Origin of the sequence: Paenibacillus sp. S28 (assembly GCF_016624415.1) — a bacterium.
In the GTDB taxonomy this organism is placed as follows: Bacteria; Bacillota; Bacilli; order Paenibacillales; family Paenibacillaceae; genus Paenibacillus_AQ; species Paenibacillus_AQ favisporus.
In genome coordinates this window covers 230686-461371 of the sequence record NZ_JACVTM010000002.1, presented here as the reverse complement: position 1 = coordinate 461371, position 230686 = coordinate 230686, and the positions used below count along the sequence as shown (strand labels likewise).

Annotated in this window: 212 protein-coding genes, 5 tRNA genes, 1 other RNA gene and 1 other annotated feature (2 of these 219 running past the window's edge); of the genes, 33 read left to right on the top strand and 185 right to left on the bottom strand. The window is 54.5% G+C overall.

Features of this window, described 5'->3' with window-relative positions; genetic code table 11:
- The 6 genes from IAE55_RS06510 to IAE55_RS06485 form a co-directional block, all read right to left on the bottom strand.
- A protein-coding gene (locus IAE55_RS06510) for a GMC family oxidoreductase (RefSeq protein ID WP_145159430.1) crosses the window boundary here: on the bottom strand, window positions 1-436 show its 5' end (the start). The gene continues 1244 nt to the left of window position 1, outside the view; 436 of the gene's 1680 nt are visible here — the first part of the coding sequence; it begins with the start codon at window positions 434-436; its stop codon lies off the left edge, out of view.
- Between the two features lie 67 nt (window positions 437-503).
- A complete protein-coding gene (locus tag IAE55_RS06505) occupies window positions 504-1292 on the bottom strand; it encodes a gluconate 2-dehydrogenase subunit 3 family protein (protein WP_105444598.1) in 789 nt (262 codons plus the stop codon).
- 309 nt (window positions 1293-1601) lie between these two features.
- Window positions 1602-1889 carry a stage VI sporulation protein F gene (locus IAE55_RS06500; RefSeq protein ID WP_076169947.1) on the bottom strand — a complete coding sequence of 96 codons (288 nt, stop codon included), beginning with the start codon at window positions 1887-1889 and terminating at the stop codon, window positions 1602-1604.
- 62 nt (window positions 1890-1951) lie between these two features.
- Window positions 1952-4003, bottom strand: coding sequence for an ATP-dependent DNA helicase RecG (recG, locus tag IAE55_RS06495; RefSeq protein WP_089548132.1), 2052 nt, complete (start codon window positions 4001-4003; stop codon window positions 1952-1954).
- A gap of 13 nt (window positions 4004-4016) precedes the next feature.
- Window positions 4017-4874: a DegV family protein gene (locus IAE55_RS06490; protein ID WP_200631439.1), complete on the bottom strand. Its 858-nt coding sequence runs from the start codon at window positions 4872-4874 to the stop codon at window positions 4017-4019.
- A 58-nt stretch (window positions 4875-4932) separates the two neighbouring features.
- A complete protein-coding gene (locus IAE55_RS06485) occupies window positions 4933-6738 on the bottom strand; it encodes a DAK2 domain-containing protein (RefSeq protein WP_116229600.1) in 1806 nt (601 codons plus the stop codon).
- Window positions 6739-7022: 284 nt separating this feature from the next.
- On the opposite strand from IAE55_RS06485, the gene rpmB reads away from it, so the two are divergent.
- Window positions 7023-7211, top strand: coding sequence for a 50S ribosomal protein L28 (gene rpmB, locus IAE55_RS06480; RefSeq protein WP_047910965.1), 189 nt, complete (start codon window positions 7023-7025; stop codon window positions 7209-7211).
- A 353-nt stretch (window positions 7212-7564) separates the two neighbouring features.
- On the opposite strand, the gene spoVM is transcribed toward rpmB, so the two are convergent.
- The 19 genes from spoVM to IAE55_RS06385 all read right to left on the bottom strand — a co-directional run bounded on the left by spoVM (window position 7565) and on the right by IAE55_RS06385 (window position 28666).
- Window positions 7565-7645 (bottom strand): stage V sporulation protein SpoVM, encoded by an 81-nt coding sequence (spoVM, locus tag IAE55_RS06475; RefSeq protein WP_036707696.1) that lies wholly within the window; start codon window positions 7643-7645, stop codon window positions 7565-7567.
- Window positions 7646-7795: 150 nt separating this feature from the next.
- Window positions 7796-8056 carry a hypothetical protein gene (locus IAE55_RS06470; protein WP_076169943.1) on the bottom strand — a complete coding sequence of 87 codons (261 nt, stop codon included), beginning with the start codon at window positions 8054-8056 and terminating at the stop codon, window positions 7796-7798.
- 4 nt (window positions 8057-8060) lie between these two features.
- A complete protein-coding gene (rpe, locus tag IAE55_RS06465; RefSeq protein ID WP_145158315.1) occupies window positions 8061-8723 on the bottom strand; it encodes a ribulose-phosphate 3-epimerase in 663 nt (220 codons plus the stop codon).
- 4 nt (window positions 8724-8727) lie between these two features.
- Entirely contained in the window at window positions 8728-9642 is a 915-nt protein-coding gene (gene rsgA / locus IAE55_RS06460; protein ID WP_145158312.1) for a ribosome small subunit-dependent GTPase A, read from the bottom strand.
- Between the two features lie 125 nt (window positions 9643-9767).
- Window positions 9768-11951, bottom strand: coding sequence for a Stk1 family PASTA domain-containing Ser/Thr kinase (pknB, locus tag IAE55_RS06455; RefSeq protein WP_145158309.1), 2184 nt, complete (start codon window positions 11949-11951; stop codon window positions 9768-9770).
- Window positions 11948-12724, bottom strand: a complete 777-nt coding sequence (locus tag IAE55_RS06450; protein WP_200631437.1) for a Stp1/IreP family PP2C-type Ser/Thr phosphatase — start codon at window positions 12722-12724, stop codon at window positions 11948-11950. Before IAE55_RS06450 ends, pknB begins: the two co-directional genes overlap by 4 nt.
- A 7-nt stretch (window positions 12725-12731) precedes the next feature.
- Window positions 12732-13772, bottom strand: coding sequence for a 23S rRNA (adenine(2503)-C(2))-methyltransferase RlmN (rlmN, locus tag IAE55_RS06445; RefSeq protein ID WP_076170163.1), 1041 nt, complete (start codon window positions 13770-13772; stop codon window positions 12732-12734).
- Between the two features lie 154 nt (window positions 13773-13926).
- A complete protein-coding gene (gene rsmB / locus IAE55_RS06440; protein WP_200631701.1) occupies window positions 13927-15252 on the bottom strand; it encodes a 16S rRNA (cytosine(967)-C(5))-methyltransferase RsmB in 1326 nt (441 codons plus the stop codon).
- A 56-nt stretch (window positions 15253-15308) separates the two neighbouring features.
- Complete coding sequence (fmt, locus tag IAE55_RS06435; protein WP_200631436.1) at window positions 15309-16241, bottom strand: methionyl-tRNA formyltransferase; 933 nt, start codon at window positions 16239-16241, stop codon at window positions 15309-15311.
- Window positions 16242-16247: 6 nt separating this feature from the next.
- Complete coding sequence (gene def / locus IAE55_RS06430; RefSeq protein WP_076169936.1) at window positions 16248-16730, bottom strand: peptide deformylase; 483 nt, start codon at window positions 16728-16730, stop codon at window positions 16248-16250.
- Between the two features lie 85 nt (window positions 16731-16815).
- Window positions 16816-19353: a primosomal protein N' gene (gene priA, locus IAE55_RS06425; RefSeq protein WP_116231589.1), complete on the bottom strand. Its 2538-nt coding sequence runs from the start codon at window positions 19351-19353 to the stop codon at window positions 16816-16818.
- 5 nt (window positions 19354-19358) lie between these two features.
- The gene (coaBC, locus tag IAE55_RS06420) at window positions 19359-20585 is read right to left on the bottom strand and encodes a bifunctional phosphopantothenoylcysteine decarboxylase/phosphopantothenate--cysteine ligase CoaBC (protein ID WP_145158301.1); all 1227 of its coding nucleotides are present in this window, start codon (window positions 20583-20585) and stop codon (window positions 19359-19361) included.
- 160 nt (window positions 20586-20745) lie between these two features.
- Window positions 20746-20970, bottom strand: coding sequence for a DNA-directed RNA polymerase subunit omega (gene rpoZ / locus IAE55_RS06415; RefSeq protein WP_105444589.1), 225 nt, complete (start codon window positions 20968-20970; stop codon window positions 20746-20748).
- 46 nt (window positions 20971-21016) lie between these two features.
- On the bottom strand, window positions 21017-21589 hold the full coding sequence (gene gmk, locus IAE55_RS06410) for a guanylate kinase (RefSeq protein WP_116229595.1): 573 nt from the start codon (window positions 21587-21589) through the stop codon (window positions 21017-21019).
- A 16-nt stretch (window positions 21590-21605) separates the two neighbouring features.
- Window positions 21606-21866 (bottom strand): extracellular matrix/biofilm regulator RemA, encoded by a 261-nt coding sequence (gene remA, locus IAE55_RS06405; RefSeq protein ID WP_006209218.1) that lies wholly within the window; start codon window positions 21864-21866, stop codon window positions 21606-21608.
- A 58-nt stretch (window positions 21867-21924) separates the two neighbouring features.
- The gene (locus IAE55_RS06400; protein WP_145158298.1) at window positions 21925-22821 is read right to left on the bottom strand and encodes a YicC/YloC family endoribonuclease; all 897 of its coding nucleotides are present in this window, start codon (window positions 22819-22821) and stop codon (window positions 21925-21927) included.
- A gap of 35 nt (window positions 22822-22856) precedes the next feature.
- Window positions 22857-24740: a bifunctional homocysteine S-methyltransferase/methylenetetrahydrofolate reductase gene (locus IAE55_RS06395; protein WP_145158295.1), complete on the bottom strand. Its 1884-nt coding sequence runs from the start codon at window positions 24738-24740 to the stop codon at window positions 22857-22859.
- A 211-nt stretch (window positions 24741-24951) separates the two neighbouring features.
- Window positions 24952-25791 (bottom strand): diaminopimelate epimerase, encoded by an 840-nt coding sequence (gene dapF / locus IAE55_RS06390; RefSeq protein WP_145158293.1) that lies wholly within the window; start codon window positions 25789-25791, stop codon window positions 24952-24954.
- 79 nt (window positions 25792-25870) lie between these two features.
- Window positions 25871-28666, bottom strand: a complete 2796-nt coding sequence (locus IAE55_RS06385) for a calcium-translocating P-type ATPase, SERCA-type (protein WP_145947538.1) — start codon at window positions 28664-28666, stop codon at window positions 25871-25873.
- 190 nt (window positions 28667-28856) lie between these two features.
- Here IAE55_RS06385 and IAE55_RS06380 point away from each other — a divergent pair, with 190 nt between their 5' ends.
- Window positions 28857-30614 (top strand): Rqc2 family fibronectin-binding protein, encoded by a 1758-nt coding sequence (locus tag IAE55_RS06380; protein WP_200631435.1) that lies wholly within the window; start codon window positions 28857-28859, stop codon window positions 30612-30614.
- Window positions 30615-30778: 164 nt separating this feature from the next.
- Here the strand turns inward: IAE55_RS06380 and thrS are convergent, their stop codons facing one another.
- From thrS to IAE55_RS06335, 9 genes are all read right to left on the bottom strand, one after another.
- A complete protein-coding gene (thrS, locus tag IAE55_RS06375) occupies window positions 30779-32695 on the bottom strand; it encodes a threonine--tRNA ligase (protein ID WP_200631434.1) in 1917 nt (638 codons plus the stop codon).
- A gap of 438 nt (window positions 32696-33133) precedes the next feature.
- Window positions 33134-33994 (bottom strand): PHP domain-containing protein, encoded by an 861-nt coding sequence (locus IAE55_RS06370; protein ID WP_145947535.1) that lies wholly within the window; start codon window positions 33992-33994, stop codon window positions 33134-33136.
- Window positions 33995-34055: 61 nt separating this feature from the next.
- Complete coding sequence (locus IAE55_RS06365; protein WP_145023706.1) at window positions 34056-34961, bottom strand: selenium metabolism-associated LysR family transcriptional regulator; 906 nt, start codon at window positions 34959-34961, stop codon at window positions 34056-34058.
- Between the two features lie 170 nt (window positions 34962-35131).
- Complete coding sequence (locus tag IAE55_RS06360) at window positions 35132-35569, bottom strand: hypothetical protein (protein WP_076169925.1); 438 nt, start codon at window positions 35567-35569, stop codon at window positions 35132-35134.
- A 316-nt stretch (window positions 35570-35885) separates the two neighbouring features.
- On the bottom strand, window positions 35886-36149 hold the full coding sequence (locus tag IAE55_RS06355) for a YlbG family protein (protein WP_094598855.1): 264 nt from the start codon (window positions 36147-36149) through the stop codon (window positions 35886-35888).
- Between the two features lie 36 nt (window positions 36150-36185).
- Entirely contained in the window at window positions 36186-36623 is a 438-nt protein-coding gene (locus tag IAE55_RS06350; RefSeq protein ID WP_116231588.1) for a YlbF family regulator, read from the bottom strand.
- 114 nt (window positions 36624-36737) lie between these two features.
- Window positions 36738-38651 (bottom strand): helicase-associated domain-containing protein, encoded by a 1914-nt coding sequence (locus IAE55_RS06345; RefSeq protein WP_200631433.1) that lies wholly within the window; start codon window positions 38649-38651, stop codon window positions 36738-36740.
- Window positions 38648-40411 carry a DNA repair helicase XPB gene (locus IAE55_RS06340; protein WP_200631432.1) on the bottom strand — a complete coding sequence of 588 codons (1764 nt, stop codon included), beginning with the start codon at window positions 40409-40411 and terminating at the stop codon, window positions 38648-38650. Before IAE55_RS06340 ends, IAE55_RS06345 begins: the two co-directional genes overlap by 4 nt.
- Window positions 40412-40595: 184 nt before the next feature.
- Window positions 40596-41771, bottom strand: a complete 1176-nt coding sequence (locus tag IAE55_RS06335; RefSeq protein ID WP_200631431.1) for a M20 family metallopeptidase — start codon at window positions 41769-41771, stop codon at window positions 40596-40598.
- 206 nt (window positions 41772-41977) lie between these two features.
- Here IAE55_RS06335 and IAE55_RS06330 point away from each other — a divergent pair, with 206 nt between their 5' ends.
- Both IAE55_RS06330 and ftsW read left to right on the top strand, forming a co-directional pair.
- Complete coding sequence (locus IAE55_RS06330; RefSeq protein WP_145158269.1) at window positions 41978-42325, top strand: YugN family protein; 348 nt, start codon at window positions 41978-41980, stop codon at window positions 42323-42325.
- An 11-nt stretch (window positions 42326-42336) separates the two neighbouring features.
- Entirely contained in the window at window positions 42337-43596 is a 1260-nt protein-coding gene (ftsW, locus tag IAE55_RS06325; RefSeq protein WP_145158266.1) for a putative lipid II flippase FtsW, read from the top strand.
- 91 nt (window positions 43597-43687) lie between these two features.
- Here the strand turns inward: ftsW and IAE55_RS06320 are convergent, their stop codons facing one another.
- Window positions 43688-44074: an Asp23/Gls24 family envelope stress response protein gene (locus IAE55_RS06320; RefSeq protein WP_076169919.1), complete on the bottom strand. Its 387-nt coding sequence runs from the start codon at window positions 44072-44074 to the stop codon at window positions 43688-43690.
- A 152-nt stretch (window positions 44075-44226) separates the two neighbouring features.
- Between IAE55_RS06320 and cax the strand changes: the two genes are divergently transcribed.
- Window positions 44227-45300, top strand: coding sequence for a calcium/proton exchanger (gene cax, locus IAE55_RS06315; protein ID WP_076169918.1), 1074 nt, complete (start codon window positions 44227-44229; stop codon window positions 45298-45300).
- A gap of 214 nt (window positions 45301-45514) precedes the next feature.
- Here the strand turns inward: cax and IAE55_RS06310 are convergent, their stop codons facing one another.
- From IAE55_RS06310 to IAE55_RS06290, 5 genes are all read right to left on the bottom strand, one after another.
- The gene (locus tag IAE55_RS06310; protein WP_076169917.1) at window positions 45515-45805 is read right to left on the bottom strand and encodes a YlaN family protein; all 291 of its coding nucleotides are present in this window, start codon (window positions 45803-45805) and stop codon (window positions 45515-45517) included.
- 307 nt (window positions 45806-46112) lie between these two features.
- Complete coding sequence (locus IAE55_RS06305; protein WP_076169916.1) at window positions 46113-46358, bottom strand: HPr family phosphocarrier protein; 246 nt, start codon at window positions 46356-46358, stop codon at window positions 46113-46115.
- A 145-nt stretch (window positions 46359-46503) separates the two neighbouring features.
- Complete coding sequence (locus tag IAE55_RS06300; protein WP_076169915.1) at window positions 46504-47619, bottom strand: aminopeptidase; 1116 nt, start codon at window positions 47617-47619, stop codon at window positions 46504-46506.
- A 208-nt stretch (window positions 47620-47827) separates the two neighbouring features.
- Window positions 47828-48649 (bottom strand): hypothetical protein, encoded by an 822-nt coding sequence (locus tag IAE55_RS06295; RefSeq protein ID WP_145158263.1) that lies wholly within the window; start codon window positions 48647-48649, stop codon window positions 47828-47830.
- 136 nt (window positions 48650-48785) lie between these two features.
- Window positions 48786-50771, bottom strand: a complete 1986-nt coding sequence (locus IAE55_RS06290) for a sensor domain-containing diguanylate cyclase (RefSeq protein WP_200631430.1) — start codon at window positions 50769-50771, stop codon at window positions 48786-48788.
- A 476-nt stretch (window positions 50772-51247) separates the two neighbouring features.
- Between IAE55_RS06290 and rpsD the strand changes: the two genes are divergently transcribed.
- A complete protein-coding gene (rpsD, locus tag IAE55_RS06285) occupies window positions 51248-51847 on the top strand; it encodes a 30S ribosomal protein S4 (protein ID WP_105444573.1) in 600 nt (199 codons plus the stop codon).
- A gap of 152 nt (window positions 51848-51999) precedes the next feature.
- Here rpsD and tyrS read toward each other — a convergent pair whose 3' ends face one another.
- The gene (tyrS, locus tag IAE55_RS06280; RefSeq protein ID WP_200631424.1) at window positions 52000-53253 is read right to left on the bottom strand and encodes a tyrosine--tRNA ligase; all 1254 of its coding nucleotides are present in this window, start codon (window positions 53251-53253) and stop codon (window positions 52000-52002) included.
- A gap of 57 nt (window positions 53254-53310) precedes the next feature.
- Window positions 53311-53575, bottom strand: a binding site (T-box leader).
- Between the two features lie 148 nt (window positions 53576-53723).
- On the opposite strand from tyrS, the gene IAE55_RS06275 reads away from it, so the two are divergent.
- Window positions 53724-56840, top strand: a complete 3117-nt coding sequence (locus IAE55_RS06275; RefSeq protein WP_200631422.1) for a transglycosylase domain-containing protein — start codon at window positions 53724-53726, stop codon at window positions 56838-56840.
- Between the two features lie 208 nt (window positions 56841-57048).
- On the opposite strand, the gene acsA is transcribed toward IAE55_RS06275, so the two are convergent.
- Window positions 57049-58773 carry an acetate--CoA ligase gene (gene acsA, locus IAE55_RS06270; protein ID WP_105444570.1) on the bottom strand — a complete coding sequence of 575 codons (1725 nt, stop codon included), beginning with the start codon at window positions 58771-58773 and terminating at the stop codon, window positions 57049-57051.
- 284 nt (window positions 58774-59057) lie between these two features.
- Between acsA and IAE55_RS06265 the strand changes: the two genes are divergently transcribed.
- Window positions 59058-59690: a GNAT family N-acetyltransferase gene (locus tag IAE55_RS06265; protein WP_089548156.1), complete on the top strand. Its 633-nt coding sequence runs from the start codon at window positions 59058-59060 to the stop codon at window positions 59688-59690.
- A gap of 177 nt (window positions 59691-59867) precedes the next feature.
- On the opposite strand, the gene IAE55_RS06260 is transcribed toward IAE55_RS06265, so the two are convergent.
- The 4 genes from IAE55_RS06260 to IAE55_RS06245 all read right to left on the bottom strand — a co-directional run bounded on the left by IAE55_RS06260 (window position 59868) and on the right by IAE55_RS06245 (window position 62640).
- Window positions 59868-60566 (bottom strand): 5'-methylthioadenosine/adenosylhomocysteine nucleosidase, encoded by a 699-nt coding sequence (locus IAE55_RS06260; protein ID WP_145158251.1) that lies wholly within the window; start codon window positions 60564-60566, stop codon window positions 59868-59870.
- Between the two features lie 204 nt (window positions 60567-60770).
- Window positions 60771-61784 carry a catabolite control protein A gene (gene ccpA, locus IAE55_RS06255; RefSeq protein WP_076169906.1) on the bottom strand — a complete coding sequence of 338 codons (1014 nt, stop codon included), beginning with the start codon at window positions 61782-61784 and terminating at the stop codon, window positions 60771-60773.
- A gap of 90 nt (window positions 61785-61874) precedes the next feature.
- Window positions 61875-62222: a bacillithiol system redox-active protein YtxJ gene (ytxJ, locus tag IAE55_RS06250; RefSeq protein WP_200631415.1), complete on the bottom strand. Its 348-nt coding sequence runs from the start codon at window positions 62220-62222 to the stop codon at window positions 61875-61877.
- Between the two features lie 112 nt (window positions 62223-62334).
- Window positions 62335-62640 (bottom strand): hypothetical protein, encoded by a 306-nt coding sequence (locus IAE55_RS06245; protein WP_144025411.1) that lies wholly within the window; start codon window positions 62638-62640, stop codon window positions 62335-62337.
- A gap of 353 nt (window positions 62641-62993) precedes the next feature.
- Between IAE55_RS06245 and IAE55_RS06240 the strand changes: the two genes are divergently transcribed.
- Window positions 62994-63518, top strand: a complete 525-nt coding sequence (locus IAE55_RS06240; RefSeq protein ID WP_200631412.1) for a type 1 glutamine amidotransferase domain-containing protein — start codon at window positions 62994-62996, stop codon at window positions 63516-63518.
- Window positions 63519-63620: 102 nt separating this feature from the next.
- Here the strand turns inward: IAE55_RS06240 and ptsP are convergent, their stop codons facing one another.
- The 4 genes from ptsP to aroA all read right to left on the bottom strand — a co-directional run bounded on the left by ptsP (window position 63621) and on the right by aroA (window position 69216).
- Window positions 63621-65399, bottom strand: a complete 1779-nt coding sequence (ptsP, locus tag IAE55_RS06235) for a phosphoenolpyruvate--protein phosphotransferase (RefSeq protein ID WP_105444565.1) — start codon at window positions 65397-65399, stop codon at window positions 63621-63623.
- Window positions 65396-67282, bottom strand: coding sequence for a glucose PTS transporter subunit IIA (locus tag IAE55_RS06230; RefSeq protein WP_145023678.1), 1887 nt, complete (start codon window positions 67280-67282; stop codon window positions 65396-65398). Before IAE55_RS06230 ends, ptsP begins: the two co-directional genes overlap by 4 nt.
- 132 nt (window positions 67283-67414) lie before the next feature.
- Window positions 67415-67858 (bottom strand): CoA-binding protein, encoded by a 444-nt coding sequence (locus IAE55_RS06225; RefSeq protein WP_076169901.1) that lies wholly within the window; start codon window positions 67856-67858, stop codon window positions 67415-67417.
- Between the two features lie 65 nt (window positions 67859-67923).
- Complete coding sequence (gene aroA, locus IAE55_RS06220; RefSeq protein WP_200631411.1) at window positions 67924-69216, bottom strand: 3-phosphoshikimate 1-carboxyvinyltransferase; 1293 nt, start codon at window positions 69214-69216, stop codon at window positions 67924-67926.
- Between the two features lie 135 nt (window positions 69217-69351).
- Between aroA and IAE55_RS06215 the strand changes: the two genes are divergently transcribed.
- A complete protein-coding gene (locus IAE55_RS06215; protein ID WP_076169899.1) occupies window positions 69352-69654 on the top strand; it encodes a rhodanese-like domain-containing protein in 303 nt (100 codons plus the stop codon).
- A 328-nt stretch (window positions 69655-69982) separates the two neighbouring features.
- Here the strand turns inward: IAE55_RS06215 and IAE55_RS06210 are convergent, their stop codons facing one another.
- Complete coding sequence (locus tag IAE55_RS06210; protein ID WP_234489328.1) at window positions 69983-70498, bottom strand: shikimate kinase; 516 nt, start codon at window positions 70496-70498, stop codon at window positions 69983-69985.
- 178 nt (window positions 70499-70676) lie between these two features.
- On the opposite strand from IAE55_RS06210, the gene IAE55_RS06205 reads away from it, so the two are divergent.
- On the top strand, window positions 70677-71012 hold the full coding sequence (locus IAE55_RS06205; RefSeq protein ID WP_076169898.1) for a hypothetical protein: 336 nt from the start codon (window positions 70677-70679) through the stop codon (window positions 71010-71012).
- On the opposite strand, the gene gndA is transcribed toward IAE55_RS06205, so the two are convergent.
- On the bottom strand, window positions 71003-72415 hold the full coding sequence (gene gndA, locus IAE55_RS06200) for an NADP-dependent phosphogluconate dehydrogenase (RefSeq protein ID WP_200631410.1): 1413 nt from the start codon (window positions 72413-72415) through the stop codon (window positions 71003-71005). The two genes, IAE55_RS06205 and gndA, sit on opposite strands and share 10 nt — an antisense overlap.
- A gap of 181 nt (window positions 72416-72596) precedes the next feature.
- A complete protein-coding gene (locus tag IAE55_RS06195; protein ID WP_076169896.1) occupies window positions 72597-73193 on the bottom strand; it encodes a hypothetical protein in 597 nt (198 codons plus the stop codon).
- Window positions 73194-73499: 306 nt separating this feature from the next.
- On the opposite strand from IAE55_RS06195, the gene IAE55_RS06190 reads away from it, so the two are divergent.
- Complete coding sequence (locus IAE55_RS06190; RefSeq protein WP_200631408.1) at window positions 73500-74126, top strand: YktB family protein; 627 nt, start codon at window positions 73500-73502, stop codon at window positions 74124-74126.
- A gap of 85 nt (window positions 74127-74211) precedes the next feature.
- Here IAE55_RS06190 and IAE55_RS06185 read toward each other — a convergent pair whose 3' ends face one another.
- Complete coding sequence (locus tag IAE55_RS06185; protein ID WP_200631403.1) at window positions 74212-75570, bottom strand: MFS transporter; 1359 nt, start codon at window positions 75568-75570, stop codon at window positions 74212-74214.
- A 105-nt stretch (window positions 75571-75675) separates the two neighbouring features.
- Between IAE55_RS06185 and IAE55_RS06180 the strand changes: the two genes are divergently transcribed.
- Window positions 75676-77151 (top strand): aminotransferase class I/II-fold pyridoxal phosphate-dependent enzyme, encoded by a 1476-nt coding sequence (locus IAE55_RS06180; protein WP_145158229.1) that lies wholly within the window; start codon window positions 75676-75678, stop codon window positions 77149-77151.
- 102 nt (window positions 77152-77253) lie between these two features.
- Here IAE55_RS06180 and IAE55_RS06175 read toward each other — a convergent pair whose 3' ends face one another.
- Both IAE55_RS06175 and IAE55_RS06170 read right to left on the bottom strand, forming a co-directional pair.
- The gene (locus tag IAE55_RS06175) at window positions 77254-77571 is read right to left on the bottom strand and encodes a DUF1292 domain-containing protein (protein ID WP_076169893.1); all 318 of its coding nucleotides are present in this window, start codon (window positions 77569-77571) and stop codon (window positions 77254-77256) included.
- Between the two features lie 94 nt (window positions 77572-77665).
- Complete coding sequence (locus IAE55_RS06170; protein WP_089548164.1) at window positions 77666-78217, bottom strand: copper amine oxidase; 552 nt, start codon at window positions 78215-78217, stop codon at window positions 77666-77668.
- A 520-nt stretch (window positions 78218-78737) separates the two neighbouring features.
- On the opposite strand from IAE55_RS06170, the gene IAE55_RS06165 reads away from it, so the two are divergent.
- Entirely contained in the window at window positions 78738-79475 is a 738-nt protein-coding gene (locus IAE55_RS06165) for an MBL fold metallo-hydrolase (RefSeq protein ID WP_200631402.1), read from the top strand.
- Between the two features lie 106 nt (window positions 79476-79581).
- On the opposite strand, the gene IAE55_RS06160 is transcribed toward IAE55_RS06165, so the two are convergent.
- From IAE55_RS06160 to IAE55_RS06150, 3 genes are all read right to left on the bottom strand, one after another.
- Entirely contained in the window at window positions 79582-79821 is a 240-nt protein-coding gene (locus IAE55_RS06160) for a DUF3892 domain-containing protein (protein WP_076169889.1), read from the bottom strand.
- 90 nt (window positions 79822-79911) lie between these two features.
- Complete coding sequence (locus IAE55_RS06155) at window positions 79912-80355, bottom strand: GNAT family N-acetyltransferase (RefSeq protein ID WP_116229567.1); 444 nt, start codon at window positions 80353-80355, stop codon at window positions 79912-79914.
- 347 nt (window positions 80356-80702) lie between these two features.
- Window positions 80703-80900, bottom strand: coding sequence for a hypothetical protein (locus tag IAE55_RS06150; RefSeq protein ID WP_145947511.1), 198 nt, complete (start codon window positions 80898-80900; stop codon window positions 80703-80705).
- 167 nt (window positions 80901-81067) lie between these two features.
- Here IAE55_RS06150 and IAE55_RS06145 point away from each other — a divergent pair.
- Window positions 81068-81140: transfer RNA gene (locus IAE55_RS06145), tRNA-Val, on the top strand.
- 87 nt (window positions 81141-81227) lie between these two features.
- Here the strand turns inward: IAE55_RS06145 and IAE55_RS06140 are convergent.
- Window positions 81228-81557 (bottom strand): hypothetical protein, encoded by a 330-nt coding sequence (locus IAE55_RS06140; RefSeq protein WP_200631401.1) that lies wholly within the window; start codon window positions 81555-81557, stop codon window positions 81228-81230.
- 165 nt (window positions 81558-81722) lie between these two features.
- On the opposite strand from IAE55_RS06140, the gene IAE55_RS06135 reads away from it, so the two are divergent.
- The 3 genes from IAE55_RS06135 to IAE55_RS06125 all read left to right on the top strand — a co-directional run bounded on the left by IAE55_RS06135 (window position 81723) and on the right by IAE55_RS06125 (window position 82640).
- A complete protein-coding gene (locus tag IAE55_RS06135; protein WP_234489327.1) occupies window positions 81723-81902 on the top strand; it encodes a YjfB family protein in 180 nt (59 codons plus the stop codon).
- A 203-nt stretch (window positions 81903-82105) separates the two neighbouring features.
- Window positions 82106-82300, top strand: a complete 195-nt coding sequence (locus IAE55_RS06130) for a hypothetical protein (protein ID WP_089548166.1) — start codon at window positions 82106-82108, stop codon at window positions 82298-82300.
- Between the two features lie 166 nt (window positions 82301-82466).
- The gene (locus IAE55_RS06125; RefSeq protein ID WP_163879488.1) at window positions 82467-82640 is read left to right on the top strand and encodes a hypothetical protein; all 174 of its coding nucleotides are present in this window, start codon (window positions 82467-82469) and stop codon (window positions 82638-82640) included.
- A 77-nt stretch (window positions 82641-82717) separates the two neighbouring features.
- On the opposite strand, the gene IAE55_RS06120 is transcribed toward IAE55_RS06125, so the two are convergent.
- Window positions 82718-83458, bottom strand: a complete 741-nt coding sequence (locus IAE55_RS06120) for a glycerophosphodiester phosphodiesterase (RefSeq protein ID WP_145158217.1) — start codon at window positions 83456-83458, stop codon at window positions 82718-82720.
- 174 nt (window positions 83459-83632) lie between these two features.
- Here IAE55_RS06120 and IAE55_RS06115 point away from each other — a divergent pair, with 174 nt between their 5' ends.
- The gene (locus tag IAE55_RS06115) at window positions 83633-83794 is read left to right on the top strand and encodes a mechanosensitive ion channel protein MscL (RefSeq protein ID WP_200631400.1); all 162 of its coding nucleotides are present in this window, start codon (window positions 83633-83635) and stop codon (window positions 83792-83794) included.
- A 33-nt stretch (window positions 83795-83827) separates the two neighbouring features.
- On the opposite strand, the gene IAE55_RS06110 is transcribed toward IAE55_RS06115, so the two are convergent.
- Together IAE55_RS06110 and IAE55_RS06105 are read right to left on the bottom strand one after the other, a co-directional pair.
- On the bottom strand, window positions 83828-84319 hold the full coding sequence (locus IAE55_RS06110; RefSeq protein WP_145158214.1) for a hypothetical protein: 492 nt from the start codon (window positions 84317-84319) through the stop codon (window positions 83828-83830).
- A gap of 104 nt (window positions 84320-84423) precedes the next feature.
- Window positions 84424-84537, bottom strand: a complete 114-nt coding sequence (locus tag IAE55_RS06105; protein WP_084203873.1) for a sporulation protein YjcZ — start codon at window positions 84535-84537, stop codon at window positions 84424-84426.
- Between the two features lie 213 nt (window positions 84538-84750).
- On the opposite strand from IAE55_RS06105, the gene IAE55_RS06100 reads away from it, so the two are divergent.
- The gene (locus IAE55_RS06100; protein ID WP_145158211.1) at window positions 84751-85833 is read left to right on the top strand and encodes an AI-2E family transporter; all 1083 of its coding nucleotides are present in this window, start codon (window positions 84751-84753) and stop codon (window positions 85831-85833) included.
- Window positions 85834-85864: 31 nt separating this feature from the next.
- Here the strand turns inward: IAE55_RS06100 and IAE55_RS06095 are convergent, their stop codons facing one another.
- The 7 genes from IAE55_RS06095 to IAE55_RS06065 form a co-directional block, all read right to left on the bottom strand.
- Window positions 85865-86275 (bottom strand): hypothetical protein, encoded by a 411-nt coding sequence (locus tag IAE55_RS06095; protein ID WP_076169879.1) that lies wholly within the window; start codon window positions 86273-86275, stop codon window positions 85865-85867.
- Window positions 86276-86307: 32 nt separating this feature from the next.
- Window positions 86308-86976, bottom strand: a complete 669-nt coding sequence (locus tag IAE55_RS06090) for a uracil-DNA glycosylase (protein ID WP_145159422.1) — start codon at window positions 86974-86976, stop codon at window positions 86308-86310.
- 163 nt (window positions 86977-87139) lie between these two features.
- A tRNA-Leu gene (locus IAE55_RS06085) sits at window positions 87140-87225 on the bottom strand.
- 152 nt (window positions 87226-87377) lie between these two features.
- Window positions 87378-87463: transfer RNA gene (locus IAE55_RS06080), tRNA-Leu, on the bottom strand.
- Window positions 87464-87488: 25 nt separating this feature from the next.
- Window positions 87489-87565: transfer RNA gene (locus IAE55_RS06075), tRNA-Ile, on the bottom strand.
- A gap of 38 nt (window positions 87566-87603) precedes the next feature.
- Window positions 87604-87680 (bottom strand) — tRNA-Met (locus IAE55_RS06070).
- Between the two features lie 109 nt (window positions 87681-87789).
- Entirely contained in the window at window positions 87790-87954 is a 165-nt protein-coding gene (locus IAE55_RS06065; RefSeq protein WP_167527089.1) for a hypothetical protein, read from the bottom strand.
- A gap of 212 nt (window positions 87955-88166) precedes the next feature.
- On the opposite strand from IAE55_RS06065, the gene IAE55_RS06060 reads away from it, so the two are divergent.
- Window positions 88167-89033, top strand: coding sequence for a YitT family protein (locus IAE55_RS06060; protein ID WP_105444721.1), 867 nt, complete (start codon window positions 88167-88169; stop codon window positions 89031-89033).
- 138 nt (window positions 89034-89171) lie between these two features.
- On the opposite strand, the gene pyrE is transcribed toward IAE55_RS06060, so the two are convergent.
- The 10 genes from pyrE to IAE55_RS06010 form a co-directional block, all read right to left on the bottom strand.
- On the bottom strand, window positions 89172-89813 hold the full coding sequence (gene pyrE / locus IAE55_RS06055) for an orotate phosphoribosyltransferase (protein WP_105444549.1): 642 nt from the start codon (window positions 89811-89813) through the stop codon (window positions 89172-89174).
- The gene (gene pyrF / locus IAE55_RS06050) at window positions 89810-90547 is read right to left on the bottom strand and encodes an orotidine-5'-phosphate decarboxylase (RefSeq protein WP_145158208.1); all 738 of its coding nucleotides are present in this window, start codon (window positions 90545-90547) and stop codon (window positions 89810-89812) included. Before pyrF ends, pyrE begins: the two co-directional genes overlap by 4 nt.
- Window positions 90548-90568: 21 nt before the next feature.
- On the bottom strand, window positions 90569-93781 hold the full coding sequence (gene carB / locus IAE55_RS06045) for a carbamoyl-phosphate synthase large subunit (RefSeq protein ID WP_105444547.1): 3213 nt from the start codon (window positions 93779-93781) through the stop codon (window positions 90569-90571).
- 1 nt (window position 93782) lies between these two features.
- Window positions 93783-94913 (bottom strand): carbamoyl phosphate synthase small subunit, encoded by a 1131-nt coding sequence (locus tag IAE55_RS06040; protein WP_200631399.1) that lies wholly within the window; start codon window positions 94911-94913, stop codon window positions 93783-93785.
- Window positions 94914-95011: 98 nt separating this feature from the next.
- Window positions 95012-96295 carry a dihydroorotase gene (locus IAE55_RS06035; protein WP_200631397.1) on the bottom strand — a complete coding sequence of 428 codons (1284 nt, stop codon included), beginning with the start codon at window positions 96293-96295 and terminating at the stop codon, window positions 95012-95014.
- A 110-nt stretch (window positions 96296-96405) separates the two neighbouring features.
- A complete protein-coding gene (locus IAE55_RS06030) occupies window positions 96406-97314 on the bottom strand; it encodes an aspartate carbamoyltransferase catalytic subunit (RefSeq protein WP_200631396.1) in 909 nt (302 codons plus the stop codon).
- Window position 97315: 1 nt separating this feature from the next.
- Window positions 97316-97870 carry a bifunctional pyr operon transcriptional regulator/uracil phosphoribosyltransferase PyrR gene (gene pyrR / locus IAE55_RS06025; protein ID WP_200631394.1) on the bottom strand — a complete coding sequence of 185 codons (555 nt, stop codon included), beginning with the start codon at window positions 97868-97870 and terminating at the stop codon, window positions 97316-97318.
- Window positions 97871-98221: 351 nt separating this feature from the next.
- Window positions 98222-98479 (bottom strand): twin-arginine translocase TatA/TatE family subunit, encoded by a 258-nt coding sequence (locus IAE55_RS06020; RefSeq protein WP_116229552.1) that lies wholly within the window; start codon window positions 98477-98479, stop codon window positions 98222-98224.
- A gap of 88 nt (window positions 98480-98567) precedes the next feature.
- A complete protein-coding gene (tatC, locus tag IAE55_RS06015; protein WP_234489325.1) occupies window positions 98568-99296 on the bottom strand; it encodes a twin-arginine translocase subunit TatC in 729 nt (242 codons plus the stop codon).
- A gap of 125 nt (window positions 99297-99421) precedes the next feature.
- Window positions 99422-100105, bottom strand: coding sequence for a DUF1232 domain-containing protein (locus IAE55_RS06010; RefSeq protein ID WP_234489324.1), 684 nt, complete (start codon window positions 100103-100105; stop codon window positions 99422-99424).
- Between the two features lie 166 nt (window positions 100106-100271).
- Between IAE55_RS06010 and ytaF the strand changes: the two genes are divergently transcribed.
- Window positions 100272-100883, top strand: a complete 612-nt coding sequence (ytaF, locus tag IAE55_RS06005; RefSeq protein ID WP_145158199.1) for a sporulation membrane protein YtaF — start codon at window positions 100272-100274, stop codon at window positions 100881-100883.
- 61 nt (window positions 100884-100944) lie between these two features.
- Here ytaF and IAE55_RS06000 read toward each other — a convergent pair whose 3' ends face one another.
- The 3 genes from IAE55_RS06000 to lspA form a co-directional block, all read right to left on the bottom strand.
- Window positions 100945-102198 (bottom strand): LL-diaminopimelate aminotransferase, encoded by a 1254-nt coding sequence (locus IAE55_RS06000; RefSeq protein WP_145158195.1) that lies wholly within the window; start codon window positions 102196-102198, stop codon window positions 100945-100947.
- A 95-nt stretch (window positions 102199-102293) separates the two neighbouring features.
- On the bottom strand, window positions 102294-103202 hold the full coding sequence (locus IAE55_RS05995; RefSeq protein ID WP_325168616.1) for an RluA family pseudouridine synthase: 909 nt from the start codon (window positions 103200-103202) through the stop codon (window positions 102294-102296).
- A 47-nt stretch (window positions 103203-103249) separates the two neighbouring features.
- Window positions 103250-103747: a signal peptidase II gene (gene lspA / locus IAE55_RS05990; protein WP_076170153.1), complete on the bottom strand. Its 498-nt coding sequence runs from the start codon at window positions 103745-103747 to the stop codon at window positions 103250-103252.
- Window positions 103748-103974: 227 nt separating this feature from the next.
- Between lspA and IAE55_RS05985 the strand changes: the two genes are divergently transcribed.
- A complete protein-coding gene (locus IAE55_RS05985) occupies window positions 103975-104703 on the top strand; it encodes a TraR/DksA C4-type zinc finger protein (RefSeq protein WP_145158189.1) in 729 nt (242 codons plus the stop codon).
- On the opposite strand, the gene IAE55_RS05980 is transcribed toward IAE55_RS05985, so the two are convergent.
- The 38 genes from IAE55_RS05980 to IAE55_RS05795 all read right to left on the bottom strand — a co-directional run bounded on the left by IAE55_RS05980 (window position 104700) and on the right by IAE55_RS05795 (window position 148002).
- Window positions 104700-105029 carry a DUF5665 domain-containing protein gene (locus IAE55_RS05980; protein WP_105444719.1) on the bottom strand — a complete coding sequence of 110 codons (330 nt, stop codon included), beginning with the start codon at window positions 105027-105029 and terminating at the stop codon, window positions 104700-104702. The two genes, IAE55_RS05985 and IAE55_RS05980, sit on opposite strands and share 4 nt — an antisense overlap.
- A 178-nt stretch (window positions 105030-105207) precedes the next feature.
- A complete protein-coding gene (gene ileS / locus IAE55_RS05975) occupies window positions 105208-108300 on the bottom strand; it encodes an isoleucine--tRNA ligase (RefSeq protein WP_145158186.1) in 3093 nt (1030 codons plus the stop codon).
- Between the two features lie 942 nt (window positions 108301-109242).
- A complete protein-coding gene (locus IAE55_RS05970; protein ID WP_076169866.1) occupies window positions 109243-109734 on the bottom strand; it encodes a DivIVA domain-containing protein in 492 nt (163 codons plus the stop codon).
- Between the two features lie 148 nt (window positions 109735-109882).
- Entirely contained in the window at window positions 109883-110665 is a 783-nt protein-coding gene (locus IAE55_RS05965; RefSeq protein WP_200631391.1) for a YlmH family RNA-binding protein, read from the bottom strand.
- Between the two features lie 9 nt (window positions 110666-110674).
- The gene (locus tag IAE55_RS05960; protein WP_076169864.1) at window positions 110675-110947 is read right to left on the bottom strand and encodes a YggT family protein; all 273 of its coding nucleotides are present in this window, start codon (window positions 110945-110947) and stop codon (window positions 110675-110677) included.
- A 7-nt stretch (window positions 110948-110954) separates the two neighbouring features.
- Window positions 110955-111401 (bottom strand): cell division protein SepF, encoded by a 447-nt coding sequence (locus tag IAE55_RS05955; protein WP_105444536.1) that lies wholly within the window; start codon window positions 111399-111401, stop codon window positions 110955-110957.
- Window positions 111401-112093, bottom strand: coding sequence for a YggS family pyridoxal phosphate-dependent enzyme (locus tag IAE55_RS05950; RefSeq protein ID WP_200631389.1), 693 nt, complete (start codon window positions 112091-112093; stop codon window positions 111401-111403). Before IAE55_RS05950 ends, IAE55_RS05955 begins: the two co-directional genes overlap by 1 nt.
- Window positions 112090-112956, bottom strand: coding sequence for a peptidoglycan editing factor PgeF (gene pgeF, locus IAE55_RS05945; RefSeq protein WP_442793325.1), 867 nt, complete (start codon window positions 112954-112956; stop codon window positions 112090-112092). Before pgeF ends, IAE55_RS05950 begins: the two co-directional genes overlap by 4 nt.
- Window positions 112957-113041: 85 nt before the next feature.
- Window positions 113042-113359, bottom strand: coding sequence for a YlmC/YmxH family sporulation protein (locus IAE55_RS05940; protein WP_116231581.1), 318 nt, complete (start codon window positions 113357-113359; stop codon window positions 113042-113044).
- Window positions 113360-113657: 298 nt separating this feature from the next.
- Window positions 113658-114440, bottom strand: coding sequence for an RNA polymerase sporulation sigma factor SigG (gene sigG / locus IAE55_RS05935; RefSeq protein WP_076169861.1), 783 nt, complete (start codon window positions 114438-114440; stop codon window positions 113658-113660).
- A 77-nt stretch (window positions 114441-114517) separates the two neighbouring features.
- Window positions 114518-115240 carry an RNA polymerase sporulation sigma factor SigE gene (gene sigE, locus IAE55_RS05930; protein ID WP_076169860.1) on the bottom strand — a complete coding sequence of 241 codons (723 nt, stop codon included), beginning with the start codon at window positions 115238-115240 and terminating at the stop codon, window positions 114518-114520.
- A gap of 177 nt (window positions 115241-115417) precedes the next feature.
- Window positions 115418-116383: a sigma-E processing peptidase SpoIIGA gene (gene spoIIGA / locus IAE55_RS05925; RefSeq protein WP_200631696.1), complete on the bottom strand. Its 966-nt coding sequence runs from the start codon at window positions 116381-116383 to the stop codon at window positions 115418-115420.
- Window positions 116384-116862: 479 nt separating this feature from the next.
- Window positions 116863-117990 (bottom strand): cell division protein FtsZ, encoded by a 1128-nt coding sequence (gene ftsZ, locus IAE55_RS05920; RefSeq protein ID WP_105444534.1) that lies wholly within the window; start codon window positions 117988-117990, stop codon window positions 116863-116865.
- Between the two features lie 61 nt (window positions 117991-118051).
- On the bottom strand, window positions 118052-119332 hold the full coding sequence (ftsA, locus tag IAE55_RS05915; protein ID WP_076169857.1) for a cell division protein FtsA: 1281 nt from the start codon (window positions 119330-119332) through the stop codon (window positions 118052-118054).
- A gap of 195 nt (window positions 119333-119527) precedes the next feature.
- On the bottom strand, window positions 119528-120295 hold the full coding sequence (locus tag IAE55_RS05910; protein ID WP_145947497.1) for a cell division protein FtsQ/DivIB: 768 nt from the start codon (window positions 120293-120295) through the stop codon (window positions 119528-119530).
- 61 nt (window positions 120296-120356) lie between these two features.
- Window positions 120357-121640 carry a UDP-N-acetylglucosamine 1-carboxyvinyltransferase gene (murA, locus tag IAE55_RS05905; RefSeq protein WP_105444532.1) on the bottom strand — a complete coding sequence of 428 codons (1284 nt, stop codon included), beginning with the start codon at window positions 121638-121640 and terminating at the stop codon, window positions 120357-120359.
- A 16-nt stretch (window positions 121641-121656) separates the two neighbouring features.
- Complete coding sequence (gene murB / locus IAE55_RS05900; protein ID WP_200631382.1) at window positions 121657-122562, bottom strand: UDP-N-acetylmuramate dehydrogenase; 906 nt, start codon at window positions 122560-122562, stop codon at window positions 121657-121659.
- 159 nt (window positions 122563-122721) lie between these two features.
- The gene (gene murG, locus IAE55_RS05895) at window positions 122722-123831 is read right to left on the bottom strand and encodes an undecaprenyldiphospho-muramoylpentapeptide beta-N-acetylglucosaminyltransferase (protein ID WP_200631381.1); all 1110 of its coding nucleotides are present in this window, start codon (window positions 123829-123831) and stop codon (window positions 122722-122724) included.
- A 5-nt stretch (window positions 123832-123836) separates the two neighbouring features.
- A complete protein-coding gene (gene spoVE, locus IAE55_RS05890) occupies window positions 123837-124934 on the bottom strand; it encodes a stage V sporulation protein E (protein ID WP_089548187.1) in 1098 nt (365 codons plus the stop codon).
- A 48-nt stretch (window positions 124935-124982) separates the two neighbouring features.
- Window positions 124983-126404, bottom strand: a complete 1422-nt coding sequence (gene murD, locus IAE55_RS05885) for a UDP-N-acetylmuramoyl-L-alanine--D-glutamate ligase (RefSeq protein WP_116229539.1) — start codon at window positions 126402-126404, stop codon at window positions 124983-124985.
- 3 nt (window positions 126405-126407) lie between these two features.
- Window positions 126408-127373, bottom strand: coding sequence for a phospho-N-acetylmuramoyl-pentapeptide-transferase (mraY, locus tag IAE55_RS05880; protein ID WP_145023621.1), 966 nt, complete (start codon window positions 127371-127373; stop codon window positions 126408-126410).
- Window positions 127374-127393: 20 nt separating this feature from the next.
- Window positions 127394-128794 carry a UDP-N-acetylmuramoyl-tripeptide--D-alanyl-D-alanine ligase gene (locus IAE55_RS05875; protein WP_325168615.1) on the bottom strand — a complete coding sequence of 467 codons (1401 nt, stop codon included), beginning with the start codon at window positions 128792-128794 and terminating at the stop codon, window positions 127394-127396.
- A complete protein-coding gene (locus IAE55_RS05870) occupies window positions 128794-130281 on the bottom strand; it encodes a UDP-N-acetylmuramoyl-L-alanyl-D-glutamate--2,6-diaminopimelate ligase (RefSeq protein WP_200631380.1) in 1488 nt (495 codons plus the stop codon). Before IAE55_RS05870 ends, IAE55_RS05875 begins: the two co-directional genes overlap by 1 nt.
- A gap of 47 nt (window positions 130282-130328) precedes the next feature.
- The gene (locus tag IAE55_RS05865; protein WP_200631379.1) at window positions 130329-132350 is read right to left on the bottom strand and encodes a stage V sporulation protein D; all 2022 of its coding nucleotides are present in this window, start codon (window positions 132348-132350) and stop codon (window positions 130329-130331) included.
- Window positions 132351-132443: 93 nt separating this feature from the next.
- A complete protein-coding gene (locus IAE55_RS05860; RefSeq protein ID WP_200631378.1) occupies window positions 132444-134720 on the bottom strand; it encodes a penicillin-binding transpeptidase domain-containing protein in 2277 nt (758 codons plus the stop codon).
- Between the two features lie 18 nt (window positions 134721-134738).
- Entirely contained in the window at window positions 134739-135155 is a 417-nt protein-coding gene (locus IAE55_RS05855; RefSeq protein WP_076169846.1) for a hypothetical protein, read from the bottom strand.
- A gap of 86 nt (window positions 135156-135241) precedes the next feature.
- A complete protein-coding gene (rsmH, locus tag IAE55_RS05850; RefSeq protein WP_105444520.1) occupies window positions 135242-136192 on the bottom strand; it encodes a 16S rRNA (cytosine(1402)-N(4))-methyltransferase RsmH in 951 nt (316 codons plus the stop codon).
- Window positions 136193-136212: 20 nt separating this feature from the next.
- Window positions 136213-136650, bottom strand: coding sequence for a division/cell wall cluster transcriptional repressor MraZ (gene mraZ / locus IAE55_RS05845; RefSeq protein WP_076169844.1), 438 nt, complete (start codon window positions 136648-136650; stop codon window positions 136213-136215).
- Window positions 136651-136865: 215 nt separating this feature from the next.
- On the bottom strand, window positions 136866-138137 hold the full coding sequence (locus tag IAE55_RS05840) for an adenosylhomocysteinase (RefSeq protein ID WP_116229533.1): 1272 nt from the start codon (window positions 138135-138137) through the stop codon (window positions 136866-136868).
- 27 nt (window positions 138138-138164) lie between these two features.
- Window positions 138165-139796 (bottom strand): bacillithiol biosynthesis cysteine-adding enzyme BshC, encoded by a 1632-nt coding sequence (bshC, locus tag IAE55_RS05835; protein ID WP_200631373.1) that lies wholly within the window; start codon window positions 139794-139796, stop codon window positions 138165-138167.
- A gap of 143 nt (window positions 139797-139939) precedes the next feature.
- Window positions 139940-140869 carry an ABC transporter ATP-binding protein gene (locus IAE55_RS05830; protein ID WP_200631372.1) on the bottom strand — a complete coding sequence of 310 codons (930 nt, stop codon included), beginning with the start codon at window positions 140867-140869 and terminating at the stop codon, window positions 139940-139942.
- Window positions 140866-141861 (bottom strand): ABC transporter ATP-binding protein, encoded by a 996-nt coding sequence (locus tag IAE55_RS05825; protein ID WP_076169840.1) that lies wholly within the window; start codon window positions 141859-141861, stop codon window positions 140866-140868. The genes IAE55_RS05830 and IAE55_RS05825 overlap by 4 nt, the downstream gene beginning before the upstream one ends.
- A gap of 14 nt (window positions 141862-141875) precedes the next feature.
- The gene (locus tag IAE55_RS05820) at window positions 141876-142823 is read right to left on the bottom strand and encodes an ABC transporter permease (RefSeq protein WP_089548194.1); all 948 of its coding nucleotides are present in this window, start codon (window positions 142821-142823) and stop codon (window positions 141876-141878) included.
- A gap of 2 nt (window positions 142824-142825) precedes the next feature.
- Window positions 142826-143758, bottom strand: a complete 933-nt coding sequence (locus IAE55_RS05815; RefSeq protein ID WP_076169838.1) for an ABC transporter permease — start codon at window positions 143756-143758, stop codon at window positions 142826-142828.
- A gap of 235 nt (window positions 143759-143993) precedes the next feature.
- Window positions 143994-145667 carry a peptide ABC transporter substrate-binding protein gene (locus IAE55_RS05810; protein ID WP_200631369.1) on the bottom strand — a complete coding sequence of 558 codons (1674 nt, stop codon included), beginning with the start codon at window positions 145665-145667 and terminating at the stop codon, window positions 143994-143996.
- Window positions 145668-145832: 165 nt separating this feature from the next.
- Window positions 145833-146225 carry a DUF3397 domain-containing protein gene (locus IAE55_RS05805; protein WP_076169836.1) on the bottom strand — a complete coding sequence of 131 codons (393 nt, stop codon included), beginning with the start codon at window positions 146223-146225 and terminating at the stop codon, window positions 145833-145835.
- 6 nt (window positions 146226-146231) lie between these two features.
- The gene (locus tag IAE55_RS05800) at window positions 146232-147200 is read right to left on the bottom strand and encodes a ketopantoate reductase family protein (protein WP_200631367.1); all 969 of its coding nucleotides are present in this window, start codon (window positions 147198-147200) and stop codon (window positions 146232-146234) included.
- Window positions 147201-147351: 151 nt separating this feature from the next.
- On the bottom strand, window positions 147352-148002 hold the full coding sequence (locus IAE55_RS05795; protein ID WP_076169834.1) for an RsfA family transcriptional regulator: 651 nt from the start codon (window positions 148000-148002) through the stop codon (window positions 147352-147354).
- Window positions 148003-148330: 328 nt separating this feature from the next.
- Here IAE55_RS05795 and IAE55_RS05790 point away from each other — a divergent pair, with 328 nt between their 5' ends.
- Entirely contained in the window at window positions 148331-148567 is a 237-nt protein-coding gene (locus IAE55_RS05790) for a DUF2626 domain-containing protein (protein ID WP_076169833.1), read from the top strand.
- Window positions 148568-148786: 219 nt separating this feature from the next.
- Entirely contained in the window at window positions 148787-149887 is a 1101-nt protein-coding gene (locus IAE55_RS05785; protein ID WP_200631365.1) for a coiled-coil domain-containing protein, read from the top strand.
- A gap of 39 nt (window positions 149888-149926) precedes the next feature.
- Here IAE55_RS05785 and IAE55_RS33730 read toward each other — a convergent pair whose 3' ends face one another.
- Both IAE55_RS33730 and IAE55_RS05775 read right to left on the bottom strand, forming a co-directional pair.
- Window positions 149927-151147: an extracellular solute-binding protein gene (locus IAE55_RS33730; RefSeq protein WP_267917895.1), complete on the bottom strand. Its 1221-nt coding sequence runs from the start codon at window positions 151145-151147 to the stop codon at window positions 149927-149929.
- A 423-nt stretch (window positions 151148-151570) separates the two neighbouring features.
- A complete protein-coding gene (locus IAE55_RS05775) occupies window positions 151571-152905 on the bottom strand; it encodes a PhoH family protein (protein ID WP_076169830.1) in 1335 nt (444 codons plus the stop codon).
- A gap of 48 nt (window positions 152906-152953) precedes the next feature.
- Between IAE55_RS05775 and IAE55_RS05770 the strand changes: the two genes are divergently transcribed.
- The gene (locus IAE55_RS05770; RefSeq protein WP_306434088.1) at window positions 152954-153577 is read left to right on the top strand and encodes a YhcN/YlaJ family sporulation lipoprotein; all 624 of its coding nucleotides are present in this window, start codon (window positions 152954-152956) and stop codon (window positions 153575-153577) included.
- Between the two features lie 272 nt (window positions 153578-153849).
- On the opposite strand, the gene IAE55_RS05765 is transcribed toward IAE55_RS05770, so the two are convergent.
- From IAE55_RS05765 to IAE55_RS05745, 5 genes are all read right to left on the bottom strand, one after another.
- On the bottom strand, window positions 153850-154929 hold the full coding sequence (locus IAE55_RS05765) for an LCP family protein (RefSeq protein WP_145158137.1): 1080 nt from the start codon (window positions 154927-154929) through the stop codon (window positions 153850-153852).
- Between the two features lie 93 nt (window positions 154930-155022).
- Entirely contained in the window at window positions 155023-155319 is a 297-nt protein-coding gene (locus IAE55_RS05760) for a YlaH-like family protein (RefSeq protein ID WP_076169828.1), read from the bottom strand.
- Between the two features lie 45 nt (window positions 155320-155364).
- Window positions 155365-157206 (bottom strand): translational GTPase TypA, encoded by a 1842-nt coding sequence (gene typA / locus IAE55_RS05755; RefSeq protein WP_105444516.1) that lies wholly within the window; start codon window positions 157204-157206, stop codon window positions 155365-155367.
- Window positions 157207-157357: 151 nt separating this feature from the next.
- Window positions 157358-157867, bottom strand: a complete 510-nt coding sequence (locus IAE55_RS05750) for a hypothetical protein (RefSeq protein ID WP_105444515.1) — start codon at window positions 157865-157867, stop codon at window positions 157358-157360.
- A gap of 252 nt (window positions 157868-158119) precedes the next feature.
- Window positions 158120-158782: a TerC family protein gene (locus IAE55_RS05745; RefSeq protein ID WP_200631363.1), complete on the bottom strand. Its 663-nt coding sequence runs from the start codon at window positions 158780-158782 to the stop codon at window positions 158120-158122.
- Window positions 158783-158914: 132 nt separating this feature from the next.
- Here IAE55_RS05745 and IAE55_RS05740 point away from each other — a divergent pair, with 132 nt between their 5' ends.
- Window positions 158915-159604 (top strand): TerC family protein, encoded by a 690-nt coding sequence (locus IAE55_RS05740; protein ID WP_145947478.1) that lies wholly within the window; start codon window positions 158915-158917, stop codon window positions 159602-159604.
- A gap of 84 nt (window positions 159605-159688) precedes the next feature.
- On the opposite strand, the gene thiI is transcribed toward IAE55_RS05740, so the two are convergent.
- From thiI to IAE55_RS05710, 6 genes are all read right to left on the bottom strand, one after another.
- Window positions 159689-160918, bottom strand: coding sequence for a tRNA uracil 4-sulfurtransferase ThiI (thiI, locus tag IAE55_RS05735; RefSeq protein ID WP_200631361.1), 1230 nt, complete (start codon window positions 160916-160918; stop codon window positions 159689-159691).
- Window positions 160915-162075 carry a cysteine desulfurase family protein gene (locus IAE55_RS05730; protein ID WP_200631359.1) on the bottom strand — a complete coding sequence of 387 codons (1161 nt, stop codon included), beginning with the start codon at window positions 162073-162075 and terminating at the stop codon, window positions 160915-160917. The genes thiI and IAE55_RS05730 overlap by 4 nt, the downstream gene beginning before the upstream one ends.
- Window positions 162076-162207: 132 nt before the next feature.
- Window positions 162208-162933 carry a lytic transglycosylase domain-containing protein gene (locus IAE55_RS05725; protein WP_200631692.1) on the bottom strand — a complete coding sequence of 242 codons (726 nt, stop codon included), beginning with the start codon at window positions 162931-162933 and terminating at the stop codon, window positions 162208-162210.
- 162 nt (window positions 162934-163095) lie between these two features.
- Window positions 163096-163737, bottom strand: coding sequence for a hypothetical protein (locus IAE55_RS34225; RefSeq protein ID WP_325168607.1), 642 nt, complete (start codon window positions 163735-163737; stop codon window positions 163096-163098).
- Between the two features lie 58 nt (window positions 163738-163795).
- Entirely contained in the window at window positions 163796-164014 is a 219-nt protein-coding gene (locus tag IAE55_RS05715; RefSeq protein ID WP_076169821.1) for a DUF1540 domain-containing protein, read from the bottom strand.
- A 136-nt stretch (window positions 164015-164150) separates the two neighbouring features.
- A complete protein-coding gene (locus IAE55_RS05710; RefSeq protein WP_145158119.1) occupies window positions 164151-164657 on the bottom strand; it encodes a YpuI family protein in 507 nt (168 codons plus the stop codon).
- 250 nt (window positions 164658-164907) lie between these two features.
- On the opposite strand from IAE55_RS05710, the gene IAE55_RS05705 reads away from it, so the two are divergent.
- On the top strand, window positions 164908-166797 hold the full coding sequence (locus tag IAE55_RS05705) for a S8 family peptidase (RefSeq protein ID WP_200631357.1): 1890 nt from the start codon (window positions 164908-164910) through the stop codon (window positions 166795-166797).
- A 513-nt stretch (window positions 166798-167310) separates the two neighbouring features.
- Here the strand turns inward: IAE55_RS05705 and rnpB are convergent.
- The 31 genes from rnpB to IAE55_RS05550 all read right to left on the bottom strand — a co-directional run bounded on the left by rnpB (window position 167311) and on the right by IAE55_RS05550 (window position 204428).
- Window positions 167311-167721: RNase P RNA component class A (gene rnpB / locus IAE55_RS05700), an RNA gene on the bottom strand.
- A gap of 82 nt (window positions 167722-167803) precedes the next feature.
- Window positions 167804-168919: a Nif3-like dinuclear metal center hexameric protein gene (locus IAE55_RS05695; RefSeq protein ID WP_145158110.1), complete on the bottom strand. Its 1116-nt coding sequence runs from the start codon at window positions 168917-168919 to the stop codon at window positions 167804-167806.
- Window positions 168895-169671 (bottom strand): tRNA (adenine(22)-N(1))-methyltransferase, encoded by a 777-nt coding sequence (locus IAE55_RS05690; protein WP_145158107.1) that lies wholly within the window; start codon window positions 169669-169671, stop codon window positions 168895-168897. Before IAE55_RS05690 ends, IAE55_RS05695 begins: the two co-directional genes overlap by 25 nt.
- A gap of 361 nt (window positions 169672-170032) precedes the next feature.
- Window positions 170033-171166, bottom strand: a complete 1134-nt coding sequence (gene rpoD / locus IAE55_RS05685) for an RNA polymerase sigma factor RpoD (protein ID WP_076169815.1) — start codon at window positions 171164-171166, stop codon at window positions 170033-170035.
- 40 nt (window positions 171167-171206) lie between these two features.
- The gene (gene dnaG / locus IAE55_RS05680) at window positions 171207-173027 is read right to left on the bottom strand and encodes a DNA primase (protein ID WP_145158104.1); all 1821 of its coding nucleotides are present in this window, start codon (window positions 173025-173027) and stop codon (window positions 171207-171209) included.
- A 48-nt stretch (window positions 173028-173075) separates the two neighbouring features.
- Entirely contained in the window at window positions 173076-173534 is a 459-nt protein-coding gene (locus IAE55_RS05675) for a YaiI/YqxD family protein (protein ID WP_105444507.1), read from the bottom strand.
- 264 nt (window positions 173535-173798) lie between these two features.
- The gene (gene glyS / locus IAE55_RS05670; RefSeq protein WP_145158101.1) at window positions 173799-175874 is read right to left on the bottom strand and encodes a glycine--tRNA ligase subunit beta; all 2076 of its coding nucleotides are present in this window, start codon (window positions 175872-175874) and stop codon (window positions 173799-173801) included.
- Entirely contained in the window at window positions 175867-176754 is an 888-nt protein-coding gene (gene glyQ, locus IAE55_RS05665; protein ID WP_076169812.1) for a glycine--tRNA ligase subunit alpha, read from the bottom strand. Before glyQ ends, glyS begins: the two co-directional genes overlap by 8 nt.
- A 374-nt stretch (window positions 176755-177128) precedes the next feature.
- Complete coding sequence (gene recO, locus IAE55_RS05660) at window positions 177129-177890, bottom strand: DNA repair protein RecO (RefSeq protein WP_116229508.1); 762 nt, start codon at window positions 177888-177890, stop codon at window positions 177129-177131.
- A 36-nt stretch (window positions 177891-177926) separates the two neighbouring features.
- Complete coding sequence (locus tag IAE55_RS05655) at window positions 177927-178082, bottom strand: YqzL family protein (RefSeq protein WP_105444506.1); 156 nt, start codon at window positions 178080-178082, stop codon at window positions 177927-177929.
- A 125-nt stretch (window positions 178083-178207) separates the two neighbouring features.
- Complete coding sequence (gene era, locus IAE55_RS05650; RefSeq protein ID WP_116229507.1) at window positions 178208-179107, bottom strand: GTPase Era; 900 nt, start codon at window positions 179105-179107, stop codon at window positions 178208-178210.
- A gap of 147 nt (window positions 179108-179254) precedes the next feature.
- Window positions 179255-179698 carry a cytidine deaminase gene (locus IAE55_RS05645; RefSeq protein ID WP_432206605.1) on the bottom strand — a complete coding sequence of 148 codons (444 nt, stop codon included), beginning with the start codon at window positions 179696-179698 and terminating at the stop codon, window positions 179255-179257.
- Window positions 179694-180068 carry a diacylglycerol kinase family protein gene (locus IAE55_RS05640; RefSeq protein ID WP_076169807.1) on the bottom strand — a complete coding sequence of 125 codons (375 nt, stop codon included), beginning with the start codon at window positions 180066-180068 and terminating at the stop codon, window positions 179694-179696. Before IAE55_RS05640 ends, IAE55_RS05645 begins: the two co-directional genes overlap by 5 nt.
- Entirely contained in the window at window positions 180068-180565 is a 498-nt protein-coding gene (gene ybeY, locus IAE55_RS05635) for an rRNA maturation RNase YbeY (protein WP_105444504.1), read from the bottom strand. The genes IAE55_RS05640 and ybeY overlap by 1 nt, the downstream gene beginning before the upstream one ends.
- A 3-nt stretch (window positions 180566-180568) precedes the next feature.
- Window positions 180569-182824, bottom strand: a complete 2256-nt coding sequence (locus tag IAE55_RS05630; protein WP_116229503.1) for an HD family phosphohydrolase — start codon at window positions 182822-182824, stop codon at window positions 180569-180571.
- A gap of 14 nt (window positions 182825-182838) precedes the next feature.
- Window positions 182839-183756 carry a PhoH family protein gene (locus IAE55_RS05625; protein WP_438822514.1) on the bottom strand — a complete coding sequence of 306 codons (918 nt, stop codon included), beginning with the start codon at window positions 183754-183756 and terminating at the stop codon, window positions 182839-182841.
- 60 nt (window positions 183757-183816) lie between these two features.
- Window positions 183817-185013 (bottom strand): sporulation protein YqfD, encoded by a 1197-nt coding sequence (gene yqfD, locus IAE55_RS05620; protein ID WP_200631355.1) that lies wholly within the window; start codon window positions 185011-185013, stop codon window positions 183817-183819.
- Complete coding sequence (gene yqfC / locus IAE55_RS05615; RefSeq protein ID WP_076169802.1) at window positions 185010-185303, bottom strand: sporulation protein YqfC; 294 nt, start codon at window positions 185301-185303, stop codon at window positions 185010-185012. Before yqfC ends, yqfD begins: the two co-directional genes overlap by 4 nt.
- Window positions 185304-185542: 239 nt before the next feature.
- Window positions 185543-186163, bottom strand: coding sequence for a hypothetical protein (locus tag IAE55_RS05610; RefSeq protein ID WP_145158092.1), 621 nt, complete (start codon window positions 186161-186163; stop codon window positions 185543-185545).
- Window positions 186164-186176: 13 nt separating this feature from the next.
- Window positions 186177-187184 carry a flotillin-like protein FloA gene (floA, locus tag IAE55_RS05605; protein ID WP_076169800.1) on the bottom strand — a complete coding sequence of 336 codons (1008 nt, stop codon included), beginning with the start codon at window positions 187182-187184 and terminating at the stop codon, window positions 186177-186179.
- A 96-nt stretch (window positions 187185-187280) separates the two neighbouring features.
- The gene (locus tag IAE55_RS05600) at window positions 187281-188588 is read right to left on the bottom strand and encodes an NfeD family protein (protein WP_442793324.1); all 1308 of its coding nucleotides are present in this window, start codon (window positions 188586-188588) and stop codon (window positions 187281-187283) included.
- A gap of 169 nt (window positions 188589-188757) precedes the next feature.
- Entirely contained in the window at window positions 188758-189201 is a 444-nt protein-coding gene (locus IAE55_RS05595) for a GatB/YqeY domain-containing protein (protein WP_076169799.1), read from the bottom strand.
- A 16-nt stretch (window positions 189202-189217) separates the two neighbouring features.
- Window positions 189218-189391, bottom strand: a complete 174-nt coding sequence (gene rpsU / locus IAE55_RS05590) for a 30S ribosomal protein S21 (protein ID WP_005547957.1) — start codon at window positions 189389-189391, stop codon at window positions 189218-189220.
- A 138-nt stretch (window positions 189392-189529) separates the two neighbouring features.
- Window positions 189530-189889, bottom strand: a complete 360-nt coding sequence (locus tag IAE55_RS05585; RefSeq protein WP_200631353.1) for a histidine triad nucleotide-binding protein — start codon at window positions 189887-189889, stop codon at window positions 189530-189532.
- A gap of 184 nt (window positions 189890-190073) precedes the next feature.
- Complete coding sequence (locus IAE55_RS05580) at window positions 190074-190676, bottom strand: hypothetical protein (protein ID WP_200631351.1); 603 nt, start codon at window positions 190674-190676, stop codon at window positions 190074-190076.
- A gap of 100 nt (window positions 190677-190776) precedes the next feature.
- Window positions 190777-194229: an AAA family ATPase gene (locus IAE55_RS05575; RefSeq protein WP_145158083.1), complete on the bottom strand. Its 3453-nt coding sequence runs from the start codon at window positions 194227-194229 to the stop codon at window positions 190777-190779.
- 1 nt (window position 194230) lies between these two features.
- Window positions 194231-195403: an exonuclease SbcCD subunit D gene (locus IAE55_RS05570; protein WP_145158080.1), complete on the bottom strand. Its 1173-nt coding sequence runs from the start codon at window positions 195401-195403 to the stop codon at window positions 194231-194233.
- Between the two features lie 334 nt (window positions 195404-195737).
- Entirely contained in the window at window positions 195738-199808 is a 4071-nt protein-coding gene (addA, locus tag IAE55_RS05565; RefSeq protein ID WP_145158077.1) for a helicase-exonuclease AddAB subunit AddA, read from the bottom strand.
- Window positions 199789-203319, bottom strand: coding sequence for a helicase-exonuclease AddAB subunit AddB (gene addB, locus IAE55_RS05560; RefSeq protein ID WP_200631350.1), 3531 nt, complete (start codon window positions 203317-203319; stop codon window positions 199789-199791). Before addB ends, addA begins: the two co-directional genes overlap by 20 nt.
- 303 nt (window positions 203320-203622) lie before the next feature.
- Window positions 203623-204000, bottom strand: coding sequence for an ArsR/SmtB family transcription factor (locus IAE55_RS05555; protein ID WP_145131670.1), 378 nt, complete (start codon window positions 203998-204000; stop codon window positions 203623-203625).
- Window positions 204001-204002: 2 nt separating this feature from the next.
- Entirely contained in the window at window positions 204003-204428 is a 426-nt protein-coding gene (locus IAE55_RS05550) for an SRPBCC family protein (protein ID WP_089548220.1), read from the bottom strand.
- A gap of 272 nt (window positions 204429-204700) precedes the next feature.
- Between IAE55_RS05550 and IAE55_RS05545 the strand changes: the two genes are divergently transcribed.
- Both IAE55_RS05545 and IAE55_RS05540 read left to right on the top strand, forming a co-directional pair.
- Window positions 204701-205792, top strand: coding sequence for a hypothetical protein (locus IAE55_RS05545; RefSeq protein ID WP_313960356.1), 1092 nt, complete (start codon window positions 204701-204703; stop codon window positions 205790-205792).
- Between the two features lie 226 nt (window positions 205793-206018).
- A complete protein-coding gene (locus tag IAE55_RS05540; RefSeq protein WP_145158071.1) occupies window positions 206019-206339 on the top strand; it encodes a MazG nucleotide pyrophosphohydrolase domain-containing protein in 321 nt (106 codons plus the stop codon).
- Window positions 206340-206528: 189 nt separating this feature from the next.
- Here the strand turns inward: IAE55_RS05540 and IAE55_RS05535 are convergent, their stop codons facing one another.
- Both IAE55_RS05535 and IAE55_RS05530 read right to left on the bottom strand, forming a co-directional pair.
- Window positions 206529-207653, bottom strand: a complete 1125-nt coding sequence (locus IAE55_RS05535; protein ID WP_145158068.1) for a hypothetical protein — start codon at window positions 207651-207653, stop codon at window positions 206529-206531.
- A 166-nt stretch (window positions 207654-207819) separates the two neighbouring features.
- Window positions 207820-209190: a class I SAM-dependent rRNA methyltransferase gene (locus IAE55_RS05530; protein WP_200631348.1), complete on the bottom strand. Its 1371-nt coding sequence runs from the start codon at window positions 209188-209190 to the stop codon at window positions 207820-207822.
- 149 nt (window positions 209191-209339) lie between these two features.
- Here IAE55_RS05530 and IAE55_RS05525 point away from each other — a divergent pair, with 149 nt between their 5' ends.
- Entirely contained in the window at window positions 209340-210311 is a 972-nt protein-coding gene (locus IAE55_RS05525) for a Na/Pi cotransporter family protein (RefSeq protein WP_145158062.1), read from the top strand.
- 61 nt (window positions 210312-210372) lie between these two features.
- Here the strand turns inward: IAE55_RS05525 and IAE55_RS05520 are convergent, their stop codons facing one another.
- The 18 genes from IAE55_RS05520 to gpr all read right to left on the bottom strand — a co-directional run bounded on the left by IAE55_RS05520 (window position 210373) and on the right by gpr (window position 229052).
- Window positions 210373-210801, bottom strand: a complete 429-nt coding sequence (locus IAE55_RS05520; RefSeq protein ID WP_105444493.1) for an NUDIX hydrolase — start codon at window positions 210799-210801, stop codon at window positions 210373-210375.
- 122 nt (window positions 210802-210923) lie between these two features.
- On the bottom strand, window positions 210924-212264 hold the full coding sequence (mtaB, locus tag IAE55_RS05515; RefSeq protein WP_145158060.1) for a tRNA (N(6)-L-threonylcarbamoyladenosine(37)-C(2))-methylthiotransferase MtaB: 1341 nt from the start codon (window positions 212262-212264) through the stop codon (window positions 210924-210926).
- 2 nt (window positions 212265-212266) lie between these two features.
- Window positions 212267-213031: a 16S rRNA (uracil(1498)-N(3))-methyltransferase gene (locus IAE55_RS05510; RefSeq protein ID WP_145158057.1), complete on the bottom strand. Its 765-nt coding sequence runs from the start codon at window positions 213029-213031 to the stop codon at window positions 212267-212269.
- Between the two features lie 117 nt (window positions 213032-213148).
- Window positions 213149-213838 carry a site-2 protease family protein gene (locus tag IAE55_RS05505; RefSeq protein ID WP_105444490.1) on the bottom strand — a complete coding sequence of 230 codons (690 nt, stop codon included), beginning with the start codon at window positions 213836-213838 and terminating at the stop codon, window positions 213149-213151.
- Window positions 213838-214812 (bottom strand): 50S ribosomal protein L11 methyltransferase, encoded by a 975-nt coding sequence (gene prmA, locus IAE55_RS05500; RefSeq protein ID WP_145158055.1) that lies wholly within the window; start codon window positions 214810-214812, stop codon window positions 213838-213840. The genes IAE55_RS05505 and prmA overlap by 1 nt, the downstream gene beginning before the upstream one ends.
- A gap of 137 nt (window positions 214813-214949) precedes the next feature.
- Complete coding sequence (locus IAE55_RS05495) at window positions 214950-215147, bottom strand: YfhD family protein (protein ID WP_076169781.1); 198 nt, start codon at window positions 215145-215147, stop codon at window positions 214950-214952.
- Between the two features lie 67 nt (window positions 215148-215214).
- On the bottom strand, window positions 215215-215583 hold the full coding sequence (locus IAE55_RS05490; protein ID WP_089548226.1) for a hypothetical protein: 369 nt from the start codon (window positions 215581-215583) through the stop codon (window positions 215215-215217).
- A 232-nt stretch (window positions 215584-215815) separates the two neighbouring features.
- Window positions 215816-216934 carry a molecular chaperone DnaJ gene (gene dnaJ / locus IAE55_RS05485; RefSeq protein WP_105444488.1) on the bottom strand — a complete coding sequence of 373 codons (1119 nt, stop codon included), beginning with the start codon at window positions 216932-216934 and terminating at the stop codon, window positions 215816-215818.
- Between the two features lie 112 nt (window positions 216935-217046).
- Complete coding sequence (dnaK, locus tag IAE55_RS05480; protein ID WP_145158052.1) at window positions 217047-218900, bottom strand: molecular chaperone DnaK; 1854 nt, start codon at window positions 218898-218900, stop codon at window positions 217047-217049.
- 66 nt (window positions 218901-218966) lie between these two features.
- Window positions 218967-219590, bottom strand: coding sequence for a nucleotide exchange factor GrpE (gene grpE, locus IAE55_RS05475; RefSeq protein ID WP_145158049.1), 624 nt, complete (start codon window positions 219588-219590; stop codon window positions 218967-218969).
- Window positions 219591-219656: 66 nt separating this feature from the next.
- On the bottom strand, window positions 219657-221210 hold the full coding sequence (locus IAE55_RS05470; RefSeq protein ID WP_200631346.1) for a TCP-1/cpn60 chaperonin family protein: 1554 nt from the start codon (window positions 221208-221210) through the stop codon (window positions 219657-219659).
- A gap of 14 nt (window positions 221211-221224) precedes the next feature.
- Window positions 221225-222259, bottom strand: coding sequence for a heat-inducible transcriptional repressor HrcA (gene hrcA / locus IAE55_RS05465; protein ID WP_076169775.1), 1035 nt, complete (start codon window positions 222257-222259; stop codon window positions 221225-221227).
- 106 nt (window positions 222260-222365) lie between these two features.
- The gene (locus tag IAE55_RS05460) at window positions 222366-222833 is read right to left on the bottom strand and encodes an N-acetyltransferase (RefSeq protein ID WP_145158043.1); all 468 of its coding nucleotides are present in this window, start codon (window positions 222831-222833) and stop codon (window positions 222366-222368) included.
- A gap of 72 nt (window positions 222834-222905) precedes the next feature.
- The gene (gene hemW / locus IAE55_RS05455; protein ID WP_145159408.1) at window positions 222906-224102 is read right to left on the bottom strand and encodes a radical SAM family heme chaperone HemW; all 1197 of its coding nucleotides are present in this window, start codon (window positions 224100-224102) and stop codon (window positions 222906-222908) included.
- 99 nt (window positions 224103-224201) lie between these two features.
- On the bottom strand, window positions 224202-226019 hold the full coding sequence (gene lepA, locus IAE55_RS05450; protein WP_145158040.1) for a translation elongation factor 4: 1818 nt from the start codon (window positions 226017-226019) through the stop codon (window positions 224202-224204).
- Between the two features lie 82 nt (window positions 226020-226101).
- Entirely contained in the window at window positions 226102-226512 is a 411-nt protein-coding gene (locus IAE55_RS05445) for a hypothetical protein (RefSeq protein ID WP_145158037.1), read from the bottom strand.
- Window positions 226513-226541: 29 nt separating this feature from the next.
- The gene (locus tag IAE55_RS05440; RefSeq protein WP_145158034.1) at window positions 226542-227924 is read right to left on the bottom strand and encodes a stage II sporulation protein P; all 1383 of its coding nucleotides are present in this window, start codon (window positions 227922-227924) and stop codon (window positions 226542-226544) included.
- A 132-nt stretch (window positions 227925-228056) separates the two neighbouring features.
- The gene (gene gpr, locus IAE55_RS05435) at window positions 228057-229052 is read right to left on the bottom strand and encodes a GPR endopeptidase (protein WP_076169771.1); all 996 of its coding nucleotides are present in this window, start codon (window positions 229050-229052) and stop codon (window positions 228057-228059) included.
- A 230-nt stretch (window positions 229053-229282) separates the two neighbouring features.
- Between gpr and rpsT the strand changes: the two genes are divergently transcribed.
- Together rpsT and IAE55_RS05425 are read left to right on the top strand one after the other, a co-directional pair.
- Window positions 229283-229555 (top strand): 30S ribosomal protein S20, encoded by a 273-nt coding sequence (gene rpsT, locus IAE55_RS05430; protein WP_076169770.1) that lies wholly within the window; start codon window positions 229283-229285, stop codon window positions 229553-229555.
- 219 nt (window positions 229556-229774) lie between these two features.
- Window positions 229775-230686, top strand: the 5' portion of a protein-coding gene (locus tag IAE55_RS05425) for an MFS transporter (RefSeq protein ID WP_105444480.1). Its footprint extends 303 nt past the window's final position; only the first 912 of its 1215 coding nucleotides appear in the window; the start codon lies at window positions 229775-229777; its stop codon lies off the right edge, out of view.

The following is a 230686-nucleotide window of genomic DNA, read 5'->3' as shown; positions in this document are numbered from 1 at the left end:
AAATGCCGGCCATCTGCTCGAACTTGTCGTAATACGGCTCGATTTCATCATACGTGATTCCCCAGTCCTGCAGCTGCATGCCGGCGGGAATTTTGCCTTTTCCATACCGATCGACCGTCTGGCTGTAAATCTCAAAGTCATACGGCAGGAAGCGGTGCGTCTGCCCGTTCCAATGCGATCCCGCGCCGCCGAGCCCGTCCCCCAGCAGGAAGGAGCCATAGCTGCGCATCGGCAGCGCCCTCATCGATTCCGTATTGCGGAACGTGATCGTTTCCTTGGACAAGTCCTGCATCAGTTCAAAACGCCGCGCATACCGCAGCTCATCATGATCCATGAAATAATCTTCCGTACTCCGGCTTTTTCCGCGCTCCAGTCCGACGACCTGGACGCCCGCTTTGGTCAGCTCGGCCGCAATGATGCCGCCGACCCAGCCCATTCCAACAATAACCACTGGTACTTTAGGTAATTTGGCCACGTCTGATGTCCCCTTATATCTGTGAAATTTATTCGCTCATGTGAGCCTGCAGGCTTTTCGGCTGGATTTGGACCAGCCCTTCCTTCGTAATCTGCTGGGCGTAGCTCATCTGGTTGCCCGGAAAATTCCGCATTTTCCACCCGTTCATATTCCGGTTGCCGCCATAGAGCGGATCGGCGTATACGCCCTCGATCGTCAAATTTTTCAGCATGTTGAAGAAGCTGCTGCTTGTCACCCCGCGCATGGGGAATTTGTCCCCTTTCTCCATAGCGGTCAGCACTTCGTCCTGCTGCTGGCCCTCAAGCTCCGTAAAAGCCTTCTGGTGCTTTTGCTGGCAGTAACTCTTCAGTCCCTCCAGGCCCAGCGTGAACATCTCGTTGCGCTTCAGCCGCGACTGCTCCCCCTGCGTTGTCTGGGCCTGGACAAAAGGACCCATCATATAGTCCCGCGCGTTATACCCCCACGGGCCTGCGAGCTGATGATCAATAAAAAAGGCGACGCCCAGCGCCTTGGCACCAGGACCGTTCTCATCTTCGGGATAAATCCTTTCGACCGCCGCTTCGGTCATTTTAAACTGCTCCTGGTTAAAGAACATCAGCGCATCCTGCAGCGAAGCCTCAGGCTTGCTGTCGGCAGGCGCCGTCTTGGGGGCCTGATTTTTCTCCAGACTGTCCGTCAGGACACCCCCGAACACACCGCCGACGACCAAGCCGCCAAGCGTCATTCCCGAGGCTTTCAAAAATTTCCGCCGGGATTCATCCGGTTCTTTCGACCGGGCCGGCTTGCTGCTCTTCCCCAATTTCAGTCCTGGCAACATGATCCCTCCAATTATGAATATTGTGGATGCAATAAAGAAGACCACTTCGAATCAGTTACCCAAAATTTCTCTGTTTCAAACGCAATATCTGACATCAGACGTCATATTGCGACCAAATGACTAGGACGAACCTCGCGGTTTCCATCACAACCGCCGCATTGATCTTCAAAGGAAGAGAGTCCGCAAATCACCTGACAGCCTAATACGTCAAGAAGCTCGGGCAGGTCTCGCTGCTGCCTGCTTGAGAATACAAAAAAAGCCCCCCGGGTTTCTCCCGGAGGGCTGCATTCTAAGCGCTTGTATGCTTTTTTAGCGGAACATTCCCCACAACTTGATCAGGTGGAACGTATTGTTGGGATCGATCTTTTGGGCGATCACAAACCGGACGATTTGTCCTTCCTCGGCGCCGGTCAGCTTCTCGTTCAGGATGGACGATGCCGACTTGACCAGCCGCTGTACCCTGGCCGGATCCTGCAGGTCCTGTTTGTTTACGCCTTCGATCAATTTTTTAATGCGCTCCTTGGTGGCCGGATTTTTCATCTTCAGCTTGATCCGTGCGACCAATTGGGGGCTGATTCCGTACTGCTGATAACCCATATTGGCACCTCCCGTCTAATGCAGTCCAACTAAGTATATGACGGGAGGTGTTGTCCACTGACCTAATCGACCAAATCTCCTTGAAAAATCTGTTCCTGCTGCAAATAGTCCCGCAGAGGCCCGTATGCCGGGGAGGTCCAAAACGCCGGATCCGCCACCAACCGGGCGGCGTCATCCCTCGCCTGCTCCAGCACGGCAAAGTCACTCACCATGTCCGCCAGGCGGAACTCGGGCAGACCGCTCTGCTTCGTGCCGAAGAAATCTCCCGGTCCGCGAAGATCCAGGTCGCGCCGGGATACTTCAAAGCCGTCGTCCGTCTCGGTCATGACGTTCATGCGCTCCTGACCGACCTCCGACTTCGGATCGGCGATCAGCACGCAGTAGGAAGCGTGCTCACCGCGTCCGACACGGCCCCGAAGCTGATGCAGCTGCGACAGGCCGAAACGGTCCGCGTCCATAATGACCATCAGCGTCGCATTCGGCACGTCCACCCCGACCTCGACGACGGTGGTCGAGACGAGCAGTTGCACCTCGTTTTCGTAGAAGGCCCGCATCACTTCCTCCTTCTCGGCCGGCGTCATACGGCCGTGCAGCAGGCCCACCTTGTAGGAAGGGAACGCCTGCTGCATCTGGACATGCAGATCGATCGCGTTCTGCACGTCCAGCTTATCCGACTCCTCAATCAGCGGACAGATCAGGTACGCCTGGCGCCCCTGGTCCACCTCGCGGGCGATAAAGCCCAGCACCCGGTCGAGCATATTGTGCTTGACCCAGTACGTCGTGATCGGAATCCGTCCTTTCGGGCGCTCCGACAGCGTGGACACGTCCATGTCGCCGAACGCTGTAATCGCCAGCGTCCGCGGGATCGGCGTCGCGGTCATCGTCAGCACGTCCGGATTATACCCCTTGCGCCGCAGAATGCCGCGCTGGTTGACACCGAACCGGTGCTGCTCGTCGGTGACCACTACGCCCAGCTTGCGGAAAAACACGTCCTCCTGGATCAGGGCGTGCGTTCCGACGACGATGTCGGTCAAGCCCATCTGCAGCGAGGCGAGCAGGTCCTTGCGCTTGCGCCCCGTAACGCTGCCGGTCAGCAGGCCGACGGTGATGCCGAACGGCTCAAACAGCTTCTGCAGCGAGCGCGTATGCTGCTCGGCCAAAATTTCGGTCGGCACCATCAGCGCGCCCTGATAGCCCGAACGCACCGACGCGTACAAGGCGATCGCCGCCAGCACCGTTTTGCCGGAGCCGACGTCTCCCTGCAGCAGCCGGTTCATGCAGTGCGGCGAGCGCATGTCCTGTAAAATTTCGAGCTCGACCTTCTTCTGCGCATCGGTGAGCTCGAACGGCAGGCTGCGCACGAACTCGCGCATCGTTTTGTTGTCCACCGTATGGACGACGCCGTCCATACGCTCCCGGTTCAGGGCGCGGAACGCCTGCATTTTCAGCTGAAACAGAAACAGCTCCTCGTAGACCATCCGCTCGCGACCCTGCTGCCCTTCCCCGGTATCCTGGGGCTGGTGGATCGTGGCGATCGCCTTTTTCCGCGGCATCAGATGGTACTTCCGCAGCAGTTCCTCCGGCAAAATTTCCGGGATCATTTCCCCGTACTGCTCGAGCGCCTGGGTCATCGTTTTGCGCATCCAGGTCTGCGTAATCTTGCCCCCGACCGAATAGACCGGCTGCACCGTACCGCTGCGCCATGCCCCCTGGTCCGGAAACTCCGACTCCGACACGGTCAGCTGCATGCGGCGCTGATCCCATTTGCCGACGAGCACGATTTCGCGCCCGGAGGTCAGCTGATCCTTCAGAAAATGCCGATTGAACCAGGTGGCGGTGAACATCCATTCCTCAGCCATCATTTTGCAGCTGAGGCGGGACTTTCGCCCGTACCGCTGCAGTACAGGAACGCCCATCACCTTCGCCTGGATCGTAATTTTGTCCCCGTCCTTCACGTCCTGCAGTGAACGGAGCCGGTAATCCTCGTACCGGAACGGATAATATTCCAGCAAATCCTTCACCGTAAAGATGCCAAAGGCGTGAAGCTCCCCTTCCTTGAGGGCACTCACGCCGCGGACCTGCCGTACCGATATTTGTTCAAGACTCAGACTCATGGTTATCCCTCATTTAAGCGGGCCATATAAACACGGCCAGCGTCCCGGGCCCGACATGGGTTCCGACGACCGGTCCGATGTTCGTCAGAACGACCTCCTGCAGCCGGAAGTCCCGCGACAGATCCTCAAGCACGGGCTCGGCTGAAGCCGGGTCGGCCGTATGGCCCACTGCCACATTGATGTTTTGAACGCCGCCCAAATCCTCCCGAAAACGCTCCAGGATCCGGGCCAGCGCCTTCTTGCGGCCTCTGACCTTCTCCACCGCATAAATAATGCCTTCTTCGTCAATGGACAGAATCGGCTTGATGTTCAGCAGGTTGCCGATCATGGCCGCCGCCTTGCCGATTCGTCCTCCCTTTTGCAAATATTCCAGCGTGTCCACGAGAAAATACAGCTTGCGCTGCCTGCGCACCTCTTCAACGGAACGCACGATCTCCTCTGCGGTTCTGCCTTCGGCAGCCAGTCTGGCTGCATGCACGACCAGCAGGCCGAATCCGTAGGACGCCGATTTGGAATCGACGATCGTAATATCCGGGTCGCCCTCCAGCATGGACTTGGCAATCGTGGCCGATTGATACGTGCCGCTAAGCCCGGAGGAAATATGAATGGAAATAATCGGCGAGCCCGGATATTCATTCATAATTTCTTGATAAACCTGCATATAATCTGCTGGAGAAGCCTGCGACGTGGTCGGAAGCTGCTCGGACTGGACAAGCCGTTTGTAGAATACCTCGGCGGAAATATCCACGCCGTCTTCAAAGGTATCCTCGCCGAACATCAGCCGGAGCGGAACGACGTGAATGTCATGCTGCTTCGCGATATCTTCGGGTATATCGGCCGTACTGTCCGTTACAATTACCGGTTGGGTCATCGAATGGGGCCTCCTTCATTTTCATTCAAACTTCGATCTTCGGTCCCAAGGCTGCTCTTCAAGATTCCACTGAAAAAATGTAATAGTACAGCGGCTGTCCGCCCTGATGCACTTCAATTTCCGCATCCGGGTACTGCTCCGCCAGCCAAGCGGCCAACTCGCCCGTCATTTCCGGGTTCGCCTCTTCCCCGGCGAGAATGGTCACAATTTCGTCCCCGTTCTCCAGCATCTTGGTCAGAAGCTCCTGGCATGCAGGCAGAAGACCTTCGGCAGCCGTCACGATCTTCGAATTTTCGATGCCGATAAACTGGCCGGCTTTAATATCCAGCTGATCGATTTGCGAGTCGCGCACAGCGTAGGTCACTTGACCCGACTTGATCCGGCCGATCGCTTCCAGCATGCTGCTCGTATTCGTCTCCTCGGAATCTTCCTCCGAAAAGGCGAATGCCGCGGCAATGCCCTGAGGCACCGTCTTGCTCGGAATGACCTTCACGCTGCGTTCGCCCTCAAGCAGTTCTCCCGCCTGCTGGGCGGCCAGCACGATATTGGAGTTATTAGGCAAAATGTAAATATGGTGCGCGGAAATGGACGCGATCGCGTTCACAAAGTCCTCCGTGCTCGGGTTCATCGTCTGGCCGCCCGAGAGGACGACATCGACGCCCAGGCTCTTGAAAATGTCCGCAATGCCCTGTCCGGAGGCCACAGCGATAAACCCGTAAGGTGCCAGTTCATCGGCCGGCGGCTCGGCAGGCGCCTCTTCCGGCGTATGGTCCATCGATTCGACCGGAATATCGGCAAAAACCTCCGGCATTGGCGCGATGTCCATCCCGGCCGACAGCAGATCCCGGTGCTGCTCGCGCATATTCAGAATATGAATCTGGGTAATTTCGCCGTAACGCAGCGCCAAATTCAGCACCTCGCCCGGTGCTTTGGAATGCACGTGAACCTTGATGATCTCATCATCGGCAATGACGATAATCGAATCCCCGTTCATTGACAACGCTTTCCTGAATTGATCCTCGTCGAAATGCGTACCTGCCGCATCCCCTAACTTCCGGTTAATGAAAAATTCCATATCATATAAAAATTCGATATCTTCCGTTTCCAGTCGGGACTGCGCAATATCCGGGACTTCTGTCGCCACTGGCGCTGGCTTTACCTGGGTTCTTGCTGCCGCCGGTTGATCCTGGGCAGGCTGTACCGCACTCGGTGCCGCAAAGGACTGGTAGTCATAGCCGCCTTCGCTGACGCTGTGCAAATATTGCAAAAATCCCTCGTAAATATAAACCAGACCTTGTCCCCCCGAATCGACAACCCCCACCTGCTTCAGGACAGGGAGCATCTCCGGAGTCTGGGCTAACGTTTCTTTTGCTTTGGCGAGCACCTGTTCCATGAGCTCCGTAATATCCGGTGTGCGCCGTGCCAAAAATACCGCATGCTTCGCGGCTTCTTTCGCAACCGTCAGGATCGTGCCCTCTACCGGCTTGACCACCGCCTTGTAAGCTGCGTCAACTCCGGTCTGCAGCGCCTGCGCGAACTGAACCGCATTCAGTTCATCATAGGTTGCGGCGTAGCGTCCAAAGCCCCGGAACAATTGGGAGGTAATCACGCCGGAGTTCCCCCGCGCGCCCATGAGCAGTCCCTTGGACAGCACGCCTGCGCTGTGCCCGATCGAATTCGAATTGTTTCTCTTCAGTTCAGCGACACCGGCACCCATCGTCAGATTCATGTTCGTGCCCGTATCACCATCAGGTACCGGAAACACATTCAATGAATTGACATGCTCGGCATGCTGCTGCAATTGTTCCGCCCCAGCCAGAACCATAGCGGTAAAATCAGTTCCATTCAAAGAACGCTTACTCAATGATAAATCCCCTTCCTAGCTTGATCCCTAAGCCATTGGCGTCCTTATAAATACGAATCAATGCACGTTTTCGTTTCGCCATTCGTCCAATTTTCGGATAATCCTATTCAAAAAAATAAATGTTAATTGATCCCATCTCAAAATAGTATGGGCTAATCAACATTGTACTATAAGACACCCCAGAAATAAATGTTTTTGCAGGCGGTTGACGAAGCATTTTTTGCTATGATAAAATATACAAGTATTGTTTTATGCAGGTGTTTGGAGCTAAGGAGGTGTAATCTATGTCTCGCAAATGTTATGTGACTGGCAAAAAACCAGGCAGCGGTAACCACGTATCCCACGCTAACAACCGTAACCGTCGTTCTTGGGGTGTAAACGTTCAAAAGGTTCGTATCCTCGTTGACGGCAAACCGAAGCGCGTTTATGTAAGCACTCGCGCGTTGAAAGCAGGTAAAGTTACCCGCGTTTAGTAATGACATATAAGCAAAAAGCACCTAGTTTCCAGCAGGTGCTTTTTTAATGCCTTTGGCCGGTATCAGTTGGCAGCCATGCCGCTGGCATCTGTCAGAGGTTTTTTTTGAAATATAAGGGTCAATCCGCCTGTGTTCTTATACCGGCCTTATATTTCATCCGCGAAACGCGAGCTCCGCCTGTAAGAAAAACGTCTATTGATGCGCTCTCATGGGAAGACAGACCGCGAAGCAGAAGTTTTTCTTGCGATCATAGAATCGTTCAGCTCACCTGATACTTGTATGTTCTATGATCTTCAGTAAGGCGAAGCCGTTTACGGTTTGTGCAAGCGGCATACCAAAGGGTATCAAGATCAGCTTTTGTGAAACGTGTTTAAAAGAGCCTTCACGAATCCTCCCAAAAACTTTGGCAGCTTAAACGTATAAAATTTCATATCTCACCCTCCCCATCATTCTCATGTCATCACGGTATGGTATGCCCTGAACCAGATCAATGTTAAGACGGAACAAAAAAAAGGTTACATGAGAACCTTGACTCATGTAACCATATGTATGCTCAAAGAGCACGCCCTATTCCTTAAGCCTCAAGCTGAAGCCGGAGACAATTGATAAAATTGGTAGACCGACAGCATAAAGATAAACAGCAGGTAGTACAGGATCGAAAAGATGACGTAGCCGATCCTTAATCCCTTGCGTTCGTTTTTCCGGAAATAATAAATGGCCAGCACCACCGCGATCAGCGAGGCGATGGCATTAAACGGCGATTTCAGAATGGAAAATATACCGAGTAACAGGCCTGTTCCGATACTGGCCAAAGTCAGATACAGCGCATCTTTGAATTTCATGAAATTATTTTCCCCCGACGCTGCGGCGGATGGCCGAAATGGCAGCGGCTCTGTCGGGCTGTGCGTACACGGCACTTCCCGCCACCAGCACGTCGGCACCCGCTTCGGTTACCAGCGGCGCCGTCTCGGACGTAATGCCGCCATCCACTTCGATATGGACGTTAAACAGCGACAGTTCGTTGAGCCGCTGGCGGATTTGGCGGATTTTGTGAACGGTGCGCGGAATGAACTCCTGTCCGCCGAAGCCCGGGTTAACGGTCATGACCAGCACCAGGTCCAGATCCTCCAGCACTTCGCTGATCGCAGACGCCGGTGTGCCCGGATTCAGGGCAACCCCCGCCTTTACGCCCAGCTCTTTAATCATATGCACAACGCGGTGCAAATGCGTGCAGGCTTCCGCATGAACTGTAATGAAAGCCGCTCCCGCCTTGGCGAAATCAGGGATGTACCGCTCCGGATTCTCGATCATCAGATGCACATCCAGCGGCAGGGTCGTGTGGGGGGCAATGGCGCTGACGATCGGCGCCCCCAGCGTAATATTCGGCACAAAGTGCCCGTCCATGACATCCACATGAATCCAGTCGGCTCCGGACTTCTCCGCTTCGGCAACCTCCTGACCCAGTTTGGCGAAGTCCGCCGACAATATCGATGGTGCGATTTTAATCATCGTGTTAATACCTCCGCTTCTTTTCTTTCATTTCCGTATAAAACTGCACATAATGCTCGTAGCGGCTTAATGCGATATCCCCGCTCTCCTTCGCCTCAATGACTTTGCAGCCCGGTTCGTGCGTATGGCTGCAGCCGCGGAATTTGCATTGCTCCGCGTAAGGCGCGAATTCCCGGAAGCAAGTGGACAATTCCTCGACGCCGAGCTCCAGGAAATCGAGCTGGCTGAATCCCGGCGTATCGGCGACAAACCCGCCGTTATCGAGCTCGATCAGCTCCACATGGCGCGTCGTATGCTTTCCCCGCCCCAGTCTCATGCTGATGGCGCTCGTCTCGAGGGAAAGTCCGGGAACGAGCCGGTTCAGAAGCGAGGACTTGCCGACGCCCGATTGGCCCGAAAACACGCTGATGACGTCCGTAAGGCGTTCCTTCAGCTCGCTGCTTCCCAGGCCGGAACGTGAACTCGTAACCAGAACCTCATAACCGATCCGCTCATAGAGCTCCTTGACGGCCATTACCGGGTCCTGGGCATCCGTATCCGCGGCAAGCAGATCCTGTTTGGTGAGACAAATGATCGTCTCCAGGCCGGAATGCTCAATATGGACCAGAAATTTGTCAAGAAGGGACAGGTTGAGATCCGGTTCGCGAACGGAAAACAGCAGGACCGCAAGCTCCGCATTGGCAACGGGCGGGCGGATCAGTTCGGATCGGCGGGGCTTGATCTCATCCACCATCCCCTCACCATTCTCGGTAAGGGAGTACACCACATGATCCCCGACAAGCGGAGAGGTGCCTCTCTTCTTGAAGATCCCCCGCGCGCGGCACTGTACGGCTTCGGCGCTTCCTACGGCTTTTCCGTTCTCCAGCGGTTTGACATAGTAGTATCCGCTCAGAGCTTTCACGATTACTCCATCAGGCATACATTGCAAGGCCTCTCTTTCTTTCCGGCTTCTGCCGGTGAGGCAGGGCCGGAGATAATATGATTTGTAATCCTTAAAATTTACTGATATTGACATCTTTATAAAATGTCCTCGTGACCCGGCGGTTATCTGTAAATGACGTTTTCGGTGTCGGGGCCCTTACCCTTGTCCTTACCTTTGCCCTTTCCCGGGTGGTCGTTCAGAAATCCGGTCTCGTCTGATCCTTGATTATCCCCGTTGCCGGAATCTCCATGATCACCGGGATCACCCTCATGGCCTGGATCACCGGGATCCTCGCCCCCCATGGCTGGGAGCTCGATCGTCGGAACGGTGCCATTTCGTACATCGGTATACCTTACCGAATACGTATCGAACACCTGTCCGTCGCGAAGCACCGTGACGACGGCGTCCCTGTTCGGATCGACCACCAGATCGATCGGCAGCACCTGCGTCGTTTGGATCGTCTTCGTTCCCCAATCGACCGTTTTGCCTTCGGTATGGGCGTCCGAGTATTTGATCTGGATTTTCGTATTTTTGCCTTCCTCGACCGGAGCCACAGGCAGGTTCAGCGTATAGTTCAGGGCATCCGCCGGGTAGCCTTTGCTTATCGTGAGCGTGATTTCGGCGTTCGGCGTGGCCTGGGTATTCGGGTCAAACGGGAACTGCTTGATGACTTTCCCTTTTTCCACCGTATAGCTGTCTTCCTCGACGACCCGCAGCAGCTTCAGCTTCTTCTGCGTTAGAAGATCCTGTGCCTCCTGCAGTGTCTTGCCGATCAAATCGGGCATTTTTACGGTTTCTGGGCCTTGGCTGACCGTCAGTGTAATCTCCTGGTTATCCACATCGATTTCTTCGTTAGCTCCAGGGTCGGAACTGATGATCAATCCCTTTTCAACGTTGTCGCTGAATTCCTGTTTCTGCTTAATGTTAGTCTCTTTGATCCCTTTGGCGAGCAGTGCTTTTCTCGCATCGTCAAATGTAGAACCCTTCACATCAGGCATCGGTACCTTCGGCTTCTCCGTGCTCACCGTCAGCTGAATCGCCGCGCCTTCTTTGACGACCGTGCCTTCCGGTCTGCTCTGCTCATAGACGACGCCATTGCCAAAGTCCTTGTTGTACTTCCGGATGACCGGATCTTCCACCAGCAGCCCCTTGTCGCTGAGCGCTTTGCGCGCCTGATCCTCGGTCATGTTAATGACGCTCGGCACGGTGACGTTCGGCACGACAAGCTTCTGGTTGACGTACCACACCACACCGGCCAAAGCCAATAGAACGACCAGGGTCAAGCTGATCCACAGCGCCGCCCTGCCCGACTTTTTCTTTTTTGGCTTGCCTTTGCCGACCATCGGCTCGTCCGCCTCGTCATCGTCCTCCACGGCCTGCGCTTTCGCTCTCGAAATGGAGCGCGGCTGGGGCTTGATGGCCGGAATGACGCGGGTCCGATCCTCATCGTCCATATCGTCAAACTCGATCTTCGGCTCATTCCGGCGCTCCGGCAGCAGGCAGGTCTCCAGGTCCTGAAGCATTTCCTTGGCCGACTGGTAACGCTCCTGCGGATTTTTGCGCATCGATTTCAGAATAATGTTCTCGACGCTCTGCGGAATGAGAGGATTCACCTCACGCGGCTCCTCGAACTCCTCTTGAAGATGCTTAAGCGCCACGCTGATCGGGCTCTCCCCCAAAAACGGCAGACGTGCGGTCAGCATCTGGTACAGTACGATACCAAGAGAATATAAATCCGACTTTTCCCCGGTCACCACGCCCTTGGCATGCTCCGGAGAAAAATAATGTACCGATCCGACCACCGAACCCGTCTGCGTAATTGTCGTCGACGTAACGGCACGGGCGATTCCGAAATCCGTTACCTTTACCCGGCCGTTGCGGCCGATCATAATGTTATGCGGCTTGATATCCCGGTGGATGATTTGATTCTGATGCGCATGATCCAGCGCGTCGCAAATCTGTGAGGCGATTCGCACCGCTTCGTCGACCTGCAGGGGAGCCCGCTCCTTGATGATCTCGTCGAGATTATGTCCCTCGACGTATTCCATAACGATATAATGAATGTCGTCTTCCTGGCCCACATCATAAATGCTGACCACGTTCGAATGCGATAGCGAAGCCGCTGACTGTGCCTCCCGGCGGAAACGGCGAATAAATTCCTCATCGTGCACAAACTGTTGGCGCAGCACCTTAATGGCTACGTTCCTGCCCAATAAAATATCATGAGCTTTGTAAACGAGTGCCATTCCGCCGCCACCGATCCGCTCGATCACCTCATAACGACCGCCCAATTCGTGTCCGATCATGAATCCCACTCCTTTATGCTTTGCCCGGCGACTTCGTCTTGAAGTTCGAACAGGGCGACGGTAATGTTGTCATCGCCTCCGGCGAGAAGTGCCAGTTGAAGTAAACGGTCCGCTCTTTCTTCCAGCGGCAGCTCGCCGTTTCCGGATATTTGCCCGATGTGTTCGGAGCTGACCAGATCGCTTAAGCCGTCGCTGCACAAGAGCAGCACCTCTCCGGGGGAGAGGCTGATGGGATACAGGTCCACGGACACGTCGGCGTCCGTTCCAAGCGCGCGCGTAATCGCATTGCGCATCGGATGGACTTTCATATTCTCCAGGCTGATTTGTCCGCGTTTGTACAATTCATACACCAGTTTATGGTCTTCCGTTAATTGAACGACCTCACCGCCGGCAACCTTGTAGGCCCGGCTGTCGCCGATATGTCCAATGTAGCCGGATTCCCCGCTCAGGAGCAGGGCCACGACCGTCGTTCCCATGTTGTAAAATTCCTCGTGTTTGGAGGCCTCGGTATAAATCACATCATTGGCGTGCAGGATGGCGTCGCTAAGCGCGGCCTTCAAGCCTTCCGGCGAAATGCCGGATTCCAGCGAGGACAGGTCGTCCGTCATGGTTTCGACGGCCAGCCGGCTGGCCGTATCGCCTGCCTGATGCCCTCCCATGCCGTCAGCGACGATCCCGAGGGTATAGCCCTGCGGCAGCTGGCCGACCCATACCGAGTCTTCATTGACCGAGCGAACCCGGCCAACGTTACTGACATGAACAGTTTTGATCAAATTCCTCTCACCTCAACTCCATGTGCTTGGCCCGCAGCTGTCCGCAGGCAGCCGCGATATCGTGGCCCTGCTCGCGGCGGATCGTCACGTTCACGCCGCTATCGGCGAGAACCCGTTGAAACTGGAATATATCGTTACGGGACGTTCTGACATACTTCCGCTCCGGTACGTGATTGACCGGAATCAGGTTGACGTGGCACAGCATATCCTTGAGCACGTTCGCCAGCTCCTGGGCATGCTCCGGACGGTCGTTAACGCCGCCGATCAGCGCATACTCAAACGTAATCCGCCGGCCTGTTTTGGCCAGGTAATAGCGAAGGGATTCCATAACATCCTCGAACGGATAACGGCGGTTCACGGGCATCAGCTTCGAGCGGAGCACATCGTTTGGCGCATGAATGGAAATCGCCAGATTGATCTGGGTGTCCTCGTTCGCGAATTTATAAATGTTCGGCACGATCCCGCTCGTGGAGACGGTAATATGCCGCTGCCCGATGTTCAGTCCTTTTTCATGAATCATAATACGCAGGAACTTCATCGTCGCTTCATAGTTTTCAAAAGGCTCGCCCGAGCCCATGATGACGATGCTGCTGACGCGCTCCCCTTTCTCGTCCAGAATCTTCTGGGCCTGCACCACCTGGGCCACGATCTCCCCGGCCGTCAGGTTCCGCTTCAGACCGCCCAGCGTCGAGGCGCAAAAGGTGCAGCCGATACGGCAGCCGACCTGGGTCGTGACACAGATGCTGTTGCCGTAGCTATGCTTCATGATGACCGTTTCAATCGCATGGTCGTCATGCAGGCCGAACAGAAACTTGACGGTTCCGTCCTTAGATTCCAGCTTCGTAATTTCCTGCAGCGTCACAAACTGGAACTGATCGTCCAGCTTTTTGCGGAGCTCCTTGGAGAGGTTCGTCATTTCGTCGAAGCTGTTGACCCGTTTGACGTAGAGCCAGTCAAAAATCTGGCCGGCGCGGAACGCGGGCTCGCCGTTTTCCTTCGCCCAATCTTGCAGGTCTTCCAAATTCAAATCATATATAAAAGGTTTCATCTTCACCACACCTGTCTTTTCATTCATATGCTTATTGTTTCTCATTCTTCCTATTTTAACACAAATAAAAGTAGCGGTAAAAGAGAAAACCCGCCAAGCTCGCGCCCGGCGGGTTACAGGAAGCAGCGGCTGCCCGTGCGGGCGGTCCGCTAGTTTAGGAGAGTCTTTGAATCCGTGCAATGTAAAATCCGTCGCTATGAAAATGCTGGGGCAAAATCTGTACGCCGCCGCCCCGCGGCAGCGCCGTGCCCAGCAGCCGTTCCCAGGCAGGGGGCGCTTCCGGTGCTATGGCGAACTCCGGGTGGTTCCGTAGGAACCGCTCGACGTTCTCTTCGTTCTCCCGCGGCTCGATCGTACACGTGCTGTATACGAGAATGCCGCCGGGCCGGAGCAGAGCCGACACCGATTCCAGCAGCCGGTACTGCAGGGCCGCGATCTCCTCGATGTCCCCCGGGGTTTTGGCCCATTTCAGGTCCGGCTTGCGCCGGATAACGCCAAGGCCGGAGCATGGGGCATCCAGCAGAATGCGGTCGAAGGACGCCGCCGGATACCGTCCGGCCAGTTCCAGCGCATCGCCGGTAACCGGCTCGATGGCATCCAGCCCAAGCCGTTCGGCCTGCTCGCGGATCAGCTTCTGCTTATGCTCGTGCAGATCGTTGGCGATGATTTTCCCCTCATCCCGCATGAGCTCGGCTATATGCGCCGTCTTGCCTCCGGGGGCGGCACAGCAGTCGAGCACCCTCATGCCGGGCTCGGGACCTACCGCATCCCCGACCAGCATCGAGCTCTCGTCCTGCACGGACAGCTGGCCGTCCCGGTACCAGCCGGTCAGGGCCATGTTGCCCCCGCTGCGGACGAGAATGCCTTCCGGCGTAAGCGGAGACGGCACCGCATCCATGCCTTTCTCCTCCATCTCGCCAAGCAGGCCGTCGCGGCTGATCATCGTCGTGTTCACCCGGACGCTGACGGCCGGAGGCTCGTTGTTCGCCCGGCAGATCGCTTCGGCCGCTTCTTCCCCGTACTGCCCGATCCAGCGCTGAACCAGCCATTCGGGATGGGAATGCTCCAGCGCGATCCGTTCGGCCGGTCCGAGACTTTCCGGCAGAACCAGCTTGTCGGGACTGCGCAGCACGTTCCGGAGCACGCCGTTCACCATGCCGGAAATACCCTGGTGGCCGCGGCGCTTGGCCAAGTTCACAGCCTCATTAACCACGGCATGGGAAGGAATGCGGTCCAGGTACATGATCTGATACAGACTGAGCCGCAGCAGGCTTCGCACCCAGGGCTGCAGCTTGCTCACGCCTTTGCTGACAAAGCGGTTCAGGAAATAATCCAGCGTGTTCATCCGGGAGATCGGACCGTATACGAGCTCGGTCGCAAGGCCGGCATCCTCGCGCGACAGGTTCGCGCGCTGCAGCGCAGCGTTCAGCTGCAGGTTGCTGTAGGCGCCTTCCTGCTCTACGCGCGTCAGGATATCCATCGCCAGCTCGCGCGCCGAGGGCTCGCGGCCCTTCCGTTCTTGGGTTCCGCGTCCGCTCACTTCAGCACCGTCCCGGGCGTCATGCTGGTTCCCCGGATAAACTGCCCGGCATCCATCGCCTTCTTGCCGCTCGGCTGAATATCGGTCAGCCACAGGGCCCCGTCGCCGGTTTTTACTTCAATACCTTCCGGCGTAAGCTGAAGCACCGTTCCCGGATCCGCTTCCTCGGAGGCCTTCTCCCCTTTGCGCGAGCCCCAGACCTTGAACACGTCATCATTCCAGAATGTAAACGCCCCGGAAAAAGGCACCAGGCCGCGAATTTGATTGTAAATATCGCGCGTCGACTTGCTCCAGTCGATTTTCTCGTCCTCACGCTTCAGGTTCGGGGCGTATGTAGCCTGCGAGTCATCCTGCACCGTCACAGGGACGCCGCCTTCCAGCAGCCGCGGCATCTGTTCTTTGAGCAGCGCCGCCCCGGCGGTGCTCAGCTTCTCGAACAGCGTTCCCGAGGTATCCTCGTCGGTGATGGGTACCTCCACTTGGGCGATCATATCGCCCGTGTCCAGCCCTTCGGCCATGTACATGAGCGTAATGCCCGTCACCGTCTCGCCATTGATGATGCAGCGCTGAATCGGTGCGCCGCCTCTGTATTTCGGCAAAAGCGAGCCGTGAACGTTGACGCAGCCCTTGGCCGGCAGATCCAGCACCGCTTTCGGCAAAATTTGCCCGTAAGCGGCCGTAACGATCAGGTCGGGCTTATAAGCCGCGAGTTCGCTTACCGCTTCGGGATTGCGCATGCGCTGCGGCTGCAGCACCGGCAGACCGTGCTCAAGCGCCACTTCCTTGACGGGCGTCGGCATCAGCACCTTCTTCCGTCCCTGCGGACGGTCCGGCTGCGTAACGACGGCCACGACGTTATAGCCCTCCGCAAGCAGCATGCGGAGACTGGGAACGGCAAACGCGGGCGTCCCCATAAAAACGATATTCATCAGGCATTACTCCTTTCCGGCGCGTTCCGGCGTATACTCATACACTCTTTCTGCAATGTCGGTAAACAGCACGCCGTCCAAATGATCGATTTCGTGCTGGAAGCAGCGGGCCAGCAGGCCGGTGCCCGTAATCGTCACTTCCTTGCCGTTCTCATCCAGCCCTTTCACCGTAACCTGCTCGGCACGGCGGACGTCTCCGTTTAATCCGGGAATGCTCAGGCAGCCCTCTGGGCCGAACTGCTCGCCATCCTTGGCTACGATTTCCGGGTTGACCATCTTGATCAGGCCGTGCTCATCGCCGACATCGACGACGATCAGTCTCTTCAAAATGCCGACCTGCGGCGCGGCCAGGCCAACGCCCTCCGCGTCGTACATCGTGTCCGCCATGTCGTTCAGCAACTTTTTGACATTAGGGGTAACTTCTTTCACTTCTTTAGCGGTTTTATGCAAAACCTCATCCGGTTCTTTCACAATAATGCGGATCGCCATGCTGACACCTTCCTTATCGGGTTCAAATATTCATTGTTGGTTATTCATCCATGATTCCATATGATGACGGTACGCCGCTTAGGTGCTACATCAGCATTTGCGGGTCTACATCGATACTGATTTGAAGCTTCGGATTCTGCGCGGTATCCTCGAGCTGCTCGGCGGCTTCCCTGACCAGGCCGACAGCGTCGATGGTCCCACGCCATTTTATCATACATTGAAATCTGTATCTATTTTTTATCCGGGGCACAGGAGATGCCACCGGCCCCAGCACGTCAAAAGCGTCCGAGGTCAGCCGGTCCAGGCTGCCGTACCAGCCCTTCTGCCGGGCTTTGCCCTGGAGGACAGACACCATGTTCTCCGCCATCCGGACGAGAAACGGCAGCTGCTCATGCGACAGCGTGACCAGAATCAGCCGGCAGTACGGCGGATAGTGCAGGTTCCGCCGATGCTTCAGCTCCTCCCGGACAAACGAATCGTAATCATGCCCGCTGGCGTGAATAATCGAATAATGATCCGGCGTATAGGACTGGATCATGACCTCCCCGGGCAGCTGGTGGCGGCCGGCGCGGCCGGCGACCTGGGTCAGCAGCTGGAACGTCTTCTCTGCGGCCCGGAAATCCGGCAGGTTGAGCGCCGAGTCGGCCGTAATGACGCCGACCAGCGTTACGTCCGGAAAGTCGAGCCCTTTGGCCACCATCTGGGTGCCCAGGAGTACGTCCGCTTTTTTGTCCCGGAACTGCTTCAGCAGCTTCTCGTGCGATCCCTTCTCCGTCGTGGTATCCACGTCCATCCGGATCACCCGGATCCCCGGAAACAGCTTTGCAAGCTCTTCCTCAACGCGCTGTGTACCGGTGCCGAAATAGCGGATATGCTCGCTTCCGCATTCCGGGCACACGGACGGCGCCGGCTCGGCATAGCCGCAGTAATGGCAGCGGAGGTTGTTCGATTTCTGATGGTACGTCAGCGAAATGTCGCATTCGGGGCAGCCGGCCACGTAGCCGCAGCTGCGGCACATGACGAACGTGGAGTAGCCGCGCCGGTTGAGCAGCAGCACGGTCTGCTCCTTGCGTTCCAGCCGGGCCGCAACTGCCTGATGCAGCGAACGGCTGAACATGGAGCGGTTGCCTTCTTTTAATTCTTCCCGCATATCGATGATTTGTACTCCCGGCAGCTCATTGCCGAGCGCCCGGGCTTTCATCTCGAGCAGCATTGGCGCAAACTCGTCATTCGCCTGCGATCTCGCGGCATGGTAGCTCTCAAGCGAAGGCGTCGCCGAGCCCAGAATGACCGCCGCGCCGTGCTGCATCGCCCGCTGGACGGCCACGTCCCGGGCATGGTATTTCGGGCTTTCTTCCTGCTTGTACGACGTTTCATGTTCCTCGTCCATAATGATAAGCCCGATCTTGGCAAACGGCGCGAACACCGCCGATCTGGCGCCGATGGCGACGGCCGCCCGGCCTTCGCGGATTTTACGCCATTCGTCGTAGCGCTCCCCGCCCGACAGGCGGCTGTGCATGACGGCGACCTGGTCGCCGAAGCGCCCTTTGAACCGTTCCACCATCTGCGGTGTCAGCGAAATTTCCGGCACGAGCACGATGGCCTGCCGGCCCTGCTCAATGCAGCGCTGGATGCTCTGCAGGTAGATCTCGGTCTTTCCGCTGCCTGTAACCCCATGCAGCAGAAACACCCCGTGCCGCTGCGCATCGAGCACCGAGACAATACGGTCATAGGCGTTCTGCTGCTCCGCGGTCAGCGGCAGCGGATCGCTTGGCTTAAACCAGCGACCCCGGTAAGGATCCCTGAACGCTTCTTTGTCTTCAATCGTAATGTAACCTTTATCCGCCAGCCCTTTCACGGTCGCGGCCGACACCTGCATCGTCGCCAGGACATCCTTCAGCGCAAGCGGAAGCATCTCTTTCATTTCAACAATAAACTGCAGCACCTCGCGCTGACGCTGTGCTTTCGGCGCGAACGACGCCAGCGCGGCCTCCGCTTCGTCCGGCGTTACCGCCAGATCGACAGCTTTCAGCGTCTTGATCTGCAGCTTGTCCTTGATGGATTGGTTTTCCTGCAGCACGCCCCGGCGCAGCAGCGATTTGATCACCGGAGCGCTGTCCGGAAACTGCCGGCTCAGCTGCTTGGAGGTGACCTCACCTTTTTTTTCGACGAAATCAAGAATCGCCCGCTCGCCGCCGGAAGGCTCCAGTTCTAATTCGAACAAGCCGCCGGAATACAAATCCTCAGGCTCCTTCGGCTGCGGGGTTCCGAGCGAGATAAACCGTTCGGCTTTGCCCTTGAGGGCCGTAGGCACCATGACCTGAAGCGCCGTAATCATCCGGCAGGCATACCTGCGGCTCATCCACCCGGCCAGTTCCACCAGCTCTTCGGACAACGGCGGAATGACATCAAGCACTTCCTGGATGGCTTTAAGCTTCATGCCGGCAGCCGCCGGCTCCGGCTCAAGGCCGACCACGAATCCCTGGACCGTGCGGTGGCCGAACGGCACACCGACCCGGCTTCCCACCTCGATCCATGCCCGCATGGATTCGGGAATGAGATAGTCAAAGGGACGGTCGGTATCACGCACCGGGACGTCGACGATCACCTTTGCCACACGCATCTCCATCAGGACAAAGCCCCGGTCATCCGGGCCGCAGCGATCGTCAGCAGGCGCCGGGCCACTTCGTCCTTAGTCATTACGGGCATTTGTTCGACCAGTCCGCCGGCATCGTATACCTGAACGATGTTGGTATCGGATCTGAAGCCGGCTCCCTCCGCCGTTACGTCATTGGCCACGATCAGATCGGCGTTTTTCCGTTTCAGCTTATCCTGGGCATATTTCTCCACATCATTCGTCTCGGCTGCAAATCCGATCAAAAACTGCGTTGTCTTCGTCTTGCCGAGCTCCTCCAGAATATCCACCGTTTTGACGAGCTCGAGCGTCATCGTATCCCCCGACTTTTTCATTTTGCTTGCGGCCGTCACCTTCGGACGGTAATCCGCGACAGCCGCCGCCTTGATGACCAGGTCGCTGTCCTCCCAATGTTCCAGCACCGCCCGGTACATATCCTCGGCGGACTGGACTTTCACCGCGTCCACGTCTGAAGGGGGCTCAACGTCCGTATGGCCGTAAACGACATGCACCTCCGCCCCCATGTCTTTGGCGGCCTTGGCGATGGCAAACCCCATTTTCCCGGAAGAATCATTGGTGATGTAACGCACCGGGTCGATCCGTTCCACCGTTCCGCCCGAGGTAACGATGACCTTTTTCCCGCGGAGCAGACCCTGCCCTTGTACGGATTCATTGTGAGACGCAAAAAAGCGCTCCACTACCTGGACGATCGTTTCCGGCTCCTCCAGCCGTCCCTTGCCGACATAGCCGCAGGCAAGCAGTCCTTCGCCGGGCTCGATCATCATCACGCCCCGGGACTCGAGCAGCCGCATGTTGGCCTGAACCGCCGGATGGGCATACATATGCACGTTCATGGCCGGTGCGATCATGACCGGCGCCTCGGTGGCGAGCAGCGTCGTCGAAAGCATGTCGTCCGCCAGACCATGGGCCATTTTTGCGATCATATTGGCTGTAGCCGGTGCGATGAGAACGAGGTCGGCCTCATCGGCCAAATGGATATGGGAGACAACGGATGGATCGCGCTCATCGAACGTGTCGCTGTATACCGGATTTTTGGACAGACTCTGAAAGGTCAGCTCCGTAATAAACTGCTTCGCTGATTCCGTCATGATCACGTGGACATCTGCGCCTTTTTGCACCAGCTTGCTGCACAGACTGGCCGCCTTGAACGCCGCGATTCCACCCGTCACGCCGAGCACGATGGTTTTGCCGGTTAACATACGATTTCCCCGCTTTCCGTTTCATTTAGATAGAGAAAAAAATACAACCTTGCGGTTGTATCTGGAAGACGTCTATACGCTCTTGCTGCAAACTTAATATGAGTTCTTGTTAGACCTGCCGCATAACAGCAGAAAAAGCCCCGTCCCGGGAAGAACAGGCTTACGCCTTATTCTCATCCCGTTCGGCGACCGGTTCCGGAATCACCCGAAGCAAATCCCCATAAATTTCCTCAAGCGCCACGCCCACGTATTTGTGGGATCTTGGATGCTTCAGGTCGGTCTTTGCGCCCTCGCGCAGCTGTCTCGCACGGCGGGAGGCCGCGACGACCAGCGAGTATTTACTGTCGACTTTATTCATCATTTCATCAATCGATGGGTACAACACTTGGCGACACCTCTTTTATTATTCTCAAATGGAATGCTGTCTTCGTTTATTTCTTGATTTTACAATGTTCGGCGATAATAATCGATTCTATTCGTTTGCAGGCGCAATCAATCTGATCGTTAACCACCGCATAGTCATAATGCTGCATCAAATTGATTTCGTCAACCGCCACCGTCATGCGGTGGTCGATCGTCGCCTGGTTCTCCGTACCGCGCCCGATGATCCGGTCCTTGAGTTCGTCCAGGGAAGGCGGCAGCAGGAAAATAAATACCCCCTCGGGAAACTTCTGTTTGACCTGAAGGGCACCCTGCACCTCAATTTCCAGAATAATATCGTTTCCGCTTTCCAGCGTCTTCTCTACGAAATCGCGCGGCGTTCCGTAATAGTTCCCCACGTACTCCGCATACTCCAGTAGCTGGTCGTTCTGCATCATATCCAGAAACTGGTCACGGGTTTTGAAAAAATAATTGACCCCGTTCACTTCTCCCTGGCGCGGGCTCCGTGTCGTCGCCGATACCGAATAGACCAAATCCGGCAGCTTCCCGCGCAGCGCGCTGCACACGGTTCCTTTACCGACCCCGGAAGGTCCTGACAATACAAACAATATTCCTTTTGACATATTACTCCCCATCTTGTTATTCGTCATTATCGTCATCTTTGCTGGACAAGCGATGAGCCACCGTCTCCGGCTGCACCGCCGACAGGATGACATGGTCGCTGTCCGTAATGATTACGGCGCGCGTCCTGCGCCCATAGGTCGCATCGATCAGCATGTGACGATCTCTTGCTTCCTGAATAATCCGCTTAATAGGCGCTGATTCGGGGCTTACAATCGAAATGATACGGTTAGCCGATACAATATTCCCGAAGCCGATGTTAATGAGTTTGATTGCCATATTCAGGTTCTTCCCCCTATTCATTTGACTCTCTCCTGTTTTCTGTCGAAATTGTGCCTTACTCTATATTGGCCAGTTGCTCTCTAATTTTTTCCAGCTCCGCTTTCATTTCGACAACACGGTTTACCAGAGTCAGATGATTGGCCTTGGATCCAATCGTATTGACTTCCCTGTTCATTTCCTGAATCAGAAAATCGAGTTTTCTTCCGACCGGTTCATCCGCACGAAGTAATCCTTTGCATTGCTCAAAATGGCTGTGCAGACGTATCAATTCCTCATCGATATTGCAGCGGTCTGCAAAAATAGCAATTTCCATGCCAAATTTATGTTCATCAAAAGCAAACGAACCGTCATTCAGTTCAGCCAGCCTTTGTCTGAGCTTATTGCGGTATTCTTCGACTACGCTGGGTGCGAGCTGTACCATTTCTCCGTGAAGCTTCTCCAGCCGGTTCAGGCGCTGCTCCACATCACGGGCAAGGAAGCTTCCTTCGGAAGTCCTCATCGCGACGAGTCCTTCCATGGCCCTTACAAGACCTTCTTCAAGCACGCGTCCCCACTCTTCAGGCTCCGGATCCTGGTTTGTCCCGACTTCCTCGGGTGTGAGAAACACGCCCGGCAGGGACAGCAGGTCTCTTACCGTCAATTCGCCGTTCAGGCCATGCCTCTCGGATACCTCACGCGCCGCCTCCATATAAGTATTGACGGCTTTATGATTTAACAAAACAGGCGGAGCGGTATTCTCTTCCGCCTCCTTGTTAATAAAGACATCGATCCGGCCGCGCTTGACAAACCGCTGTACCGTTCTTCTCAAAGGGTCCTCAAAGCGTGTCCATTCACGCGGCAGGCGTATGACCACTTCGCAGTATCGGTGGTTCACGGATTTCACTTCAATTTCCACTTTATACCCTCCGTAATGAAGGGCGGATTGACCGTAACCGGTCATGCTGAAAGACATCGGCACCACATCCATTACACTATTGTAATTGATAACTATCTGTGAAACAAGGGGGACTGCCGGCGTCCGGATTTCTCCCACACATGGCTGATGAGCTGGGCGCTCATGTCATACAGCATAAACGGCGTCATTAAGTAAATTCCGTTAAAATGCTCCATCGCCACGTCGAGCAGCTCTTTGGCAATGGCAACCCCCATGGCTCTTCCTTCTTCGCCTTCCAGGCCGCTCATCCGGCGGCGCACATCGTCCGAGAGCTGAATTCCCGGCACCTCGTTGTGCAGGTATTCCGCATTGCGCCCGCTCGCCAGCGGCATGATGCCGAGGAAGATCGGAATGTCGAGGTGGCTCGTCGCTTCCTTCAGCGCGCGGATCAGCTCCGGATCGTACACCGGCTGGGTCATGATATAATCGGCGCCGGCAGCGATTTTGCGTTCCAAACGCAGCACGGCTTTGTCAAGATGCTTCCCGTGAGGGTTAAACGCCGCGCCGACGACGAAGTTCGCCTTTTGCTTGAGCGGCTTGCCGGAGAAGGCGATTCCCTCATTTAACTGCTTGATCATTCGTATAATCTCAAAAGAAGTCAAATCGTATACGGAACTCGATCCCGGCAAATCGCCGAAGCGTGCGGGGTCGCCCGTGACAGCCAGCACGTGATCGATGCCAAGGGCGTCAAAGCCCATAAGGTGCGACTGCGTTCCGATCAAGTTGCGGTCCCGGCAGGCGATGTGCACCAGCGGGCGCAAACCGGTCTCCGCCTGCACCAGATGGCCGAGAGCCATATTGCTCATCCGCGTAACCGCAAGCGAATTGTCGGCGAGGGTCAGCGCGTCCGCCCCGGCATCCTTCAGCACCTGCGCCCCCTTCATAAATTTGGCGATATCCAAATCGCGCGGAGGGTCCAGCTCCACGATGACGGTGTGACGCTCTTTGACGAGGTCGACCAGATTCGGGTTGCCGCCTTTGCCTTCACCGTCGCCGTCTGGCGCGAGATGTTCATGGATTTCGATCGGGGCAGGGGCGATGTCAATCGGCCCGTACGTTATCGGCTGCGGCTCGTACCCCTGAAGCGCAGACGAAATCGCCGCGATATGCGCGGGCGTCGTCCCGCAGCAGCCGCCGATGATCCGGGCGCCGAGATCGGCGAATTTCACCGCCATCTGGCCGAAATAATCCGGCTTGGCCCCATACTGATATTCCCCATCCACATAATCGGCGACCCCGGCATTCGGATACACCGACATCGGCACGGACATGTGGCCGCCGAGGGTCTTCATCGCGCTCATAATGCCATTAGGGCCTGTGCGGCAGTTAAAGCCGATCACGTCCGCGCCCTGCTGCTGCATCATCCGGAACGCTTCCGGCATCGTATAGCCGTCCAAGGTCCGGGCTACGTCCTCAACCGCAAACTGGCAAATGACCGGCAGCGGGCTGAGCTTGCGCACGATAGACAAAGCCAAATACAGTTCTTCCACATCGTAGAAGGTTTCGAGCAGGATGCCGTCCACTCCTTCTTGCAGAAGGGCCTGAATCTGCTGCTCGAAATATTTCTTAAGCTCGGCCGTCGAGACGTTGGTCCGTTTGCCGCCGCGGATGGAACCGATGGCTCCGACCACATAGCCGGCGGATCCCGCTACTTCCCGTGCAATCCGGACACCCGCCCGGTTGATATCCTCCACCTTCGACTCCAGGCCGTATTTGGACAGCTTGTCGAAGTTGGCCGAAAACGTATTGGTCTCAATGATTTGAGCCCCGGCTTCCACATAACGCCGGTGAACATCTTTGATGACCTCCGGTGAGGTCAGGTTCAGTTCTTCATAGGAAATTCCCACAGGAAAGCCCATTTGATATAGAAAAGTGCCCATCGCTCCGTCGCCGATCAGCACCTGTTGATCCCACGCTTGACGCAAATCCGGTTTCATGTTGGCTCCTCCACCCCGAAAAAGTAGTTTCACATTAATGTATCATAAATCAGCGCACAAGATAAGTCATAGAATCCTCCAGTTATTTTACTAGAGTCGGATTTGGACGATCTGCACCCCCAAGAAGCAGGAAAGCCCGGTGGATCGTATCCGCCGATACGCTCTCCGGGCTATTGAGGTGTTAACGCTGGTTTTTCAAAAGTCCGGGCGACTAAACGTCCTGGACGCTTCCCGTATACACGACAGCCGCAGGGCCTGTCATATAGACGTGGTTGTCTTTCTCGCTCCACTCGATGAACAGGTCTCCACCTTTCAGCAGGATCGATGCCGACCGGTCGGTTAAACCGTTCAGCACGGAGGATACGAGGGTTGCACATGCCCCGGTTCCGCAGGCCAGCGTCGGACCGGCGCCGCGCTCCCAGACGCGCATGTCCACGGTACCGCGGTCCTTCACGGTCGCGAATTCGACGTTCACCTTTTTCGGGAATACCGGATGCACTTCCAGCTTTGGCCCCCAGGTGGCGAGGTCGAAATTCACCGCATCGTCTACGTAAATGACACAGTGCGGATTGCCCATCGACACGGCCGTAAACCGGAACTGCCGGCCGTCAGCCTCGATCGGCGCATCCACGACCGGGTTCGCGTCGATCGTCGTCGGTACGCTCAATCCATCAAGCACGGGCTCGCCCATATCCACCGTGACGGTGGCGGCCAGGCCGTTGTCCACATGGATCGTTACCGGCTGCACGCCGGCTCCAAGCGTTTCGATCGTAATTTGCTCACTGCTGACATAGCCGTGGTCGTACACGTATTTTGCCACGCAGCGGATGGCGTTGCCGCACTGCTCCGCTTCCGAGCCGTCCGAGTTGATGATGCGCATGCGGAAATCCGCCTTCTCCGACGGCAAAATATATACCAGTCCGTCCGCTCCGATGCCGAAATAGCGGTCGCACCATTTCAAGGCGAGCTCTGCCGCGTTGTCCGGCAGAGCCTTCTCGCCGTAGATAACGATAAAGTCGTTCCCGAGTCCGTGCATTTTTGTAAATTCCATGGATGGTGCCACTCCTTTGTTATGCTAGCTTTTTACTGTCCACTAGCATACCTCAAAGGACCGGGCCGTGCTATTGACTTTATGCAGAAATGTTTGTACTTTTCGCCACGAGGCGGCCGCTTCCCCGCCGCTTGTTGCGTCTTCCGCCCCATACGCTGCCGATGCCCATCAGGAAGGTAGGCACGCCGGCGCCGACGATCGTAATGCACCATTCGCGGAAGCCGAGCGGCACGGTTTTAAAGATCGGCTGCAGCGGCTCGATGTACATGACGCCGAGCATGAGCAGGACCGAGGAGAGCACCGCCAGCACCAGGTACTTGTTTTGCAGCGGGTTGCGGTGGAAGATCGATCTGGAGCTCCGGCAGTCGAACACGTGGATGAGCTGGGCCATAACGAGCGTGGCGAAAGCTACCGATTGGGCTTTGGTAACCTGAGCGGCGTTGTGCGGATCCACGCGGAGGGTGAGCCAGAATGCGCCGAGCGTGCACAGACCGATCAGGAAGCCGCGGCTGATGATCTTCCATCCCAGCCGGCGGGCGAATATATTTTCTTTGGCCCCGCGCGGCTTGTGCTCCATGAGGTCCTTCTCCGGCTGATCCACGCCAAGGGCCATCGCCGGCAGGCCGTCGGTCACGAGGTTGACCCACAAAATCTGGATCGGCAGCAGCGGCAGCGGCAGGGCGAGCATCATCGCAAAGAACATCGTCAAGATTTCGCCGACATTCGATGCAAGCAAATACCGGATGAATTTGCGGATATTCTCATAGATGCTCCGGCCTTCCTCGATCGCCGCCACGATCGTCGAGAAGTTGTCGTCGCTCAGGATAAGCGCCGATGCTTCCTTGGTGACGTCGGTACCGGTAATGCCCATGGCAATGCCGATGTCGGCCGCTTTGATGGCCGGCGCATCGTTGACGCCGTCCCCGGTCATGGCAACGACATGGCCCTTGCGCTGCAGCGATTTGACGATGCGGAGCTTATGCTCAGGCGACACGCGCGAGTACACGTACACGTTGTCGACCTTCGCATCGAGCTCCTGGTCGTCGATCTGCGCCAGCTCCTGGCCTGACATGGCTTCGCCTCCGCGCGGCATAATGCCAAGCTGCTGGGCGATCGCCTCGGCAGTCGTGCCATGGTCGCCGGTGATCATCACCGTCTTGATGCCAGCGCGGCGGCAGGTGCTGATCGCATCGCGCACTTCCCGGCGCGGCGGATCGATCATGCCGGCAAGGCCGACGAAGACGAGTTGGCTCTCGGCGTCCGCTTCGCTGTCCAGCGAATCATGCGGGCGCAGGTCGCGGTATGCCGTCCCCAGCACGCGAAGCGCGGAGGAAGCCATCTCTTCGTTGGCGGCAAGCACCTTCTGCCGGAGCGTGCCGGTAAACGGCACAACGTTGCCTTCCCACAATATATAAGTGCACTGGTTTAACAGCACGTCAGGCGCGCCCTTAGTGCATAAAATTTTGCCGCCCTGGTGGCTCACCACGACCGACATCAGCTTCCGTTCGGAATCGAACGGAAATTCCTTATCCCGCTGATACAGCGCCGACAAGGACTGCGTCGTCATCCCCATTTTGGAAGCGAGGGTAATGAGCGCCCCTTCGGTCGGATCCCCTTTCAGTTCCCATACCGGGCCTTGAGGTTCCTCCTTGCCTTTGCGCTTGCCGCGCGACTCCGGAGCCGCCGTTTCGTAAATTTCCGCGTTGTTGCACAGCGCGCTGATCTGGAGCAGCCTGCGCAGCCCCTGGTCGTTCTTCACGTCGACCGGCTTCTTCTCTTCGAGGATTTGTCCGGTCGGCGCATAACCGTCGCCGGTGACCTCCAGGCTTCTTCCCCCGACCCACACGCGCGTAACGGTCATTTTGTTCTGCGTCAGCGTTCCGGTTTTATCGGAGCAGATGACCGATGCGCAGCCCAGCGTTTCGACCGACGGCAGCTTGCGCACGATCGCCTTCCGCTTGATCATCCGCTGCACGCCGAGCGCCAGCGCCACGGTCACGATGGCAGGCAGTCCTTCGGGGATCGCCGCAACGGCCAGGCTGACGCCGGCCAGGAACATGCCGACGGCAGGCTGTCCATGCAAAATGCCGGCAACGACGACCATGACCGTAAGCCCCAGCGACAGAATGATGAGCATTTTGCCGAGCTGCTCCAGGCGGTGCTGAAGCGGCGTTTCCTGCGAGTCTGTATTCTGGATCAGATCGGCGATTTTCCCCATTTCCGTATCCATGCCGGTGCGAACGACAACGCCTTTGGCGGTCCCCCGCGTCATCATGGTTCCCATGAAGCCGGTGTTCTTCTGATCGCCAAGGGGCACGTCCGCTTCTTGAATAGGCTGGGCATGCTTGCCTACCGGCACCGATTCCCCGGTCAGCGCGGATTCTTCAATATAACAGCTGCTTGTTTCCAGCCAGCGGACATCGGCGGGCACACGGTCACCGCTTTCCAGCAGAACGACGTCCCCCGGAACGAGCATTTTGGCCGGCACCTGAACTACCTTGCCTCCCCGAAGCACCTTCGCTCCCGGAGCGGACAGCTGCTTCAGCGCACGCAGGGAGCGTTCCGCCTTGAACTCCTGGATGAAGCCGAGGACCCCGTTCAGCAGAATGATCGCGATAATGGTGATGGCGTCCAGGTATTCGCCGAGGAGGCCCGAAACCAGCGTTGCCCCCATCAGCACCAGCACCATGAAATCTTTAAATTGGTTCAGAAATAAGGCCAAAGGAGAAATACGCTTTCCTTCCGAAAGCTCGTTCCATCCGTTTTTCTTCCGTCTTTCCTCCGCCTCTTCTTCCGAAAGGCCCTGCTGCGGGTGAACGCCGAGGACATGCTGCAGTTCTTCCGCGTCCAACTGATGCCATTTTTTTTGTTCCATAGCTTCCCTTTCCCTCCCGGTCTTTGTGCGCTGCGGGTGTTCAACAGCTTTTCCACCTGTTCTATCGTAAATGTATTCGGACAGGGCCTAAAATATCACAAGCCTGGCCTCTTAAGTTTTTGGCCAAACTATGGCATCATAGTATGGAGGCAATCGTAACCAAGTACAGCGTAAAGATGGGAGATACACTATGGCATTAGATGGAATCGTAACGCGGGCCCTTGTCCATGAGCTGCAAAGCATTCAGGGCGCCCGGATCAGTAAAATATACCAGCCCAACGATCACGACCTGCTCTTTCACCTCCGGACCCGGGAGGGCAACGCCAAGCTGCTGCTGTCGGCCAACCCGACGTATCCGCGGGTGCACTTCACCGAGCGAAGCTTTCTGAATCCGCAGGAGGCACCGATGTTCTGTATGCTGCTGCGCAAGCACTGCGAAGGAGGCATCATTGAAGACATCCGGCAGGTTGGAATGGAGCGAATCATTCATATTACGGTCAGACAGCGGGATGAGCTGGGGGACGTCTCTTCTAAGCAGCTCATCATCGAACTGATGGGCCGGCACAGCAACATTATTTTGTCAGACCCTTCGAGCGGGACGATCCTGGACGGCATCCACCATGTCACCCCGAGCATCAGCAGCTATCGGGTCATCATGCCGGGCTTTTCCTATACGGAGCCTCCGCAGCAGCATAAGCTGAATCCGCTTGAGGTTACAGGAGAGCTATTTGCACAAAAATATACCGAGGAAGCGGACGCCGAACCGATTTCGTGGATTGTGGATACGTTCAGCGGCGTAAGCCCGCTGGTTGCGCAGGAGATCGTGCACCGCGCCGGCCTTCAGTCCTACTCGGAAGAAGGGCCCGAAGCTGGCGAAGCACGTCGAAGCGCCCTATGGAACGCCTTTACCGGGCTGATGGACAGCGTCAAACAGCAGGCGTACCAGCCGATGTCAGGGGCGAACGCCAAGGGGAAAATGGTTTTTTCCGCCGTCGATCTGACGATGATTCAGGAAGAGGTCAAACGCTATGAATCCATCAGCACATGCATGGAGGATTATTACGGTGAAAAAGCTGAGCGCGACACCGTCAAGCAAAAAACGAGCGATCTGCTTCGTTTCCTGCACAATGAGCGCGCCAAAAACATTAAAAAGCTGGACCACCTGCACGCCGATCTGGAGGAAGCCGCCGATGCGGACCAGTACCGGATTTACGGCGAGCTGCTGTTTGCCTCCCTGCATACGATTGCAAAGGGGGACAAGGAGGCGGTGCTGACCAACTTCTATGACGAGGACCAGAAGGAAGTGGCCATTCCGCTGGACCCGCTGCTCAGCCCTTCCGATAACGCCCAGCGGTATTTCAAGAAATATAATAAGTACAAAAACAGTCTTGCCGTCATCGACGAGCAGCTTGCTATAACGAAGGAAGAGATCCGCTACATGGATGACCTGCTCCAGCAGCTGGCCCATGCATCCATGAACGATATCGACGAAATCCGCGAGGAGCTTGTCCAGCAGGGATATCTCCGCGACCGCAGCAAAAAAACGCGCAAAAAGAAGAAAAACGACCGCCCTACCCTGCATGTATTCACATCATCCGAGGGCATCGAAATTTACGTAGGCAAAAACAACCTGCAGAACGAATACGTGACCAACAAACTGGCCAGCGGCAGTGATACGTGGCTGCACACCAAGGATATCCCCGGGTCCCACGTCGTCATCCGCAGCAGCCAGTTCGGGGACCAGACCTTGGAGGAAGCCGCCCAATTGGCCGCTTACTTCAGCCAGGCCAAGGAATCCAGCAGTGTGCCGGTCGACTGCACCCTGATCCGCCATGTGCATAAGCCGAGCGGCGCCAAACCGGGCTTTGTCATTTATGATCACCAGCGGACGCTGATCGTCACGCCTGACGAGGAATTGATCAAGTCGCTTCCGAGCGTCATTAAATAATCATACAAAGCTTTAGATTTCTAATTATAGAAAGAATGCGGTTGAACCGTGCTCAATGAACGTCCGTAAGCTTCAGCACCCATAATAGAAAAGGCTATATCCTCCGTTATTAAGAGCGGGTGGGATACAGCCTTTTTTGATGTCTTCCTGATTTAATGTCCCGTTTATTTCTCCCGGATTTCCCGGTTTAAGCGCTCGATGATGTCCGGCAGCTGCTGCATACCCAGATCCCCTTCGCCCCGCTTGCGGACCGCCGCTGCACCCGCCTCCTGCTCGCTCTTGCCGACGACGAGCACGTACGGCACTTTTTCCAGCTCGGCTTCGCGGATTTTATAGCCCAGCTTCTCGTTTTTGGCGCTGACCTCAACCCGGATGCCCTCTTTCGCAAGCGACTGCTTAACCTGATAAGCATAATCCAGATCGTGCTCGGATACCGGGACGACTTTGGCCTGGACCGGTGCCAGCCACAGCGGAAAAGCTCCCGAGTAATGCTCCGTCAGAATGCCGATGAAACGGTCGATGGAGCCGTAGACGGCGCGGTGAATGATGACCGGGCGATGCTTCTGGTTGTATTCACCGACATAGCTGAGACCAAACTTCTCCGGCATTTGAAAATCGAGCTGGATCGTCCCGCACTGCCAGCTGCGCTTCAGGGCATCGAGAATATGAAAATCGATTTTCGGACCGTAGAAAGCTCCGTCCCCCTCGTTCAGGCGGTATTCGATCCCCCGCCGCTCCAGCACGCTGCGCAGCGACTGCTCGGCCTGCTCCCACAGCTCATCCGAACCCATGGAATCCTCCGGCCGCGTCGACAGTTCGATCCGGTAAGAGAAGCCGAATATGCCGTACATATAGTCGATCAGGTCGATGACGCCGGCGATCTCCTCCTCGATTTGGTCAGGTCTGACAAAGAGGTGTGCGTCATCCTGGCAGAACGTCCGCACACGCATCATACCGCTCAGCGCGCCTGAATATTCGTGGCGGTGAACCTGTCCGAACTCGGCCAGCCGGATCGGCAGCTCGCGGTAGGAGCGAAGGCCGCTTTTGAAAATCAGCATATGCCCCGGGCAGTTCATCGGCTTCAGCGCATATTCCGTCTCGTCCACCTGGGTAAAATACATGTTGTCCTTGTAGTGATCCCAGTGCCCGGATTCCTCCCACATCCGCTTGTTCATCATAAGCGGGGTGCGGACCTCTTCATATCCTCTAGCGGCGTTCAGCTCACGCTCCAGCTGCTCCAGCTCGTTGCGGATGATCATGCCTTTAGGGAGGTAGAACGGCATGCCCGGCGCTTCCTCTGAAAACAGGAACAACCCCTGCTCCTTGCCCAGCTTGCGATGGTCGCGCTTCTTGGCTTCCTCGAGCATGTGAAGATGCTCATCAAGCTGCGCCTTCTTAGGGAAGGCGGTGCCGTAAATCCGCTGCAGCATCTTGTTGTCCGAGTTTCCGCGCCAATAGGCTCCGCCTACGCTCAGCAGCTTGAACGCTTTGATTTTACCCGTGGAAGGAAGGTGCGGTCCTCGGCACAGGTCCACAAACTCTCCCTGCTCGTAAATCGAAATTTCGGCGTCCTCGGGCAGGTCCCGAATAAGCTCAAGCTTCAGCGGCTCCTGCAGCTGCGCGAACAGGTCCAGCGCTTCCTTCCGGCTGACCGCCTTCCGCCGAATCGGCAGATCCTCTTCCGCGATCCGCTTCATTTCCCGTTCAATCCGGGACAAATCATCGCTCGTCAGCGGGCTTGGAAGATCCATGTCGTAATAGAATCCGTCCTCGATGACCGGTCCGATCCCCAGCTTGACGGACGATGCTCCGAATAAACGCTTCACGGCTTGCGCCAATAAATGCGCCGTGCTGTGCCGGTATACCCCGATCCCTTCCGGACTGTCCACAGTCACGATTTCAATGCTGCTGTCCTGCTCAACCGGCGTACTGAGATCCACCAGGATCCCGTCAATTTTGCCTGCTGCGGCATTTTTCACGAGGCTGCTGCTGATCGATTCGGCGATGCTCTCCAGCCGGACGCCTTGCTCGAATGCTCTTACCGAGCCGTCCGGCAGCTTGACTTGTATTTCCTTGTTCATGTTCTTCCCTCCGTCAAATTCGGTCTATTTGGTGAACGCAAAAAAACGCATCTCATCCCAAGGGACGAGTGCGTTCAGCTCGTGGTTCCACCCTAATTCGACCTGCATCCGACGGTTCATCCGAACACGTACATATGCAAAGCCCTTATTAAGCATCCGATATCGGGGATTAACCGGTTCCTTCTACTGCCGCGGCTTGGGACAGCGGGTTCAAAGGGACGGCTGCAAAGGGGTAATTTCTGAACCGGTGTCAGGAGAAGCTTACACCACTCACTTCTCTCTCTGGGCAGTCCTGGATCGAAATCATGTCTTTGGTCATCGCCTTACAAGTTTGTGTTTGTTGCTTGGTTCAACATTATAGTACGGCCTGCAAGCCCGGCGCAAGCCCAATTCTTTAATTTTGCAAAAAAAGGTTAAAACTCGCCCGGGCACCCATGACTATTTTGTTCCCCGCTGAAGTTGTTCCAATACGGTCACCGGGATCGTACGGCTGCCGATATCGCCATGGAAGACGACGCCCTGCCGTTCCCCGTGAAAATCGGAGCCCGCCGTGACGATCAGCCCATGCTCATCAGCCATCCTCAGGTACCGTTCCTCATCGGCCGGGCCGTGGTCGGAATGGTAGACTTCGATTCCGGCAGGTTTCGCTTCCCTAACAATCCGTTCCACCAGCGCGTCATCGCCGTAGATCCCCGGATGGGCCAGCACAGGCGTTCCGCCGGCTTCCCGGATCCAGGCGCAGGCATCCGCGGGTGTGATCCGCGGAACGGATACGTAGGCAGGCGCATCCTCGCCCAAATAGCGGTTAAAGGCGTCCCGCATGTCAGAGGCATAGCCCTTCTTGACCAATACGTCGGCCATATGCGGCCGCCCGACGCTTTCATCCGGCTTCAGCTCGCGCCCCAGCCCGGCAATGACCTCCTCGAGCGTGATGGAAATTCCAAGCTGCTGCAGCTTCGCGATCATCTGATCGTTACGCCGTTCCCGGGTCTGTCTCAGCTCGGCGAGATGGTTCAAAAACGGCTCATGTGTTATGTCGATGTAATAGCCCAGTACGTGTATATCCTTACCGCCGGCACGGGTGCTGATTTCGACGCCGGGAACGACGGTGATGCCGAGCCGCTGCCCGGCTTCCAATGCTTCCGGAATGCCTCCCACGGTGTCATGGTCGGTAATCGCCACGGCCGCGAGTCCCTTCCCGTGGGCGATCCGAACATTCTCCGAGGGTGGCTGCATCCCGTCCGAAGCCGTAGTATGCGTATGCAGGTCACCGTATTTCTGATCTGTGGACAAGTCCATTCCTCCTTCACTCATTCAGCGTCTTAAGCTGTGAAATATTCCTTTAACTGCCGGCTTGGCCCTATTCCCCCTGCTGTTCCTGCTGCTGTTTAAGAAAATTCAGAAAGGTCACGGCTGACAGCGGAAGCAGGGTGGATTTCAAATGAATGGCATAAAACTGCCGCTTAAATTCGGCGTCTCGGATCGGAATGATGGTAACCAGGTTCAGTGCGGTTTCATGCTTGACCGAGGCCGGCGACAGCATCGTAATGCCGAAGCCGGCCTCGACGGCGGATTTCACCGCTCCCGTGCTACCAAGCTCCATCGCGGTCTGCAGGCTTTGTGGATCGATCCCCTTGTGGATCAGCACACTTTCCATCACCTGGCGCGTGCCCGACCCTTTTTCCCGCAGCACAAACGGATAGGCAAGCACTTCTTCCAGCTCGACCGATTCCCGCTCGGCCAAGGGATGGCCGATAGGCACGATCAGCTTCAGCTCGTCCTGCATGACGGGATCGATGACCATATCCGGATGGTGGATCGTCGCCTCGATCAGGCCGAAATTCAGCTGATGCTTCGTAATCTCTTCGATGATCTGTGTAGTGTTCATCACCTTCATCATAATACTGATGTGCGGATACTGCTGTCCAAACGGACCGAGCAGCCGCGGCAGGAAGTATTCGCCGATCGTGAGGCTGGAGCCGAGCTGAAGCCGGTCCTGCAGCATATGGGTATGCGATGCCATCGCATTGTCCGTTTCCTTAACCAGGGCGATGCTCTTTGCCGCATACGGCAAAAGGGTGATCCCCGCTTCGGTCAGCTCGATCTTCTTGGTGGAGCGGATCAGCAGGCGCGTCCCGAAATATTCCTCCAGGGACTGAATCTGCATCGTAACGGCCGGCTGGGTCATGTGCAGCGCGCTCGCCGCCGCCGAGAAACTCCCACGTTCCGCCACGGTATAAAAAATGTGGAGCTGGTGAAAATTCATGGCATGCTCTCCCCCTCGTCGTTCTTATATTGTATCCGATTCGGCCGTGAACCACCAACGCCGTTTAACATTTCAGCGGCAGGTAAAGTCTGCGGAACCGACACATGAATCAACAAAAATGAGCATGGCTTCCCGGAGGGGGAATCCATGCTCACGCTTACAAAACGCGGTTATTTCCGCTTGCGAGTATTTTTAATCAACGTCATTCTCCGCGAATGGCGCAGCCAGGAATAATAAGACTTCAGGTCCCTCAGCTCGATCGTCTCCGACATTTTGCCAAGGAACGTCACGATAATCATCTTGTGCAGCGGATTTCCGCTGATGTCGGTTTCCCCTTCGATCTCCGCAAATTCCGCGACGACGACAAGATCCTCGTCAATCAGGTAAACGTCCTTCTCATTCCGGTAGTAGGGAGCAATCCGGCCCTGCTTCAGGCACTCCCACATCCATGCGGCTATATCATCTATACTATGGATATCACTATGAATCCGGTCGTTGTACCTTGTCTTCGCATGATGGGTAATGACGATGTCGGCCACCCGCTTATCCCCTAAGGTCACAAAAAAAGGTTCATAGGTGCTCCATCTTTCCATTCCTTTGTCGCGCATGGACTATCACTCTCCACTACATAGGACTTTGTATCTATGTATTTATGCCTATTATATTACATCATTACCACGTTCTTCACAAGCTCCAAACTACGTATCCCGGCATATTTTCATATACGGAAAAGAGGACCGTCGTATCTACACCGTTTCTTTCCGCTCCAATCGGATAATTTCCTTGCCGGATTCACAGGCTTTGCCTGCGCTGAAGCCGGAAGCCATGGTCTAAAAAAAGAAGCAGCCGAATTCGGCTGCTTCCTGACAATACGATAACTTTCCAGGTGGGATTGAAACTGATGACAGGCAGATGAACCTCCTACTATAAGCCATAAAATCGGGTCTTATCCGGTACGTCGCTCGAATATTCCGTTTTGATCTCGTTGCGGTAGGAGCGTTCGATTTTACGCACATAGGAAAGGCGCCGGATATTTTTGGCTACTTCCTCGGCCCGGTCCGCATTCACGTACATGACGACATAGTGCATCCGGCGAGATATATAGTGAACGGTCCCGTACTTCTCCAAATTCCGCGCTGCCTTGATATCGCTAACCCAAATGATATACCCCGTCCGTTCTGCAAACATGATTTTCCCACCTCACTTATACTGGCTCTCTATATTTTACCCACCGCAGGAGCATTTGCCCCCGCCGCCGCATCCTTTCAGATGCGAATCGTTGCCCGGCACCTTGATCGTTTCCGATACGGAATAAGCGATCATTTCGGACATTTGGTGCAGCATGTCATCCAAGTTCTGCTCGGCCAGCTTGAAGCGTCTCACTTCCTCGAACTGCTCCAGCTGCTTCTCCACAGCCTTGACCTCATCCTTTGCGCTGTGGTAATTCGGATGGAAATGGCCGAAACGCTGGGTCTCTTCGAAAAGCTCCTTCTTCTTCGCCAGAAGCCGGACAAGCTCCTGTACGGCCGGATTGCTGCCAACCTGCTGCTTCCAATATAAATAATCGGACACCTCAACCGACTGATTGATCATATCGCCTAATTCATAGGCGTTCATCAGCACGGCTGCCATGTCGACCGTGTTGATCTCCGATACGCTCATGAACTTCATCTCAATTCTATAAGAATGTTCTCCTCCGTCTGGAGTAGACTCTTTTATCATATCATAACCTTTGGCCCATAAGAAGAGGTTTGAACGCACTTCCTGCGGATACCCTCAGGTGAAAGAAGGCACAATCAGCCGGATTTGCTCCCAATCCCCCTGCGAGAGCAGAGCCCCGTCCTCATAACCGTCCCGTTCCGGATCGAAGAGAGTTCCTTCCACCGCCCACGGGTGGCTCCGAATTCCCCGAGGGATGAATTCCAAACGGCTGCCTCCGCGGGATATGAGCACCTTGGTCTGCCATTCCAAGGCCTGTTCCATAATGTGCTGGGCCGTCGTCCCGTGATAATTCCGGAAATCCTGGGTCCACATTTTCGGAACCTGCCCGTAACCCGGGAACAGGGACTCCGGCTTCGGAATGTCTGAATCCGGCTCGAAATACTGGATATTCCGGCCGCTGTACACCAGACCGCCGGCGGCGGAAAGCCCGGTTTGGCGGAAGTTTTCTACATCGATCCGCTGCCCCGTCAGGTCCGGTGTGGGGTCATGGATCAGCGGATATGTGGAAACGGTCCGGCCGGGTTCAGCGATCGCCTTTAAGGGCGAGAGTCCTGACGAATCCAGGATTTTCCGCACTTCCGGCACCGCGCCGCTGTTCACGAGAAAATGCTTCGGACCGATCCGCTGCAAATGACCCTTCAGTTTCGGGTGCGCTTCGATCCGATCGCCGTCTTCTTCAGCCGAACACGACAGCAGCATGGCTTCCTCAAAGCGGGTCCGGCCGATTTCCCGGCCCCACTGCTCCAAAGCCAGCCTTACGTTCTCCGGGACGCCGCCGCCCGAGAAGTTGTCCAGCAGCTGCGTCATTTCGGCCGCGCTCATGCCGTTCTCCACCGCCCGGGCCGTGCTGCTGCGGGTCAAACGGTATATCGACATCCGTTCGCTCTGTACCCGCTCCGAGCAGGCAAGCAGCTTCCATCGGATCCGGTACGGCACATCCGGTGGAACGATGACGTCAAAATCCGGCTGAACATAGAAGCGCCCCTCTCCCGCCATCTCTCGATCTTCGCCGCCCGAAACCAGAACGAAGGCCGGATCTATGGCCCACCGGAAACAGCAGCGTCCGCTGCCGTCCTCACCGGTATCGCCCCAGCCAAACCCCGCCATCGCCGTCATCCATGCCCGGACTCCCGCTTCCGAAACGGACCGGGTGAGCAGAACCTCCTGCTCCATCCAATCCAGCATATTCGTCATATCGTACCAGACGCCTGGTTGGAAAGAAGGATGGCAAAGAAGGTAGCGGAAATGCTGCAGTGCCGGGCTGTTTATGCCGTATCGGTCCAACACCGCCAGGAGCAGTACCCGGTTCATCTCCTGTTCAGACAGGTTCAGCCACTCGCCGAGCCGCTCCTCTTCCAGCACAATCCCCTGGCTTTCTTTCACCGCAAGGCCGAGGCACATCATTATATCGAGCAGCACCGCGGCCACAAGCGGATAGGTTTCAGCATGCGCGTATTGGAGCTGCAGTGTTTCAAGGTCGGAATCTTTCAGGTGCACGGCTTCCAGCAGCTTCTGGATATTTTTCTTATGTACCGTTCCTTTCGCCGTTAAGGGAAGCCCGTGCTCGGCCGCAGCCGCAAGCGCATGCAGCAGATCCAAGGCGAGGCCCGGCTTGGCTTCGCTGATCCGATGCACATTTGAATCCGGGACAACCTCTGCTTCGGGGGTGAAAAACTGCCGATACAATAGACCCAGGCTTTCCAAAGGAATGTAGTAGAGCTTTTCTCCCCAAACCTTTTTCACCGCCTGGATCAGGCCGGCTCGTCTCAAGCGGATAAAGGACAGCTCAAGCTCCGCACCACTTCGGCCGCTGCTCTTCACCGTGGTCCGGGCGTCGTCGCTGAACGGCTGCCCGGCAAAACGGACGATCAGCCGTTTAAGCAGCTCGGCATCCTCCGGGGCCAGCGTACGCAGGATGGACCGGATCGCGAATTCCTGCGGGGAGTCTTCGTTCATTTCAGTGCTCATGGTCGGGATGATGCCTCCTTTAGGTCTGGAATGGGACGGTCCTTCGCAGGATGGGAGGAAGCCCGCTCATGACTGGCCCCAGAACGAAACAGCCCGGGATCCGAATCATATCGGACGGAATATTCGTAACCCTGTTCGACCAGGAACAGCTGACGGCGGATGGCAAAGTCCTCTTCTTTGCTTTCTTGGGACACCAGCGCGTAAAAATATGCCCGGTTGTTTCCGTTTTTCGGACGCAAAATCCGTCCCAGGCGTTGGGCTTCCTCCTGCCTGGAGCCGAAGCTGCCTGATATTTCAATCGCCACGGAAGCGTCCGGCAGGTCGACGGCGAAATTGGCTACCTTGGAAACGGCCAGCACTCTGATCTCTCCCCGTTTAAAAGACTCGTAGAGCCTTCCGCGTTCCTTGTGCGCCATTCGCCCCGAAATCAGCGGAATGCCCAGCGATTCGGACAGTTGCTTCAGCTGATCGATATACTGGCCGATAATGAGGACGCTCTCCTCCGGATGCTTAGCGAGCAGCCTGCGAACGACCTCGAGCTTGCCGGGATTTTCGGCGGCGATGCGGAACTTCTCCTTGCCCTCCGCATACGTGTATGCTTCACGCAGCTCCGGCTCCATCGCCACCCGGACTTCCGTGCATTCGACCTTCGCGATCCAGCCCATGGACTCCAACTCCTTCCAGGGCATCTCGTAGCGTTTCGGTCCGATCAGCGAAAATACATCCTGCTCGCAGCCGTCCTCCCGTACGAGCGTAGCGGTCAGTCCCAGCCGGCGGGTCGCCTGGATATCGGCCGTCGCCCGGAACACCGGAGCCGGCAGCAGATGCACCTCATCGTAAATGATGAGCCCCCAGTTCCGTTCGTTAAACAGACGCATATGTTCAAACTCGTCCTCTTTGGAGCGGCGGTGCGTCAAAATTTGATAGGTGGCCACGGTGACCGGGCGCACCTCCTTCTTCTGCCCCGTATACTCCCCGATCTGGGAAGGATCGAGCGTCGTCTTGTCCGTCAGCTCCGCGATCCACTGTCCGACGGAGGTCGCGTTCGACGTCAGAATCAGGCACTCGCACTGCTGCTTCTCCAGCACGCCAAGGCCGATGACCGTTTTCCCGGCTCCGCAAGGGAGCACCAGCACCCCGCTGCCTCCGCTCCCGGCCACCCCTTCAAAAGCGTCGGCCGCCGCCTGCTGGTAGTCCCTCAGCGCAAATGAGCCGCCCTGCGCTTTCCAGCCCAACTGCAGCGGCTGTCCCTCATGATATCCGGCCAAGTCCAGGACCGGATATCCGAGCCGCGTCAGCTCCTGCTTGATCCGTCCGCGGCGGACCGCATCAAGCTCCGCCTGCTCCGGCGCGGCGCGCCGCAGCCCGCTGGCCTGCACGGCGGGGATTGCCAGCACTTCATCCAGCAGCTGCGGATCGGATGCCGTCAGCCGGAGCTTCCCGGCTTCCGCCTTCCCCACCTCGATCCGGAGCTTTCCGTATCTGCCCACCAGGCTGCGGATGTCCTGGATTAACGCGGATGGAACCTCCCATCTGGCAATCGAAGCCAGGGCGCCAACGATTTCCTCCGCGGTCCATCCCAGCGAAGCGGCATTCCACAGCGATAACGGAGTGATCCGGTACGTATGAAACGCAGAAGGACTCTTGACCAGCTCTGCAAAATGGGCCAGCTTCCCGCGGGCTTCCTCAAACCCCGGATGTCCGCATTCCAGCAGGACGGTCCGGTCCCGCTGCACGATGCACGCTTTTGTATCGCTCATCAAATCCCCTTCTTTCAATCCGAATTGTTCTTTCAGCCTTCAAACATATGAAAAAGTTCATCTCCTAGAGCGGAAATGAACTTTTCCTCTTCCATTTCAAGTTTTCCCATCGTCCGCCAAAACATTCGTGCCTTCAGGAACCCTTCTCTCGGCAAGACCGGGAGACTCGGCGGCCCGAGCCTGCCTATTCCCATCCCTGATAGGATTGGGTCATCGTCACCAGCAGCTTGGCGGCGCTCAGCATGGCCGATTCGTCAAAATCAAACCTTGGATGATGATGCGGGTAGACGGCCTGCAGCTCTTCGTTGCCTGCTCCCACGAACATAAAGCACCCGGGGATTTCCTGCAAATAGTATGCGAAGTCCTCCGCAGGCATAATCTTCTCGCAGCGCTCCACCTTCGACTCCCCGAACACCTTCGGCGCTTCGCGGAAAAACCTTTCCGTCTCCGCTTCATCATTCACTAGCGGCGGGTAACCCATCAAATATTGAATTTTCGACTCCGCTCCATAAGTCTGCGCCGTAAGCCGGGTTATTTCTTCGATCCGTTCGCGGATCAATTGGCGCGTCTCCTCATCAAATGTCCGTACGGTCCCGGTAATCCGGCACGATTCGGCAATGACGTTCTGCGCGCTTCCACCCTGGATCGTCCCGATCGTAACGACCGCCGGCCGAAGCGGGTTGACCGAACGGCTGACGATGCTCTGCAGCTGCATGACCAGCGCCGATCCGGCCACCACGCTGTCCACCGTCACGTGCGGCATGCCACCGTGGCCGCCTTTACCTATGATGTCGATAAAGAACTCATCCGCTGCCGCCATCATCGGCCCCGGCGTGCTGGCCGCGGTTCCTGCCGGGAACGGCGTCCATAAGTGCACGCCGTACACCGCGTCAGCCCCATCCAGAACGCCGGCCTCGATCATCCCCTTGGCTCCGCCCGGACATACCTCCTCCGCCGGCTGAAATACGAACCGGATCTCTCCGGGAAGATCTTCCTTCCGGGCGCTGAAGTATGTCGCCACCGCCAGCAGGATCGACGTATGCCCGTCGTGACCGCAAGCATGCATGACGCCCGGAACCTCGGACGAATAATCGCACGACTTTTCATCCTGGATCGGAAGCGCGTCCATGTCCGCCCGCAGCACGACCGTTTTCCCCGGCTTGCTTCCTTTTAATACACCGACTACCCCATATCCGCCGCCAAACCGCGTCCGGACGTCGATCCCCAGCTCCCGCAGCCTGTCCGCCACGAACGCCGACGTCTTCTCCTCGTGGTAAGACAGCTCCGGATGCCGGTGCAGATACCGCCTCCACTCCACCATTTGCGACTGCAGCTTGCTCAGCAATGCTTCTTCTTTCATATGTATCCGTCCTCTCGCCATAGAATGGATGTTAAGTTGCCGATATGTCATCCCACATCGCGGTTGTGAACCTTTTTTTCTATTGTAGCAGAAACGCTTAAGATGGGGTATCGCCCCAATACTGCCAAGGCTTGCACAAGTGTTTAAAACATAATATCATGAGTAAAGAACTTTACAGGCAACCAATAGAGGAGGATTTAGTAACCATGATTTTTGAAAATACGGGACTGGACGGCATCAAAGCCGACTTGGCGTTTATGGACGAAGTAGCCGAGAAAGTAGGCTTTGTCCGCTGGCAGTGGGAATACTACCGCGCTACATATGACTATAAGATCGAAGATAATAATACCAATTCGGAGTATTTCGTCCGGATTAACACTCGTGCAGTGGAGGGTAAGCTGGAAAAGCCAAGCACCGTGCTGCAAATTGAAGCCGTGTACATGGGCAAAGCAACCTTCCCTCACGGGCTGGAATACGAATCTCCGATTCCGTCGTCCATCATGGGGATAGCAACCAAGAAGCTTCAGCAGTTTAAAGCCGCTCTGGAAGCCTAAGCAGGTCTCTTATGAGAGAAGAAAAACCCCAACAAACCAAGAGAGGGACGCCGGATTTCCAACTGCTCATCCTCACCTTGCTGTTGGTTGGTTTTGGGCTGGTCATGGTATTCAGCGCCAGTTCGAGCTTGGCCATCGCTAGCAAGGATTTTCACTATGACTCGCTGTATTTTACGAAAAGACAGTTCATGTGGGCCGCGCTGGGCACGATCGCCATGTTCGTCGCGATGAACATTCCTTACACCAGGTACAAGAAGCTGTTTGCCCCGCTGTTTATCGTTACAGTCATCATGCTAGTGCTGGTTCTTCTGGTCGGATCAGTCAGAAACGGTGCCCGAAGCTGGTTCGGCGTCGGATCTCTCGGTATCCAGCCGACGGAGATCGCGAAGATCGCGATTATCCTGTACCTGTCCGCTTTGATCAGCAAAAAAGGGGAGCGCTTCCGCGACCTGCGGACAGGCTATATCCCGGTCATGGTCATCGTCGGCTTTGTCGCCGGGCTCATCATGATGCAGCCGGACCTCGGCTCCTGCCTCATTCTGGTCGCCACGAGCGCCCTGATCATCTATGCCGGCGGCGCGAGCCTCAAGCATATGATAGGGTCAGCCCTGCTGCTGATCCTCGGTGCAAGCCTCGTGCTTGGAGCTAACGCCCTGATCAAGTCGGTGTCCCATAGCGGGGAGCAGGCGGTGCAATCGAGCAACTATAAGCTCGGCCGGATTAACGCCTTCCTGGACCCGTTCAAGGATCCACAGGGGGAAGGTTACAATCTGCTGCAGTCGCTGACCGCTATCGGTGAAGGGCAGTTGACCGGAGCCGGATTCGGCAAAAGCGTGCAGAAGCTTCATTATTTGCCTAACCCCTATAACGACTTTATCTTTTCCGTCATCGGCGAAGAGTTCGGGTTTATCGGAACGTCGATCTTCCTGATCGTCTATATTTACTTCATTTGGCGCGGGATCATCATCGCGCTGAGGTGCCCCGATCCGTTCGGAACGCTCGTCGGCATCGGGATTATGGGCTTGATTGCCATCCAGGCGTTCATCAACATCGGAGGCGTCACCCAAACGATCCCGCTAACCGGGGTAACCCTGCCGTTCATCAGTTACGGCGGAACTTCCCTGCTGATCATGATGGCGAGCATGGGGATCATGCTCAGCATCTCGCGGATCAGTACGCTGCCGTCGAAGCAGGAGCAGGTGAAATCGGTGACCGTCAAGAAACCGTCGGTCGCGGTTTCCTCCCGCAATCAGACGCGACGCTTTAACTGAACCTTCAGGGGCATACCCTGAAGCTACCCATACCAAAAAGACTAGAGGACACTGAAGTCCCCTAGTCTTTTTTTTCGTCTTATTCGTGTGCTTATTTGGTGCGCGTAGGTACTTCTTCGATCATGTCATCTTTAAAAGCGACGCCTTCCACTTTCACGTTCACTTCGACCACACGCAGACCGGTCATGCTTTCGACAGCTTCACGCACGTTTTGCTGAAGCATGCGGGATACTTCGTGAATCGGGGTTTCGTACAGCACGATGATTCGCAGGTCAATGGCCGCTTCCAGCTGGCCTACCTCCACCGTGACACCCTTCTGCACGTTTTTTCCGCTCAGGCGCTTGGCCCATCCTTCCGACAAACCACCCGACATAGCTGCAATCCCTGGTGTTTCGAGTGCGGCCAGTCCGGCGATTTTCGCTACGACATCATCTGCAATCCGTATGGTTCCATTCTCTAGTTGGAGTTGTTCCGACATGCTCCATCCTCCTTTACATCCATTATCCGTTATTGTAAATCCTAACAGGCCCAAAAAGCAAATCCCAAGCCCTGCCGATTTGTTTACAACCTTATGCAATTTGGGTATATTGAATAAGAATCGAACTTACATAAGGCAAGAGGTGTCAAAAATTGAAAAAATGGATCAGCCCCACCCTGCTCATCGCCTTCTTTATCCTTAGTGCTGTGGGACATTTCGCAGGCTGGGACGCAACGCTGCAGTTTATTCTGTCCGCGATTTCTGTCATCTTTGTGGCCGGGTTTTTGGGCAAAGCGACGGAGAACGTATCGCATTATGCCGGACAGCGGCTCGGTGGATTTCTGAACGCCACCTTCGGTAACGCAGCGGAGCTGATTATCGCCATCTTCCTCGTGAAGGAAGGCTTGTTCGACATGGTCAAAGCCAGTCTGACCGGTTCGGTAATCGGAAACTTGCTGCTGGTACTGGGACTCAGCATTTTTGCCGGGGGACTGAAGTTTAAAGTTCAGAGCTTCAATGTATCATTGGCGGGTATGAACGGCTCGCTGATGCTCGTTGCCGTGATCGCTCTGATCGTGCCTGCGGTCTTCCTGCGCAGCCACTCCATTACCGGAAGCGATACCCAGCTGCTGAGCCTTATCGTAGCTTGCATCTTAATCGTGGCTTACCTTGCCTGGCTTGTCTTCTCGATGATTACGCACAAGAAGTACTTGGCGGATGTCACCGACGAAGAGGATGAAGAGCTGCCTCATGAACGCGAGCCGGAATGGTCCAAGGGCAAATCGATCCTGTATCTCCTTCTGGCGACCGTTATGGTCGCTTTCGTGAGTGAATGGCTGGTAGATACGCTGGAGACCTTTACGACGCGATTTGGGCTTAGTGAGCTGTTCGTAGGTGCGTTCCTCGTGGCCATCATCGGCAATGCGGCAGAGCACAGTGCGGCCGTCATGCTGGCTATGAAGAACAAGATCGGCGCAGCGGTCGAAATCGCCGTAGGCAGCAGCCTGCAGATCGCTTTGTTCGTCGCCCCCGTGCTGGTGCTGGTCAGCTACTTCTTCGGGCCTACCACGATGGACCTGGTGTTTACAACTATAGAGCTGCTAGCGATCGGCGTGTCGGTATTTATCGCCAAGTCTATTATCCAGGATGGCAAAACGAACTGGTATGAAGGTCTGCTGCTGCTGGTCGTATACGTTATTTTGGGCGTATCGTTTTTCTTGGTGTAGGAAGGCAGCTTAAGCTCTTAACCCTGCATAGCAGGGAAACGCAAAAAAGGCATGCGCTCCAGCGGAGTGCATGCCTTTTTATACGTATAAATTTATAAATCTCGGGACCTCCGATGTGAAGGCCAAGCTGCAACTACTTATCATCGTTTGATACAGGAACAGGCCGTCCCGTACTCTGCATCTTATGTAAGCCTGCTTGCGACAGGCTGATGATTTAGGCTTCCCTGTTGTTCAGGGCTTCATAGAGGTTGGCCAGATTCTTCTCCAGCTCACTTACCAGCTGTTTGCCAGTAAGTTCGGGCACAAGACCGGCACGTACGGCAAAATCAACCTCACGTGAAAATCCGTACATCTGGGTGTCCAGCACTTCCTCATAGAGAGGGCAATAGCGTGTGGCCAGATTCTCCATTTGTACTTCAATAAGCTTCTCTATTTTCTCTGCATCATCTTTCAGCAGATTAATCGCCTTAATATTCAACTGCTCCTGCAGCTCAGATGAAGTCATGCATCTTCCCCCCTATGTCCAAAATCCTACAATTACACCCTTGTATTCTATTCTTAATATTAGACGAAATTGAACACCAATACAAGAACCTGGCCCAGAAAAACGTCCCCGGGAAGCCGAAGGAACAGGAAACTCTGGCCCATCGTCCGCAAAGAACCCGGGTTTCAATGCCAAGCGCGGCGCAAAGGGACTCTAAGGGGAAGGCTGGCGGCGGTGCAATGTTCCAGAATAACCCCGGTAATATCAAGGTTATGACTTTAAAAAAAGCGCCCTTACTGTTGCCAGCAGGTGCGCTCTTCTTCATCGCTTACTCAGAGACCACGTTGACGTTCAGGCCGTGTTTGGCAAACACTTCCTTCATCGCCGTTTTAGCCTCGTCCGCATCCGGTCCATGAACATGAAGCTCATAGCTTTGGCTGCTTACGAGTGTCGTAAACAGACCGAGGATACTTTTGACATCGATGTACTTGTTTTCCGCTTGAAGTACAATCGAAGAGGTAAATTGGCTTGCCGTTTGGGCGATTTCTACAACAGCTGCGTTGTTACTGGACATAGGATCCCTCCGTAGCTTTTGATATCAAGTATACTATGATTTTACCACTTTTATGATACATTGAATCCGCTTTCTCGCGCAAGGAATTTCTGAAAAGCGCTGAATCTGGGGCCTCACGGGCCCGGGTTCCCTTCTTCAGCTATTCCTATTTCAAGTTTTCAGGATTCAGCCCCTGCAGTTCCGGAATGACGAAGATGCCGTCTTTTCGGATCAGCACGTCGTCGAAGTAGATCTCCCCGCCGCCGTAGTCCTCACGCTGAATCAGCACGATATCCCAGTGGATGGAGGAGCGGTTGCCGTTATCCGTTACTTCATAGGCTTGACCCGGGGTGAAGTGGATGCTGCCGGCAATTTTTTCGTCGAACAGAATGTCCTTCATCGGGTGCAAAATGTACGGATTAAACCCAATCGCGAATTCGCCGATATAGCGTGCCCCTTCATCCGAGTCCAAAATGTTATTCAGGCGCTCGGTATCGTTGCTGGTCGCTTCCACGATCTTTCCGTCCTTGAAGGTAAACTTGATATTTTCGAACGAAATGCCGTTGTATACCGTGCTGGTGTTGTAGCTGATCGTGCCGTTGACGGAATCACGCACCGGTGCGCTGTATACCTCGCCGTCCGGAATGTTCTTCTCGCCTGCGCATTTTTCGGCGCCGATTCCCTTAATGGAAAAGCTGAGATCGGTGCCCGGGCCGACGATACGGACCTTGTCCGTCTTTCTCATCAGCTCGGCAAGCGGATCCTGCGCTTTGTCCATCTTGGCGTAATCAAGGTTGCATACGTCAAAATAGAAGTCCTCAAAGGCTTCCGTGCTCATATTGGCCAACTGGGCCATGCTTGGGTTCGGATAACGCAGTACCACCCATTTGGTGTGGTTGACGCGCTGCCCGCTATGTACCGGATGATTGTAAAGCGAATTGAACAGTTTTACCTTTTCGTCAGGAACGTCGGCCAGATCGTTGACGTTCTCTCCGGCACGGATGCCGATATAGCAGTCCATCTGCTTCATCCGGTTCAGGTCGATGTCCGCCCATGTCTTAAGCATCTCCTCCGATGCGTTCATCAGCATCGTACGCTGCACCGATTTGTCGGTAATTTGTACGAACGGACGCCCTCCCCGCTTGCCGACTTCATCAATGACGGCCTTCAGCAGGTCGCGCTCCGAGCCGATCATCTCGACAAGGACGTTCTCCCCCGGCTGTACGTTCACGGAATAACCGACGAGGTTTTCCGCCAGTTTTTGAATTCTAGGATCACGCATGACTTATTTCCTCCCGTTGACATAACCTGTAAGCTATTTATTTGAACAAAGGTTAATTCATTCAGACTTATTGTAGCACGCATGGCAAGTCCCGTCAGCATGAGAGCTGCGGATGCAGGCGGAAAGCCCGAAGTCTGCCGGTCGGATGATGACCCAAATGAGCAGCTGCCCGATCGTCCGGTGTGGAACTTATCGTCATTGGGCGAGCCTAAGGCTGGAATGAAACATCGTTGACCATCTTCTCCCGCGTCTGCGCACCGTCCAGATTGATATAGTCGATCGCGCTCTCCGAGGTCAGACGAACCGGAAATCCGGACTTGCGGTTAATCGTCAAATGATAGACTGTGCTGACCTGGGCGTCGTTCAGCATCTCCCGCAGCTGCTTGTCCCCCTGATTCCAGAGCGTCTGCAGCTTTTGCTTTTGCCCGGACTGTGCATGGGTGTATCCTGGCTGCTTGCGGAGACCCTCCATTTCCGATTCGAGCTGCTTCGCCAAAAAGTCCTTTGCGCTTGAGCTTTCCAGTTCGATCCGCAGCACTTTGGTGCCGCGGCCGGCGCTGGACTCCACCTTGATGCTTTTGGGAAGCCCATGAATGCCGTCGAGCTGCTGCAGAGGGTTTAACCGGGTTAATGAAGGAGAGTTATCCTCAGGGTTCGCTTCGCTCGACAGCCTCACCCATCCCCCGTCCTGCCTGCGGAAATTCGTCACCTTCACGGTTTTCCCGGTGATTCCCCGTGCCTGGAGTCCCGTGGTCTGAACCGCCTCCCCAGTAGGGATCACGCTCTCCATGGTCAGCTGGTCGTGGCCCGTGAGCCTGCCGGTGTAAGCAAAGTTCTGCACCTGCCCCTGATCCTGGGCACGGACCGAAGCCAGGCCGCTAAATGAAAACGAATCGATGCCGGCAAGTCCGGTAATCGTCTGGGAAAACCACTCCTCCGGCGATTTAGAGTCCTGAAACATGCCGCAGCCTGTCAAGCCGCCGCAAAGGCCGAGCAGCAGCAAGGCGGGAAGTACCATTTTTTTTATCATGGAAAAACTGCCTTTCCGGACAGAATGAACCAAGGTTCATTCTTCGATCATAGGTCCTTTTTGCTTTATAGACTGTCCCCCGCCCGGCCAGTTCATGCAAAAATAAGGCGCCCCCACCCGAGAGTGAGGCCGCCTCCTACATATCGTTCATGTTTTCCATTTGGATTTGGTTGCGTCCGCTGTTCTTTGCCCTGTAGAGGGCCATATCCGCTCTGTAGAACAAGCTGTCTACACTCACCTGCGGGTCCGTCCAGCACCATTCCGCGATTCCGCTTGAAATCGTTACGGACGGGCTCGTCTCCCGGGCGACCCGGCTTCGGATCACTTCAGCGACTTTGACCGCCTGGTGCACCCCTAGCTGTGGCATATACACCGCCAGCTCTTCCCCACCCCAGCGTGCAGGCACGTCTTCCTCCCGGATGGAGGATTTCACGATATCGCTGACCTGCCTGAGAATGTCGTCCCCTTTTTGGTGGCCGTATGTATCGTTAACCTGCTTGAATTCATCAATGTCTACCACGATCAGAGACCCGCAAAAATCGCTCACCTGATACTGCTGAATCATCTTATCAAGATAATGGCGGGCGTACATGTCGGTCAGCATGTCCCGGTTGGCCATCCGTCTCAGCTCGGCGTGGAGCAGCGCGTTGCTCACCGACAGGCCGATGTGGCTGGACAAGGTCTGCAGAAGCCGGTAGTTGTCATAGGAAAAATGATGAGGGTTGCGGTGCGTCAGCAGAATCGCCCCCATCACCTTGCCGTTTACGGTCAGCGGTGAAGCGATGAGGGATTGCGAATGCGTGATTTCCATCAGCTTTGAGGGGACTTTGCCGTTCAGCGAATAGTCTGACAGAATTACAGGTTCCTTTTTATGAAAAACAAGTCCGCCGAAGCCGTACTCTGCGTCAAAAGACGGGGCAAGACCGGAAACGTTGGATGCCATGACCTCCAGAATGTCCCGCTCCTCATTGTACTGCAGGAAGCAGCAGTAATCCGCCTGAAAAATATCCAGCATCTCCTCGCTGGCAAACTTGTAGATATCCCCAAGCTTGAGGCTCTGATTCAGCCGCTGGGTCAATTCGTTAATGAGGCGCAGTTCATGAATCAGCAGGTTCGACTGCTCGTAGAGCTTCGCATTCTCGAACGCGTTCCCCGCCGTGTCGACCACCATGCCGATCAGCTGCAGGTCTAAGTCTTCCCGGAGCTCCCGGGACATCACCAGATGCAGCACCCCATAGACGCCCTGCTTACCGCCGAGCGGTATGGCGATTTCGGTCTGGCCTTCCATTCCTTCGCCGCTGCCATCCTGCATCATGAGCCTTCCATCCATAAAAGACCTGACGCAGATATCCTCGCCCCAGGGATGAAACACGAGGGGTTCTACCCGCGGATTGCGGCTTTGATGGTCCTGGGACATGAGCAGCCTCGCCCGGACGGTGGGGTACAGTACTTCAAGGCTGTCCAGAACTTCTGTCAGCACGGTATCGACGTCGATCTGATCATGCATCCGCTGCATGATTTGAAACAGGATGGACCGGCGGTTGGCTTCCCGTTCCGTGCTTTCCTGTACCTTCAGAATGTCCGATACAAGGGCGAACTTAAAGCTTTTGTACAGGCAGGAACGATAGTGAAGCGCCATCGCGGCAACGGTGTCCCGGATTCCTTCATCAAAAAAGCGTGCAGGGATTCCGCAGACCAGAAGGCACACCAGCGCATGGTCCCGGCGCGTAAAGACCGGAATAACCGTCGTGACCCAGGAGCTTTCACGATCTGCAGGGTCATCAGGATGGACCCAGACTTGTTCCCCGGACTCCAGGCAGCGGCCGATCTCTCCCGTCAAACCGCAGAAAGGTTCCGCAAGGAGAGCTTCATCGCCTTCGATCCACCGCCCCTTGTAATCCGTCACGGCCCACAGGACTTGTCCGCTTAACGTCAGCGTCTGCCCTTCGGTGCGCCATTGGAGAAAGGCTTCCTGAATCACGTGATCCACATAGGGCAAATCATGAATGGACAAGTCGATCTCCTGCAGCCAGGAAGTAGCCGACTCTGAGGGAAACGCCAGCTCGGTATTCGTCTGGAACAGGCTTTGATGCTTGGTTGTTTCTCGTTGGTGTTCTGACATAGACAGGCGCTCCTTTACACCGTGCCCAGAGGGTGTCTTTCAAGGCACCATAAAATCACAATCAATCATTGTAATCCTTGCAATATGAAAATCCCCTGACAAAGTCGGGTTATGTCGGATGTGTTATAATAATCATATTCTACTCTGTTCCAAGCAATTTTGCACTCATATTTCAGATATTTGTCCTACTTTTTTAGGACTATAGCCCTATCGACAAAATTAGACTTTTCCAGCACAATGTCAGGCCTTGACTTTTGCCTACTCTATAATATAAAATCTATTGTTGAAAAAGACTGCAATATAGTCTTGATTTGGGCGTAACGTTGTGTCACCCTCACGTCATTTGTTGCTGACAGGACAGCGGCTGAACTTTCCCGTCAGTTGTGCAGTTCGTACTAGGACGCACAGGTAAACAAATACGGCGCAAATAGAGCCCTACTGTAAATTATTCGAAAAATAAAGGAGTCTACTATAACATGGCACGTTACACAGGTCCAAAGTTCAAATTGAGCCGTCGTCTGGGAATTTCCCTGAGCGGTACTGGTAAAGAATTGAAACGCCCTTTTCCTCCGGGACAACACGGTCCTAACCAACGGAGAAAAATGAGCAACTACGGTATGCAGCTTCAAGAAAAACAAAAATTGCGCCACATGTACGGTTTGGGTGAAAAGCAATTCCGCACGCTGTTCGACAGAGCGCAAAAAATGCAAGGTATTGCCGGTGAAAACTTCATGTTCTTGCTGGAAAGCCGTTTGGACAACCTTGTTTACCGTCTTGGTTTCGCTAACTCCCGTGCAGGAGCGCGCCAATTGGTCGCTCACGGTCACGTGACTGTTAACGGCAAGAAAGTAAACGTTGCTTCCTACCAAGTAAGCACAGGCGACGTGATCGGTCTTCGCGAAAGAAGCCGCAGCCTCTCTTCTATTAAAGAAGCGCTGGAAAACCGTGCGCATCTGCCAGGCTACCTGGAGTACAACGATGGAGCTTTGGAAGGTAAATATATCCGTTTCCCAGAGCGCGCCGAGCTTTCCCAAGACATCGACGAAAGACAAATCGTCGAATTCTACAACCGTTAATATTTACTGCAACCAAGCCTGGAACTTTATGTTCCGGGCTTTTTTGTTTGTTCTGGATGATAAACAGGGCTGACTGGCAGCCCTGTTTATCATGGTAGTATCCCCCGGCCTCTCCCGGCCTCTCCCAGCCTTCTCACGGCTTCTTAAATCTTCTATAGCAGCCGGAGCTTGGCAAATTTGCGTCTTCCCGCTTGAACGATATCGCCGTCCCGGACCGCGATCTCCGCATGGGGATCCTCGATTTTCACTTCATTCAGCTTGACCGATCCTTGCTCAATGCTCCTTCTGGCCTCGCTGTTGGAAGAAGCAAATCCGATAAGGGTCAGCAGCCGAACCAGCCGGATGGCCCCTCCCTGCAGCTCGTTTGCGGGGATATCGCGCAGCTCGATATCTTCAGGAAGCGCACGCTGCTGAAAGACGGTGACGAAATGCTGCCGGGCCGCTTCGGCAGCCTCCTGCCCGTGGTACATCCGGACAAAGGCTGCCGCCAGGCTCATTTTGGCATCCCTTGGGTGGATACGGCCGCCTTCCAATCCTTCGCGCAGAATCTGAAGGTCTTCATTCGTTATATCCGTGGCCAGCTCGAAGTATTTCACCATCAGCCCATCCGGCACCGACATCGTTTTGCCGAACATTTCGTTCGGTGCGTCATCGATTCCGATATAGTTGCCGAGGCTTTTGCTCATCTTCTGCACGCCATCCAGCCCTTCCAGTAGCGGAAGCGTGATCGCCACCTGCGGTTCTGCCCCATATTCCTTCTGCAAGGTGCGGCCCATCATGAGATTAAACGTCTGATCCGTACCGCCGAGCTCGATGTCCGTCTCCAGCGCCACCGAATCCATGCCCTGCATCAGCGGGTAGAAAAACTCGTGAATGCTGATCGGGAGACCGCCGGCATACCGTTTGGAAAAATCGTCTCGCTCCAGCATCCGGGCTACCGTCACTTTGGAACCGAGCCCGATCACGTCGGCAAAGGTCATCGGTCCGAGCCATTCGGGTTTGTAGTATACCTTCGCACTGTCCGGACTTAATATTTTGAACGCCTGAGCCTGGTACGTTTCCGCATTCCGCTTCACGTCCTCTTCCGTCAGCTGTCTACGGGTTTCCGATTTCCCGGTCGGGTCGCCGATCCGGCCCGTGAAATCCCCGATGATCAGCTGCACCTCATGGCCCAGCTCCTGAAACTGCCGCAGCTTGTGCAGCACTACCGTATGCCCCATATGAATGTCCGGAGCGGATGGATCAAGACCAAGCTTTACCTTGAGCGGCCGTCCTTGCACAACCGACCGGATCACCTTGCGTTCCAGCTCTTCGTTCGGCAGAATTTCGACCGTCCCCCTCCTGATGACAGCCAGTTGGCGTTCAACCTCTTCCTTCTGAGCCGGCATGAGTTGTTCCCAGTTCATCGTCATCAACCTCTCTCTGATCCGTTAGAATGTACAGCAAAAAGGCTCCTTCTCGTCCCAAGGGACGAGAAGGAGCCTGCTCGCGTTACCACCCTAATTAAAGCAGCCGTTTCGGGGACGATCCCGTTCCACCCACTGCTTTCACTTCATTACGATAACGGACTGCCAGGTCCGGTGCCAGACTACTTGCGCTCCTGGTGACGCGCGTTCCTCCGGACGGCTCAAGACGGTAATTCAAAGGGAGAGGCTGCCGGTTTGCACCACCCACCGGCTCTCTGATCAGCCCAGGCTCCCTTCTACTGGAGTCTTTCTTCGCCTTTTGACGATATGTTCTTTTTCGATTAACCCTATTTATACCACACACCCGAAAAAAGTCAATGATTGCCATCCATTTGGCCACGATTCGATCTCTGCATTCAAAATACGCAATTTATGCTATAATAGTTCCGTCAAAAGGAGGATAGCCACGAATGGTTGAAGATAACAAACAAAAGCCGGAAGAGCAGACCGCTCCGAAAAAACGGTCCTACGGCCGCATCATCGGCCTTACCGCGATGTGGACGCTGGTCGTTATCGTTATGGGAGCGCTGTTCGCCGGCGGTACGGCAGCCGGGTACCTCACTTCCATCGTGAAGGATGATCCGGTCCGTTCCAGGGCATTGATTGACCAGAAGATGAGCGAGAACTCCATTACGGGATTCGCCTACTTCCGTGACGGCACCCCCATCGGACAGCTTCGGACCGATGAGGACAGACGCCCCGTGGAGTATAAGCAGATACCGCCCATCGTCATCGACGCCGTCGTATCGATTGAAGACAATAACTTTTTTACACATAAGGGTGTTGACATCAAGGGCACGCTCCGTGCCGTCAAGCAGAAGCTTCTGCATGAATCCGTGCAGACCGGAGGAAGCACACTCACCCAGCAACTGGCCAGACGCGTATTCCTGAACCTGGACAAAACAGAAGACCGGAAGTTCAAGGAAATTTTGCTCGCGCTCCGGCTGGAGCGGTTTATGACGAAAGAAGAAATTATAACGGCATACTTAAACAAGGTTCCGTTCGGCAACGGATCCAGCGGCTACAATCTGTACGGTATTCAGGCCGCAGCCAAAGGCATTTTTAATATTAGTGATCTCAGTAAATTGAACGTCGCCGAGGCGGCTTATTTGGCCGGTCTTCCTCAGCTGCCTTCCAGATATTCGGCCTTCAACGGAAAAGGCGAGTTTAACGAAGCCAACTTTAAGCGCGCCATCGACCGGCAGCATCTGGTGCTCCGGCGGATGCTTGAGGAGAACAAAATCACGGAAGCCCAGTATAAGGAAGCACTCGCTTTCGACATTCGCAAGCAGCTGGCTCCCCATGTGGAGAAGGCATACGCCACCTTCCCTTATCTGATGATGGAAACGGAGCGCCAAGGCGCCCAAATCATCATGCAGCTGAATGAGCAGGCGGAAGGCAAGGTTCCCGGGGATGATGCAAAGCAGGACGGCGACCTGCTTGAAGAAGCCCGGCAGCAGCTCAGCACGGGTGGGTATCGGATCTATACTACCATTGATAAAAAGGTGTACAATTCGATGCATAAAATCGCCGAGGATGACAGCAACTTCTCCCCTGACAGCAAGACCAAGGGGGCCGAGCAAACGGCGGCCATGATGATCAACAACAAGACCGGCGCCATTCTCGGCATGATCGAGGGCCGTGATTTTAACAAAGAACAGATGAACTATGCCACCCAGATGATCCGCCAGCCGGGATCGACGATGAAGCCGATTGCAGCTTACCTGCCGGCGATTGAATCTGGGGCTGTTCAACCGGCAAGCGTGGTTGACGATTCGCCGATCATTTTGGCAGACGGACAGAAAGGGTATCATATCCCCAAAAACTCAACTTCGGGATATAAAGGATTGATGACGGCGCGCTCCGCACTCAACAATTCCGTGAATACGGTCGCGCTTAAACTGTACAATAACGTTGTCGGAATCCAGAACGCCTGGAGCTTTGCCAAGAAGCTCGGGATCACGACCCTGGAACCGGATGACTATACCGCAAGGACTGGCGTGCTGGGCGGCCTCGTTCATGGTGTGACGGTTGAAGAGCTGACCAATGCTTACAGCGCCATTGCGAACAACGGCCAGTTTAACGACGCCTACATGATCGAGAAAATCACCGACTCCAAAGGCAACATTGTGTATCAGCACGAAAACAAGCCGGTGCAGGCTTTCTCCAAGCAGACGGCCTATCTGATGACCGACATGCTGCGGACCGTCATCACCGAAGGAACCGGCGATGTCGTCCGCAAAAATTACAAGCATTTTAAAACCGTGCCGATCGTCGGCAAAACGGGTACGACCCAGAATTACGGCGACGTCTGGTTCATGGGCTATTCCCCTGACGTGACGCTCGGGGTCTGGGCAGGCTATAAGGAACAAAAGAACACCTTGACCACCAAGGCGGCGAAGAAACGCGCCCAGTCGATCTGGACCCTCGTGATGAACGAGGTGATCGACAGAGAACCGGAGCTGTTCAAGACTTCGAAGTTCGATAAACCGGACGGCATCGTAACCAAGACGGTGTCCGCCTACAGCGGCAAATTGCCGACATCGCTCACGGACCGGTTCGTGACCGACATTTTCAACAGCAAATACGTTCCGACGGAAAGCGACGACGGCATCGCCAAAGAGAAGTACATTACCTACAACGGCGTAAACTATATCCCGCAGGATGGTACGCCGGATGACATGCTCAAGGAGAAGGTCGTCGTCAAACGGGAAAAACCGATTTCCGAGCTGATCAAAGAGCTGGAGAACGCGTTTGCCAAAATGAAGGGCGGCCACAATGCGCTGTCTTACTACATCCCGAGGGATGCCAACAGCGACATGCCGACCAAGATCGATCCGCGCGTGGACGACGGCGCCGCACCGGCTGCCCCATCGAACGCTTCGATCTCGTGGAACGGCAGCAAGGCCGTCATCTCCTTCAGCCCTACCGGACAATCCGATGTCGTCGGCTACCGGCTGTACCGCTCGGATAACGGTGGCTCCTACCGGAGACAGGCCAGCCTTCTCGTCGGAGAAGGGTCATCCTTTACCAGCGCTGCGAGCGGCGGATCCAGCTTCTATGTCACGGCCGTCGACGTGGCCGGCAAGGAGTCCGCACCGAGCATGACCGTCGGCCTGGGCGGCGGATTGACCAACATTATCGGAGGCACGGACGATCCGTCCGGGGAACAAGGACAAAACGACGGGCAGGACAATCCGGACGGCGGTGCGGCATCTGGAGAGACGCCAGGAACGGAACAGGCGCCTCAGACGGCTCCAGCCGCTCCTAGCGGGCTTCAAATGGCTGCTACGGAGACCGGAATCCAATTCCAGTGGACCGCCGCAGGAGCCCAGGAAATGGTCACAGAGTACGATGTTTATTATAGTACGAATCCGAACGGTCCGTATGTCAAATTAGGCACCAGCACGGAGCCTGGCTTATCGTACACCACATCGACCCCAATCAAAGGTTACTTCTTCGTTTCTGCGGTAAATAGTGCAGGCGAATCGCCAAAATCGCCGGGCGCCTACTTTGAGAAAAAGTAATGGACCTGGCAAGCAGTTACAGCATCACAAGAGGCAATCCCGGTATGGGATTGCCTCTTTTTTATTGTATCGGTGTCTGTTCATCAGAGAAACCGGGAAAACGAAAACAGCCGGCTGTCAGGGTATAACCCTGGGCAACCGGCTGTTCTTTTATTCTGTTTACGACGTTATCCATTACTCTTAGCAAAGATAACGCTCAATTCGACGCTTAGTCTTCAATTGTGGACAAATCGCCTGTCGGAAGGTTTAACTCCCACGCCTTCAGCACGCGCCGCATAATTTTACCGGAACGCGTCTTCGGCAGTTTATCCTTGAACTCAATTTCGCGCGGTGCAGCATGGGCCGATAATCCCTCTTTGACAAAGCGGTAGATCTCGTCCTTAAGCTCCTGCGACTCGGTGTAACCTTCGCGAAGCGAAATAAACGCCTTGATGATTTCGCCTCTCGTCGCATCCGGCTTGCCGATGACGCCGGCTTCTGCAACCGCCGGGTGCTCGACAAGCTTGCTCTCGACTTCGAACGGTCCGATCCGCTCGCCGGACGAGTTGATGACATCGTCGATCCGGCCTTGGAACCAGAAATAACCTTCTTCGTCCATGTATGCCGAGTCGCCGGAAATATACCAGCCCGGAATTCTGAAATACTCCTGATACTTGGCCGGGTTTTTCCAAATCTGGTTCATCATCGACGGCCAAGGGGCCTTGATGGCCAGATTGCCCATTGTATATGGAGCCACTTCCTTGCCGTTATCGTCCAGGATAGCGGCCTCGATCCCTGGAAGCGGGCGTCCCATGGAGCCAGGCTTGATGGCCATGGAAGGATAGTTACAGATCAGCTGCCCGCCCGTTTCGGTCATCCACCATGTATCGTGAATGCGCTGCCCGTATACCTTCTCGCCCCAGCGGACGACTTCAGGGTTCAGCGGCTCGCCAACGGACAGAACGTGGCGGAGGCTGCTGAGGTCAAACTGGGAGATCACATCGGCCCCGGCCCCCATCAGCATCCGGAAAGCGGTCGGTGCGCTGTACCACACCGTGACTTTGTATTTATCAATCGTGCCGTACCAATCCTGCGGGCTGAAGCGTCCGCCGCGGATGACATTGGTTACCCCGTTCAGCCATGGGGCAAAAATACCGTACGATGTTCCTGTTACCCAGCCCGGGTCAGCCGTACACCAATAGGTATCGTCTTCCCGAAGATCAAGGACGATCCGCCCCGTATAGTAATGCTGAATCATCGCATTCTGAACGTGGTATACCCCCTTCGGCTTGCCGGTGGAACCGGAAGTATAATGAATAATCAATCCGTCGCTGCGGTCCAGCCATTCGATCTGCAGGTCCGCAGGCGCTTCGTTCATTTCCTGCTTATAATCAATAATGCTGTCGTCCGTCTGTACATTGTCGCCAACGACGAAAATATGTTTCAAGTCGGGAAGCTCATCCTTCTTGACGCGCCCAAGCAGCTGCGGCGTCGTAATCAGGGCGACGGCCCCGCTGTCTTCGAGTCGATCCTTGACGGCCGTCTCCATAAACGCTTCGAAGAGCGGTCCAACGACGGCTCCCACTTTCAAAATACCCATGAGGGAGAAATAAAGCTCCGGACTCCGCGGCATAAAAATAAATACCCGGTCTCCCTTACCGATACCGTATTTGCGCAGCACGTTACCGAATTTGTCGGACTGCTCCTTCATCTCCGCAAAGGTATACGACTCGTCACGGGAAGCATCGCTGTACAGGAGCGCCGTCTTCGATCCGCGTCCTTCTGCCACATGGCGGTCAATTGCCTCGTAAGCCATATTTACCTTGCCTGTGTCATACCAGGTGAAATGTTTCTCCACATCTTCCCATTGAAACTCGGAACGAGCCTGTTCATAATCGCCCATATTGGATGATGAAACCACGCTCGGCAAGATTTCATTGTGAATTTGATCCATACTTTCATCCTCCCTCTGTTCTCCCATGCTAGGGCAGCGCTTACAATCTTGTATGAGTTCATGCCAATAGATTGACACCATACACATCATGACTTGATTTACGAGAGTTTTGAATGATTGCTGAAAGGGTATAGCATACAGGTTAAGCACTTACGGAAACAGCAAAAAAATGTGACTAATTTATGTCAGAGATATTATAGCACAGGATGTATGCCCCTGCCATTCCCTTTTCATTTATTTGTTTTTTTGCTATAAGTAGGTTAGAAGCAGAAAGGAGCGTCCAGATGGAACACCTCAAACTGTATCATGTCCATCCGCTGTCCCGCGAGGACCGCTGCCTGATTGTCGAAGGTCCCGTACCACCGGGGAGGCTCGCGGAGCTTACGATGCATCCGGATCTCGACGCTTTCCGCAGGCCGGCCGAGCAGCACAAGGCGTTGATCGAAATCGCCGGCCTTCCGGAAGGGAGAATCATCATTACCCGGGATGAAAACGTGATCGTCGGCTATGTCACCTTCCATTACCCGGACGAGCAGGAACGCTGGTCGCAGGGCCATATGGCCGACCTGATCGAGCTGGGAGCGATTGAGGTGGCCAACAGCTACCGTTCGCTGGGACTCGGGCAGAAAATGATCACAACCGCTTTTGAAGGCGGCCAAATGGAGCCCTACATTGTCTTTACGACCGAGTATTATTGGCATTGGGACCTCAAATCCAGCGGCCTCAGCGTATGGGACTATCGCAAAATGATGGAGCGGCTGATGAAAGTCGTGGACATGGTATGGTACGCCACCGACGATCCGGAGATCTGTTCCCATCCGGCCAACTGCCTTATGGTCCGCATCGGCCGGGACGTTCCGCTGTCCTCCAAGGAACAGTTTGACCGGATCCGTTTCCAGCAGCGATTTATGTATTAACCATATACACAATGTTTCGGAGATGGCCTTTGCCATATGCCGGACAAGCCGAAAAAATCCCCGGTCTCCCGGAAGAGGGACAGAGCGAGCCGATCATCGTGCGGCTCCATCCTCTCTTCAAGGGACTGGGGATTTTTAGTTAGATTCCAATCGTTTCGATGCTTGTCGAGCCGCCGACTACAACCGCTGCACCATGTAATCCAGAATCGCATGGGAGCGGCGTGACGATGCTACCGTAAATTCGGCAAAATTGGCATGTGCCGAACCGTCGGCCTTGTCGGACATCGACCGGATCACAACAAACGGCACGCCGTTCATATAGCAGACTTGGGCTACGGCAGAGCCTTCCATTTCGACGCAAGCTCCTTCCATATGCTCATAAAACCAGGATACCTGATCGACGTTCGCGATAAACTGGTCCCCCGAGAGAACCCGTCCCACCTTGCAGTTGACCTCTCCGAGAGCCTGGCAAGCTTCCTGTGCCAAAGCGATGAGACTTGCGTCCGCCTTGAACTCCGATACTTCCTGGTAAGGGATTACGCCACGTGCATATCCGAGCGGGCTGACATCCATATCATGCTGCACGCAGTCCGACGAAATGACGATATCGCCGATGTTCAGTTCCGGATGAACGGCTCCGGCCACACCAGTAAACAGCACTTTGTCGACGCCAAACTGGTCGATCAAAATTTGCGTCGTTACCGCCGCATTGACTTTGCCCACGCCGGATTTGCAAACGATTACCGGCTTGCCTCTGTATGTACCCCGGGCATATTTGACACCCGCTTTCGTGACCGTCTCCGCCCCTTCCATCCCGGCAAGAAGCAGTTCCACTTCCTCATCCATGGCTCCGATGATTCCTATCATTTCTGGCATGTCATCTTCAATCCTTTCAAGCGGTCAGTTCTCGATGATGCTGGCTTGTGCAAAAATATGATTTCGGACGATAAGGCCTTATTGGCTATGAAAACAGGCACATGGCTGCATCGTATCTGTTAAAAGCCGCACATCCCAAAAAAAGCTCCCTGAAGGAGCTTTTTTCACGAGTATTCAACCTTTTTCATATTTGGATATGTCTATTTATTCCTCGTTCACATGACTTACGGAGAGCCGCAAAATCGTTTCGTGAGGAAGAATGACCCGAGGGTTGTCCACATTTTCTTTCTTCATCAGCTTGGTCAAGAGACGCATCGCTACCGCACCCAAATCGTACATCGGCTGCGCTACAGTCGTCAGCTGCGGACGAACCATCGAAGCCATGCGGATGTTATCCACACTGATGATCGAGAAGTCATCGGGAACCTTCAGACCTTCGTCTTGAATGCTGTGAATGGCGCCGATCGCCATCTCGTCGGTGGCCGCAAAGATCGCCGTAGGCTTCTTCTTCAGCCCGAGGAAATACTTCATCGCTTCCACACCGGATTCATACCGGTAGTTGCCGATGCGAACCAGGTCTTCCTGATACTCGATGCCGGCAGCTTCCAGCGCTCTCTTGTAGCCTTGGAAACGGGCATAGCCGTTCGCCGGGTCCTGGAGCGTTCCGCTGATCATGGCGATATCCCGGTGACCGTGACGAATCAGCGTATTTACCGCGTCAAAGGCGGCAGCCTCATGATCGATATCCACGGAAGGATAAATGCCGTTCTCGTCGCGCGTCGCACAGAGCACGATCGGCACAGCCGAGGTCTGGAAGGCCTGAATATGCTCGTCCGTTACGGTTCCGCCCATGAAGAGCAGCCCGTCCACCTGCTTCTCAAGCAGCGTGTTGATGACGCGAATTTCCTTGTCTTTTCTCTTGTCAGCGTTACACAAAATGATATTGTAGTGGTACATGTTGGCGATATCTTCGATACCCCGGGCGATCTCCGCAAAAATGGAGTTGGATATGTCCGGAATCACGACACCCACGGTTGTCGTTTTCTTGCTGGCAAGTCCTCTTGCCACCGCGTTCGGACGATATCCTAAACGTTCAATTGCTTCATATACTTTCTTCCGGGTCTGAGGCTTCACGTTCGGATTGTTGTTGACAACCCGCGATACCGTGGCCATCGATACGCCTGCTTCACGCGCCACATCGTAAATGGTTACCGTCAAATTCCTTCTCTCCATTGCAAATAAATTTTCATTCGTCAACCCATTAAACTCAATGATACGACAAAATTTTGCATTGTGCAATGATTACACTTACAGCTGTTGCAAATGCTCTTTAATCACTTCAGAAGTAATATGAGAATGAGACGTATGCCAGATGGGCGCCTGATTTTGAACCAGAATAACCTGAGGCGATTCATGCTGCACCCCAAGAAGATCCGCCGCTTCCATCGATACCGGACGGTCTTCGACAACATGGATCAGACCATACTGTACGGCTTCATTCGGCTGATCTTCCAAGTAAGACATCATTTCCCGATACGCACCGGCGCTGATCGGGCAGCGTGTACTATGCTTAAACAGCAGTAGAGGCTTATCTGTGGAGGCTTCCAATGCGGTTTGCAGCTGATCGCTAGTAGTCAGTTTAGTCATTGTCGCCATTTGATATACATCCCCTTTTTTCGATTCAAATCCTGAATCTATCGTATCAAAAAGCTCGTGAAAAATCCAACATACCTAGCGAAAAACCCGAAAAAATGCAGTAAAACGTAAATCAGGCGTAAAATTGGTTCAATTCAGGCAGCATCGCCGACAGCTGGGACAGCCGCTCCCGGATATTTTCCACCCACTCGTGGTCCTCAGTCTGTTCGGCAAAGCTGTATAAGTCCAGAAGCAGGTTGATACGGTCCCTGACCTCGGTTTCAATCTGCAGCTCCAAATCTTCGCGGGACAGGCTGTCGGGACGCAGGAACACCTCGCGAACCATTCCTGCCAGCTCATGGTGGTCTGCCAAAGAAAAGCTTCGACGGGAAGGACGCTCCCCGAGCGTCTCGACGCATTTCTTCAGCACCGGTCTCATGCATGGCAGCAGCTCATAATTCGAACAATCGTCACACGCAAGCACCGGAACATGCCGTATGATTACGTTACGGGTATACATCACCGTGCGAAGGTCAAGTCTAAGGACTTCCCCACATTTACATTTTGATCCCATATTTCCACCCCATATATCTTTTTACATCTTTATATAGTCATTGTAAAAATCATCGTTCCCCTTCGTATTCGCCCTGCCCGCGCTGGATTCCTTCCTCTCTAGCCCACCTGTTTTATTTACCAAACGGCCCATCCCTTTCTTGTAAAGCATGATTGTTCTATTCATTTTTGTTACACTGGAAACATAGGGACATTTACTCAGGAGGGAGCATGCTGAACATGAGATTAGCCGGAAAGAAGGTCATTGCGCTCGTCGATGACCAGTTTGAAGACTTGGAGCTGTGGTATCCCGTATACCGGGTGAGGGAGGAAGGCGCCGAGGTGCACCTGGTCGGGGACAAGAAGGGACATTCCTACATCGGCAAATATGGCGTTCCTGCCGTATCGGACTATTCGTTTGAAGAAGTGGACAGCCGGGATTACGACGGCATTTTGGTGCCCGGCGGCTGGGCGCCGGACAAGCTGCGCCGCTACGGAAAGGTGCTGCAGCTGGTGCGGGAAATGCACGAGGAACGCAAGCCGATCGGGCAAATCTGCCATGCAGGCTGGGTGCTGGTCTCGGCTAAAATTTTGCAGGGCGTTAACGTGACCTCCACTCCGGGCATCCGGGACGACATGGAGAACGCCGGCGCAATCTGGAAGGACGAGGCGGTCGTCACTGACGGACATATCGTGTCCGCCCGCCGCCCGCCGGATCTTCCGCCTTACGGCAAAGCCTTTTGCGATGCGCTTGCGGGGCAATAAGGAGCAGGCCATAGGCAGTCAGCCGGGTCAAAAAAAAGAGCCTGACCGTCCACTTGGTGGATCGGCGGGCTCTTTTCTGTATTTAGACGGCAGGGGCAGGGGTCAGGAAGCGTTGCTGCCCTTTTCGCCCCGAGGCTGATTCACGCTCTCGTTATTTGCGCAGGCAGGCTCGGCAAATTCGGTCAGCAGGCGTTCGATTTCGACGCTGCTCTTCAACTGGTAACATGTCTGCGCCGTCCGCTTCGCATCGGAAGCCGTCGTGTTAAGTATCCGATGCTTCAGCTTCAGCAGGGACTGGATCGACATGCTCAGATGGTCCACGCCCAGCTCCAGCCAGATCGGTACCGAGCGTTCGTCGCCGGCCATTTCGCCGCACACGCTGACGGGAATGCCCACCCGGTGCGCGGCTTCCACCGTCGTGCGCAGCATCCGCAGAATCGCCGGATGGAACGGATGATACATATGGGCGATCTGCTCGTTCATCCGGTCAACTGCCAATACGTACTGTACGAGATCGTTCGTGCCGATGCTGAAGAAGTCGCATTCTTCCGCGAGCAGATCAGCGATGATGACTGCGGCGGGAATCTCGATCATGATGCCGACCGGGATGTCCTTGTCGTAAGCGATGCCCCTTGCGTCAAGATCGGCCATGGCCCGATGCAGCACTTCATTGGCTTGTCTGATTTCGTCGACCGATGAAATCATCGGGTACATAATTTTCACCCTGCCGAACGCGCTCGCCCGAAGAATGGCGGTCAGCTGCGTCTGAAAAAGCTCCTGGCGGTCAAGGCTGATCCGGATCGCCCGGTAGCCTAGAACCGGGTTATCCTCATCCGGCAGCGCAAAATAATCCAGCTGCTTGTCGCCGCCGATGTCGAGCGTGCGGATCACCGCCCCAAGCTCACCCACTTGCTGGGCTACCTGGCGGTACACCTCAAACTGTTCCTCTTCACTCGGAAACGTGCTGCGGTCCATGTACAAAAATTCCGTCCGGAACAGCCCTACGCCATTGGCGCCGTATTTCAAGGCCGATTCCACTTCTTTGGCGGAGCTGATGTTCGCGGCCAGGTGAAGCTCGCAGCCGTCCTTCGTGATCGCTTCGACGGCAGCCAACAGCTCCAGCTGCTCCTTCTTCGCCAGCTGGCGCTCCCGGATCCGCACATATTCTTCCACGAGCGTATCGTCCGGATTGAGATACAGCGCTCCGGTGTCCCCGTCAATGACCAGCAAATCCCCGGTCTGGATCGGATCCTTCAGCTTGTTCTCCAGCCCCGCAACGAGCGGAATGCCGAGAGCCCGTGCCATAATGGCCGAATGGGACGTCTTCCCGCCGACCATCGTCACGATGCCGAGCACGTGAGAAGGATTCAAATGTGCCAGCTGGGACGGGGACAGCTCCTTGGCCACGAGGATATACGGCTGGGTATCCGCAGGCAGCGTAATCTCCGGCGCGCCGAGCAGATGCTTGAGCAGGCGGTTGCCGACATCCTTGATGTCCATCGCCCGCTCCTTCATGTATTCGTCATCCAGCAGGTCGAACATCGTGACGAAATGATCGATCGCCTCTTTTACCGCGACCTCGGCCGCTTTATACTGGCGCTCAATGACGCCTTGAATTTCATTCATGAACACCGGATCGTCCAGGATGGCCAAATGAGCGTCAAAAATGCTCGACTCCTCTTCCCCGACCATATCCCTGAACTCATTTTTAATAAACTCAATCTCATTTTTGGAGGTTCGTATCCCCTCATACAGCCGTTCAAATTCGTTGGCCAGATCTACTGCGTCGATCCCGGTCTCGGGCAGGTCCCATTCCCAGTTCGGCAGTACAAATGCTTTTCCAATCGCTACCCCGGCAGATGCACCGATGCCTTGTATCATGATTCCAAACCTCCAACATTTCTGTCGTGTAATACTACGGACATAACCGACGTCTGCCCCTTCTTGACGGCTTTGAACGGAGCGAAGCTCCATGACTTAACGCGGTCCGGGTTGGTGATCACCATCGGCGTGGCAAGCGATGAAGCATGACTTCGGATATAGTTGATATCAAATTTAACCAGCAGCTGGCCGGGCTCCACCGCGTCTCCTTCTTGCACGACCGCGGTAAAATGCCCGCCCTTGAGCTGGGACGTATCGATGCCGATGTGAAGCAGCACCTCGAGCCCTTCCGGTGTCGAGATCCCGATGGCATGCATCGTCGGGTACAGGTGCATGATCGTCCCGTATACCGGAGACACGAGCTCCCCTTTCTCCGGCATGAACGCCACCCCGTCTCCCACCAGCTTCGCGGCGAAAATATGATCGGGCACTTCTTCGATCGGGATCATTTTCCCTTGGACCGGCGCGCTGAACAGCACCTGCGGCAAATCCCGGTGCAGCAGCTTGTTCACTTCCTCGCGGATTAGCTCCGAATAGGTGCCGAATACGACCTGCACGTTGCCGCCGCCGAGCTTGATCAGCCCCGCGGAGCCGAGCAGCTTCAGCGCATTGCTGTCGATCATGCGGTCGTTCTTGACCGTCAGCCGCAGCCGGGTGATACAGGATTCCACCTGAACGATGTTGTCCTTGCCCCCGAGCGCTTCCAGAATGAGCGGAGCCTGATAAGGGATGTTGCCTGCCCAGTCCTCCAGCGTGGAGCCTTCCTCGCGTCCGGGCGTCGGAATTTGAAACCTCCGAATGGCCCAGCGGAACAGAAAATAGTACACAAGGCCGTATCCGAGCCCGATCGGAATAATCAGAAGCGCGTTATGCGACAGATGGAAGTTCAGCAGATAATCGATCGCCCCTGCGGAATAGGAAAACCCGTGATGAATATCGAGCGCATACGTAATCCACATCGCGATCCCCGACAGGATCGAATGCAGGATGAACAAATAAGGCGCTGCGAACAAGAAGGCAAACTCGATCTGTTCAGACACCCCTGTCAAGAAGCAGACCAAGGCCGCTGTCAAAAACGTCTTCTTGACCTTCGGCTTCAGGTCTTCCCGCGCTTCCTGGATGATCGCCAAGGCGATGCCCGGCAGTGCGAACATCATAATAGGGAACAGTCCGGCCATAAATGTACCGGCGGTCGGATCCCCCGCAAAATAACGCGGCAAATCCCCCTGCACGATGCTGCCCGACGGGGTTTTGTAAGTTCCCAGCTGGAACCAGAAAACATTGTTGAGCAGATGATGAAGGCCGAACGCCGTCAGGATCCGGTACAAAATGCCGTATAAAAACAGACCGAATCCGCCCATATGCGCCATGAGCATGGTCAGCTCGTTCAGCGCCTTCTGCAGCAGCGGAGCGATAAAGACCATCACCCACGAAAACAGGGCGGAGAACAGCCCCATAAACAAAAGCACGAAGCGCGAGCCGCCAAAAAACTGGACAATCTCAGGCAGCTTGATATGTTTATACCGGTTATAGGCAGAGCCGGCGATCATGCCGAAAATGATGCCGATCAGCGTGGAAGGCTGAATGCCACCATTACCCAGATGCCTCGTAATTTGATCATAGATAAACATCCCGGCCAGAGCCCCAAGGCCAGCCGGTCCTGCCTGGTTCGCCAGACCCCAAGCCACTCCTACCGCAAACAGATACGGGAGGAAATAAAAAATACCCTGTCCTGCCCAAGTGCACACCTCTGCGACGCCCGGCAGCCCCCAGGCTGCCCATGGCAGACTGCCGACACACAGCAGTATGGCGGCCGACGGCAGAACCATCGTAGGCAGCATCACTGCTCTGCCGAGCTGCTGCAGCGATCCAAGCCAGTTCAAGACATGCACTCTCCTCTCAACACACACACATATTTAAAATGGTACGCGTTGTTCAACTTTTTGTCAAAAAGAAAAAAGGACCTGCAGATTGCTCTGCACGGCCCTGTCTTGCCTCGTATTCAGGCGAAGGTATTATCCGTTCTTTTGGCCGGGACGGTTCGGCCGGGTTACGGAGTCCTCCACCTTGATGCAGCGGTCCATAATGACCCGCATGCCGTTCTCTTCGCCGATGCTGGCGGCTTCATCGTTGACAACGCCGAGCTGCAGCCACAGTACCCGTGCGCCGATGTCGGCAGCCTCCCTCGCCACGTCCGCGCAGTATTCGCTGCGCCGGAACACATCGACAATATCGACGGGTTCAGGAATGTCTTTCAGCGAGGCGTAGACCGTTTCGCCAAGGATGGTTCCCTGAACGGTCGGGTTCACGGGAATGATCCGGTAGCCGCGCTGCTGCATCGCTTCCGCAATCATGTAAGAAGTGCGGTCCGGCTTGTCGGACAGGCCGACAACCGCAATGTTGCCGGCCTGCTCCAGAATTTCCTTGATTTCTTCCCGGGTCGGATTTTCAAATGACATCGTTCATCCCGCCTTTGCTCTATTTTCTTCAATAATCGGATTTACTTGTACTTATAGCTTATGAGTTACTTTACCCATTCCACCTGGGCGCCAAGCGCCTTCATATGGTCGAAGAACTGCGGGTACGATTTGGCGACGTGGTGCGCATCCTTGATTCGCAGCGGCTGCTTGGAGCGCAGGCCGACGATGGTCAGCGCCATGATGACCCGGTGGTCGTAATGGGCGTTGATCTCGACGCCCCCCTCGACCCCTTCCGGCCGCCCGTGGACGATGATCTCCGCCTGGCGCTCCTCCACGTTGGCCCCGGCTTTGCGAAGCTCGGCCAGGTAATCGGTGATGCGGTCGCATTCCTTGTAGCGCAAATTTTCCACATTATAGAAGCGGGAGGTTCCTTCCGCAAACACGGCGGCAGCCACCATGGCCAGCACGGCATCCGTGGCCGCGTCCCCGTCAAACTCGACGGCTTTAAGCTTCCCATTGCCGCGGACATGGACTTCGTCGTTCTCATGCGTCAGGGGAGTCTGCATCATCTGAAGCACGTCGACAACCGCGCGCTCTCCCTGCTTGCTCTGCACCGGCAGGCGCTTGATCAGCACGTCCGATTCCGTGACCGCCGCCGCCGCCAACACTGCCGCCGATCCAGGGTAGTCGCCCTGCACAGTATAGGTTTTCGCCTGATAGGACTGGTTGCCGGGAACGCGGAAATGCGTGTAGTCGTCGCTGGCATGAATGACGATCCCTGCCTGCTCCAGCACTTCCAGCGTCTGACCGATGACGACTTTCGATTTCAGGTCGCCCGTGACCTCAATCTCGCTGTCCTCCGCCAGCAGCGGTGTCAGGAACAGCAGAGAACTCAAGTACTGAGAGCTTACTTCGCCTGATACTGTAATTCGGCCGCCTTTCGCCTGCCCGCCGCGAATCGTGATCGGCAGGCGTCCGTTGTTGTGCTCCACCTGCACGCCGATTTGCTCAAGCGCGGTGATCAGGTCGTCGTGGGGGCGCTTGCCCAGCGAGTCCGGATACGTATTGACGAACGTCACCTCCGGGCAGAGGGCGGCGGTTCCCATCAGGAAGCGCAGCACCGCGCCGGCGTTGGCGACGTTCAGCTCCTTGACGTCGCGCGGATGCCTGCCGAAGCCGGTAATGACGGCCTTCTCGTCGTCTTCGACGAGCGTGGCGCCGAGGTCCTGGATACAGCGGCGCATTGCGTCGCTGTCCTCGCTGTGAGCCGGGAAGTATACCGTGCTTGTCCCTTCGGCCAGCGCCGCCACCAGCAGGTAGCGGGTCGTATAGTTTTTGGATGAGAGAGCTCCGATTTCCCCGCTCAGCCGGGGAGTCGGATGTACGATCATGTCCATGTGTAATCTCCTTTGCACTAGTCGGTAGTATGGCTCTTCCCGCGGGTCTGTCCGGATTGACAGCCGATTTACTGCTTGGGTATCATAGGTGATGAACAGTATGATTACAGTCGAAAAGAGGTTTTAACATTGTCAATGTTTCGTGAAATAGAGCCTTCTGAGGTGAGACGCCGCCTGCTTGCCGGCGAGTCCCTGCAGATGATCGACGTCCGTGAGGACGATGAAGTGGCCCAGGGCATGATCAGCGGCGCCAAGCATATCCCGCTGGGTGAAATCCCCGCCCGTCTGGACGAAATCCCGAGAGACGGCGAAGTCATTATGATCTGCCGCAGCGGCGGCCGCAGCATGCGCGCCTGCCAGTACCTGTCGCAGCACGGCATCGACTGCGTCAACATGGTCGGCGGCATGCTTCAATGGAACGAGGAAGAAGAAGAGTAGTCCCCACAAAGTGAAGCTTTTGCTTCGATGCCTATTCAGGTACTTTGCGGGGAGCCCCGAAAACATTATCCCCATAAAGTGAAGCTTTCGCTTCGATGCTTATTCAGGTACTTTGCGGGGGGCCCCGAAAACATCATCCCCATTAAAGGGAGCTTTCACTTCGATGCCTATTCCAGGTACTTTGCGGGGAGCCCCGAAAACATTATCCCCACAAAGTGAAGTTATGGCTTCGGTGCCCTTCCGGTTGCTTGACCGGGCCGCAACCTAAGCTACTGAAGCAGCAGCTTGACCCCGGTCAGGCTGCTGCTGCTTTTTCACAGAGATAAGCTTAGACGCGGTAATGCGCTAAAATTGCACGCATGACTTCTTCCGCCGCAAGGCCCGATGTGTCCACCGTGCAGTGGGCAAAGCGATATGCGTCTCTCCGCTCCTCAAGCAGCGCTCTCACCCGCTCCTCCGCATTGCCCGCAAGCAGCGGCCGGTTCCGGTCCCCCTGGACCCTGGCAATAATATGCTCCGCATCTGCGGTGAGCGCCACGACGAGACCGCCCTGCAGCATCAGCTCACAGTTGTCCGGGCGCAGCACCGCGCCGCCCCCCGTGGCGACGATCACTCCTTCTCCGGAGGCGAGCACCTGCCGCAGCGTCTCGTTCTCAAGCTCGCGGAAATGCGGCTCGCCATGCCGCTCGAAGATCTCCGGGATCGTCATGCCTGCCTTTTCCACGACGGCGGCATCCAGATCGATCAGCCGGTATCCGAGCTCCATAGCCAGCAGGTCGCCGACGGTTGACTTGCCCGTGCCCATCATACCGATCAAGATAATATTTTGTTTAGTCCGGTTCAATAGAACACCCCTTTTTGCACTTGCTGCTGCCCATGCCGTTACTTGCTACATATCATAACACAGGCCAAAAACTTTCGACAATGCCGTCCTTCGCCTGCAAGTCTATTTGCAGGAACTCTATCATATACATACATCAACTTGATAACCAGTAGAATATGAGGAGTGGTCGAGAGGAGCCATGCATGATTCCCATAGCCCTTTACTAGGAGGCCCCAAACGGATAGAGCAAATCTTCGATCCCCAGCACATTTTGTGCCGGGACGATCTGCTCTGGGTGCTTCATTACGTCCAAAAAAAAGTGGCCCAGAAAGATCCAGCCCTGCTGGAGCTTCCCAAGCCACGTCTAATGCGCAATTTTCAATATTTCGGCGAGGCCGCCGTCCTCCTGCTCAGCCGGTCATCTGCCCAGGGGCTCGACAACGAAAGGATCCGCGTCTGCCTGCTGGAGGCGATGCACGGTCTTTTCCAGAGCGGAGAAAACGAAGCGGCTCCCCCAAGTAACGATTACTCCTGAATCCAGTTGTGATGGAAGACGCCTTCCTTGTCCACGCGCTTGAACGTGTGGGCTCCGAAGTAATCGCGTTGCGCCTGAAGCAGGTTCGCCGGAAGCCGTTCCGTGCGGTAGCTGTCGAAATATGCCAGGGCGCTGGCAAAGCCGGGAACCGGAACGCCTTGAGCCACGGCCGTCGATACTGTCGTACGCCATGCTCCCTGGTAGTTCTCGATGATGTCCTTGAAGAACGGATCCAGAAGCAGGTTTTTCAGGCCCGGATCTTTCTCGTAGGCGTCGGTGATGTTCTGCAGGAAGCGGGAGCGGATGATGCAGCCGCCGCGCCAGATTTTCGCCAGGTTGCCGTACTGCAGATCCCAGCCGTACTCGTCGGAAGCGACGCGCAGCTGTGCGAAGCCTTGGGCGTAGGATACGATTTTACTTGCAAACAGCGCCTTGCGGACGTTCTCGATAAACACGGCTTTGTCCCCTTGGAACGGGGCTTTTTTCGGGCCGTTCAAAATTTTGCTCGCTTCTACGCGTTCTTCCTTCATGGCCGACAGGAAGCGGGAGAACACAGATTCCGTGATCATGGACAGCGGCACGCCCAAATCCAGGGAGCTTTGGCTTGTCCACTTGCCCGTGCCCTTTTGGCCGGCTGCGTCCAAAATAACGTCCACCATCGGTTTGCCCGTCTCCGGATCCTTTTGGGCGAAAATATCGGCCGTAATTTCGATCAGGTAGCTGTCGAGCTCGCCCTTGTTCCAGTCGGAGAAAATTTCATGCAGTTCTTCGGCGCTCAAATCCAGCGTGTCCCTCAGAAGCTGGTAAGCTTCGCAGATCAGCTGCATGTCGCCGTATTCGATGCCGTTATGCACCATTTTTACGTAATGTCCGGCACCGTCCGGTCCGATATATGTACAGCAAGGCTCCCCGTTCACTTTGGCGGAAATCGCCGTCAGAATCGGTTCCACCAGTTCGTAGGCGCTTCTTTGTCCCCCTGGCATAATGGAAGGTCCCTTCAGAGCTCCCTCTTCCCCGCCGGATACGCCTGTCCCGATAAAGCGCAGTCCTTTTGCTTCCAGCTCCGCGCTGCGGCGCTGTGTATCCGGGAAGTACGCGTTACCTCCGTCGATGATGATGTCCCCTTCGTCCAAGTGAGGCACCAGCTGCTCGATCGTGGCGTCGGTCGCCTTGCCGGCTTGTACCATAATTAAAATTTTTCGCGGTGTTTCCAGCGAGTTCACAAATTCCTCAATCGAGAAAGTCCCCGTCAGATTTTTTCCTTCGGCTTCCTTCAAAAGATCATGCGTTTTTTCTGGAGAGCGGTTAAACACGGAAACGGTGAAGCCTCTGCTCTCAATGTTGAGTGCCAGATTTTTGCCCATGACAGCAAGGCCGATGACACCAATTTGTTGTTTCGACATATGTTTTTTCTCCATTCTTTGCGATTTTTTGATGAAAATTTTAGAACAAGCCTATTTTAACGTGTTTACGCGTGAAAGTGAAGTCCGGGTTCGGCAGTCAGCTGCCCGTGATAAAACACCCCGCAGCGCATCCGAGGTGTTTATGAACGATCTTCCATTCTATTGTCGTACAAAAGGTAATTTACCATTCAAGCATCATTAAATCCTTGGACAGGGCGGCGAGCTTCTCCTTGCTCTTCTCCGCTTTTTCGGCATCTCCGGCCTGCATCGCCTCGTACAGGCGCTCCAGCTCGTCATCCAGCTCAAGCCTCAGGAGTTGCAGGCGCAAGTCGCCTTCTTTGGAGAAATACATTTTGGAAATCTCCTGCTCCGTCATAAAGGGACCCTTCTGATACAATACTTTTTGCTGATAGCCTGAAATTTCGACAAGCCGGATCACCTCGCCGAATAGAATGCTCTCGATCAGAATCTGGCGGTCCTTGAACCGTTTGACGATCGCGTGACCGCGGGTATCCTCGATCAGCTTCTCCATCCATTCCGCCAGCTTGGCGTCCCGGATCGTATAATCCCCAACCATCTTATAACCGTTTTTCGTCCGGTTAAACCGCAGCTTGACGAGTTTGCGCCCCGTTCGGACGGAGATGATGAACAGGGTTTCGTTTTCGCTCCAGTACAACGAATAGCCGTCTTGAATCAAATCCTTGATCAGGTCCTGAATATGCCGCCGGTTAAACCGAAGCTCCAAATTGCAGTATTCCACTTCATAGCTCTTATTCACGGCACTCCCTCCTTCAAAATTGGACCGCCTTTGGCTATTTCCTTCTCCCGCTTCTTAAGACCGGCGGGCTGGAATCGGCCGGTGATTCTTCAGCTTCGTTATCAAGCTGATGGCTTAACAGCTTTGCTATATTTTATACTTTATCCTATGTAACGGTAACTTGGTTTATTGACTATTTTTACCCGACAGGGCGCAGCATCAAACGGAAAAGACCGGCCGGAAGCCCTGCCAATTAAAGATCCGCCGCGGATTATGGTATAATGGGACAAAAATTCAACACGCATTTGGATGGAGGAGGCAGCAAGAATGCCGTTTGTAGGATTTAACTCGCAGGATTTTGAAGTGTTTAATGTGGAGGGACTGGAGCCCCGGATGGAGGTGCTTATTGAGCGGGTCCGCCCCAAACTTGAAATATTAGGCAGCGAAATCGTTCCATTCCTGTCCGCGCTCTGCGGAGAGGAAATGTTCGTTCACGTGGCCAAGCATGCCCGCCGGACGGTAAACCCACCGAACGATACCTGGGTGGCTTGGGCGGCCAACAAACGCGGCTACAAAGCCCTCCCCCATTTTCAGGTGGGCATGTTCGGCACGCATCTGTTCATCATCTTTGCGATCATTTACGAAAGCACGAACAAGTCGGTATTCGCCGAGCATCTGGAAGGCAAGAAAGGAATCGCGACTGTCAAAAAGCTCCCCAAAACGTTCTATTGGTCGATGGACCATATGGACCCCGGCTTTACCCCGCAGTCTGAAATGACGGCCGCAGACTTCGCCAAAATGGCGGACAAGCTGAAGAACGTCAAAAAATCCGAGGTGCTGTGCGGACTCCGGATTGAAAAAGGGGACCCTGTGCTGGAGGACGGAGACCAACTGGTGTCCGTCATTCATTCCACTTTTGAACAGCTGCTGCCGCTGTATAAAATGGCGTTCTAACCGCCGCTTACGGTGCAGCCAAATATTAAAGGATAGAGCAGCCGGTACGCATAAGCGCGCTGGCACCCTATCCTTTTTTTGTTTGTTACGGCGCGTCTGCCCGCTTCTTGCGCGACAAAACGAGGTGGATCACAAACAGCACGGCCATGACGATGCTGCTGGCGACAAAAGGCACCGAATGCCCGAGACGGTCCCAGAGCTGACCTGAAACGATCGGCCCGACAACCATGCCCGAGCCTTGGAGGGTGAGGAAAAATCCCCAGACCGCTCCCCGCTCGCCTTTGGGCACATGTGTCGATACAAAGGTATTCCAGGCAGGCAGGATCATGGCATAGCTGATGCCCACCACGCCTACGATGGCGAACACAATCGGCAGCGAGCGCACCGACGAGAACATGATGAGGGAAATAGCCGCCAGCAGAAACCCGGCATTCAGGAAGGGAGCGGTTCCGAACCGGTCGACCAGCTTCCCGCATGGAATGATCGCCAGCACCGTAATGCCTCCACCCGCGATCAGCAGCAGGCTGTACATATTCGGAGACAGGTGCAGCTCATTTTGAACGTACAGCGTGATCACAGGGCTGAGCAGCCCGATGACGAAGGATTGGAGAAACAGCGCCGGAAACACCAGCCAGCTGACCTTCAGGTTATGCCTGATTTCGTACAGCGTCTTGCGGATGCTCGTAAATAGATGATTCACCTTCCCGAGCAGTTGGGGAAGGAACCCCCTCACAGATTCCATCCTTCCTGTCATCCCCTGCCCATTGGCCTTGACTCTTCCCGGGAGGAGCAATGCAACCAGAACTACAATGATGCAGCAGCCGATAAGGATAAAAAATAGCGTCTGATAGTTTTTGTTCGTACGGTCCATCAAAAAATTCATGACGATCGGTCCTGCGCCTGTTCCGCCCAGCGAAGCAATCTCGAGCATGCCGATCATTTGTCCGCTGCTGCCTCTTGGACCCGAAATGGCCGTCGTCCCGGTCATGGCGCAGGGCCACAGCGGCGAAGTGCCTACCCCAAGAATAAAACAGGCAAGCGACAGCCAGCCTGCGCCGGATAAGAAGGCGATCATGCCAACCGCGACGATGGTCAGCACCAGCGCCCCTGTCAGCGTTCTGCGGTACCCCAGCCGCTCGGCGATCCAGCCCGATGGGCTGCGGAACAGGTTGTCTCCGATATATTGAAGGGAAAAAGCGAGACCGATCGTATGGGCGCCGAGACCGAGCGAGTTTTTCATATAAACCGGCAAAATGGCCACCAGAAGCGACCCTTTCATAAATTCCACGAGAAATAGAATCGTCAGCAGCCCGATGAAAAAGGGCGAGATCAGCCGGCGGGCTGCCGCCGCTCCCGTTATTTGCGACACGCGTTTCACCACTTCCCTATTTTGGTTTGTGCGAATCCTCCCGGCAGTATGGTCTATACTAATAGTGTACCCCATATGTGGACGAGATTTTCACAGGGTCAAAAAGCCGCTTGCATTCGCCCCCCGATTTGCTATACTGAGCTTTGTAATTTTAACAGATGAAAGGTTGTGACAGCATACATGGACCATAGCCGTACCCCTTTATTTACAGCACTCACACAGCACGCGGCAAAAAATCCCGTTCAGTTCCATATTCCCGGCCACAAGAAGGGAATGGGGACCGATACCGAATTCAGAGAATTTATCGGCGATAACGCCCTCTCTATAGATCTGATCAATATTGCCCCGTTGGACGACCTCCACCAGCCGACCGGTGTCATCGAGGAAGCCCAGATTCTTGCTGCTGACGCTTTCGGCGCCGATTACACGTATTTCAGCGTACAGGGAACCAGCGGCGCGATCATGACCATGATTCTGACGATGTGCTCTCCTGGCGACAAAATCATCGTTCCCCGGAATGTCCATAAGTCGGTCATGTCCGCGATTATTTTCTCCGGCGCCAAGCCCGTCTTCGTTTCGCCGGCCCGCGACGAAAATTTAGGGATCGACCACGGCATTACCATCCGCTCCGTACAGCGGGCCCTGGACCGTCATCCGGACGCCAAAGCGGTTCTCGTCATTAATCCGACGTACTTCGGCGTCTCCGCCAATCTGAAGGAGATCGTGGACCTCGCCCACAGCCGGCATGTGCCCGTCCTCGTGGACGAAGCCCACGGCGTGCTGACCCATTTCCACCCGGAACTGCCGATGTCCGCTATGGATGCAGGAGCGGATATGGCTGCGACGAGCGTGCATAAGCTGGGCGGCTCCATGACGCAAAGCTCCGTGCTGAATCTGAACACGAAGAACGGCTATGTCAATCCGCAGCGCGTGCAAACGATCATCAGTATGCTGACCACGACGTCGACTTCCTACATTTTGCTCGCCTCGCTGGATACCTCCAGACGGAACCTGGCGCTGAACGGATATGCCATGGCCCAAAGTGCCATCGACATGGCGCAGTCCGCCCGCAAGCAAATCAATGAAATTGAAGGTCTCTACTGCTTCGGCAAGGAAATTCTCGGCGGGGAAGCGACTTACGATTTTGATCCGACCAAGCTGACCATCCATGTCCGCCACCTGGGGATCACCGGTTATGAGACCGAAAACTGGCTTCGCGAAAAGTATAATATCGAAGTCGAGCTGAGCGACATGTACAACATCCTGTGCCTGATTACGCCAGGGGATAACGAGGAGACCATCTCCATCCTGGTGAATGCGCTCCGCGAGCTGGCACAGACCTACTATAACGTAAACACAGCCAACGAGCTGGTTGTTAAAATTCCGGAAATTCCGCAGCTGTCCCTCATTCCAAGGGACGCCTTCTACGGGGATACGGAAGTCATTCCGTTCAAGGAATCGGCCGGACGCATTATCGCCGAGTTCATTTATGTGTATCCGCCGGGCATTCCGATCCTTCTTCCGGGAGAGGTCATCTCCCAAGACAATATCGACTACATCGTCGACCATGTGGACGTCGGGCTGCCGGTAAAAGGACCGGAAGACCGGTATATCCAAAACGTCAAGGTCATTGTGGAAACCGATCCGATTTTTTAATACGCGCGGCTGTTTGCCGCCTGCACCAAAAAAAGAAACCCCCGGGTCCCGCTTTCGCTGCGGTTCGGGGGTTTCTTGGTGTAGGGCTTGTGGCGAAAAGGATTACTCCTGGTCCAACTGGGCAACCAGCTCATTATAAGCGGCTTCCACCTTGTTCCATTCTTCTTCGTCTTCAATATTGTAAAGCATCATTTCCTCGTCTTCTTCCTCGACACGAAGGATGATGCCGTCCGCTTCAGGATTCTCACGTTCCAGCAGCAGTGCATAAACGTTCTCGCCTACATCGAATGTTTCGACAAGAACCATTTCCACGTCTTTGCCGTTCTCATCTGTCAGCGTCAGAACAAATTCCTCATGCTCGTGATCATGGTCATGATCATGATTGCAGGCTTCGCCGTGTTCATGCTTGTGATCGCTCATTTTAACAAAAACCTCACTTATGGTTGGAATGGATCATACCACCGTATCGTATCACGTCCGCATGATCTGGTCAATTTATCCTCCTCGGGGGTTGTCAGTTCAGCGCAGTGATCACTTTTTGCGATACGAGGACGTAATCGCTGGTCTTGGTGGCTTTAATGTAGAACCCCACTTTATATTTGCCCGCGCTGCTGAAATCATACGTAAAATCGTATGTCCGGAACCAGAAATTATCCTTCTGGCTGCCGCTTACGTCCTGAGACTGGATATCCTTAACCTTTCCCGAAGGATCCGTAATAGCTACCTTTACGCTCGCCACATCATCCGATAAGCTGTCCACCTGGCAGAATACGTTAAACTTGAGCTTCCCTTTATTGACGTTACCGAAGACGGTATCTCCATTAAACAGAAATATATGTACGTTAGGCTTAATGAATTCAACCTTATTCGTATCTGAATTAAACTTTACGACCCCGTCAAACTCCCGAATCGGGACATAGGTTTTGCCGTCGATGATATAACCGCCGTCCTGGATTTCCTTGCCGTTCATCCACACCCTGACTTTCTGGGTGATTGAATCTGCAAACACAGACCCCCCCATCAGGGAAAAGGCGAATACGCATACCATAACTTTCTTCCAATTCATCTTGTTCATTTCCCTCCATTTCCATCGTGATGTTGTATGTATATACGAAAAGTACAAACGCAAGTTGCGCTGTCCATACGGACAAAACTCACATTTTTTCTCAAAAGTGAAGGAATTTTGTTCCAGAAACACAAAAAAAGCCCCACCTTGTGGGACTATAGCTCCAAATTTTTGGTTCAGTTCCTCATTTCTCTCCTTATTTCTTGGTTAAAATACAGGGCACCCCTTTGCCGACCGCACCCGGAACTCTCATCCGTGCCGCGTACGCCATTCCCCGGGCACAGGGCGTTTTACAGGCCTCACATACGTCGGAGGTCACGAGCCTCATGCCTCGGATGACCTTTTCCCCTTTGGCTTGTGCCGGTTTTTTGCTTTTTCCCTTCGCCATGACAAAACCCCATTTCGCGCGTTTACAGCATATTATGGGGGGAGATGGAAATTGGGAACTGTGGTGTATAATGAAAGAAAAAAATACGAACGGCATGCTCGGCATGCCGCTCATTTACAGGAGGATCAACCGATGAGCTTGCAGCTTCAGATGCTGGGGACAGGCAGCGCTTTTGCCAAAAAGTATTTCAACAATAATGCCCTGCTCGGGGACGGGTCGTTCACTTTGCTGATCGATTGTGGAATTACAGCACCCCTCGCCCTTCACCAACTGGGCAAAACGTTTAATGACTTGGATGCCGTGCTGATCACCCATATTCATGGCGATCATGTCGGCGGCCTGGAGGAGCTTGCCTTCCAGATGAAATATGCGTACCGTCGCAAAATGAAGCTTTATATCGCAGAAGCTTTGCGTGATGTGCTGTGGGAGCACACGCTGAAAGGCGGTCTGTCCCAACCCGGCGAAATCACCTGCCTCGAGGACGCCTTCGACGTACATACGCTTCAGCCGGGGATTCCCTGCCGCCTGTCGGAGCAAATCGAGCTGGAGCTTATCCCGAACCGCCACATTCCGGGCAAAGACAGCTTTTCCCTCTATATTAACGGCCGGATCTTCTACAGTGCTGACATGACCTTCGACCCCGGGCTGCTGGACAAGCTCGTACGGGAACGCGGCTGTGATACGATCCTTCACGAGGTCCAGCTGGAAGGACCGGGCGAGGTGCATACGACGCTCAGTGAGCTGCTATCGCTGCCGGAGCCGGTTCAGCGTATGATTCGATTGATGCATTATGCGGATAATAAAGACGAGTTTGTAGGAAAAACCGGAGAAATGACCTTCCTTAAGCAAGGGCACGTATATACGCTGTAACCCTTGCAGGTCGATGTGGATTACGGGTGAAAAAACACAGCCGGCTGCAGAAAGATGAACCTTCTCTGCAGCCGGCTGTTATTTTTGGAAGCATGACGCTCGTCTTTTATTCAAAGGTAGGCAGGTTATCGAGATTATTCGACGGATCGCCGTCGGCGTCCCCGCGGATGTACATCTCGCCGTCACGGCCTTTAAAGACGTTTACTCCGGCAATGGCGCCCGCCTTTACTTCCTGCAGCGCCTGCTCGTAATCGAGCACCCGGCCCGACGACGTTTGAAAGGCCGTCAAGTCGCCGTCACCGTTCTTCTGTACTGCGATAAATTGTTCTCTTCCTGGGTTTCCCATCGATATCCACTCCTTAAGTTGTCATGATATATCAAGGTGACATATGGATATCGTTCCCTGAGAACAAGGATTTATGCGAAGAAATGAAGCCTACAGTGTTTTCTTCATACGGACATGCGGAATGCCCGCGTCATCGAACGGCTCCTTGGAAATGACCTCGTAGCCTTGTTTTGCATAGAACTGTTCAGCTTGGCACTGAGCATCCAGGATGGAATAGGCCAGCCCCAGTTCCCTCGCACGCTCTTCCATCGCCATCAGCAAAATGCGGCCGAACCCGTGGGTGCGGAACTCGCGGCGAACCGCGATTCGCTGCATCTTGGCGGTATCGCTGTTATAATAAATGATCCGGCCGGTGGCCACATACTGATCCTTGTCCTGAAGGAGGATATGATGAACATTTTCGCTGATCACATCGTATTCGTCGATCTCCAGGTCGGCGGGCACGTTTTGTTCCTTGACGAACACCTCCTGGCGGATGTCCAGCGCATGTTCCAGCTGCTCGGGGGTCGTCACGTATACTATTTCTGCAGGCATCGGTTACCCTCTCTTTCATGCAATCAATATAAAAAACACGGCTGAATCATTATACAAAAAAATGATTTTCCTGTATAGTTGACTCATGAGAGCTCTATGGAAGGGAGACCATGGATCGTTATGGGCATGACCATTGCGCTGATCGTCATTTTATCAGCCATCTTGATCTATTCATTCATTTATGTCATCCAAAAAGGGTATTCACGCAAATGGGATGAGGAATAAGAAAAACGTTTATCGACGAACACTAAGGAAACCGAATCTCCGATGCAAATACTTTCTTATATCTAAAATAAAACAAGGGCCGGTGCAGTCGGAGCACGGGCCCTATGTCTTGTTCAGGGGAATCAGGGCGGCGTAATAGGGCCCTTGGAATACACATCCTCGCTGACCGATTTGCCGTAAACGTCCAGCATAATCGGTGAATCGGACATTGTTGAACCGGGCTTGATCGGCTCATGCGCATCCGAAAACTCACCCGCGGGGGAGCATCCGGCAAGCAGCAGGCACATCCCTGCCGCAAGCAGCCCGCCTTTGTTCGGCATACCGTGCCACTCCTTCTGCTTCGAAATATACTTTAGTTTTCGCCCGTTTGGATAGCTTCTAATCATGAGCGGCAAACAAATTGTGCATGCCATTCACCGTGAGCAAAATAAAATGATTGACAGCTAACTACGGCGCTGCTATTATATTAAATGTATCTGACTTATACGATCTGCTAGCTCAGCTGGGAGAGCACCATCTTGACAGGGTGGGGGTCAGTGGTTCGAGCCCACTGCAGATCATCTATAGAAACCCTTGAAGCTTAAGGCTTCAAGGGTTTTTTGTTATTTTCACACAGAGTTTTGGCCCTGTCCCGTTAAGATAATCATCTATTTTATTCTCACAGGGACCTCCGCCGTGTTTGCGAAGGAAACCGTTACATACGATATCTCAGGTTTCACATTTTCCAACAAAGGTGGGGTAACCAAATGGGTAAATTCTTTTTCCACGAACATGATCACCGTCGTCACTGTCATGTCCGCAGACCAAAACCAGTCATCCTCAAAAAAGAAATCAAGAAAACGATATTCGTCAAAGTCGACTGGGAACCTGTAATCAAAAAAGTCCACAAAGAAAAGCATGTTTCCTGCCATAAGATTCACAAACAGCACCACCACTTCAAAAAACGCCACCATAAAAGATGCCACTGTCGCGATCATCACTTCGGTGGAGAAATGTATTAATTCCGGATTTTTCGGATGAAATCAACACGACACCTCCCTGATCGCACGCCCGGGAACTTGGTTCCCGGGCGGCATCTATTTTATAAATCACACCGAACATCCGATAACATAGATGTTACCCATTTTACATAGAGGAGGCTTATGATGGATATCCCTGCTTTATCGATGGCCATGAGCCAGTCCCGGCTGGCTCAAAATGTGAGCATTCAGGTGCTTAAAATCGCTAAGGATCAAGCCTCGCAGGACGGTCAATCCCTGGTCAAAATGCTGGATAGCAGCGCCGTACCCCATTTGGGAAACCGTCTAGACATCCGGATTTAGCTGCTCTGTTTTCTTTTCTGCCCCTCCAGACGGAGGGTTTTTTTATTTTTCAGCACATCCGTTCAAATTAAATTCATATTTTAGGTCCATATCCCCACCAATCAAACATCCGTTCTCTATCCAACAGACGAAAATTATCTTATGATAAAGATAGTTATTGATACAAAAGTCTTACCAGTATGTGGATACGGGAGAATAGTCTCATGGAAAAGGAAATTGAAATGGCGATCCGCCGCGGCCATCAATTATTCGTTCAAAATTTGGATGGTGAATCCATTACCGGCATCCCCGAGAAATCCGATGATCCGGGCACTTTAAAGATGCGGACGGTGTATGGCTCCATGTGGATTCCGCTGGATGAAGTCGGCCATCTGTCACGCCTCATTCATATTCGTTAATATTCGCTGCCCTGCCTGGGCGGCTTTATTTTTTTATATAACGATTATCCTTTCGGCTCGTAAGGTGCAGGAAAATGTGGTTCATCGGCGCGTGGAACGGTTTATCCTTACATATAAGGAACACACTATGGAAGTACCAACGATTCTATTGGAAGGACGTGTGGCGATGAATAAACCGAATGAAGAGGATCGTTTCCCCGGGGTCGACCCCATTCCGGATCCCGATCATGAAACGCCCTCATCCACGGACATGATTGAAGACGTGCTGGAAGAAGGGGCGCGGGAATTGAAGAAAGGTAAACATCCGTCGAACGGGGATTCACCGGACCATCAAGGGTAACGCGTTCCCTCACTGTTCTGGAGACGTTTACGGGCACAAAATAACCCGATGCCGCCGTGGCATCGGGTTATCGTTGTTTAGGAGCGCACTGAAGCGCTCAGCAGCGCTGCCAGCTTATCCGGGTAGTCGGTGATGATACCTGCTGCCCCTGCGTCGATAAGACGCTGCATTTCCTTTTCTTCGTTGACCGTCCATGGGTGGTATACTTTACCGGCTGCCTTCGCTCCCGCCACAAATTCTGGCAGCACCGCAAAATGGTAGGCGTGCAGGGCGTCGGCTTCAACGCTGCGGGCATACTCCCACGGCTCATACAGTCCCTCCATGTACAAAATGCCAGTGCGGATTTCAGGCGCGAGCTGCTTGCAGAGCCGCAGGGAATAGTGATTGAAGCTTGAGATGACGATCCGCTCGCTCAGGTTATAGCTTCTTACCATGTCGATGACCTTTTCCTCAAGCCCTGCATAAGGTACCTTCGTATTTTTCAACTCGATGTTGACGACGGTCCCGGTGTCCTGAACCAGCTCCAGCAGCTCTTCCAGCAGCGGAAGGCGCTCATCCGCAAAATCGGGATGGAACCAGCTGCCGGCGTCCAACTTCCTCAGCTCTTCCAGGTCATGGTCTTTGACCCACCCGCTCCCGTTTGTCGTCCGGGACAACGTTTCGTCGTGAATCAGGACAAGCCGGCCGTCCCGGGTTAACTGAACATCGGTTTCAATCCCTGTGGCCCCAAGCTCCAAACTGCGGGCAAAAGCGGCCATCGTATTTTCCGGACATACCGCAGATGCGCCACGGTGGGCAAAATTAATAATCGAATCCAACTTCTCTCAACCTCCCGACTGGTATTCTCGCAAACCTTTACCAACTTATCGTACCTGTCTTATGTAATGCGAGTATAAACCGTAGAATTTACAAACCGCTCCATCCAAATTGATTCCTCTCTGATGGTTGTATTTTATCATGGATTTATCCCGCATATAAGGAGGTATTCGCTCATGATCGTGTTTGACGTCATCGTCCACGGAGAAGTCAAGGAAACCATCCGGCCAGCCACCCAGCGGCTGCAGCACATCCTCGCCTACGTCACCGAAGAGGCCAAGATCCTCAGCAAAAAATACGGAACGGCCGTTAAACTAAACCGGAGAATCATTTATTGACCGGAAGGGGATCGGTACTCGATCGCCTTTTTTTTATGTCGATACACGCTTTTCATTTCTCGTCTCGACGCAACGATGGGCCTCAAGAACATGCTGCGCCTCGATGCTTCGCTCCTTACTGCATTCCACAATGACCATAAAATACCCCTGAATCAGCAGCTTCTCATAGTTTTCTGCATCCCCTTCGGGGATGCCAATCCCCACCAGACTGACAATCAGCCCGTCGCTCTTCCCGCCGACTTCCGCCCCCCCAAGTTTGGCCGCTGCCGGCCCCGATGCCCAGGTGACTTGATCCCGCAGCGTCAGGCTGGAGGTTAAATTTCGGATTTCGCCGAACAACCCGCTGGTACCATGCCTGGACACGGGTTCTTTCAAGCCGGTATCCCGGCATACGATAGATAACTGTCTCTTGTCAAGGGCAAGCAGCGACACGTCCTTTTTGTCAAAATGACGCTCCCAAAGCGCGCTGACCGCCAGCGCCGTATCCTGTCTCGTCCGGAACAATGCGATCACGAGTTGGTTCATCCTCAATCCCTCCCAGGTTAAATGACTGTATGTAATTAGGTAAACTAACGCGGGCATAAAAAAACATCCCGGCCGGATACCGCCAGGATGTGTTGTGTTCCGCCTTAACAAAAACAGGAGCTCAAAATAATGACCAAAAGGATGAAGAGAACCAGGATCGCTCCCGTCGATTTGAAAACTCCGCCTGGATAACCAACGCCGCCTACAACTCCGCTCATAGGTTTGAACCTCCTTTTTCATGGGGTCAACCTATATTATGTAGTTCACCTGCGGTTTGACTGTACGAATACCCGGATTGCCTCAAACGGTTACCGCTTCCAGAAGCGATGGCAGGAGCTCCCTGAATCATCCTTATGACATTTGGTTAATGGGTTGTAAAAGAGGAAACAGACCGTTACATAGGCTGGTCCATGAAGGCTGGGGGGATTTAATTGCTGCAGAGCAAATATTTTCGTACATGTCTGGGTATCATCGCGGCGCTTTTAATTATTTATTTGGGTGCCAAAGTAAAGTTTATCTTCAATCCGATCGTGCTGCTGTTCAAGCTGCTGCTGGTCCCGGTCATGCTGGCCGGTTTCATGTATTACTTGCTGAGGCCCCTCGTGAATTACTTGGAAAAGCACCACTGGAAAAGGCCGCTTTCGATTCTGTCGATCTACCTCGTGTTCGTTGGTCTGATCGCCCTGTTTTCGGTGCTGGTATGGCCAACGCTGCGCGAGCAGGTGATCACTTTTGCCGAAAACGCGCCTTATTTCGTGGAAGATTTGCAGAAGCAGTTTGAGGCTCTTCAAAAAAACAGCTTTTTCGCCAAGGCGCTGCCGAGCGAGTCGGAAATTTATGCCCGCGTGAGTGAATATCTCAACGGTCTAATTATGGCCGTAACAGATTCGATCTCCAATTTTATATCCGTCGTATCCAATGTCGTGGTCATTATTGCTACCGTTCCGATCGTACTGTATTACATGCTGAAAGAAAGCAGCAAGCTTCCCCCTAAAATTTTGCATATCCTTCCGCGGAAATACCGGAAGGAAGGGAAAGAAGCGCTGCGGGAAATCGATACGGCGCTCAGCAACTTTATCGTCGGCAGGGTCGTGCTGAATCTCATTCTAGGCGTGCTGATGTACATCGGCTTTCTCATTATCGGGCTTCCGTACTCTCTCCTGCTCGCGCTGATCTCGATCGTCCTGAACCTGATTCCATACGTAGGTGCGATCATCGCTGCCATTCCGGTCGTTATCATCGGTTTTATCGATTCGCCTTCCGTTGCCGTATGGTCGCTCGTCGTGATCATCATCTCCCAGCAGATCCAGGATAATCTGCTGACGCCGATTATTTACGGCAAGCAGCTTGACATTCATCCGATGACGGCCATCGTCCTGCTGCTGATCGGCGGAGACGTATCCGGGATCGTCGGCGTCATTTTGGCCATTCCCGTCTATATGATCGCCAAGATCATTATCGTCCGGGGGTATGGGCTATTTTTGGCGGAAAAGGTAGATGACACGAAAGAGTGAGGAAAAAAAAGCATGCCGCAGGACCAATGTCTCACAGCATGCCACGCAATGACCGGACAACGCAAGTGCACTCCGCTTTCCGAAAAGTCCGGCCGTCCGACAGGGTCACCGTCTCCGCATTATGCGAGCTCAGGGTGGCCCTGTATGCTTCCAGACGGTCCTTCCGCCAGATCATGACCTCGGACCCGAACAACACGGCGTTATCGAACTGCCGTTTGTCCTTCATGATGTATCCGACCGAATGAGGCGCGGCGTCAGGGGCATTTTTCCCTTCGGGAAGAAGCCGGATCGTACAAACCTCGCCAAACGGCAGCTTCAGGTCGTGCGGCCCGAGCACGAGCCATTCGTTATGTTCATCCCACTTGCGAAGCGTCCCCTTGACCCGGGAATGCAGCTTGTCGTTGCACAAGATAGTAACCCGCCTGCCGATCCAGTTCTTCATGGCCCTTTCGCCTCCTTTCGCATGAAAATGAGTTACCTGTCAGGAATCGCCCAATCGACCGGCTTGATCCCATGGGCTGCTAAAAATGCGTTGGCTTTGGAAAACGGCCTGCTTCCAAAAAAACCGCGGTGCACCGACAGTGGACTCGGGTGAACCGACTGGATCACCAGATGCTTTTTCCGATCGATAAAAGCTCCTTTTTTCTGGGCATGGCTTCCCCATAGAATGAACACGACCGGCTTATCCCGCTCATTCAGCTTCTCAATGACAGCATCGGTAAATCGCTCCCATCCTAATCCTTTATGCGAATTTGCCTCGCCATCCCGGACGGTCAGCACCGTATTGAGCAGCAGCACCCCTTGCTCGGCCCAATGCACCAGCGTTCCATGGTTTGGAATCGGTACACCAAGATCGCTGTGCAGCTCTTTGTAAATGTTCACGAGGGAAGGCGGAATCCGCACGCCGGGTTTGACCGAAAAGCTAAGGCCGTGGGCCTGTCCGGGTCCATGATAAGGATCCTGTCCCAAAATGACCACTTTGGTATCCTCATATGGGGTCAGCTTGAGCGCTTTAAAGAGGTCCTCTTTCGGCGGGTACACTTTGTGAAGCTTGTATTCCTTGGCCAGCTTATAACGGAATTCCTGAAAATAGTCCTTTTCGGTTTCTTCCTTCAGCTGCTCGTCCCAATCGTTATTAAATATCATGAAGCATTTCTCCTCTCTCGTAAATATATAAACCTATTTTTATAGAAAAACGTCTGCCGACGCACATTCAATGAAAGTTAGACCGCATTAAACGGCAGCTAAAAAAATAAGCCGGCCCCGATCCGGACCAGCTTACCCTGTTCAACTTGTTCCAATCCAATGCCGAGAACCGGGCTCGAACCGGTACGGTAGTCACCTACCGCAGGATTTTAAGTCCTGTGCGTCTGCCAATTCCGCCATCCCGGCTTGTCTATCACTTTTGTGACGACAAAATTTAATATAACATGTTTTACCCATACCGGCAATCCTTTAATTCCCATTCCTTTTACCGGCCATGAGCACAAAAAAACCGGCTCAGTCAAAGACTGAACCGGCTTCCTTCGAATGGTTTACCTGTATGCCGAGGACCGGGCTCGAACCGGTACGATAGTCACCTACCGCAGGATTTTAAGTCCTGTGCGTCTGCCAATTCCGCCACCCCGGCATGCTGTTTCTTGCATATTGCTATATGGTGGGCCCTGAGGGACTCGAACCCCCGACCAGTCGGTTATGAGCCGACCGCTCTAACCAACTGAGCTAAGGGCCCTGATCAAGTATATACCGTACAGATAATGGCTGTTAAATTGGTTGCGGGGGCAGGATTTGAACCTGCGGCCTTCGGGTTATGAGCCCGACGAGCTACCGGACTGCTCCACCCCGCGTCATTAACCATATCAAATAGCGACAAGAATTAATATACAGCATATGTACCCACTGCGTCAAGTATTTATTTATGGAATTGGCGTTAGGACACCCTGGGGCCTGCCCATGTCACGGCAAAAAGCGGACACCGTACCTGCCTCTCCTTGAACGGAAAATTTCAACGATCCGCGGCTCTTCATAACCGTAGATCCAGCTGTCCTGCTCCAGCCTCTTCGCCAGGCACCCTGCCTGGAACTTCGTCCGGTAGAGCTTGCCGAAATACACCCACCGCATTGCTGCTAACCCTCCTTTCATAGATGAGCTGGTTTTGATGCCTATTGTTGCCGCAAACGCCATGGTTCATTCATAGCAGCAGAAATCTCGGCTAGTAAAATGTCGAAAACGTTCGAAAAAAAGCGAGATTGCTTTGTGCTGAGCGGAAAAATCGTTTATACTGATAACTAAGTTGTTTAACATTTTAATTTTCAGGAAAGCGGGGAATGTCCATGGCAAAAACACATAAAAAGCTGTCTTTTGCGGATCTGGTCAAAAAATTTGTATTTATTACGGTGGGGGCCGTACTTATGGCCGTCGCGCTCGAGGTATTTCTGGTTCCCAATGAAATCATCGATGGCGGCATCACCGGGATTTCGATCGTCTTATCCAAAGTGACGACCTTTCCGCTCGGTATTTTTCTGTTTATTATCAACCTCCCCTTTTTATTTCTGGGATACAAGCAGATCGGAAAAACGTTCGCCTTCTCTACCCTTTACGGCATCGCCGTCATGTCTGTAACGACGCAGCTGCTGCATCATGTCAGTCCTTTTACCAATGAGAAAATATTAGCGGTCCTGTTCGGCGGCCTTATTCTCGGCCTTGGCGTCGGACTCGTCATCCGTTTCGGCGGCTCGCTCGACGGAACCGAAATTGTCGCGATTCTGCTGTCTAAAAGGCTCCGCATGCCGGTCGGCCAAATCATCATGATCATGAACGTCTTCATTTTCATTGTTGCCGGATTCGTTTTCGGTTGGGATTCCGCGATGTACTCCATATTTACATACTATATGGCCTCCAAAGTGATGGATATTGTGGTCGAGGGCTTGAACGAGTCCAAGTCGGTCACCATCATCTCGAACGAATACGAGGAAATTTCCCAAACGATTCAGGATCGCCTGGGACGCAGCACGACCTTCATGTACGCCAGAGGCGGCTACTCGAAGGAAGATACACAAGTCATCTATTGCGTCGTCACCCGGCTTGAGCTGGCCAAACTGAAGGCGCTCGTGCAGGAGATCGATCCCAAAGCCTTTATTGCCATTGAGCATGTGTCCGATGTGCTCGGCGGCAATTTTGAGAAAAATGCCATCCACTAAAACATTTGAAACCTCAAGCTTAAGGTTACAGCAAGGTCCATCATCCGTGTAAACAACTTAAAAAGGCAGCCCTTAGGGCTGCCTTTGCTGTATCATTTTATAAATCCATTTGAGAAAATTCACACAAGCGTCCTCTTCTTAGTTTCCGAACGATGACGGATCTTCTCTCCACGCTTTGAGCGCTTCGACGTCCTCCTGCTGAATGGCTCCCTTTTCCAGGGCCACTTCCATCAGCGCCGCATAGTTGGACAACGTCTGCAGCGGAATCCCCGCTTCGGCAAAGGCTTGTACCCCTTTATCGAGCTGATAGCTGAAGATGGCGAGCACGGCGAGCGGCTCTGCGCCGGCTTCCTTCACGGCTACCGCCGCTTTGAGCGAGCTGCCGCCGGTCGAGATCAAGTCTTCGATGACGACGACTTTTTGCCCCGGCTTGATGATGCCCTCGATCAGGTTCTCCTTGCCGTGTCCCTTCGCTTTGTCGCGGATATAGGCCATCGGCAGATTCAGCTTCTGGGCAACCCACGCCGCATGAGGGATACCGGCCGTCGCCGTTCCCGCAATGACTTCCGCGTCCGGATACTGCGCCCGAATGATCGCAGCGAACGATTCAGCGATAAGCTCGCGGATTTCAGGATAAGACATCGTCAGACGGTTATCGCAGTAGATAGGCGACTTGATGCCCGAAGTCCAAGTGAACGGCTGTTTCGGCCGGAGCGCCACCGCTCCGATCTCAAGCAAATGGGATGCGATACGTGCTGGAATTTCTGCTAGGGTAGTCAAGCTTCGATCATCTCCTTGATAATGTGTTCGGCAGCTTCACGCGGGTTTTCTGCCGCCGTAATCGGACGCCCGACGACGATGTAATGGCTGCCTTGGCGAATGGCTTCGCCCGGCGTCAGGACGCGCGCCTGGTCGCCTGCTGCGGAGCCCGCCGGCCGGATACCCGGCGTGACGGTGATAAATTGCTGGCCGCAAGCCTCGCGGATCAGCGCCGATTCCTGGGCCGAGGCGACGACGCCGTCCAGTCCGGCCGACTGCGTCAGCTTGGCGTAGTGTACCACTGCGTCCTGAACGCTGCCTTGAATGCCGATCTCGCTGTTGAGCGTCTCCTGGCTGGTGCTGGTCAGCTGGGTGACCGCGATGATGAGCGGTCTAGTCAGGCCGGGATCGGCCGCAAGCGCAGATTCGGCTCCATCGAGCGCGGCTTTCATCATCGCCGTACCTCCGGCAGCATGGACGTTAAACATGTCCACACCAAGACGGGTGATGCTCTCTGCACCACCCCTTACCGTGTTGGGTATGTCATGCATTTTCAGATCAAGAAATACGCTGTAACCTTTTGACTTCAATTCCCGCACAAAAGCAGGCCCTGCAGCATAGTACAGCTGCATGCCCACCTTCAAGTAGCAGGGAATACCTTCAAGTTCGCGGACCAGCGCGGATGCCGCTTCGGCATCCGGGTAGTCCAGGGCCACGATCAAGCGGCCCGCCATTTCTGTATACTTATCATTCATGCTTCTCGAATATCCCCCTTCTCAGTTCGCAAAAGCCGGCATGGCCTGCGAAGAGAAGTTGAGGGTATCCAGCATATTCATCAGCGCTCTGACCGTGTCCAGCGAGGTCATGCAGACCACGCCGTTCTCTACCGCTTCCCGGCGGATACGGAATCCGTCGCGCTGCGGCGTTTTCCCTTTGGTCAGGGTGTTGAATACGAACTGCGCCTCACCATTGCGGATCAGATCCAGAATGTTCGGTGTGCCGTCGCTGAGCTTCTGCACGGTCGTTACGTTGAGTCCGGCTTCGTTCAAAGCTTGAGCCGTACCTTCGGTTGCATAGATCTTGTAACCAAGGCGCTTGTAGCCCTTCATGAGCTCCACAGCCTCTTGCTTATCCTTGTCGGCCACGGTGACGATGATCGCACCCGATGCCGGAATTTTCATGCCTGCGCCGATCAAGCCTTTGTACAGCGCTTTGGCGTATTGCAGGTCGCGTCCCATAACTTCGCCGGTCGACTTCATTTCCGGTCCGAGTGTCGGCTCGACTCTGCGCAGCTTCGCGAAGGAGAACACCGGCACTTTGACGGAAACGTAGTCGCTTTCCGGCCAGAGGCCTTCCTTGTAGCCTGCGTCCTTCAGCTTGCGGCCGAGAATGGCCTGCGTGGCCAGGTTCGCCATCGGAATCGTCGTCACTTTGCTCAGGAACGGTACCGTCCGGGAAGAGCGAGGGTTTACCTCGATGACATATACTTCGTCGTTGTAAATGACAAACTGGATGTTGACCAGGCCGATCGTTTTCAGTTCCTTCGCAATCCGCGTCGTGATGGATACGATCTTCTCCTTGAGATGCTCCTCTAGGTGCTGCGGCGGATATACCGCGATAGAGTCGCCGGAGTGCACGCCCGCGCGCTCGATATGCTCCATGATGCCCGGGATGACCACGGTTTCGCCGTCGCAGATCGCGTCGACTTCCACCTCTTTACCCAGCATGTAGCGGTCGATCAGGACCGGATGCTCCGGATTGATCTTTACAGCCTGCTCCATATAGCTCAGCAGTTCTTCATCGGAGTAGACGATTTCCATCGCGCGCCCGCCAAGGACGTAGGATGGACGGACCAGCACCGGATAGCCGAGCGATTGGGCGGTGTCTACCGCTTCGTCGACCGATGTAACCGTGCTGCCCTTCGGCTGGGCAATTTGCAGTCTCGAGAGCAGCGCCTCGAACTTCTTGCGGTCTTCCGCCTCGTCGATGCTTTCGAGGCTGGTGCCGAGAATGTTCACGCCCGCTTTGCTCAGCGGTCCGGCCAGGTTGATGGCCGTTTGGCCGCCGAACTGCACGATGACGCCGATCGGCTTCTCCTGCTCGATCACGTTCATGACGTCCTCGAAGAACAGCGGCTCGAAGTACAGGCGGTCCGACGTGTTGAAGTCCGTGGATACTGTTTCCGGGTTATTGTTAATGATAACCGCTTCGTATCCGGCCTTCTGAATCGCCCACACAGCATGCACGGTCGAGTAGTCAAACTCGATGCCTTGGCCGATCCGGATCGGTCCGGAGCCCAGCACGACCACTTTCTCCTTGTTGGACGGCGTTACTTCGTTCTCCGTCTCGTAGGTCGAGTAGTAATAAGGCGTTGTCGCTTCGAATTCGGCCGCGCAGGTGTCAACCATTTTGTAGACCGGACGCAGACCGTTCGAGAGGCGGAACTCGCGAACTTCCGTCTCCGTCGTCAGGCTTCCAGCCTGGCTCTGGCTGCGGATCTCGGCAATCGCCCGGTCGGTGAAACCGCGGCGTTTCGCTAGGTACAGCGCGTCATAAGAAAGCGTATCTTCCTGAAGCTGCTCTTCGAACGCGATCAGCCCCTGGATTTTATCAAGGAACCACCAGTCGATCTTGGTCAGGTCCTGAACTTCCTGCAAGCCATAGCCGCGGCGGAACGCTTCCGCGATCAGGAAGATCCGCTCGTCGTCGGCTTTGATGAGGCGCTCGCGGAGCACTTCCTCGCTCAGCTCTTCCGTACCTTTCAGATAGAAGCGGTGAACTCCGATTTCCAGGGAGCGGATCGCTTTATGGATCGATTCCTCGAACGTGCGGCCGATAGCCATAACTTCGCCGGTCGCTTTCATTTGCGTGCCCAGCTTGCGGTTCGCCTGCACGAATTTATCGAACGGCCAGCGCGGAATTTTGCTGACGATGTAGTCCAGCGTCGGCTCGAAGCAAGCGTATGTCTGCCCAGTCACCGGGTTGACGATTTCGTCCAGGGTGTAGCCAAGGGCGATCTTTGCCGCCATCTTGGCGATCGGGTACCCGGTCGCTTTAGAAGCGAGCGCCGAAGAGCGGCTGACGCGAGGGTTAACCTCGATGACATAGTACTGATAGCTGTGCGGATCCAGGGCGAACTGCACGTTACATCCGCCTTCGATGTTCAGCGCGCGGATAATTTTCAGCGACGCCGATCTCAGCATTTGGTATTCACGGTCCGAGAGCGTCTGGGACGGGGCTACGACGATACTGTCCCCGGTATGAACGCCGACCGGATCAAAGTTCTCCATGTTACATACGACGATGCAGTTGTCGTTGGCATCGCGCATGACTTCGTATTCGACTTCCTTCATACCCGCAATGCTCTTCTCGATCAGGCACTGGCCGATCGGGCTGTAACGTATGCCAGAAGTTACCGTCTCACGCAGTTCTTCTTCATTCGCGCAGATGCCGCCGCCGGTTCCGCCGAGCGTGTACGCCGGACGGACGATCAGCGGGTAGCCGATCTCTTCGGCGAAGTCGAGCGCTTCTTCCAGGGTTGTGACGATCGTGCTATCCGGTACCGGCTGTTCCAGCTCGCGCATCAGTTCGCGGAACAGGTCGCGGTCTTCGGCTTTTTCGATCGAATGAAGCTGGGTGCCCAGCAGTTTAACGTTTTCCTGCTCCAGCACGCCTGCTCTCGCCAGTTCCACCGCCATGTTAAGGCCGGTCTGGCCGCCGAGCGTCGGCAGCAGTCCATCCGGGCGCTCCTGGCGGATGACCTGGGTTACGAAGTCCAGGGTGATCGGCTCGATGTATACTTTATCCGCCGTGTTCGTGTCGGTCATGATGGTCGCCGGGTTGCTGTTAATCAGGACAACCTCAACGCCTTCCTCTTTCAGTGCTTCGCATGCCTGCGTGCCCGCATAGTCGAACTCAGCCGCCTGGCCGATGACGATCGGTCCAGAACCGATAACGAGGATTTTCTTAAGCTGTTTATTGATAGGCATATTATCGTGCTCCTTTCACGGCTGCAGCCAGTTCAGCCTGGCGCGGTTTTGCAGGTTTTTGCTGTTTATGATCGGCAATCATTTTCAAGAACTCGTCAAACAGATAGCTGTTGTCGTAAGGGCCAGGGGCCGCTTCCGGGTGGTATTGCACGGTAAAGGCCGGGTATTTCTTATGTTTGAGCCCTTCCACCGTCTTGTCGTTGTTGTTGATATGCGTAACCTCGAGCTCTGTGCCGGCAATGGAGTCATCCTTAACCGTGTAGCCATGGTTCTGCGATGTGATATAGCAGCGGTTCGTCGCCAAATCCTTTACCGGATGGTTGCCGCCACGATGGCCGAATTTCAGCTTCTCGGTGTCGGCGCCGCAAGCCAGGGCGAACAGCTGGTGACCCAGGCAGATGCCGAAGATCGGATATTCGACGAGCAGTTCCTTGATCGTCTGGATCGCGTGCGGTACATCTTTAGGATCCCCAGGGCCGTTGGACAGCTGAATGCCGTCCGGATTCAGGCGGCGGATTTCCTCGGCCGTCGTATCATGCGGAACAACCACCACATCGCAGCCGCGGGAAGTCAGTTCGCGCAAAATACCGCTCTTGGCGCCGTAGTCGATAAGTACGATCCGCTCTCTAGCGCCCGGGCTGCTGTAAGTATGCTTCGTGGACACGCGCGACACCTGATCGGTCATCAGGGTGCTCGCAGCAAGACGCTCTCTCAGCTCCTCGACGGACTGAGCGGATGTCGTCAAAATCCCTTTCATCGTGCCGTGGCTGCGGATAAGGCGGGTCAGCATGCGCGTATCGATGTCGCTGATGCCGACGATCCCGTATTCCTTCAGCAGCGTATCCACGCTGTACTCGGCACGCCAGTTGCTCGGCACTGTTTCATGGCGGCGTACGACAAATCCGTGCACATACGGCGCAACCGACTCAAAATCGTCGCGCGTAATGCCGTAGTTGCCGATCAGCGGGAACGTCATCGTGACGATTTGCCCGCAGTACGACGGGTCCGACAGCACCTCTTGATATCCCGTAATCCCTGTATTAAACACGACTTCGCCCGTCGTTTCACCTTCTGCTCCGAAAGCACTGCCCGTAAACAGTGTTCCGTCCTCCAGCAGCAATCTTGCCTGCATCCCACTCACTCCTCTGTCAAATTACGTTAAGTTAGTATCTAGTAGTATCTATATCTGTTTCTTTTGTATCAACCGATCCGGCCCGGGTATATCCGGTCTTAGGCTTCAAACACGACTTTGCCGTCCATCCAGGTTTTAACCGGCCAGCCCTTCAGCTTCCACCCGGTAAACGGTGTGTTCCGTCCCTTTGAGGCAAACTCTTCCGGATTCACCGCTTTTTCGGTTTCCAGGTCAATCATCGTCAGGTCAGCAGGAGCGCCTTCCTCAAGCCGCCCGGCGTTCAAACCGAACACCCGCGCCGGATCGGAGGTCATCCGCTGAACCAGCATGGCCAGATCCCATTTGCCAGTCGCCACAAATTTGGTGTACAAGAGCGGGAAGGCCGTCTCGAAGCCTACGATACCAAACGGCGCCATTTCCATGCCTTTTGCTTTCTCTTCCGCAGCATGCGGCGCATGGTCCGTCACGATGATGTCGAGCGTTCCGTCCAGCAGCCCTTCGATGCAGGCTTCCACGTCCCGCGGTGAGCGCAGCGGAGGATTCATTTTCCAGTTGGCGTCCAGCCCCGGAATGTCTTCATCCGACAGCAGCAGATGGTGCGGACACACCTCGGCGGTGACGTGAATGCCGACTTCCTTGGCCTGGCGGATCAGCCGGACTGACTGTTCCGTGCTGACGTGGCACACATGGTAGTGCACGCCCGTCGCTTCCGCCAGCAGGATGTCCCGCCCCACATGAATCGCTTCCGACTCGTTCGGAATACCGATCAGTCCGTGCTGCTCGGCAAACTTGCCTTCCGTCACGCTACCCCCTTCGACAAGGGAGTTCTCTTCACAGTGCGCAATCACCGGCATGTTCAGCTCTTTTGCCCGGCGCATGGCATCTTTCATCATCTTGGCATTCTGTACGCCAACGCCATCGTCAGTAAAGCCAACCGCCCCCGCTGCTTTGAGCGCTTCAAAATCCGTCAGCTCCCGTCCGAGCTCCCGTACCGTAATCGCTGCATAAGGGAGCACCTTCACGATACCCGCCTCGCGGGCCTTCTCCAGCACCAGCTGGACCGTTTCCGGGTTGTCGGTCACCGGTTTCGTGTTCGGCATGCAGGCGATGGTCGTGAAGCCGCCTTTGGCAGCCGAGCGGCTCCCGGTCTCGATCGTTTCCTTATGTTCAAATCCAGGTTCGCGCAGATGGACATGCATATCGATCAAGCCGGGCGTAACCAGCTTGCCGGCAGCGTCCGTCACTTCCGCCCCTTCGGGAGCACTCCAGCCGGCATCGGGTTCCACCAATGTTTTGATGAGGCCGTCCTCGATGACGATATGCTTGCTTACCTGTTCCCCTTGTTCGTTCAGTACGCTGGCGTTCGTTATGATCTGTATCATGAGTACCTCCGGTCGTTGATTGGCACTGTGGCTTCCAATCTATTGTATAATAATAATTCATTTTTGTGTATATTTATTAATAAAATTTGTGTATGCCTATATATCCCTGATTATTTCATCGCCCGTTCCATGACAGCCATACGGATCGGAACGCCGTTGCTCATTTGCGGGAAGATCGCCGACTGTTCACTCTCGACAACCGCATCGTCGATCTCCACGTTCCGGTTCACCGGAGCAGGATGCATAATTAGTGTATGCTTGGACAATTTGGAAGCCCGCTCCTCCGTCAATCCGTACTGCGCTCTGTATTCCTCCGCCGATTTCAGCATGCCGGTCGCATGACGCTCAAGCTGAACCCGCAGCATCATGATTACATCCGAGCGGAGCGCCTCTTCCATCGTTACGTATCTGGCAAACGGCTCCAGCTCCGGTGCCGTCATATTATTCGGCGCGCAGAATTTGACTTCGGCCCCGAACTTGCGCAGCGCCCACAGGTCCGATCTGGCCACCCGGCTGTGCTTAATGTCGCCGATGATCGACACCGTCAGGCCTTGAAGGCTGCCAAACCGTTTCTTCATCGTGTACAGGTCGAGCAGCGCCTGCGTCGGATGCTCATTGTTTCCGTCCCCTGCATTGATGAGCGGAACCGAGATTTTACTGGACAGCTCCTCCAGTACCCCAGCCGGCTTCAGCCGGATGACGCCTGCGTCAATCCCCATCGATTCGAGCGTTCTTACCGTGTCGTAGATCGATTCGCCTTTCTCTACGCTCGAAGCAGCCGCCGTAAAGTTCAGCACCTGGGCGCCCAGACGTTTCTCAGCCATTTCGAAGGAAAAGCGCGTCCGCGTGCTGTTCTCAAAAAACATGTTGGCTACGAATTTGGAGGCCAGCACCGGCACCAGCTTTTCGTGCTGTGCTTCCCAGTATGCTGCCCGGTTCATGATCGATTCGATTTCGTCGCGGCCCAGATCCTTCAGTCCGAGCAGGCTCCGGTCCTTCAGCTGCGTCATCGTTAGCATGTTATTTCTCCTCCCGGTTTTGCATAATCGTCACTTCGTCCTTGCCGTCCGTTTCCGTGAGGGCCACTTCAATTTGCTCGGACCTTGCCGTCGGTACGTTCTTGCCGATATAATCCGGCCGGATCGGCAGCTCCCGGTGTCCCCGGTCCGCCAGCACCGCCAGCTGGATCATCTGCGGCCGACCGCGGTCCATCAGGGCGTCCATTGCGGCGCGGATCGTCCGTCCCGTGTACAGCACGTCGTCGAACAAAATCACTTTTTTATCATGAATATCGAGCTTTTCCAGGCCGATGTTTGCTTCAGTCAGGGGTGCTGCGCTGTCTTTCTGGTCGTCCCGGTACCGGGTGACGTCTACAGCGCCCCATGGAACCGGTGTGCCTTCGATTTCGAGAATTTTGCCGGCGATGCGCTGGGCCAGAAATTCTCCCCGGGTTTTGATGCCGATGAACACACAATTTTCAATCCCCTTGTTCCTCTCCAGTATTTCGTGTGCAATCCTTGTCAGTGCACGGCGGATTGCCGTTTCATCCATAATGACATGCACCTCGTTGCTCATGCTCCACACTCCTTCTTCCGTCTAAAAGGGATTTAACTAGCTGACCCGTGAAGGTTCCCCACAAAGCGAGGCTTTGCTGTGATGCCTGTTTAGATGCTTGGAGGGGACCCAGATAACAAAAAAACTCCCTGCCCGTAGGCAAGGAGTTAGAGGCCATCAGCATACGCTGATAGACATAGAGATTCGCTGGGCGGCTTAAAGCAGACAGTATGCTGCCGCGAAGTGAACCTCGGTTCACGTTACCTTGCCAGTCTCACGGGACTGATTTAAAGGTGCTATTCAACTAAAGATGATTATGACAGACTGAACGTCTGCTGTCAACCGAGCTTAGCCTTCCCGATCCGTGGAATTTTATTCCGGCAAACGCGGGGATGCGGCGGATTCCGTCCGAACCGCCTGAGGCTGCTGCCCCTGTTCCGTTACGGGCTCCTGGGCGGAGCTGCGCTTCTGGCGCGGCGAGTCGCCCATAATGTCGCTCATTTCGTTTTTAAATTCCCGCAGCATGCGTCCGGCCGAGCGGCCTAGTCCAGGCAGCTTGTTCGGTCCGAATAATAGCAGCGCAAGCACGGCCAGCAATATGAAACCCGGCAAACCGATATCGCTTAGCATAACGTAAATCGTCCTCCCTTAAACCAATTTATAAACCAGCTTCTCCACTTGATTTCAGTACACTTCATCACCCAAGGTCGAACCTGCATTAGGCAGATCCATAATTCATCCGGTCCTTGGTCCCCGCATCCGTCTGCATTTGCTTGCGGTATACCAGCTTGGACATCAATACGCTGATTTCGTACAGCAGAATAAACGGTACCGACACCGAAATATGCGAAAAAAACTCCGGCGGAGAAATCATGCACGCGATGAAGACCAGCACCATGTACGAGACTTTACGCATTTTCCCCAGCAGTCCCGGGTTGATGACACGCAGCCTTGTCAGCAGCATCACCAGCACCGGCAGCTCAAAGGCAAGCGACACCGGAACCACGATGTTGGTCAGAAACGTAAAGTACTGCGCAATGCCGTACGTCTCCACCAATCCCAAGTTTTTGGTCATACTCGTCGTAAAGCGAAACGCCATCGGGAATACGACAAAATAGGCAAAAGCAAACCCGACAAGCAGCAGTACGAACGCAGCTGGCACATACTTTAGCGCCGCTTTCTGCTCGCTCTTGCGCAGTCCCTTTTTGGCAAAAGCCCAAATTTGCAGCATCGTAAAAGGTACCGCTACAACCAGCGACAGGGCTGCGGCAATGTACATATACATGCGAACGCCCTCCCACGGGCTGAACGCGTTCCATTCGACCAGCGAGGCCGGCGGCCTGCCCCTCAAGAAGTGAAGCACGTCGCCCACCACGAACAGCGCCGCGATCATTGACACCAAAAACGCGCCCAAAATCCAGAACAGGCGCTTGCGCAATTCGCCCAAATGTTCGACATACGAATCCCATTTCCAATGTTTAAACAGAGCTGCTCAACTCCCACTCCAGGCCTTGCTCTCAAAAGCAAGCGCCCTTATTGCTATGTCCACTTTACCATGTTTGGCCGCAAAAATCATGGGCTTGTTTCCAGTTCCTTCAGCCGCTCCAGCACCAGCCGCACTGCCAGCGCATCATCGATATACCCGAGCGGAAAACTGTAATCCGGGATAATGTCTGCGGACAATACAAAATAGAGCAGCGCGCTGCCGATCACCGTCTTCATATTGGCGGGAACATCCGGTTCATGATAGCGGGCGTACAAATCTTTTAGCTGCTGAATATAGAACCCGGCGCTCTGCAGCTGCTCAAGCTTCTCCGGAAACCGATCGGTAATCAGCTCGCTCCCTTCCCGGGTTTCCGCGTATTCCTCGTACTTCACAAGCTCCTTCCGGACCCTCTCTGCCATGTCCCTGACATCAAGGCCCAGCCCGTCAAGCACGCGCAGCAATTCCTGCTCATTGGAGCCAGCATCGGCAGCCCCTGGATGATCTGCATCCTTTAGCTGTGTATTGCCGTCAAGCGGATACCCCGCTGCCGATAACAAAGCCTCCATCGGTATGCCCAGGTGGACCGCGAAATGCTGCAAATGCTCCAGCCTCGCCTTCTGTTTTCCGTTGACAATTCTTGATATTGTTGCGGTATCCATGCCCGTCAACGCGCTGAGGCCGCGCATGGAGAGCGATTGCTTTTTAAGTGCCCCCTTGATGATATCTGCCAATTTCTCGTGGGACATCGAATCTTCCGGCCCCGTGACCATAAGCTGCACTCCCTTCCTGCCTTGAAAATGGATGCGTTTCGTTAAGTCAACAGCCATTGCTCGCTGCCGAATCCTGTTGACGATATCTCAACAAATAAGCCCATCCCCGTCACTTTTTCTCAACGGCCCCATATGATGTATTACTTCAATTAAAGGAGCTGACATCATGGATCTGGCTGTTTGGATTCCGGCGATTTCCATCGCGCTTGCCGCCAATCTCGATAATGCGGGCGTCGGCGTGGCTTATGGTGTAAGAAATATAAAAATACCGGCATTGGCGGGTACCGTCATCGCGTTTATCGGATTTATGCTGACCTGGATCGGCGGGATATCGGGAAAAGTGCTGTCCGCCTGGCTGCCGCCTTCTGTGTGCAATATTGTCGGCATGGTCATCCTCGTGTCGATCGGTACTTGGGTCATCATTCAGCCGCTGCTGCAGGAGCAATTGGCCCGGCATTCGGATCGGCGGATCTGGTTGACCCGAATCCTGCAAAATCCCGAAACCGCCGACTTCAACGCATCCAAATCGGTCGATTTCAAAGAATCGGTCGTCCTCGGCATCGCGCTGTCGGTCAACAATCTGGCGGGCGGCTTCGACGCCGGGATCACCCATATCGGCATCTGGGAAACGTCGATTTTGTCCGGTATCTTCAGCTTTGCCAGCGTGGGTCTCTGCTCTCTCATCGGCCGAAAAATCGCCGGGGAACGCCTGGGCAAAAGCGCCAGTGTCCTTGCCGGCCTTATTCTCATCTTTATCGGGCTGCATCAGGTGATATAACGCTGCGGCCAAAAAAAAGATCCGCCCTGCATGTCAGGGACGGATCTTGCTGCACATTGAATTAAAATTCGAATTCCACGTCGCTCAGGCGGCGTTTAATTTCGGCAATGACGCGCTTCTCGTCTTCTTGGCCCTTCGCTTCGAAAGTGACGGAGAAACGGACAAAGCTGCCGGCATCATCCCAAGGCACGGTGGAGATTAGCTTCTCGCGGATTAAGAACTGGGAGAAGTCCTCGCCGGAATTGAAGCGGACCCCGCCTTTAATGCCCTTAGGCGCTTCCACATAGAGGAAGAAGGAGCCTTTCGGTTTCTCGGCCTGGAAGCCCAGCTCGTTCAGCACGGCTACCAGCATATCGTGGCGGCGGGAATATTTCTCCGCAATTTTCTCCGTAATTTCCGGATGGGCGAGACCGTAAGCGGCTGCTTTCTGGATGGCAATAAACTGGCCGGAGTCATTGTTGTCCTTCACGTCGCCGAAGGCTTTCACGACGAGCGGGTTACCGGCGATAAAGCCGATCCGCCAGCCGGTCATGTTGTAGGATTTGGACAGCGAGTGCAGCTCGACACCTACGTCCTTCGCACCTGGAATCGACAGGAAGCTCAGCGGCTTCAGTCCGTCATAAGTCAGGGCTGCGTAAGGAGCGTCATGAACGACGACGATGTCGTACTTCTTTGCCCATTCCACCACTTCGGTGAAGAACTCGACCGTGGCGCTTGCGCCCGTCGGGTTGTTCGGATAGTTCAGGTAGATCAGCTTGGCGCGCTGAGCGATGTCTTCCGGAATGCTCTTCAGGTCCGGGAGGAAGTTGTTTTCCTTCTTCAGCTCAACGGTGTATACTTCCCCGCCGAGGTATTTCGTGTGGGTTCCCAGAACGGGATAACCAGGCACGGTGATGATGGTCACGTCGCCAGGGTTGATGAACACCGATGGAAGCATCGCCAGGGCCGGCTTGGAGCCGATGGAGTGGAGCACTTCTGTCTGCGGGTCGATGCCGTCCACGTTGAAGACTTCCTTCAAGTATTTGGCCGCCGCTTCCTTGAATTCAGGAATTCCGTTATCTGCATAGCCGCGGTTCTCCGGCTTGGCCGCTTCTTCCGCAAGCTTGGCTACAATGCCGGCGTCAGCCATTTCATCCGGTTCGCCTACGCCAAGGTCGATCAGTTCCACGTCCGGGAAGTCTTTTTTGGCCTGGGCTTTGGCCCGCTTAATTTTTTCGAATTTATAGATGGCTGTGTCTTTACCATAATTGGAACCGCCGATCCGGTCCGCAAAGCTGTTCTGAATGTACGTTTGCTGGTACTGTTCGATACTCATGTATTCTTTCATCTCCTACTTCAATTTCTACACCCCTAAATATGAAGGAATCCATGGCGGAATGCCATGGACTAATTATCGTATGATTTGTACTTTCAACGGCTGCGCAGCGATGTCAGCAGATCCTCCATATCGCCGGGAATCGGCGCTGAAAACTCCATATATTCGCCGCTTGCCGGATGGATAAACCCAAGCACGCCGGCGTGCAGCGCTTGTCCGTTCATTTTGATCCCTTTGCTCCGTCCGTACACCGGATCCCCGACGAGCGGATGGCCGATGAACTTCATGTGCACCCGGATCTGGTGGGTCCGCCCGGTTTCGAGCTGAAGCTCCAGCAGGGTATAATCGCCAAAGCGCTCCTTGACCGTAAAATGGGTAACGGCGTGCTTGCTGTTTCTTTCCGTCACGATGTACATTTTGCGGTCGACCGAATCGCGCCCGATAGGAGCGTCTATCGTTCCTTGATCATGGCTGACATTGCCGTGGACCAGGGCATAATAGCGCCGGGTCACGCTGTGGTCTTTGAGCTGGGCGGCCAAAGAGGCGTGGGCCATATCGTTCTTTGCGGCCATGATCAAGCCGGAAGTGTCCTTATCGATCCGGTGAACGATACCTGGGCGCAGCTCCCCGTTAATACCGGACAAATCCTTACAGTGGTACATCAGCGCATTCACCAGAGTCCCCGAGGCATGCCCGGGCGCAGGATGAACGACCATCCCCCGCGGCTTGTTGACCACGATGACATCCTTGTCCTCGAAAGCGACATTCAGTGGAATGTCCTCCGGTACGATCTCGACGGCGGACGGCTCCGGAACGGTCACTTCCAAGCGGTCGCCCGCCGCCAGCTTATAATTGGCTTTGACCGGCTGACCGTTCACAAGCACGTGGCCTGCGCTGATCCAGAGCTGGACCTGGGACCGGGAAATGTCCTCCTCCCAGGATTCCGTAATATATTTATCGATGCGTTCTTTGGCATGGACAGGGTCAACGAACCACTCCCTGATATCCGCACTCTCCGGGTTTTCCCCCGCTCCGGATGTTTGTTCTTCGATCAAACCGGTTCATTCCCTTCATTGCTCTTGTTGTTCGATTCGGTTCGGTTCATGTCCATCAGCGAATCCAGTATAATGAGCGCAACCCCGATCACGATGCAGGAGTCGGCCACATTAAAAATCGGAAACGTATAGCTGCCGAAATTGAATTGTAAAAAGTCCACCACTTCGCCGTTCAGCGCACGGTCGAGAAAGTTGCCGATCGCCCCGCCCAGGACGAGGCTAAGCGCTACCGGAAGCAGCTTGCGCGAAGACGATTTTCTCACCCGGTTCATATACCAGATAATCGCCACCACCACGACGATGGTAATCACGATAAAAAACCAGCGCTGGTTGGGAAGAATACCGAAGGCTGCACCCGTGTTCCGGTGGGAGGTAATCAGAAAAAAGTTGCCAATCACCGGAATTTCCTCTGCTAATTCCAATCTGGTGGCAATTAAATACTTGGCGCCCTGATCCACCAAAAACACGATTAAAGCGATTAAGTAGTACACCACAGCCATTTGTCACTCCGTTCTTATTCATTAGGCCCGTCCGCTCGGACACAGCCTTTCACGTCATGTAAAGACTTGTTTATTGTAGCATAGGGCGCCGGAAACCGTCCATAAACGGGGAATGGCGAAAACAATTTCCTACTGTAAAACAGGCTTAATCCGCACATTCTAGATATGAAAAGAAATCGTCTTTATCGTTTTGTTGATCCAAAGCGGAAAGGGGCTTGATCATGCAGCATCTCACACAATCACAGCTGGATCATTTGCACAATATGCTCAAGGAACAGCAGGAATCCATCCGCCAAAAGGATGACAGCAACGAGCATTACGGCCTGGAAGAATCTATGCGCGACCAGACCGGAGAGCTGTCGAACATCGACAACCACCCCGCCGATGTCGCCACTGAGCTTTACGCCAGGGAAGTCGATTTAACTCTTCAAGACCATGACGATCACCACATGGACCGTATTGAAATGGCGCTGGACCGATTCCAGCAGGGAACCTATGGCGTCTGTGAGGAATGCGGCAAGCCGATCCCGTACGAGCGGTTGGAAGCCGTTCCGACGACGTCCTTTTGCAAAGAGCATTCACCTAAAGTGCATGTAGAGAATTACCGACCTGTCGAAGAGGAATTTTTAATGCCTCCCTTCGGCCGGACGAGCTTGGACGAGCGCGATGACCAGAACGGTTTCGACGGCGAAGACGCGTGGCAGATCGTTGAAAATTTCGGCACCTCCAACTACCCGACAGGCCGGGAGGTTCACAGCTACAACGAGATTGAAATCGAAGCATCCGACGAGCTGGAGGGCTGCGTTGAGCCGTATGAGGCTTTTGTCGCCACCGATATTTACGGAAACCCGATCGAATTTGTCCGTAACCAAGAGTACCGAAAATATATGGACCAAGGCGAAGGTGTCAGCATGGACCAGCTCGGCGAAGAGGACGAAGGGTTTATTTAATACGTCTTCAGCTCAAGCTGGCGCTGGACGATCCGGACGATATCGGCAATATAATCTCCGATAATCGGAAGATTGAGCGCTCCCAGCCCCTGCAGCACATAAATAATCGTCGCCGCAAAAAAGGTGAATCCAATGGCGACCCCGACGCCGCGCGCCGCACCGGACAGCAGGTTTAACATAATCAACCGGAAGGGCCTGTGGAGAAGCTGAGTATATTCCGCAATCCGGGCCTGCTCCAATTCTTCGGCAATCCGCACGGTCAAGCGGTACACGACGTTCAGCTTCTCTTCTTCCGATTCGGGAATGATGCTCTTCTTATTCGCCATCTCTGCAGTCTCCTCTCGGATCAGCGCGGTATCCACGTTCCGATGAACAACAAACGAGCCGAAGCCGGCGCGAAAATGGTCTTCCATTTCCGCACGGGCCAGAAGGCTCGTTTGTTCGTTTGTTGTGCTATTATGCGCCAAAGCGGCGATTGCCATTCAATGGCGGTGAAAGGGCAGGTTATCCGGCAATGCGGATACCCAGCGTTTTGCCGGCGAGATCAACGCGCTCCATTTCGGCTTCTTGGCCAAACGCAAGCTCGTTCACCAGCACGTTTTCCCGGAGCACATGCTCAAACGCCTGGATCGCAGCCGTCAATTCTTCATCCGCATCAAGGACCAGCGTAACGCGTTTTTCGATCGGCAGGTCGAGCTTTTTGCGGTAGTCCTGTACGGCACGCACCACTTCGCGGACCCAGCCTTCCTGTTCCAGTTCAGGCGTGATTTCCGTATTGAGGGCGACGGTGATGCCATAGCCCGAAGCCGATGCAAATCCGGCTTTGGCCTGCTTCTCGACGAGCAGCTCGTCAGCCGTAATCTGAAGCTCATCACCATCCGGCGAAGTGACGTTCAGGCTGCCGTTATTGACGACGTTCCGCGTATCCTCCGGACTCATCGCTTTCAGGAAGCCTTGCAGGAACCCGATATTTTTACCGTATTTCTTGCCCGCCACCTTCAGGTTCATCTTCAGCGTAAAGTCGACGAATCCGCTGTCGCTCGTCTCCACGACGATGTTCTTCACGTTGATTTCTTCCTTGACGATCTCCTCGTATCCGGCCACATCAAAATCGCGGTCCAGCGACACAATCAGCTCGGACAACGGCTGGCGGGTCTTGATCCCCGTTTCGTTCCGCACGTTGCGGGCGAGCTCAACGATCTGGCGGGCGGTTTCCATATCTTCCTCGAGCGCCTTGTCGATTAGAGTTTCGTCGGCAACCGGATAATCGGTCAGATGAACGCTTTCCCCGCCGGTCAGGTTCGTGTAGATATCTTCCGACAGCAGCGGCGTGTACGGCGCCATCAATTGGGCCAGCGTGACCAGCACATGCGTGAGCGTGCCGTAAGCGGCCAGTTTATCTTCTCCGAGTCCACTACCCCAGAAGCGGTCGCGCGAACGACGGATGTACCAGTTGCTCAGCTCGTCGACGAATCCTTCGATGGCTTTGGCCGAGTTGAGGAAGTCGTTGCTTTCCAGTGCTTTGTCCACCAGCAGGATCAGGCTGTTCAGACGGGACAGGATCCAGCGGTCCAGCTTGTTTTCCGACGGCTGGTACGGATGCTCCGCCGGGTTGTAGCCGTCGATGTTCGCATACAGCGTTAGGAACGCGTGCGTGTTGACCAGCGTGTCGATCACTTTGGATTTGGCTTCTCCGACGATGCCTTTGGAGAAGCGTTTGCTGTTCCAAGGTGCGCTGTCCGAAAGGAGCGCCCAGCGGAACGCGTCGGTGCCGTATTCGTTGATGATATCCCAAGGGTCGATGACGTTGCCCTTCGATTTGGACATTTTTTGGCCGTTTTCGTCCAGGATATGCCCCGTGGCGATGACCGATTTGTAAGGCGCAACGCCTTTGAACAGAGTCGATACGGCCAGCAGGCTGTAGAACCAGCCGCGGGTCTGATCGATCCCTTCGCAGATCATATCCGCCGGGAACTGCTCCTCGAACATGTCCACGTTCTCAAACGGATAATGGTGCTGCGCGAACGGCATCGAGCCGCTGTCGAACCAAACGTCGATCACTTCGGACGTCCGTTCCATCACGCCGCCTTCGCAATGCGGACAGCGCACTTTGACCTCATCGACGTAAGGCTTATGCAGCTCCAAATCGTCACTGATTTCGCCGACTGCCTGGGCTTTCAGCTCCGCAAAGCTGTGCGGCGAAAACTCACCTTTACACGATTCGCAGACCCAAACGTTCAGCGGCGTGCCCCAATAGCGGTTACGGCTGATATTCCAATCCACCAGCTCTTCCAGGAACTTGCCGAAGCGTCCTTCACGGACATGGCCCGGATACCAGGTAACGCCATTGTTGTTGGCGATCAGCTGATCCTTGACGGCCGTCGTTTCGATAAACCAGCTCTCCATCGCATAATAGAGGAGCGGAGACTTACAGCGCCAGCAGAACGGATAGCTGTGCTCATATTTTTCCTTGCTGTACAAAGTTCCTTTTTCCGACATCATCTTCACGATGTCCAGATCGCAATCTTTCACGAAGCGTCCGGCGAAGTCGGTAACCTCATCGGTATAGCGTCCTTGGGCGTTCACTACGCTTATGAAGCTGATGCCGTTTTCCCGGCAGGTTTTGTAGTCGTCTTCCCCGTGGGCCGGCGCCATATGCACGATCCCCGTGCCACTCGAATCCGTAACAAAGGATGCGCCGACGATGATGTTGCCTTTTTCCGGCTTGAAATAAGTAAACGGCGGCGTGTAGCTCTGGCCGACAAATTCGGAGCCTTTGTGTGTGGACAAAACCGTATAGTCGCCTTTCATCACGTCTTCAACCAGGTTTTTGGCGACGATGTAGACGCCGTCTTCCTGCTGGACGCGGGCATATTCCATATCCGGGTTCATGGCCAGCGCCACGTGGGACGGCAGCGTCCAAGGCGTGGTCGTCCAGGCCAGCACATAATCGCCGCTGTCATGCAGCTTGAATTTGGCCGTAGCGCTCAAATCCTTGACGTCTTCGTAGCCCTGCGCCACTTCGTGGGAGCTGAGCGTCGTCTGGCAGCAAGGGCAGTACGGGCTGACGCGATGTCCGCGGTACAGCAGCCCTTTGCCGTGAATCGTGGACAGGATGTTCCATACGCTCTCGATGTAATTGTTCTCCAGCGTGATGTACGGATGGTCCAGATCCGTCCAGTACCCGATCGCTTCGGTCAGCTCTCTCCACTGCTTCTCGTACTCGAACACGCTGTCCTTACATTTCTTCACAAACTCTTCCACGCCGTATTTCTCGATATCCTGCTTGCCGGAGATGCCGAGCTGCTTCTCTACGCCGAGCTCCACCGGCAGACCGTGGGTGTCCCAGCCGGCTTTACGCACGACGCGGTAGCCCTTCATCGTTTTGTAACGCGGCACAAAATCCTTGATCACGCGTCCCAGCACGTGCCCGATATGCGGAGCCCCGTTGGCTGTCGGCGGACCTTCGAAAAATACGAAGTTCGGCTTGCCCGAACGGTTTTCGATGGATTTTTTGAAGGTGCCTTCTTCATTCCATTTTTTCAGGATGCGCTGATCTCTCGTGCGCGCTTTTTCTTTGACATCGACCTTATGCATGATTATCCAACCTTTCGTAATCTTTAAAAGATTTCCCATCTCCCTAAATCCCTCTTCGTAAGAGGGACCCCGAGGGCGCTGCCCTCTGGACACCCGGAAACCTCCGTGGCGCATCATTTGATACGGACTTAGTTGTGCTTGAGCGTATCCCCGCTTGCCGCCCATCTTCCTTTGCCCCGCAAAGTGAAGATGGGCACGCTTGACGTTGTTGTTACCTAGTTACTAATTAAGAAACGCTCCTCCAATTTCCAGCCTGATCACCACTCAGTACACCAAATGATCTCCCTCAGCCCGGCACACAGCCTGCGCATGTGCCGCAGGTCGAGCGGCGCGAAGCCGCGTAAGACCCATCTCGCATGAGAGGTTCCGAAGGCGGTCCCCCAAAGGGGGCAGCCGGAGAGGAACCGGGGACCGAGCCTACCGTCGCATCAAAACTCCAAACTAGTTCCATCCTCGGAGACTTTCGGGTGTCCAGAGGGTAGAACCCTCTGGGGTCCCCCTTAGGATAAGGGGGATTTAGGGGGATCCGAAACAAAACAAATAAGCCTCATCCCCTAAGGGACGAGGCTTCTGCTCGCGTGACCACCCTAATTCCATTCTTTCAACAATCGTCCTTGAACCGCAAGGTCAAGCACATTGATCAAAGAATGACTCCTCAGTCCATGCCAAGCTTCCGGCATGGAGCCGATATAACGTTCGGCGGCCCGGTTCGGCTTACGCACGCAAACCTGCGTTTCAGCTTCACTTCTCAGGGAGGATCTTCGGCTTCGGTCTGAACATTGGCTTTCAGCATATGCCAACTCTCTGGGGAACAAATCCCAAGCTTACTTATCCCGTCATCGAATTCATATTTCGTTTCAAGTCTAACCCAATCACTTGCAAAAAAACCGATATGAATATATTTATATTCCTTTTTCCCGCAAAAGTCAACCAAGCAGAAGCCTAGTATACTTCGTTCGCTTCGCGTGTCTCCCGGGTTTCCAGCGCTTCCCATCCATCCTGGCTGAGCAGCTCGAGCTGGGCTTCCACCAGCGTCCGGAAACGGGTACGGTAAATCGAGGCCTGCTTCTTCAGCTCTTCGACTTCCATCGCGATCTTGCGGGCCTTCGACAAGGATTCGTTAATGATGCGGTCAGCATTCTTCTCCGATTCCTTGATGATGAGCTGCGCTTCCTTCTTCGCGTTGTTCTTCACCTCATCCGCAGCTTCCTGCGCAACGATGATGGTCTTGGACAGCGTCTCCTCGATGTTCACGAAATGGTCAAGTCTTTCCTGCAATGAGGCCAGCTGACCCTGAAGTTCCTTGTTCTCGCGGATCACGCTCTCATAATCCTTAATGACTTGGTCGAGAAACTCGTTCACTTCATCTTCGTCATAACCCCGGATTCGGCGGGCAAACTCTTTGTTATGTATATCCAGTGGTGTTAATGGCATTGATGCGCACCTCCTAAAATGTTCAGGTTTCCCTGTCGACGAGCGGTCCTGATGGGCCTCACCCAAATGTATCGGTCAAAAGTTACGATATCGTTAATATTCTTGAATAATTCATTTCGACAGCAAAAAGACAATTCCTGCTGTAGGTCTACACAAATTTCCCTATTTTTACGCGCTGGCGTCCTTTTTTCGTCATGCCGCCCGCCTCGATCACTTTAAACCGCCCGAACCCCTGCATCGAGACGAGGTCCCCTTCTTTAAGCAGATAGGAAGGATCCTCGACGACTTTCCAATTGACGCGGCAGCGGCCGGCACGGATGGGAACGACCACTTTGGTCCGGCTGATGCGGTAGGCATCAGAAGCAATTCCATCTAAACGCAAAGAAGCGACCGTAATATCCTGCAGCTCCAGATTGATTTGGCTTGTCCGCAGTTGTTCGATCGGCAAAATTTCGCGCAGCACGTGAATCCGGTGCACCTGTGTTAAGTTCATGTCGAGAAACGTACAGATCTCTTCGCAAACCACGGTATGGCATCCATCCTCAAGGACATGGATATCCCCGATTTTGCTTCGTTTTACGCCGAGTCCCAGAATGGAGCCCATGTAATCGCCATGCTCCAGCGACAAAAATTTCTGATCCCCGGAGTAGATGCTAAGCACCTTGAGTCCCATGTCCTCTTGGCTTAAATCCCGGTAATCGGGAGCCACCAGCGCCCGGCAGCGTTCCGCTCCCTCATATCCGCCGTCCAGGCGCACCTGAACGTCGGGGTGTCGGTTCACCAGCGACTGCAAAATAAAAGCCTGCCGCGGGTCCAAAAAATCGGTAAGCTTGACTTCGTGATATTCCCCGGCGTGAACGACCCATTCCCATGCCCGATCCACAAACTCGCGTTCATCCGGGTGAAAGTGATCATAGATGTCTAATTTCATCTCAGTCACCTAAAACAACAGTGAAAAAATAATGAACCGCAATCCCTGCATAGCGAACTGGAGCACGAACAGAGCGACGATCGGGGAAATATCCAGCATGCCGAAGATTGGCGGGATAATTTTGCGGAAAGGGGACAGGTATGGCTCCACGAGCTTGCCGAGCAGCTCACCGATAAAGCTCTCGCGAATGTTCGGAAGCCATGACATGAGAACATAGATGATGATCATGTAGAAGTAGATGTTAAAGAGCAGTGTTAAAATCGTATCAATGTTTTGGGCCAAACTTGGCTCACCTCATTCTGTTGTAATCATGTTCCTCGGATAATAATTCCGAAATGGCACCCTGAATCTCGACCGTATCCGGTGTGCACAAAAAGATGTTATGGCCGATCTTGGAAATACCGCCGTTCAGGGCATAAACCGTCCCACTGAGAAAATCGATAATGCGGAGCGCCTGATCCGAACGGACCCGCTGCAGATTGACAACCACCGTGCGGTGCGCGCGCAGATGGTCGGCAATGGCCTGTGCTTCGTCATACGAATGCGGCTCATGCAAAATGACTTTTACATTTTTCTGGGAGTGAATGCTGACCACATTGTTGGTTCTAGTATTTCTACGTGACTCAATGCTCGGGGTTTCAACTTCTTCTTCCTCCACCGGCAGCTGCTCCCGTTCTACGACTTCCTCCTGCTCTTGTAATCCCAAAAAAGACATAAACTTGTTCATCACGCTCATCATTCCCCTTCCTGTTTACCTACTAGAATCGAGCCCAAACGGATCCAGGTGGCTCCCTCTTCAATGGCCACTTCGAAATCGTTGGACATTCCCATGGAAAGATCGATTAATGGCTCTCGCGTAATTGCCTGCCGGTTTATGTCGTCTCTTAGCTCCCGCAGCCCGCGAAAAACGGGCCGGGTATCCTCCGCCTCCCCTTCAAAGGGGGCCATGGTCATCAAGCCGGCGACCTTGATATGAGGAAATTGATGAAGTTCTTTCAAAAAAGGGACGGCCTGCTCCGGCTCCAAACCGTATTTGGTATCTTCTCCAGAAATGTTAACCTGAACAAAGGTTTTAATTTCCAGATTCCGGGCTGACGCCACCTTCTCCAGTTCTTTGGCTAATGAAAGCCGGTCCAGCGAATGTATATATTCGAATTTGCCTGCCACGTCTTTGACTTTGTTGGTCTGCAGATGTCCAATAAAATGCCAGGTCCCGCGGGAACCAAGCGCATTCCATTTCTCCTCGGCGTTCTGCCAGCGATTTTCGCCGATATGCGTCAAACCGCTGTCCAGTACTCTTTCTGTCATGGATGTCGACACGTACTTGGTTACAGCGATCACATTGACGTCTTCCCTGGATCTTTCGCTGCGAAGGCAGGCTTCCTCGATGCGCGTGTTGACTTCTCTTATCCGTTCTTCCAATGTCAAGGAAGATTCACCCCTTCTCTAAGCCCGATCCAACTCGCCATACGCCCTGTCGTTCCGCCGTCTTTTCTGTAGGAAAAGAACAAATCGTTGCGACAGCTCGTACACCATGATGTACATTCGATATGAGTCGGCAATATTCCTGCTTTCATCATAATCTGTCGATTTAATTCTTTCAAGTTCAGCATGCTTTTGCCGTCGGGTTTGGCAATGTAAAAATCGGCAGGGGAGTACTGTTCATTACCCAGGAAATGACTTGCCAAATCGTGCACATGACTCATCACTTTGTCATCAACCTCGTAACAGCAGGAGCCGATGGACGGACCGATTGCGGCGCGTATCTCCTCAGGCCGGCTGCCATAAGCCTGCCCCATCTTCTCCACCATAGCCGCGGCGATCCGGGCCACAGTCCCTTTCCAGCCGGCATGGGCCAGTCCGACAGCCTGGTGAACGGGATCGTAAAAATATAGCGGTACGCAGTCCGCATAAAATGACGTCAGCAGCACACCGGGCACGTTCGTCAGAAGCCCGTCCGTATCCTGAAATCCCGATTCTCTGTTCCGGCTGCCGTGTCCTCGGTCTTCGTTCGTCACCACCGCGATGTCCGCCCGGTGAACCTGCTCCCCGCACGTCCAGTCATCCAGCGTAAAGCCCAGCTCTTCCGCAACCTTCAAGCGGTTGGCTACCACCGTCTCCGGCTGGTCTCCCACATGAAAGGCGGTGTTAAGCGTATCGTAAGGCGCGCTTCCCGCGCCGCCATGCCGTCCGGTAAATCCGGCGCTGATGCCGTTCCATTCACGAACCCACGGCTCCAGCATAAATAACGAAGGGCGCGAATCGCCCTCTTTTAACTTGAACGGTTCCAATTTCAATCACCTCAACCTCCAGTGTACCACATGGACGCGGCTTGCATAAAACCAAAATGGTTGGTTTGACAAGGCAGTCCTTTCCTTACACATCCCGGTAGCCGCGGCGGTCCGCCTGCTCCGTTCTCTCTCTGTAGGAGGCGGCGTCCTTCTCGTCCTGGAGCGTCCGCAGCTCCTCCATCTTGACGAGGACGACATCCGATCCGATTTTGACGATATTGCTCCAAGGAATGATCAGGTCGCTGCCGCCTCCGAACAGCCCCCTGAACTTGCTGTAGCTTGGGACAACGATCGCTTCGATCCGCCCCTGGCGAAGGTCGAGCTCCAGATCGCTGATCTGTCCTAGCCTTTTGCCGTCCACGATGTTGATGACATCTTTCGTTTGAAAATCGGATATTTTCATGTTTCTGTCCACCGCCCAACGTTCTGGATTCACATGTTCCTCTCCTTTAGCAGTCTATTCATCAGACTCGTTCAATATATATGATTAATATATGCCGGCGCCGGGCAAAATGCCCATGTTTTGAAGCGAAATCCTCCGCAATACTCAGCCTCTCCGCGTTGGTTTGAAGGGGCTTTGTGTACGGTTTCTCGAAACTTTAAGTTGACGACCCATGGCAGAAGCTGAGCAGCAGGTGATCATCTCATCCATAAAAAAAAGACGGCCCGTAGCGCGGACCGCCTTGCTTCACTTCATCTATTCACGATTTCACGTGCTTTTGCATTTGCTGGATGGCCGATTTTTCAAGACGTGATACTTGGGCTTGGGAAATGCCGATTTCGTCGGCGACCTCCATCTGGGTTTTGCCTTCGAAGAAGCGCATGGACAAAATCATTTTTTCCCGCTGTCCCAGTCTCTGCATCGCTTCACGCAGCGCGATCTCCTCGATCCAGGAGACGTCCTTGTTTTTGTCGTCGCTGATCTGGTCCATCACGTAGATCGGGTCGCCGCCGTCATGGTAGATCGGTTCGAACAGCGACACGGGGTCCTGGATGGCATCCAGTGCGAAGACGACGTCCTCTTTGGGGACGTTCAGCACTTCCGAAATTTCGAAAATCGTCGGTTCCCTTGAGTTTTGATTCGTTAAGGAATCACGAACCTGCAGCGCTTTGTACGCAATATCCCGCAGCGATCGGGATACCCGGATCGGGTTGTTGTCCCGCAAATACCTGCGAATTTCCCCGATGATCATCGGCACCGCATAGGTTGAGAATTTCACATTTTGAGACAAATCAAAATTATCAATGGCTTTCATTAGTCCGATACAGCCCACCTGAAACAAATCGTCGACAAACTCCCCCCGATTGTTGAATCGCTGGATGACGCTGAGCACCAGTCTCAGGTTGCCGTTCACCAGCTTTTCTCTGGCTGTACGTTCGTTGTTTTGCTGTAAGTCATGGAACAGCTCCCGCATTTCCACATTGGTCAGGACGGGCAGCTTCGAAGTATCCACACCGCAGATCTCGACTTTGTTTCGGGTCATGATGATATACCTCCCAAGGAGAAACTAATGTACATTATCTCCCTGGAGGGTCATTTTATTCCTGATAAAAATTTTGCCTAGACCATTTTGTTGAACTCCTTGCGTAGCCGCTTGATGATGCGTTTTTCAAGTCGGGAAATGTAGGATTGGGAAATGCCGAGCATATCCGCCACGTCCTTTTGCGTCTTTTCCTCCCCGTCTTGAAGGCCGAAACGCAGCTCCATAATGGTTCGCTCCCGGTCGGTCAGCTTGTCGAGCGCCTTGTGCAAAAGCTTGCGGTCAACCTGCTCCTCAATGTTCCGGTAAATCGTATCATTTTCGGTTCCGAGCACATCGGAAAGCAGCAGCTCGTTTCCGTCCCAATCGATATTGAGCGGCTCATCGAAGGATACCTCGCTCCGGATTTTGCTGTTCCGCCGCAGATACATCAAAATTTCGTTTTCGATGCAGCGGGAGGCATACGTGGCCAGCTTGATTTTTTTCTCCGGGTCAAACGTGTTGACCGCCTTAATCAGACCGATCGCTCCGATGGACACCAGGTCCTCGATGTTGATGCCCGTATTCTCGAACTTGCGCGCGATGTACACGACGAGCCGCAGGTTGCGTTCGATCAGCATCGCCCGGATGGCCGCATCCCCGGTGGACAGCCGCTGGAGCAAATATTCTTCCTCTTCGCGTGTCAGGGGAGGAGGGAGAGCCTCGCTGCCGCCTATGTAATAGATTTCTTCGCTTTTGAGTCCTAAGAGAAACAGGAATCTGTAGTACTGCAGCTGCGCCACCAATCTCCATTTCACACGCATAATTGATCCTCCTATAAGTTTTCCGCAGGAAAACTCTCATCGTAAGCATAAGCATTAGTTTTCCGTAGGAAAACGATCTTCGTAAGCATAAGCCACTAGTTTTCCGCAGGAAAACTCTCATCGTAAGCATAAGCATTGGTCTTCCGCAGGAAAACGGTCTTCGACCTTCCCCTGCGATCAAAGGTTACCCGCCGTTTCCAATGGCTCGGCTGCTGGACTCTGGGCATCATCCTCAACCAGCTTCGGATGGATAATGGCCTGATACGATCGGTCGCCCGACAGCTGCCCGCCGTCCAGGCCGATCAGCACCTTGCTGGAACGATGGACGCCGTCGCCGATCCGAACCTCAACGGCGTCCGGCTTGATGGCCAGCATGAACGAGGCGCTGCGGTTCACCCCCCGATAGGGAACGAGACGAAGCCGGTCCTGCCACGCAAAATCCATATGTTCCAGCTCCATCACCAGTTTGTCCGGCTCTCCATCGGCCAGCCTTTCGCACCATCCCGAAGGCAGGCGGTCCGCCCACAGCGAAGCTTCCATGACCATCACCGGCGTTCTCGTCAGCGGATCGCTCAGCTGATTGCCCGTATCCAGCAGCCCTCTGCAGGTCACCCGGTGACCGCCGATCTCGACGGCGACCTCGCCCATAAATACGGAACGGCTTTCCAGCTGCTTCCGGGTCGAGTGAACCAATTTGAACCACAGCAGCATGCCAAACACCCCGATGAAGGTAAACCAGAACCCGATCTTCAGCTCAAACGACATGCCGCCGGAAGCCGTGAACCAAATCCCGTTAAAAATTTCTCCCGAATTTTGCAGCAAATAATGTATCCCGATTATCCCCCCGGCTACCGCAAAATTGATAATATAAAAAGCCCCCATATTCCGGATATAGTTTTGAAGACTTCCAAAACCGAAGGTTATCCATAACATCAGCAGGGATAAACCCAGCTTGACCAAAAAGGTATACATAAACGAGAGCTGCGGCACAAACATCATGACGACATACAGGGCACCCACCACAGCCGCCACAATCAATCTCCACCACGGGGGCTTCAGCTTCCGCATCCAGGCTGTAAGCCAGAGCAGTGCACCGTCGATCAGCAGATTCGTGATGAATATCAAATCAATATACACAACCAGTGCTTATCACCTGCCTGACGCCTTTCATGTTTATGGAATGATTGGATCCATAACGCGTACACGGGTACCGCCGATATTCTCTTAAGCATTTTTGGGAGATGTGATTAGTATAAAAACAATACGGTTCAAAGTCTGTCTAAAATTGGAAGGGACTCCTGAACTTTTTTTGTCGAGTTCCGTTCTTTTATAGAGGAAGTTTCGGGGAAAAAGAAGCGTAAGCCGCAGTTGGCATGGGATTCGACACTCCCATATCTATCATCAAATTGTTATAAGTATTACATCCGGCCTTAATGACATATGATGAACTCTGCAAAGAGGAACGCCTTCAAATATTCGCACGGATGACAGAAACGACCGAGCGCGCTGACACAAAAGTTTTTTCGTACAATGCCGCTTCGTTTCAAACGGATTCCCGTTTTTACAAAAAAACACCCGCATTTCCGAAGAAATGCGGGTGTTTGACGGATGGAATGCCATCCTTAGTCGTTATTGTTCTGACGGGAACGATTCCGCAGGAACGTTGGAATGTCCAATTGATCGCTGCTTGTCTGGTTCCCGAACGGACGCAGATTGTTCGTGTTGTTGCTGCGCGATTCCGCAGGTTCCGACGGCGCTGGTGCTCCCTGCTTGCGCACCTGAGGCTGCTGCACAGGACGGTTTTCAAATCCAGTCGCGATGACCGTTACTTTGATTTCATCCTTCATGCTCTCTTCAATAATTGCGCCGAAGATCATATTGACCTCCGGATCCGATGCCGAAGTAACGATTTCCGCCGCTTCATTGACTTCATACAGCGACAAATTCGCGCCTCCCGTAATGTTCATGATGACACCGAGTGCGCCTTCGATCGAAGTTTCGAGCAGCGGGCTCATAATCGCTTTACGTGCAGCTTCGGCTGCACGGTTTTCGCCTGTCGCTATGCCGATCCCCATCAAAGCCGAACCGCGTTCGGTCATGATCGTTTTGACGTCGGCGAAGTCAAGGTTGATCAGGCCGGGCACCTTGATCAAGTCCGAAATGCCCTGTACCGCTTGACGCAGCACGTTGTCCGCCTCGCGGAATGCCTCCATCATCGGTGTTTTTTTATCAACGATTTCTAATAGCCGATCATTCGGAATAACGATAAGTGTATCGACTTTTTCCTTTAAGGCTTCAATACCGAGCACAGCCTGGGTGGAACGCTTGCGTCCTTCAAATGTAAACGGCCGTGTGACCACACCGACCGTCAGTGCGCCGCATTCCTTGGCGATTTCCGCGATGACAGGAGCGGCACCCGTTCCGGTACCTCCGCCCATCCCCGCAGTAACGAAGACCATGTCTGCACCCTTCAGCGTATTCATAATCAAATCGCGGGATTCTTCGGCTGCTTTCTTGCCGACCTCCGGATTTGCACCTGCGCCCAATCCGCGGGTCAGTTTGTCCCCGATTTGCAGTTTGTGTTCCGATTTGGCCATATGCAATGCTTGGGCGTCTGTGTTCACCGTAATGAATTCTACGCCTTGCACGCCATTCTCGATCATCCGGTTTACAGCGTTGCTGCCGCCGCCGCCCACACCGATCACTTTAATTTGAGCCAAGCTCTCCATTTCAAAATCAAATTCCAACATATTTCCCCATCTCCCCCTCATTGTGCATGGATGGCCCGTCCACGTTATATGGAAAACCTGCTTAGATGAATTCGCTGAACATTTTCTTCAACCGTTCGATAATACCCGGATTTTGGGCTGACTCCGAGTTGGTAGCAGGATTCGCTTTCGGTCGGTTCACTGTTTTCTTCACATTGCTGGTATTGGCACTCGCCGTGTTGTTGGTGCTGCGCACGCGAATGTTGCGGATCACGTTATGCAGTACCCCCACACCGCTCGTATAGCCGGGATCTCGGACCCCGATATAATCAGGCACGGCGATTCGGACCGAAGCCGCCAGCTCGCCCTGTGCCACCTGAAGCACACCAGGCATGGAAACAGTTCCGCCTGTAAGAATATAACCTCCAGGCAGCTCGCTGTAACCAAGCCGCTTCACTTCTTCGCGGATCAGGTGGAAAATTTCCTGTACCCGGGGCTCGACGATAGCCGCCAAGTCCTCTTGGGTAAACTCCTTCTCCACGTTGCTTCCGATGCGGACCACCTTGAAGGTGACGTCCGGAGCGGCATCGGCCATTAACGCACAGCCGTATTTCAGTTTCACTTTCTCGGCCTGGTCGGTCAGCGTCCGCAACCCGTAAGCGATATCGTTGGTTACGAATTCCCCGCCGATCGGCAATGAGGATGTCGCTGCGATCGTTCCCGCTTCAAACACGGCAATCGTAGTTGAGCCTGCACCGATGTCAACCAGAACGGATCCCATCGTCTTCTCATCCTTGGACAAAGCCAGCTGGCCCGCTCCCAAAGACATCAGGACCAAATCCTTGATCTTGAGTCCTGCCTTCTCCACACAGCGCAAAAGATTATGTATGGCTGTCTTAGCGCCGGTAATAATGATGGCCTCCACTTCCAAGCGGACACCGATCATGCCGCGCGGGTCATGAATTCCCTCCAGCCCGTCTACAACATATTGTTTGGCAACTACATCAATAATCTCCCGGTCCGGCGGTAGAGCGACAACTTCAGCGGCCTTAAGCACGCGTTCGATGTCTTCCTCGCCGATTTCCCGATCCTCATTCGATACCGCCACAACACCGTGGCTTGATTGAAGTCCGATAGTATTCCCCGAAATGCCGACATAGACCTCCGATATTTGAATACCGACCATACGCTCCGCGTGGTCAACGGCACTGCGGATGGATTGTACAGTCTGGTCAATATCTACGATTGCACCCTTGCGAATTCCTTCCGAGTCGGCAGATCCAACTCCAATAATATTAAAGGTTCCATTATTAACTTCCCCAATAATAGCACGAACTTTGGATGTACCGATGTCCAAACTAACAATGATGTCATTGTTGCTCAACCGTGGCACCTCCTGTTTTTATAAAATAACTGCGTAAAAAGACACTCAACTTTACATATTCAACATACATGATTCTTTCCCTCTTTTTTCTACAAATTTTTCAATTGCCAATCTTTGTTACGAATCTCTTCAAAATCAGAAGAAAAAAGAGGGAGATTTCATACTTGTCCGTAATTTTAATTGTAGCATTTTTTACTATTCATGAGTAGTGGCATTTTGGTCGCCGTTTTCCGCGCCGGAAGGCTCGAAAGGAACGTAGGAATCAGCCTCCAGCATTGTGATGATACCCGGCTCTTCCGTCTCTATGACTTGGTTAAGATATTCGACCTTGTCTTTTAATAGCGAGATGGCCGTAATGACCTCAAACCGTGAGCGGGTGTACAGCTTGATCCGGTCCGGGAAGGACTCCGTCGGCGACGGGATGATCTCCGAGATGTCGGAGGTCAGTTCATTCGGAATTTGCCCCAGCACCTTGCAGAGCGCGGCTTTGTTCGGATCGGAGGCATTCCACTTCGTCAGGATCGGCTTCTCCACCGCGATTCCGGTGTTGTTCACCGACACCGTCGCACCGCTGGAAAGGATCGCCTGCAGATCCCCCTCCGCGGCAAGCTCGTATGCAACGGTAGGATACTCCTCGATCGTAACGTTAATGACGCCCGGAAACTGCTTGTCCACCGTCGCCTTTTGGATCGATTTCACCTTGAGCAGGCTGCTCTCCACCTTGGACGGAGATACGCCGAAGAACTGGCTGCCAACCTGCAGACCGCTGGCCTTCAGTAGCTCGTCCTTAGTCGTAAATGTATTGCCTTTGAAATGAACCTCCGTGACCTGGCTCATCGTCGAACGAAAGAACAGAACGGATAGGATCACGATAAATAGCAGCAGCAGGATCCAAATAATACGTTTGCTGGCTTTTCTTTTAGGCTTGTCTTCTTTTAAAACAGGAATTTGGGCGTTAGGCATAGGATACTCTCCATAAAATGCCTCTTATCCCCTTCAACTGGCGAAGGGGATAAGCGTGGCGTTAATTAGCTAAATCAAGCGGCTTGGGTACAGGCGTAAACCGATGTATATCCGCTCCGAGTTTTTGGAACAGCATTTCGATATGATCATAACCACGGTCGATATGATGAACCTGCTCCACAACCGTTTTGCCCTGTGCAGCCAGACCGGCAATGACCAGCGCCGCGCCGGCCCGCAAGTCCGTGGCTTCAACCGTGGCTCCGTATAGGCGCTGCACCCCGCGGATAAAAGCGCTGTTCAGGTCGATTGTAATATCCGCGCCCATACGGGTCAGCTCGTCGACATGCTTGAACCGGCCTTCAAATACCGTCTCCTTCATGACGCTGAAACCGTCGGCTAACGACAGCAGCACCATGACCTGGGACTGCAAGTCGGTGGGAAACGACGGATACGGTGATGTTACGATCCGTTCCACCGCTTTGGGGCGGCTCATGCAGCTTACGCTCATTATATCATTGAGAATACTGATTTGAACACCAGCGCGCTTCAGCACGTGGATAAGCGAAGACAAGTGCGCGGGATTGCAGTTCGTCAAAGTGACGTTCCCCCGCGTCGCCGCCGCGGCAATCATGACGGTTCCGGCTACGATCCGGTCAGGAATAATTTCATAAGTGCATGGGGTCAGCTCCTGAACCCCTTGGATCGTGATCGTATCGGTACCCGCGCCGATAATGCTGGCTCCCATCCTGTTCAAGAAGTTGGCCAAGTCCTGGATTTCCGGTTCGCGCGCGGCGTTCGAAATCGTCGTCGTTCCGCTGGCGGTGGCCGCCGCCATCATAATGTTTTCGGTAGCCCCTACGCTGGGAAAATCCAAATGGATGTCGGCACCGGTTAATTTGCGCGCCCTGCAAATAATTTGCTGATCTCTCTCCTCGATTTCCGCACCAAGCTCCTGAAGCCCCCGCAGATGAAGGTCGATTTTCCGTTCGCCAATCGCACATCCGCCCGGCTGATAAACGGCAACCTCGCCGAACCTGGCCAGAAGGGGACCCATCAGAAATATGGAGGAACGCATTTGCCCCATTAAGTCTTCCGGCACATGAAACGAATTGGCGGACGATGTATCCACGGTGACCGTCTCCTGCTCATGCAGCGTCTTGCAGCCGATCCTTTCGAGAATGCCCAGCATCACATCAATGTCCAGCAGCCGGGGGACATTATTCAGCCGAACTTCGCCTGCGGCCAGCAAGCTTGCTGCCAAAATCGGCAATGCGGCATTTTTTGCTCCATGGATACGTATGGTTCCTGATAGGGCTTTGCCACCCTCAATCACCAATTTGTCCAATGTATCACCTCCGAGTTTACCGCTCACCAACCGCATACACTTCCGGCATCAGTTCAATGCCGTATTCAGTTTGAATCGTCTCCTGAATGTGATGCATTAATGTGAGCACGTCCTCTGCTGTCGCTTGACCGGTGTTTACAATGAAATTGGCGTGCTGCATGGACACTTCTGCCCCTCCGATCCGTTTGCCCTTTAAACCGGCATGCTCCACCAGCCTGGCGGCATGATCGCCTGGAGGATTGCGGAACACGCTCCCCGCGCAGGCCATCTGCAGCGGTTGGGTGCAGCGCCGATATTCTTTGAAGCGGGCCATCGCTTCCGCAATTTGTTTGCGGTCTCCAGGCCGCAGCTCAAACACGGCTCTTGCCACGATCCCTTTGCGCTCATGAAGGATGGAGTGACGATAGGCAAAGGCCATCTCTTCTGCAGTGTAAGTCACCAATTCTCCTGTATCCAGTACAATCTCAGCGGACTTGAATATGCGTGACACATCAGACCCGTGGGCTCCGGCGTTCATATACACGGCACCGCCTGCGCTTCCGGGTATCCCTCCCGCAAACTCGAGGCCTGTTAAACCTTCTTTTCCGGCCAGGACACTAAGCTTTACGAGGGAGAAGCCTCCTCCGGCGGCAACCCGGTTTCCCTGAAAATGGGCATGATCGAGCTCCCCGCCCAGTTTAAGCACGACGCCGCGAAAGCCTTTGTCGGCAACGAGCAGGTTGGAGCCGCGGCCGATCTGCAGCCAGGGGATTTGATTCGCATGCAGCAGGGAAATCAGGCTTACCAGCTGCTCCACGCTGCCCGGGATGACAAGCGCGTCGGCAGGACCGCCGATTTTCCAGGTGGTATAGCTCTCCAGAGGTTCATTCCAGCGAATCGTTCCGACATGTGCTTCGGACAGTAGGGACTTCCACTGCTGCATCGCAAAGCATCCTCCTTTATCGTTAAGCGGGAAAGAAGCGGTATGGACCGGTATACTGCGGCCGATCGTAGAACCGTGCCGGTATTCCATGGGTGATTGTCACGATTATAGAGTATCTTATGTAGTACATACCGCGTGTGTGACAATCGCCCACGGCTTTCAGCGGCCCCGCGACAAGCGGCGCATTTCTTCAACGATCACCTTGGCCGAATCCGGTTTGCCCAAGCTCCGGGAGCTTGCGGACATTTCCTGCTGCAGATTGTAATTCATCATGATATCTTCAATGGACTCATAGAGCCGCTTGCCCGTCAGTTCTTTCTCCAGGATGACTTTGGCCGCGCCGGCTTTCTCCAGCTCTCTTGCGTTGGCCACCTGATGGTTGTTGGTCACATTCGGGGAAGGAATGAGAACGGATGGAATCCCGAGCGATGTGATCTCCGCCAGGAATGAAGCCCCCGCACGGTTGACGATCAGGGATGTCGCCGCAAGCACTTCCGGCATGTTATGAATATACGGCAAAACGTGAAGATGATTAGGAAGGCTTCCAAGCCGGCTCCTGATATCCTCACGCGTTTGGTCAAAATAAGTTTCTCCGGTCACATAAACGAAATGGATATGCTTCAGCTTCTCAAGCCGCGGCGCCATTTCGATCATGGCGTCGTTAATCGCCTTGGCACCTCTGCTGCCGCCCACAATCAGAACGACGGAGCTGTTCATCGGAATGCCCAGTGTGGCAAAACCTCTTTCCCGGTTCGCCGTCTGAACCGTCGTCGCCCGCGGATTCCCGGTGTAAATCACCCGTTTGGCTTTGGGAAAGGCGCCTTCGGAACCTTCAAAACTTACGGCGACCGTGCTGACGTACCGGCTCAGAAACTGATTCGTCAGCCCGGGGATGGCGTTCTGTTCATGAATGATGCTCGGAATGCCGAGCTTCGCAGCCGCGTACACCACGGGACCGCAGACATAGCCGCCGGTGCCGATGACAACGTCCGGCTTAAATTCCTTCAGCAGCTTCTTGGATGTTTGGACTCCCTTTAGAAAACGCATAACCGTTTTCACATTGTCCATCGATAGCTTACGGCGAAACCCCGTAATGTCGATGGCTTCGAAAGGGAGATTTTCTTGGGGGACGAGCTTGCTCTCCAGCCCCCGGGTACCGCCAATATATAAAAATTCGGAATCAGGATCTTCCGCCTCACATTGTCTCGCGACAGCGACGGCCGGGTAAATATGTCCTCCCGTGCCGCCGCCGGATAATACGACGCGCAATGTATTCACCTCGCATAACGTGATAGATTAAGTAAAATGCCGAGCGCGGTCAGCATCAGAGTTAACGATGAGCCTCCGTAACTGATCAGTGGGAGCGTAATTCCGGTGACCGGCATCATGCCGATGACCACGCCGATGTTAATGACGACCTGGACGGCAACCATGCCGATAATGCCGACGGCCAGCAGGCTTCCGAACCGGTCGGGGATCGTCATGGCCACCCGCATACCCCGCCATACTAGCACGAGGAACAGCAGCAGCACGATCAGACCACCGATAAATCCGAGCTCCTCCGCCAGGATGGAGAAAATAAAGTCAGTCTGGGGCTCCGGCACGTAGCTGTATTTCTGCCGGCTCATCCCGAGTCCGAGCCCCCCGAGTCCGCCGGGGCCGATCGCATACAGCGACTGGATGATCTGGTAACCGGCTCCGAGCGGATCCGACCATGGGTCAAGAAAAGCGGTAATACGCTTCAGCCGGTAGGGCGCGGCAATGATCAGCCCCGCAAAGCCGGCTACCCCGCCGAGTCCGAGAAAGCCCAGATGGCTCAGCTTGGCCCCTGCCGTAAAAACGATCATCATCGATGCGCCAAGCATCACCGTACCGGTTCCCAAATCCGGCTGCATCATGATCAGCCCGAAGGCCAGTCCAATCAGACCGAGAGGCGGGAGCAGGCCTTTGCCAAACGCCGTAATGTTGAAGTTCTCGCTGCTCAGCCACTTGGACAGGAACAGAATCATCCCGAGCTTCATAAATTCGGAGGGCTGAATGCCGAAGGAGCTGATCCCGAGCCAGCTCCGTGCACCCCCGCGCACAACGCCGATGCCCGGAATCAGGACGATGACGAGCAGCCCGAAGCAGATGATCAGTCCCGCCTTGGCGTATTTTTTCCATACATGGTAGTCCAAATTTGCGGTAAAAAACATCGCGACCAGTCCGAGTCCGGCAAACAGCATCTGTCGCTTGACGAAATAGAATGAGTCGCCGTAATCGTGAAAGCCCAGTACGGAGCCTGCACTGTATACCATGATCATGCCGATCGTCAGCAGGCCCAAAATACAAAGAAGGAGCCACAGATCCGGCGCCGGTCGTGTCTTGTTCATGAGGAGGCCACCTTTTGCCAGGAAGTAGGGGCTTATCCACCCCCCTACTTAAAGATTATGCACCGCCTCTTTAAAAATGCGTCCGCGCTCCTCATATGAGGTAAACATGTCCCAGCTCGCGCAGGCCGGCGAGAGCAAAACGACGTCCCCGGCTTCGGCGAGAGCTGCGGCCTCTTGTACCGCGGAACGCAGCACAGCGGCGGCGTCCTCACCAGTATCGGCCTTGCGGATATGCTTTAATCCGGCCATTTCGGCAACTTTCGCGATTTTATCCGCCGTTTCGCCGAGCACCACAACCGCCTTGACGTGCTCGCTCAGCAGCGGCATCAGCTCCATGTAATCCGAGCCGCGGTCCAGACCGCCGGCAATCAGCACGACCGGCTGATGGAACGAGGCGAGCGCCATGCCTGTCGCTTTGGCGTTCGTCGCTTTGGAATTGTTGTAATAGGCAGCACCGCCGACGTCTCTGACATACTCCAAGCGGTGCTCCACCCCGTGGAACGAAGCCAGAGGTTCGGCCAACCGGTCTGGTGCGGCGCCGGCTGCGATCGCGATCGCGCAGGCCGCTGCGGCATTTGCGACGTTAAACCGCCCGGGAATACCGATTTCCTTCACGGGGATGATTACCTGGGACCGCCCGTCCGAATCGCGGTATACGATGCTGCGCTCTAGGTCGTCTTCCGTGTCCGGAATATAAGGCGGGCTCACATACACGCCGACTTGCAGTTCTTCCGTCACCGAGAACGGAAGCAGCTTGGCCTTTATATAAGGTACCAGGCTGCGGCAGTAAGAATCATCCCAATTGAGGACCGCGGTATCATCCTCTGTCTGATTGGCGAACATTTTCGCTTTGGAAGAAGCATAGTCTTCCATGCTGCCATGATAATCAAGATGGGTTTCCGTCAGATTCAGCAGGCAGCCGATACGCGGACGGAAATCCGTCGTTCCTTTCAGCTGAAAGCTGCTGAGCTCGGTCACCATCCAGTTGCCCGCATCGGCATGCTGCGCCGCTTCACACAGCGGTGTGCCGATGTTGCCGGCGACGATCGGACGCATACCGGCCGCTTCCAGCATGTTGCCCACCCACGTCGTGGTGGTCGTTTTGCCGTTGGAGCCGGTGATCCCGATAATCGGCGCCTCGCAGATGTGATAGGCGACCTCCACCTCGGTCACCACTTCGATCCCAAGTTTCAGCGCTTCCTGCACCGGCGGAGCTGTGTACGGAATCCCCGGATTTTTGACGAGCAGAGAAATACCGGGATGAACCAGCCCCTCGGGATGACCACCGCAAATGACGGTGATTCCCAAGGGCTCCAGTTCCCCGGCTTCGGGACATTGATCCTTTTCCTTTCGATCATTCACAGTAACAATCGCTCCGGCCTGGTGCAGTACTTTGGCGACCTGCACGCCGCTTCGGGCAAGCCCGAGCACTACGATCTCTTTACCCCTGTACGAATCTGGATGCTTCATCTTCTACAACCCCTTGTTCAAGTAAAGTCCAAGTCCCGCGAGCACGATGCCTACCGCCCAGAAGGTCATGACGACCCGCCATTCGGACCATCCGGTCAGCTCGAAATGATGGTGAATCGGACTCATTTTAAAGATACGTTTGCCCCGGGTCTTGAATGATGCGACCTGAAGAACGACGGACAGCATTTCGATGACGAACACGCCGCCGATCACGATAAACAGCAGCTCGGTTTTGGTGACGATGGCGATGCCGCCGATGGCTCCGCCAATGCCGAGCGAACCTGTATCCCCCATGAATACTTTGGCCGGGTGGGCGTTAAATACAAGAAACCCGAGCACCGCCCCGATCATGGCAGCAGCACAAACGGCGGCCGACAGCGAGGTCGCCTGCATGGCGACGATGGCGAATGCGGCAAAAGCGATAGCGCTGACGCCGGACAGCAGTCCGTCGACCCCGTCCGTGAAATTGACCGCGTTGGTCACAGCCATCATCATAATGACGATGAACGGATAATAGAACCATCCGCTCCAGTCAAACGACCACGACGTTCCCGGCACGCTGATCGCCGTGCTGTGGCCGTTCTTGATGAGCAGGTAACACATGATCGCCGCGAAGAGCAGCTGCAGGATAAGCTTCTGTTTCGCCGTCAGTCCGAGCGAACGCTTGAACACGATTTTAATATAATCATCAAGAAATCCGATCAGGCCGAAGCCAAGCGTGGCTACGAGCAGCACGTAAAAATCCGTATTAATGACGGAAAATTTCAGAAAAGCAAGCGTAAAAGCCAAAATAATGACGATTCCGCCCATTGTCGGCGTTCCCGCCTTCTTCAAATGGGTCTGCGGCCCGTCGTCGCGGACCTGCTGGCCGAACTTCATACGCCTGAGCAGCGGAATAAGCAGCGGAGCGGCAATCACCGCGAGAATAAAAGATACACCGATCGTTAACAGCAATAGTTGATAGTCCATGGATTCACCCCCTCTGTGCGCTATTTCTGCAAGTTTTCCTTAACTAGAGCATCCACAATTTCTTCGAGCTTCATACCCCGCGACGCCTTGACGAGCACCACATCTTTGGCATGAACGCGCTTGATGAGATGAGGGATCAGCTCAGCTTTATCCGTAAAAGAAAATACGCTCAGATCCGGACGAATCTTCCGGGCCGCTTCAGCGGTCTCCTCCGACAACGCTCCGTACGTGTACAGCACATCCACCCGGTCCGCCGCGGCGTACTGCCCGATCTCGGCATGGAACTCCTTTTCCTGCGGCCCAAGCTCCAGCATGTCCCCCAGCACGGCTACTTTGTGATGATAACCTTTGAGACTATGAAGCGCGTCGATCGCGGCCTTCATGGAGGTTGGGCTGGCATTGTAGGCGTCGTTCAGAATGGTCAGCCCGCTCGGCGCTACGATTTGCTCGATCCGCATCCCGGTCAAATGCAGTCCGGTCAGTCCCGTGCGGATGTTCTCCTCGCTAATACCGAAATGGCGGGCCACCGCGAGAGCTGCAAGGCAGTTAATGACGTTATGCTGGCCAAGCAGCGGCAGATCCAGCCCCTCCTCCGGATGCAGCAGTGACGTAAAAATAATCCCCTTGCTGTGGAACATCATCCCTGTGGGGTAATCGTCGTTGCTCTGATCCAACCCGAACGTAAAGGTCCGGAGCCCTTCGGGTTTCACCGTTTCGGCTTCGCCGAGCACCGTAGGAATCAGCGGCTCGTCGCCATGGTAAATCAGCAGGCCGCCGGGCTTCATGCCGCTAATAATTTCCACCTTGGCCCGGGCGATTTCATGTCTTGAACCGAGCTGAAGCAGATGCGCTTCCCCGATATTGGTAATGACCGCCACATCAGGACGGGCGATTTGGGAGAGACGCTCGATCTCATGCCGGCCGCTCATTCCCATCTCCAATACGGCGATTTCCGTATCCGCCGGCATCTCTAAAATGGTTAAGGGCAGTCCAATATGATTATTGAAATTGCCCCCGGTTTTATGAACTTTATAGGTCGTAGACAGAAGGGTATACACCATATCCTTCGTCGTCGTTTTGCCGTTGCTGCCCGTAATGCCGACTACGCGGCAGCCTACTTCCGCCAAATAGGCCTCAGCCAGGGTCTGCAGCGCCGCGAGCGTGTCATCGACAAGAATGACAGCTCCCGCCGGCGCCTCGCCCCGGTCGCGCTGCCACAGCGTCGCGCCCGCTCCGTCCTTCAGTACGGATTCGGCATAAGCGTGTCCGTCAAAACGTTCCCCGACGAGCGGGACGAACAGGCTTCTTTGCTTTATTTGTCGGGAGTCCGTAAACACGCCTTGAATCGGCAGCTCCCGGTGTTGTTCCTGCGAGAGTGTTCCTCCGCACATGGCGGCCATTTGGCCTAAAGTCGTCGTAATCACTTATCCAATCCCCTTATCGCTTCCTTGGCAACTTCACGGTCGTCGAAGTCATAATTCGTCGTACCAATGGTTTGATAGGTCTCATGACCTTTCCCCGCAATCAATACTACATCCTGAGGGCTTGCCATTTCAATAGCCTTTTGTATAGCCGTCCGCCGGTCCACGATCATCTCGTAGCGCTCCTGCGGAACACTGTCATCCTTCAGACCCTGTTCGATGTCCTTCAGAATCAGCTCCGGATCTTCCGTTCTCGGGTTGTCGGATGTGACAAAAATGAAGTCGCTGTACTTGGCCGCGATTTTGCCCATGATCGGACGTTTGGTCCGGTCCCGGTCTCCGCCGCAGCCAAACACGGTGATGACCCGGCCTTCGGCGAATTCGTTAACCGTCTTCAGCACGTTCTCCAGACCGTCAGGCGTGTGCGCGTAGTCGACGATAACGGCAAAAGGCTGTCCGGTATCCACCGACTCGACCCGTCCGTCCACGCCCGGTACCGATTCCAGGCTGCGCTTGATATTGTCCAGTTCAATGCCTTCCAGCAAGCCGGCGGTAATGGCGGCCAGCGCATTGTAGACGTTGAACTTACCGACCATTCTCAGCTGGATATCGGCGCTGCCCCGGAAGGTGTCCACATGGAAGGAAGTTCCCTGCGCCGTCACCTTGACGCCGGTTGCCCGGACGTCCGCGCTGTTCTCAACACCGTATGTAATGACTTCGGCTGCCGTAATTTTGGCGAAGTAGGAGGATGCTTCATCATCCGCATTCAGCACGGCAAACTTGCGCTGCTCCGGCTGATGGGCGAATTTGTTGCCCAGGCGGGCGAAAAACAAGCCTTTGGCCGCGCGGTATTCCTCCATCGTTTTATGATAATCGAGGTGGTCCTGCGTCAGGTTGGTGAAAATGGCGGTACGGAAGTCGGTGCCCTTCACCCGTCCCTGCTCCAGCGCATGGGAGGAAACCTCCATCACACAGCACTCCACGCCGTTCGCCGTCATGTCATCCAGGGAACGCTGAAGCTCCAGCGCTTCGGGCGTCGTGCCCGACATCGGGAAGGTCCGTCCGCCGTAGCGCATCTGGATCGTGCCGATCAGACCGGTGTTGACCCCTTGGTCGCTCATCATTTTTTCGATGAGATAGGTTGTGGTCGTCTTGCCGTTGGTTCCCGTCACGCCAATCATCTTCATGTGGGAGCTCGGCGACCCGAAAAACGCATCGGCCAGAACGGCCATGGCAAACCGGCAGTCCTTGACCACGATCTGCGGGAGGTCGATGTCCAGCTTCCGCTCGACAACGAGCGCCACCGCCCCTTGTTCCGCAGCCTGGCCGGCATAGTCATGACCGTCGACCGTGTGGCCCGGGAGGCAGATAAACAGGTCTCCCGGCGCCACTTTACGCGAATCCACCTGGATGTTCGTAATCGTAATGTCGCCGTCTCCGATAATTTGTGCCGTCGTTAATGCTGATGCCAGTTCATTTAGTTTCATCTCTTGATCCCTCGCTCTAGTTCTATTAGTCTCGAATATCGCCGCAATCAATTATGGGTTGAGGCATCATTCTGCTGTGTGCCGGTTGCGTCCTGAGGCGCTTCCGGATCATCCTGCGCTCCGTCTGCATCGCTCTGATCCTTCACGTCCGCGTCCGTTCCCATATAAATCCGGATCGTCGAGCCCCGCTCCACGCGGCTGCCCGGTTTGGGCGCCTGGCTGATGACCGTGTTCCCGGTACCGGACTTAGCCAGCGTAAAATTCATGTTCAGATCCTCATATAAATCTTCAACCGTCGCCCCCACCAGGTCAGGAACGGTGTCGATCGGCGTATCCCCGTATTTATAAGTTTTCGGCAGCTGATCCTTGCGCTCCGGCACCTTCAGCACATGCAGCGAATCCTCGAGAATGTGCTGGACGATCGGCGCCGCCACCACGCCGCCGAATTGAATGCCGGCCGGATTATCCACCGCGGTGTAAACAACGATTTGCGGGTCGTCCGCCGGTGCAAAGCCGATGAATGAAACGATATGCTCCGTAGAGGAGTAGCGGCCGTTGACGACGATCTGGGCGGTACCCGTCTTGCCGCCGACACGGTATCCGTCGATGAAAGCGGGTCTACCCGTCCCTTTGGCCACTACGCTCTCCAGCGCTTCGCGCACCTGCTTGGACGTATCCTCCGATATAACTTGTCTGACCAGCGTCGGCTTCGTTTCGCTCACCGTTTCACCGGTCTCCGGATTAATCCAGGCTTTGGCGACGTAAGGCTTAAACAGCTTGCCCCCGTTGACGGCAGCCGACACGGCGGCCACCTGCTGGATCGGCGTCACGGATACCCCTTGTCCGAAAGCCGTTGTGGCCAGTTCCACCGGGCCCACCCGGGACGGCTTGAACAGGATGCCGTTCTCTTCCCCGTTCAGATCGATGCCCGTTTTGGAGCCGAATCCGAAATTGCGGATATAGCTAAACAGCGAATCTTTGCCCAAACGCTGGCCCAGAACGACAAAACCCGGGTTACAGGAGTTTTCCACGACCTGCAGGAACGTTTCGCTGCCGTGGCCGCCCCGCTTCCAGCATCTCAGGGTAGCTCCTCCGACCTTGATATATCCCGGATCGAAAAACTGCTCATTCTTGAGGTCCACCTTCTTCTCCTGAAGGGCGGCCGCCAGCGTAATGATCTTGAAGGTCGAACCGGGCTCGTACGTCATCCAGATTGGCAGGTTCCGGTTGTACACTTCGGATGGGTATTCCTGATAATTCGCCGGCTCAAATCCCGGACGGCTGGCCATCCCCAGAATCTCCCCGGTTTTCGGGTTCATCGCGATCGACCAGGCACCGCGGGCCTGATACTGAACCATGGCCTGGTCCAGCTCCCTCTCCATAATCGACTGAATCGATTTGTCGATCGTCAGCTGGAGGTTAAGGCCGTCTCTGGGCTCCTCGTATTTCTCGGAAGATCCCGGCATGAGCCTGCCCCCTGCATCGGACAAATAGGAGACGCTGCCGTTAATCCCCTGCAGCTTGGTGTCATATCTCTGCTCGATCCCGGTCAAGCCCTGGTTGTCGATGCCCGTAAAGCCCAGAATGTGCCCGGCCAGGTCGCCGTAGGGATAAAACCGCTTATTGTCCTCAGCAACGACGATACCCGGCAGCTCTAAATCACGAATTTTCTGAGCAAGCTCCATCGTAATTTTGCGTCCACCGGGTTGCAGTCGTTCAATCCTTGATTTCTTGGTAATAGACTTCATAATTTTGTCTTCGCTCATACCCAGCAGAGGAGCCAGCGTCTTCGCCGTCTTCTCGGGCTCCTTGATCTGAACAGGGATCGCCATGATCGTCGGCGTGCTTATATTATAAGCCAAGGGCGTCCCATTGCGGTCCTGAATCTCGCCCCGCTTGGCCGTTGACGGAATTTCCCGGCGCCAGTTCTCCTCGGCCTTGGCGGATAATTCGCTGCTCTTTCCAAGCTGCACATAGGCTAGCCTCACGATCAGAGCGGCGAACAACAGGCAGAGGATCAGCAAGCTCCACAGCAGCCTCCGCCTCATGGTGACGTTTGAAACCTTCATTTGTTATCCCTCCCCGCTTCCCTACAGCTTCATGACTGTTCATATCATGAATATTCGGGACAACCAGGGGATAGAACAAGCTGTTGCCGCTTATCAGTTATCGCTGGCTTCTTCGCCGGACTTACCGTCGGCCGAATCGCCGGTCGACGTATCCTTCGAACCGGAATCGTCCTTCGTGGAGGATGATGAAGTATCCTGCGATGTCTCTTCATCCTTGACCGGCTTCAGCGTCAGCTGGACGGAACGCTTGCCGTTCTTGTCCGTGACCAGCTGCTCGCTGACGTATCCTTGGCCTTCGACGGTAACCGAGCATTTCAGCAAGGTCAAAATATCCAGCGCATCACGCAGCGATTCGCCTTTTAGATCCGGCACGGTCATCTTGTCGGTCTCCTCCGTGAGCAGATAGATGCGCTGCCCCGGGCTCATCGGCGTTCCCGCTGCCGGGAACTGCCGGATGACCGAGGTGCCCTTGCCGATCGTCTCGAAGTCGATGCCTGCGTTCAGCAGCTTCTGTTTCGCGTCCTTCACGGCCAGCTTCGTGAGCGTCGGAGCCGGTGAGCGTTCTGCCGTCGTTTTGCCGTCGGACGTTTTTTTGGTGTTCGCCTTCGGCACGCCCATATACGGCAAGGCTTGGGACACGATTTTCTTAAAGATCGGCGCCGCCACCGTGCCGCCGCCGACATCGGGGTCATTCGGCTGGTCCACAATGACAATAAGGGCGATCTTCGGATCGTTCACCGGAGCAAAACCGACAAAGGAGACGACGGACTTTGAGTAATCCGGTTTGCCGTCGGAGCCGTATTTGACCGCGGTTCCGGTTTTACCGGCCACCCGGTATCCGTCGATGTAGGCGTTGCGCCCGGTACCTTTTACCTGGTCCGCGACGACCTGTTCCAGGTAGCTGCTCGTTTCTTTAGCGGCTTCCGGGGAAATGACCTGCCGTACGACGTCGGTCTTGGTGGATTTGATAACCTTACCGGTATCCGGATCCGTGATTTCTTTAATGATATGAGGTGTTAGCAGCTTTCCGCCGTTCGCCACCGCACTGATCGCCGCCAGCTGCTGGATCGGCGTCACGGATACGCCGTGTCCGTAGGACGCGGTCGCCACCTCGACCGGACCCGGAAGATTGATCGTGGTGGAGACTTCGCCTGGCAGTTCAATGCCAGTCTTCTGACCGAAGCCAAAATCCTTGATATATTTCAGCAGGCGGTCTTTCCCGAGCATTTCCGATCCCAGCTTAACGAAAGCGACGTTACTGGAGCGCTTCACGCCCTCAAGGAACGTGATTGGTCCCCAACCATAACGATTGATATCATGAAGGTACGTATGAGTCCCTTTGACCTGGATTTGTCCGGACTGGTAGATCGCATTTGGATTAAAAAGCTTTTCCTGCACTGCACCTGCCAGCGTTACGATTTTGAACGTGGAACCCGGCTCGTACGTAGCTTTGACGGCATAGTTGAAGAAGTCTTTCTGGTCCTTCGTGTTCCAGTACGTATTCGGGTTGAATGTCGGCAGGTTGGCCATCCCGAGTATATCCATCGTCTTCGGATCGGCAGCAATGACCGTCATGCTGATCGGTTGGTACTTTTCGTACGTCTCTTTCATCGCGTCTTCGATATAATACTGGATCGTGTCGTCGATCGTCAGCTTTAAATTTTTACCATTGACAGCCGGCTTGTACACCATATTCGCTTCGGGAAGCTGGTCTCCTTGCCGGTCGCTTTCGTATTTCATGAGTCCTGAGGTGCCTTTGAGGTAATCATCTAGACTTGCCTCAAGTCCGGCGACAGCCTCACCATCCCGGTTCGTGTAACCCAAAATATGAGCCGCAAGCGTCCCCTTCGGATAATAGCGTTTCTGCTCCTTGATCATATCCAGCCCGGTTTCAAGCACCTTTTTTTCTTTTTTAAGCTGTGCCTTCAACTCTTTGTTGAGATCTACGATCCGGGCTTTCTTCGTTTCGTCAATTTTCCACCCTTCGTTCCGGACCTCCCGGTTGGTAAGGTATTCCCCGTCCTTGTCTTTGGCGTTTACAAGTTCCTTAAGCTCGCTTTCATCCTTGCCTAAAATCTTGTGCAGCCCTTCGATGATTTCGTTCTCCAGCCCGTTCTCGTGGATAACGGCCGGATTGACGATAACGGTATAGGCCGGAACGTCGGATGCCAGAATATCGCCGTTGCGGTCCGTAATCGTGCCGCGGGATGCCGGAATCGGTACCTTCTTCGTCCACTGGGCTACGGCACGGTCGTGCCAATCATCCCCATTGACTACCTGTAGTGCAAATACCCGAATCAACAGAACAACAAAAAGGAGGGTGATGAATCCTCCTAGGAGCAGTGTGCGAAGTTTTATTCTTTTTACCATGCTCAACCCTCACAAGCTCTATTTTTTTGCCGTTTCCGACCCTGTTCCGGCGTTATCCGTACTTGTCGTATTGGAACGCGGAACGGTAAGCGCCTCCTTGCCCGGTTCTTGGTAACCAAGCTGGATTGCCTTCTCACGGATTCCGACCTCAAGGCGCTGCTTCTCCGCCTTAAGCTCTTTAATAGTCACGTTCATGTTCTTAATGTTCTTGTCGACCTTCTGCCCCTGCTTGTTCAGGTCGTAAATGTTGGCGTTCTGCCAGATGATCAGGCTCGCCACCATGACGCATATTCCAACCGTCAGCAAATAGAGCAGCTTTTCCTTGATCGGCAGATATGTACGGTGAGTAACGACTTTCGTCTTCTCCCGGTACCCGGGAGACGTTCGTTCAGCGACCTTCTCCTTAACTGCCAGGTTACCACGCGTATAGGCCATGTCTGATTCCCCTTTGTCTTAGTCTCTACGCCCTGAACATGAATCCTTGCCTTCAAAAATATGAATCGTGTGTCAGATGCGTTAGGTTATATTTTCTCAGCAACTCTCAGCTTGGCTGAACGCGCTCGCGGGTTCTGTGCAAGTTCTTCTTCACCCGGCACGATCGGCTTGCGGTTGACCAGTTTCATTTCACCCTTCCCGCCGCACACGCACATCGGAAAGTCCGGCGGGCAGGTGCATTTGCCTACGTAGCTGTTCAAAATTTGCTTGCATATCCGGTCCTCCAGCGAATGGAACGTAATCACCGATACCCTTCCGCCGGGAGCAAGACAGCGCACTGCTTGATGCAGCGCTTCTTCAAAAGCGCCAAGCTCGTCGTTCACAGCGATCCGAAGGGCCTGGAAGCTTCGTTTGGCCGGATGGCCGCCTGTTCTCCGCGCTGCCGCCGGAATGCCTTCTTTAATAATATCGACCAACTCGCCCGTTGTTTGAATGGCTTTCTGCGCTCTGCGCTCGCTGATCACTCTGGCAATCCGTCTTGAGAACTTTTCTTCCCCGTACTGGAACAAAATCCGGGCAATTTCCTGCTCAGGCCATTCGTTTACAATTTCGGCAGCCGTCAAGGACGCCGACTGATCCATCCGCATATCGAGCGGCGCATCGTAATTGTAGCTGAATCCCCGGTCCCCTTCGTCAAACTGGGGAGATGACACGCCCAGATCGAACAAAATGCCGTCCACCTGCGGGATGCCGTCCTTGCTCGGAACAGCCAGCTCCCGGAGGGTTTCCTCCAGATGCCGGAAATTCGTCTTGACCAGGGATACGCGGTCTGCGTACGGGGCCAGCCTTTCCTTTGCGTTATCGAGCGCCCAGTCATCCTGGTCCAACGCGATCAGCCTGCCGTATTCCCCCAGCTTGGACGCGATCAGGGAACTGTGCCCCGCACCCCCAAGCGTGCAATCGACATATATGCCGTCTCTCTTCACGCGCAGCCCTTCTGTCGCTTCTTCTTTAAGCACCGTGATGTGATGAAACAAGCTGCAGCCCTCCAAACTCTCTACAAATCAAAATTCAAATCAACCAGCTTCTCAGCAATATCGTTAAACGTCTCTTCGGATTGCTGGAAGTATTCCTCCCAAGTATCCTTGCTCCAAATCTCCACCCGGTTCGATACGCCGAGCACCACGCATTCTTTCTCCAGCTTTGCGTATTGGCGGAGATTCCCCGGTAAATTTACCCTTCCCTGTTTATCCCACTCGCATTCCGTTGCACCCGAGAAAAAAAACCGGGTAAACGCACGCGCGTCGGATTTCATCAGGGACAGTGATTTGAGCTTTTGTTCCAAAATTTGCCATTCATTCATAGGATATACAAATAGGCATTGGTCCAAGCCCCGGGTGACCACAAAGGAGGAGCCAAGCAGCTCGCGGAATTTGGCAGGGATGGTGACGCGGCCTTTATCGTCTAAGCTGTGTTGATATTCCCCCATAAACACCGTTCACTCACCCCTTTAACCCCAAATCCCCACTTTGCACCACTTTCCACCACTTAAGGATACTAGATTCGCCGGATAAAATCAAAATCCTGCCTTATCCACATGTTTTTTTGTGGATAAATCCAGCCCCGCCCTGCGCGGAAAAACAGCAAAAACCCCCTGATTCGCGAAGAATCAAGGGGGTTTTCCACATGTGGATAACCACAATTTACCGATTATTCGTGGGTGGACCAGCTGTCCAAATACCGGATCTGCTCCTGGCTCAGCCGGTCGATCTGAATCCCCAGGCTTGCCAATTTATGGCGTGCGACCTGCTCGTCGATTTCGAGCGGCACGTTCAGCACCTGTGCACCCAGGTTTTGATAGTTGTCATTCACGTATTTCAGAGACATCGCCTGGAGGGCGAACGTCATATCCATAATTTCCGCCGGATGCCCGTCTCCCGCCCCAAGATTGACAAGGCGGCCTTCGGCCAGAAGGTAGATTTTGCGGCCGTCCGTCAGCTTGTATTCTTCGATGTTACGGCGCACGGTGCGTACCGACTCGGCTCGTGCCGCCAGTTCCGGTTTGTTGACTTCGACATCGAAGTGGCCGGCGTTCGACAGGATCGCGCCGTCCTTCATCACGTCGTAATGCTCACCGGTGATGACGTCCCGGTTGCCCGTCACGGTCACGAAGAAATCGCCGTGCTTCGCGGCTTCCAGCATCGGCATTACTTCAAAGCCGTCCATATGAGCTTCCACCGCACGGATTGCATTGACTTCCGTCACGATGACTTTGGCGCCGAGTCCCTTGGCCCGCATAGCTACGCCCTTGCCGCACCATCCGTAGCCTACAACGACAACGGTTTTGCCGGCTACGACGAGGTTTGTCGTACGGTTGATCGCATCGAACACCGATTGTCCCGTACCGTAGCGGTTATCGAATAAATACTTGCAGTAAGCGTCATTAACGGCCACCATCGGGAACTTCAGCAGCCCGTCTTTTTCCAAAGCCTTTAAGCGAATAATACCGGTCGTCGTCTCTTCCGCTCCCCCGCGGATCGTCTCCAGCAGGTCCGGCCGTTCCGAGTGAAGGATCGTCACCAGGTCTCCACCGTCATCGATAATGAGGTCGGGTTTGGTCTCCAGCGCCCGGATCAGAAATTCCTTGTACTCCACCGGATCCGGATTGTATTTGGCCAGCACGGTCACACCGTCTTCCACAAGCGCCGCACAGACATCATCCTGTGTGGACAACGGGTTGCTGCCTGTGATCGTTACTTCCGCACCGCCGGCCTTTACCACTTTAGCCAGGTATGCCGTCTTGGCCTCCAAATGCAGCGAAATGGTGACCTTCAGCCCCTTAAACGGCTGCTCCGCTTCAAACTGCTTGCGGATTTCGTTTAACACCGGCATATGGGCCTCCACCCAATCGATTTTCAAATGGCCTTCCGGTGCCAGCGCCATATCCTTGACGACGCTGTTTTGCAGTGAAGATGAACTCATCTCATTGCCTCCCTATCCTCTTTTTGATTAACACTCGATAATGCGGTGCTCCGCCGTAAAATGATCCGAGGTGCGGATCAAGTCATGAATCCATTCGAGGCCGTAGCGGTTTAAATAGTAGAAAATATTAAACACCCGTTCCTGCGGTTTGCCCAGCGGAAACAGGGAAACGCCGATCCGGTCCCACTGCCGCAGCTCGGCTTCATGCTTCTTCTCCACCGCTTCGCGTGTTTTGCGTTCCAGATAAGATATTTGCTCCAAAATTTTGCCCTTGTTTTTCTCGCTGAGCGGGATCAAACCGGTCTGAATTGTGCCCAGCTCGCGGATCAGCGGTTCGTACAGCTGTTCAAAAGCCCGGCGCGTCTCAGCGAATTTCGGTTCGATATGGAATTCCTCCTGGCTCGAAAGCCACTGCTGGCGGGCTTCTGCAAACCGGTGCTGAACATCCTGGAAGGTCACGCCGAACTTATCCATGTATTTCTGCAAGGCACCTTCGATCAAGGTAAAGGACATCCGCGGCAGCAGGATCGGCATCCGGAGCCCAAGGATCTCGAAAGCCTGCTTCGTAATGGCCCAATAGGAAATTTCCCCTTGCCCAAGCACGGTACAGAGTACCGGGAACAGAGATTCCTGCATCATCGGGCGCGTCAGCACATTGTTGCTGAACCGCTCCGGATGAGTGCGAAGCTGCTCCAGCAGCTCACTCTGGCTTAAGCTGACGATCCCTTTGCGATCGGTGAACTTGCCATCCTGTTTATACAGCAGCAGACGGTTTCCTTCATATATATAGAACAAATTGGCCCCGCCGGCCGCAACTTCTGCCTGAAGCGAGTAGCCTTTGCCGGTAATACACGCCGCCGCCTGCTGATAAGCCTGTTCCAGCCCGTCGTTGCGCTCGATCATTTTTTCAAACACCGGAACTTCCAGCTTGCGCAGCTCAGGATCCGCCGAATCGAGCAAAATCAAGCCGTACTCGCCAAACAACCGGCCCAGCAGCTTGGCGAAAGCGTCGCTGAGATTATCCGACTCCTCAGACGCCTCATGGATCCATCTCAAAATCTCCGGCTTGTTTTCACTGTCCGGAAGCCATCTGCCCAGCTGGTCGAAGGACTGCTTCCATTCGTTTGGACCGATCGGAATCGCACTCACCGACGAGCGGGGTCCCGGCTTCGCTTCCATCTTGATTTTGGCGACCTTCAGCTCCGGTGTCATGACGTACGTATGGTTTACTTCATCGAAGTCATGGTCCTCACCCGCGATCCAGAAGACGGGCACCACCGGCCGGTTGAATTTCTTGGCCGCTTCTTGCGCCGACTGGATAATGGTCATGGCTTTATAGATCACCAGCAGCGAACCGGTAAACAGTCCGCTCTGCTGTCCCCCCACCACGGCCAGCGTTCCTTCCTTCGCCAGCAAATCCAGTGCATTATGTACCGCCTGATGGTCATTGTGCCGGCTGTTATACCGCCGTAAAACTTCTGCCAATTCGCCCCGGTTAACCCGGCCGGACTCCGATTGGTCAAGCCATTCCACACGTTTCAGCCAGCTTGCTTCATCGCGGAAATCTTCACCGTATAAAGGCTGTACTTCGCTAAAACGGTTTATATAATCATCTGCAAGAGCCGAACCGCTCTTGAGTGAGTCGGAAACCACATTCATGGGTATGCCTCCTATTCTGTGCCCAATCACTTCCGTGCTTACTTTATACTACCGCAATCTTTCTTGATTGTAACCAATGTTGTTGTATCCGTCAAAGCAAACAAAAAACCGCCGGGATCACCCGGCGGTAAAGCTGTCATAGCTTAGGCATATGGAGCAGCGACCCAATGGCCTTTGGAAACTTCCACAAGTCTCGTGTCTTCCTGATCCGCTGCATCTCCGCCTTTGGCGGAGTGAATCGGACCCGACTTTTCGTCGTTCATCAAGATCCGCTTCTTGTTCTCCTCCACTTCGGGATCCGGGATCGGAATCGCCGAGAGGAGCGTTTTTGTATACGGGTGAATCGGATTGGCGTACAGTTCCTCACTGTCGGCCAGCTCTACCATTTTGCCCAGGTACATCACCGCTACGCGGTCACTGATATGCTTGACCATCGACAGGTCATGGGCAATGAACAGATAGGTCAGCCCAAGCCGGTCCTGCAAATCCTTCAGCAGGTTAACGACCTGTGCCTGAATGGACACGTCCAGCGCCGAGATCGGCTCATCGCAAATAATGAACTTCGGATTGACGGCAAGCGCACGGGCAATCCCGATCCGCTGCCGCTGACCGCCGGAGAACTCATGTGGATAACGGGTGGCATGGTCCGGATTCAGACCGACCATATCCAGCAATTCCTCCACGCGCTTCTTCCGCTCTTTGCGGCTGCCGGCCAGGTTGTGGATATCCAGCGCTTCGCCGATAATGTCCGACACGGTAAACCGCGGGTTCAAGGAAGCGTATGGATCCTGGAAAATCATCTGCATGTCGCGGCGCATCGCTTTCATCTTGGAAGGCGACAGCTTGTAAATATCCGTGCCGTTAAACTTGACGCTGCCAGCAGTTGGCTCGTACAGGCGGAGAATCGTACGGCCCGCGGTCGACTTGCCGCAGCCCGATTCGCCAACCATGCCGAGCGTTTCGCCTTCGCGGATGGAAAAGTTAATGTTGTCCACGGCTTTGACGATCTTGCCGCCGCCGACGTTAAAGTATTTCTTGAGGCCTTCGACTTCGATCAAATGGTTCTCTTTCATGACGATTGAACCTCCTTGGCCATCGGATGAAGATTCCAGCAGCGCGCCATTTGGGTGTCGCTGAATACCGTCGCTCCCGGATTGATCCGTTCGCATACTTTCATCGCTTCATCGCAGCGGGCGCAGAACGCGCAGCCGACCGGCGGTTTGATCAGATCCGGCGGCGTACCGATAATCGGAATGAGCGGCTCGCCCTTCTTCTGGTCAAGACGCGGCATCGAACGCAGCAGGCCTTTTGTGTACGGGTGCTGCGGGTTTTTGAAAATCTCCCACTTCGTCCCCGTCTCTACCACTTCACCGGCGTACATGACGATAACGCGGTCACACATGCCGGCAACGACGCCGAGGTCATGCGTAATCAGGATAATGGAAGTTCCGAGCTTCTGCTGCATTTCCTTCATGACGTCCATGATTTGCGCCTGGATCGTCACGTCCAGCGCTGTCGTCGGTTCGTCGGCGATCAGGAGCGCCGGGCGGCACGCCAAGGCGATTGCAATCATGACGCGCTGGCGCATCCCGCCGGAGAATTCGTGCGGGTACTGGTTGAAGCGTTCTTCCGGGTTCTTGATGCCGACAAGTCTCAGCATTTCCAGACCGCGCTCTTTCGCTTCCGCGGAGGACAGCTTTTGGTGCTTGATCAGAACCTCTGTAATTTGCTTGCCGACCTTAATCGTCGGATTCAGGGAAGTCATCGGATCCTGGAAAATCATGCCGATGTCTTTCCCGCGGATCGCTTCCATTTCTTTATTGGTTTTCTTCAGAATATCTTCGCCCTGGAAAATAATCTGACCGCTCTTGATGTCAGAAGGAGGAGACGGGATCAAGCGCATGATCGTCTGCGCGGTAACACTCTTACCACTGCCGGACTCACCGACGATCGCCACCGTTTCTCCTCTGCCTATTTCAAAATTCATGCCGCGGACGGCTTTGACTTCGCCGCCTTTGACGTGAAAGGATACATGCAGGTCTTTTACTTGTAAAATCGGCTCCATGATCTCACCTCCTGTTATTTCAATTTCGGATCGAGCGCATCGCGGAGGCCATCACCGAAAATGTTAAATGCGAGCATTGTCAAACTGATCAGAATGGCCGGGAACAGCATCCGCCAAGGATAGTACATCCAGCCGGTCAATGCGTCGTTGACCATCGAACCGAGCGAAGCGATCGGTGCCCGGACACCCAGACCGAGGAAGCTAAGGAAGGCTTCCGAGAAAATCGCGTTCGGTACCGACAGCGTCAAGGTGACGATGATCGGACCAACCGCATTCGGCAGCAGGTGGCGGAACAACAGCCGGCCGGAGCCTGCTCCCATGGAACGGGAAGCCAGAACGTATTCCCTGTTCTTCAGCTGCATGATTTCACCGCGGACGATCCACGACATGTTAATCCAGCCGGTAATCGTCAGCGCCAGGATAATCGTTCCGATACTCGGCTCAAAGACGACGAGCAGCAGAATCGTAACCAGCATATAAGGAATGGAATACAAAATTTCGGAAAACTTGTTCATGATGGCGTCGACGCGGCCACCAAAATACCCCATGATGCCGCCGTAAATGACACCGATCAAGAGGTCAATCAGTGCGGCAGCCAGGCCGACGACCAAGGAAATACGGGCGCCCATCCACGTCCGGACGAACATATCGCGGCCCAAGTCGTCGGTGCCGAACCAGTGCTCCTTGGAAGGAGGCTGATTCGTTGCCAGCAAATCGTTGGTTGCCGAATCGAATTTCGAAATGATCGGCCCGATAATCGCAGCCAGAATGATCAAGATGAGAACGACCAAGCTTGCCATGGCGAGTTTATTTTTACGAAGGCGCTGCCACGCGTCTCTCCACGCCGAAATACTTTCCCGCTGAATAATTTCAGCCTCTTTCTCATCGGTACCGATTTTCCGGAAGTCTTCGGGCGTCAGCTCTACGTTGTTATTCATCAAGGTTGGATCCTGTACAGCCATCGTTAGCCCTCCTTCCCGCCGGTTAATTTAATGCGCGGATCAACCAGCACGTATACGATATCGGTGATGAAACGGGCCAGCATCAGCAGAACGCCGTAGAAAATCGTCACGCCCATAATCATCGTGTAATCCCGGTTGGTAATACATTCGACGAACACTTTACCGATCCCGCCGATCCCGAAGATCTGCTCGATGACGACGGAACCCGTAATGACGTTGGCGGTCATCGGTCCGATATAAGTGACCACCGGCAAAATGCCGTTGCGGATCACGTGCTTGAACATAATGGTCATCCAGTTGAGGCCTTTGGCCTTGGCTGTCTTGATGTAATCCGCATGCAGCACTTCGAGCATGCTCGAGCGCGTCAAGCGGGCGATAAAGGCAATCGGCTGCGCCGACAACGCGGCGACCGGCAGGACGTAGTCAAGCGGGCCGTCAAAGCCCATGACGTTAAACCAGCCCAGCTTCTGCGCAAACAGATACTGAATCAGCGATGCCAGGACGAAGCTCGGAACGGCGATGCCCAGCACCGCCAGCACCATGGCGATATTATCAATAAGCTTTCGGTGGTACAGCGCGGCGAGCATGCCGAGGAGCACACCGACAATAACGGAAATAACGATGGCAAAGATACCCAGTTTCAGGGATGCAGAGAAGGTCTGCAGAATGATGCCCCCTACCTCCTGGTTTTGATGCTTCATGGAAATCCCCAGGTCACCTGTTGCAATATCCCCTAAGTACTTGAAGTATTGCTGATATACCGGCTTGTCCAATCCATACTGCTCCATCAGCCGGGCTTGGATTTCAGGCGGTACATTTTTCTCGGACATAAAAGGGTTACCAGGAATGGCCTTCATCAGAAAAAATGTAGCCGATATCAAAATAAAGAGCGATACCAGCATATAGAAAAACTTGCTCAGTACGTAACGTACCATGTCCGATTTACCCTCCCCGCTAAACTTCATATAACATGGCACCAACCATCGCAGGCCATATTTTAATTTTAAAGAATGCCGAATCTATTTGTCCATGCTATATATTTCAAATTGAAGAAATCCTTGGTAAAGATATATACTAAGCAAAAAAAACGGGATATATATGGAAGCTCCACATATATATCCCGAACAGTATTTATCAAGCTAAAGCTGCTTTTGTTAGACCATTCGAAATTTATTCGAAATAAGCTCTTGTAAAGTCTACTTGACCGGCATAGTCAATGACAACGCCTTTAAGATTCGGTTTGATCAAAGCAACGTTTGTATAGTAGTAAATCGGCAGCACGACCTGCTGATCTTTAATGATCATCGTTTCAGCCTTTTTAAAGTCTTCCATACGTTTTGCTGTGTCAGGTGTAGAGAATGCGTCTTTGATCAAAGCATCATACTCTTTGTTTTTGAAGCCGGAATCGTTGTTGCCGCTGGTCGAAGTCCACAGATCGAAGAAAGTCATCGGATCGTTGTAGTCCGGGCTCCAGCCGGCACGTGCGATTTGGTAGTTCAGGTTTTGACGGTTCTTGAGGAACACGCCCCACTCTTGGTTTTCAGTTTTCACTTCAACGCCAAGATTTTTCTTCCACATATCTGCAATGGCAAGCGCAATTTTCTTATGCTTGTCATCGGAGTTGTAGATCAAAGTGATCGGAGGAAGCGTCGTGTATCCTTCTTCCTGCATACCTTCTGCGAGCAACTTCTTGGCTTCATCCATATTTTCGGTGAAGAAATCATCCTTGAACTCGGTGCGGTATTCGCCCTTGTCACCGGAAATGCCTGGCGGCACGAATCCGAACGCAGGGGTTTCTTCACTCATCGTTACTTTATCGACGATATCCTGACGGCTGATCGCCATCGAGAACGCCTTACGGATTTTTACGTTGTCAAACGGTTTCGCTGTTGTGTTGAACACGTAGTAGTAAATGCTGCCGATCGGTTTCAAATCGAGCTCATCCTTCAGCTCGTTCTTCACTGCAGGCATTTGGTCCGTAGGAATCGTTCCGTTCGGGTTACCTGCGTAGTCAAGCTGGCCAGCCTTATAGCTGGACAGTTCCGTTGCGCTGCTGTTGGACAGCGACATCGTAACTTTGGTCAGCTTGATGTTTTGGTTATCCCAGTAGTTTGCGTTTTTGGTCACTTCGATCTTCTGACCGGTTGTCCAAGTTGTGAGCGTGAACGGTCCGTTCGTTACCATCAGCTTCGGATCGGTTGCCCATTTGTCGTTGTCTTTCACCGATTGATGCACCGGATAGAATGTGTAGAACGAAGTCAGACCCAGGAAATAAGGAGTCGGATTGTTCAGGGTTACTTCCAGTGTGTTGTCATCTGTCGCTTTTACGCCAACTTGGTTAAAGTCGGTAATTTTTTTGCTGTTGTAGTCTTCTGCGCCTTTAATGTAATAAAGTTGATATGCATAAGGCGGTGCTGGGCTTGTAGCCGGATTCAAAACCCGCTCCCAAGCGAAGACGAAGTCTTTTGCCGTTACAGGGTCGCCGTTGCTCCATTTCGCGTCTTTACGCAGATGGAACACGTACTTCAGACCGTCGGAGGAAACATCCCACTTCTCGGCCACACCCGGAATCGGGTTGTTATCCTTGTCAATACGCACAAGGCCTTCGTACATCATTTTCAGTACGGTGTTAGCTTGGGTGTCCTGGGCTTGCGCCGGGTCAAACGTTGGCGGCTCAGCGCTCAGGTTAATGTGAAGTACTTGTTCTTTAGCAGCCGACGAACTTCCTTTGTCGCCGCCGCTAGCCGTGCTGCCGCCATTGTCATTCTTGGAACCGCACCCAGCAAGTACAGTGCCAACAACGAGGATCAGCGTCAGAACCATGAGCAGGCTTTTCCTTTTCATTAACTGTTCCCCCTAAAGGTAAATTAATTATGTGTATGGTAAGAAATTATACAACCAGTGGTCAAAAAAATCTACACAGAAAAACATGAAAATTTTACTTTCTTGTGACAAACGGCCAATAACAAGGATTTCCCCAGTCTTTTTGTTGATTAAAATTGTAAAAAATTAGGCCCCAGTCTGTATTATGTATTTAAAAATACCGATTAATGTAAATATGATGTAGCTTGCACTCATGAGCATAAAGGACATTCTCCATACGACTTTGGCGATTTTCCTGGCATCGATTCTGCCTTTGAGCCGGTTCTGCGCCCCGCCGATCAACCCCACCGCGATGAGCATAAACAAGAGGATCAAATAAAAGCCGAACCTGGTATGGAACGTATTGTTGAACAGCGCCGCAACGGAAAAGATCAAAAACAATGTAGTGACGTCCATGGCCAGCAGCAGCGCGCGGTTTCTGCTGTTTTTCCGCCAGTAATATCCTCCTAAATACACGAGCAAAAACGGGAAAAACGGAAGGATGCTCAAAAAAATAAATGAATTTCTCAAGAAATCCAAGATTCCTCAATCCTCCTCTGCGATTATTCCTTCGATGAGCCGGGTCACAAGCTCGTTGACAGGAGCCTGAACCCCCGCCTTCAGCGCCATGTCCGCGATGCTTCCATTAATCCAGCCGATTTCCGTCGGCGAACCGGCAAGCACATCCTTAAGCATGGACGAAGTGTTCCCGGAAGTCGCTCTGCACACATTCAATATTTGATCCCACATGTCTTCTTCATACCGAATTCCGCATGCGTCGTAAACGGCTAGGGTCTCTTCATACAATTCCTTCATCAGCTTCATCCTCGCCGGACTTCGGAGCAACTCTCCGTTCGGAATCCTCCAGAGTGCGGTCAGCGGATTGATCACCGCATTGATCAGCAATTTACGAAATATCATGTTATCGATGTCATTCGACAATACCGGGTAAAATCCTGCTTGTTTTAGGGCCTGAACAAGATTTAACCACCGGCTGCCAATCTCCCTGGAGACATGCCCTATACCGCTCTCCCCGATCACCGTATCCCCTGATCCCGCATGAAACACTTCTGTATACGATGTTCTCTTTGCACCTTCAGTCGTCACCGCAGCCAGCATAGTCCATCCGGGCAGTATCGCCTTCAGCCTGTCCATATGCCCGTAGCCGTTTTGAAAACAAACGACGACCGGCCGGCTGGATCCTTGCGGAAGCCTGACTTGTGATAAATAGCGGCATACCGCCTCCGTATCCTTTTGTTTGGTCATCACAAGCACATAATCTCCCGGCTTCGTCTCCCAAGCTTGTCCGAGCTGTTCGACCGTACCGGATTGAAAATGCGCGGGGTCCACCTTTAATCCGCTCTCACCGTCTTTGGCAATATGGATGCCGGAATGACGGAGCTCCTCCGCCTGTCCAGCGCTGCGGCTCCAGATCCGCACCCGGCTGCCGGACCCGGCCAATTTTCCCCCAAACAGCAGTCCGAGCGATCCCGCGCCCACAATATCGATCAGCATTAGCCTGCCCTCCGTGTCCAATGGTTACTTTCCGTGTCCCTATTATAGCGCATCCGGGATCACATAAGGCTTACACGCACGAAAAAACCCGTTCGGTCTGCGCAAACTTCACGCATCCGCACGGGATCTGTATTGCATCGTTGTATGACTTTTACTCAATCCGCTCCAGATTGCCGTTGGCATCCATCTTGAACCGCGACTTCAGCTCCTCGTCCTCTTCGTTCAAAAAGGCAAGCCTCCGTGCCCGGTCCATAATTTGAATAAGCGCTTTGTAGTCGTCATTAACGACCCTGTAATCGGTTTGGACTTCACTGACTTCCCTGGAGAGCCGCTCGTTGACCCTTCTCAAATTGTTCAGCTCTTCTTCCTTTTCACGGAGCTCCTTCTCCAGCATTTTCAGCTGGCGTCCGTTTTCCTGGAGGCTCCCTTTCCATTGCTTCAAAAAGCGGATGACCGCATCGATGGAGAGTGTCTCTTCACTGGCTCCCTCCATTTTGTAATAACCCGCCTCAGCTTCGGACAGACCTAAACCGGCCACCTGAATCCCCGAATTTGCCGGCTGCTTCTTATAGTAGCTCCGTTTCTGGCGCTGCGTCTTGGCCAGGCTGATTGCTTCCTCATACTTTTTACGGACACAGCTGTTCCATCGGAATCCGCAGGCTGCCGCCGTCCTTCCGATTTTTTCGCCTACTTCCTCAAAAGCGGCCAGCTGAGTGCTTCCTTCCCGGATATGCCTTAAGGTTACTTCCGCCAAAATAAGGTCATCCTCGCTGCTCCATGCATCTTGTCTAACTGCTGTCATGCAACAAAACCCTCCTAACAACATCCTAAAATAACCCGTCTCCATAACCGGATTGTTCACCGGGTACTGAATAAGGTATAACAGCTGCTTATTTTCATTTCTATGCTTCTCATAGAGTTCATAGAATCTATTTGATACTAAATTGTATTGCCAATTTGCAAAGCGCTCATACCCTCATATTGGAAATTTGCCGATGCATGGCGATGTATACTTTGTCTTCATGGGACCACAATAATAAAAACAACTTTTTCGTTTACACAATTTTGGGTTAACGATATAATGATACGTAGCTTAGCTATGACCGTACATAAGGAGAGGGGGATATAACGTGGCACGCATGTTTCGAGTACTCGGGTTCTTTACGCTCGCAATCGGGCTTATGGCATATGCCGGCAACATGGTCGAGATGGCTCTGTTGTTCTTCGTACAGACCGCATTTTTCGTCATCTTGGGGTATCTGAAATTTACGGAGAGAACTTACATTCTTCTCTTCTGGGGCTATATGATCGTGACGTTTACCGGTTTCAGCTATTGGACAGTATTCAAAATGGGCTTACCGCTTTAATCCGATCATTAGAGAACCCAAAGGAAAGCGATCCGACATCCAATGCCGGGTCGCTTTTTTCGCTTATGCCAACTTTTATCGGGGCCACCTGCATAAATCTGCATTTGAATGCTGGGGTTATTTGGCTTGCCAAATCTGACAGGCTCCAAGAGAGATGATATTTTTTACCGTTGAATCATATATTTACAATGGACAACCATGGGGGAGGGATCAAATCCATTGAAGCCTTACAATCGACGCCTGCGAATCCTCTGCCTGCTTCTCCCGATGCTCTGCCTGTCGCTGCTCCGCCCCGTACCTGAGCTTCGGGCCGACCCGTCCGCAGGCGCCAGCACAGACGACCGAGAAATATTACAGAACAGCCTGTCTGTTGTGGAAATCGACCGGGAAATTGAGCGGATCACCGCGCAGCAGGAGACCATCCAGCAGGAGCTGAACAAGCTGTCCGGGCAGCTGGAAGACAAGCTGCTTCAGATCCAGGATCAGCAGAGCCGCGCAGGAGCCGTCATTCGTTCTTATTACATGGGGGAAAGGGAAGGCCTGCTCGTTGCCATGCTGTCCGCCAAAGATTTGGGCAGTCTCATTCATATGTTTGATGTCTACGATATGATCATGGAGCATGACCGCTCGGTTCTTGACGCGTATCAATCGGAGTACAAGGAGATTAAAAACACGAAGCTGGCCATGGAGAAAAAGACGGCCGATCTGGAAGTAATGAAGTCCAATCTCATTGAGCAGCGGGCACGGGTATCGGCCCTGCAGCAAAAGGTCGATCAGGGAATCGCCTCCAGCAGCGATCCGGAAGCGCTCAAGAAAATGATCGAGGAATTTACGCTATATTGGGAAAATGTCGGGCTTAACGAGGTAAAAACCTATTTTGACGCGCTCGCCTCAGCCATGAACGACCTCCCGGAGTTTATCCAGAATCAGGACGGAGCGATCCGCACCAACGGAACGACCTATAATATCGACATCAAGGAGGACGATCTGAACGCTTTCCTCCGCTCCAAAAACGATCTGTTCAAGCAGTTTGCCTTCCACTTTGGCGAAGACGAGATTACGGCCTCCGGCCAAAGCGGCACGCTCTCCCTTGAAGTTCAGGGCCACTACAGCGTTGAGGAGCAGCCGCAGAACTCCATCATGTTCCATGTGGATAAGCTCGTATTTAACGGCTATGAACTGCCCGATACGACATGCCGCCAAATGGAGGAAGAGTTCGATTTGGGATTTTATCCGCAGCAAATCGTCTCCTTCGTAAAGGCGACCGAGGTGAAAAGTACGGATAAAAACCTCCATGTCACGCTTAAGCTGTCCATGTAACACAAAAAAGCCGGAGACAAACTGCCCGCGAGTAACGGATCAGCTTCCTCCGGCTTCCCCTCTTACAGCCTCAACGTAATCTGCGGCCGCAGATTTGCCTGTAATATAATCGCCTGATGCTTTGACAAACACATCCCATTTCGCCTGCAGCCTGCCTGTGTCCTTATCGGTACCCGCCGTCTGAAGCAGGGAGTTGAGATGGAACGGCAACCCGGCCGGATTGAATACCGTATCGTCATACAGGCTCTTCAGCGCCGGAAGTTTACCCGTAGCCTGGTACCATTCCTGCTGAACGACTGCCGAGCTCATATACGCAATCCATTCGGCTGCTTCTTTGGCATGCTGCGATCCCGCCGATACAGCGTAGCTTCGGCTGCGCAAGAGCGACGGATAGATGGCGTACAGCTGCTCGGGCATCCGCAGTTCCGTATTTGCCGTCTGAGACTTTGCCGCTTCTGAGACGGCGGAAATGGTTATCGGAAGCTGGGCTCCGTCAGCGCCTTGCTCGGCCTGATCGATTTGCATGAATGCGCGAGCCTTGTCGATCCATTCCAGGGATGCCTGGCTCGGGCTTAACGGATCGGTGCCCAGTGCTCCCATCAAAGCTGCAGCATCATAGCCGTCCCCGGACGAAATCTCCAGCAGCTGCTGATGTCCTCGGTTCTTCGTTTTGCTCAGCAGCTCTTTCCAACTGCTGATACCGCCTGGAATATCCGTCACTCCAAGCGAATTCAGCGCTTTCACATTCCATGCCAGCACATAAGGATCCATGTCGGCGGGCGTTCCCCACTGGTAGCCGTTCCATTCCACCTCTTGCAGCAGCGGGTTGATGGTATCACTATCCGCACGATTGCTTGTATAGAATTCGACTGGCAGCAGGTAGCCTCGGGAGGCCATCGGGCGGACCCACGAGCTGTTGATGAGCATGACATCGGGGCCTTCCCCTACGGCCAAAGCGGACGTCAGCTGAAGGTACGCATCGGCATCCGGGATGTTGTTTAATTCCACCGTGGCTCCGGTGTCGGTGACATATGTATGATTCAGCTCCTCGAGCTGCTTAAAATCCTCATCGCTCAGGTGCACGGTGACCCGGATGGGGGATTGGGACGTTCGCTCTTGTGTGGAAGGCTGCGAAAACAGAGACGCGTCATCTTCCTCTTCATGACCCGATGGGGTCTGCGACAAATCCTGCCCCTGGGATAAAGCGGTTAAAGAGAGCAGCAAAATGGCAAACAGAAGCCAGTAATTTTTCCGCCTCAAGTCTCTAGGCCTCCCCTCACAATACTTATACAATATTTTAGCAAATTCATAGGGCGCTTGTCCTATTTTTTTCTGGAAATGTTTAACGGACTGGTAAGAAATAAGCCGATGCCCCATACCACGAGGTTAACTACGAATTTACGCCTGTGATTGTCCTTATTGTAATTCGAGTATATTTGATCCGGTGCCTGAAATTGTTAAAACTAAAGAAAGATGTCTATCGACGTACCTTCTAAGAAGACAGACCGCTTTTAACGGCAGTTTTTCTTGCGAGATCAGGAAGCGGAGGCTCCGAAATTTATACGTTCTGATCTCTCTAAAAAAAGCCCCCAGCCGGTTCCGATGAACCGGACAAGGGGGACTTCTTTTTATGTGCCGATAGTTGGTGGCATCATTTCTCGGGAAATAGTACCAGCTATGAAATCACAGCAGATCGGCTGCGAGCTGTGCCAGCTTGGAGCGCTCGCCTTTTTCCAAGGTAATGTGCCCGCTGATCCCTTCCTGCTTGAATTTCTCCACGATATATGACAGGCCGTTGCTCGATGCGTCCAGATACGGATGATCGATCTGCTCGGGGTCCCCCATCAGGATAATCTTGCTTCCCTCCCCGACCCTGGAGACGATCGTTTTTACTTCGTGGCGGGACAGGTTCTGGGCTTCGTCCACGATGATAAACTGGCCGGGGATGGACCGTCCGCGGATATACGTGAGCGCCTCAACCTGAATGCTGCCCAGACCCATTAAAATTTTATCGATATCGCCCGACTTTTTCGTATCAAACAAAAACTCCAGGTTGTCGTAAATCGGCTGCATCCACGGACGGAGCTTCTCTTCTTTCTCTCCGGGCAGATAACCGATATCCTTGCCCATCGGAACGACCGGCCTTGCAATCAGCAGCTTTTTGTATTTATGTTCATCTTCGACCTTCATCAGCCCGGCTGCCAAGGCAAGCAGCGTTTTGCCCGTACCGGCCTTTCCGGTAATCGTTACGATCGGAATATCGTCGTTCAGCAGCAGCTCCAGCGCCATGCGCTGTTGTGCGTTGCGTGCGCTAATTCCCCATACGGACTCATTGCTCAAAAAGAGCGGCTCCAGCCGGAGCGCATCCGTATTCACCTTCAGCAAGGCCGATTTCGTGCTCCCCATCTCGTCCTTTAGGATGACGAATTCATGCGGATACAGCGGATAAGGCAGCTGCAGCGGCTTGATGGACAAAAAACGGTACGAATAAAACTCGTCGATGATGGAAGGATGCACCTTCAGCGTAGAATATCCGGTATACAGATCTCCGGGACCTACGGTGCGGTCGGATAAATAATCCTGGGTCACCAGACCAAGCACGTCCGCCTTGATGCGAACGAGCACGTCCTTGCTTACCAGCACTACCGATGTCGGGTCCTCCTTCCCCTGCTCTTCCAGATGATAATTTAAGGCGACTGCCAAAATGCGGTTATCATTGGACATTTCGCCGAACATTTCTTGTACTTTCACAAAACTGCGGTGATTCAGCTCCACTTTCAGGCTGCCTTTGTTTTCCAGAAGCACCCCGCTGTGCAAATGGCCGCCGTTTTCCCTCAATCCGTCCAGCAGGCGGGACACCGTCCGCGCATTTCTCCCGATTTCGTCGGCATTCCGTTTCTTGGAGTCTATTTCTTCCAGAACGACGGCCGGAATCACGACTTCATGTTCATCAAACGCAAATATCGCCCGGGGATCATGCAGCAGCACATTGGTATCCAGTACAAATATCTTTCTCATACTTTCTCCCTCCACTGAACTCATAATAAACACATAAATTATTTCGTCATGGACATCCTAAGTTACAACCCGTCATGCCAATTTATGACCTGGAAAGGACGATCACATATGAGAATGTTTTTGCTCGTTGTGTTAACTATGGCTCTACTGAGCGGTTGTAATCATCAGAACACTGCATCACCCTCTCCTCAAAGTCAACAGGGGCCGACAGCCGCATCAACCGGCGACCATCACCGCCTTTCACTCCGGTCTGCAGGAAACACAGCCGTGCGTTCTGCAGAAGATACAACGGACCTGGCTTTAAAAGACCATTTGGAAAACATCGCCGAAAAGGTGAACGGTGTGAAAAAAGCGCATGCAGTCGTGTTAGGCAATACTGCCGTTGTGGGCATCGACGTAGACGGCAATTTGACGCGTTCCCGCGTCGGAACCATCAAATATACCGTTGCCGAAGCACTCAAAAAGGATCCTCGGGGCAAAAACGCCCTCGTGACGGCCGATATGGATTTGTCCAGCCGGATTGCCGAAATCGGTCAGCATATTCAAAAAGGGGAACCCGTGTCGGGATTCGCTTCCGAACTGGCGGATATTGTCGGCCGGATTGTGCCGCAACTCCCGCGCGATGTCAAATCGCGTCAGAACAGCCCTTCTTCGCCAAGCCCAACACGCTAAAGCATAGGACAGGCGAAATACCAGACGAATCAACAAATTTTGCAAAAAAAGAAAAAAGCCCAGTGATCAGATCACTAGGCTTTTTTGCATGGCGCGTCAAAACATACACCGGATTCAGCAGAAGTCGGCACAGAGAGATGAACGGCTGGTTGACGTTGTATTTCATATATTGGAGTCCACTTCGTAACCGTCTCGGACATCGCACTGACCTCCTGTACAGGTTCCATTGTACTCTAGTATATTATATGTCGTCCCAAAACTTGCACCCAACTTTACGGATTCGAGCTTTCATCCGCTGAAGTACCGGCTTCCACGGCAGCCTTGCCGGCAAGCTCGTCCTTCAATGCCTGCTTTGCTTTATCCAGCTCGTCATCGTCTACATACACATAAGGACTTTTCCAGTTGCCGGTAATCGGCATGAATTTGACGTCTTCTTTTTTAATTTTCCAATAAGTTGCAATTATGTTCTTCAATTGATCCTTCTCGATGTCGGTTTCCATGTTGTTATTCATGGCATCCAGCACTCCGCCCAGGCTCGTGACGCCCTTGAACGTCTGCATCTTGTCGATCAGGGAGTGAAGAACTTCGTTCTGTCTGCGGTTGCGGTCAAAATCGTCGGAAGCGTCCGTTCTCGGACGGCAGTTGGACTTCCGGTAGCGCACAAAATCGAGCGCCTGCTTCCCGTTCAGTTCCTGCTCACCCTTCTTCAGGTTGATGTCCGTTCCGTCGGCTTTATCCCGGTAGCACATGTTCTTGTCGACTGTCACGTCAACGCCGCCCAGTGCATCTACCGCATCACGGAAGGCCTGGAAATTCAGCACCGTCACGTAATCGATATCGATGTCCAAATACTTGGAGAACATTGTCTTCATCTCATCGGTCGCCTTGATGCCGGATTGCTTCTCATCGGCCAGGAAATTCGGATAATAGGCATTGGCCTTGTTCTCCCGGTAGCCCTTCAGCTCGATCTTGGTATCGCGCGGAACCGAAACTACCGTTGCCGATTTCGTATCCGGATTAAAGGCGGCGATCATGATGACGTCAGACAAGTGCGTCTTCGTCTCCGGACGATAGTCCGTTCCAAGCAGCAGCATTGTAATCGGTTTGACCTTGGCGGATTGGGAAGGAGCGACCGGTGCATCTACACCTGTGTCCAGAACGCCATGATCCGCTTTATAGTACAAATATCCCGCGTATCCCGCTACGGCGAGTACAGCTAAAATAATCAGAATCAATACGAATTTCAAAAACGTTTTGAACCCGCTTTTCTTCTTTTTCTTCTTTGGAGGCACTTTCCCTTTTGGGGTGCCGCCATGAGATCTTGGAGGTAGACTCGTATTGCTGGGACTCATCTCAAACACCTTTTTCATTTATTTTGAGGTAATCTCTCTATAAACGATGACGACCTTCGTAATGTTGCAAAGAGCCGGGCCACAGCGGGCGCGTTAGACCCGCTTGGCAGCCGCTTCGGCTTTCTTCTTCTGCCGCGCTTCCACGAAATAGCGGATGCGCACCGTGAACATCAGAGCTACCGCGACAAGCAGACATTGGATGATCGGAAGCTTGTCGTGCTGAAAAATCAGCAGCATCCCGGAGCCGATAGCCATCAGAATATACAGCAGAATCTCTTTGAGAAGCGGAAGCTTCTGTTTGACCCGAAACACCTTGTTGTATACGTAGGTGATCAGCACAAAGATGATGATATAGGAGATAATCGGATGTGCTGCTAACCAAGCTTGCACGGACAGTTCACTCCTTCCAGAAATGAGGTGAGGACCTTACCCGGATTACATGTTGGCTTCGGCCATCTTGCGGTGCTTCTCGGCACGTTCACGCTCACTCTTGTTCAGAATCTTCTTGCGCAGACGAACCGATTTCGGCGTGATTTCACAATACTCATCGTCATTCAAATATTCAAGCGCCTGTTCAAGTGAGAATAGACGAGGCGTCTTCATTTTTACTGTATCATCTTTCGTCGCGGAACGCACGTTTGTCAGCTGCTTCTCTTTGCAGATGTTAACGATGATGTCGTTATCGCGCGTATGCTCGCCGACGATCATGCCCTCATAAATTTCGGTTCCCGGCTCCAGGAACAGGATACCCCGGTCTTCTACGCCCATCATGCCGTAGAAGGTGCTCGTTCCGGTTTCGCTGGAAACCAGCACGCCCTGATGGCGTCCGCCGACTTGACCGCTGTGCAGCGGACCGTAGCTGTCAAAGGCATGGTTCATGACGCCATAACCGCGGGTCAGCGTCAGGAAATGCGTGCGGTAACCGATCAGGCCGCGTGCGGGAATCAGAAACTCCAGGCGCACCTGTCCGCTGCCGGTGTTGACCATGTTCACCATTTCGGCCTTACGGGAACCGAGGCTTTCCATGACCGCGCCCATGCTCTCTTCAGGCACGTCAATCAGAAGGCGCTCGATCGGCTCCATCTTGGCTCCGTCGATTTCCTTGACGATAACCTCAGGCTTGGAAACCTGCATTTCGTACCCTTCGCGGCGCATGTTCTCGATCAGGATGCCGAGGTGAAGCTCGCCGCGTCCCGACACGATAAACGCATCCGGGCTGTCCGTTTCTTCTACGCGTAGACTGACATCGGTCTCCAACTCCTTCAACAGACGCTCACGCAGCTTGCGGGACGTAACCCACTTGCCCTCGCGTCCGGCGAATGGGCTGTTGTTGACCAGGAACGTCATCTGCAAGGTTGGCTCGTCGATCTTAAGAACCGGCAGCGCTTCAGGATGGTTCGGATCGGCGATCGTTTCTCCGATATTGATGTCCTTGATTCCGGCGATGGCGATGATGTCGCCCGCTCCGGCTTCTTCCTGCTCCACGCGCTTCAGTCCTTGGAAGCCGAACAGCTTCTCGATCCGGGCGGATTTGCTCTTGCCGTCGCGCATGATGACCGTAACGGCTTGGCCTTGCTTGATCACGCCGCGGTTAACCCGGCCGATCGCAATCCGGCCAAGGTACTCATTGTAGTCCATCAGTGTAACGAGGAACTGGAGCGGCTCATCAACCTTCTCCGTCGGAGAAGGAATGTGCTCGGTAATCGTTTCATACAGGGCAAGCATGTTGTCGTCCTGCTTGTCCGGATCCAGGCTCGAGGTTCCATTCAGCGCCGAAGCGTAAACGACTGGGAAGTTCAGCTGGTCGTCGTTTGCTTCAAGCTCGATAAAGAGGTCGAGCACTTCGTCAATAACTTCGGCCGGACGGGCTGCCGGACGGTCGATCTTGTTGACGACGACGATCGGCGTCAGATTCGCCTCAAGCGCTTTGCGGAGCACGAATTTGGTCTGAGGCATGCAGCCTTCATATGCGTCAACGACGAGCAGTACGCCGTCGACCATCTTCATAATCCGTTCCACCTCGCCGCCGAAGTCGGCGTGTCCCGGGGTGTCCACAATGTTAATCAGAAAATCTTTATACGTAATGGCCGTGTTCTTGGCCAGGATGGTAATGCCGCGTTCGCGCTCCAAATCGTTGGAGTCCATGGCGCGTTCCTGCAGGTGTTCGTGCTTGGCGAATATCCCCGATTGCTGCAGCAACTGGTCAACTAAGGTCGTCTTGCCGTGGTCGACGTGCGCAATAATCGCAATGTTGCGAATTTTATCTCTTGAATGCATGGCTTTTATCCAGATCCTTTCCCTTTCAAATCGTAACGAAGTCTTTCAACAAATGAAGCGTCAGGCGGTAGCGCCGACGCTTCTACATCCCTTATATTATAATGAAGTTTCAGAAAAAAACAAGTGTTTTACAGAAAATAGAAGACCTGATTTACCAGCCGCTCTTCCACTTCCGGTTTCTGGATTTCCCCCTTCCGGCAATGAGCCAAATGCCCAAGGCAATCAGAAGCACGGCGAGGATATAGATCACCGCCGTATGAAGAAGGCTGAAGAAGAACAGCACCAGCGAAGCCAGTCCCAAAATGACGGAGGCAGGAAGCAAGGAGGACGGACGGGGCTTTTCAAACAGGTAATACTCGTACATCCCTACCGCGATCCCGAGCAGAAGGGCGGGCCACAAGTAGGACATCAGCCCCCAGCTGATCGTGCTGCACAGTAAAAATAGCAGCCCGTACACCGTCAAAATACCGCCGGGTACAAGCACCGTGGCACGCGCCCGGTTGCCGAAAAACAGCATATGCAGAACCAGTCCGGGAATCAAAAGGACCAGCGGCCACAGCGTGCGGCCCAAAAACCCGAAAACTCCAAGCTTGCCAAGCAAAATGACGATTCCAGCAATGACGATGAACAGGCCCAGCTTCAAGTCGTTCCTTGAGGACATTCTCCCACCCTCTTCTCTATTGTCGTCCCTTACGCCATACGCAAAAAACGACATATTTTCATCTTTAGTTTATCTGAAACGTGTGAAAAAAACCAGATTGCGCCTGTAATTTTTTAGGCACTGCAGCCCAAAATAACCCTGCAAAGGTATGGTCCTGCCGCAAGCCAAGATTATTCCCATACTTTGCGATTTTTTATGTTCAAAACAAGAAAAAAACCGGGTTAAACCCGGCTTTTAACGAGATTGTCCTGCTTATGAACGCGGCCGCAGCAGCAGCTGCTTGATACCGCCGGAGACGATCACCAAGCCGGCCAATACGCCGGGAATGAGATGGTGGAATTCCGGCAGAGATGCGGAGAGGAAAGCCCCAAGCCTGTGGTCTTGGAGAACCATCTCACCGGCTGTATAAGCTAGAATGCCCGCCCCGATGTACACGAGCACCGGGAAACGGTGAAGCCAGGTGACGATCAAATTGCTGCCCCAGACGACGATCGGTATGCTGATCGCAATGCCGATCACGATCAGTGCGAGATCGCCGTTGGCGAGTCCGGCAATGGCCAGTACGTTGTCGAGGCTCATAATGAAATCCGCCGCAAGAATAGTCCTGACCGCTTTCCAGATGGTCGAGGATTCCTGCAGCCGGAGCTCATCCTTGTTTTCGATCAGCAGATTGAAGGCGATCCAGATGAGCATGAACCCGCCGACCGCCTGAACATAAGGGATTTTTAGCAGAATGACCGCAATAAAAGTCAACAAGCACCTCAGGATAACAGCGCCGAGCGCTCCCCACCATACCGCCTGTTTACGCTGCTTCTCCGGCAGGTCCTTGCTCGCCAGAGCAATCACGACGGCATTGTCACCGCTTAGGACCAAATTGATCATAAGGATCTGAATGAGCAGCCAAATCGATTCCAAAGGCCAACACCTCCACTCTACATCTATGTGCGAGTTGGCCAGGCTATGCTTGACTTCACATGAAAAATTAGCCTATAATGAATCGATTTGCTATAGAACTCCGTATACAGTCATAATAAGGAGTGACCTGATTTGGACAGTGTAATAGAATTTTTAGTTAGTTTGATCAAAATCGTCTTTTTGGATTTAATATTGGCTGGCGATAACGCCATCGTAATTGGCCTTGCTGCGAGGAATCTTGCTCCCTCGACTCAGAAAAAGGCTATTTTTTATGGAACCGGAGGCGCAGTCCTGCTCCGGATCATTGCGACGATCGTCGTCGTCTGGCTGCTGAAAGTGCCGTGGCTGCTTGCCCTGGGCGGTGTCATGCTCGTATGGATCGCCTACAAGCTGCTGGCCGATAATGACGATCACACGGACATCAAGGCAGGCCAGACCTTATGGGGAGCTGTACGGACCATTATCGTGGCAGATGCTGCGATGGGGCTGGACAATGTAATCGCCGTGGCCGGCGCAGCCGAGCAGAATATCATCCTCGTCATTCTCGGACTCCTTATCAGTGTTCCGATTGTCGTTTGGGGAAGCACCCTGTTTATTAAGCTGATTAACAAGTTTCCATGGATTATTTACCTTGGTTCGGCGGTACTCGGTTACACGGCATCCAACATGATTACGGAAGAAAAGCGTTTTGCTCCGTTTTTTGAACAATATCCGTTTCTGCGGGTGCTGTTTATCGTGATCGTCGTCATAGCCATTCTCGCCCTCGGATACCTGAAACGCGCGTCGATGAAGAAACGGAAAGACGAACATTCGTATAGTTAGAACACACATGTCAGGCTTGTTGTCATACAAAAGGAGGCTCTTCAATGAAGAGCCTCCTTTTTTTGTTTCCTAATCCTCTGAGCTTTAGAACCAATCCTCGTTAACGCCGCCTGCTTCTTCTTCCTCCCCAATCACATAATCCTTGGTGAGCACCAAAGTTTCGGTCCGCTCAAAGGCGTCTTGGATCAGCTCAGGGAGCTTCTCAATCGACGCCTCCACATTCTCGACGACCCGCAAATTCGGATTCGTCGTCGGTGACTTCGGCACGAACAGGGTGCAGCAGTCTTCATAAGGAAGAATCGAGGTTTCGTATGTGCCGATCTCTTTGGAAATCCGAATGATCTCGTTTTTGTCCATCATGATCAGCGGCCGCAGAAGCGGCAGCTCGGTCGCCCGGCCGATCACGTTCATGCTTGGCAGGGTTTGGCTGGCGACCTGCCCGAGGCTGTCTCCGGTAACGATCGCAAGCGCCCCTTCACGCTTGGCCAGCAGTTCGGCAATTCTGAGCATCGAACGCCGCATCAGGGTAATGATCAAATTGTCCTGTCCAATGCCGGTAAAGGACGTTTGCACTTCGGTAAACGGCACCAGATGAATCTTGATCTCCCCTGCATATCCTGAGAGCACCTTCGCCAGCTCGATGACCTTCTCTTTGGCGAGCCGGCTTGTAAACGGGTAGCTGTAGAAGTGAACGCACTCCACTTCCAGCCCTCTGCGCATGGAGGACCACCCTGCGACCGGGCTGTCGATTCCTCCGGAGAGGAGCAGCATGGCCTTGCCGTTGCTTCCCCGCGGAAATCCGCCGACGGCGGGAATCGTCTGACAGAATATATAGGTTCCCTGCTCGCGGATCTCCACATGCAGAGTGAGCTCGGGATCCTTCATGCTCACTTTTAACAGAGGATACTTCTTCAGCAGCGGCGCACCCACCAGATGATTCATCTCATGGGACGAGTGCGGGAAAGCCTTCCACACTCTCCGGGCATGAACTTTAAAGGTTACTTCTTCCTCCATGTCCATCTGCCCGATAAATGCTGATGAAGCTTCCAAAATAGAGTCCAGCTCCGTAGAGCTGACAACTACCGGGCTGATCGACGTCAGTCCGAATATTTTTTGGAGCGAGGCAATCAGCGGTTCCGGCTCTTCCCCGTTCAATTCAACGTACAGTCTTCCGTACTCCTTGCGAATTTTCGCTTTGGGAAAATCCTTAAGAACGGACCGGATATGCGAGATCACCGCATTTTCGAAGCGCCCCCGGTTTTTTCCCTTGAGTGTAATTTCTCCATAGCGGAGCAGAAGCATATCATATTTCAATGGATTTCATTCCTTCCTGTCATTAAAGGCGTCAGCCGTTCGACCGCATCCTGAAGCGCGTTTTTCAACCGCTCTACATCATTCTTGGTGTTGGTAAGCCCCATGCTGATCCGGATTGCGCTGGAGGCCTCTTCCTCGCTCCGTCCCATGGCAAGCAGGACACGGCTTGGCTCCGCCGTCTTGGAAGAGCAGGCCGATTTGGTGGACACGAGCATGCCGTGCTCCTCAAGTGAATGCAGAAGGACCTCGGCTTTCATTCCGGAAAAGGACACGTTAACGATATGCGGCGCCCCGTCTTCGTCGCTGTTCAGCGCAAGAGCTGGCATCGTTCGGATAAATGCGAGCAATTCGTCCCGCAGCGCCCCGACCTGCTCACTGAAAGTCCCTAACTGCTCTTTAGCCATCCGCATGGCTTTGGCCATGGCGACAATCCCTGGGTAATTTTCCGTCCCTGAGCGCATGCCGGACTCCTGCTTGCCTCCCGACAGCAGCGGATGAAGCTGAACGCCTTCCCTTCGAAATAATACGCCGGCTCCTTTGGGGCCGCGGAGTTTGTGTGCGGATAACGTATATAAGTCCGCCTGCCACGCCTGCAGGTCGACATGCAGCTTGCCGAAGCCCTGAACACCGTCCACATGGAACAGGGTCAGCGGGTTGCACTGTTTAATGATTCGTCCCGCCGCCTCCAGCGGCTGCACGGCTCCGGTCTCATTGTTGACATGCATGATGCTGACCAGGATGGTGTCCTTTCTTATGAGGCTGCGCAGCTGGTCCGGATGGATCCGGCCTTTCCGGTCCACATCAAGAAAGGTTACTTCGAATCCGTGTTCCCGAAGATATAAACAGCTGTCGTAGACGGACGGATGCTCCGTTGCAGTTGTTATGATGTGCTTGCCCCTGCCGGCATATTGAAAGGCTGTTCCTTTAATGGCCATATTGTTCCCTTCCGTTGCGCCCGAGGTCAAGATGATCTCGGCCGGTTTAACACCAAGGGCGGCGGCGCATACTTCCCGGGAACGCTTGATTAGCTTGGCAGCGTCCTCGCCCATCCGGTGAATGGATGAAGGATTGCCGTAATGCTGTCTCATTACTTCCGCCATCGTCTGGATAACCTCTTCGTAGGGTGGCGTACTTGCCGCATGGTCCCAATAGATCATTACGTTTCCTCCTTTACACGGATCACCCGAAGCAATATAAAGAGATCAAACATCGGAAGAAGCGCTTCATATCGAGCCGCTTCCCGTTCTCCCGAGTTTGATCCCGTAACTTAAAACGCTATGCGATTGGTATTAACCTTCATATTTTGCCCTGGCATCCGCAATTTTACGGATATAGTTCCTTGTTTCTGCAGGAAGCCGGTCCAATTGCTGCATCAATTCGGCATCGGTCGATACTCCGAGTTTGAGCACCCGGTTTGGCCCCGCATTGTATGCTGCCAGCGCCATATTCTCCTGCCCACCGAAGCGGCTCAGCTGATACGAAAGGTATTTCGTGCCAGCATCGATGTTCTGCGCCGGGTCGAACGGATCGCTGACCCCGAGTCCCTGCGCCGTGCCGTCCATCAGCTGCATCAGGCCTTTGGCCCCCGCAGAAGATACGACATTCGGATTAAAGGTGGACTCCGTCTCGATGACGGCCTTGATTAGCGATTCGGACACCCCGTACTTGCGGCTTGCCTGTTCAATCAAGTCGTTGTAAGCGGTCGATTTGCCTGAGCCGGAATGCACCGGCTTGGACACTTCGTCAACTTGTTTCACCGGCGTGGTGTTCGCCTCTCCCAGCTGCTGCCACAGCAGACCATCACTCCACGATACGCCGGGCACCGTCGGTTGTACGGAAGCATCGATTTCTGCAGCTGCCGCGCTGGAGTCATCCAGCAGCTGGTTCAGAATAACACCAAAATCAGAGGTGCTGCCCTTCTCGATAATGTCCTGGAGAAGCTCGTCTCTATTTTGAATACGGCTGTTGTCCTGCATTGCCAACAACTGCTGCGCTGCAGCCGGATCGATTTGCATCATCTCAAACCTCGTTTTCCTCATAATCTCGTCCATGCGGATTGGATTTATTTTACCATGATTCCTCCGTCTTGCGCCAGACCTCTTCCAAAAAACGCTGACATGAAAAAAGCGCCCTCAGCCGCTTCATGAGCGGCCAAAGACGCTTTATGCCCGTTTGATTTACCGGGCGAACGGAACCAGCACGAAGTAGCTGATCGTTGCCAGAATGCCAAGACCCATCGCCCATCCGCCCCATACCTTGCTGCCTTGGCTGTAGGCATAAAAGCCGATGACTGCAGCCAGTGGGCCCAGGATAATGGACCACATAAACAAGGACAGGACGCCGAAGCCTACACCGACATAACCGGCTGTACGTCCATAGTTTTGAACGGCGTTCCGGTTTTCGGCATCATCCGAGGTACGGACCTCATCCCTGCGGACCGATGGTGCCGGAGCTACTTCTGCCGCATACTCCTCGCGGTCTTTTTTGTACAAATCCGTTCTCTTCACCGCGGCATCCGCCTTCCGGTCGTCCCGGACCGAATATCCGGCCGCACGGCTTGTGACTTCAGGGGATGTCACCTCTGATGCATACTCCTCTTTATGGGCGTCCCTGCGCGGATAATCGGTACGGATCCGTGTGGCGATCGCCTGCCGGAACTCGTTATCCCGGGTTGCAGAGGGAGTAGTACTCGCTTCAGCTGCATATTCTTCTCGGTGATTCGTGCGGGAAACGTTATTCGTTGAAACGGGAGTGATTCCTTTTCCTGCGAATGGGCTGTCCGTCTTGTGTTCCTGCTCTCGTTTGTTGAATTCATCCATGATTAGAAGCCTCCTCACGACAGATGGATAAGTGCATTAATGGAGTCGGGTGCTTGGATTAAGAAGTTTTGGGTTTGAAGGTCAGACAGCAGGTAGCCGAAGAATTTACAGCCCGGTCTTTGTGCTCTCCAAGCTCGCTGCCGTACTCCTCGCTGTACTTGGCCGAGGCGTGCTTGTCGATTTCGATCAGGATTTGCTCGGCTTTGCAGACGTTCTCTTCACCCCAGTAGCTGCAGTTGCTGACGCTGCATTTTACGTAGGTTCTTGGATCCTTCATTATTTATCACCTCAAGCTTCATTGTCCCCTGCTCCATATCGGCGTATCCCTGCTGCATCTTGTCAGTTGATGGTCGTCATGAGGAAAATAAAAAAAGATGCCATCATCAGGCATCTTTGGTGTAATCGTATAAGGTTTAAGCGTGCGAACGCTGGTTGTGCATCCGGCGCTCCGTTAAATAATCGCTTTCGTAATAAGTCAGATCGTCCCGAAGCTCTTCATATATTTTGGTGATATCGAGAATGATGTCTCTTACCGGCCGAACCGGTTTTACTCGGAAACGGATAGCATCCTGTCCCGTGTATGCATAACGCCCATCTTCGGAATAGCTTTCGCTTTTCGGATAAAAGAAGTTGTTAACGCAATGATGATACACATTATAGAGAGCTTTTTCAGCAAAATCATTGTCAAAATTGGCACGGCGCAACGCAATTCCCAGTTTCTCGGCTGATACTTCGGAGAAAACCAGAAGATGCCGCAGGTCAGACAAAAATCCTTTGTAAAATTGCAGCGTTTCCTCATTATTGTCTGGCGCAAGCTGCGGAATCGAATTCTCATTGAGGAATTGTTCCAGTTTCTCGATCGCGGATTTCAGCTTCTCTTTCGTGGTCTCACACAATTTTTGAACATTACCTGCTGACATAGCTAATTAGCTCCCCCTTAATTTGTTCCTTTCGGTCCTGGAGAGGATCCGAAATTTTCATCACCATCGTTTGAAGCAAGGATCAATTTTCATGTACTATCCTAACATAAAACAAACTGGAACGGTATCCCTTTCTGGTCACGATTTGGACGAATTGAGCAGGTTTTTGCCTGAGTCGGCCTCCGGGGTATAAAATAGCTTCCCATTTCTCACGCTAAAGGTACTTATCATTCTCAAGGAGGTACTTTTTATGTCGAAAGGAAAATGGGTGGGCATCGGAACGGCAACCGTTTGCGGCGCGCTCGCGTTATTTTTGCTGCTCCCGCGCTCGGACAGCCGGCAGCAGGCAGCTGAATCCCCTCCGGTCCCGGCTCCGCATCAGGAGCATCGTTTAAAGAACAGCATGATGGCGCAGGATATCGCTTCAACCGACCATTTGACCCGGCTGGATGCGAGACAGCATCTGACGGCGATGCTGAACAATCTGGGCAGCGCAAAGCCAAAGCAGATTACCGATTATGTACGGAATTTGCAGAAAACCCATGACCATTTTTCCATGCTGGTGTGGCAGGATCCTAAGCTGGATCAACCGCTTAAATTTGCCAAAAAGGAAGACTCCTGGACCTCCCAGGACCGGAAAAGGCTGGATCATTATTTAAGTATAGCCAAGCAGCAGGTGAAGAATCACGAGACGTACCAGTCCCCTTCCTTCAAGATGGCGGGCAAGCAGTACTTCGTCATCGCAGAACCGTCCGCCAAAAGCAATCAGAGCGTCATCGCCTTAATGAATCAAAAAATACTGCTCGACGTGGAAAATCATCAGAAGAAAAACCTGCGGCTGATCCCTTACCCGAGAGAGGGCAAATTTAAGGTCGAATCAGTTCACGCCGACACGCTGCGCGATTTGACGGTCAAGACGGGGCATGATAACGAAAACGCAAGCCACTTCTACGAGAACGAAATCGTCGTCCGCTTCCGCCAGGATCCGTCTCCGGACGAAATGAACCGGATCAAAGGTGACGTCAAAGCGGAATCCGCCCGAAAACTCGGATATGCTTACGTCTTCCGTTCCAGTACGATGGATTACAGCCAGTTGAAGGTATATTTCTTAAACCACTGGAATCCGCATTATGTAGAACCGCATTATTTATATTTAACCAACGATACCGTTCCGGAAACAGGCAGCCTTCCGAACGTGCCGAATGACCTGCTGTTTGCGAAGTACCAGTGGAACCTCCCGGCGATCGAAACGAACCAAGGCTGGGATTTATCCAAGGGAAGCAACGATGTCATTGTCGGTATCGTTGACACCGGTGCAGACATTAACCATCCGGATCTTCAAGGCCAGCTGCTGTCCGGCTACAACGTCGTGGATCCCGGCAGCGACCCGCTGGACGATGTAGGTCACGGCACGCATGTGGCCGGCATCATCGGGGCCGTTGTCAACAATAATGAAGGCGTGGCCGGCATCAGCTGGTATAACAAAATATTACCAGTGAAGGCGCTTGATAAATCGGGTTCAGGTACAACCTATTCGGTGTCGGAAGGCATCATCTGGGCGGCGGATCATGGAGCCAAAGTCATTAATTTGAGCTTGGGCAACTACGCCGATTCCCAGTTCCTGCACGATGCTGTAAGATACGCCTACGACAAGGACGTCGTGCTCGTATCCGCGGCAGGGAACGACAACACCGAGCGGCCAGGCTTCCCTGCGGCCTATCCCGAAGTACTCGCCGTTGCTGCGACCGATGCGAACATGAAGAAAGCCTCCTATTCCAATTACGGGGATTATATCGACGTAGCCGCGCCTGGGACGAGCATTGCCAGCACCTATCCGGGTAACCAGTACGCCGCCCTGTCCGGAACGTCGATGGCCAGTCCGCATGTCGCCGCCATGGCCGCGCTGATCCGCTCGCGGAATCCGGACTTGACCAATAAACAAGTGATGGACATTATGTGCCAAAGCACCATTGATCTTGGGCCGAAAGGACATGACAAATATTACGGCAACGGTCAAATTGATATCTATAGAGCGCTGCAGGCAGCAGGTGGCGGCAATTCTCCGCTTCAGCTGTGGCCGCAGCATGTACAGAATCAGATGAATTCAATCATGGGCAGTGAGAGCGTGAAAACCAAATAAGTTGCACCAAAGATAAGGCAAACCGCTCCTTTCAGGAGTGGTTTGCCTTTTTAGAGCACGAGTTACCGTGTACGTTTGGCTCTCGACTTGCGGGCTGCGCGTTTCGAACCTCTGTAAGCGGAAACGGTACCTACAAAGTTTTCGTCGCGAACGACATAGTTATAGCAGTGTTTAGGAACGGGGACACAGTGATGTCTTTTTACAATTTCAATCGTGTGGACAATCGGAACGACCTGCGGATAGTAATAATCTTGATAAACCACAGTCGGATCGGTATAAACCGGATCTGCAGGAGGACAATTAAAGCAGTGGCTCATTCGATAAGCATCTCCCTTCATAAATTTAATATAGTCTATTATGGAGATCCCAATCGGGATTGTACGTTTGTCCTTAGCTGAAAGGTATCCGTCTAAAACAGGCTTGGCCCGGTGATCGGAATGCAAAAAGGCGGTATCCCGTAAAATTACGGGATACCGCCTTGATTACGTCATCCTAATAAGAACTGTTGGCAGTTAGGAAAGTTTTACGTAAGCCGGGTTCTGTGCTCGTCGTGGTGCATTCGGGAACTACCCTCCCACGGATAAGCGACAATCATCTATCTAGGCCAACCATTACTGATTGGCTCCAGCGACCAACCCGAACGCGCCTCGGGCAAAGGCTGCTTCTCGAGGAAGCTGCGTTCCATTAGGTCTTGCTCCAGGTGGGGTTTACCAGGAACGAAGTCACCAACGCTCCTCGGGGTCTCTTACACCTCGGTTCCATCCTTGCCTGTGCCGCTGCAAGCAGCAGCCATCGGCGGTCCATTTCTGTGGCACTATCCTTCAACTCGCGCTGACTGGACGTTATCCAGCACCCTGCCCTACGGAGCCCGGACTTTCCTCTCGCGGCGCCTTACGCGCCGCCAGCGATTGTCTGTCAAACTTTCCGGACAACAAAAAATATTATACTAGGAATTGCCGTCGGACACAATGGCAAATGCCTATTAATTTAACGAAAATTACCGTTTTTACATAAAGCGGAACGGCTCGGTGTTGATTTGGGACGCGGCGACTTTCGTATCATAGCGGCCGTCCGACAGCTTGGCCTGCAGCCATTCAGCTGTTTTGGCCTTCATGATTTTCTCGGCATTGTGCCCCGGATCGATCAGGGCAATCCCGGCCATCAGCGCATCCTGAGCGGTGTGATAATCAATGTCTCCGGTCACGAGCACGTCAGCCCCGCGGAATATCGCGGAATTCACGTAGCGGCTGCCAGATCCGCCAAGAACGGCGGCCTTGCCGATCTTGCGGTTCAGGTCGCCAACGACCCGGACATGCGGCACATCCAGCATTTCCTTGACCACGTCGACGAATTCGGCCAGCGTCACCGGTTCCCGAAGCTTCCCTACCCGGCCAAGCCCGTAACTGCGCCCTTTCAAGTCAACCGGATACAGATCGTAAGCCACCTCTTCATACGGATGCGACTTGATCATCGCCTGAACGATCTTGTTTCGGATCCCTTGGGGGACGATGGTCTCGATCCGAACCTCTTCCACCTGCTCCAGCTTCCCTGGCTTGCCGATATAAGGTTCCGTTCCTTCCTGCGGCAAAAAGGTGCCCGTGCCCTGCACGTTAAAGCTGCAGTGGCTGTAATTACCGATAGCACCCGCTCCTGCGTCCAGCATGGCTGTCCGGACCTTCTCTGCATGGGCGGCCGGAACAAACACGACGAGCTTGTACAGCTTCTCGGCATGCACCTCATCCAGCGGTACGCCGTCCGCAATGCCAAGCGCTTCAGCCATCCAGTCGTTCATGCCTCCCTCGGCAATATCGAGATTGGTGTGGCTGATATAGACGGCGATGTCATGCTTGATCAGCTTCTCATACAGTTTTCCCATCGGGGTGTCGGTCTGAAGCTGTTTGAGCGGACGGAAAATGATGGCGTGATGCGCTACGATCAAATCCGCGCCCATCGCAATGGCTTCCTCGACCACCTCGTCATTGACGTCCAGCGCCACCAGCACGCTCCGGATCTCCTTCTGCAGGCTGCCCAGCTGCAGCCCGATCCGGTCATCCGGCACCGCCAAGTGCTTGGGGGCGAGCTGCTCCATATATTGAATTACCGTTTGTCCTTTTGCAAACATGCAAGCACCTCCCTGATTTGTTTCATTTCTTCAGTCAGCTCTCTGGCCTTGGCTGCGGCAGAAGGCAGCTTGGAGGACGATACGGACTTCAGAATGCCTTCCATCTTTACCAGTTCGCCCTGCCATTTGGCCACAAACACTTCATTTGGCTGCTCCAGCAGCCAAGGACCCATGCGGATCAACAGCTCACTCGAAAGGATTATGTCGCCGCCCGCTTCCCCGGCCTTCCATGAGCGCTCCCGGTACAACTCCTCATTCGACCGTACAGGTGATGAATGCTCCGGTACAGCTGTCAAAATCTCATATATTTTGCCGTCTTCCTCGATAATCATCTCGGACACCAGCACCCAGGCATGATCGAGCAGCCACCGGCGCAGCAAATCTTCGCCGACGTTCGGCTGCAGGATGAGCCGCTTCACCCCGGACAGTTTGTCCTGCCCCTCGTTCAAAATGCTCGCGATCAGGCTTCCGCCCATGCCGGCGATCGTAATCACATCCACTTCCCCCGGCGAAATGACCGCCAGACCGTCTCCGAGCCGGACCGAAATGTCCTCGCCCCGTCCAGCTTCGGCTACCTGCTTGGCCGCCGCTTGAAGCGGGCCTTGATTGACCTCACCCGCCACGGCCTTTATAGCTCTACCCGCCTCAACGGCTGCTACCGGAAGAAGCGCGTGGTCCGAGCCAATATCCGCGAGGCGGCTTCCATCGGGAATCTGCTCCATAATAAGCTGTAATCTTCTTGATAATTTCATATGTCCACCGTCACCATCAGTTATTTTTTCCCTTCCTTTACCCTACCAAACGGCAGGTCCTTTCTGCAAATCGGCAGCAGCAGAAGCGGAAGCGGCCCCCTGCAACACACACTTCCAATCTTTGGATAAATGTCCAGATCATTTGCATTGGTCCGTTAAAAGCGCTAAAATAAAAACAAATTAAGGAAATAATTCTAAAAGAAAACAGAACTTACAAGCAGGCTGTCCGGCCGAAGCCTCAGAAATACACAGCCTGCTCGCTGCGATATAAGGAAGCCCAACCTCCAAAGCTTGTATACAACCTTATATCTAAAAAAAGGACCTTGCTGGCGGCAAGCCCAGAAGGTCCAAGTTGGTTTCGCTATTCGAGAAAATCCTTAAGCCGTTTACTGCGGCTTGGATGCCGAAGCTTCCGGAGCGCTTTGGCTTCGATTTGGCGAATCCGTTCACGGGTAACGCCAAACACTTTGCCCACTTCCTCAAGCGTCCGGGTCCGGCCGTCATCCAGACCGAAACGAAGCCGGAGCACATTCTCCTCGCGTTCAGTCAGCGTATCGAGCACGTCTTCCAGCTGTTCCTTCAGCAGCTCGTAAGCCGCCGCATCCGCAGGAGCAAGCGCCTCCTGATCCTCGATAAAATCTCCCAGGTGGGAATCATCCTCTTCCCCGATCGGCGTCTCAAGCGACACCGGCTCTTGGGCAATCTTCATGATTTCCCGGACCTTCTCCACACTGAGTTCCATCTCGGCCGCAATTTCCTCCGGCGTTGGTTCGCGCCCCAATTCCTGCAGCAGCTGACGGGATACCCGGATTAGCTTGTTGATCGTTTCCACCATATGAACCGGAATCCGGATCGTTCTCGCTTGGTCAGCGATCGCGCGCGTAATGGCCTGGCGAATCCACCAAGTGGCATACGTACTGAATTTGAACCCTTTATTATGGTCAAATTTCTCAACGGCCTTGATCAGGCCCATATTGCCTTCCTGAATCAAATCAAGGAAGAGCATGCCGCGGCCGACGTAGCGTTTGGCGATACTGACAACGAGACGCAGGTTCGCTTCGGCCAGCCGGCGCTTCGCTTCCTCGTCCCCGTTCATAATCCGCTTAGCCAGTTCCACCTCATCGTCAGCGGACAAGAGAGGCACCCGGCCGATTTCCTTGAGATACATCCGTACGGGATCGTTGATCTTAATGCCCGGCGGCAAAGACAGGTCATCGTCAAAATTAAAGTCGTCGTTGTCGCTTCCTTCATGGTCGTCGCCTTGACGCAAATTGCTGACTTCCTCGTCATTCTCATTGACCACTTCAATACCCAAATCGCCCAGATGCTCATAGAACTCATCCATCTGTTCAGGGTCTTGGTCGAACGGCGATAGTTTTTCCATAATATCTTTGTAATTCAGTGACGATCTCTTTTTACCCTGCTCAATCAGCTGATCCTTGACCTGATCGAGCGTAAATTCTGTCTCTAGTTCAGTATGCTGATCATTCGCCATATTTCGACTCCCTCCTCCCTAGAAACCATCGAAGCAACGATTACTGTCTCTCTAGGGCTATAATCTCACTTGCAATTTGTGCAGCACGCAAAAAGTCTCCGGACCGTTCGGCAGATATCATTTCTTCTTTCTTCTGCTCTATTTTCCGTTGTTGCGGGACCTTTTGTACCTCCCGAATGCAATCATCCAGCTCTTGCACGCTCCACTCCCGCGGCATATCCATCATGGAGATGGAGCTGACGGTTTTCTCGAGGCGATCGTCGTGGAGCGACGACATAAACCGGCTGATATCCGGTGATTTGCCCTGTGCATAATAGGCATATAGATAAGCAGCAATCGCTGCATGATCATCAATGTTAAACGCGTCCCCAAGCCGTTCTTCCACGTAGCGGGCGGCCTCGGCATCCTGCAGCATCATGGCTAAAAGGCGACGTTCTCCGGTATGATAAGCCGGCAGTAATGTCGGGGCGGGAACATGCCCTTTTTTATGCCTACCATTATTCCACCTTTTGTCGTTATTATCCCCATCCGGCATGTTTTTTTGCATCGACTGGCGGATCTCGTTGCAATCCTGCTTCAAGCTGTCAAAGGAAAGCTGCAATTCTGAAGATAATTCCCTTAAATATACCTCCCGTTCGGTGGAAGAAGGCAGCACCGCGATGATGGGCAGGACTTCCTTCATGTAGGCGATTTTTCCATCTTCTTCTAGGAGTATATGGTTTTTTTTCAGATATATAAGCTTAAATTTTGTGGTTGAAACGGCGCCCTCGATAATCTGCCGCATGAACCGTTCCGCCCCGTATTTACGGATGAATTCGTCAGGATCCAGCCCATCGCTGAGCACCGCGATCCTGATGTTCAGCCCCACGGTTTCAAGCAGCGGAATCACCTTCATTGCCGCAGCTTGTCCGGCCCGGTCTCCGTCGTAGCACACCAGCACTTCGTCCGCCATCGTCTTCATCAGAGAGGCGTGATTCTCCGTTAAGGACGTGCCCATCGTGGCTACGCCGTTCTGAACCCCTGCTTCCCATGCCGAGATCACGTCCCCGTATCCTTCAAAAAGAACGATCTGCCGCGATTTGCGAATGGACGGTCTGGCCTGATGCAGGTTGTACAGCGTCCGGCTTTTGTTAAAGAGTTTGCTCTCAGGCGAATTCAAATACTTCGGCTGCCCTTCGCCAAGAATCCTGCCGGCGAAAGCGATCACCTTGCCGCTGCGGTCATGGATCGGAAACATGATCCGGTCCCGGAAACGGTCCAAGTAATCCCCGCCGTCACTGCGCTTGGTCAGCAATCCGCCCTTCTCCGCCTCTTCGAGATCAAAGGAGCGCCTGGACAGAAACTGGACCAGCGTATTCCACGTATCCGGAGCGTACCCGATCTGGAACAAATCGATCATCTTGTCGGTGAAGCCCCGCTGCCGCAAATAATCCATGGCTGCCTTGCCATGCTCCGTATTTTTCAGTAAATAGTGATAAAGCTTCGCTGTCCATTCGTAGGCCTGAAGCAGGCGGTCTCTTTCGGGATTCGGCTGATGCGCCGGTCCCCCCAGCCCTTCCGGTACCGCGATGTGGCTCTCTTCCGCCATGACTTTAACGGCTTCGGGAAAAGATAATCCTTCGATTTCCATCCTGAATTTGATGGCATTTCCACCCTTGCCGCATCCGTAACAGTAAAAGATTTGCCGCTCAGGCGTGACCGTGAAAGACGGTGTTTTCTCCGAATGAAACGGGCAGAGGCCTTTCATGTATTTCCCCTGCTTGGTCAGATGAACGTACCTGCTTACCGTATCGACGATATCATGCTGCTCCAGCACCGCGTCGATGACCTTCTCCGGAATGCTTCCATGTCCGGCACTCATCATAACCACCTTCATCTCTTTTTGCACGTAAAATATAATTCGCTATCGTTATACGTTCTCCTGCAAATCCTGCAAAAGTTTTGTCAGTTTCTGTTGAAAAATTCTTTTATCCTCCGCCGTGATCGGTTTCGGACCTTTGGAATGCTTGCCGTTCCTACGCGCTTTGGCCTGATGGTGCCTGCGGTCGAGCATAAACTCGATGTCCTCGTTATGAAACTGCATGCCCCTAAAGGAGAGCACATAGCAATGTTTCGACAAGGCCAAGGCGGCCAGTCCGTAGTCCTGGGTAATCACAACGTCCCCCCGGCGGATATGATTGGCGATGTATAGGTCGGCGCTCTGATCGCTCCGGTCCACCTGAACGGTCCGCACACCCTCCCCGGCCTGGATCAAGTGATCGAACGAAGAGACCATCAGCACGGGAACGCCCAAAGCCTTAGCCACTGCGGCAATCTCCTGTTTCACCGGACAGGCATCGCCGTCCACAACGATTTGTCTGTCATCCATAGCCGATTCGAGCCCACCTGTCATTCTTGGTATTCCGTACTATTATATACGAGCCTGTCCTATAAAAATCCTTCCGGGACGGACATTACAACTTCTGACAGTGCTGCAGGAAACTTTTGTGTACATAGAATGAACTAAAGAAAAATAAAACAGGAAGCTGAATGAAAAACTTCAGTTCAATCTATATACATGAAAAAGATACGAAAACGGGACCGATTTGTTTCGTCCCGCTTCCGTATTCTTTTACCCGAAACCTTTACAGGTTTACCATACCAGCTTGTTAAAATCGGCAAACTGCTTCAAATCGCGGTCGATCGATGCCAATAGACCCAGACGGTTAGCCCGGACCCGCTCATCCTCGGCCATGACCATGACGGAATCGAAAAACTTCGTAACAGCTTCCTTAATGTCGGCAAGAAGGGCAAGGGCTTTGGCGCCTTCCCGCTCCGACAGCGCTGCATGGTAATCGGTGGTGATGGACTGCCATGCGCGGAACAGATTGGACTCGGCCTCTTCCACGAAGAGCGGCTCCTGAACTTCTGTCTTTTCCGCTTTGGCTGCCAGATTGCTGACGCGGTTAAAGGATTCCACGGTCGTCTTGAAGTCGTCTCCGCTGTTAACCGCCTGCATCAGCGCTTCCCCGCGGGATACAACGGAGATGACATCGTCGAATCCGGCGGAAATGACCGCGTCCACCACGTCGTAGCGGAGCGTCTCGGACAGCAGTTTTTTCACGCGGAGGCCGAAGAATTCGACCAGATCCTTGCGGATGTCATCCGGCTGGCGGTCCAAGCTGCGAAGCTCTGCATGCACGCCGAGCGCGATGTCGAACAGCTGGGACAGCGTGAGCGGCATCTGCTTAGCCAGCAAAATCTGCACGATGCCCTGGGACTGGCGTCTCAGCGCATAAGGGTCCTGGGAGCCGGTCGGGATGATGCCGATTGAGAAGCAGCCGACGATCGTGTCGATTTTGTCTGCAATGCTGACGATGGAACCCACCAGGCTGGACGGAACGTCGTCCGATGCCGAACGCGGCTGGTAATGCTCGAATACCGCCTTGGCCACGTCTTCCCGTTCGCCGGCTTTGCGGGCATAGTCTTCGCCCATGACCCCTTGCAGTTCAGGGAATTCATACACCATTTGCGTAACGAGGTCGAACTTGCAGATGTCCGCAGCGCGGCTTACCGATTCGCTGTCCGTGCCAGAAATTTGCAGCGCTTCTCCGATCTGGTCGGCGATACGGCGGATCCGGCGGACCTTATCGCCAACCGTGCCGATTTCCTCGTGGAAGACGATGCTTTCCAGCTTGGAGAGCGCGTCCTTGATCTCCAGCTTCTGGTCTTCCTCATAGAAGAACTTGGCGTCCGACAGGCGGGCGCGAAGCACCTTTTCGTTCCCTTTGGCGATCACGTCAAGCGACCGCTTGTCGCCGTTGCGCACCGTTACAAAGAACGGCAGCAGCTGTCCCTGGCTATCCAGAACAGGGAAGTACCGCTGATGCTCCCGCATCGACGTGATCAGCACTTCCTGTGGAATGTTCAGGAAGGACGGATCGAATGTTCCGAAGAGCACCGTCGGCGTTTCCACCAGGAACAGCACTTCCTCCAGCAGATCGTCCTTGACCGCAATGGTCCAGTTCTTCTCCGCAGCGAGCGACTCGATCTGCTCCAGGATCATGCCTTCGCGTTCCTTCACGTCTACGATGACGTGCTGGCCGCGCAATACTTCCTGGTAAGCGCCGGCTTCCGGCACGACGGCTTCCGTTCCGAGGAAACGGTGGCCGCGGGTCACGTTGCCCGACTTCACGCCGGTCACTTCCAAATCAATGACGTCCGTGCCGAACAGGGCTGTAATCCAACGGATCGGACGGATAAATTTATATTCGTAGCTGCCCCAGCGCATATGCTTAGGGAATGTCATCGAAGAGAGGATGCCGAGCAGTGCCTCAGACAGCAGCGCAGAAGTCTCAACACCGTTGCTGCTCTTCGTGACGTAAATGTATTCCACGCCGTTCAGCTCTTTGAACGTAAACTGCTCGGGATCTACGCCTTGTCCGCGGGCGAAGCCAAGCGCGGCTTTGCTCCAGTTGCCGTTCTCGTCGAGGGCGATTTTGCGGGACGGGCCCTTCACTTCCTCCTGCACGTCCTCCTGCTTCTCTGCAACCGATTTAACAAGCACGGCCAAGCGGCGGGGGGTTGCGTAGGAGTGAACTTCGCCATGGGCGATCCGGGACTGCTCCAGCCATTTCACCATGCGTTCTTCCAATTGCTCCATCGCTGCGCGTAAAAACCGTGCCGGCACTTCCTCCAGGCCGATTTCAAACAACAGATCCTTAGACATTCAGATCGCCTCCTTTCTTCAGCAGCGGGAAGCCGAGCTTCTCGCGCTCCTCCATGTAGGTCGCCGCCACCTGGCGGGCCAGATTGCGCACCCGCGTAATATAGCCGGTACGCTCCGTAACGCTGATGGCTCCCCTTGCGTCGAGAAGGTTGAACGTGTGCGAGCATTTCAGGACGTAGTCATATGCCGGAAATACGAGATTCCGCTCCATCGCCTTGCCTGCTTCCTGCTCGTACATGTTGAACAGCGTAAACAGCATTTTCACGTCGGACACTTCAAAGGTATACGTGGAATGCTCCACTTCCGCTTGATGGAACACATCACCGTAAGAAATGCCGTCAACCCACTCCAGGTCAAATACGTTTTCCTTCTCCTGAATGTAGGAAGCCAGGCGCTCCATGCCGTAGGTAATTTCCACGGCGACCGGGTTCGTTTCAATACCGCCCACCTGCTGGAAGTATGTGAACTGGGTGATTTCCATACCGTCCAGCCATACTTCCCAGCCGAGACCCGCGCATCCAAGCGAAGGGTTCTCCCAGTTGTCCTCGACAAAGCGGATATCGTGGTCGAGCGCATCCACTCCGAGCGCCTTCAGGCTGTCGAGATACAGCTCCTGAATGTTGTCCGGGCTCGGCTTAATGATCACCTGGAACTGGTGATGCTGATAGAGCCGGTTCGGGTTCTCCCCGTAACGGCCGTCCGATGGCCGGCGGGAAGGTTCAACATAGGCTACCTTCCAGGGTTCCGGTCCGAGAGAACGCAAAAACGTCATCGGGTTCATCGTGCCGGCCCCTTTTTCCGTGTCATAGGGATTCACGATAATGCAATTCTGATTGGCCCAGAACTGCTGCAGCGTCAGAATCATCTGCTGAAAGTTCATATACGACTCTCCTTCATTTGAAAATTGGGGGGAATGGACGGATACCCGTCAACAATGATCACATTTCTGTACAACAAAAAGCTCCCGCCCTATGCCTGTTGTACAGACATAGGGACGAGAGCTGATCCCGCGGTTCCACCCTACTTGGCTGCCCCTCGCTTTAGCCAGGAACAACCCACTTTTCCGATTTCATTTCACACTCCCGAAGTGCCGGTTCATGGATTCCTTCCGCCAGGCTTGCACCCTCCCCGGCTCGCTAACAGGAATGGAAGATCCATTACTTCTTCGATCATTGCGTGTCAGACAATTTAATTAGAAACTTAATATATATTACAGGAAATGATTCCGATAGTCAAGATCTCCTGCAACAGATCCTACAGCCCGTACTTCTCCATCTGATCGAGGAAACCCCGCGACTTCAAATTCAGCCCCAGCTGCATATCCATAAATGCCCGCATGACCGCCTTCAGCTCCGCTTTGGTCTCTTCCTTCACATCGACGTGGCCAAGCCGCCGCAAATCGAGCTGGGCAAACAGCCGCAGTAGCTTCATCGTCCGGGGCGAAATCCCCATGGCCTGAGAATCCAGGTGCTTGCACGCCCGGCACAGTACGCCTCCGAGCCGCGGACTCACCCAATACCGTTCCTCCTGTGGTGAAATATCCCTTCCACAAGAAATGCAGGATGACAGTTCGGGACCGTATCCTGCAGTCTGCAATATTTTCATCTCATACAAGTTGATAATGACGGCGGGGTCTTTGCCATCTTCCAGCGCGTCTAGACACGCCTTAAGCTGCTGGAACCAGAAGCTCCCCGTCTCCTCGTCCTGAAGCACGCGGTCAAGCAGCTCGCAGGCGTAGGAGGCATAAGCGGCAAGAACGATGTCCTCGCGCAGCACGTGATGGGATTGCATAATTTCCCCCGCATTCAGCGTGCCGAGTCCCGTGCCGTTTCTGAAAAATACGTATTCCGCTGTCGTAAACAGCTGTGTCAGTGCAGCATGGCGGCTTTTCACCTTTTTGGCGCCACGGACAAGTACGCCTACTTTACCCGCGTTTTCGGTGCAAATCGTAATGATTTTGTTCCCTTCGCCGTAGTCCATGCTGCGGATGACGATCCCTTCCACCCTGTATAGCATGCTTCTTCCCCCAGCCATTCCCGGAGCAGCCAAAGATCATTCGTTCTCTTCATAGGTATCCGTCTCATCCAGCAGCTGCGTCGCAGCCGCCGTCTCCGCTTCATCCGCCGTCATGCCGGCGGACTGTTTATAGAGCAAGTAAGCATCCACATCTCCAGTCATCGCAAAATACTTCCACGAAAAATCTCGCATTCGTATTCATCCTTTCTTCGGAAATGGCGTCTGCATCTTCAAAAAATAGGATGTTACGAAAGCCGTGAAACTATGTGTTGCAATTCCTGCCAAGCCGGGATTCCCCCGCCGGCATTGGATGCTCACTAGTCGCGGTTAAAGCCCAGATCACGAAGAATCCGCTCTTGGTTGCGCCAGTCTTTTTTCACTTTTACCCACAGCTCGAGGAAAATTTTCGAGCCAAGCAGGTTTTGGATATCCTGCCGCGCCTGCTTGCCGACTTCCTTCAGCAGCGAGCCCTGCTTGCCGATAATGATGCCCTTCTGCGAATCCCGTTCCACGAAAATTACCGCCGAAATATACACGACGCCGTTGTCCTGCACGCGCATATCTTCGATCGTGACCGCGATGGAATGCGGAACTTCTTCGCGGGTCATATGCAAAATTTTCTCGCGGATCAGCTCCGCGCAGACGAACTGCTCGGGATGGTCCGTGACCTGATCTTCCGGATAGTACTGCGGCCCTTCGGGCAAATACTTCTCCACCTGCTCGAGCAGGGTGTTCACGTTGTTGCCATGCATGGCCGAAATCGGCACGATCTCGGCGAATTCGTGCAGTTTGCGGTATTCCTCGATGATCGGAAGCAGCGCCGGAGGCTCGATTTTGTCAATCTTGTTGAGCACGAGAATGACCGGCGTCTTCACCTTCTTCAGCTGTTCGATGATATAGCGGTCCCCGCCCCCGAATCCTTCGGACGTATCGGCCAGGAACAGTACGGCCTCCACCTCCTGCAGTGTATTCAGCGCGGTATTGTTCATGAAGTCGCCAAGCTTGGATTGGCGCTTGTGAATACCCGGCGTATCGAGAAACACGATTTGGGAGTGATCCGTCGTATATACGCCGTGAATTTTGTTGCGCGTCGTTTGCGGCTTATCCGACATGATGGCGATTTTCTGGCCGATGACTTGATTCATCAGCGTCGATTTCCCCACGTTCGGTCTGCCTATAATGGCCACAAAGCCTGATTTGAATGACGGTTTCGCCATGTAAGTCATTACCCTCCTATAATGCTTCCTTAAGCAGGAAGACCATCAGGGCCCGCATTCTTCGTACCGCGGCTAAACATGATGCTCACCGCCGCCGAAGATGGGGCCCCAGGTTTTATATGTGTGTATTCCAATGGATCGTGCAGCTTATTCGTTGTCACTGTGTTTCAAGTCGGAAGGTCCAAACGCACCCGGCAGCAGATCCCGCACTGTGGTTTCCTGGATGTCCCCCTTCAGATTGCCCATGATGACTTTCATGTCGGGAGCACACAGCTCCACCAGGACCTGACGGCACACGCCGCACGGCGAGATCGGACCTTCGGTATCTCCAACAACGGCAATCGCCTGGAAGCTTCCGGGCTGATGACCGTCTGCTACCGCACGGAACAGGGCGGTTCGTTCCGCACAGTTGGTCGGCCCGTACGCCGCGTTCTCCACGTTGCAGCCGTGATGGATATGGCCCTCGGCGTCCAGCAGGGCCGCTCCTACGCCGAAGTGGGAATAAGGGGTGTAGGCCTTGGTCCGCGCCTTGATCGCTTCTTGCATTAATTGAGCTGTGTCCATAGTATGATTCCTCCTGTAACTTCTAATGTTGACTTCCCAGCCATGCTGCGACAGGCTGATAGAACACAATAATGGCGACGACGACGGCAAAGATGGCCGTCAGCAGCACTGCGCCGGCTGCGGTATCTTTTGCCGCCTTCGCCATAGGATGCGGCTCCGGAGAAACCATATCCACGACGACCTCGACGGCGGTGTTCAGCAGCTCGGCGGCCATCACCATCGTGATCGCGACGAGCAGGAACAGCCACCTCTGCCACGTCAGCTGCAGCAGGGCGGCAGCGGCAATGACCACAACCGCCGCTACGGCATGAAATCGCATGTTCCGCTGGGTTTTCAATGCATATCCGATTCCTTCCGCGGCATAACTGAATGAAGCAAGGAAGGAGCGCTTGGCCATTACCGGGTCAACCCCACCTGGGCTAGGACAGCCTCCTGTTTGCCCATCATCTCCGCTTCGCTTTCCGCATCCTGATGGTCGTACCCGAGCAAGTGCAGAAATCCGTGAACGAACAGGAAGCCGATTTCACGCTCCATGGAGTGCCCGTATTCTTCGCTCTGCGCCTTGGCCCGGTCGAGGGAGATAATGATGTCGCCGAGCACCTCCGGCATATCGTGCAGCTCCTCGTCCTCTTCCAGCTCATACACGATGTCCAGTTCTTCGTCCAGGCTCTCGTTCATTGCGAAGGACAAGACGTCCGTCGGACGGTCGATGCTGCGGTACTCGAGATTCAGCTCATGAATCTGCTTATCGTCGACGAATGTGAGCGCCACTTCGCCGTCCTCCACGCCTTCCGCTTCCCCCGCCTTCTGCAGGATGACTTCCAGCGTGGCAATCAGCTCATCGCTGACCGGATGCTCATTTTGTTCATTGTTCCAAGCCAGATGCAGACCCATCTTTCAACCGCTCCTTCTATTCTCTTCATCCATCTTCGTTTTCTTGATTTCTTCCGGATACTCGATCCGGGAGTGGAAAATCCCCATGACACTTTCTTTCAGCGTCTTTGCGATAATATCCAATTCCTTCATCGTCAGATCGCACTCGTTAAACTGGTGATCGTCTAGCCGGCTCTTTATGATTTTCTCGATCACCGATTCCACCTGAGTGACGGTCGGATTACGGAGGGACCGCACGGCAGCTTCGACGCTGTCCGCGATGCCGATGACGGCCGACTCTTTGGATTGAGCCTTCGGACCGGGGTAACGGAAATCCTCTTCCGTGAAATCCGGCTCTTTGCCCTGCTCCTCCGCCAGACGAAGCGCCTTGTGGTAGAAGAAATGCAGGAAGGTGGTGCCATGGTGCTGCTCGGCGATATCGCGAATCGGCTTCGGCAGCTTATAATCCTTGAGCATTTCGACCCCGTCCCTCGCATGCGCAATAATGATCGACTTGCTTAGCTTCGGATCGATCGAGTCGTGGGGGTTCTCCATATTGTTCTGGTTTTCTATAAAATAGCTTGGCCGTTTTGTCTTCCCAATATCATGGTAATACGATCCGACCCGGCACAGCAGCCCGTTGGCGCCGATCGCTTCGGCCGCCGCCTCCGACAAATTGCCAACCATGACGCTGTGGTGGTACGTTCCCGGCGTTTCGGTAAGCAGCTTGCGCAGCAGCGGGTGATTCGGATTAGACAGCTCCACCAGCTTCAGGGCCGACAGAATGCCGAACGTGACCTCAAAAAACGGCATCAGGCCGATGACCAGAATCGCGGTCAGCAGTCCGCCTGCAAAGGCAAACCCCAGCGCGTACAACGTCGACATTTGCTGCCAGTCATCGTTGTCGATCAGGTTAATCAAAAATACAGTCAACGAGCCGAACAAGCAAACCATGATCCCGCCCTTCAGCAGGGTCGACCGCTGGCTTGCCTTATGGATCGTAAAAATCGCCACGTAGGATACGATCAGTGAGAACAAGCCGAACTTAAAATCAAACATTTGTCCCTGATGCACATTCAGGATGACGCTGGACAGAATACTGAAGACCATGGCGCAGAAAAACGCGAGCGACATGTCCAGCAGCAGCGTGACCAGCATCGAGCCGATGGCAACCGGCGCCAAATAGCCAAGATAGGGGCGCTCGCTGCTCTGCAAAATACCGGCGACATGCATGGAAACGATCGTAATAATAAAAATAAGAACAAGCATCAGCAGCTGGGAATTGTTATACCCAAACTTGCCCCCGTTAAGCTGGCGGATGAACATCATGAGTCCTAAGGCCAGCAGAAGAGACAAAAGCAGCAGCCCAAACTGCGGCCAATAGTTGACGTCATTTTTGAGCAGGCCGTTATCATCCAGCAGGTTGTACAGCTCTTCCGTAATCAGCTCGCCTTTGGCGACAAGCACGCCGCCCTGCTTGATGTATACCGTAGGGGTATTTTCCCGGGCCTGAACTTTGGCTTCCTTCGTCGCCTCTTCGTCATAGAACTTGTTGGCCGTAATCGCGATCTTCGACAGCTCCTGCACTACCTCGCGCGCGGTGCGCTGGCTCAGAGAGCTCGTGCTGACCAGCTCGGCCACCTTGGCCCTTGCGGTCTGGGCGTCTACGATCTGGTCGTTGGTCAGCCGCGATACGATTTCACGCGCCACCGGCTTCATCTCGGTAATATCGGCAGAGGTCAGACGCGGAATTTTGATGAAGGTCTCTTCCGGAATTTTATAGACCTGCTGGCTGGTCACCCTCAGCATTTCGTTCAGCAGCGCTTCGGAATAGGTGCCCGAACTCCGCGTATTATTGACGTAGTTCTGCACAAAATCCTGGGCGCGCTGCGGAATCTCCTGACGGTAGATCGCCACCTTGTCCTCTCGGGAAACCTGGTCGTCCTGGTTGAGCTTGTCGATCCGGTCAAGCAGCGAGGCGATCAGGCTATCGTTCCGGATCGGAACGATGGTATAAATCGGCTGCACGCGTTCGGCAGCTTCCTCCTGCGCCTTCAGGGTCGCTTTGTTGTTCGGAATCTGCATCGGCGCCGTAATTTCCTTCTCGCTGTGCGTGCCGACCTGAATGTTGTATTTTTCCGGAAGCAGATCCGGCGCCAGGCTCACGTAGAACAGAATGGCCAGACATAAAAAGAGAACATAGCGGGTTGCCGCGCTATGTTTCCATCCGATATTTTTAGTTGAGAAAGATTTGCCTGATGACGCTTCTTTCGAAGTCATAAAGATAATCCCCTCTAATCTTGGTTTTCTGCAGCTTTGTCGTAAGCAACAATGATTTTCTGCACTAGGGAGTGACGCACGACATCCTGCTCGGCGAACTGCACAAACCCGATCTCATCAATGCTGCTCAAGATCGACTTGGCTTCAACCAGCCCGGACTTCTTGCCTCTCGGCAGGTCAATCTGGGTTACATCGCCCGTGATGACCATCTTCGAGCCGAACCCAAGACGGGTAAGAAACATTTTCATTTGTTCAGGTGTCGTGTTCTGGGCCTCGTCCAATATGATAAAAGAATCATCCAGCGTCCGTCCCCGCATATAGGCGAGCGGAGCGATCTCAATCAATCCCCGTTCCAGCGACTTTGCAGTCTGTTCAGGTCCCATAACGTCATAGAGCGCATCGTACAGCGGACGCAAATACGGGTCTACCTTCTCCTGAAGGTCACCCGGCAGAAAGCCCAGGCTTTCCCCCGCTTCGACAGCCGGACGCGTCAGCACGATCCGCTTGACGGAGCCCTCCTTCAAGGCCGCAACCGCCAAAACAACCGCTAGATAGGTCTTGCCTGTTCCCGCAGGCCCGATGCCGAATACAATGTCACGCTTGCGGATGGTGGTGACGTAGTGCTTCTGGCCGATCGTCTTGACCCGGATCGGTTTGCCCCGGAACGTGGTCGTGATTTCACCCTTGAACAGGTCGAGCAGCTGATCCGCCCGGAAGTCCTTCGCCAAGTCGATCGCATAGGATACGTCGCGTTCGGTCAGAATGTAACCGTTGCGGACAAGCTGGAGAAGCACCTCAAACAGCTCGGTCAGCACCTGCACGTCGCGGTCGCTGCCGCGGACGGTAATTTCCGCCTCCCTTGACACGATCTGGGCGGGAATCTCCGCTTCGATCATCTTCAGAAAGGTGTCTTGCGGTCCGAAAATGGACATCCCTTCGCTTGCACTTTGAAGTAAGATTTGTGCGCTGTGATTTTTTTCTGACAAATAGCCTCATTCTCCTTGGTTGTGAACTATGGGAAGCTCTTCGGCAATCTTCTCTTCCACCTCGAAAAGCACTTTCATATAAACTTTACCATTCTCTTTCTTCTCATGCAAAATTTTTTGGCTGATGATCTGCGAATCCGTCCCATATTTCGCCAAAATATCCCGCACGGCTCCGTCCAATCCCTGTTTTTTGGCCTCTTCGACGGTCAGCGATTCTTTGATTTCCTGTACTTCCATGACTTTTTCCGTCATCCATCCGACGGGCAGCTTGAAGGAGCGCCAGGTCAGAGGATCATGCTCCGTTAGCGTTTCGGAAGCCTGGTACGGATCTTTTCCGTAGCCCCACAGCTGCACCGCACGGTCACCGATCACAAAATAAGACTTGGTCTTTCTTTCCCCGGTATACACTTTATGCTTCTGGACCAGCGGAACCGCAAGGCGGTATTCGTGCCAAACCAGCCCTTTGACCTCCCCTTTGGCCACGACAACCTGGGTGTTTCCGCCGTCAACGCCAAGAATGCCCGATATGAGCACCTGTCCTTTTTTCACACGGGAGTTCTTCTCGACGAGTGGCCGCCCCTGCTCCGCATAGATGCTCGTGACCACCGCATCCGTCCGGCTGACCAGATGGCGCGGGTCGGTCAGCGGCTCCTTCGGCGGTTCGGCCGCCTCCACGATCTGGATCGTGATGGTGGTACCTTTGCGCTCGACCCCGATCCAGGACGTGCCCGGAAGCCGGATGCTCAGCTCACGCGACAGCTTGTCCGGTGAATCTAAGCGAAAAATCCACTGGAACGGGCGGACCCCCTCCTTCTTCGCCGCTTCGAGCACGTCTTCGGTCGCGATCTTTTCGTTGCCGGTTACCCTGACGTTCCACACCATCGACGACAGCAGGAAGAGCAGAACGAAAAACAGCACGATGCCCACCATAAAAAACTTGCGCTTATACAGCTTGACCAGCGTAAAGGGCAAACCGATCCGGCCCTGTACATGCACCCGGCAGCCTGTCCGTTTTAACAAGGGACGAAGAGCATGAAAATCCCTCAGAAGCACCTTCATCTCTGCCAAATTTCCATTTTTGGGCTCGATGTCCCATACCGGTACACCGTTCTCCGCCAATGCATTGATGAAATACTCCACATGCTCCCCCCGGACAGCAATCCGCACGCAGCCGCGAACCCGGGTTAACGTAGGGATTTTCATGGACTCTCCTCCGTTCCTGTATATTTAATGTTCGTTACCGATCCTTCGATCATCACTTCTTCCGGCAGAATCGACCGGATCATAAGCCCGGAGCCTTCGATCTCGAGCAGTCCCTGGGACAGGGAAAGGACCATTTTATCGGGTGAAAAATGCCGGACGCCCCGATGATTTTCGATATAGAGTTCTTTGTTTCCCACCATAGTGATGCGCGGCAGATCGAACAAAACGTCCTGCGGAACATCCAGCATTTCGTTCGTCCACTTCCGCAGCCTGCGGCTGATCCCGGCCATACGAAGGTCTTCCCCCTTCCTGTACTCTACACCTTATGCTCGTAAAGCCCGGTTTATGAAGCTTTTCAGGGAAGTTCAAGCCATAAGATCACACGCCTTGCGCAGCACGAAAAAAAACGCCTCTCGGCGTAAGGTCACAGCGGACAAGCTGTGCGATCCAAAATGAAAAGCCTCTTCCGCTGCCCGAAAAGATATCATGATCTTCCCGGGCCGAAAGAGGCCTCCCTTCTAGATTATCGTTATTTTCGCGGATTCAACGGGCGCTTGGAGCGGGGCGGGCCCATAATTTCAGCCCAGATGATCCCTTGTCTGGCCTGCTCGGCCAAAGGGGATACCGGGACAGCTGCCTCACGGTCAGACGTTCTGTCAGCCGCCATATCCATTTGCGTCGATATTTTGTCCAGAGAAGCGTTCACCCTGTTGATCTCCTGCTGCATTGTACGGGTTCGATCCGCCAGCGTAGCCTGTACCGGGGACGGCTTCTCCTCCTCCCACATGGAGGATACCCCTTCGCCGGTATCATAGTCCGGAGCCGGACGGTAGTCTTGGGAATATACTGGCGGTTCAGAGGCTGACGAATCATACGATCCGAACGGGGAGCTCCTTCTGCCATCAGGTTCCTGCGGCCGTGGCCGGGAGCCGTATGCCGGATCTGGACGGCCCTCATCGTATTCCTCATCCTCGTCCTCGTCGTAATCGTCCGCTTCGTCCCGTCGTTGATACGGACGGCCTTCTCCCCCGAACGTGGGCATGCCCCGGGGCTGCTGCCTCTGCTTCGATTTATTTCCTCTTTTGCTAAGCGCAGAGATGACCGCAAATCCAATGATCAGGATCCAGTAAAAGTGTTCAATGATCCACATGGATGCTCATTCCCTACTTGTTATTTTTCGGACTGCCGCCGCCATCTCCGCTGTCCCCCATTTTGCCCAGCGAACCGCGCATTTGGGTATCGGCTTCAATGTTCTTCAGGTTCATGTAATCCATGACGCCAATCTTTCCTGAGCGAAGGGCTTCTGCCATGGCGAGCGGCACTTCGGATTCGGATTCCACAACCCGCGCTCTCATCTCGACGACGCGAGCCTTCATTTCCTGTTCTTGAGCTACCGCCATCGCACGGCGTTCCTCGGCTTTCGCCTGGGCGATCCGCTTATCGGCTTCGGCCTGCTCGGTCTGCAGGTAAGCCCCGATGTTCTTGCCTACATCCACGTCGGCGATATCGATCGACAGAATTTCAAAAGCGGTTCCCGCATCCAGCCCCTTGGCCAATACGGTCCGGGAAATGGAGTCCGGGTTCTCCAGCACGTCCTTGTGCATGTCACTGGAGCCGACGGTCGTTACGATCCCTTCGCCTACGCGGGCAATAATCGTTTCTTCACCCGCACCGCCGACTAGACGGTCGATATTGGCACGGACCGTAACCCGGGCCTTAACCTTCACTTCAATCCCGTTCTTCGCAACGGCGGCTACGACCGGAGTCTCAATGACTCTCGGGTTGACGCTCATCTGAACGGCCTGCAGTACGTCGCGGCCAGCCAGGTCGATGGCGGCGGCACGCGTAAATTCGAGCGGAATGTTGGCGCGCTGGGCCGCAATGAGGGCGTTAACTACCCGGTCCACGTTACCACCGGCCAAATAGTGACTTTCCAGCTGATTGATGTTAAGACCCAGCCCCGCCTTCGTCGCCTTGATGAGCGGATTGACGATCCGGCTCGGCGTAACGCGCCGCAGTCTCATGGCCACCAGCGTAATAATTCCGATCCGGACGCCGGACGCCAAGGCCGAGATCCAGAGCATGACCGGGAAAAAGCTGAAAAATACGCTGAGCACAATAATGATGACAACCGCAATCAGTAATACCGTGATAAGAGAAGTTCCATCCATACTGCCTATCAACCTCCAGGTAATCAATTGGTTTCATGTGACATTCTTTCCAGGTTCTTTACAACATGTTACACGAATCTCGCCAAAAAGCCAGCATTATTCCGGCTTTACGACAATTCTCGCACCTTCGACGCGAACGACCTTGACCGGTGTGCCCGCCGCGACAAACTCACCGTCCGTTACGACGTCGATCCGCTCGCCTTCCACGTCCACGGTACCGGCCGGACGGAGCGGAGTCACGCTAACGCCTGATTTTCCAAGCAAATCCTCCTTCGCATCGGTCGGAACGAAGCCCTTCTCCTTGGTCAGCGATTCTTTCAGGATGAAGCGGTTCCAGATGCCCTTCTCCTTAAATATGATCGCGACGATCACCACGACCACGACGGCTGCCGCAAATGCGATCCCGAGCGAGAACAAGGCGTGCGTCGTATCGTAAGCTGCCCGGACAACGCCCGCAATCAGGCTGACAGCACCCAGAATACCGAGGATGCCGAAGCTCGGGACAAACATTTCTAGAATCATAAGAATGAGCCCGATAATAAAGAGCAGCCACGTCTCGGATCCTGCGAAGCCCGCCACATAGTTACCGAAGAAATACAGTACAAAGGCCACTACGCCTATGATCCCCGGAACGCCAAAGCCAGGTATCATCAGCTCGATCACGACACCGGCTATCCCCAGGAACAGCAAAATGATCATCACGGTTGGATGTGTCAGAAAGGCTGCCACCTTCTCCGCACCGGTATGCTCGACCCGGAAAACGTCATCCGTCGAGTACCCCATCCATTGAATCGCTTCCTCAGGCGTCGATGCGATATGATCGGCATATCCGACCTTCAAAGCCTGTTCGCTCGACAAGGCGATAATATCGCCTTTCTCTTTCTTCTCTCCGATCGCCGGCATGTCGACGACCATGTTGATATCCGCCATACCCTCGGCGATTTTGCTGTCCCGTCCGCTGGATTCAGCCGCTGCGCTCATTTTCGACTTCCAGTACGCGACCAGCTTGGCATCATCCACGCGTTTTCCCGTACGGTCCACCATGGCGGCGGCGCCGATCATGCTGCCTGGCTTCATGGCGATTTTATCGGCATTCAGCGCGATATAGCTGCCGGCCGAAGCCGCATTGCCTTGAATGTAAGCAAGCGTAGGGATCTTGCTGTCACGGATCATCTGCCCGATTTTGTCGGCGGTATCGACAAGCCCGCCCGGCGTGTTGATCTCGAGCACAACGAGCCCGGCGTTCATCTTGGCCGCTTCTTTAAAACCGCGGCGCATGAACTTCTCAAGCCCAGTCTCAATTTCCTGGTCCACCGGTATGATATAGACCGGGCCGCTCTTCTCACCGGTTTCGGCGGATACCTGCCCGGGAAGCCAGCTGCCGGCAACCAAGAATATGAGCATCAGCATCATTACGAGAGACTTAAGTCCCTTTTTGGCCAAACTCACCTTACCCCTCCTTTCCACATTCCCGTTATAATGTCCATCATATGGTAGTTATTACGCATCATAGAAGGGAATCGTTTCAGAAAATGAAAAAACACCCCTGAAATCAGGGGTGTTTCACTTATGTTTATTGCAGAAATTGTTGAACCACTTGGTTCACAAGTTTGCCGTCTGAGCGTCCCTTTACCTTCGGCATGAGCGCGCTCATCACTTTCCCCATGTCGGCTTTCGAAGAAGCACCGGTTTCCTGGATGGTCTGCTGTACAATAACTTTAATTTCTTCTTCGGAAAGCTGTGCGGGAAGATACTGACCGATAATCTCGATTTCTGCTTTGGCATGTTCCGCAAGGTCCTCGCGGTCTGCTTTTTGAAATTCTTGGAGGGCATCTTTGCGCTGTTTGATTTCACGACTGAGGATATCAAGCACTTCGTTGTCATCCAAAGTTCTTTTCAAATCTATTTCAAGATTCTTGATCGTCGAACGAACCATTCGAATCGTGGAGAGTTTGAACTTGTCTTTACTCTTCATCGCCTGCTTCATATCTTCGTTCAATCGTTCGCTAAGATTCATGCTAGTTCAAATCCTCCTAAAACTTTCTCTTACGAGCAGCCTCGGACTTTTTCTTGCGCTTTACGCTTGGCTTTTCATAATGCTTACGTTTCTTTACCTCAGCCAATACGCCATCCTTAGCGATGGAGCGCTTAAAGCGGCGAAGTGCAGCATCAATAGTCTCGTTTTTGCGAACTTTAGTTTCAGACACCAGTTTTCCCTCCCTCCGACCAGACCGTCCAAGAGCAATAACACGGTTCATCAAACTTAATTATAGGTGAAAGAGAAATAGGGTGTCAACCTCAGCGCCTATTTTTTCACCAAAGGCCGGATTTGCCGGGGTACAAGCTTATGCGTGAGAGTCGGAAATTCCAGCCAGGGCGCCCAGTTTGGCCCCTCCGAGCAGGTGATAGTGGATGTGATGAACCGCTTGTCCGCTATCCGGTCCGCAATTGTTGATGAGCCGGTATCCCGACTCATTGACGCCCAGATCCTTGGCGACCTGCTGGGCCACCTGATGCATTTCGGCGATCAGCGGGAGATCCTCCTCCTGAACCTCGTTCATTGAGGCGATATGCTTTTTCGGGATGATAAGCACGTGAACCGGCGCGGCCGGCTGAATGTCACGAAATACCAGGATCCGTTCGTTTTCAAAGACTTTCTGGGAAGGGATGCTCCCTTCAACGATTTTGCAAAACAGGCAATCCATCGGATTGTTGCCTCCTTTAATATGTAAGAGATTTTCTTTTCTTATCATACCGGATATAAAATGACCCGTCCAATGCCCCGCTGTATCCGGCTAATAAATAGTTCATCTGGAGCGCCGAATCCAAAAGAAAAGGGACACCAGTTCTCCCGGTATCCCTCTTCAGGTTCGTACGTTATATCAGATATTAAAAAAATGGCAGCAGCGACAGCGCCGTCAATCCGGCCAGAGGCAGAATCAATCGGTTAAAGCGGGGTCCGTAAAACGGGTACCCAAAGCCGTAGCCGTATCCAAACGGAGGAAAGAACCCTGGGAAAAATGCACGGTAGTCATATCCCGGAAAACCTCCGCAAGGGTCGAAGCAACCATGATGGATCGGCATGACCGCTGGCGCCACGTTGGCCGGAGCTACATGAGCCGGAGCCACGTTTGGTGACACGTTAGCAGGAGATACATACATCGGAGCTATGTTCGCGTTCGGTGACACGCTTGCAGGCGACACATATGTCGGAGCTACGTTCGCGTTCGGCGACACGCTCGCTGGTGATACATATGTCGGTGCTACGTTCGCGTTCACGCTTGCAGGTGATACATACATCGGAGCTACGTTCGCATTCGGCGACACATGTGCTGGCGACACGTTTTCATGGCCTACCGGTACTGCCAGATACAGCCTCTCCTCATCAACACTTTCCACAAATCCATCGTGTACGCTTCCGTCCGCCATTGTCGCGCGGACGTAACGGTGCATATGTTTTTTGCATAACTCTATGGCCTCAAACTTTTCCATTGCCCTTCACAGCCTCCCAATGTCAGAAGATTTACATGAACATCGTATTCAAGGCTGGGCGAATGGCTACTGTCTTTTTCAAAAAAATATGGATGATGGCCTAAAGCGTTTCAGGAACGATCCGCGAACCGCCGCCAGCCTGCTCGGCAGGCACCACGATCAGCTTGCGCGGGAGACGTGCCCGCAGCTCGGGCACGTGGCTGATGATTCCGACCGACAAATGATCGTTATGCAGCTTCTCCAAAGAAGTGATTACCGTATCGAGCAGCTCGGGATCGAGCGTCCCGAATCCTTCGTCAAGGAAGAAAAACTGCAAAGGATATTGGCCCCGGAGCTGAATTTGCGCAGACAGGGCCAGCGCAAGGGACAGGGAGGTCAAGAAGGTCTCGCCTCCGGACAGGGTGGACACCGGACGGCGCACCCCGCCGTTGGCATCATCCCGAATCAGGAAGCCTCCCCCGGAATCGACCTCCAGCGCATAGCGCTGCTTGGTCAAGAAGCGCAGACGTTGTGAAGCAGCCTGGCTGACCTGCATCAGCTGCTCCTCGGCAATGTATTCGACGAAGGCATTGCCCCGGAGACAGGATTGCAGCTTGGAGAGCTTCTCGGCTTCCTGCTGCCGCTGTTTGCGGATCAGCTCCAGCTGCGACCAGCGGACATGACGCTTCTCCACGTCGTCCAGGTCCCGCTCCGCCCTTGCCCGCTGCTGAAGCGCCGTCTCATCGCGCTCCCGGCAGGCAGCCAGCTCCGCGGAGATCCGCTGCCACTCTTCTTCGGTCACGCCGCGGCCGCCCAGCTGCTCAGCCAAATGGCGGAGCTGCACCTTGATCTCCTGCTCCCGTTCGCGGTGCAGCCGGACCCGCTCCGCGCTCTGCACTTCTTCGTCAGGCGGCATACAGGCGTCTGCCACTTCCTCCGAAGTGGCGAACGGAGAAGCCGCCAGCTGCTCGTCCCAGCGGGCCTGCGCCTTGCGGCAGTGCTCCTCCGCGGATTCCGCCGCCTGGGCGGCCATAGCCGCCGCTTTGGCTGCTTCATGCTTAAGCTGCTCGGCTGCCTGGCGCTTCTCTTTGGAGCGCGCCGCAGCTTCCCGAAGGGAGAGCAGGCGCTGCTTGCAGCCTTCCAGCAGCCGGTCGGCGGACTCGCTTCCGACCCAGGCCTGAAGGCGCCGCTCCTTCTCGGCCAGCAAATCCTGCTTGCCCTGCAGCTGGGCATCCCATTGAATGAGCGACTTGTCGAGATCGTTGATTTGCCGCTCCAGCGATTGGACCGTGGCCGTTTTCTCCTCGATAAAAGGGATGCTGATCTGCAGCCGTTCGCGGATCTCTTCGGCCTGCGCATCCTTCTGCTGGATTTCCGCGGACAAGCGGTCCGCCTGCTCCGGCTGAAGGTCCGGTAGCTCCCGGCGCCACTCCTCCTGAAGCCTTAGGTATTCCCGCTTCTCCGTTTCAAATCGGTCGCCCAGCTTGGCGAACGTTTCCCGAAGCGACTCGATTTCAGCCGTCCGCTTCACCTGCAGCGCGCCCAGCGCTTCCCCCCGCTCCTTCAGCGCGGCATGCTCGCGCTGAAGCTGTCTCGTGGAGGATGCCAACGCTTCGGCGTCCTCCTCCATTTTCCGGATCCGGGATTCCCACGCGGACCTGGAAAATGACTCTACTTGCTCCGGATCCGAGACCAGCTCGAGGGCAGCGGCCGCTTCGCCTGCGCCTTCCAGCGGGCCAGAACCGGCCTTGGAGGGAACCTCTGCCCCCACTTGGACCCCGGGCTCGTACGATTCCAGCAAGCTCCGGGTCTCATGTACAAGCTGGCGCCCGCTCAGCCGCAGCTCCTGCAGCTGCTGGCGGAGAAGCCGCAGCAGTTCCAGCAGACCGTCATCCGCACCGGGCGCCCCATGATCCGGCGATACCGGTGCCGGATGATGTGATGAGCCGCATACCGGACACGGTTCTCCCGGGCGCAGCTCGGCGGCCAGCGCCAGCGAAAGCGCGTGGAGCTCCCGCTCTTTGGAGGAAGAACGGACCAGCGCCTCTTCTTGGTCGAGGCGGGACAACGCCGCCTCCATCCGGCTGTCATGGCCCAGAACCTGCTCCATATGGGCCGAAACCGCGTGCGCGAACCGCTTCTGCTTCTGCAGATGCTGCTCCCGCTCCTGCGCAGCCTGCTTCAACAGCGCTTCGGCCCTGCTTTGCTTCTCGTCATGCTCTTTCAATTCAGCCTCAGCGCTCCGCAGCCGCTGCTCGCTTGCTCCCAGCTGCTGAACGTGCCGCATCGCCTTATTCAGCCGTTCGCGGTCCTTCGCCTTCACTTCGAGCCCCTTCAGGCTTTCCTGCAGCTCGGACTGCCGCTTGAGCCCTTTGGCGAGCAGCTCCTGCTCCTTGGCCAGAGCTTCAGTCCGTTCCTTGCTTTCACGGGCCGTCTTTGACCGCTGCTCGGCCAGCTGCTGCAGCACCGTCTTCAGCTCGTCCCGCTCCCGCTGCAGCAGTACCGCCTGCTCCAGCTGCTCCTGACGCTGCAGCAGCTTCGGTTCCTCAGCGGCAAGCTCCCGGTGCGACGCATCGTCGGCGGCAGCGGCCTCCCGGGCCGCCTTATCCGCGGCATCAGCCTTCGTTTGAAGCTGCTCCGCCTCCCGGTTGCGTTTGTCCCATTCCTGCCTGCTGTCCGTCCACTGCGTATACAAAGGCATGATCGCCCGGGCCGCGGCAGACTGTCCCAGCCGGCGCTCAAGCCGGACAATCGCTTCTTCTTCGGCGGAAAGCCGGTGGAGCTCCTGTTCGCGCCGCTCCTTCTCCAGCTGCATCTCCCTGAATTTGCCGGCCTTCTCGGCCTCCTCGGTCATTTGCCGCAGCTTCAGCCGCGAGGCCTCCGCCTCCATGGAGGCTTCCTTGAGTCTGTTCCTCGCTTCGTCCACCGCTTCAACGCCTGCGTTGCCGAGGCCTTGCTGCTCCGCCTCCACTTCCTTCAGCGCAGCATCGTTGTCCTTCACCCGCCGGCTGAGCTTCTGCGCGAGCAAATCGCCGTATTTTTCCAAATGGAACAGGCGCTGCAGCATCTGCCTGCGCTCACTGCCCTTCAGCGACAGAAACTCGGCAAACTTCCCTTGGGGAAGGACGACGGCCCGTGTAAAATCCTCCATTTTCAGACCGATTTTGTCTTCCACGCAGCGGGTGACTTCTGCCAGCTTGTCTGCCATGACCGCTTCACCTTCCGCGGTGACTTCGATAAACCGGCTAACCGTATTGCTGACTGACAGCTCGTTGGTTCTTTTAAAACGGCGCTCCACTCTGTATCGCTTCGGTCCGTCCGCGGAACTGAGTTCAAAGGTAAAGGAGACGTACAGTGCATCTTCCGAATGGTTCATGATGCCCTGCGTGCCGTTCACCGCACGTTCGACTTTGCCGTACAGAGCCAGGGTCATCGCATCCAGAAGCGTCGATTTGCCGCTGCCCGTCGGTCCAAAAATACCGAACAGCCCCATCTGGCACAGCTCGTCAAAATCGATCTGCTGCATCTCGCGATAGCTCTGCAGACCCGACAACTTCAGTGTGATCGGCTTCATGTTACGCCTCCTCCTTTACCTCTGCGTCTTCCGAAGTGAGCGCAAGGAACAATTCAACGAGCGCATCATCCGGCTCGGCTCCTCCGGTCTGGCGCTGGTAGAACTTCCGGAACAGCTCCGGCACCGGCAGGCTCGACCGGCTGTACTCTACCTCGACCTGTTCCATCTCGGGATACACGGGACGGATATGTACGAACCCTTCGTGGCTTTTGCGCAGCCTGTGAATATCCCCAAGAGACATGGCTTCGGTCAGCGAAATCTCCAGATCGATAAAACCGTTCGCATCCCTGCCTTCATCCAGCCAGCGATGAACTTCCTCCAGGCCGCCCTTTGCTTTCCACCGGATTAACGGCCGGCCGCAGGACAAATAAACCTCCTCCATAACGGGCTGCTGTCCCGGGGTCACATCGATGATGGATACCGACTTCGCTTGACCGGCCTCGGAAAAGCTGTAGGCGAGCGGGGACCCGCTGTAGCGGATCATTCCCTCACCCTTGACCGCCTGAGGCCGGTGCAGGTGGCCAAGCGCCGTATACTGCGCCCCAACCGCTAGCGCCGATGGGTCCACCGTATACGCGCCTCCGACCTGTATCGGCCGTTCCGAGTCGCTTTCCACGCCGCCAAGCACGTAAATGTGACTCATGGCCAAATTGACGGTCTCGGGCGTGAAGCTTGACGCCAATTTCCGCATCAGCATGCCTACGCGGGCGCTGTATGCCCGGCGGAGCTCCTCTTCGTCGCCTTCGGCGGCGAGCAGCTCATTTAAGCGGGCTTCGGACGGATAAGGGAGCGCCGCAATCTTGGCGATCTCCCCGGTCCGGTCCGCTTGAACCGTGACGGCTTCGGCCACGGGAAGCCCGACCAGCGTGATTCCCTGCCGGGCGACCAGCGGCGTTACCGACGAAACCCGCTCGGGCTGATCATGGTTGCCCGCAATGACCACGAGCGGCGTCCCTCCTTCTGTCAGCCGGGCCGCCGCCTCATAAAACAGCTGTTCCGCTGCCGCCGGCGGATTGACCGAATCATAGACATCCCCGGCCATCATGACCAGATCAATCTTCTGATCGTGTACAATCCGGACCAGTTCCTCAACGAAATCTTCCTGCTCTTTCATCCGGCTCCGGCCCTCGAGCGTCCGTCCAAAGTGCCAGTCACCCGTGTGAAGTATGCGCATCCTGCTTCTCCCTCCTGAACTTGCTTTCGCGCAAGCCGTGAACCCAGACGGATTCATGCCGTGTATGGGTCACACCTAAAAATGAAAACACCTAACCAACGATCCATTCCTAAACCCGATCGCGTCTAAGAATACAATCAAATTCTATTAAACAATCGATTCTATTAAACTATCGACTCTATTAAATATCGATTCTAAAAAATGATTATTTCGAAAAAACTACCATTTTGAAAAACGATCCAATCGAAAAACGAGATTAAAGAAACTTTCAATACGAACGATCAAAGCAAAAACACATTTATATTCATTCAACATAAGAACTTTCAATCTTCCACTACAGCAAGACGGACTGCTTAGCATCCACAAAGTACAGCCATTTCTCCTGGACCGCCTCACCTAATATATCTTCCAGCGCCCGGGCGTACAGTTCCAGCTGGAACCGATAGCTCTCCGCCAGAGCGGCTATTCCGCCGCGGTGTTCCAGCACCCGGTCGGTTTTATAGTCGACGATGACATATTTACCGTCCTGACGGAACAGGCAGTCGACGATCCCTTGAATGAGCACCACTTCGTCCGAAGCCCGGGTCTCTGCATCCGATGCCTTCATTGGTATGATGTTCCCCTCGTTAAAACGCTCGGTCGCAAGCAGCGCTTGATGCGCCTCATGAGCCGGTAGACCGTAGCTGAAAGGCATTTCCCTCGACACCCACTCCGCCGACTGCAGTCTCTTGCCGATGTCGCTGTCAAAAAAGGAGGCGATTTGCTCCGGTTCCACGATCTCAGCCTGCGAGCTTGTAAAGATCGCCAGGTCGACCAATCGCTGCAGCGTCGCTTCCACGACCCGCAAATCTACCAATCCCGCATCCAGAGGGATGTGCTGCATGACGGTATGGTACACCGTTCCCCGTTCCGTAGGACTCATCCGGCTCTGCTCCATAAATTTGGGCCGGCGCAGGGCAAGCGTACCTGTCTGCTGGGAGGCAGGCAAGCTGTGCTCCCGCCGGACCCGGGTCTCCTCGACCCAGTCCAAGGTGGGCCCGTCCTGCAGGGCAAGCAGCTTTTTCATTTCGGTCACGGACGTTTTGGCCGAGAGCCGGCTGGCGGCAGCATGCGGATATTGCCAGTTCAGCCGGGCAGATATTCGGTCAGGCGACAGGAAAGAACCACCATCCGGCTCATCGCTGCCCGGGAATACCGTCTCTCTACGAAGAAGCGAGTTCAGCTTGCGCCGACGCTCCGGCGTCGATTCTTCCGCTTCCTCCCAGCCCCCAAGCGCCGCCAGCGTGAGATCCTCTGTGGAGAGGATCGAAATGCGCCAATCCGCCGGATCGTTCTCCAGCGCGGAGGCCGTCTCGCCTTCCAAACCGCCGAGCTCGCGCAGCTTGGCGGCCGCCGGGTGGCGGATCAGCGCAGGCCCGACCCAGTCCAAGTAGCTTCTGCCCCTTGCCAAGAGGTAATCAGGGAGCATCAGCTCCGGCCGGCTCTGAACCTGAGCCCAGGAGGACACCTTTTTCTCCAGATCCTTCACCGTCCCGATCAAGATCATCTTTTCTTTCGGCCTGGTCAGGCCGACGTAGAGCACCCGCATTTCCTCGGCAAGCAGCTCCAGCTGAGATCGGCGGCGGATGGCCAGGTTCGGGAGTGTCGGATAGCTGACCCTCTTCTCGGTATCCACAAATTTCGGTCCGAAACCAAGCTCCTTATGCATCAGGAACGATGCGTTCAAATCCTGCTGGTTGAACATTTTGGACATGCCTGCCAAAAACACGACCGGAAATTCGAGGCCCTTACTCTTATGGATTGTCATAATCCGGACCGCGTTGTCCCGGCTTTCAGCCGTGCCTGGTCCGCCCAAATCCGATCCGTTGTCACGCAGTCTGGAAATAAACGTCAAAAAGCGGAAAAGTCCGCGGGAAGACGTCGTCTGTTCAAACTGGACCGCCCGGTCGTGCAGCGCCTTCAGATTGTCCTGCCGCTGCATTCCTCCGGGGAGGCCGCCTACCCAATCCAAATATCCCGTTTCCCGGTACAGCAGCCAGATCAGATCCCCCAGACTGCCTTGACGGGCAATATTTCGCCAGCGTTCCAGCGAAGCCAGGAAACCTGCCAGCTTCCGCTGCAGTTCCGGAGAGAGGCTGAATTCCTCATCCACTGCTTCCGTTTGTTCCGCCCACTCCAGGGCGGCGGCACTTTCAGCGTAGGCAGGGAGCGTCCCTTCCTCGTCCGGAATCGAAATTGAATCTCCAGGATCCGCAGACGCGGGAACCGTCCCTCCTGCAGCCGCCATGACGGCCTCATAGAACGTACCCTTCCCGCATAACCGGACCTGTGCCAGATCTTCCTCGGTCAGGCCGACGATCGGCGAGCGCAGCACGCCTGCAAGCGGAATGTCCTGCCGGGGGTTATCGATAATCTGAAGCAGGGACAGCATAATTTCCACTTCGGTCGCCTGGAAATACCCCTGATTCTGCTCACCGTCGGCAGGGATGCCGAGCTGGCGCAGCTCCTCCATGATCAGCGGCCCCCATATATAGGCGGACCGAAGCAGGATGACCATGTCGCCGTAACGGACAGGCCGCATCGCTTTGGTCTCCTTGTCGAACACCTGCATCGGCCTAGGCGATGTGTCACCCAAGAGCGCGCGTATTTTTTTGGCAATCGCTCTGGCCTCAAGCTGAGCCGTCTCCATTTCGGCGGCCTCGCTCTCCTGGATCAGACCTCCGTTGTCGCTGTCCTGAGGCTCCTCCTCGGACGCCTCCCCGCCTCTGGCCTTGTCAATCAGCACCAGCTCCGGCACGTACGGAGACGGCCCTGACGCCCCTTCAGGCTGGGCTTCCGGATAAGAAGCTCCGTAAACGAGCTCCGCCCGCTCATCGTAGCTGATCTCCGCCACCGTCTCATTCATCAGCTGGCGGAACACCATGTTCACCGCATGCACCACTTCCAGCCGGCTGCGGAAGTTACGGGCAAGGTCGATACGGATGCCGCCGCCCTCGGCGGAAGCATACCTGCGGTACTTGTCCAAGAACAGGCTCGGCTCCGCCAGGCGGAAGCGGTAGATGCTCTGCTTGACGTCGCCGACCATGAACCGGTTCCCCGGCAGCTCGCGCGAAATCAGCTTGACGATATCTTCCTGCACGCTGTTGGTGTCCTGGTACTCGTCCAGCAGCACCTCGTCGAACTGTTCCTGATATTCCATGGCCGCGTCCGAAGGGAGCGGCTGACCCGGCACCGAATCCGGGTGGCGCAAAATTTGCAGGCAGTAGTGCTCCAGATCACTGAAATCCACCGCGTTTCTTCTCTGCTTTTCATGAAGATAGCGGTCGCCGAACTCAATGACGAGCTCCGCCAGCTCCTTCATGAGCGGCGCCGCCCGGTGCAGCTCGGCCAGAAACGCATCGGCCGGCCGGCCGAACAGCGCCCCCTTCAGATCCTGCATCGTTTTCTTGACCGCTTCCCGCAGCTCCTTGACCCTTTCTTGCAGTGCCGGGTCGGTCTCCTCCTTGCGGCAGCTCTTCAGCTTGCTGAACGACACCGTCTGAAAGCGTTCGAACAGCTCGTCCCACGGACGGTTGTCCAGCGCATCCCTAAGCGACTGAACCACTTCCAGATCCGCGTTCAAATTATCCAGATAGGGCCCCGGTCCTCCGGGCAGCAGTGTCAGACGCCGGGCCTGCTCCAGCAGTCCTTCGGCCCCGGCAAGCGCCAGCCGCGCATCCTGAAGGATGCTCTTGACCCACTGGCTTTCGCCCAGACTTGCCGTATCCGGCAGCAAAAAGGACTCGGCCATATCCCGCAGCCACTGATCGGGCCAGGAGTGGCTGCGTGAGAAATCATAGAGCCTCTGCACCAAATGGTGGACGGCATCGTCCGTACGCTCACCGCTGAACCAATCCACCAGCGCGATAAAGTCGCTGTCCTCCGGCTGCTCCCCGTATTTCTCCTCGAACAGCTCCTCCAGGATCTCCTGGCGCATCAGCTCGGCTTCATTCTCGTTCAGGATCCGGAACCCCGGATCGATCGGGATCATCTGATAGTACCTGCGGATCACTTCAAGACAGAAGGAGTGAAGCGTCGTGATCGAAGCACGCCCGAGCAGGGACAGCTGCCGCCGGAGATGGGTATTCTCCGGATCCTTCTCCAGCTGCCGGTCCAGCGCGTCGCGGATGCGCTCACGCATCTCGGCCGCAGCCGCCTTAGTGAACGTGGCGACAAGCAGCCGGTCCACGCTGAAGCCCTGCTCCTCATTCAAAATTTTCCGGATGATCCGTTCGACCAGAACGGCCGTTTTCCCTGAGCCTGCCGCCGCCGCGACCAGAATGTGATCGCCGTGAAGCGAAATCGCCTTCCACTGATCGTCGCTCCACATGCTGCCTGCCGGCTTTTCAATTTCGATCATGCGCATCTCCTCCTTGGCGGCTGGACATCATTTCCCATACCTGCGATTTATTCGGCTTACCTAGCAAATGGTAATGGTTGCCCTCGACATTTTCGTCAAACTGGCACACCGGCTTGAACGGACAGAACGTGCATGCCGTCTCCTGCTGGATGCGGTAAGGCTCAATGTCCACGTCCCCTTCGGTAATTCTCGTCCCAATCCGGGTGATATTGTCCCTGACGGAAGACAGCAGCGTGTCCCACTGATCCGGCGTAGCGACCGATGCGGAGCTGTAGAAGCTTCCGTCCGATTTGACGGCAACCGGAAGGATGGATGAATGGCCTTTGTCCAGAGATGCGTCCATTTTGGATATGACGTCGCGGTCGGCCAGCAGCAGCCCCTTCATTTTGAACCGTTTGAGCAGCTCTTCCGCCGCCTGCTCCATCGTCAACCCGTTGCTCGACTGTAGCATCGGATCATGCACGTGAAAATACAGCGTTCCCGCCGGCAGCGCCTTGCTGCCCAGCCAGTGCTCCGCATAGGTCAACAGCACGTCCAGATAGGTCAGCATCTGCAGGGACAAGCCGTAGTACACCTCATGAAGCCGCAGGTCCTTCTGTCCGGATTTATAATCGATTACGCGCAGCAGCAGTCCGTTTTCACCTTGGGCCATATCCACCCGGTCGATTCGCCCGATGACCTCCATCACCGTTCCGTTCTCAAGGGAGAAGGTCAGCGGAGGCAGCGGTTTACCCGGGCCAAAATCCAGCTCCAGGCCGACCGGCTCAAAGCTACCCCGCCGTGCCTGCTCGCCCAGAATGACAGAGGCGCGGCTTACGATATTTTTGAGCTTGCGTGAAATGTAGCCGTAGCGCTTGCTGCTCATCAAAATTTCTCCCTGCAGCATTGGAGCGAGGCGCTCTACCGTTGTTTCCGCTTCGCGCCGGCACTCTTCGGCCGTCAGGCTTCCCCAGCTCCGCTTCTGTTCCTGCAGCCGCAGCGCCATTTGGGTCAGCGCCGCGTGGAACAGCTGGCCGATATCCGGCGCCTGCAGGCGGTACAGCTGCCGTTCGCGCAGCTTCAGCCCATGTGAAGCGAAGTGTGAAAACGGGCAGGCAACGAATCGCTCCATGCGGGATACGCTTGTCCGGATTTTGGCACCGTACAGCCTGCGGCTGGTCTGCGGCTCCAGCTGGCGGGTATCGTTGCGGTAAAACAGCGACCGCAGCAGCATATCCAGCGGCCCCTTCCATTCCGGTTCCCGGATATACCAGTTATACACATCCCACCACAGCTGCGGGATTTCCGCGCCCTGCTTCCATTTGCGCAGCTGAATGATCAAATGGCTGAGGCTCTGGCGGGGGTGGGACAAATACGCAAGCAGCTCTTCTTCCCGCTGCTCTGCCGATGGCTGCGCCGACAGGCGGCGAACCGGCAGACCGGGGAACATTTTGCGGACATGCCGCACCACTTCGGACGGCAGCAGCTCCTTGCCCTCATCGTCTGCGGCCGGATAGCTGACCCATACATGCCGGCTGGCCGAGGTCAAGGCGTTGTAAATCAGGAACCGTTCGTCGAGCAGCTTGCGCGAAATGCCAGGAGCCAGCTCCATTCCGGTTTGCGACAGCAGGGAGCGCTCCTGTTCGGTCAGCACCCCGTCATCCTGAAACACGGCCGGGATGACTCCGTCGTTGACGCCGAGCAGAAACGCGTACTTTACGCCACCTGTCCGCGTCCGGTCCATATTGCCGACCAGCACCTGGTCGAGCGCAGGCGGAACCAGGCCCAGCTTCAGTTCGCTCAGCCCCGTTTCCAGAATGCCGGCAAACAGCTCGAAGGACATCTTCTCCGTACCCATCATTTCCACAATCTGATCCAGCAGCTCCAGGACCGCATCCCACAGCTGGCGGTGTTCCCTCGCCGCCTCCGGACGCCCGGACTCCAGCGCTTCGCGGCTCCACAGGTCCAGCTTCTCGGGAATGTCGGCTTCCTCGAGCAGACGGAAGACCGCTGTGCTGAGCTCCTCGGCGCTGCCCGCCTTCTTCACCCGCTTGCCGAATGCCAATAGCGGCTCGCTGACCACCCTCCGGCAGTGCTCCATCAGGCTGAGAAGCTGCTCTCCGGATTTGCGCCGGTCGTAGCCGTTTTCTTCCAGGGACAGGCTCGGAACGGCTTTCCACGGACGGCCGTCCGTCCAGCGGTATCCCTGAATTCCGCAGGCGAGGGCGTAGTTCTCGAGCACGTCCATATCCTCCCGTCCCAGCGACCCGTCCAGCGGAAGCAGCAGGTCGCTCTTGATGCAGCGGAATACGTCCTCATGCCGCCAGTTCCGGCGCACGACATCCAATGCGGAACGAATAAACTCCACCAGCGGATGGTGCAGCTCGCTTCGCTTCTGGTCGAGAAAGAACGGAATGCCGTAGTCCCGGAACAGGGGCTCCACCAAATGCTCGTAATCGCCCAAATTACGGACAAACACGGCCATTTCGCGGTATCTCGCACCTTCCTCCCTGGCCAGGCGCAGCATCTCCCTCAAAGCCCCTTCCACTTCGGTGCGCCGGTTCTCGGCCGCATAGAGTGAAATCCCTTCGGTTTCCTGAAGCTGATCTTTCTCCTGCCCCTTCCAGGGAATCCGCCGGTCATAACCGCGCTCTAAATGAGCAAGACGCGGGCTGAGGCGGAATTTGGGCAGGTCCGATGCCGGCATAATCGAATCGTTCGTTTCGATGCCCAGCTCGTCGGCCATTCCTCTCAGCTTGATGTAAGTCGTGGCGGTCGGGTGAAACAGGTCCAGCTCATGCGGCTGCATGCTGCCGTGGTACGGCTTGTCCAGCGTGAGCGCAATGGTGACCGATGACGCATGGGCCATCAGCTCGCGAACAACCCCGTATTCCTGCGGAGTCATCCCGTGAAAGCCGTCGATCCATACGTCCGCACCTTTAACATAAGACGAGCGGCGAATCCCTTCAGCCAAAGTGACGAGCGTATCTTCATCATCTATATAAAGCGGTGATATTTCCTGTTCAAAGTCGCGGTACACCGTCCATAAATCCTCCAGCTTATAGCGCAGGATCGGCGCGGCCGCCTTCTGCTCCGTCAGCTGGGTCAAATGCTCTTCCAGCACGGCGGAATCTACGCAGTACCGCTTGAGCTCGGTATACAGCTCGTTCAGCTTGCCTATGAAACCCAGCTGGTCACCGGAGGCACCGAACAGCTTCAGCTCCTCTTTGCGGCGCTGAATGATTTTGTACAGCAGCATTTTTTTGCCTTCTTCGCTGATGCCGACTCTCGCCGACCCGCCGGTCTCCTGCATCACCCGGTACGCCAGGCGCCGGAAGCTGAGAACCTGCGCACGGACGCTGCCTTTGACAGCGCCCGATGATACCAGGCTGTGCTCAGCCTGGAATGAGCCCTGCTCGGGAACGAGCAGGATCAGCGGGCTGCCCTTAGGCTCTGCTTGCAGCCGGGACGTAATCTCGCTTAGGATCGCCGTCGTCTTGCCGCTACCGGATCGTCCGATCAGAAAATGAACCGACATGGTGTTGCCTCCTTCGTATGTAAACCTCGAAAACTATTAAATATAAGTATAACACAACCTTTTTTGAAAAGAACGTATGTTTGCGGAACTGTAAAAAGGAGGCACTTACCGTTTTTTACAATTTTCCAGATACGATCAAACCGAAGGAACGCCGTTTCCCGGCATGCCAAACAGCGGTACAGGAGGAGGTGATCCTCTTGTACCGCTGTCTCTTGTTTCGCTAGTTTTTTACGAATGCTAGTTTCCAGCCTCCCGGCCATCATGCAGGGATCATGGTTCGGTATAGAGCGATTGAATCACCGGCTAATCTTGTTCCTTCTCCTTTTCCACAAGGGTCAGCGGGGCAGGGAAGCGTTCGGAACCATCCGACTCCACGAAGTGCTGCAGGGCTGCCATCTTGTTCTCCCAAAAGCGTTCAAAATAGGAGTACCAATCCTTGAGCTCCTGCAAGGGCCCCGGATCCAGCCGGTACCTCGTCTCGCGGCCGACCTTCCTTTCCTTCACCAGTCCTGCCTCCGACAGAATCCGCAGATGCTTGGAAACCGCCGTCCGGCTCATCGGAAAATGGCTGCTGAGAACCGTCACGGGCATCTCCTGATCGGACAGCAGCTTCAGCAGCTGGCGCCGGGTCGGGTCGGCCACGGCCTGAAATACGTCGTGCTTGGACGCAGTCGCGGTCATGCTTAAGCCTCGACGTATCTGCCCAGCTTCTGGTGGAGTCCGGCCCAGCCTTGGTCCATCGTCTCGCGCACGATCGTATGCGGCTGGTTGAACTCGGTCACTTGGTCCGCACTCCAGCCGGAGTGGATGAGCGTCACTTCCGTTTTGCCGTCCAGCTCCTTCAGCTCGAAAGCAAGCGTCCAGTCCTTGCCCCAGCGGAACGCCAGCCGGTGCGGCGGATCCACTTCGGTCACCTTGCACGGCGACATGCCGTACGGACCGGCATTAATGTGAAATTCGTGGCCTACGACGGGCTGCATGTCATTGGGCATGAACCAGGCGGACAGCCCTTCGGGAGTCGCCACCGCCTCCCACACTTTCTGGATCGGAGCCTGGAATACGCCGGTGTGGCGGATATCAGGCAAAGCATTGTTTGTTGAGTTTTCCATGTATAAGTACCTCCATATGCAGTCAATCAAACCGGTTTACATTCGAATGCGAAACCATTTGGTTTCGCATCGATTATACGAAACCTTTTGGTTTCATGTCAACCCCTTGTCCTTCTTGGGGCCCGTAAGCCGGAATCCAACGAAAAAAGGAGCCTTTCGGCTCCTTATATTGCTATTATAGCTCATATTTCCAAAAACAAACAGTCTACCATTTTTCACCTGACATTCTATAATGAGGACGTTCCCACTTTAAGGCAAAGGGAGGAAATACGGTGGATATCAAGGATACTTCAAGCTCGTCTGAAAATCAGCCCGGGACGGTCGGTTCAGCAAGAGCCGCTGCAGCGGACTGGGTGATGCACCAAGCCTCAAAGGAAAAAGGATTTATGGGCGCTTATTTTACGGGTTCCACGATCGGAATGCCGGAAGATGCCCCGATGTCTCCAAGCTCCGATATCGACGTAATGGTCGTGTCCGAACTGGCGGAGCCGCCGTTAAAACCGGGTAAGTTCATATATCGGGATACCCTGATCGAAGGCTCTTACATCTCCCTATCTGAGCTGTCCTCGGTGCAAAAGGTGCTCGTCTCGCACCATCTGGCAGGCCCGTTCCGGGTGAATACGATCATCTCCGATCCCCATGGCCATTTGCATCGCCTGTATTCAGAAGTATCCCGGCATTTTGCCGATGAGGTCTGGGTGCGGCAGCGGTGCGAAAACGTCCTGCAGCAAATTAAGCGGTCTCTGCTCGGCCTCGACTTGTCCCTGCCGCTGCATGACTTGTTCACATCCTGGCTCTTCCCTACGGGCATCACCACGCATGTGCTGCTGCTCGCCGCCCTGAAAAACCCGACGGTGCGGCTCCGTTACGCAGCCGTCCGCGGCGTATTGGAAGATTACGGCCTGAGCTCGCTGTACCTCGAGCTGCTTCGCCATCTCGGCTGTGCCGATTTGGAGCCGGAGCGGGCGATGCAGCATGTCAGGTCGCTCGAGCGGACCTTCGACACCGCGGCTGCCGCCGCCAAAACGCCCTTTTTCTTCAGCAGCGACATTTCCCCGGTTTCCCGCCCGATCGCCATCGACGGGAGCATAACGTTAATTGAACAAGGACTCCATCGTGAGGCGGTGTTTTGGATGGGCGCCACCTTCGCGCGCTGCCACAAAATTCTCGCCGCAGACAGCGATCCGAATGTGCAAAAAGAGCTCGCACCCGGTCTGGAAGCATTTCTGGCCGATCTCGGCTTTCACACCGTCCAGGACTTCAGCGTGCGTGCCGCTACGGTCATCGACTTTTTGCCGGAGGTGTGGCGCGCAGCGGAAACGATCATGGCGTCCAACCCTGAAATTACCGGCCGTTCCACGTGATCTCCTGGCAGCCTATTGGCTTTGTATATTAGTTCTCCTCGGCATAATGTTCGGATTCCCTTTCCTGTCCATATTTTTTCAGTCTATTTAATGTGTACCAAAATGTAAATCATGGTTTTTGCCCTCAATCCAGCCTTTGAGTAACGCACCAACCTCTTGCCTCCATCCCTTATACTTATAGAAGTGCCTATCACTAGAACATGAATTGCATGAGGAGGCGGAAACTGTGGATGTGAACGCATTTCAGCAGTGGGTCAAGGAGTATTATGAACAGCGGGGCTGGTCCGAGCTCGATATCTTTATCCGGATTGGCTTTTTGGCAGAGGAGACCGGCGAAGTGGCCCGGGCGATTCGGGCGCTTGAAATCGGCCGGGACCGGCCGGATGAAGCCGTGGGAACGTATGACGAGCATAAGCAGGAGCTTGTGGAAGAACTTGGCGACGTGCTCGGAAATCTGATTGTGATCGCCAACAAATACGACATCGGACTGGAGGACATTTTTGCTTCCCACCGAGACAAGCTGGTCCATCGCTATAAGCAGGATTGATGGTATTCCGGACAAAGCGAGAGCTTTAGGCTTGGAATTGAAAAAGCACACTGTTTATATAGCCTGGGTAAAAAATTTAAAAATCCCTTTTCGCGTCCGGCGAGAAGGGATTTTTGCTTTAGTCTGCGGCGGTTGCCCAAATAATACGTGAGACATCGAATGCATCATCATTTTGCCTCGCATGGCATATTACATACCGCTGTAATAGACCGGTAGCTCCGAGCGGTTGGCCGCCAGCCACAGCCGGTTATCCCTCGTCCAGCGCAGCGGATAGCCGACGCCGGCTTTGAGCGCCTTCCCTTTCAGAATATCGACAATCCATACGTCACGATTGGCCAGTTGGACCGCATACAAACCGAAGGGATTCCCGGATGCGGCAGTAAAGCTGGTGATGTCCGTTTCCTTTGCGACCCCTGCGTGCTGAGCTAATATTCGCCTGGCCGCGGCCGGCAGCTTCGGATCGGCTTCGTAGGACGCCCCCTCCCGGTTCAGAGGGATATGAAGAACGCCACGGGTTCGGCCCTCCTTATATCCGTCAACAGGGACCGTAACGGTCTCGTTATCGTTCCAGGCTAAAGGATAAATAAACAGGAATCCGTCGCTGTGTGACAAATAGCTCGCTCTCGGCCGGTTGAGCAGCTGGTTCCCGTCCCGGTCCAGCACAATCAAGTCGGCATCCGGGCCAAACGTGTCGTCCGAAGCTACCAGCAGCGCCACACGATCGTTGTCTGGTGATGCGGCTATACCGTAGACCGGGCGGGCAGACTCGTACAGCTCCTGGAACACTCCGGATCGGGTATTTACACGGTACAGCTTCAAATGGCCATTGACGGCATAAATCTCGTGCTTGGCAAGCCGGTCCGCATATTGAACATTTAACCCAAAGTCGTTCGTAAACTCCACCTGAGGCGGCGCCCATATCGGCTGGGATAGCACGCTTATCGAACCGTTCTGCTGCAAAATCGAAGGCAGCCTGCCACTCAAGCTGTACACCAGCATCCCGGGCCCGTTTTCCTCCTCATCGTCCCAAACGGGTTGATACGATGTTAAGGAATCAAGCGGCCACTCCTGAACGGTAGTTCCGTCCCGGTTCAGAAGGCGCACGCCATAGAACGGCTCCCGCACCCCGATCGGATCGATAGCTTTCTGTTCTAAATTCGAAAAGCCTGCAGCGTCCCGGTATTGCCCCTGCGCCGTTTGGCTAACCGGGTTTGCGCAGCACCCTTCCGAATGGTTGGCAACTGGTGAGGTGCAGCCTGAGGCGGCGATTGTTAACATCATCAGTAAGGTTAATGCGATGATTGCTTTTTTCATTACGTCACCCCGTATGCTAAATCCCTTTTTTTGGAACGTCTTACTTCCTAGACGCTAACAATCCCCCGAAGGTTACGCTTGCTTCTCTTTCAGACGAGCTTGCCGCTGCGAAAACAAAAAAACCTTTCCGTCCATCACGGAAAGGTTTGGTTTTTCAAGATCAAAGTTAAGCCCTGCTGCGAACTTCAAATACAGCAAACTTGAGGTAATGCCCTTCATCGACGCCGAGAATTTGCGGGTGGTCCTTGCCGGCCGCACGCCATTCGATCAGGCGCAAAATTTTGCCGGCATCGGCTGCCGCTTCCTGAATCGTGGCCAGGAACAGGTCCGGGCGCATATGGTACGAGCAGCTTGCCGTGACGAGGTATCCTCCCTCGTTCACCAGCTTCATGCCGTGCAGGTTGATATCCTTATAGCCGCGGCAGGCGCCCTTCACGGCGCTTTTCGTCTTGGCAAAAGCCGGCGGGTCCAAAATAACGACGTCCCACGTCCGGCCGCCCCCTGCGGTCATTTTCTTCGAGGTATCGACCTTCTCCTCGTTCCCTGCGGCCCGCTGCCGCCGTTCCTCCACACCTTTGACCTGATCACGCAAATATTGGAAGGCGTCGGCGACAACAAATTCCACGCGGTCCTCAAAGCCGTTCAGCACGACGTTTTCCCTGGCGCTCTCAATCGCGTGCTGGGAAATATCGAGGCAGGTGACCTTTTTGGCTCCATATTTGCACGCGTTCAGCGTGAAGCTGCCCGTATGCGAAAAGCATTCCAGCACTGTGGCCCCGTCCCAATAAGGGAAGGTGACGACTTTGCCGCTTTTGTTCACCGGAAGGCTGACGCGCTGCCCGTCCTGCTCCACTTCCTGCAGCGTAATCCCGCTGCGGCCTCCCCAGCCGGTCATCAGCGGAGCGATCGAAGCCCGGTTTTCCCGCTGGTCGAAGAAATAGCCCGTTTTCTGGCCTTCTTCAATGTCGACCTTCACGAACAGACCGTTCTCCGTCACGGTCACGTGGCGCGGGCATTCCCCGTACAGCGGCCCCTTGGTCTGCTCAAGCCCTTCCAGCTCGCGCACGGGAACGTCGCTGCGTTCATAGATTCCCTGCGGGCTCAGCACCTCGACCAGCGCGTCGACGATGTCCGTACGATGCACGTCCATGCCCAGCGTCAGCAGCTGCACGACCAGCACATCGCCGAAGCGGTCCACGATCAGCCCGGGAAGAAAATCCGCTTCCCCATACACGAGGCGGTAAGCATTGTCTCCTTTCAGGAAACGCTCCCGGTGCTCAAGGCAGCCGCGGAAGCGTTCGGCAAAGAAGGAACGGTCCATCGTCTCGACGGGATGGTACGAGATGACCCGGACCGTAATTTGCGAGGCCGGATTGTAATAGCCCGTGGCCAGGTACCGCCCTTGATGATTGACCACATTCACGAGGTCGCCCGGCTCCGGGCTGCCCTCTACCGAGGCAATTTCATTGTTGTAAATCCAGGGATGCCCCTGTTCCAGCCGCTTCTTCCGGCTGCGCTCTAATACGACCGATGCCAATCGATTCACTCCTTCAACGTTTCAAAAATGGATATATGGATTCCGGCAAGTCCCCGGCTGAAGCCCCTCTTGGAGTCATGGTTGTCCAGGGCTGGACATATATGTAATTATGGTTGACTCCATTAACAACCCCAAGGAGGACTTACCACGTGTTTCAAACTGTCGTGTTTCCCGTCGTGTACGGGTTTGTTATTTTTATGGCCGGCATGAAGGTGATGGAGGCGGCCCTCGGCAAATGGGCAGGGCCCCTCCTGTCCGCCTTCCTGCAAAAGGCTACCGCTTCGCCGCTGAAGGGGCTCCTCTTCAGCACAGGCATCACGGCCGTCCTGCAGAGCAGCACTGCCGTCACCGTCATTACGATGGGCCTGGTCAATGCCGGGCTGCTGACGTACGAACGCACCCTCGGCATTATACTAGGCAGCAACATCGGCACCTGCCTGACCACCGAGCTGATCGGCCTGCAGATCGGACGGATTGCCCTGCCGCTCTTGACCGTCTCCCTGATCGTGTGGGCGGCCGCCGTCATTTTCAGCGAGAGTTCCCCTCCGGGAATCCGCCGTATTCAGCACCTGATGATGCCCGTCCAGTTTCTGTCGCTGGCCATCGCCGGCTTTGCCCTGGTCATGCTGGGCATCCGCGTCATGCAAAAGATCGGTCCGGCCCTCGAGCAGTCCGGTCTGTTCGGCTGGTTCCTGGACCGCGCAGCCGACAGCGTATGGTGGGGCATTGCCGCCGGCGCGGTACTAACCGCCCTGATGCACAGCAGCGCCGCCGTCATCGGCCTAGCGATCGCTCTGGCCTCCTCGGGAACGCTGCCGGTCGACGTCGGCATCGCCATCGTGCTCGGCGCAAACGTCGGCACCTGCGTGACCGCGGTTCTCGCCTCCATCGGCAGCACGGCCTCTGGCCGGTTCGTCGCCTGGACCCATGTGGTTCTGAACGTCGGGGGAGCCCTCGTCTTCATGCCCTTGATTCCGCAGCTGCACTGGGCCGTGGCGGCCATCACCGGCAGTGAAGGCGCGCAAATCGCCCACGCGCAGACGCTGTTTAATGTGATCAGCTCCCTGGCCGCTCTGCCTCTATGCTACCTGCCGATCTGGAAAAAAGCCGCACACGCCTGAGTGTATAGCTCACCCTTAAGCGCTTGGTAGGAGGACAGTTCCTCAGGATCTAAGATAAGTCTTAAACCTCGATGCCGAGCAGAGACAGCCCTTTCCGCACGATCCGGTCGTTATTATCATACCCGTTCTGATCCTGCCGGAGCCATGCCTCCCGCGGCTCATACCAGGCCACACCGCTGATCTCCTCCACCTGAGGCCGATGCGATCCGCCGACCGCCTCCACCAGGTAATAATGGACTTCTTTTTGAACCTGGCCATGAATCGGATGGCTGTACGTATACTTAATGATGTCCACGGGGGAAATGATGCTGCCGATAATGCCCGTCTCTTCCTCGATTTCGCGCAGCGCGGTCTGCTCAACGGTTTCGCCCGGCTCCATTTTGCCTTTGGCCATCGAAATTTTGCCGTAGCGGTCCAGAATCAGCTGAATCTCCAGCCGGCCGCCGATGCTGCGGAACACGACGCCTCCTGCCGATATTTCCTTCCTCATCACCCGCTCCTCCTCCTCATGCCATAGTACAAACAAGGATTTCACCTCCGGTTCCGCCGGAAATGAAATCCTTGCCATTCGCCCAAGATCCCGCAATGCATAGGGACCTTGCTATATACAAATTAAACCGCTTGTCCCGGTCTTTCGTCCAGCACACGCACCAGCTGGCCTTCGCACTCGTGAACGCCGGCTTTGGTCAGCTTGACGCGGCACAGCTTGCCTTGCAGGTCTTCCGGACCGTCAAAGATCAGCTGCAGATAGTTATCGCTGAAGCCGTGCATTTTGCCCGGACCATGGGTTCCTTTGGAAGTGCCTTCCGGAATGACGTCCAGCACCTGGCCGACGAATTTTTGGGCATACGCCAGCTGCATCTGCTCGGACAGCGCGATTAATTCGCGCACCCGCGCATGCTTCACTTCCTCGCTCACCTGGTCGGTCATCCGCGCGGCCGGCGTTCCGTTCCGCTGGGAATACGGGAAGACGTGCATTTCCGAGAACCCGATCGACTTCATCAGCTCATAACCGTTCCGGAACATTTCGTCCGTTTCGCCCGGGAACCCGACGATAACGTCCGTTGTGATGCCGACATCCGGCATCGCCTGGCGGATCAGCTGCATTTTGTTGTAAAACTCTTCTGTCGTATACTTGCGGCGCATCCGCTTCAGCACCGTGTCATCCCCCGCTTGCAGCGGAATGTGCAGGTGGCGGCACATTTTCGAGGAACGGTTCAGCACGTCGAGCATCCGCTCGTCGATTTGGCTAGCCTCGATGGAGCTGATGCGTACGCGTTCCAGCCCGTCCACCTTGTCGAGATCCCACAGCAGGTCCGACAGGCGGTAGCTGTCCAGGTCGTCGCCGTAACCGCCGGTATGGATGCCGGTCAGGACGATTTCCTTGTATCCCGCTTCCACCAGCTGATGCGCCTGGTTCACGATGCTCTTCGGATCCCGGCTGCGTGAAAGCCCGCGCGACCATGGGATGATGCAGAACGTGCAGAAGTTGTTGCAGCCGTCCTGGATTTTCAGAAACGCCCGTGTTCTGTCGGCAAAATCAGGCACGTCCATTTCTTCAAATACGCGTGTCTTCATAATGTTGCGTACCGCATTGATCGGCTCGCGGGACTGGCGGATTTGATTCACGTACGGAATGATTTTGTCCCGGTCCTGGTTCCCGATGACCAGGTCAACCCCGGGAATGTCCAAAATTTCGGCCGGCGAGGTCTGCGCATAGCAGCCCGTCACGGCGACAATCGCTTCCGGATTTTGGCGCACGGCGCGGCGGATGATCTGCCGGCTCTTCTTATCGCCTGTATTGGTTACGGTGCAGGTATTAATTAAATAAACGTCTGCGTTTTGTTCGAAATCCACCTGCTCGTAGCCTTCATTTTTAAACAGCTGCCAAATGGCCTCTGTATCGTAAAAATTCACTTTACAGCCCAACGTATAAAATGCAACGGATGGCATGTTCAAGCTCCCCCCATTTCTCCGGATTCATAAAGTATGCAGGCCAGGGCAACCATACCCGCCGTCTCGCAGCGCAGGATCCTCCGTCCCAGGCCGATGCTGACCGCGCCGGCTTCCTCCGCCGCCCGGCACTCCTCTTCGCTGAAGCCGCCTTCCGGCCCCACGATCAGAAGCACCTGCTGGTCTGCAGCAGCGCCGGTCTTCTCTATCCAAGGCTTCACTGCATCCCGCAGCTGAAGACCATGTTCTTTCTCATAGCAGAAATATACCGCATCATACGCCGAAAACGAAGCCAGCAGCTTTTTCCAATGGATCGGAAAGCCGACCTCGGGCACCCGGTTGCGGTGGCTCTGTTCGGCCGCCTCTTTAGCGATTTTGCTCCAGCGGACGATGCGCTTCTCTTCCTTCTTGGCATCGTACTGCACGATGGTTCGCTCCGACAAAAAAGGAACAAATGCCGCCGCACCGATCTCGGTGCATTTCTGGATCACCGTCTCCATCTTGTCTCCTTTAGGGAGGCTCTGCGCAATGGTGACTTTAACCCGCGGCTCCTGGGTCATCGCCAGCATCTCGACGACAGCGGTGGTGACAACCCCCTGGTCGATCGACCGGATTTCCACCAGCGCTTCCCGCTCGCGGCCGTCGCTGACGATAAAGGTGTCCCCTTCTTTGCCGCGCATGACCTTGGCGATATGCCGTGCATCCTCACCGGTAATCTCGACGGTATCGCCTTTAAACTGCTCCTGTGATACAAAATATCTCTGCACCTTTATCAACATCCTATTTCCAAAATCACAAACTTCATCATACAACGTTTAGGTTCGCATGACCAGACCCTATTCAACAAGCGAATACGGCCTCGAACGTTCGCGTTCCCGCTCCGATTATATCGACACGCCGAACAATTTCAGGAAGGAGAACACGAACTGGTAGTTGATGCTGTTAGCCCACATATATAGCGGACTGATTGTATACATCTGCAGCACCGGAATGAACAGAATCAGCAGGAAAATAAAGATGGACCACTGCTCAAACTGCTGCAGCTTAATCCGTACCCGCGGCGGAACGATATCCTCGACGATGCGGTATCCGTCCAGCGGCGGAAGCGGGATAAGGTTGAATAAGAACAGGAAAAAGTTCATGAAGCAGAAATAGCGCAAAAACGTCGTGATCGCGAACAGCAGCCTTTCGTTCGTAATCCCGTCCAGCACCCCCGTGGCGATCAGGAGGGCGTAAATAAACGCCCCGATGATACCCAGAACGAAGTTGCTCAGCGGCCCCGCCGCCGACACGACCACGCCCATGAGGCGGGGATTTTTGAAGTTGTCGCGGTTGACCGGGACCGGTCTGGCCCAGCCAAACCCTGCGATCACCAGCAGCAGGACGCCGAGAAAATCGAAGTGAACCGCCGGATTCAGCGTCACCCTGCCCAGCAGTTTGGCTGTAGGATCTCCAAATTTATAGGCAAAATACGCATGCGAAAATTCATGCACCGTAAAGGCGATCACCAGCACGATCAGGACGAACGGAAGCTCTTCCAGCGGAAACCTGAGAATATTGTTCAGAAAATCCATCACGACCTCTTTCTCGCGACAAAGGCTACCCAGTCTTCGTCACGGCAAACGTCCTCGATCTCAAACCCGGAGTCCTTCAGCGCCTGATGAACGACGTCTTCCTTATTTTTGTAGATGCCTGAAGCAATGTAGACGCCTCCCGGCTCGAGCGCACGGTACACGTCGTCGATAAAGAGCAAAATGATTTCGGCCAAAATGTTGGCGACAATCACTTGGACCGGCAAGGTAACGCCCAGATCTTCGCGCTGATCACCGCCTAACAGGGACAGCAGATCGCTTTCCTTGACCGTAATCTGATGATCCAGCATGCCGTTCAATTGGCTGTTTTCCTTGGCGCTAGACACCGCCACCGGATCCAGGTCCAGTGCAAGCACATGCTTCGCGCCGAGCAGGACGGCCCCGATGGCCAGTATACCCGATCCCGTTCCGACGTCGATGACTTCCTCCCCGCCCTGAATGACCTTCTCCAGCGTGCGCAGGCAGAGCGCCGTCGTCGGATGGGTTCCTGTGCCGAACGCCATTCCGGGATCGAGCTCGATGATTTTCTCCGCCTCGCTCGCCGGCGTGTAGTCCTCCCAGGTCGGCTTGATCGTCAGCCGCTCCGATACCTTCAATGGTTTAAAGTAAGCTTTCCAGGCGGTAGCCCAATCGTCCTCATCCACTGTCTTGAGCTCGTAGCGCAGCTCTCCCGTGTCGATTCCGTACTCATGCAGCTGCCCGATCCGTTCCTTAACCTCGGCAATGATCTGCTCCACAGGGGACTCCTCGGAAAAATACCCTTTGATTTCGGCCTGTCCCTCCGGAATATCGTTGAGAGGCATCTCGTACCATTGCCCGAACGACGTATCCCGTTTCTTGTTCAGGGTTCCCGACTCTTCGATGGATACACCGCCGGCGCCGGCCTCATGCAAAAAATTTGAAATCATTTCCACGGCTTCTTCCGTGGTATGTATTGTAAATTCATGCCATAACATAATTCGTTAAATTCCTCCTCGACCTATGCATAAGTACCATTGTACTATACATCGGCGGCCGAGTACAAAATTTAGGGCTCCCCGCTAACAAAAAAACCGCAGGTCCGCATCGCGCTTCCCCACGGTTTTATGCATTCTCAATCTTCATCCGTCCAGCCGGTATCCATTTTGCGGAGCTGACGCTCGTCAGCCTCCTCGCTGCGGCGGAGCGCTTCCACATCGTCCGCATCGGCCAGTACGCCTGAGAACTCGACGTCCTCGTTTTTCATCGACATCAGTTCCTTGATTTTTTCCGTCTTGGTCATGATTTTGCCTTTTTTATCGCGGCTAGCCATCAAGCTCCCATCCTTTCCTTGAACGAACTATTCACCTTTAGAAAATGTTACGATCCCACTATCGCGCCTAGACGAAGCCGCCGGCTTCCTCGACGATTCTCCTTGCCTTCTCGAACGATTCTTCCTCAACCACAACGCTCAGAATGATATCCCGGCCGGTCGGCCCTCCCTGTCCGCCGTCGCTCATCCCGCTTGCTGACGGATCGGCTGCGGCCAGGATGGAGACATCCTTATCGCTGTATGTTGTGCCATAGGTCACAGACGTCAGACTGGGCATACCACCCGTAAATGGGCCGGTACTGTACATCGAAGCCCCAGGAAACCGGCTGAAGCGGTCGATGGACAGGTCCACCACCCGCAGGGCGCGCAGCTTTTTGGCTACGCCCTCGGCTTCTTCCGGACTTTTAAAATAGGCCAGAATGCTCTTTTCAGACACTTGCTTCACCTGCTTTTTATATGGATTAAGCGTTTACGGCTTCTCACGTGCGGTTTTAGGCTGTGCAAGCACGGTCCCTTTTATGCGCAGGAAACAACCGGGCCGGGAACTGGAAACGTCTCTGGGTTTGCATGCAAAAAAAGCCCGGCCGCCACGGCCGGACTTTCTAAATACGATCCATCTTCCTGAAGGTTATCGGAAGACGTTTTACCTATATACTGCAATTGCGCGGTTACTCCCCGCGGAACGCTTTTTTCATGCGGTCAAAAAAAGACTGCTCCTGCTCATGCGTCTGCTCGCCGTCCATGGAGGCAAACTGGCGCAGCAGGTCCTTCTGCTCGTCACTGAGCTTGCTAGGCGTAACGACGACGACCTTCACGTGCTGGTCGCCCTGTCCGATGCCGCGTAAACGCGGAACGCCTTTGCCTTTGAGCCGGAAGAACGTACCCGTTTGCGTACCGGCCGGAATTTTCAGCTTGACCTTCTCGGTCAGCGTCGGGATCTCGATCTCGTCGCCGAGCGCCGCCTGGGCAAACGTGAGCGGAACCTCACAGTAAATATCGTCGCCTTCCCGCTCAAAGAAGTCGTGAGGCTTCACGCGGATGACAATGTACAAGTCGCCCGACGGGCCGCCCCGCAGACCGCCTTCCCCTTCGCCAGTCATGCGCAGCTGGGCGCCGTCGTCCACGCCCGCAGGAATGCGCACGTGAATTTTGCGCTGCTTTTTCACTTTGCCGCTGCCGTGGCAGGTCGTACATTTGTCCTTGATGATTTGACCCGTACCGTTACAGTTGGAGCAGGTACGACGGTTGACCATCCGGCCGAACGGCGTGTTCTGGACGACTTCCTGCTGCCCGCTGCCGTGGCAGACGGAACAGGTTTGCGGCTTCGTTCCCGGTTTGGCTCCCGAGCCGTGGCAAGTGTCACAGTTTTCGGTTCTAGGAATGGTAATATCCGATTCCTTGCCGAATACCGCTTCCTTGAACTCGATCGTCATCGTATACTGCAGGTCGTTCCCCCGCTGCGGCGCGTTCGGGTCACGGCGTCCTCCGCCCCCGAAGAACATGTCGAAGATATCGCCGATGCCGCCGAAGTCCGCACCGGAGAATCCTCCGCCCATGCCCTGGTTCGGATCGATATGGCCGTACTGGTCGTAGGTCGCACGCTTCTGCCCGTCGCTGAGCACATCGTAGGCTTCCTTGACCTCTTTGAACTTGGCCTCGGCGTCATCCGCCTTGTTCACGTCCGGGTGATACTGCCTGGCCAGCTTCCGGTAAGCTTTTTTGATATCATCATCCGAAGCGTCCTTGCCGACGCCCAGGACTTCATAATAGTCACGCTTTTCAGCCACTCTTCCACCCCCAATATTTCAGTCATGCTCCGGTTCATGGACAAAAGGAAAGCCAAAGCAGCGGGATGCCCCGGCTTTGACTTCCCTATTCCTGAACATAACTTTCTATAGGTTAACCTTGATTTTTGTCCTCGTCAACAACCTCGTAGTCCGCGTCAACGACATTGTCCTTCTTCGCGGAGCCTGCTGCGCCGTCGGTATTGCCTTCGCCGCCTTGAGCCTGCTGCGCTTGAGCAGCCTGCTCGTACAGCTTCACAGACAGCTGCTGCACGATTTCGGTCAGCTCTTCGGTAGCGGATTTGATCTGCTCCAGGTCGTCGGAGTCGATAGCCGCTTTGACTTTGTCCTTCGCCGCATTGGCCTTTTCGACTTCGGAAGCGTCGACTTTGTCGCCAAGGTCCTTAATTGTCTTTTCTGTGGAGTATACGAGCTGGTCGGCGTTGTTCTTCGCTTCGATCAGTTCTTTACGCTGACGGTCTTCCTCGGCATGTGCCTCGGCGTCCTTCATCATGCGTTCCACTTCGTCGTCGCTGAGACCGCTCGAAGAAGTAATCGTAATCTTCTGCGTTTTGTTCGTTCCTTTATCGGTAGCCGATACGTTCACGATACCGTTGGCGTCGATGTCGAATGTAACTTCGATTTGCGGTACGCCGCGAGGTGCTGGCGGAATGTCGCCCAGGATAAAGCGTCCGAGCGTTTTGTTGCCCGCCGCCATTTGGCGTTCGCCCTGCAGTACGTGGATTTCAACGCTTGGCTGGTTATCCGCATACGTCGAGAAAATTTGCGATTTGCTGGTTGGGATCGTTGTGTTGCGTTCGATCATTTTCGTAAATACGCCGCCTGCGGTTTCGATACCGAGGGAGAGCGGAGTTACGTCGAGAAGCACGACGTCTTTGACGTCGCCTGTCAGCACGCCGGCTTGCACAGCGGCACCGAGGGCAACCACTTCGTCCGGGTTAACGCCTTTATGAGGCTCTTTGCCGGTCAGACGCTTGATCGCTTCCTGTACGGCCGGAATCCGCGTGGAACCGCCGACAAGGACGATCTTGTCGATGTCGCTGGAGCTCATGCCCGCATCGCTGAGCGCTTGACGGGTTGGTCCAAGAGTGCGTTCCACCAGGTCGGCAGACAGCTCTTCGAATTTGGCACGGGTCAGGTTAACCTCCAAGTGCTGAGGTACGCCGTCCACCACCGTAATAAACGGCAGGGAAATCGTCGTCGTCAGAACGCCGGACAATTCCTTTTTCGCTTTTTCCGCAGCGTCTTTCAGACGTTGAACTGCCGCTTTGTCCTTGCTCAGGTCGATGCCTTGGTCCTTCTTAAATTCGCTTACGAGGTAATCGATGATCACTTGGTCGAAGTCGTCGCCGCCGAGGTGGTTGTCCCCGCTCGTCGCCTTAACTTCGAAGAAGCCGTCGCCCAGCTCCAGGATCGAAACGTCGAACGTACCGCCGCCAAGGTCGTATACGAGGATCGTTTGATCTTCCGATTTTTCCAGACCGTAAGCGAGAGCGGCAGCCGTCGGCTCGTTGACGATCCGCAGCACTTCCAGACCGGCGATTTTACCGGCGTCTTTGGTCGCTTGGCGCTGGCTGTCATTAAAGTATGCCGGAACCGTAATAACCGCTTGGGTTACCGGTTGGCCCAAATAAGCCTCGGCGTCGGATTTCAGCTTTTGCAGAATCATTGCGGAAATTTCTTGAGGCGTAAACTCTTTGCCGTCAATCGTTTCCTTATGGTTTGTACCCATGTGGCGTTTGATCGAAATGATTGTACGGTCAGGGTTTGTAATGGCTTGGCGCTTTGCCGTTTCGCCGACGATGCGCTCGCCGTCTTTCTTGAAGCCGACAACCGAAGGGGTCGTACGCGCGCCTTCCGGATTCGGGATAACGACAGCCTCGCCGCCTTCCATGACGGCTACGCAGGAGTTAGTCGTACCAAGGTCAATACCGATAACTTTACTCATGTATGGTTTCCTCCTCTGGGATATAAGAAATGGTGGATCAATACTTATATGTTAAACAGCAGGGATTTACATGCTGACTTTAACCATGGCTGGACGAAGCACTTTGTCCTTCAGCATATAGCCTTTTTGCACTTCCTCAACGACGATGCCTTCCTCGTATTCATCGCTTTCCACCTGCATGATGGCTTGATGATACTCCGGATTAAACGGCTCGCCGACGGTAACCATAGCCTGCAGCCCTTCCGATTGAAGCACGCCTTCCAATTGGCGGAAAATCATGCTTACGCCTTTCGTAAAGGACTCCATTTCGCTGCCTTCGCCGGCAGCGGCGAGAGCCCGTTCGAAATTATCCACAACAGGCAGCAGCTCGGTCACCAGTTTAGTGGATGCATACTTGGCCAGGTCCTCTTTTTCCTTCTGGGTCCGTTTGCGGAAATTGTCGAAGTCGGCCTGCGTACGGATGGCACGCTGCTGATAATCGTCAGCCAGCCCCTGCAGACGCTCCACTTCGCTCTTCAGAGCAGCAGGGTCCAATGCTTCATTCTCCGCAGCCGTCCCTTCAGAAGCATCCTCCGAAGCTGTCTCGCCAGCTTGGCTAGCCTCCGCCTCGGCTGTATGTTCATTCACTTCTTCATTGGTTTGTTGGTTCAATTCGTTTTCACTGTCTTGAAATGGTTGGTTTTCTTTCAAGATGTCTTCACCTCCTTGGTAAACTGATCATGCTTTTGTTCATCGGTTCATGCGGTCCCGAAAAAATCAATCTTCATCCTGACCGCCAAAGCCTCTCATTTTGATGACATTATGAATGCGGAGCACGGCAGCCGCCACCTCACCCGCGGCCTCCAGCCCATGAATCTTCACCAGGGCCGGATCGACGATCCCCCGCTCCTCATAGCGAATGACGAGTCCGGTATCGCAGTCGATGCCCATGGAGTCGGAGTCTTCCGCAAGCTGGGCGGCACGCGCCTCTTCCATCTTCTCCAGCGGGTTGTAGCCGGCGTTCAGCAAAATTTGTGCCATGGGCTTGCGCAGCGCCGCTGCCACGGCGGCAATGCCGAAGGCTTCCATGCCCTTCACCGCCTCCCGCTGATGCTCCAGCTCGTAGGAGACGGCCAGCTCGGCCGTACCTCCGCCGGGAAGCACTCCGCCGGAGACGGCGGCTTGTACAGCCGAGGCCGCATCCGCGGCAATCCGGGCAGACTCCCCGACGACTTCCGCGGTGCTCGCCCCGACGATCAGCGTGACAAACGGCTCGCGCTCCTGCCCCCCGCTGCTGACCCGCACGCGTTCCAGCCTTTCGTCATAAGCCACATAGGGGGAATTCCCCAGAAGCTTGGCAAGCGAATCGCGCTCCTTATGTAAGGCGGTGCGCCGCATGGGCACCGCCCCTGTCATCTCGCTGACGCGCAGCAGGTCGCTGCGGCTCACGCGCGGCACCACCATGATGCCGTGGTCCATGCAGAACTGCTCGGCATCGGGATGGATCCCCCGTTCCAGCAGAACAAGCCCCACCCCGAGGTCGGCCAGCACGTGAAGCTCGCTGCTGAAGCGGTCGCGCAGCTCCATGTACCGGGCAAAGCCGGCTTCCGTCGTCAAAACCTCTTCATCCAGCGTCTCCGGCTCGAGCGCGTCGTGCAGGACGAGGATCTTCGTGTTCTTCAGCACGGGTCTATCATGCGAATGAAGCGGCTTCTGCTTCAAAAGAATGCCTTCATATACTTCATTATCGCCTTTCTCGTGGGCGGTAACCGCATCGGCAAGCAAATAGCCGGGTTCCCTCAGCTTCCGGGTCCCCACCTTCGAAGCGGCTTCCATGACAAGGCCGACGATATCCTCGCGCTCGCGTCCGGCGACATAAGCCGCCTTGGCAAGCAGCGGATCGTCCAGCCCTTCAATAACGCGGGTTCGGCGCCGCAGCGCTTCCACCGCCATGCGAATGCCTTGCTGCATGCCGGCAACCACTTTGGAAGCAGGGACACCTCTGACGATTTGCGCAACGCCTTCCTGCACCAGCGCTCCCGCAAGCACCGTTGCCGTCGTCGTTCCGTCGCCGACCTGCTTCTGCTGGCTGCGGGCCACCTGGATCAGCAATCTGGCGGCGGGATGCGTTACGTCCATCTTGTCGAGGATCGTCACGCCGTCATTGGTAATAATGACTTCCCCGCGGGAGCCGACCAGCATGACGTCCAGCCCCTTGGGGCCGAGCGTCCCTTCCACCGCAGAGGTGATGGCACGGACCGCATTGCTGTTGTTAAGCAGGGCTGCGTAGCGTTCTTCACCCTCGCGAACCGGCTGCTGGCCTTGACTCATCCGTCCTCTCCCCCTTATTTATACCAGTGTGACAGCATGGCCGTCAGATCCTTGGACAATATGTTCAAAATGCTCATTACCCTTGCGTATTCCATCCGCGTCGGGCCCAAAATGCCGATGGTGCCGAGCGCTTCCCCTTCAAGCGAGTAAGTCGCCGTGATCAGGCTGCAGTTGGCAAACGCCTCATGGTCGTTCTCCGTCCCGATCCGCACCTGAATGCCGCCCCCATCCTGGGGCGCCATCATCTTCGTAAGCGTCGGCGTCTCTTCGAGCAGGTCCAGGATCGTCTTCACTTTATCGACATCCTTGAACTCCGGCTGGGTCAGCATGTTGGTCGTTCCGCTCAAATACAGGCGCTGATGGTCGGCCTCACCGTCCAGAAATATGTTGTCCAGCACTTTCATGATTTCTTCATAGTTGGAAATATGACGCTCCATCTCCTGGCCGAGTTCTGTATATAATCTTGTCTTCAGCTTATATATAGGTACATTCATCAGCTTGCTGTTCAGCAGGTTGACGACTTTCTCGATCTCGGAGACCGGTACGTCCGGCGGAAGCTGGACCGTCTTGTTCTCCACCTGTCCCGTGCTCGTCACGATAATCGCGACGGCGGTTTCCTCGTTAAGCGGAAGCAGCTGAAAATGCCGCAGTGAAGTATGAAAAACTTCCGGTCCAAGCAGGATGGAAGTGTAATTCGTCATATGGGATAGTATCATGGCTGCATGCTGGATCACCTGCTCCATCGCGCTGAGCTTCTCGGCAAAAAACTTGCGGAGCAGCCGGATTTCCCCCGGAGGCGCCGAATAGGCCGGGTCCAGATGATCGACATAATACCGGTAACCTTTATGAGATGGAATGCGGCCGGCCGAAGTATGGGGCTGTTCCAAAAAGCCCAGCTCTTCCAGATCAGCCATTTCGTTGCGGATCGTCGCCGGACTGTAGCCGACATCGCCTCGTTTCGAAATGCTGCGGGAGCCTACGGGTTCAGCGGAGCGAATATAGTCGTCCACAATGGCATTCAGTATCATTCTTTGACGTTCGGTAAGCATACCATTCCCCCCTTGGTGACCTTTATTTCGAGCATCGTTAGCACTCTAAAGAGATGAGTGCTAACCATTAATACAAAAATACCAAACTGACATGAGCATTGTCAAGTCAGTTCAGCATCTTAAGAACAGCTATTTCGTCGCATGCATTCTGCTTGGCGCAGTTCACGCAATCGGTCCAAACCTTCTCGGGAAAAATCTCTTTTTCCACAACCGAAAATCCGTTTTTCAGAAAAAACGATACTTCGTACGTCAGGGCCATTATTTTAGGAATGCCTTGTCTTCTCGCCTCTTCCGTGAGCTTGCTCACCAGTTTGGAGCCGATTCCCATGCCCTTGTGCCCTTCCGCAATTCCCAGGGAGCGGATCTCCACCAGGTCTGCGCCCAACTGGCAGAGCGAGCCACAGCCGATCACATTCCCGTCCGCCTCGGCCACGACAAACTGGTCCAGCTGCTTCTCAAGCACTTTGCGAGAGCGCGGCAGCATGATCCCCTTCTGTGCATAACCATCGATCATTTCGAAAAGCGGTTCTACGTCTTCTGGCACCGCTTTACGGCAAATAACTACCGCCGGCATCGCCATTCCCCCTCACACGTGCTGTCAACGATATGAATAAATATACAACAACACGCATAGAAGTTCAAGCGGTTATTTTGCGGTGAGCGAGCCTATAAATTCGCCGAAAACGTCGTTGCCGAACAGGATTCCCCGTTCGCTGAGGCGGTACCCGTCGCCCGTCTCTTCGAGCAGCCCCGTATTCAGCATTTTATGCAGCGGTTTGGCAAACATGTCTTCCATCGATACGCCGAACTGCTCTTCGAAATGCGTCCGGGACACTCCCTTCAAGACACGCAGGCCGACCATGAGGAAATCCTCCATCGCCTCTTCCCGGGGCACCTCGAAGCTCTCCATTCTCGGCAGTCCCTCTTTGGTCGCTTCCGTATACGGATTAACCCCTTTGATATTCATATGCCGCATGCCGCCGACATACCCGTGGGCACCCGCGCCGAGGCCGTAATAATCTTCGTTCAGCCAGTAGGCCATATTGTGGCGGCTGTGGAATCCGGGCTTCGCAAAGTTGCTGATTTCGTACTGCTCGTAACCCGCTTCCTTCATTTTCTCCATCAGCAGCAAATACATCTTCAGCTCGTCGTCCTCATTGGGCAGCGGCAGTTGATTCTTCTGGTACATCGTATGGAAAAGGGTGTTCTCCTCAACCTTCAGGCTGTAGATCGAATAGTGCGGCAGATTCAGCGCAAGCGCCTTGCTCACGCTCTCCGCCAGCATGTCCACCGTCTGGTTCGGCAGGCCGAACATCAGGTCGATCGACATGTTGTCAAAGCCGGCTTTGCGCGCGTTCTCCAGGCTCTGGTACACATCATCCGTATCATGGATACGCCCGATGCCGCTCAGCAGCTCGTTTTGAAACGCCTGTACGCCGAAGCTTACGCGGTTAACGCCGCCCGCTCTCATCACGGCCAGCTTCTCGAGGTCGGTTGTCCCCGGATTGGCCTCCATCGAAAATTCAATATCTTCCGACCAGTCCGGAAAATACGTCTTGACCGTCTTGAGGAAATACTCCATTTCGTCCGGCTTCAGCACGGTCGGGGTTCCCCCGCCGACGAAAATGCTCGTTATTTTACCGGGAGGAACCTCTTTCACGGTTCGTTCCATTTCCCGCTCCAGCCCCTGCAAATAATCCATCACCGGCTGGTTCTTCAGCACATAGGAATTGAAATCGCAGTAAAAGCATTTATTCGTGCAAAAGGGAATGTGCAGATAAACCGCTTGGGGTTTACGGTTCCCCTGATACTTAACTCTTGGCGTCCCTTGCGGATTCAACATCGCCATCGCAAATTCCCTCCTTATATTTAGAAAGGGAAAGCCGCAGCGGCTCTCCCGTGGAATGGTCCAATGTACGCTATAAAGCTTGGTAAAAACTGACTAGTTGTCGTCGATTTTCAGGACAGCCATAAAGGCTTCCTGCGGCACTTCGACGCTGCCGACCTGCTTCATGCGCTTCTTGCCTTCCTTCTGCTTCTCGAGAAGCTTCCGCTTCCGCGAAATATCGCCGCCGTAACACTTGGCGAGGACGTTCTTGCGCATCGCCTTGACCGTCTCGCGGGCGACGACCTTCGTCCCGACCGAAGCCTGGATCGGCACCTCGAACATTTGCCGCGGAATGAGCTCGCGCAGCTTCTCGCAGATGCCGCGTCCGCGGTGGTATGCGCGGTCGCGGTGCACGATGAAGGAAAGCGCGTCGACCTGTTCCCCGTTCAGCAGGATGTCCATCTTCACGAGGTTGGAGCGGCGGTAGCCGGACAGCTCGTAATCAAAGGAAGCATAGCCCTTCGTGCCGGACTTCAGCTGATCGAAGAAGTCATACACGATTTCGGACAGCGGAATTTCGTACGTGATCGTAACCCGGGTCGTATCCAGGTATTCCATGTTAACGAATTCGCCGCGCTTGTTCTGGCACAGCTCCATGATGGTGCCCACATAATCGTTAGGCACGATGATCGCCGCCTTGACATACGGCTCCTCGACGTATTCGATTTTCCCGATTTCCGGATAGTTGGACGGGTTGTCGATTTCGATCGTGTCGCCGTTCGTCAGCGTGATGCGGTAAATAACGCTCGGCGCCGTCGTAATGAGCGGGATGTTGAATTCGCGTTCGATCCGCTCCTGGATAATCTCCATATGAAGCAGCCCGAGGAAGCCGCAGCGGAAGCCGAAGCCAAGCGCGCTCGACGTCTCCGGCTCGAAGCTCAGCGAAGCGTCGTTCAGCTGCAGCTTCTCCAGCGCCTCGCGCAGGTCATTGTAATCGGACGTCTCGATCGGGTACAAACCGCAGTATACCATCGGGTTGATTTTACGGTAGCCGGGCAGCGCCTCGAGTGTCGGATTTTTGGCATCGGTGACCGTATCGCCGACCCGGGTATCACCCACGTGCTTAATACCCGCTACGATAAAGCCGACATCGCCGACCCTAAGCTCGTCCACGATCGTCATCCGCGGTTTAAACGCGCCGACTTCGATGACCTCAAACGTCTTGTCCGTAGCCATCATCTTGATTTTGGAGCCCGCTTTGATGCTGCCGTCAATGACGCGAACATACACGATAACGCCTTTGTAAGGATCATAATGCGAGTCAAAAATGAGCGCCTTCAGCGGCTGTTCCGGATCACCGTTTGGTGGCGGTACCTGCTGGACGATCTGCTCCAGAATTTCCTTGATGCCGATGCCGGCCTTCGCCGAGGCGAGAACGGCGTCGCTTGCGTCCAGACCGATAACGTCTTCAATTTCCTGCTTCACGCGGTCCGGATCGGCGCTCGGCAGGTCGATTTTGTTAATGACCGGAAGAATCTCCAGGTTGTTATCCAGTGCCAAATAGACGTTGGCCAGCGTCTGCGCTTCGATTCCCTGGGCGGCGTCCACCACCAGCAGCGCGCCTTCGCAGGCGGCCAGGCTTCGGGAAACTTCATACGTAAAGTCGACGTGTCCGGGAGTATCGATCAGGTTCAGCAAATATTCCTCGCCGTCATCGGCGCGATAAGTCAGGTGAACGGCCTGAAGCTTGATGGTAATCCCGCGCTCGCGTTCGAGATCCATCTGGTCCAGCACCTGATCCTGCATTTCGCGCGAGGTGAGGGCGCCCGTATATTCAAGAATACGGTCCGCAAGCGTCGACTTGCCATGGTCTATATGGGCGATAATGGAGAAATTTCGAATGTTCTTTTGCCTTGCTTGTACGTCTGTCATGCCTTACCCCCAAAAACAGCCTGATGTGTAATCAATTCATTATAACAGTTGGAGGAAAGGCCAGCAATCCCACCTGCCCGCATTATTCCGTCACGTTGCTGAAGAGGGAGACGACGAGGCGGATTCCCTTTTGGGACAGCTCCTGCAGCAGGCCTGCCGTCTTATCCGCCAGCACGTCGACCGTCGGCGTGCCGCCCTGGTCCACCAGCAGCTGCTCGGGGGTCTTCTCATGCCAGTCCTGGACCTCGACCTGTTCCTGCTGCGGCTGCTCGTCCGCCGCCTTGAACCGGTTCGAGCTTTGGCGCGGCTGGGAAGGCTGTTGCTGCTGCTTCGTAGAAGCTCCCTGCTGCGGCCCGGCCTGCACGGCGGCAGCCGCCGTCTGCGCCTGCGGCGCGGGCGCCGGAGCATCCGGACTGGCCAGCTGCATGCCGACCAGAACGCCGATGCCTGCCCAAATTCCAAGCACGCACACTTTTTTAGCCCATTTTGACATGATCATACCTCCCTTGGCTCATTGCTTTCTCAGCTTTTATTATCTTTCTTGGCGGGAGCCGTTTGATCGGTGCTGGCCTTTTCCGCCTTTTGATCCGCGTAATAGACGTCGGCGATCGTCTGTGCCAATACTTCCGACGTCCGCTTCAGCTCCTCATCGGTGCTGTCGATCCCGCCGACCTCGATCAAAATGCTGTTCTCCGACAGCGACTGGTTATATTCCCCGTTGCCCATGGAGGAATCTTTCCCCCAAATGCCGCGGGACAATCCGGGATAGGCTTTTTCCAGCCGTTCATGGATGGAATTGGCGAAGGCTTCGTTTTTGCGCCAGTTTTTGTTGCCATGCCCGATGATGAAGAAGACCTGTGCGTAGCTTTTGCCGTTAATGTCTTTCGTCGTCCGGCTGTGCCCTTGAGAATCCCGGTGAATGTCGATCAGGTATTTCATGCCGCTGTTCTGGCTCATCGCAGCCTTCACCGTCTCGCGGGAATATTTATAGGAAAAGTTATAGTTATAGTCGGCCACCGTCGTCATGTAATCCTGCTCCGAATGGGCGGTGCCGATACCGAGCTGCTCCAGCTTCTTCGCCACATAGCTTCCGACCAGCATAACGTTTTGCGACGGAGACGTAGAGCTGGGGTTGTCGCTGGTTTTACTCAGCAGCGGGTTGTATGCTTCTCTCGGATGGGAGTGATAGATCAGGATCGATTTGTTCTTGAAGTTCACCGCCGAAGATTGTCCCGTACCTCCATTGTCCTTGGAAGGCGTTCCTTCTCCGGCACCTTTCTTGCCGCCGGCGTCCGGTACCTGACCGGACGGCGCATCCTGCTGCTTGTCCGAGCCCTTGCCGGAGTCGGCGACCTTTCCGGGATCGGTTTCGGCCTGACCCGCACCGTTCTTCTGGGGATCGGCTGAAGCGTTATGGTTTTGTCCGGCCGCATCCGTTTGTCCCGCCGTTTCCGCAGGCGGATTATAATCTTCGGGAGGAACGACGTTGTCATTGCCTGCCGAATGCCTCAGCAGCACCGGATCGTTCACCCCCATGCCCGGCATTTCCCGGGCCAGCAGGCTTTTCGGATCCTTAGGGTTGACACTGGTCAGCATCTGGAATACGAATGTCGTCATGTTTTCCCCGGAGAAAGTCGAGTTCCCTTTTTCTTTATTCAGGTGGGGCAGTTCCATGCCTAACATATCAATGAAGAAATTGCTTGATACGGAGCCGGCGAATCCTTTCATAGAAGAAACCGGAGAATCGTTGATTTTCTGCTCGGCCATCCCTCCCAGTCCCAGAAGCAAGAAAAACAGCAGCGATCCGACCACCAGCAGCACAAAGGTACGTCCCATAGACAGAAAATACAGCAGTCTGGCTCTCCATTTGCCGATATTCCAAAGCTGAAAACCATTCCTCTTCATTCTGTTGTCCTCCTGAAATCTCTTATACTTCAACTCTATGAGCCGGAGAGATTCGATAGAACCAAAAAAAGAAAGCCCGATAGATTCGGGCTTCCTCATTTATGATAGAAGTGAGAGGAGGAGCTGCACCTCCTAGTGGGTGTAGGCTCCCGTGTTTCCGGGGTCTACCGCGTCATGCAGGGCGGCGTTCAAACCGCTCGCGACAATATTGGCGATATCTTCGATAAATTCGTCAATCTCTTTCGGCGTGACGATCAGATCGTGGCCGAGCGGTTCGAGCACTTCCTTGACCAGGGCGAGCCGCTCCTGCTCGTTGATATCGTCCAGCATCCCCATAATTTGCCGGGTCTGGTTCGTCTCCTGGCCGAAATGATTCTTCATCATTTCCATGACATTGTTCACAATCGTCGAAGCGTAGCATACGGTCGGCACGCCGATGGCAACGACCGGAACGCCAAGCACTTCCTTGGTGAGGCCGCGGCGCTTGTTGCCGATGCCAGAGCCGGGATGGATGCCGATGTCTGCGATCTGGATCGTCGTGTTGACGCGCTCCAGCGATTTGGATGCCAGCGCGTCGATCGCGATGATCAGATCCGGCTTCGTCCGTTCCACGATACCCTGGACGATCTCGCTGGACTCGATCCCCGTCAGCCCAAGCACCCCCGGGGCGATGGCACTGATTTCCCGGTATCCTGGGGCCACCTGGTCCGGCATCAGCTGAAAATACTGCCGGGTGACGAGGACGTTCTCCACCACAAGCGGTCCCAGCGAATCGGGCGTCACATTCCAGTTGCCAAGCCCGACGATCAGAACCGTCTGTTTCTTCTGAATCCCGATCAGCGCCAGGAAATCCTCAAACTCGCGGGCGAAGGCCTCAGCTACTTGCTCCTGCAGCTTCGTGTCCCCGTTGCGGAGTCCGGGAACCTCCAAGGTAATGTAATGCCCTTTGACGCGGCCGATGGCCTGGGAACCAGCCTCATTCAGCACGTTAAGGCGGGTAATCTTGATGCCGTCCTTCTCCGTAATTTCTTCATCGACCCCCGGGATCGGTCCGGCATGGCCCGCCATTTCCCTGGCGTCGACCGCCAGGTCGGTCCGCACGGAATAGCGCTGCAAATCCAACTCCATATACATCTGCCTCCTTTGGCTTGTTATGGATAGTTTGCGGGAGCGGCGGCCAGTTTATGCACAACCTTTTTACACCGGACACCGTTCATACGCCGCCGATCCATGTGCCTCTTAAAATCCAAACCTTTGGAACGCGATGATAGTATTGCTTTTTAGAGTACCCCATGCTAAACTATTTTAAGTTGTGAATCATTTCGAGCTATTCGAATGCCTTACAGGAGGTGAATGCAATGCCAAACATTAAATCCGCCGTTAAACGCGTGAAAACAAGCGACAAACGCCGTGCGCTTAATGCTTCCCAAAAATCCGCGCTTCGTACAGCTGTAAAGGCTGCCGATTCTGCGCTGACGAATAATGAAGTCGAAGCTGCTAAAGCTGCTGTTCAAGCTGCATCCCAAAAACTGGACAAAGCCGTAACTAAAGGCCTGATCCACAAGAACGCAGCCAGCCGCAAGAAGTCCCGCCTGGCGAAAAAACTTAACGCTCTCAGTGCACAAGCCTAAGGGAGCGCTATCCATACGATGAAATGGAAAAGTCCTGAGCAGCTCCCAAGCTGATCAGGACTTTTAAATTTTCTTTCGAAACGCGTACAGAGCTGACAACGCCATAGCGGCGCGCCTTTTGCTCTTTTATATAGCACGGACAGCCATGTTCGAAGCAGCCTCACGAAGCAAGTGGACAACCCATGTGCTGTATACTAGGTTTAACAGGAGATGACGTCTATGGAAAACTGGAAGAAAAATCTATGGGTTTTATGGTTCGGCTCGCTGATCGTGTCCTCAAGCTTCTCGATGGTGGTACCCTTTCTTCCCTTGTTTCTGATTGAAATCGGTGTCACCAAAAACATTGAGATGTGGTCCGGCCTGCTGTTCAGCGCAGCGTTTTTTGCGGGAGCGCTTTCATCTCCGTTCTGGGGATCCGTCGGCGACAAATACGGCCGCAAGCCGATGATCATCCGCGCAGGTTTTGTGCTGTGCATCATTTATTTGCTGACGGCGTTTGTCACGCATCCGGTGCAGCTGCTCATCCTGCGTATTTTGCAGGGGCTTCTCTCCGGGTTTATTCCGGGAGCCATTGCGATCGTCGGTACCAACACCCCGGAGAAAAGGGTCGGCTACGCGCTGTCCACCATGTCCACGGCCACGGCTACGGGAAGCATCATGGGGCCCCTCCTCGGCGGCGTGCTCTCCAAGGTGTTCGACAACCGGCTGGCCTTCGGCAGCGCGGGCGTGCTGTGCTTTCTGGCCACGCTGCTCGTTATCTTTTACGTCAAAGAGGAAAAATTTGTCCCGAGCAAAGGCAAACTTTCGGTGTTTAACACGCTCAAGCAGGCAGCCGTCAACAAAATGCTGATGATCGTCCTGGTGCTCACCATGGTGACGCAGTTCTCGGTCATGACCATTGAGCCGGTGCTCTCCCTCTATATTGTGGAGATCGGCCACTCGGCATCGGATGCGTCCATCCTGGCTGGCTTCATCTTCTCGCTCGTCGGGATCGCCAGCATCATCTTCGCCCCGCGCTGGGGCAAGCTGGCCGACAAGGTCGGGTTCCAAAAAATACTGATGATCGGCTTGTTCGCCGGAGGCATAGGTTCGCTGCTCCAGATCCCGTTTCATAACATTTGGGCGTTCTCG

What these genes read in the sequence shown, in the direction of transcription:
- IAE55_RS06505 (WP_105444598.1), bottom strand. Translation starts at nt 1,292, where the DNA reads ATGTTGCCAGGACTGAAATTGGGGAAGAGCAGCAAGCCGGCCCGGTCG.
- IAE55_RS06500 (WP_076169947.1), bottom strand. Translation starts at nt 1,889, where the DNA reads ATGGGTTATCAGCAGTACGGAATCAGCCCCCAATTGGTCGCACGGATC.
- recG (WP_089548132.1), bottom strand. Translation starts at nt 4,003, where the DNA reads ATGAGTCTGAGTCTTGAACAAATATCGGTACGGCAGGTCCGCGGCGTG.
- IAE55_RS06490 (WP_200631439.1), bottom strand. Translation starts at nt 4,874, where the DNA reads ATGACCCAACCGGTAATTGTAACGGACAGTACGGCCGATATACCCGAA.
- rpmB (WP_047910965.1), top strand. Translation starts at nt 7,023, where the DNA reads ATGTCTCGCAAATGTTATGTGACTGGCAAAAAACCAGGCAGCGGTAAC.
- spoVM (WP_036707696.1), bottom strand. Translation starts at nt 7,645, where the DNA reads ATGAAATTTTATACGTTTAAGCTGCCAAAGTTTTTGGGAGGATTCGTG.
- IAE55_RS06470 (WP_076169943.1), bottom strand. Translation starts at nt 8,056, where the DNA reads ATGAAATTCAAAGATGCGCTGTATCTGACTTTGGCCAGTATCGGAACA.
- rpe (WP_145158315.1), bottom strand. Translation starts at nt 8,723, where the DNA reads ATGATTAAAATCGCACCATCGATATTGTCGGCGGACTTCGCCAAACTG.
- rsgA (WP_145158312.1), bottom strand. Translation starts at nt 9,642, where the DNA reads ATGCCTGATGGAGTAATCGTGAAAGCTCTGAGCGGATACTACTATGTC.
- pknB (WP_145158309.1), bottom strand. Translation starts at nt 11,951, where the DNA reads ATGATCGGACACGAATTGGGCGGTCGTTATGAGGTGATCGAGCGGATC.
- rlmN (WP_076170163.1), bottom strand. Translation starts at nt 13,772, where the DNA reads ATGAAACCTTTTATATATGATTTGAATTTGGAAGACCTGCAAGATTGG.
- rsmB (WP_200631701.1), bottom strand. Translation starts at nt 15,252, where the DNA reads ATGGATATCCTGACGCGCGTAGAGCAGGAAGGCGCCTACAGCAACCTG.
- fmt (WP_200631436.1), bottom strand. Translation starts at nt 16,241, where the DNA reads ATGAATATCGTTTTTATGGGGACGCCCGCGTTTGCCGTTCCCAGTCTC.
- def (WP_076169936.1), bottom strand. Translation starts at nt 16,730, where the DNA reads ATGGCGATCCGCATTATTGTGAAAGAACCGGATGAGGTTTTGCATAAA.
- priA (WP_116231589.1), bottom strand. Translation starts at nt 19,353, where the DNA reads ATGCGTGTGGCAAAGGTGATCGTCGACGTCCCGGTGCGTGATACCGAC.
- coaBC (WP_145158301.1), bottom strand. Translation starts at nt 20,585, where the DNA reads ATGTTAACCGGCAAAACCATCGTGCTCGGCGTGACGGGTGGAATCGCG.
- gmk (WP_116229595.1), bottom strand. Translation starts at nt 21,589, where the DNA reads ATGTCAAAAGGAATATTGTTTGTATTGTCAGGACCTTCCGGGGTCGGT.
- remA (WP_006209218.1), bottom strand. Translation starts at nt 21,866, where the DNA reads ATGGCAATCAAACTCATTAACATCGGCTTCGGGAATATTGTATCGGCT.
- IAE55_RS06400 (WP_145158298.1), bottom strand. Translation starts at nt 22,821, where the DNA reads ATGTCTTTCAGCATGACCGGTTACGGTCAATCCGCCCTTCATTACGGA.
- IAE55_RS06395 (WP_145158295.1), bottom strand. Translation starts at nt 24,740, where the DNA reads ATGAAACCGGATTTGCGTCAAGCGTGGGATCAACAGGTGCTGATCGGC.
- dapF (WP_145158293.1), bottom strand. Translation starts at nt 25,791, where the DNA reads ATGGAATTTACAAAAATGCACGGACTCGGGAACGACTTTATCGTTATC.
- IAE55_RS06385 (WP_145947538.1), bottom strand. Translation starts at nt 28,666, where the DNA reads ATGGAACAAAAAAAATGGCATCAGTTGGACGCGGAAGAACTGCAGCAT.
- IAE55_RS06380 (WP_200631435.1), top strand. Translation starts at nt 28,857, where the DNA reads ATGGCATTAGATGGAATCGTAACGCGGGCCCTTGTCCATGAGCTGCAA.
- thrS (WP_200631434.1), bottom strand. Translation starts at nt 32,695, where the DNA reads ATGAACAAGGAAATACAAGTCAAGCTGCCGGACGGCTCGGTAAGAGCA.
- IAE55_RS06370 (WP_145947535.1), bottom strand. Translation starts at nt 33,994, where the DNA reads ATGGACTTGTCCACAGATCAGAAATACGGTGACCTGCATACGCATACT.
- IAE55_RS06365 (WP_145023706.1), bottom strand. Translation starts at nt 34,961, where the DNA reads ATGAATTTTCACCAGCTCCACATTTTTTATACCGTGGCGGAACGTGGG.
- IAE55_RS06360 (WP_076169925.1), bottom strand. Translation starts at nt 35,569, where the DNA reads ATGCGCGACAAAGGAATGGAAAGATGGAGCACCTATGAACCTTTTTTT.
- IAE55_RS06355 (WP_094598855.1), bottom strand. Translation starts at nt 36,149, where the DNA reads ATGTTTGCAGAACGGACGGGGTATATCATTTGGGTTAGCGATATCAAG.
- IAE55_RS06350 (WP_116231588.1), bottom strand. Translation starts at nt 36,623, where the DNA reads ATGAGCGTATCGGAGATCAACACGGTCGACATGGCAGCCGTGCTGATG.
- IAE55_RS06345 (WP_200631433.1), bottom strand. Translation starts at nt 38,651, where the DNA reads ATGAGCACTGAAATGAACGAAGACTCCCCGCAGGAATTCGCGATCCGG.
- IAE55_RS06340 (WP_200631432.1), bottom strand. Translation starts at nt 40,411, where the DNA reads ATGAGCGATACAAAAGCGTGCATCGTGCAGCGGGACCGGACCGTCCTG.
- IAE55_RS06335 (WP_200631431.1), bottom strand. Translation starts at nt 41,771, where the DNA reads ATGAAAGAAGAAGCATTGCTGAGCAAGCTGCAGTCGCAAATGGTGGAG.
- IAE55_RS06330 (WP_145158269.1), top strand. Translation starts at nt 41,978, where the DNA reads ATGATTTTTGAAAATACGGGACTGGACGGCATCAAAGCCGACTTGGCG.
- ftsW (WP_145158266.1), top strand. Translation starts at nt 42,337, where the DNA reads ATGAGAGAAGAAAAACCCCAACAAACCAAGAGAGGGACGCCGGATTTC.
- IAE55_RS06320 (WP_076169919.1), bottom strand. Translation starts at nt 44,074, where the DNA reads ATGTCGGAACAACTCCAACTAGAGAATGGAACCATACGGATTGCAGAT.
- IAE55_RS06310 (WP_076169917.1), bottom strand. Translation starts at nt 45,805, where the DNA reads ATGACTTCATCTGAGCTGCAGGAGCAGTTGAATATTAAGGCGATTAAT.
- IAE55_RS06305 (WP_076169916.1), bottom strand. Translation starts at nt 46,358, where the DNA reads ATGTCCAGTAACAACGCAGCTGTTGTAGAAATCGCCCAAACGGCAAGC.
- IAE55_RS06300 (WP_076169915.1), bottom strand. Translation starts at nt 47,619, where the DNA reads ATGCGTGATCCTAGAATTCAAAAACTGGCGGAAAACCTCGTCGGTTAT.
- IAE55_RS06295 (WP_145158263.1), bottom strand. Translation starts at nt 48,649, where the DNA reads ATGATAAAAAAAATGGTACTTCCCGCCTTGCTGCTGCTCGGCCTTTGC.
- IAE55_RS06290 (WP_200631430.1), bottom strand. Translation starts at nt 50,771, where the DNA reads ATGTCAGAACACCAACGAGAAACAACCAAGCATCAAAGCCTGTTCCAG.
- rpsD (WP_105444573.1), top strand. Translation starts at nt 51,248, where the DNA reads ATGGCACGTTACACAGGTCCAAAGTTCAAATTGAGCCGTCGTCTGGGA.
- tyrS (WP_200631424.1), bottom strand. Translation starts at nt 53,253, where the DNA reads ATGAACTGGGAACAACTCATGCCGGCTCAGAAGGAAGAGGTTGAACGC.
- IAE55_RS06275 (WP_200631422.1), top strand. Translation starts at nt 53,724, where the DNA reads ATGGTTGAAGATAACAAACAAAAGCCGGAAGAGCAGACCGCTCCGAAA.
- acsA (WP_105444570.1), bottom strand. Translation starts at nt 58,773, where the DNA reads ATGGATCAAATTCACAATGAAATCTTGCCGAGCGTGGTTTCATCATCC.
- IAE55_RS06265 (WP_089548156.1), top strand. Translation starts at nt 59,058, where the DNA reads ATGGAACACCTCAAACTGTATCATGTCCATCCGCTGTCCCGCGAGGAC.
- IAE55_RS06260 (WP_145158251.1), bottom strand. Translation starts at nt 60,566, where the DNA reads ATGCCAGAAATGATAGGAATCATCGGAGCCATGGATGAGGAAGTGGAA.
- ytxJ (WP_200631415.1), bottom strand. Translation starts at nt 62,222, where the DNA reads ATGGCGACAATGACTAAACTGACTACTAGCGATCAGCTGCAAACCGCA.
- IAE55_RS06245 (WP_144025411.1), bottom strand. Translation starts at nt 62,640, where the DNA reads ATGAGACCGGTGCTGAAGAAATGCGTCGAGACGCTCGGGGAGCGTCCT.
- IAE55_RS06240 (WP_200631412.1), top strand. Translation starts at nt 62,994, where the DNA reads ATGAGATTAGCCGGAAAGAAGGTCATTGCGCTCGTCGATGACCAGTTT.
- ptsP (WP_105444565.1), bottom strand. Translation starts at nt 65,399, where the DNA reads ATGATACAAGGCATCGGTGCATCTGCCGGGGTAGCGATTGGAAAAGCA.
- IAE55_RS06225 (WP_076169901.1), bottom strand. Translation starts at nt 67,858, where the DNA reads ATGTCATTTGAAAATCCGACCCGGGAAGAAATCAAGGAAATTCTGGAG.
- aroA (WP_200631411.1), bottom strand. Translation starts at nt 69,216, where the DNA reads ATGGACATGATCGTACATCCGACTCCCCGGCTGAGCGGGGAAATCGGA.
- IAE55_RS06215 (WP_076169899.1), top strand. Translation starts at nt 69,352, where the DNA reads ATGTTTCGTGAAATAGAGCCTTCTGAGGTGAGACGCCGCCTGCTTGCC.
- IAE55_RS06205 (WP_076169898.1), top strand. Translation starts at nt 70,677, where the DNA reads ATGCATGATTCCCATAGCCCTTTACTAGGAGGCCCCAAACGGATAGAG.
- gndA (WP_200631410.1), bottom strand. Translation starts at nt 72,415, where the DNA reads ATGTCGAAACAACAAATTGGTGTCATCGGCCTTGCTGTCATGGGCAAA.
- IAE55_RS06190 (WP_200631408.1), top strand. Translation starts at nt 73,500, where the DNA reads ATGCCGTTTGTAGGATTTAACTCGCAGGATTTTGAAGTGTTTAATGTG.
- IAE55_RS06185 (WP_200631403.1), bottom strand. Translation starts at nt 75,570, where the DNA reads ATGGGGTACACTATTAGTATAGACCATACTGCCGGGAGGATTCGCACA.
- IAE55_RS06180 (WP_145158229.1), top strand. Translation starts at nt 75,676, where the DNA reads ATGGACCATAGCCGTACCCCTTTATTTACAGCACTCACACAGCACGCG.
- IAE55_RS06175 (WP_076169893.1), bottom strand. Translation starts at nt 77,571, where the DNA reads ATGAGCGATCACAAGCATGAACACGGCGAAGCCTGCAATCATGATCAT.
- IAE55_RS06170 (WP_089548164.1), bottom strand. Translation starts at nt 78,217, where the DNA reads ATGAATTGGAAGAAAGTTATGGTATGCGTATTCGCCTTTTCCCTGATG.
- IAE55_RS06165 (WP_200631402.1), top strand. Translation starts at nt 78,738, where the DNA reads ATGAGCTTGCAGCTTCAGATGCTGGGGACAGGCAGCGCTTTTGCCAAA.
- IAE55_RS06160 (WP_076169889.1), bottom strand. Translation starts at nt 79,821, where the DNA reads ATGGGAAACCCAGGAAGAGAACAATTTATCGCAGTACAGAAGAACGGT.
- IAE55_RS06155 (WP_116229567.1), bottom strand. Translation starts at nt 80,355, where the DNA reads ATGCCTGCAGAAATAGTATACGTGACGACCCCCGAGCAGCTGGAACAT.
- IAE55_RS06150 (WP_145947511.1), bottom strand. Translation starts at nt 80,900, where the DNA reads ATGCCGAACAAAGGCGGGCTGCTTGCGGCAGGGATGTGCCTGCTGCTT.
- IAE55_RS06140 (WP_200631401.1), bottom strand. Translation starts at nt 81,557, where the DNA reads ATGATCGCGACAGTGGCATCTTTTATGGTGGCGTTTTTTGAAGTGGTG.
- IAE55_RS06135 (WP_234489327.1), top strand. Translation starts at nt 81,723, where the DNA reads ATGATGGATATCCCTGCTTTATCGATGGCCATGAGCCAGTCCCGGCTG.
- IAE55_RS06130 (WP_089548166.1), top strand. Translation starts at nt 82,106, where the DNA reads ATGGAAAAGGAAATTGAAATGGCGATCCGCCGCGGCCATCAATTATTC.
- IAE55_RS06125 (WP_163879488.1), top strand. Translation starts at nt 82,467, where the DNA reads ATGAATAAACCGAATGAAGAGGATCGTTTCCCCGGGGTCGACCCCATT.
- IAE55_RS06115 (WP_200631400.1), top strand. Translation starts at nt 83,633, where the DNA reads ATGATCGTGTTTGACGTCATCGTCCACGGAGAAGTCAAGGAAACCATC.
- IAE55_RS06110 (WP_145158214.1), bottom strand. Translation starts at nt 84,319, where the DNA reads ATGAACCAACTCGTGATCGCATTGTTCCGGACGAGACAGGATACGGCG.
- IAE55_RS06105 (WP_084203873.1), bottom strand. Translation starts at nt 84,537, where the DNA reads ATGAGCGGAGTTGTAGGCGGCGTTGGTTATCCAGGCGGAGTTTTCAAA.
- IAE55_RS06095 (WP_076169879.1), bottom strand. Translation starts at nt 86,275, where the DNA reads ATGAAGAACTGGATCGGCAGGCGGGTTACTATCTTGTGCAACGACAAG.
- IAE55_RS06065 (WP_167527089.1), bottom strand. Translation starts at nt 87,954, where the DNA reads ATGCGGTGGGTGTATTTCGGCAAGCTCTACCGGACGAAGTTCCAGGCA.
- IAE55_RS06060 (WP_105444721.1), top strand. Translation starts at nt 88,167, where the DNA reads ATGGCAAAAACACATAAAAAGCTGTCTTTTGCGGATCTGGTCAAAAAA.
- pyrF (WP_145158208.1), bottom strand. Translation starts at nt 90,547, where the DNA reads ATGAATGATAAGTATACAGAAATGGCGGGCCGCTTGATCGTGGCCCTG.
- carB (WP_105444547.1), bottom strand. Translation starts at nt 93,781, where the DNA reads ATGCCTATCAATAAACAGCTTAAGAAAATCCTCGTTATCGGTTCTGGA.
- IAE55_RS06040 (WP_200631399.1), bottom strand. Translation starts at nt 94,913, where the DNA reads ATGCAGGCAAGATTGCTGCTGGAGGACGGAACACTGTTTACGGGCAGT.
- IAE55_RS06035 (WP_200631397.1), bottom strand. Translation starts at nt 96,295, where the DNA reads ATGATACAGATCATAACGAACGCCAGCGTACTGAACGAACAAGGGGAA.
- IAE55_RS06030 (WP_200631396.1), bottom strand. Translation starts at nt 97,314, where the DNA reads ATGCTAACGATGACGCAGCTGAAGGACCGGAGCCTGCTCGGACTGAAG.
- pyrR (WP_200631394.1), bottom strand. Translation starts at nt 97,870, where the DNA reads ATGAGCAACGAGGTGCATGTCATTATGGATGAAACGGCAATCCGCCGT.
- IAE55_RS06020 (WP_116229552.1), bottom strand. Translation starts at nt 98,479, where the DNA reads ATGCTAAGCGATATCGGTTTGCCGGGTTTCATATTGCTGGCCGTGCTT.
- IAE55_RS06010 (WP_234489324.1), bottom strand. Translation starts at nt 100,105, where the DNA reads ATGGTCACGGGGCCGGAAGATTCGATGTCCCACGAGAAATTGGCAGAT.
- ytaF (WP_145158199.1), top strand. Translation starts at nt 100,272, where the DNA reads ATGGATCTGGCTGTTTGGATTCCGGCGATTTCCATCGCGCTTGCCGCC.
- IAE55_RS06000 (WP_145158195.1), bottom strand. Translation starts at nt 102,198, where the DNA reads ATGAGTATCGAACAGTACCAGCAAACGTACATTCAGAACAGCTTTGCG.
- IAE55_RS05985 (WP_145158189.1), top strand. Translation starts at nt 103,975, where the DNA reads ATGCAGCATCTCACACAATCACAGCTGGATCATTTGCACAATATGCTC.
- IAE55_RS05980 (WP_105444719.1), bottom strand. Translation starts at nt 105,029, where the DNA reads ATGGCGAATAAGAAGAGCATCATTCCCGAATCGGAAGAAGAGAAGCTG.
- ileS (WP_145158186.1), bottom strand. Translation starts at nt 108,300, where the DNA reads ATGCATAAGGTCGATGTCAAAGAAAAAGCGCGCACGAGAGATCAGCGC.
- IAE55_RS05970 (WP_076169866.1), bottom strand. Translation starts at nt 109,734, where the DNA reads ATGCCATTAACACCACTGGATATACATAACAAAGAGTTTGCCCGCCGA.
- IAE55_RS05965 (WP_200631391.1), bottom strand. Translation starts at nt 110,665, where the DNA reads ATGAAATTAGACATCTATGATCACTTTCACCCGGATGAACGCGAGTTT.
- IAE55_RS05955 (WP_105444536.1), bottom strand. Translation starts at nt 111,401, where the DNA reads ATGAGCGTGATGAACAAGTTTATGTCTTTTTTGGGATTACAAGAGCAG.
- IAE55_RS05940 (WP_116231581.1), bottom strand. Translation starts at nt 113,359, where the DNA reads ATGAAAATATCCGATTTTCAAACGAAAGATGTCATCAACATCGTGGAC.
- sigG (WP_076169861.1), bottom strand. Translation starts at nt 114,440, where the DNA reads ATGACCCGAAACAAAGTCGAGATCTGCGGTGTGGATACTTCGAAGCTG.
- sigE (WP_076169860.1), bottom strand. Translation starts at nt 115,240, where the DNA reads ATGCGTGTGAAATGGAGATTGGTGGCGCAGCTGCAGTACTACAGATTC.
- ftsZ (WP_105444534.1), bottom strand. Translation starts at nt 117,990, where the DNA reads ATGTTGGAATTTGATTTTGAAATGGAGAGCTTGGCTCAAATTAAAGTG.
- IAE55_RS05910 (WP_145947497.1), bottom strand. Translation starts at nt 120,295, where the DNA reads ATGCCTAACGCCCAAATTCCTGTTTTAAAAGAAGACAAGCCTAAAAGA.
- murB (WP_200631382.1), bottom strand. Translation starts at nt 122,562, where the DNA reads ATGCAGCAGTGGAAGTCCCTACTGTCCGAAGCACATGTCGGAACGATT.
- spoVE (WP_089548187.1), bottom strand. Translation starts at nt 124,934, where the DNA reads ATGAACAAGACACGACCGGCGCCGGATCTGTGGCTCCTTCTTTGTATT.
- murD (WP_116229539.1), bottom strand. Translation starts at nt 126,404, where the DNA reads ATGAAGCATCCAGATTCGTACAGGGGTAAAGAGATCGTAGTGCTCGGG.
- mraY (WP_145023621.1), bottom strand. Translation starts at nt 127,373, where the DNA reads ATGGACTATCAACTATTGCTGTTAACGATCGGTGTATCTTTTATTCTC.
- IAE55_RS05870 (WP_200631380.1), bottom strand. Translation starts at nt 130,281, where the DNA reads ATGAAACTAAATGAACTGGCATCAGCATTAACGACGGCACAAATTATC.
- IAE55_RS05865 (WP_200631379.1), bottom strand. Translation starts at nt 132,350, where the DNA reads ATGAAGGTTTCAAACGTCACCATGAGGCGGAGGCTGCTGTGGAGCTTG.
- IAE55_RS05860 (WP_200631378.1), bottom strand. Translation starts at nt 134,720, where the DNA reads ATGGTAAAAAGAATAAAACTTCGCACACTGCTCCTAGGAGGATTCATC.
- IAE55_RS05855 (WP_076169846.1), bottom strand. Translation starts at nt 135,155, where the DNA reads ATGGCCTATACGCGTGGTAACCTGGCAGTTAAGGAGAAGGTCGCTGAA.
- IAE55_RS05840 (WP_116229533.1), bottom strand. Translation starts at nt 138,137, where the DNA reads ATGAGTTCATCTTCACTGCAAAACAGCGTCGTCAAGGATATGGCGCTG.
- bshC (WP_200631373.1), bottom strand. Translation starts at nt 139,796, where the DNA reads ATGAATGTGGTTTCCGACTCACTCAAGAGCGGTTCGGCTCTTGCAGAT.
- IAE55_RS05830 (WP_200631372.1), bottom strand. Translation starts at nt 140,869, where the DNA reads ATGAAAGAGAACCATTTGATCGAAGTCGAAGGCCTCAAGAAATACTTT.
- IAE55_RS05825 (WP_076169840.1), bottom strand. Translation starts at nt 141,861, where the DNA reads ATGGAGCCGATTTTACAAGTAAAAGACCTGCATGTATCCTTTCACGTC.
- IAE55_RS05820 (WP_089548194.1), bottom strand. Translation starts at nt 142,823, where the DNA reads ATGGCTGTACAGGATCCAACCTTGATGAATAACAACGTAGAGCTGACG.
- IAE55_RS05815 (WP_076169838.1), bottom strand. Translation starts at nt 143,758, where the DNA reads ATGGTACGTTACGTACTGAGCAAGTTTTTCTATATGCTGGTATCGCTC.
- IAE55_RS05810 (WP_200631369.1), bottom strand. Translation starts at nt 145,667, where the DNA reads ATGAAAAGGAAAAGCCTGCTCATGGTTCTGACGCTGATCCTCGTTGTT.
- IAE55_RS05800 (WP_200631367.1), bottom strand. Translation starts at nt 147,200, where the DNA reads ATGCTGATCGATATTGTGGGCGCGGGATCGCTCGGACTGCTGTTTGGG.
- IAE55_RS05795 (WP_076169834.1), bottom strand. Translation starts at nt 148,002, where the DNA reads ATGACAGCAGTTAGACAAGATGCATGGAGCAGCGAGGATGACCTTATT.
- IAE55_RS05775 (WP_076169830.1), bottom strand. Translation starts at nt 152,905, where the DNA reads ATGAGAAAGATATTTGTACTGGATACCAATGTGCTGCTGCATGATCCC.
- IAE55_RS05770 (WP_306434088.1), top strand. Translation starts at nt 152,954, where the DNA reads ATGGACATCCTAAGTTACAACCCGTCATGCCAATTTATGACCTGGAAA.
- IAE55_RS05765 (WP_145158137.1), bottom strand. Translation starts at nt 154,929, where the DNA reads ATGAGTCCCAGCAATACGAGTCTACCTCCAAGATCTCATGGCGGCACC.
- typA (WP_105444516.1), bottom strand. Translation starts at nt 157,206, where the DNA reads ATGCATTCAAGAGATAAAATTCGCAACATTGCGATTATTGCGCACGTC.
- IAE55_RS05750 (WP_105444515.1), bottom strand. Translation starts at nt 157,867, where the DNA reads ATGTCCTCAAGGAACGACTTGAAGCTGGGCCTGTTCATCGTCATTGCT.
- IAE55_RS05730 (WP_200631359.1), bottom strand. Translation starts at nt 162,075, where the DNA reads ATGATCTATTGGGACCATGCGGCAAGTACGCCACCCTACGAAGAGGTT.
- IAE55_RS05725 (WP_200631692.1), bottom strand. Translation starts at nt 162,933, where the DNA reads ATGCAAATCGATCCGGCTGCAGCGCAGCAGTTGTTGGCAATGCAGGAC.
- IAE55_RS34225 (WP_325168607.1), bottom strand. Translation starts at nt 163,737, where the DNA reads ATGGATGAATTCAACAAACGAGAGCAGGAACACAAGACGGACAGCCCA.
- IAE55_RS05715 (WP_076169821.1), bottom strand. Translation starts at nt 164,014, where the DNA reads ATGAAGGATCCAAGAACCTACGTAAAATGCAGCGTCAGCAACTGCAGC.
- IAE55_RS05710 (WP_145158119.1), bottom strand. Translation starts at nt 164,657, where the DNA reads ATGTCAGCAGGTAATGTTCAAAAATTGTGTGAGACCACGAAAGAGAAG.
- IAE55_RS05705 (WP_200631357.1), top strand. Translation starts at nt 164,908, where the DNA reads ATGTCGAAAGGAAAATGGGTGGGCATCGGAACGGCAACCGTTTGCGGC.
- IAE55_RS05695 (WP_145158110.1), bottom strand. Translation starts at nt 168,919, where the DNA reads ATGTTTGCAAAAGGACAAACGGTAATTCAATATATGGAGCAGCTCGCC.
- IAE55_RS05690 (WP_145158107.1), bottom strand. Translation starts at nt 169,671, where the DNA reads ATGAAATTATCAAGAAGATTACAGCTTATTATGGAGCAGATTCCCGAT.
- rpoD (WP_076169815.1), bottom strand. Translation starts at nt 171,166, where the DNA reads ATGGCGAATGATCAGCATACTGAACTAGAGACAGAATTTACGCTCGAT.
- dnaG (WP_145158104.1), bottom strand. Translation starts at nt 173,027, where the DNA reads ATGAGTGCCGGACATGGAAGCATTCCGGAGAAGGTCATCGACGCGGTG.
- IAE55_RS05675 (WP_105444507.1), bottom strand. Translation starts at nt 173,534, where the DNA reads ATGGATGACAGACAAATCGTTGTGGACGGCGATGCCTGTCCGGTGAAA.
- glyS (WP_145158101.1), bottom strand. Translation starts at nt 175,874, where the DNA reads ATGTCTAAGGATCTGTTGTTTGAAATCGGCCTGGAGGAAGTGCCGGCA.
- glyQ (WP_076169812.1), bottom strand. Translation starts at nt 176,754, where the DNA reads ATGAACTTTCAGCAGATGATTCTGACGCTGCAGCAGTTCTGGGCCAAT.
- recO (WP_116229508.1), bottom strand. Translation starts at nt 177,890, where the DNA reads ATGCTATACAGGGTGGAAGGGATCGTCATCCGCAGCATGGACTACGGC.
- IAE55_RS05655 (WP_105444506.1), bottom strand. Translation starts at nt 178,082, where the DNA reads ATGCGAGATTTTTCGTGGAAGTATTTTGCGATGACTGGAGATGTGGAT.
- era (WP_116229507.1), bottom strand. Translation starts at nt 179,107, where the DNA reads ATGGCGAAACCGTCATTCAAATCAGGCTTTGTGGCCATTATAGGCAGA.
- IAE55_RS05640 (WP_076169807.1), bottom strand. Translation starts at nt 180,068, where the DNA reads ATGGCCAAGCGCTCCTTCCTTGCTTCATTCAGTTATGCCGCGGAAGGA.
- ybeY (WP_105444504.1), bottom strand. Translation starts at nt 180,565, where the DNA reads ATGGGTCTGCATCTGGCTTGGAACAATGAACAAAATGAGCATCCGGTC.
- IAE55_RS05630 (WP_116229503.1), bottom strand. Translation starts at nt 182,824, where the DNA reads ATGACTTCGAAAGAAGCGTCATCAGGCAAATCTTTCTCAACTAAAAAT.
- IAE55_RS05625 (WP_438822514.1), bottom strand. Translation starts at nt 183,756, where the DNA reads ATGTCCATTTTCGGACCGCAAGACACCTTTCTGAAGATGATCGAAGCG.
- yqfD (WP_200631355.1), bottom strand. Translation starts at nt 185,013, where the DNA reads ATGAAAATCCCTACGTTAACCCGGGTTCGCGGCTGCGTGCGGATTGCT.
- yqfC (WP_076169802.1), bottom strand. Translation starts at nt 185,303, where the DNA reads ATGGCCGGGATCAGCCGCAGGCTGCGGAAGTGGACGAACGAAATGCTG.
- IAE55_RS05610 (WP_145158092.1), bottom strand. Translation starts at nt 186,163, where the DNA reads ATGTGGATCATTGAACACTTTTACTGGATCCTGATCATTGGATTTGCG.
- floA (WP_076169800.1), bottom strand. Translation starts at nt 187,184, where the DNA reads ATGGATGGAACTTCTCTTATCACGGTATTACTGATTGCGGTTGTCATC.
- IAE55_RS05600 (WP_442793324.1), bottom strand. Translation starts at nt 188,588, where the DNA reads ATGCTCATATTCTTGGTTGCCGGCAGCTGGCTTCCCGGGCAGGTATCC.
- IAE55_RS05595 (WP_076169799.1), bottom strand. Translation starts at nt 189,201, where the DNA reads ATGAATCTTAGCGAACGATTGAACGAAGATATGAAGCAGGCGATGAAG.
- IAE55_RS05585 (WP_200631353.1), bottom strand. Translation starts at nt 189,889, where the DNA reads ATGGATTGCCTGTTTTGCAAAATCGTTGAAGGGAGCATCCCTTCCCAG.
- IAE55_RS05580 (WP_200631351.1), bottom strand. Translation starts at nt 190,676, where the DNA reads ATGGAAAAGTTTGAGGCCATAGAGTTATGCAAAAAACATATGCACCGT.
- IAE55_RS05575 (WP_145158083.1), bottom strand. Translation starts at nt 194,229, where the DNA reads ATGAAGCCGATCACACTGAAGTTGTCGGGTCTGCAGAGCTATCGCGAG.
- IAE55_RS05570 (WP_145158080.1), bottom strand. Translation starts at nt 195,403, where the DNA reads ATGCGCATACTTCACACGGGTGACTGGCACTTTGGACGGACGCTCGAG.
- addA (WP_145158077.1), bottom strand. Translation starts at nt 199,808, where the DNA reads ATGCGCATGATCGAAATTGAAAAGCCGGCAGGCAGCATGTGGAGCGAC.
- addB (WP_200631350.1), bottom strand. Translation starts at nt 203,319, where the DNA reads ATGTCGGTTCATTTTCTGATCGGACGATCCGGTAGCGGCAAGACGACG.
- IAE55_RS05555 (WP_145131670.1), bottom strand. Translation starts at nt 204,000, where the DNA reads ATGACCGCGACTGCGTCCAAGCACGACGTATTTCAGGCCGTGGCCGAC.
- IAE55_RS05550 (WP_089548220.1), bottom strand. Translation starts at nt 204,428, where the DNA reads ATGGAAAACTCAACAAACAATGCTTTGCCTGATATCCGCCACACCGGC.
- IAE55_RS05535 (WP_145158068.1), bottom strand. Translation starts at nt 207,653, where the DNA reads ATGAAAAAAGCAATCATCGCATTAACCTTACTGATGATGTTAACAATC.
- IAE55_RS05520 (WP_105444493.1), bottom strand. Translation starts at nt 210,801, where the DNA reads ATGAGGAAGGAAATATCGGCAGGAGGCGTCGTGTTCCGCAGCATCGGC.
- mtaB (WP_145158060.1), bottom strand. Translation starts at nt 212,264, where the DNA reads ATGCCATCCGTTGCATTTTATACGTTGGGCTGTAAAGTGAATTTTTAC.
- IAE55_RS05505 (WP_105444490.1), bottom strand. Translation starts at nt 213,838, where the DNA reads ATGGATTTTCTGAACAATATTCTCAGGTTTCCGCTGGAAGAGCTTCCG.
- prmA (WP_145158055.1), bottom strand. Translation starts at nt 214,812, where the DNA reads ATGTTATGGCATGAATTTACAATACATACCACGGAAGAAGCCGTGGAA.
- IAE55_RS05495 (WP_076169781.1), bottom strand. Translation starts at nt 215,147, where the DNA reads ATGGCTAGCCGCGATAAAAAAGGCAAAATCATGACCAAGACGGAAAAA.
- dnaK (WP_145158052.1), bottom strand. Translation starts at nt 218,900, where the DNA reads ATGAGTAAAGTTATCGGTATTGACCTTGGTACGACTAACTCCTGCGTA.
- IAE55_RS05470 (WP_200631346.1), bottom strand. Translation starts at nt 221,210, where the DNA reads ATGAGTCAAGGCCAGCAGCCGGTTCGCGAGGGTGAAGAACGCTACGCA.
- hrcA (WP_076169775.1), bottom strand. Translation starts at nt 222,259, where the DNA reads ATGCTTACCGAACGTCAAAGAATGATACTGAATGCCATTGTGGACGAC.
- IAE55_RS05460 (WP_145158043.1), bottom strand. Translation starts at nt 222,833, where the DNA reads ATGCCGGCGGTAGTTATTTGCCGTAAAGCGGTGCCAGAAGACGTAGAA.
- hemW (WP_145159408.1), bottom strand. Translation starts at nt 224,102, where the DNA reads ATGTTGAATCCGCAAGGGACGCCAAGAGTTAAGTATCAGGGGAACCGT.
- lepA (WP_145158040.1), bottom strand. Translation starts at nt 226,019, where the DNA reads ATGACAGACGTACAAGCAAGGCAAAAGAACATTCGAAATTTCTCCATT.
- IAE55_RS05445 (WP_145158037.1), bottom strand. Translation starts at nt 226,512, where the DNA reads ATGTCAAAATGGGCTAAAAAAGTGTGCGTGCTTGGAATTTGGGCAGGC.
- IAE55_RS05440 (WP_145158034.1), bottom strand. Translation starts at nt 227,924, where the DNA reads ATGAAGAGGAATGGTTTTCAGCTTTGGAATATCGGCAAATGGAGAGCC.
- gpr (WP_076169771.1), bottom strand. Translation starts at nt 229,052, where the DNA reads ATGGAGTTGGATTTGCAGCGCTATTCCGTGCGGACCGACCTGGCGGTC.
- rpsT (WP_076169770.1), top strand. Translation starts at nt 229,283, where the DNA reads ATGCCAAACATTAAATCCGCCGTTAAACGCGTGAAAACAAGCGACAAA.